The organism is Photobacterium sp. GB-56 (assembly GCF_003026105.1).
Taxonomy (GTDB): domain Bacteria; phylum Pseudomonadota; class Gammaproteobacteria; order Enterobacterales; family Vibrionaceae; genus Photobacterium.
Genome location: NZ_PYNW01000006.1, coordinates 1 through 230,686, shown reverse-complemented (window position 1 = coordinate 230,686; position 230,686 = coordinate 1). Strand labels below are relative to the sequence as shown.

The 230,686-nt window shown below is 42.0% G+C and carries 213 protein-coding genes, 27 tRNA genes, 2 other RNA genes and 1 pseudogene (1 of these 243 cut by a window edge); 145 read left to right on the top strand and 98 right to left on the bottom strand.

Annotated elements, in window-relative coordinates; genetic code table 11:
* The 12 genes from galU to C9J42_RS11155 form a co-directional block, all read right to left on the bottom strand.
* A protein-coding gene (galU, locus tag C9J42_RS11210; protein ID WP_107287258.1) for a UTP--glucose-1-phosphate uridylyltransferase GalU crosses the window boundary here: on the bottom strand, positions 1-112 show its start. The gene continues 761 nt to the left of window position 1, outside the view; only the first 112 of its 873 coding nucleotides appear in the window; its start codon is at positions 110-112; its stop codon lies beyond the left edge, outside the window.
* Between the two features lie 136 nt (positions 113-248).
* On the bottom strand, positions 249-1,097 hold the full coding sequence (locus C9J42_RS11205; RefSeq protein ID WP_107206488.1) for a glycoside hydrolase family 16 protein: 849 nt from the start codon (positions 1,095-1,097) through the stop codon (positions 249-251).
* Between the two features lie 8 nt (positions 1,098-1,105).
* Positions 1,106-2,032 (bottom strand): glycosyltransferase family 2 protein, encoded by a 927-nt coding sequence (locus tag C9J42_RS11200; protein WP_107287259.1) that lies wholly within the window; start codon positions 2,030-2,032, stop codon positions 1,106-1,108.
* A gap of 25 nt (positions 2,033-2,057) precedes the next feature.
* The gene (locus tag C9J42_RS11195) at positions 2,058-2,969 is read right to left on the bottom strand and encodes a glycosyltransferase (RefSeq protein WP_107206490.1); all 912 of its coding nucleotides are present in this window, start codon (positions 2,967-2,969) and stop codon (positions 2,058-2,060) included.
* Positions 2,970-2,998: 29 nt separating this feature from the next.
* Positions 2,999-3,931 (bottom strand): glycosyltransferase family 2 protein, encoded by a 933-nt coding sequence (locus tag C9J42_RS11190; protein ID WP_107260262.1) that lies wholly within the window; start codon positions 3,929-3,931, stop codon positions 2,999-3,001.
* On the bottom strand, positions 3,924-4,907 hold the full coding sequence (locus C9J42_RS11185) for a glycosyltransferase family 2 protein (RefSeq protein ID WP_107206492.1): 984 nt from the start codon (positions 4,905-4,907) through the stop codon (positions 3,924-3,926). The genes C9J42_RS11190 and C9J42_RS11185 overlap by 8 nt, the downstream gene beginning before the upstream one ends.
* 38 nt (positions 4,908-4,945) lie before the next feature.
* Complete coding sequence (locus C9J42_RS11180) at positions 4,946-6,376, bottom strand: oligosaccharide flippase family protein (protein WP_107302008.1); 1,431 nt, start codon at positions 6,374-6,376, stop codon at positions 4,946-4,948.
* Positions 6,377-6,465: 89 nt separating this feature from the next.
* The gene (locus tag C9J42_RS11175) at positions 6,466-7,422 is read right to left on the bottom strand and encodes an NAD(P)-dependent oxidoreductase (RefSeq protein WP_107206494.1); all 957 of its coding nucleotides are present in this window, start codon (positions 7,420-7,422) and stop codon (positions 6,466-6,468) included.
* Positions 7,419-8,657 carry an O-antigen ligase gene (locus tag C9J42_RS11170; protein WP_107206495.1) on the bottom strand — a complete coding sequence of 413 codons (1,239 nt, stop codon included), beginning with the start codon at positions 8,655-8,657 and terminating at the stop codon, positions 7,419-7,421. Before C9J42_RS11170 ends, C9J42_RS11175 begins: the two co-directional genes overlap by 4 nt.
* Positions 8,658-8,722: 65 nt before the next feature.
* A complete protein-coding gene (locus C9J42_RS11165) occupies positions 8,723-10,849 on the bottom strand; it encodes a polysaccharide biosynthesis tyrosine autokinase (protein ID WP_107206496.1) in 2,127 nt (708 codons plus the stop codon).
* Between the two features lie 21 nt (positions 10,850-10,870).
* The gene (locus tag C9J42_RS11160; protein WP_107246278.1) at positions 10,871-11,410 is read right to left on the bottom strand and encodes a polysaccharide biosynthesis/export family protein; all 540 of its coding nucleotides are present in this window, start codon (positions 11,408-11,410) and stop codon (positions 10,871-10,873) included.
* Positions 11,407-12,600 carry an outer membrane beta-barrel protein gene (locus tag C9J42_RS11155; RefSeq protein WP_107246280.1) on the bottom strand — a complete coding sequence of 398 codons (1,194 nt, stop codon included), beginning with the start codon at positions 12,598-12,600 and terminating at the stop codon, positions 11,407-11,409. The genes C9J42_RS11160 and C9J42_RS11155 overlap by 4 nt, the downstream gene beginning before the upstream one ends.
* Positions 12,601-13,240: 640 nt before the next feature.
* Between C9J42_RS11155 and C9J42_RS11150 the strand changes: the two genes are divergently transcribed.
* Entirely contained in the window at positions 13,241-13,795 is a 555-nt protein-coding gene (locus tag C9J42_RS11150; protein WP_005371054.1) for a single-stranded DNA-binding protein, read from the top strand.
* A gap of 75 nt (positions 13,796-13,870) precedes the next feature.
* On the opposite strand, the gene C9J42_RS11145 is transcribed toward C9J42_RS11150, so the two are convergent.
* The gene (locus C9J42_RS11145; protein ID WP_107206499.1) at positions 13,871-14,743 is read right to left on the bottom strand and encodes a LysR family transcriptional regulator; all 873 of its coding nucleotides are present in this window, start codon (positions 14,741-14,743) and stop codon (positions 13,871-13,873) included.
* 239 nt (positions 14,744-14,982) lie between these two features.
* Here C9J42_RS11145 and csrD point away from each other — a divergent pair, with 239 nt between their 5' ends.
* The 28 genes from csrD (at position 14,983) to tldD (ending at position 50,596) form a co-directional block, all read left to right on the top strand.
* On the top strand, positions 14,983-16,902 hold the full coding sequence (gene csrD / locus C9J42_RS11140; RefSeq protein ID WP_107302007.1) for an RNase E specificity factor CsrD: 1,920 nt from the start codon (positions 14,983-14,985) through the stop codon (positions 16,900-16,902).
* A gap of 169 nt (positions 16,903-17,071) precedes the next feature.
* Positions 17,072-18,550: an MSHA biogenesis protein MshI gene (locus C9J42_RS11135; RefSeq protein WP_107302006.1), complete on the top strand. Its 1,479-nt coding sequence runs from the start codon at positions 17,072-17,074 to the stop codon at positions 18,548-18,550.
* Positions 18,547-19,182, top strand: a complete 636-nt coding sequence (gene pilO / locus C9J42_RS11130; RefSeq protein ID WP_107302005.1) for a type 4a pilus biogenesis protein PilO — start codon at positions 18,547-18,549, stop codon at positions 19,180-19,182. The genes C9J42_RS11135 and pilO overlap by 4 nt, the downstream gene beginning before the upstream one ends.
* Positions 19,175-19,501, top strand: a complete 327-nt coding sequence (locus C9J42_RS11125; RefSeq protein WP_107302004.1) for an MSHA biogenesis protein MshK — start codon at positions 19,175-19,177, stop codon at positions 19,499-19,501. The genes pilO and C9J42_RS11125 overlap by 8 nt, the downstream gene beginning before the upstream one ends.
* A gap of 11 nt (positions 19,502-19,512) precedes the next feature.
* Complete coding sequence (mshL, locus tag C9J42_RS11120) at positions 19,513-21,156, top strand: pilus (MSHA type) biogenesis protein MshL (RefSeq protein WP_107302003.1); 1,644 nt, start codon at positions 19,513-19,515, stop codon at positions 21,154-21,156.
* A gap of 3 nt (positions 21,157-21,159) precedes the next feature.
* The gene (locus C9J42_RS11115) at positions 21,160-22,008 is read left to right on the top strand and encodes an ExeA family protein (RefSeq protein WP_107302002.1); all 849 of its coding nucleotides are present in this window, start codon (positions 21,160-21,162) and stop codon (positions 22,006-22,008) included.
* The gene (locus tag C9J42_RS11110; protein WP_107246297.1) at positions 22,005-23,174 is read left to right on the top strand and encodes a lipopolysaccharide assembly protein LapB; all 1,170 of its coding nucleotides are present in this window, start codon (positions 22,005-22,007) and stop codon (positions 23,172-23,174) included. The genes C9J42_RS11115 and C9J42_RS11110 overlap by 4 nt, the downstream gene beginning before the upstream one ends.
* Positions 23,175-23,177: 3 nt before the next feature.
* Complete coding sequence (locus C9J42_RS11105) at positions 23,178-24,890, top strand: GspE/PulE family protein (RefSeq protein WP_107206507.1); 1,713 nt, start codon at positions 23,178-23,180, stop codon at positions 24,888-24,890.
* A 14-nt stretch (positions 24,891-24,904) separates the two neighbouring features.
* Positions 24,905-26,131: a type II secretion system F family protein gene (locus C9J42_RS11100; protein WP_107246298.1), complete on the top strand. Its 1,227-nt coding sequence runs from the start codon at positions 24,905-24,907 to the stop codon at positions 26,129-26,131.
* Positions 26,112-26,588, top strand: coding sequence for a hypothetical protein (locus tag C9J42_RS11095; RefSeq protein ID WP_107206509.1), 477 nt, complete (start codon positions 26,112-26,114; stop codon positions 26,586-26,588). The genes C9J42_RS11100 and C9J42_RS11095 overlap by 20 nt, the downstream gene beginning before the upstream one ends.
* Before the next feature lie 30 nt (positions 26,589-26,618).
* Positions 26,619-27,209 (top strand): type II secretion system protein, encoded by a 591-nt coding sequence (locus tag C9J42_RS11090; protein ID WP_107246300.1) that lies wholly within the window; start codon positions 26,619-26,621, stop codon positions 27,207-27,209.
* Positions 27,210-27,224: 15 nt separating this feature from the next.
* Positions 27,225-27,698: a prepilin-type N-terminal cleavage/methylation domain-containing protein gene (locus tag C9J42_RS11085; protein WP_107246301.1), complete on the top strand. Its 474-nt coding sequence runs from the start codon at positions 27,225-27,227 to the stop codon at positions 27,696-27,698.
* A gap of 35 nt (positions 27,699-27,733) precedes the next feature.
* Entirely contained in the window at positions 27,734-28,273 is a 540-nt protein-coding gene (locus C9J42_RS11080; protein WP_107246303.1) for a type II secretion system protein, read from the top strand.
* A 50-nt stretch (positions 28,274-28,323) separates the two neighbouring features.
* Complete coding sequence (locus C9J42_RS11075) at positions 28,324-28,800, top strand: type II secretion system protein (protein ID WP_107302001.1); 477 nt, start codon at positions 28,324-28,326, stop codon at positions 28,798-28,800.
* A gap of 104 nt (positions 28,801-28,904) precedes the next feature.
* Entirely contained in the window at positions 28,905-29,387 is a 483-nt protein-coding gene (locus C9J42_RS11070) for a prepilin-type N-terminal cleavage/methylation domain-containing protein (RefSeq protein ID WP_107206513.1), read from the top strand.
* Positions 29,384-29,992, top strand: a complete 609-nt coding sequence (locus C9J42_RS11065; protein ID WP_107302000.1) for a prepilin-type N-terminal cleavage/methylation domain-containing protein — start codon at positions 29,384-29,386, stop codon at positions 29,990-29,992. Before C9J42_RS11070 ends, C9J42_RS11065 begins: the two co-directional genes overlap by 4 nt.
* On the top strand, positions 29,992-30,717 hold the full coding sequence (locus C9J42_RS11060) for a PilW family protein (protein ID WP_107206515.1): 726 nt from the start codon (positions 29,992-29,994) through the stop codon (positions 30,715-30,717). The genes C9J42_RS11065 and C9J42_RS11060 overlap by 1 nt, the downstream gene beginning before the upstream one ends.
* Positions 30,707-31,159, top strand: coding sequence for an MshP protein (locus tag C9J42_RS11055; RefSeq protein ID WP_107246309.1), 453 nt, complete (start codon positions 30,707-30,709; stop codon positions 31,157-31,159). Before C9J42_RS11060 ends, C9J42_RS11055 begins: the two co-directional genes overlap by 11 nt.
* On the top strand, positions 31,152-35,318 hold the full coding sequence (locus tag C9J42_RS11050) for a DUF6701 domain-containing protein (RefSeq protein ID WP_107301999.1): 4,167 nt from the start codon (positions 31,152-31,154) through the stop codon (positions 35,316-35,318). Before C9J42_RS11055 ends, C9J42_RS11050 begins: the two co-directional genes overlap by 8 nt.
* Positions 35,319-35,489: 171 nt before the next feature.
* Complete coding sequence (locus tag C9J42_RS21525) at positions 35,490-39,497, top strand: DUF6701 domain-containing protein (protein WP_158260207.1); 4,008 nt, start codon at positions 35,490-35,492, stop codon at positions 39,495-39,497.
* A 126-nt stretch (positions 39,498-39,623) separates the two neighbouring features.
* Positions 39,624-40,667, top strand: a complete 1,044-nt coding sequence (locus tag C9J42_RS11040; protein WP_005371106.1) for a rod shape-determining protein — start codon at positions 39,624-39,626, stop codon at positions 40,665-40,667.
* A gap of 43 nt (positions 40,668-40,710) precedes the next feature.
* Positions 40,711-41,688: a rod shape-determining protein MreC gene (gene mreC / locus C9J42_RS11035; protein ID WP_107287264.1), complete on the top strand. Its 978-nt coding sequence runs from the start codon at positions 40,711-40,713 to the stop codon at positions 41,686-41,688.
* A complete protein-coding gene (gene mreD / locus C9J42_RS11030) occupies positions 41,678-42,166 on the top strand; it encodes a rod shape-determining protein MreD (protein WP_107206520.1) in 489 nt (162 codons plus the stop codon). The genes mreC and mreD overlap by 11 nt, the downstream gene beginning before the upstream one ends.
* Positions 42,167-42,255: 89 nt before the next feature.
* Complete coding sequence (locus C9J42_RS11025) at positions 42,256-42,828, top strand: nucleoside triphosphate pyrophosphatase (RefSeq protein WP_107287265.1); 573 nt, start codon at positions 42,256-42,258, stop codon at positions 42,826-42,828.
* 12 nt (positions 42,829-42,840) lie between these two features.
* Positions 42,841-44,310: a ribonuclease G gene (gene rng, locus C9J42_RS11020; protein ID WP_005371112.1), complete on the top strand. Its 1,470-nt coding sequence runs from the start codon at positions 42,841-42,843 to the stop codon at positions 44,308-44,310.
* Between the two features lie 31 nt (positions 44,311-44,341).
* Positions 44,342-48,205, top strand: a complete 3,864-nt coding sequence (locus tag C9J42_RS11015) for a YhdP family protein (RefSeq protein ID WP_233220740.1) — start codon at positions 44,342-44,344, stop codon at positions 48,203-48,205.
* A gap of 107 nt (positions 48,206-48,312) precedes the next feature.
* Positions 48,313-49,131, top strand: a complete 819-nt coding sequence (locus C9J42_RS11010) for a carbon-nitrogen hydrolase family protein (protein ID WP_107206523.1) — start codon at positions 48,313-48,315, stop codon at positions 49,129-49,131.
* Positions 49,132-49,150: 19 nt separating this feature from the next.
* Entirely contained in the window at positions 49,151-50,596 is a 1,446-nt protein-coding gene (gene tldD, locus C9J42_RS11005) for a metalloprotease TldD (protein ID WP_107287267.1), read from the top strand.
* A 99-nt stretch (positions 50,597-50,695) separates the two neighbouring features.
* Here tldD and yjgA read toward each other — a convergent pair whose 3' ends face one another.
* Positions 50,696-51,223, bottom strand: coding sequence for a ribosome biogenesis factor YjgA (gene yjgA / locus C9J42_RS11000; RefSeq protein WP_107246317.1), 528 nt, complete (start codon positions 51,221-51,223; stop codon positions 50,696-50,698).
* A gap of 113 nt (positions 51,224-51,336) precedes the next feature.
* On the opposite strand from yjgA, the gene pmbA reads away from it, so the two are divergent.
* Positions 51,337-52,680, top strand: coding sequence for a metalloprotease PmbA (gene pmbA / locus C9J42_RS10995; protein ID WP_105061026.1), 1,344 nt, complete (start codon positions 51,337-51,339; stop codon positions 52,678-52,680).
* 87 nt (positions 52,681-52,767) lie between these two features.
* Here the strand turns inward: pmbA and mgtE are convergent, their stop codons facing one another.
* The 11 genes from mgtE to C9J42_RS10940 form a co-directional block, all read right to left on the bottom strand.
* Positions 52,768-54,129 carry a magnesium transporter gene (gene mgtE / locus C9J42_RS10990; RefSeq protein ID WP_107287268.1) on the bottom strand — a complete coding sequence of 454 codons (1,362 nt, stop codon included), beginning with the start codon at positions 54,127-54,129 and terminating at the stop codon, positions 52,768-52,770.
* A 289-nt stretch (positions 54,130-54,418) separates the two neighbouring features.
* The gene (locus tag C9J42_RS10985) at positions 54,419-54,691 is read right to left on the bottom strand and encodes an HPr family phosphocarrier protein (RefSeq protein WP_107206527.1); all 273 of its coding nucleotides are present in this window, start codon (positions 54,689-54,691) and stop codon (positions 54,419-54,421) included.
* Entirely contained in the window at positions 54,688-55,539 is an 852-nt protein-coding gene (gene rapZ / locus C9J42_RS10980; RefSeq protein WP_107206528.1) for an RNase adapter RapZ, read from the bottom strand. Before rapZ ends, C9J42_RS10985 begins: the two co-directional genes overlap by 4 nt.
* Before the next feature lie 39 nt (positions 55,540-55,578).
* The gene (ptsN, locus tag C9J42_RS10975) at positions 55,579-56,028 is read right to left on the bottom strand and encodes a PTS IIA-like nitrogen regulatory protein PtsN (protein WP_107206529.1); all 450 of its coding nucleotides are present in this window, start codon (positions 56,026-56,028) and stop codon (positions 55,579-55,581) included.
* A gap of 2 nt (positions 56,029-56,030) precedes the next feature.
* Positions 56,031-56,318 (bottom strand): ribosome hibernation promoting factor, encoded by a 288-nt coding sequence (hpf, locus tag C9J42_RS10970; protein WP_005371137.1) that lies wholly within the window; start codon positions 56,316-56,318, stop codon positions 56,031-56,033.
* A 35-nt stretch (positions 56,319-56,353) separates the two neighbouring features.
* The gene (locus C9J42_RS10965) at positions 56,354-57,823 is read right to left on the bottom strand and encodes an RNA polymerase factor sigma-54 (protein ID WP_107206530.1); all 1,470 of its coding nucleotides are present in this window, start codon (positions 57,821-57,823) and stop codon (positions 56,354-56,356) included.
* Between the two features lie 73 nt (positions 57,824-57,896).
* The gene (gene lptB / locus C9J42_RS10960; protein ID WP_005371141.1) at positions 57,897-58,622 is read right to left on the bottom strand and encodes an LPS export ABC transporter ATP-binding protein; all 726 of its coding nucleotides are present in this window, start codon (positions 58,620-58,622) and stop codon (positions 57,897-57,899) included.
* Positions 58,623-58,631: 9 nt separating this feature from the next.
* The gene (lptA, locus tag C9J42_RS10955; RefSeq protein WP_107206531.1) at positions 58,632-59,138 is read right to left on the bottom strand and encodes a lipopolysaccharide transport periplasmic protein LptA; all 507 of its coding nucleotides are present in this window, start codon (positions 59,136-59,138) and stop codon (positions 58,632-58,634) included.
* Positions 59,119-59,682 carry an LPS export ABC transporter periplasmic protein LptC gene (gene lptC, locus C9J42_RS10950; protein ID WP_107206532.1) on the bottom strand — a complete coding sequence of 188 codons (564 nt, stop codon included), beginning with the start codon at positions 59,680-59,682 and terminating at the stop codon, positions 59,119-59,121. Before lptC ends, lptA begins: the two co-directional genes overlap by 20 nt.
* Positions 59,683-59,744: 62 nt before the next feature.
* Complete coding sequence (locus tag C9J42_RS10945; RefSeq protein ID WP_107206533.1) at positions 59,745-60,716, bottom strand: KpsF/GutQ family sugar-phosphate isomerase; 972 nt, start codon at positions 60,714-60,716, stop codon at positions 59,745-59,747.
* A gap of 14 nt (positions 60,717-60,730) precedes the next feature.
* Entirely contained in the window at positions 60,731-61,690 is a 960-nt protein-coding gene (locus C9J42_RS10940; protein ID WP_107206534.1) for a calcium/sodium antiporter, read from the bottom strand.
* 519 nt (positions 61,691-62,209) lie between these two features.
* On the opposite strand from C9J42_RS10940, the gene mlaF reads away from it, so the two are divergent.
* The 7 genes from mlaF to murA are packed head-to-tail and all read left to right on the top strand — an operon-like array spanning position 62,210 to position 66,881.
* Positions 62,210-63,010: a phospholipid ABC transporter ATP-binding protein MlaF gene (gene mlaF / locus C9J42_RS10935; RefSeq protein ID WP_107206535.1), complete on the top strand. Its 801-nt coding sequence runs from the start codon at positions 62,210-62,212 to the stop codon at positions 63,008-63,010.
* A gap of 57 nt (positions 63,011-63,067) precedes the next feature.
* Positions 63,068-63,850, top strand: coding sequence for a lipid asymmetry maintenance ABC transporter permease subunit MlaE (mlaE, locus tag C9J42_RS10930; protein ID WP_107206646.1), 783 nt, complete (start codon positions 63,068-63,070; stop codon positions 63,848-63,850).
* A 57-nt stretch (positions 63,851-63,907) separates the two neighbouring features.
* Positions 63,908-64,387, top strand: coding sequence for an outer membrane lipid asymmetry maintenance protein MlaD (mlaD, locus tag C9J42_RS10925; RefSeq protein WP_005371156.1), 480 nt, complete (start codon positions 63,908-63,910; stop codon positions 64,385-64,387).
* Positions 64,388-64,395: 8 nt separating this feature from the next.
* On the top strand, positions 64,396-65,031 hold the full coding sequence (gene mlaC / locus C9J42_RS10920; RefSeq protein WP_107206536.1) for a phospholipid-binding protein MlaC: 636 nt from the start codon (positions 64,396-64,398) through the stop codon (positions 65,029-65,031).
* Positions 65,028-65,345 (top strand): lipid asymmetry maintenance protein MlaB, encoded by a 318-nt coding sequence (locus C9J42_RS10915; protein ID WP_199187038.1) that lies wholly within the window; start codon positions 65,028-65,030, stop codon positions 65,343-65,345. The genes mlaC and C9J42_RS10915 overlap by 4 nt, the downstream gene beginning before the upstream one ends.
* Positions 65,346-65,364: 19 nt before the next feature.
* Positions 65,365-65,619, top strand: coding sequence for a BolA family iron metabolism protein IbaG (ibaG, locus tag C9J42_RS10910; RefSeq protein ID WP_005371165.1), 255 nt, complete (start codon positions 65,365-65,367; stop codon positions 65,617-65,619).
* 11 nt (positions 65,620-65,630) lie between these two features.
* Positions 65,631-66,881 (top strand): UDP-N-acetylglucosamine 1-carboxyvinyltransferase, encoded by a 1,251-nt coding sequence (gene murA / locus C9J42_RS10905; protein WP_105061019.1) that lies wholly within the window; start codon positions 65,631-65,633, stop codon positions 66,879-66,881.
* Positions 66,882-66,963: 82 nt separating this feature from the next.
* On the opposite strand, the gene degS is transcribed toward murA, so the two are convergent.
* From degS to zapG, 3 genes are all read right to left on the bottom strand, one after another.
* Positions 66,964-68,046, bottom strand: a complete 1,083-nt coding sequence (degS, locus tag C9J42_RS10900) for an outer membrane-stress sensor serine endopeptidase DegS (protein WP_107206537.1) — start codon at positions 68,044-68,046, stop codon at positions 66,964-66,966.
* Between the two features lie 129 nt (positions 68,047-68,175).
* On the bottom strand, positions 68,176-69,546 hold the full coding sequence (locus C9J42_RS10895; protein WP_107206538.1) for a Do family serine endopeptidase: 1,371 nt from the start codon (positions 69,544-69,546) through the stop codon (positions 68,176-68,178).
* 112 nt (positions 69,547-69,658) lie between these two features.
* Positions 69,659-70,117, bottom strand: a complete 459-nt coding sequence (gene zapG, locus C9J42_RS10890) for a Z-ring associated protein ZapG (protein ID WP_107206539.1) — start codon at positions 70,115-70,117, stop codon at positions 69,659-69,661.
* Between the two features lie 181 nt (positions 70,118-70,298).
* Here zapG and zapE point away from each other — a divergent pair, with 181 nt between their 5' ends.
* The 8 genes from zapE (at position 70,299) to sspB (ending at position 76,711) form a co-directional block, all read left to right on the top strand.
* Positions 70,299-71,402: a cell division protein ZapE gene (gene zapE, locus C9J42_RS10885; protein WP_107246318.1), complete on the top strand. Its 1,104-nt coding sequence runs from the start codon at positions 70,299-70,301 to the stop codon at positions 71,400-71,402.
* Between the two features lie 281 nt (positions 71,403-71,683).
* Positions 71,684-72,112, top strand: coding sequence for a 50S ribosomal protein L13 (gene rplM, locus C9J42_RS10880; protein WP_005371187.1), 429 nt, complete (start codon positions 71,684-71,686; stop codon positions 72,110-72,112).
* 15 nt (positions 72,113-72,127) lie between these two features.
* Positions 72,128-72,520, top strand: coding sequence for a 30S ribosomal protein S9 (gene rpsI, locus C9J42_RS10875; protein ID WP_005371189.1), 393 nt, complete (start codon positions 72,128-72,130; stop codon positions 72,518-72,520).
* A 372-nt stretch (positions 72,521-72,892) separates the two neighbouring features.
* Complete coding sequence (petA, locus tag C9J42_RS10870; protein WP_107206541.1) at positions 72,893-73,483, top strand: ubiquinol-cytochrome c reductase iron-sulfur subunit; 591 nt, start codon at positions 72,893-72,895, stop codon at positions 73,481-73,483.
* A complete protein-coding gene (locus C9J42_RS10865; RefSeq protein ID WP_105061013.1) occupies positions 73,483-74,748 on the top strand; it encodes a cytochrome bc complex cytochrome b subunit in 1,266 nt (421 codons plus the stop codon). Before petA ends, C9J42_RS10865 begins: the two co-directional genes overlap by 1 nt.
* On the top strand, positions 74,745-75,482 hold the full coding sequence (locus C9J42_RS10860) for a cytochrome c1 (protein ID WP_107206542.1): 738 nt from the start codon (positions 74,745-74,747) through the stop codon (positions 75,480-75,482). Before C9J42_RS10865 ends, C9J42_RS10860 begins: the two co-directional genes overlap by 4 nt.
* An 85-nt stretch (positions 75,483-75,567) precedes the next feature.
* Positions 75,568-76,206, top strand: coding sequence for a stringent starvation protein SspA (sspA, locus tag C9J42_RS10855; protein WP_005371197.1), 639 nt, complete (start codon positions 75,568-75,570; stop codon positions 76,204-76,206).
* A gap of 1 nt (position 76,207) precedes the next feature.
* Entirely contained in the window at positions 76,208-76,711 is a 504-nt protein-coding gene (gene sspB / locus C9J42_RS10850) for a ClpXP protease specificity-enhancing factor (RefSeq protein ID WP_107206543.1), read from the top strand.
* Positions 76,712-76,776: 65 nt separating this feature from the next.
* Here the strand turns inward: sspB and C9J42_RS10845 are convergent, their stop codons facing one another.
* Genes C9J42_RS10845 through C9J42_RS10830 form a run of 4 tightly spaced genes read right to left on the bottom strand, consistent with a single transcriptional unit; the run spans position 76,777 to position 79,992 of the window.
* A complete protein-coding gene (locus C9J42_RS10845; protein ID WP_107301997.1) occupies positions 76,777-77,319 on the bottom strand; it encodes a BON domain-containing protein in 543 nt (180 codons plus the stop codon).
* Positions 77,320-77,322: 3 nt separating this feature from the next.
* Positions 77,323-77,913: a DnaA initiator-associating protein DiaA gene (diaA, locus tag C9J42_RS10840; protein ID WP_105061009.1), complete on the bottom strand. Its 591-nt coding sequence runs from the start codon at positions 77,911-77,913 to the stop codon at positions 77,323-77,325.
* 2 nt (positions 77,914-77,915) lie between these two features.
* Positions 77,916-78,275, bottom strand: coding sequence for a YraN family protein (locus tag C9J42_RS10835; protein ID WP_255418317.1), 360 nt, complete (start codon positions 78,273-78,275; stop codon positions 77,916-77,918).
* The gene (locus C9J42_RS10830) at positions 78,268-79,992 is read right to left on the bottom strand and encodes a penicillin-binding protein activator (RefSeq protein ID WP_233218481.1); all 1,725 of its coding nucleotides are present in this window, start codon (positions 79,990-79,992) and stop codon (positions 78,268-78,270) included. Before C9J42_RS10830 ends, C9J42_RS10835 begins: the two co-directional genes overlap by 8 nt.
* 103 nt (positions 79,993-80,095) lie before the next feature.
* On the opposite strand from C9J42_RS10830, the gene rsmI reads away from it, so the two are divergent.
* The 17 genes from rsmI (at position 80,096) to lpxC (ending at position 99,125) form a co-directional block, all read left to right on the top strand.
* Positions 80,096-80,956, top strand: coding sequence for a 16S rRNA (cytidine(1402)-2'-O)-methyltransferase (gene rsmI / locus C9J42_RS10825; RefSeq protein WP_005371210.1), 861 nt, complete (start codon positions 80,096-80,098; stop codon positions 80,954-80,956).
* 147 nt (positions 80,957-81,103) lie between these two features.
* Positions 81,104-81,492, top strand: an RNA gene (gene rnpB / locus C9J42_RS10820) — RNase P RNA component class A.
* A 266-nt stretch (positions 81,493-81,758) separates the two neighbouring features.
* Entirely contained in the window at positions 81,759-82,217 is a 459-nt protein-coding gene (gene mraZ, locus C9J42_RS10815; protein WP_107206546.1) for a division/cell wall cluster transcriptional repressor MraZ, read from the top strand.
* A 14-nt stretch (positions 82,218-82,231) separates the two neighbouring features.
* Complete coding sequence (gene rsmH / locus C9J42_RS10810) at positions 82,232-83,179, top strand: 16S rRNA (cytosine(1402)-N(4))-methyltransferase RsmH (protein ID WP_045083943.1); 948 nt, start codon at positions 82,232-82,234, stop codon at positions 83,177-83,179.
* The gene (ftsL, locus tag C9J42_RS10805) at positions 83,176-83,496 is read left to right on the top strand and encodes a cell division protein FtsL (RefSeq protein WP_045083944.1); all 321 of its coding nucleotides are present in this window, start codon (positions 83,176-83,178) and stop codon (positions 83,494-83,496) included. Before rsmH ends, ftsL begins: the two co-directional genes overlap by 4 nt.
* Positions 83,497-83,498: 2 nt before the next feature.
* Positions 83,499-85,256: a penicillin-binding transpeptidase domain-containing protein gene (locus tag C9J42_RS10800; protein WP_107206547.1), complete on the top strand. Its 1,758-nt coding sequence runs from the start codon at positions 83,499-83,501 to the stop codon at positions 85,254-85,256.
* Positions 85,257-85,259: 3 nt separating this feature from the next.
* Entirely contained in the window at positions 85,260-86,777 is a 1,518-nt protein-coding gene (gene murE, locus C9J42_RS10795; RefSeq protein WP_107301996.1) for a UDP-N-acetylmuramoyl-L-alanyl-D-glutamate--2,6-diaminopimelate ligase, read from the top strand.
* Positions 86,774-88,156, top strand: coding sequence for a UDP-N-acetylmuramoyl-tripeptide--D-alanyl-D-alanine ligase (murF, locus tag C9J42_RS10790; protein ID WP_107292435.1), 1,383 nt, complete (start codon positions 86,774-86,776; stop codon positions 88,154-88,156). The genes murE and murF overlap by 4 nt, the downstream gene beginning before the upstream one ends.
* Positions 88,156-89,238, top strand: coding sequence for a phospho-N-acetylmuramoyl-pentapeptide-transferase (mraY, locus tag C9J42_RS10785; RefSeq protein ID WP_107206550.1), 1,083 nt, complete (start codon positions 88,156-88,158; stop codon positions 89,236-89,238). The genes murF and mraY overlap by 1 nt, the downstream gene beginning before the upstream one ends.
* A 2-nt stretch (positions 89,239-89,240) precedes the next feature.
* Complete coding sequence (murD, locus tag C9J42_RS10780) at positions 89,241-90,581, top strand: UDP-N-acetylmuramoyl-L-alanine--D-glutamate ligase (RefSeq protein ID WP_107301995.1); 1,341 nt, start codon at positions 89,241-89,243, stop codon at positions 90,579-90,581.
* Positions 90,581-91,891: a cell division protein FtsW gene (ftsW, locus tag C9J42_RS10775; RefSeq protein WP_107206552.1), complete on the top strand. Its 1,311-nt coding sequence runs from the start codon at positions 90,581-90,583 to the stop codon at positions 91,889-91,891. The genes murD and ftsW overlap by 1 nt, the downstream gene beginning before the upstream one ends.
* Positions 91,878-92,942: an undecaprenyldiphospho-muramoylpentapeptide beta-N-acetylglucosaminyltransferase gene (gene murG / locus C9J42_RS10770; protein ID WP_107301994.1), complete on the top strand. Its 1,065-nt coding sequence runs from the start codon at positions 91,878-91,880 to the stop codon at positions 92,940-92,942. The genes ftsW and murG overlap by 14 nt, the downstream gene beginning before the upstream one ends.
* 15 nt (positions 92,943-92,957) lie before the next feature.
* On the top strand, positions 92,958-94,421 hold the full coding sequence (gene murC, locus C9J42_RS10765; protein WP_107246330.1) for a UDP-N-acetylmuramate--L-alanine ligase: 1,464 nt from the start codon (positions 92,958-92,960) through the stop codon (positions 94,419-94,421).
* A 273-nt stretch (positions 94,422-94,694) separates the two neighbouring features.
* Entirely contained in the window at positions 94,695-95,480 is a 786-nt protein-coding gene (locus C9J42_RS10760; protein WP_107206555.1) for a cell division protein FtsQ/DivIB, read from the top strand.
* Between the two features lie 12 nt (positions 95,481-95,492).
* Positions 95,493-96,749: a cell division protein FtsA gene (ftsA, locus tag C9J42_RS10755; RefSeq protein ID WP_005371239.1), complete on the top strand. Its 1,257-nt coding sequence runs from the start codon at positions 95,493-95,495 to the stop codon at positions 96,747-96,749.
* Positions 96,750-96,781: 32 nt separating this feature from the next.
* Positions 96,782-97,924, top strand: coding sequence for a cell division protein FtsZ (gene ftsZ / locus C9J42_RS10750; protein ID WP_005371240.1), 1,143 nt, complete (start codon positions 96,782-96,784; stop codon positions 97,922-97,924).
* A 283-nt stretch (positions 97,925-98,207) separates the two neighbouring features.
* Positions 98,208-99,125, top strand: a complete 918-nt coding sequence (lpxC, locus tag C9J42_RS10745; protein WP_005371241.1) for a UDP-3-O-acyl-N-acetylglucosamine deacetylase — start codon at positions 98,208-98,210, stop codon at positions 99,123-99,125.
* Positions 99,126-99,195: 70 nt separating this feature from the next.
* On the opposite strand, the gene C9J42_RS10740 is transcribed toward lpxC, so the two are convergent.
* Positions 99,196-99,654 carry a DUF721 domain-containing protein gene (locus C9J42_RS10740; protein ID WP_199188055.1) on the bottom strand — a complete coding sequence of 153 codons (459 nt, stop codon included), beginning with the start codon at positions 99,652-99,654 and terminating at the stop codon, positions 99,196-99,198.
* A gap of 429 nt (positions 99,655-100,083) precedes the next feature.
* Between C9J42_RS10740 and secA the strand changes: the two genes are divergently transcribed.
* Positions 100,084-102,816, top strand: coding sequence for a preprotein translocase subunit SecA (gene secA, locus C9J42_RS10735; protein WP_107206557.1), 2,733 nt, complete (start codon positions 100,084-100,086; stop codon positions 102,814-102,816).
* Between the two features lie 106 nt (positions 102,817-102,922).
* On the opposite strand, the gene mutT is transcribed toward secA, so the two are convergent.
* From mutT to nadC, 9 genes are all read right to left on the bottom strand, one after another.
* Positions 102,923-103,327 (bottom strand): 8-oxo-dGTP diphosphatase MutT, encoded by a 405-nt coding sequence (gene mutT / locus C9J42_RS10730; protein ID WP_107246333.1) that lies wholly within the window; start codon positions 103,325-103,327, stop codon positions 102,923-102,925.
* 4 nt (positions 103,328-103,331) lie between these two features.
* On the bottom strand, positions 103,332-103,547 hold the full coding sequence (yacG, locus tag C9J42_RS10725) for a DNA gyrase inhibitor YacG (protein WP_107206559.1): 216 nt from the start codon (positions 103,545-103,547) through the stop codon (positions 103,332-103,334).
* Positions 103,548-103,554: 7 nt separating this feature from the next.
* The gene (zapD, locus tag C9J42_RS10720) at positions 103,555-104,301 is read right to left on the bottom strand and encodes a cell division protein ZapD (protein ID WP_369917495.1); all 747 of its coding nucleotides are present in this window, start codon (positions 104,299-104,301) and stop codon (positions 103,555-103,557) included.
* 64 nt (positions 104,302-104,365) lie between these two features.
* Positions 104,366-104,971, bottom strand: coding sequence for a dephospho-CoA kinase (coaE, locus tag C9J42_RS10715; protein ID WP_107292438.1), 606 nt, complete (start codon positions 104,969-104,971; stop codon positions 104,366-104,368).
* A 3-nt stretch (positions 104,972-104,974) separates the two neighbouring features.
* A complete protein-coding gene (locus C9J42_RS10710; protein ID WP_107206561.1) occupies positions 104,975-105,844 on the bottom strand; it encodes an A24 family peptidase in 870 nt (289 codons plus the stop codon).
* Positions 105,845-105,961: 117 nt separating this feature from the next.
* Positions 105,962-107,185, bottom strand: a complete 1,224-nt coding sequence (locus tag C9J42_RS10705; protein ID WP_107301993.1) for a type II secretion system F family protein — start codon at positions 107,183-107,185, stop codon at positions 105,962-105,964.
* 43 nt (positions 107,186-107,228) lie between these two features.
* Entirely contained in the window at positions 107,229-108,914 is a 1,686-nt protein-coding gene (gene pilB, locus C9J42_RS10700) for a type IV-A pilus assembly ATPase PilB (protein WP_107301992.1), read from the bottom strand.
* A gap of 1 nt (position 108,915) precedes the next feature.
* The gene (locus tag C9J42_RS10695) at positions 108,916-109,368 is read right to left on the bottom strand and encodes a prepilin-type N-terminal cleavage/methylation domain-containing protein (RefSeq protein ID WP_107301991.1); all 453 of its coding nucleotides are present in this window, start codon (positions 109,366-109,368) and stop codon (positions 108,916-108,918) included.
* A 319-nt stretch (positions 109,369-109,687) separates the two neighbouring features.
* Positions 109,688-110,575, bottom strand: a complete 888-nt coding sequence (gene nadC / locus C9J42_RS10690) for a carboxylating nicotinate-nucleotide diphosphorylase (RefSeq protein ID WP_107301990.1) — start codon at positions 110,573-110,575, stop codon at positions 109,688-109,690.
* Positions 110,576-110,825: 250 nt separating this feature from the next.
* On the opposite strand from nadC, the gene ampD reads away from it, so the two are divergent.
* The 5 genes from ampD (at position 110,826) to lpdA (ending at position 118,756) form a co-directional block, all read left to right on the top strand.
* Positions 110,826-111,371 carry a 1,6-anhydro-N-acetylmuramyl-L-alanine amidase AmpD gene (gene ampD, locus C9J42_RS10685; RefSeq protein WP_107206566.1) on the top strand — a complete coding sequence of 182 codons (546 nt, stop codon included), beginning with the start codon at positions 110,826-110,828 and terminating at the stop codon, positions 111,369-111,371.
* A 330-nt stretch (positions 111,372-111,701) separates the two neighbouring features.
* Complete coding sequence (gene pdhR, locus C9J42_RS10680; protein ID WP_107246344.1) at positions 111,702-112,478, top strand: pyruvate dehydrogenase complex transcriptional repressor PdhR; 777 nt, start codon at positions 111,702-111,704, stop codon at positions 112,476-112,478.
* A gap of 72 nt (positions 112,479-112,550) precedes the next feature.
* Positions 112,551-115,217, top strand: a complete 2,667-nt coding sequence (aceE, locus tag C9J42_RS10675; RefSeq protein WP_107206568.1) for a pyruvate dehydrogenase (acetyl-transferring), homodimeric type — start codon at positions 112,551-112,553, stop codon at positions 115,215-115,217.
* Between the two features lie 14 nt (positions 115,218-115,231).
* Positions 115,232-117,130, top strand: coding sequence for a pyruvate dehydrogenase complex dihydrolipoyllysine-residue acetyltransferase (gene aceF, locus C9J42_RS10670; RefSeq protein WP_107301989.1), 1,899 nt, complete (start codon positions 115,232-115,234; stop codon positions 117,128-117,130).
* 195 nt (positions 117,131-117,325) lie between these two features.
* Complete coding sequence (gene lpdA, locus C9J42_RS10665; protein WP_107206570.1) at positions 117,326-118,756, top strand: dihydrolipoyl dehydrogenase; 1,431 nt, start codon at positions 117,326-117,328, stop codon at positions 118,754-118,756.
* 85 nt (positions 118,757-118,841) lie between these two features.
* Here lpdA and C9J42_RS10660 read toward each other — a convergent pair.
* Positions 118,842-119,474, bottom strand: a pseudogene (locus C9J42_RS10660) (methyl-accepting chemotaxis protein); the annotation flags it as partial.
* 467 nt (positions 119,475-119,941) lie between these two features.
* On the opposite strand from C9J42_RS10660, the gene acnB reads away from it, so the two are divergent.
* Positions 119,942-122,539 (top strand): bifunctional aconitate hydratase 2/2-methylisocitrate dehydratase, encoded by a 2,598-nt coding sequence (acnB, locus tag C9J42_RS10655; RefSeq protein WP_107246347.1) that lies wholly within the window; start codon positions 119,942-119,944, stop codon positions 122,537-122,539.
* A gap of 83 nt (positions 122,540-122,622) precedes the next feature.
* On the opposite strand, the gene C9J42_RS10650 is transcribed toward acnB, so the two are convergent.
* Positions 122,623-123,756, bottom strand: coding sequence for a glycerate kinase (locus C9J42_RS10650; RefSeq protein ID WP_107260199.1), 1,134 nt, complete (start codon positions 123,754-123,756; stop codon positions 122,623-122,625).
* A gap of 193 nt (positions 123,757-123,949) precedes the next feature.
* Here C9J42_RS10650 and C9J42_RS10645 point away from each other — a divergent pair, with 193 nt between their 5' ends.
* The 6 genes from C9J42_RS10645 to C9J42_RS10620 all read left to right on the top strand — a co-directional run bounded on the left by C9J42_RS10645 (position 123,950) and on the right by C9J42_RS10620 (position 130,168).
* Positions 123,950-124,318, top strand: coding sequence for a YacL family protein (locus C9J42_RS10645; protein WP_005371287.1), 369 nt, complete (start codon positions 123,950-123,952; stop codon positions 124,316-124,318).
* Positions 124,319-124,529: 211 nt separating this feature from the next.
* A complete protein-coding gene (locus C9J42_RS10640; RefSeq protein WP_008987933.1) occupies positions 124,530-124,868 on the top strand; it encodes a P-II family nitrogen regulator in 339 nt (112 codons plus the stop codon).
* Between the two features lie 50 nt (positions 124,869-124,918).
* Positions 124,919-126,148, top strand: coding sequence for an ammonium transporter (locus tag C9J42_RS10635; protein WP_107206573.1), 1,230 nt, complete (start codon positions 124,919-124,921; stop codon positions 126,146-126,148).
* A 175-nt stretch (positions 126,149-126,323) separates the two neighbouring features.
* Positions 126,324-127,337, top strand: a complete 1,014-nt coding sequence (locus tag C9J42_RS10630; RefSeq protein ID WP_107206574.1) for a Fe(3+) ABC transporter substrate-binding protein — start codon at positions 126,324-126,326, stop codon at positions 127,335-127,337.
* A gap of 165 nt (positions 127,338-127,502) precedes the next feature.
* Positions 127,503-129,131, top strand: a complete 1,629-nt coding sequence (locus C9J42_RS10625; protein WP_107206575.1) for an iron ABC transporter permease — start codon at positions 127,503-127,505, stop codon at positions 129,129-129,131.
* On the top strand, positions 129,131-130,168 hold the full coding sequence (locus C9J42_RS10620) for an ABC transporter ATP-binding protein (RefSeq protein ID WP_107206576.1): 1,038 nt from the start codon (positions 129,131-129,133) through the stop codon (positions 130,166-130,168). Before C9J42_RS10625 ends, C9J42_RS10620 begins: the two co-directional genes overlap by 1 nt.
* Positions 130,169-130,250: 82 nt before the next feature.
* On the opposite strand, the gene C9J42_RS10615 is transcribed toward C9J42_RS10620, so the two are convergent.
* On the bottom strand, positions 130,251-130,859 hold the full coding sequence (locus tag C9J42_RS10615; protein WP_107206577.1) for a TetR/AcrR family transcriptional regulator: 609 nt from the start codon (positions 130,857-130,859) through the stop codon (positions 130,251-130,253).
* 224 nt (positions 130,860-131,083) lie between these two features.
* Here C9J42_RS10615 and hpt point away from each other — a divergent pair, with 224 nt between their 5' ends.
* Positions 131,084-131,611, top strand: a complete 528-nt coding sequence (gene hpt, locus C9J42_RS10610; RefSeq protein ID WP_107206578.1) for a hypoxanthine phosphoribosyltransferase — start codon at positions 131,084-131,086, stop codon at positions 131,609-131,611.
* A 50-nt stretch (positions 131,612-131,661) separates the two neighbouring features.
* Here the strand turns inward: hpt and can are convergent, their stop codons facing one another.
* On the bottom strand, positions 131,662-132,351 hold the full coding sequence (gene can / locus C9J42_RS10605; RefSeq protein WP_105060977.1) for a carbonate dehydratase: 690 nt from the start codon (positions 132,349-132,351) through the stop codon (positions 131,662-131,664).
* Positions 132,352-132,468: 117 nt separating this feature from the next.
* Between can and C9J42_RS10600 the strand changes: the two genes are divergently transcribed.
* Positions 132,469-133,401 carry an ABC transporter ATP-binding protein gene (locus tag C9J42_RS10600; protein ID WP_107260193.1) on the top strand — a complete coding sequence of 311 codons (933 nt, stop codon included), beginning with the start codon at positions 132,469-132,471 and terminating at the stop codon, positions 133,399-133,401.
* Positions 133,398-134,168 (top strand): ABC transporter permease, encoded by a 771-nt coding sequence (locus C9J42_RS10595; RefSeq protein WP_107206580.1) that lies wholly within the window; start codon positions 133,398-133,400, stop codon positions 134,166-134,168. Before C9J42_RS10600 ends, C9J42_RS10595 begins: the two co-directional genes overlap by 4 nt.
* 69 nt (positions 134,169-134,237) lie before the next feature.
* On the opposite strand, the gene panC is transcribed toward C9J42_RS10595, so the two are convergent.
* From panC to sfsA, 7 genes are all read right to left on the bottom strand, one after another.
* Positions 134,238-135,125, bottom strand: a complete 888-nt coding sequence (panC, locus tag C9J42_RS10590; protein ID WP_107206581.1) for a pantoate--beta-alanine ligase — start codon at positions 135,123-135,125, stop codon at positions 134,238-134,240.
* 10 nt (positions 135,126-135,135) lie between these two features.
* Entirely contained in the window at positions 135,136-135,930 is a 795-nt protein-coding gene (gene panB, locus C9J42_RS10585) for a 3-methyl-2-oxobutanoate hydroxymethyltransferase (RefSeq protein WP_107206582.1), read from the bottom strand.
* A 25-nt stretch (positions 135,931-135,955) separates the two neighbouring features.
* Positions 135,956-136,441, bottom strand: a complete 486-nt coding sequence (folK, locus tag C9J42_RS10580) for a 2-amino-4-hydroxy-6-hydroxymethyldihydropteridine diphosphokinase (RefSeq protein WP_107206583.1) — start codon at positions 136,439-136,441, stop codon at positions 135,956-135,958.
* Positions 136,438-137,871 (bottom strand): polynucleotide adenylyltransferase PcnB, encoded by a 1,434-nt coding sequence (gene pcnB, locus C9J42_RS10575; RefSeq protein ID WP_255418453.1) that lies wholly within the window; start codon positions 137,869-137,871, stop codon positions 136,438-136,440. The genes folK and pcnB overlap by 4 nt, the downstream gene beginning before the upstream one ends.
* Positions 137,872-137,925: 54 nt before the next feature.
* Positions 137,926-138,810: a tRNA glutamyl-Q(34) synthetase GluQRS gene (gene gluQRS, locus C9J42_RS10570; RefSeq protein WP_107287284.1), complete on the bottom strand. Its 885-nt coding sequence runs from the start codon at positions 138,808-138,810 to the stop codon at positions 137,926-137,928.
* Positions 138,811-139,121: 311 nt separating this feature from the next.
* Positions 139,122-139,571 carry an RNA polymerase-binding protein DksA gene (gene dksA, locus C9J42_RS10565; protein ID WP_006647288.1) on the bottom strand — a complete coding sequence of 150 codons (450 nt, stop codon included), beginning with the start codon at positions 139,569-139,571 and terminating at the stop codon, positions 139,122-139,124.
* Positions 139,572-139,700: 129 nt separating this feature from the next.
* Positions 139,701-140,414: a DNA/RNA nuclease SfsA gene (gene sfsA, locus C9J42_RS10560; protein WP_107206586.1), complete on the bottom strand. Its 714-nt coding sequence runs from the start codon at positions 140,412-140,414 to the stop codon at positions 139,701-139,703.
* A gap of 113 nt (positions 140,415-140,527) precedes the next feature.
* On the opposite strand from sfsA, the gene hrpB reads away from it, so the two are divergent.
* Together hrpB and mrcB are read left to right on the top strand one after the other, a co-directional pair.
* A complete protein-coding gene (gene hrpB / locus C9J42_RS10555; protein ID WP_107301988.1) occupies positions 140,528-143,026 on the top strand; it encodes an ATP-dependent helicase HrpB in 2,499 nt (832 codons plus the stop codon).
* Positions 143,027-143,141: 115 nt separating this feature from the next.
* Positions 143,142-145,619: a penicillin-binding protein 1B gene (gene mrcB, locus C9J42_RS10550; protein WP_107206588.1), complete on the top strand. Its 2,478-nt coding sequence runs from the start codon at positions 143,142-143,144 to the stop codon at positions 145,617-145,619.
* Between the two features lie 136 nt (positions 145,620-145,755).
* Here the strand turns inward: mrcB and C9J42_RS10545 are convergent.
* The 18 genes from C9J42_RS10545 to mutY all read right to left on the bottom strand — a co-directional run bounded on the left by C9J42_RS10545 (position 145,756) and on the right by mutY (position 149,592).
* A tRNA-Thr gene (locus C9J42_RS10545) sits at positions 145,756-145,831 on the bottom strand.
* Positions 145,832-145,878: 47 nt separating this feature from the next.
* Positions 145,879-145,954, bottom strand: a tRNA-Phe gene (locus tag C9J42_RS10540).
* A gap of 57 nt (positions 145,955-146,011) precedes the next feature.
* Positions 146,012-146,087: transfer RNA gene (locus C9J42_RS10535), tRNA-Thr, on the bottom strand.
* An 11-nt stretch (positions 146,088-146,098) separates the two neighbouring features.
* Positions 146,099-146,174: transfer RNA gene (locus C9J42_RS10530), tRNA-Asn, on the bottom strand.
* Between the two features lie 43 nt (positions 146,175-146,217).
* Positions 146,218-146,293: transfer RNA gene (locus C9J42_RS10525), tRNA-Phe, on the bottom strand.
* Between the two features lie 55 nt (positions 146,294-146,348).
* Positions 146,349-146,424: transfer RNA gene (locus C9J42_RS10520), tRNA-Thr, on the bottom strand.
* A 50-nt stretch (positions 146,425-146,474) separates the two neighbouring features.
* A tRNA-Asn gene (locus tag C9J42_RS10515) sits at positions 146,475-146,550 on the bottom strand.
* A 42-nt stretch (positions 146,551-146,592) separates the two neighbouring features.
* Positions 146,593-146,668 (bottom strand) — tRNA-Phe (locus C9J42_RS10510).
* 377 nt (positions 146,669-147,045) lie between these two features.
* Positions 147,046-147,121: transfer RNA gene (locus C9J42_RS10505), tRNA-Asn, on the bottom strand.
* Between the two features lie 43 nt (positions 147,122-147,164).
* Positions 147,165-147,240 (bottom strand) — tRNA-Phe (locus tag C9J42_RS10500).
* 55 nt (positions 147,241-147,295) lie between these two features.
* A tRNA-Thr gene (locus tag C9J42_RS10495) sits at positions 147,296-147,371 on the bottom strand.
* Between the two features lie 11 nt (positions 147,372-147,382).
* Positions 147,383-147,458: transfer RNA gene (locus C9J42_RS10490), tRNA-Asn, on the bottom strand.
* Positions 147,459-147,501: 43 nt separating this feature from the next.
* Positions 147,502-147,577 (bottom strand) — tRNA-Phe (locus tag C9J42_RS10485).
* 55 nt (positions 147,578-147,632) lie between these two features.
* Positions 147,633-147,708, bottom strand: a tRNA-Thr gene (locus tag C9J42_RS10480).
* 50 nt (positions 147,709-147,758) lie between these two features.
* A tRNA-Asn gene (locus C9J42_RS10475) sits at positions 147,759-147,834 on the bottom strand.
* 43 nt (positions 147,835-147,877) lie between these two features.
* Positions 147,878-147,953 (bottom strand) — tRNA-Phe (locus C9J42_RS10470).
* A 172-nt stretch (positions 147,954-148,125) separates the two neighbouring features.
* On the bottom strand, positions 148,126-148,398 hold the full coding sequence (locus tag C9J42_RS10465; protein WP_006647282.1) for an oxidative damage protection protein: 273 nt from the start codon (positions 148,396-148,398) through the stop codon (positions 148,126-148,128).
* Positions 148,399-148,527: 129 nt separating this feature from the next.
* Entirely contained in the window at positions 148,528-149,592 is a 1,065-nt protein-coding gene (mutY, locus tag C9J42_RS10460) for an A/G-specific adenine glycosylase (protein ID WP_107290682.1), read from the bottom strand.
* A 287-nt stretch (positions 149,593-149,879) separates the two neighbouring features.
* Between mutY and trmB the strand changes: the two genes are divergently transcribed.
* The 3 genes from trmB (at position 149,880) to C9J42_RS10445 (ending at position 152,119) form a co-directional block, all read left to right on the top strand.
* Positions 149,880-150,617 carry a tRNA (guanosine(46)-N7)-methyltransferase TrmB gene (trmB, locus tag C9J42_RS10455; protein ID WP_045153679.1) on the top strand — a complete coding sequence of 246 codons (738 nt, stop codon included), beginning with the start codon at positions 149,880-149,882 and terminating at the stop codon, positions 150,615-150,617.
* 116 nt (positions 150,618-150,733) lie between these two features.
* Positions 150,734-151,654 (top strand): glutaminase B, encoded by a 921-nt coding sequence (glsB, locus tag C9J42_RS10450; RefSeq protein WP_107206590.1) that lies wholly within the window; start codon positions 150,734-150,736, stop codon positions 151,652-151,654.
* A 48-nt stretch (positions 151,655-151,702) separates the two neighbouring features.
* A complete protein-coding gene (locus tag C9J42_RS10445) occupies positions 151,703-152,119 on the top strand; it encodes a hypothetical protein (RefSeq protein WP_107206591.1) in 417 nt (138 codons plus the stop codon).
* A gap of 64 nt (positions 152,120-152,183) precedes the next feature.
* On the opposite strand, the gene hemW is transcribed toward C9J42_RS10445, so the two are convergent.
* The 7 genes from hemW to C9J42_RS10410 form a co-directional block, all read right to left on the bottom strand.
* A complete protein-coding gene (hemW, locus tag C9J42_RS10440; protein ID WP_107301987.1) occupies positions 152,184-153,347 on the bottom strand; it encodes a radical SAM family heme chaperone HemW in 1,164 nt (387 codons plus the stop codon).
* Complete coding sequence (locus tag C9J42_RS10435) at positions 153,348-153,941, bottom strand: XTP/dITP diphosphatase (RefSeq protein WP_045084464.1); 594 nt, start codon at positions 153,939-153,941, stop codon at positions 153,348-153,350. It lies immediately after the preceding gene.
* 118 nt (positions 153,942-154,059) lie between these two features.
* Complete coding sequence (locus tag C9J42_RS10430) at positions 154,060-154,485, bottom strand: DUF4426 domain-containing protein (protein ID WP_107260181.1); 426 nt, start codon at positions 154,483-154,485, stop codon at positions 154,060-154,062.
* 144 nt (positions 154,486-154,629) lie between these two features.
* Positions 154,630-154,923, bottom strand: coding sequence for a DUF167 family protein YggU (gene yggU / locus C9J42_RS10425; RefSeq protein ID WP_005371336.1), 294 nt, complete (start codon positions 154,921-154,923; stop codon positions 154,630-154,632).
* The gene (locus tag C9J42_RS10420; RefSeq protein WP_005371338.1) at positions 154,920-155,474 is read right to left on the bottom strand and encodes a YggT family protein; all 555 of its coding nucleotides are present in this window, start codon (positions 155,472-155,474) and stop codon (positions 154,920-154,922) included. Before C9J42_RS10420 ends, yggU begins: the two co-directional genes overlap by 4 nt.
* Before the next feature lie 9 nt (positions 155,475-155,483).
* Positions 155,484-156,302: a pyrroline-5-carboxylate reductase gene (proC, locus tag C9J42_RS10415; RefSeq protein WP_107246365.1), complete on the bottom strand. Its 819-nt coding sequence runs from the start codon at positions 156,300-156,302 to the stop codon at positions 155,484-155,486.
* An 85-nt stretch (positions 156,303-156,387) separates the two neighbouring features.
* Entirely contained in the window at positions 156,388-157,098 is a 711-nt protein-coding gene (locus C9J42_RS10410) for a YggS family pyridoxal phosphate-dependent enzyme (protein ID WP_107206594.1), read from the bottom strand.
* Positions 157,099-157,120: 22 nt separating this feature from the next.
* Between C9J42_RS10410 and C9J42_RS10405 the strand changes: the two genes are divergently transcribed.
* Positions 157,121-158,158: a type IV pilus twitching motility protein PilT gene (locus C9J42_RS10405; protein ID WP_005371345.1), complete on the top strand. Its 1,038-nt coding sequence runs from the start codon at positions 157,121-157,123 to the stop codon at positions 158,156-158,158.
* A gap of 33 nt (positions 158,159-158,191) precedes the next feature.
* Positions 158,192-159,307, top strand: a complete 1,116-nt coding sequence (locus C9J42_RS10400; protein WP_107260179.1) for a PilT/PilU family type 4a pilus ATPase — start codon at positions 158,192-158,194, stop codon at positions 159,305-159,307.
* 357 nt (positions 159,308-159,664) lie between these two features.
* Here C9J42_RS10400 and ruvX read toward each other — a convergent pair whose 3' ends face one another.
* From ruvX to C9J42_RS10360, 8 genes are all read right to left on the bottom strand, one after another.
* Positions 159,665-160,096: a Holliday junction resolvase RuvX gene (gene ruvX, locus C9J42_RS10395; protein ID WP_107206596.1), complete on the bottom strand. Its 432-nt coding sequence runs from the start codon at positions 160,094-160,096 to the stop codon at positions 159,665-159,667.
* Positions 160,093-160,656, bottom strand: a complete 564-nt coding sequence (locus C9J42_RS10390; RefSeq protein WP_107206597.1) for a YqgE/AlgH family protein — start codon at positions 160,654-160,656, stop codon at positions 160,093-160,095. The genes ruvX and C9J42_RS10390 overlap by 4 nt, the downstream gene beginning before the upstream one ends.
* A 123-nt stretch (positions 160,657-160,779) precedes the next feature.
* Positions 160,780-161,730: a glutathione synthase gene (gene gshB / locus C9J42_RS10385; RefSeq protein ID WP_107206598.1), complete on the bottom strand. Its 951-nt coding sequence runs from the start codon at positions 161,728-161,730 to the stop codon at positions 160,780-160,782.
* Positions 161,731-161,751: 21 nt separating this feature from the next.
* The gene (gene rsmE / locus C9J42_RS10380) at positions 161,752-162,483 is read right to left on the bottom strand and encodes a 16S rRNA (uracil(1498)-N(3))-methyltransferase (RefSeq protein ID WP_045084455.1); all 732 of its coding nucleotides are present in this window, start codon (positions 162,481-162,483) and stop codon (positions 161,752-161,754) included.
* A gap of 187 nt (positions 162,484-162,670) precedes the next feature.
* The gene (locus C9J42_RS10375; protein WP_107206599.1) at positions 162,671-163,444 is read right to left on the bottom strand and encodes an endonuclease; all 774 of its coding nucleotides are present in this window, start codon (positions 163,442-163,444) and stop codon (positions 162,671-162,673) included.
* A 118-nt stretch (positions 163,445-163,562) separates the two neighbouring features.
* Positions 163,563-164,048 (bottom strand): SprT family zinc-dependent metalloprotease, encoded by a 486-nt coding sequence (locus C9J42_RS10370; RefSeq protein ID WP_107301986.1) that lies wholly within the window; start codon positions 164,046-164,048, stop codon positions 163,563-163,565.
* Between the two features lie 154 nt (positions 164,049-164,202).
* Positions 164,203-165,357, bottom strand: a complete 1,155-nt coding sequence (gene metK, locus C9J42_RS10365; protein ID WP_107206601.1) for a methionine adenosyltransferase — start codon at positions 165,355-165,357, stop codon at positions 164,203-164,205.
* A gap of 443 nt (positions 165,358-165,800) precedes the next feature.
* Positions 165,801-166,760 (bottom strand): DUF2333 family protein, encoded by a 960-nt coding sequence (locus C9J42_RS10360; protein WP_107206602.1) that lies wholly within the window; start codon positions 166,758-166,760, stop codon positions 165,801-165,803.
* A gap of 365 nt (positions 166,761-167,125) precedes the next feature.
* On the opposite strand from C9J42_RS10360, the gene epd reads away from it, so the two are divergent.
* The 5 genes from epd (at position 167,126) to C9J42_RS10335 (ending at position 172,797) form a co-directional block, all read left to right on the top strand.
* Entirely contained in the window at positions 167,126-168,172 is a 1,047-nt protein-coding gene (gene epd / locus C9J42_RS10355) for an erythrose-4-phosphate dehydrogenase (protein ID WP_107206603.1), read from the top strand.
* A gap of 98 nt (positions 168,173-168,270) precedes the next feature.
* Positions 168,271-169,434: a phosphoglycerate kinase gene (locus C9J42_RS10350; protein ID WP_107206604.1), complete on the top strand. Its 1,164-nt coding sequence runs from the start codon at positions 168,271-168,273 to the stop codon at positions 169,432-169,434.
* Positions 169,435-169,595: 161 nt separating this feature from the next.
* Positions 169,596-170,672, top strand: coding sequence for a class II fructose-bisphosphate aldolase (fbaA, locus tag C9J42_RS10345; RefSeq protein WP_105060950.1), 1,077 nt, complete (start codon positions 169,596-169,598; stop codon positions 170,670-170,672).
* A gap of 309 nt (positions 170,673-170,981) precedes the next feature.
* Positions 170,982-171,866, top strand: a complete 885-nt coding sequence (gene mscS / locus C9J42_RS10340) for a small-conductance mechanosensitive channel MscS (protein WP_107206605.1) — start codon at positions 170,982-170,984, stop codon at positions 171,864-171,866.
* A 217-nt stretch (positions 171,867-172,083) separates the two neighbouring features.
* Positions 172,084-172,797: an oxidative stress defense protein gene (locus tag C9J42_RS10335; RefSeq protein ID WP_107206606.1), complete on the top strand. Its 714-nt coding sequence runs from the start codon at positions 172,084-172,086 to the stop codon at positions 172,795-172,797.
* A gap of 75 nt (positions 172,798-172,872) precedes the next feature.
* Here C9J42_RS10335 and serA read toward each other — a convergent pair whose 3' ends face one another.
* The 5 genes from serA to zapA form a co-directional block, all read right to left on the bottom strand.
* Positions 172,873-174,102, bottom strand: coding sequence for a phosphoglycerate dehydrogenase (gene serA / locus C9J42_RS10330; RefSeq protein WP_107206607.1), 1,230 nt, complete (start codon positions 174,100-174,102; stop codon positions 172,873-172,875).
* A gap of 288 nt (positions 174,103-174,390) precedes the next feature.
* On the bottom strand, positions 174,391-175,050 hold the full coding sequence (gene rpiA / locus C9J42_RS10325; RefSeq protein WP_005371376.1) for a ribose-5-phosphate isomerase RpiA: 660 nt from the start codon (positions 175,048-175,050) through the stop codon (positions 174,391-174,393).
* A 217-nt stretch (positions 175,051-175,267) separates the two neighbouring features.
* A complete protein-coding gene (locus C9J42_RS10320) occupies positions 175,268-175,864 on the bottom strand; it encodes a 5-formyltetrahydrofolate cyclo-ligase (protein ID WP_107246369.1) in 597 nt (198 codons plus the stop codon).
* A 72-nt stretch (positions 175,865-175,936) separates the two neighbouring features.
* Positions 175,937-176,118: non-coding RNA, 6S RNA (ssrS, locus tag C9J42_RS10315), on the bottom strand.
* A 7-nt stretch (positions 176,119-176,125) separates the two neighbouring features.
* On the bottom strand, positions 176,126-176,428 hold the full coding sequence (gene zapA / locus C9J42_RS10310; protein WP_107206609.1) for a cell division protein ZapA: 303 nt from the start codon (positions 176,426-176,428) through the stop codon (positions 176,126-176,128).
* 390 nt (positions 176,429-176,818) lie between these two features.
* On the opposite strand from zapA, the gene C9J42_RS10305 reads away from it, so the two are divergent.
* The 4 genes from C9J42_RS10305 (at position 176,819) to gcvH (ending at position 180,411) form a co-directional block, all read left to right on the top strand.
* Entirely contained in the window at positions 176,819-177,397 is a 579-nt protein-coding gene (locus C9J42_RS10305; protein WP_107206610.1) for a YecA family protein, read from the top strand.
* Positions 177,398-177,422: 25 nt separating this feature from the next.
* A complete protein-coding gene (ubiH, locus tag C9J42_RS10300) occupies positions 177,423-178,610 on the top strand; it encodes a 2-octaprenyl-6-methoxyphenyl hydroxylase (RefSeq protein ID WP_107287288.1) in 1,188 nt (395 codons plus the stop codon).
* A 2-nt stretch (positions 178,611-178,612) separates the two neighbouring features.
* Entirely contained in the window at positions 178,613-179,827 is a 1,215-nt protein-coding gene (locus C9J42_RS10295) for an FAD-dependent 2-octaprenylphenol hydroxylase (RefSeq protein ID WP_199187041.1), read from the top strand.
* A 185-nt stretch (positions 179,828-180,012) separates the two neighbouring features.
* A complete protein-coding gene (gcvH, locus tag C9J42_RS10290; RefSeq protein ID WP_107301985.1) occupies positions 180,013-180,411 on the top strand; it encodes a glycine cleavage system protein GcvH in 399 nt (132 codons plus the stop codon).
* A 48-nt stretch (positions 180,412-180,459) separates the two neighbouring features.
* On the opposite strand, the gene C9J42_RS10285 is transcribed toward gcvH, so the two are convergent.
* Complete coding sequence (locus C9J42_RS10285) at positions 180,460-180,669, bottom strand: DUF1107 domain-containing protein (protein ID WP_199187043.1); 210 nt, start codon at positions 180,667-180,669, stop codon at positions 180,460-180,462.
* A 443-nt stretch (positions 180,670-181,112) separates the two neighbouring features.
* Here C9J42_RS10285 and C9J42_RS10280 point away from each other — a divergent pair, with 443 nt between their 5' ends.
* The 3 genes from C9J42_RS10280 to nqrM all read left to right on the top strand — a co-directional run bounded on the left by C9J42_RS10280 (position 181,113) and on the right by nqrM (position 182,146).
* Positions 181,113-181,403, top strand: a complete 291-nt coding sequence (locus tag C9J42_RS10280) for a DUF134 domain-containing protein (protein ID WP_105060942.1) — start codon at positions 181,113-181,115, stop codon at positions 181,401-181,403.
* Between the two features lie 75 nt (positions 181,404-181,478).
* Positions 181,479-181,949, top strand: a complete 471-nt coding sequence (locus C9J42_RS10275; RefSeq protein WP_107301984.1) for a NifB/NifX family molybdenum-iron cluster-binding protein — start codon at positions 181,479-181,481, stop codon at positions 181,947-181,949.
* Entirely contained in the window at positions 181,946-182,146 is a 201-nt protein-coding gene (gene nqrM / locus C9J42_RS10270) for a (Na+)-NQR maturation NqrM (RefSeq protein WP_005371409.1), read from the top strand. The genes C9J42_RS10275 and nqrM overlap by 4 nt, the downstream gene beginning before the upstream one ends.
* Positions 182,147-182,190: 44 nt before the next feature.
* Here the strand turns inward: nqrM and C9J42_RS10265 are convergent, their stop codons facing one another.
* On the bottom strand, positions 182,191-183,147 hold the full coding sequence (locus C9J42_RS10265; protein WP_107287290.1) for a LysR family transcriptional regulator: 957 nt from the start codon (positions 183,145-183,147) through the stop codon (positions 182,191-182,193).
* A gap of 230 nt (positions 183,148-183,377) precedes the next feature.
* Here C9J42_RS10265 and C9J42_RS10260 point away from each other — a divergent pair, with 230 nt between their 5' ends.
* Entirely contained in the window at positions 183,378-184,508 is a 1,131-nt protein-coding gene (locus C9J42_RS10260; protein ID WP_107301983.1) for a patatin-like phospholipase family protein, read from the top strand.
* Positions 184,509-184,560: 52 nt separating this feature from the next.
* Here the strand turns inward: C9J42_RS10260 and C9J42_RS10255 are convergent, their stop codons facing one another.
* Both C9J42_RS10255 and ygfZ read right to left on the bottom strand, forming a co-directional pair.
* Positions 184,561-185,040, bottom strand: a complete 480-nt coding sequence (locus tag C9J42_RS10255) for an aminoacyl-tRNA deacylase (RefSeq protein ID WP_173425483.1) — start codon at positions 185,038-185,040, stop codon at positions 184,561-184,563.
* On the bottom strand, positions 185,030-186,013 hold the full coding sequence (gene ygfZ / locus C9J42_RS10250; RefSeq protein ID WP_107287291.1) for a tRNA-modifying protein YgfZ: 984 nt from the start codon (positions 186,011-186,013) through the stop codon (positions 185,030-185,032). Before ygfZ ends, C9J42_RS10255 begins: the two co-directional genes overlap by 11 nt.
* A 256-nt stretch (positions 186,014-186,269) precedes the next feature.
* Between ygfZ and C9J42_RS10245 the strand changes: the two genes are divergently transcribed.
* From C9J42_RS10245 to C9J42_RS10235, 3 genes are all read left to right on the top strand, one after another.
* Positions 186,270-186,530: a succinate dehydrogenase assembly factor 2 gene (locus C9J42_RS10245; RefSeq protein WP_005371425.1), complete on the top strand. Its 261-nt coding sequence runs from the start codon at positions 186,270-186,272 to the stop codon at positions 186,528-186,530.
* On the top strand, positions 186,499-186,915 hold the full coding sequence (locus C9J42_RS10240) for a protein YgfX (protein ID WP_369917494.1): 417 nt from the start codon (positions 186,499-186,501) through the stop codon (positions 186,913-186,915). Before C9J42_RS10245 ends, C9J42_RS10240 begins: the two co-directional genes overlap by 32 nt.
* Positions 186,916-187,066: 151 nt before the next feature.
* Positions 187,067-188,896, top strand: coding sequence for a methyl-accepting chemotaxis protein (locus C9J42_RS10235; RefSeq protein WP_107246382.1), 1,830 nt, complete (start codon positions 187,067-187,069; stop codon positions 188,894-188,896).
* Positions 188,897-188,959: 63 nt separating this feature from the next.
* Here C9J42_RS10235 and nadB read toward each other — a convergent pair whose 3' ends face one another.
* Entirely contained in the window at positions 188,960-190,576 is a 1,617-nt protein-coding gene (gene nadB / locus C9J42_RS10230) for an L-aspartate oxidase (protein WP_107206620.1), read from the bottom strand.
* A 568-nt stretch (positions 190,577-191,144) separates the two neighbouring features.
* On the opposite strand from nadB, the gene rpoE reads away from it, so the two are divergent.
* From rpoE to acpS, 11 genes are all read left to right on the top strand, one after another.
* Positions 191,145-191,723, top strand: a complete 579-nt coding sequence (gene rpoE / locus C9J42_RS10225) for an RNA polymerase sigma factor RpoE (protein WP_107206621.1) — start codon at positions 191,145-191,147, stop codon at positions 191,721-191,723.
* Between the two features lie 23 nt (positions 191,724-191,746).
* The gene (locus C9J42_RS10220; RefSeq protein WP_199187045.1) at positions 191,747-192,403 is read left to right on the top strand and encodes an RseA family anti-sigma factor; all 657 of its coding nucleotides are present in this window, start codon (positions 191,747-191,749) and stop codon (positions 192,401-192,403) included.
* Entirely contained in the window at positions 192,403-193,395 is a 993-nt protein-coding gene (gene rseB, locus C9J42_RS10215; RefSeq protein ID WP_107206623.1) for a sigma-E factor regulatory protein RseB, read from the top strand. The genes C9J42_RS10220 and rseB overlap by 1 nt, the downstream gene beginning before the upstream one ends.
* Positions 193,396-193,397: 2 nt before the next feature.
* Positions 193,398-193,895, top strand: coding sequence for a SoxR reducing system RseC family protein (locus tag C9J42_RS10210; protein WP_107246383.1), 498 nt, complete (start codon positions 193,398-193,400; stop codon positions 193,893-193,895).
* 76 nt (positions 193,896-193,971) lie between these two features.
* A complete protein-coding gene (gene lepA / locus C9J42_RS10205) occupies positions 193,972-195,768 on the top strand; it encodes a translation elongation factor 4 (RefSeq protein ID WP_107206625.1) in 1,797 nt (598 codons plus the stop codon).
* Positions 195,769-195,909: 141 nt separating this feature from the next.
* Complete coding sequence (gene lepB / locus C9J42_RS10200; RefSeq protein ID WP_045150084.1) at positions 195,910-196,809, top strand: signal peptidase I; 900 nt, start codon at positions 195,910-195,912, stop codon at positions 196,807-196,809.
* A 10-nt stretch (positions 196,810-196,819) separates the two neighbouring features.
* Positions 196,820-197,494, top strand: coding sequence for a ribonuclease III (gene rnc / locus C9J42_RS10195; RefSeq protein ID WP_107206626.1), 675 nt, complete (start codon positions 196,820-196,822; stop codon positions 197,492-197,494).
* Positions 197,491-198,396: a GTPase Era gene (gene era / locus C9J42_RS10190; RefSeq protein ID WP_005371444.1), complete on the top strand. Its 906-nt coding sequence runs from the start codon at positions 197,491-197,493 to the stop codon at positions 198,394-198,396. Before rnc ends, era begins: the two co-directional genes overlap by 4 nt.
* A gap of 8 nt (positions 198,397-198,404) precedes the next feature.
* Entirely contained in the window at positions 198,405-199,115 is a 711-nt protein-coding gene (gene recO, locus C9J42_RS10185; protein WP_005371446.1) for a DNA repair protein RecO, read from the top strand.
* Positions 199,112-199,843 (top strand): pyridoxine 5'-phosphate synthase, encoded by a 732-nt coding sequence (gene pdxJ / locus C9J42_RS10180; protein WP_107301982.1) that lies wholly within the window; start codon positions 199,112-199,114, stop codon positions 199,841-199,843. The genes recO and pdxJ overlap by 4 nt, the downstream gene beginning before the upstream one ends.
* On the top strand, positions 199,843-200,223 hold the full coding sequence (gene acpS / locus C9J42_RS10175) for a holo-ACP synthase (protein ID WP_105060928.1): 381 nt from the start codon (positions 199,843-199,845) through the stop codon (positions 200,221-200,223). Before pdxJ ends, acpS begins: the two co-directional genes overlap by 1 nt.
* 98 nt (positions 200,224-200,321) lie before the next feature.
* On the opposite strand, the gene barA is transcribed toward acpS, so the two are convergent.
* Entirely contained in the window at positions 200,322-203,111 is a 2,790-nt protein-coding gene (gene barA / locus C9J42_RS10170; RefSeq protein ID WP_107246385.1) for a two-component sensor histidine kinase BarA, read from the bottom strand.
* 120 nt (positions 203,112-203,231) lie between these two features.
* Between barA and rlmD the strand changes: the two genes are divergently transcribed.
* The 16 genes from rlmD (at position 203,232) to rpoS (ending at position 218,542) form a co-directional block, all read left to right on the top strand.
* Complete coding sequence (rlmD, locus tag C9J42_RS10165) at positions 203,232-204,554, top strand: 23S rRNA (uracil(1939)-C(5))-methyltransferase RlmD (protein WP_107287292.1); 1,323 nt, start codon at positions 203,232-203,234, stop codon at positions 204,552-204,554.
* Positions 204,555-204,622: 68 nt separating this feature from the next.
* Complete coding sequence (relA, locus tag C9J42_RS10160) at positions 204,623-206,857, top strand: GTP diphosphokinase (protein WP_107301981.1); 2,235 nt, start codon at positions 204,623-204,625, stop codon at positions 206,855-206,857.
* A 284-nt stretch (positions 206,858-207,141) separates the two neighbouring features.
* Positions 207,142-207,450 (top strand): hypothetical protein, encoded by a 309-nt coding sequence (locus tag C9J42_RS10155; RefSeq protein WP_146144059.1) that lies wholly within the window; start codon positions 207,142-207,144, stop codon positions 207,448-207,450.
* A gap of 145 nt (positions 207,451-207,595) precedes the next feature.
* On the top strand, positions 207,596-207,784 hold the full coding sequence (locus C9J42_RS10150) for a hypothetical protein (RefSeq protein WP_107206631.1): 189 nt from the start codon (positions 207,596-207,598) through the stop codon (positions 207,782-207,784).
* A 14-nt stretch (positions 207,785-207,798) separates the two neighbouring features.
* A complete protein-coding gene (locus C9J42_RS21430; RefSeq protein WP_146144299.1) occupies positions 207,799-208,113 on the top strand; it encodes a hypothetical protein in 315 nt (104 codons plus the stop codon).
* Between the two features lie 102 nt (positions 208,114-208,215).
* A complete protein-coding gene (gene mazG / locus C9J42_RS10140; protein WP_107206632.1) occupies positions 208,216-209,028 on the top strand; it encodes a nucleoside triphosphate pyrophosphohydrolase in 813 nt (270 codons plus the stop codon).
* A gap of 217 nt (positions 209,029-209,245) precedes the next feature.
* Positions 209,246-210,886 (top strand): CTP synthase, encoded by a 1,641-nt coding sequence (locus C9J42_RS10135; RefSeq protein WP_107206633.1) that lies wholly within the window; start codon positions 209,246-209,248, stop codon positions 210,884-210,886.
* 80 nt (positions 210,887-210,966) lie between these two features.
* Positions 210,967-212,271, top strand: coding sequence for a phosphopyruvate hydratase (eno, locus tag C9J42_RS10130; protein ID WP_005371469.1), 1,305 nt, complete (start codon positions 210,967-210,969; stop codon positions 212,269-212,271).
* Between the two features lie 339 nt (positions 212,272-212,610).
* Positions 212,611-212,889 (top strand): cell division protein FtsB, encoded by a 279-nt coding sequence (gene ftsB, locus C9J42_RS10125; RefSeq protein ID WP_005371471.1) that lies wholly within the window; start codon positions 212,611-212,613, stop codon positions 212,887-212,889.
* 35 nt (positions 212,890-212,924) lie between these two features.
* Complete coding sequence (gene ispD, locus C9J42_RS10120) at positions 212,925-213,629, top strand: 2-C-methyl-D-erythritol 4-phosphate cytidylyltransferase (RefSeq protein WP_107206634.1); 705 nt, start codon at positions 212,925-212,927, stop codon at positions 213,627-213,629.
* A 5-nt stretch (positions 213,630-213,634) separates the two neighbouring features.
* Positions 213,635-214,111: a 2-C-methyl-D-erythritol 2,4-cyclodiphosphate synthase gene (ispF, locus tag C9J42_RS10115; RefSeq protein WP_107287294.1), complete on the top strand. Its 477-nt coding sequence runs from the start codon at positions 213,635-213,637 to the stop codon at positions 214,109-214,111.
* Positions 214,112-214,145: 34 nt separating this feature from the next.
* A complete protein-coding gene (truD, locus tag C9J42_RS10110; RefSeq protein WP_107260270.1) occupies positions 214,146-215,201 on the top strand; it encodes a tRNA pseudouridine(13) synthase TruD in 1,056 nt (351 codons plus the stop codon).
* Positions 215,179-215,928: a 5'/3'-nucleotidase SurE gene (surE, locus tag C9J42_RS10105; protein WP_107206636.1), complete on the top strand. Its 750-nt coding sequence runs from the start codon at positions 215,179-215,181 to the stop codon at positions 215,926-215,928. Before truD ends, surE begins: the two co-directional genes overlap by 23 nt.
* Positions 215,929-215,930: 2 nt before the next feature.
* A complete protein-coding gene (locus tag C9J42_RS10100) occupies positions 215,931-216,560 on the top strand; it encodes a protein-L-isoaspartate(D-aspartate) O-methyltransferase (protein ID WP_005371478.1) in 630 nt (209 codons plus the stop codon).
* Positions 216,561-216,581: 21 nt separating this feature from the next.
* A complete protein-coding gene (locus tag C9J42_RS10095; RefSeq protein ID WP_107206637.1) occupies positions 216,582-217,445 on the top strand; it encodes a peptidoglycan DD-metalloendopeptidase family protein in 864 nt (287 codons plus the stop codon).
* Between the two features lie 83 nt (positions 217,446-217,528).
* Positions 217,529-218,542: an RNA polymerase sigma factor RpoS gene (gene rpoS / locus C9J42_RS10090; RefSeq protein ID WP_107206638.1), complete on the top strand. Its 1,014-nt coding sequence runs from the start codon at positions 217,529-217,531 to the stop codon at positions 218,540-218,542.
* A 117-nt stretch (positions 218,543-218,659) separates the two neighbouring features.
* Here the strand turns inward: rpoS and mutS are convergent, their stop codons facing one another.
* Positions 218,660-221,239, bottom strand: coding sequence for a DNA mismatch repair protein MutS (mutS, locus tag C9J42_RS10085; RefSeq protein ID WP_107301980.1), 2,580 nt, complete (start codon positions 221,237-221,239; stop codon positions 218,660-218,662).
* Positions 221,240-221,477: 238 nt separating this feature from the next.
* Here mutS and pncC point away from each other — a divergent pair, with 238 nt between their 5' ends.
* From pncC to C9J42_RS10000, 17 genes are all read left to right on the top strand, one after another.
* Complete coding sequence (gene pncC, locus C9J42_RS10080; RefSeq protein WP_107206640.1) at positions 221,478-221,969, top strand: nicotinamide-nucleotide amidase; 492 nt, start codon at positions 221,478-221,480, stop codon at positions 221,967-221,969.
* 125 nt (positions 221,970-222,094) lie between these two features.
* The gene (gene recA, locus C9J42_RS10075; protein ID WP_107246402.1) at positions 222,095-223,144 is read left to right on the top strand and encodes a recombinase RecA; all 1,050 of its coding nucleotides are present in this window, start codon (positions 222,095-222,097) and stop codon (positions 223,142-223,144) included.
* Between the two features lie 185 nt (positions 223,145-223,329).
* Entirely contained in the window at positions 223,330-224,559 is a 1,230-nt protein-coding gene (gene kch, locus C9J42_RS10070) for a voltage-gated potassium channel protein (RefSeq protein ID WP_107206642.1), read from the top strand.
* Positions 224,560-224,848: 289 nt separating this feature from the next.
* Complete coding sequence (gene alaS / locus C9J42_RS10065) at positions 224,849-227,473, top strand: alanine--tRNA ligase (RefSeq protein ID WP_107301978.1); 2,625 nt, start codon at positions 224,849-224,851, stop codon at positions 227,471-227,473.
* A 16-nt stretch (positions 227,474-227,489) separates the two neighbouring features.
* Entirely contained in the window at positions 227,490-228,674 is a 1,185-nt protein-coding gene (locus tag C9J42_RS10060; RefSeq protein ID WP_107206644.1) for an aspartate kinase, read from the top strand.
* Positions 228,675-228,760: 86 nt separating this feature from the next.
* The gene (gene csrA, locus C9J42_RS10055) at positions 228,761-228,958 is read left to right on the top strand and encodes a carbon storage regulator CsrA (RefSeq protein ID WP_005371488.1); all 198 of its coding nucleotides are present in this window, start codon (positions 228,761-228,763) and stop codon (positions 228,956-228,958) included.
* 248 nt (positions 228,959-229,206) lie between these two features.
* Positions 229,207-229,298 (top strand) — tRNA-Ser (locus C9J42_RS10050).
* 53 nt (positions 229,299-229,351) lie between these two features.
* Positions 229,352-229,428 (top strand) — tRNA-Arg (locus C9J42_RS10045).
* Between the two features lie 48 nt (positions 229,429-229,476).
* Positions 229,477-229,568, top strand: a tRNA-Ser gene (locus tag C9J42_RS10040).
* Positions 229,569-229,630: 62 nt separating this feature from the next.
* Positions 229,631-229,707: transfer RNA gene (locus C9J42_RS10035), tRNA-Arg, on the top strand.
* 48 nt (positions 229,708-229,755) lie between these two features.
* Positions 229,756-229,847: transfer RNA gene (locus tag C9J42_RS10030), tRNA-Ser, on the top strand.
* Positions 229,848-229,948: 101 nt separating this feature from the next.
* A tRNA-Arg gene (locus tag C9J42_RS10025) sits at positions 229,949-230,025 on the top strand.
* A 50-nt stretch (positions 230,026-230,075) separates the two neighbouring features.
* Positions 230,076-230,152, top strand: a tRNA-Arg gene (locus tag C9J42_RS10020).
* A gap of 50 nt (positions 230,153-230,202) precedes the next feature.
* Positions 230,203-230,279, top strand: a tRNA-Arg gene (locus C9J42_RS10015).
* A 50-nt stretch (positions 230,280-230,329) separates the two neighbouring features.
* Positions 230,330-230,406 (top strand) — tRNA-Arg (locus tag C9J42_RS10010).
* A 51-nt stretch (positions 230,407-230,457) separates the two neighbouring features.
* Positions 230,458-230,534: transfer RNA gene (locus C9J42_RS10005), tRNA-Arg, on the top strand.
* A gap of 51 nt (positions 230,535-230,585) precedes the next feature.
* Positions 230,586-230,662 (top strand) — tRNA-Arg (locus C9J42_RS10000).
* Positions 230,663-230,686 lie beyond the last annotated feature (24 nt).

The window sequence follows — 230,686 nt, the reverse complement described above, 5'->3', positions numbered from 1 at the left end:
ATTCAATCAAGGGTTTGTTAACTACGGGCATCATTTCTTTTGGCATTGATTTGGTTGCGGGTAAAAAGCGCGTACCGTAGCCTGCGGCAGGAAAGAGACATTTTTTTATCATCGTACATCCTAGTATGTATATAAAGTTATCACGTTTTATACTGCTATATTATTAAAGACTTAATGCATATATCAGCAAATAGAGCACCTTTCTTTTTAAATGCGAAAGACTTCATTATTTGCGACTTTAAAGTTTGTTACTTCAGATCGTAGACACGAACATAATCGATTAAAAATTCCTGTGGAAAAATAGAGTTATCTATTCCTTTCTGTCCCCCCCAGCCACCACCGATAGCGAGGTTTAAAATCAGGTACATTGGCTTATCAAATGGCCAGGCTTCACCGTTACGCTGCTGGGTATGATAGAGCTTACCATCGTAGTAGAAGCGAACTTCATTACTATCCCATTCTGTTGCGTAAGTGTGGAAACCATCTTCTAATTTGTCATCTTGGATCACGCCTGGTATGGAGTTACCTAAAGTCTGGTTACGATCCGATTTATGGGTCGTAGAGTATGCAAAGTGTGGGTTGTAGCCAACATACTCCATGATGTCGATTTCACCACATGCAGGCCAGCCAACGGTTTTAATGTTGTCGCCGAGTAGCCAAATAGCAGGCCATGTGCCACGCCCTTGCGGTAGTTTTGCGCGGACTTCAACGCGTTTATGTACCCAAGAATGTTTTCCCGCGGTGGTTAAACTGGCAGAGGTGTAATAGGCGTCTTTACGTTGTTGATACCACTGAGTGCCGTTGGGATTGTAATCTGCATTTGGTACGGTTTCTTTCAGCGCTTCAATCACCAAGTTTCCATTTTCAATACGCGAGTTTTTACTGCTGGTGGTGTAGTACTGATCTTCTTGATTACGAATAAACTTTGTTTCGTATGTCCAATCTTTAGGGTTCGGACGTGTACCTGAATTGAACTCATCCGCCCATATTAAACGTTTGTGTTGTTTATCAACAACGTGAGATGAAGTGTCGTGTTGCGCGGCAAAGCTATAGCCAGAAAATAAAAGTAATGTGCTAGCAAGAAGTGTTTTTTTCATGACAAAACCTATTTGTTAAGTGCTCTATTGAGACGCTTTTTTACGGGTAGCGATAATAATAATGCTGAGTGTGGATATTTAATCATGTCGATAAATGCCGAAAGATCTTTGTGCTTTAACTTGGCAACGATCTCTAAATATTTACGCGCTGTGTTCATATTTTTAGTGCGATATTGCTGAGCGTTTACCGCACTGGCATCAAAGTTAAAGCTATTAACTAATTGGGTGTCATATTTCAGCAAGGTATCGATATGTTCGATATTAATGACACGTGAGATAGACCCTTCGCGAATGGTATAAATATAGCCGCAGTAATCGACAACTTGCGCTTTTGCACCAAAAGCGAGGCAATTAGCCAAGAAATAATAGTCTTCGCCAATCTTCACTTCTGGCCAATATCGCACTTGATGTTGTTTGATAAACGCATTGCGAAACAGTGGCTTCACATAACCTGTTGAATGTACATCACTGAACATTAAATTGGTTGCAATGAGGTGGGCAAGGCTGAAGTCGCCAACAGGTAATTCAGCACGGTTATAAATCGGTGCTGTTTGTACACCATCTGCGGTTTGTTCACAGAAGTTATCAATAATTATGTCGGTATCATCCGCTGCCATTTTTAGCATGACAGAAAGGCGCTCTGGTTGCATCGCGTCATCAGAATCGACCACTGCAATCCATTCACCTTGTGCCGCTTGAAAACCAATATTTCGCGCTGCACCCGGCCCACCATTTTGTTCACTAGTGAGCACTTTTACCCGAGGGTCGGGATGTTTGCTGACAACTTCCACGGTATTGTCGGTTGATGCGTCATCGACCACTAACACTTCAAGCTCAACGTCGGTTTGCTGCAAAACAGAATCAATGGCTTGAGTAATAAATTGAGCAGAGTTCCATGCCGCCATGACAACGGAAACTTGAATTGGATTTGCCATCTATAGAATCTCGTAATAAGTCAGATCAAGTGTAGCTTTTAACGTTGGCAAATAAGCCGTAAAAGAACCCACAGCCATGGGTAAGATCGCCTAAGGAATTGAGGATGCTACGGCTTGGCAGTAATGCATCCGGCAGTAACATCAGTGCGCCTTTTGCTAAGTAAGCGGAGCCTTTGAATAGGCAGCGAGCATAGCTTTTTGCAGGAGAGTTAATGCAAGATTCAATTTGAAACTCGGTGGCACCAATACGGAAACGACGCTTGAGCGCCCATTTCACATTAAGACGCTCTGGGCTAATAAACTCACTAATGATCGCATTTTGTACCCATAATATCTTGCCGTCATGACGACCAACTTGTTGGAACAATGCCTTATCTTCACCACCGAAAATCAGCTGGTTATTAAACGCTAATTGGTTTTGCGCAAAGAAGTGTAAATCAAGCAAAACGTTATTGGTTGCCGCCCAAGAAAGCGCAGCACCATCTGCCAGTTTACGTTCATGGTAAACCTTGGCTGCGGTATATAATGTTGCTGTGTCATCAGGATAAATTGGAAATTGTGGCCCTGTAGTCACTTGAACCTGATTATTTTGTAAGGCGACAAATAACGTTTGGATCCAGTTTGGATCGGCAATTGCGTCATCATCAACAAAAGCCAAATAATCAAAGCCTTGCTGTTGACCGAAGCGTAACCCGTTATTACGTGCGAAAGGGATACCTGCTGTAGTTTCCAATTGATGATGGATAGTAAAAGGGGTGTGCTGATACCGAGCAATCGCCTCAACTACCGCTTGATTGTGAGTTTTATTGTTTTCAACAACCAAAATATCAATGCTAAATGTATCATTGATATTTTGCTGCTGTAGGCTCTCAATACACTGGCAGAATGTCGCCATACGTGAGCCCGTAGTTAAGGTTGTGAGCAGTACTCTTTTCATAATTTAGCCACGAATAAAAACGAACAAGATCAGTGAGTGTCACCGTATTGAGTGAGGTGCTGTTTGCCTAATAAACCACTTACCACGCCGAGGTGTAGGGCAACGCGCAACTTCCAAAAATACTTTTGGCTGGTTTCTTGATTTATAAAGCGCAACGCATAGACATAACTAAATCCTGCTTTAGCGCCAGCGAGGAATGTCTGTTTTAAGCGATTGAAGGTACTCGCGTTATCGAGTAGTAACATCTTGCCGTGGGTTTGCCCACAACGAAAACGACGTTGATACAGCCAGTCATACTCGGTGCGTGCTAGTGGTACATGCTCAGAGGCTTCTGCCTGCTGAGAAAAGGCAATGGTGCCACCTTTCATCGTTAACTGACGAAAGAAAATCGAATCTTCACCGCCAGAGCAACCGTATTCCAAATCAAAGCGCAGTGGGTGCTGTCGAATAAAATCAAGGTTGATTAAGGTATTACCGGAGTTGGCGGTTTCAATCTTGCCACTTGGTGCGATGATTGGCTCTTTTACTGATTGTAAATCGAGCGCTTTCACCCATTCAGGTGCTTGCTCTGGGTAAATGCTACGTACTGGGCCTATCACCACATCTGCTTGTTCGCGTTGTGCGGTATCAAGATGGGCGCTTAGCCAGTTCTCTACCACAAATTCATCGTCATCAAGGAAGATCAAATATTGACTATGATTGAGTGCCCACTCTAAACAAGCATTACGTGCAATTGAGATATTAGAGGCTGGCGCATGAAGATAATGAATCGCTAATGGCGACTGCTCGGCGTAGCTTTCGATTAAGGCTTTTGAATTAGCGTCCACCGAGTTATCAGCGATCACGATCTGTATTTGTTTACCGTCGGGGATCGCGACCTTCGCCAAGCTATCGAGCGTGTCGGTAACTTCTTGGCGATGATATGTACATAAACCGATCGTAATTACATTAGGATCAATCATGAACAGGCTTCCTTCTGAAGGCTGGGAAGAGCAAGGCTGCACAAAAACCGAGTGACCAACCAAAGTGCATGATCATGGCTGGGATCCCTGAAAGCTTAGCACTGAGTGGGAACTGATCTGACTTACCCGTCGCGCCGACGAGTAAACAGGCGGCGATCCACAATAGAGCGGGTAGAGCAAAAATAAAATGCCACTCACTAAGCAATAACGCCATTAATAATACAGGTACCACTGATAATGGGATCAACTGGCGCAGTTTCGGGATCGTGTGGTGCTTTATACAGTTGGCGGCACGACCTTTGCCATAGTTGTAGTATTGCTTAAATAGCGATTCTGGCGTTTTACGAGGGAAGTAAGTCATGTCCGTTTGACCCGTTAGCCAAATTTTGTAACCCGCATCGGTTAAACGCTTATCTAATTCTGCATCTTCGTTGGCGATGAAGGTTTCATCATAGCCTCCTACCGCGCGGTATGCCGATACTTTCATTAGTGCATGATGACCATGCTCAACCCACTTACCATCATTTTGTGCATTGCGGTGTGGTGAGCCACCGTTACCTAATTTGGAGTTTTGCGCGATAGCCGCTGATACTTGAAAAGGCGTGTGACCTTCGGTGTACATACTGACGACAACAGAATCCGCTTGGTGTTTTTCTGCTTCACTGAGTAAAGACGCAATGAAATCATCTGGGTACTGACCATGAGCATCAATACGAATGAAGTATTCATAATCGTCACCAAATTGATCCACCGCTAAGTTCATAGCAGCACTTTGGATCTTATCTGGGTTGTGAAGCAATACAATGTGATCATCTTTTTCAGACCAACGCTCCACGATTTCTTGCGTGCCGTCATGGCTGCCACCATCAACCACAACCAGTTTACTGTTGTCTGTTAATGATGGAGAAAAATGCGTTAAAAGATCACCAATATGATCAGCTTCGTTTAAACAAGGAATGATAATTAAACAGCTCAAAATATAACCTTTAAGTCTTAGTTAAAAAGCAGAAATCACTAGCGGAAGGTGATTTTTTTATTGGATAAATCAATCGATAAAAAGTGTCGTGAGAATAGGAGCAACAACACGATATAACAGCTTAAAAAGAGAATGGCGCTAAAGCACAAATTGAAAAACTCGTGAGTAAACGGCATTAAATGCAGATTCATCGCAGCGAATGCAGTAATACCTAATGCGGTGTAAATAGGCCATAAACTTTTTAAATAGCGGTAAAACGAGGTGTTAATTTCACTGGTCACCAAGTAGGTCGAGGTGAAGAAATACAGTGCATTAACACCTAAGAAGCTCCACAGTACTGCATGAATATCAATGGTTGAGGCAAAGTACAATGTCGGCAGATAAATAGCCGCAATGATCATTTGTACTCTAAACCACAAGCGAGATCGGTTCGTCACGATGATCGCAGTTTTGTTGATCATGCTGTAAGAGATAAACAAAAATGCAATACAGAAAAACTGAAAATAACCTGCCGAGGTGATCCACTTTTCTGAGAACAAGAAATTGAAGATCGTCTCAGAATAGATAAAGCCATATACGAACAGTGGAGAGGTGATCGCTCCTGTAATGAATAAAGCTTGGCGGATCGCCCGTTGTAAACTTTGTTGATCGTTTTGGCTGTTGGATAAATACGGCAATGACATGTCATAAGACGTGCCAGTTAAGATATCGTTGATGATATTCGATAAGCGTTTGGCAATATTGAAAAAGCCTAAATCGTATTTACCTATGTTGCTACCAATCACAAAAGATTCAAAGTGGGTAGAAATGCTCTCAACGGTTGTGATTAGGGTGTTATATAAACCAAATTCCCACGTTTCTTTAATTAAGCTCCAGCGGAATGACCAGCCCAACATTTTACGAGTCGGAATGTAGACAGCAACCAAGTTGAAAATCGAAATAATGGTTTGTGATAACACCAGTGCCCAGATATTAAAATCAAAGTAAAGCAAACTGAGGATAGTCAAAGCTGAAACCATCGCACCTAAAATAGTGCGGTAGCCCAAGGCTTTGTATTTTTGCTCACGAACTAATATAAACGTGAGGGTATGACCTGCCGCATCAAAGGGCATTTTTATCGCCATTAAATAGAAAGCGAGATTAAATACCTGAGACTGAAAGCTAAAAAGGTTTAAGGAAATAACAAAACAAGCGATCAGTGCAAAAGCGAATCCCGATAAACTAAGAAACGCTAAAATGGTACTAAATTCGCGCTTGCCAAACTCGTGGTATTTAACAATCGCGCTTTGCCAGCCTGAGGGCAGAAAACTTGAAATAATATAGATGATGGATAGTGCAAGGGCGACTAAACCAAAGTCTTCTGGAGCCAGTATTCTTGCCGTATAAGTAAATACAGCGAAGTTAATGATCGGCGGAAATAGCTTACTGGAAAACAGCCACAACATACCGGATATGGATGACTTAGACATAGGGATGTTCTTTGATGTTGGTATCTAAGAGAGAGGCTCTCTGGAAAGTAATACGACAAGTGAGAACACTTGCCGCATTGGCGCGGTAATTAGTCGAACTTACCGTCAGTGTCTTTAGACCAACGTGTTAACGCTGTTTGTAGGTTGCCTGGTAGTTCTATGTGGTTTTCAACTAACCAGCCAGGGTAAACATTGGTTGAGCGGATCAACTTCATCACGCGGTCAGGGTGAATACCTATGTTTAGAAAGTTCACCAATTGCAGTAATTTAGCCGCACCAAGTACCACAAATTTTGGCACCATATAGACTTTAACGTCTGGGAAGTGCTCTGCTTTAAATGCCTCTATGATTTGTTCTAGGGTATAACGATCAGGGTAAGCACCGTTAAATAATTCAAAGTTATTGTCTGTTGCACGTGCCACTTCAATGGCAAAGATCAAATCTTCCACATAGATACAGGCTTTAATGGTGTCTTTTCGACCTGGGTAGACAAAGAAGCCTTTACGCATCATTGCTGCAAGGCGAGTAAAGTTGCCGCCTTCACCTGGGCCAAAGACGACAGCAGGACGAACAATAGTCAGTTGATGCTCACTATTGCGTTCAAGCCATGCTTTATGGATTTGTTCAGCTAACATTTTCGAGTAGCCATAGGCTGAGTTTGGCGTTAATGGGCTATTTTCATCTTTTTGCTCTTCACCTGGACCGTATGGCGAAATTGAACTGGTAAAGACGATTTCTTTAATATTATTACGCTCAGCAAACTGACAAACGTTATTAGCCCCTGCAATATTGGTTTCGTAGTACTCGTGAGTGGGGTGCCCTGGTGTGGTGTGAATCGCAGCAAAGTTGTAAATACAGTCAATAGGCTCATCAATCACTAAATCATTGAGGTTTCTAACGTCATGGTTTATGTAAGTAACTTCATCGTGACGCACTTTAGGCTCGCGAATATCAATCGAATAAACCTTCACCCCTTCAGCAATAAATTTCTTGATGTAATGGGAAGCAATGAAACCGGAACCACCAAAAATAGCCACTGTTTTCATGAAATATTACCTTTATTATTTAATCTTTTTGCTTTGTGAGCGCTACTTTCTAGCTCAATCCAGCAAAAACAAAACATGACATGTGCGAGGGTGAATTGGGCAAACCAGTCAACTTCAAGCACACTTCTTGATATGAAAAACACAAAGTACGCAACGGGAATGAAATCACTTTTTTGAAAGTGTCCGCAGGCAATTAAACGAATGTTATAAAGCAGTCGTGCCAGTATCAAAAGGTAGATGGTGAGGCCGACATAACCGAAATGTACTGTCCAATGGATAAACATGTTATGGAAGTTAAATCCCACCCCTGGTGGTACTAAACCAATTTTCCACACCGCATCGCCGATCGGATTTCCAATCTGGAATATAGCATCATAGCCAGCACCTAAAATGGGCGCTTGGGCAATGGCCTTATCCCCTTCAGCCCAAATTAGTGTTCGGCTGGTTAAGGTTGGATCTTTCCCGATTTCAATCATGAAGTGGTTAAATTCAGGAGTGCCAAAGATGATATAGACAAAAATGATGACACACATAGCGAGCAAATAAAGCAGATTAACGGTCGCTTTTTGTGCGCGTTGGGTGATCGCAAAATTGGAGAAATGATATAAACAAAAGCACGCAAAAATAGAGCCAAAAGACGTTACTGTCGCCCCCAGAGATTTGGCTTTTAACAGGACAGCAATAGAAAAGACGATCGACAACAGCCCGATAATCTTTTCGACTTTATTCTTAGCTAGGGTGTAAAACAAACCAAATCCCACGAAAAAACCAATCGAAGCGGTTTGTGCTAAAAAGTTCTTACTACCAAGATAACCAATTAAAACGGTTTCTCCTGTCATACCGTTCGTCTCTACCCGGTGAGAGACTAAGCTCAGCGCCATAATAATAATAACGCTGCCTGATAAGCCGACAAAGAACTGTTCTTTTTTGATGTTATAGGCAACGGCAATACCTATCACCGTTGTTAAAATAAATTGTATTGATGAGCGAAATGTCGCTTCTGGATATTGTGACCATAATACGGAAAGCAAAGCGAGTATCGGGTAGACCATCACCATCCAATTATATTGGATTCCTAATAATGTTCGGTGAAGGTGGAATATAATAACGGTGCCACCGACAAGAATAAATAATAGGGCGGCCACCGATCCTAGAAAGGTATTCCAAACCAGTGCAGAAGTGATAAGGAAAGAGGCAGTAATACCTATTGCAGTATCTTTTTTAATTTCAAGCATCGTTATTATTTAAAGCGAGCGAATAACAGAGAGTTAACCGCCCGCTAAACCTTTTTAAATAGCGGTTACATCACTTTATTGATCATAACGGCATCGATATTGATCCCATATGCACTGAACTTATGTATCGCTTGCTCTATGTCATTACGTTTGGTTTTATTCGCAGCGACAGTTAAGAGATTTACATCTGATATTTTTGCCACAATTAAGGCATCGCTACTAATAAGGCTTGCTGGTGTATCGATAATGATCTTATCAACATGCTGTTTTAATTCATCAAGTATGGCATTAAAACGCGATGATGAAAGCAGCTCTTGGGGATCGGAAACGGGCTCACCAGCGTTAATGACAAGCAAATTATCGAGGTGAGATTTCGCCATAATATCATTGATAGAAAGCGTATTATTGAGCAGCTCACTTAATCCTTTCGGTGTTGATAGTGCCGTTCCACGGTTATGAAGATCGACATGGATCAATGCCACTTTCTCTGTTTGTGCTAATGATTGTGCCAGATTAACAGCAAGTGTAGTCTTTCCTTCATTGGCTAATGCGGATGTGATCATCACGGTACGTTGATCTGGGGTTAATGCTAAATTCAATGCGGTTCTTATGTTACGGATCCCTTCAAAGAAAGCGGGTTTTTCTTTGATATTTAGCGTTTGTTCATCAATAGGACCTTTCTTTTTCGCTAGACGTTTCACAAACGGGAGATTACCTAATGAAAAGAGTGCGAAGTAACGTTCAAACTCTTCTGATGATTCAACCGTGGTATCGAAAAACTGGATAGCAAAAAGAATACAGAGTGCTAAGCCAAAGCCAACAATACCTGCAATCAAAACATTCTTTTTAATATTAGGGCCTGACGGATAAGCTTTTAGTGCGTAGTCCGTAAAGTGGGCAATAGAATCTTTGTAGTTATCTGTTGCAAGTGTTTCTTTTTGGCGATCAAGAAAAGCTTGAAGTAGCCGCTTATTGGTATCCACTTCTTGTTTAAGTGACTGATAATGTAACTTTTTAACAGCAAGTGATTGGAACTCTTCTTTTTTCTTGTTTATTTCAGCGGTGAGATCTTGTTCTTGACGTTGGTTGCTTTCAAGTTCTTTATGAATACCTTCAACTAAACGTGTCAGCATGCGATCTTTGCGCGCACGAATAGCTCTTAGTTGAGATTCTGCTTCAAGCATTTTCTCATGTTTAGGACCGTAGCGTTTTGATAGCTCTGCAACCAGATTTTCAGCATCTGTTTCCGCGTTAGTGATGTCTCGAATTTGTGGGTGATTAGAGATTTCACTGATTGAATCTATTTGGTTGTAACTAAGATGACGATTACCTCTTAGTGTGGTGTAAAGGGACTCTGTTTGTAAGCGTTTATCAGTTACTGCCGCTAACCGATTGGTTAAGTTAATCAATTCACTATTAGCAAGTTCATCAACCGCAATCGTATTAACCAATTTCTCTTTGGCTAAGTAGTCAGTGAGTTTTTTCTCTGAAGTATTAAGTTGCGCTTTTAATTCGGTTAAGCGTGAGGTTAACCAGTCAGAGGCTTTTTTATTTGTCTCTTCATTAATATCGACATAATAATTGATGTAAGCCTGACCTACAGCATTAGCAATATTGGCTGCTAAAGTTGGATCTTTAGAGGTGTACGTCACCATTACTAATTGGGTTTTAGCAACAGGCGTGATCAATAAGTTTTTAGCAAAAATCTGCAATGCTTTTAATTGTTCTGGTGTGGTGTGAGTCAAACTATCATTGACACTTACACTGCCATCAGAAGGCTGTTTTAAATCAATCAGCCATTGCTTAATTCTGGCTTTTATTGAACCGTGTTGTGATGCATCCGTCCCCATAAACGCAGCATTATTCGTGAGATCTAAATTCGAGATCACTTTTGCGGCAATCACATTGGAACGCAATAATGCATATTGTGTGGCATAAAATTCTTTTTGCGTAGGATCGTAATTGGGCAAAGTTTGCAATGAAATCGGTTTTAGTGGTGTTGCATCAATCATTAATGTTGATGTTGCTGAATAAGAGTTCGTTGCTAATGGAGACTTCAAAAAAACGACAGTACAGAAAACCACGGTCAGTAACACAATCCACTGCCAATTATTTTTGATGCGATTAAAATATTTAGAGAAATTAATCGTTTCGTCTTTTACAACCAACTCTTCTGGTGATTTAAATAACATATTAATTTAACTCTATAAAAATTAGAAAAAGCTTTGTCCAACGACAATGATATCGCCAGGTTGAATTTCCATATTGACACTGGCATCGTCAGTTTTTAATTTGTTGTCAGCATCTTTAATGGTGATGTCATCCGTGTCAGCGCGATCGGTAAAACCGCCAGCAAGTGCAACGGCTTTTTCTACACTCAGATTCGGTTGATACTCATAACCACCTGGTCTTCTTACTTCACCTCCCACATAAATTTGTTTGAAGTTCAGCAGATTTACCATCACTTGAGGATTAAGAAGGTAGTCACCTTTTAATCCTTGTGTGATTTCATTTTTAACTTGCGATAAGGTACGACCTTTTAATGTGATAGCGCCAAGGTAAGGGTAATTAATTTGGCCACTGTCAGGAATCAGGATTTCATCAAACGATAAATTGTCTTCGCCATAGACTTTTATTTGGATCTTATCACCGGGGGACAGTTGGTAATGTGTTGTATCAATTTGTGCCGCATAAACATGGGGAACAAAGGCAAATAAAAACAAGCATAAGTACGCTTTTAATTTATTTTTCATAGCGAATCCAATTTAAAATTAGCAGAAAAGTAGACAATATTTTGGTCGTAATCATTGATAGGGACGGTCGAGCGATTACTTTCTTTTGTCCATCCAGTAACAAAGGTTAAATAATTTCTAAAGACATACCCGATAGAGGTTTCATAGCCTGTGGTTTTATCGGTTCGAAGACCACTGGTATATTCGTCGGTTAAATAGTTTGCCTTAACTTCGCTGTACAGTCGGTTAAGCCAAAAGTGTTTCCATGAAAAATCGTAATACGTTTCTTTGCGATAATCGTTTTTGGCATCAGGGTCGAGAATTTCTCGTTTTGTCTCTAATCGAAATGTTGAACGTTTTACTGGTGACCAAGCGAAATCACCTCGCCATGTTAAGCCACTAAACGTTGGACGATCGGCTTGAGCAAAGCTTTTATTTTGCCAGCCAAGCATCAGTGAACCATTGGTATCTTTATTGATGCCTAATTTCGATCCCAAAAAGAAATAGCTCGTATTGTTATCAAGAGTGCTGCCTTCAAATCGATTATAGAGATAAGTACGATCTTGATTTTCTATTCGGATAAAAAACGCACTCACATCGGAAGGGCGGTAAGTAAATTGACCTTCCAGTAATAGATCATTGAAGTCATCAAAACGAGTCGAAGATAAATCACCAGGAGCCGGTAAGTATCGGTAGTTCTTAAAACGCTTAGTGTTAAAACCAGCACCAAACTCTAATCGCCCTCGTGCCCATTGTGCCCCATATATGTAATCAAGCATGCCGTGCTGCGCATCGTATTTAACCGGTTCAGTTACATAGGGAAGAAGATCATCGCGAATGTCGGAACGGCCGTCATGTGATTGTATATATTGATATTTGAACTTTATTTTATTACGCATTGTAAAATGCTGCTCAATATCTAATTCTAAGTTTTGATCAATAAAATTATCTTGTTCACTGTTTAAGAACGTTGCTTTCTTAGCATAGTAGGTAAGATCATAAGTATTGGTACTTTTCTCACCATTAATAATAAATCCGGGCGTTAGCTCTATAACAGGAGACGAAATAGGATTTTTGGCTACTTGGGTAATATTATCGTTAATTAAATATTTACTGAAGATAAAAGGACTTACTTTTACATGTAAAGGGTTAGCCCATACAGAAAAAGTCATACAGCTTGATAATAATAGAAGTACTATTTTTAAACGCATGTCTTTTTTGTGTTCTCTAAATTAGATACTAAAAATGAATAAGCCTACGACTCTGAGGCGTGTGTTATATGATAGGTTTCGATTATTTTTTTTACGCTACCGCCCTTAGGTTAAAGCTCCCAAAGTGCTTGTGGTGTTAACGCTAGAGTGACATTTTGTTGTCTTTTCTTTGAAATTAGCTTTAAAACGTCAGAAAAAGGTATCGCATTAACTATTTCTGACACTTTACTTAGTGTTTGTTACATCTAAGTTATGGCGTTAAAAGTAAGTCAATGGTAGCTGCAAAATCATAGGGTTACAATTTTATAATTTTCAATAGTGGTAGTTTGTCCTGATATCACAATGAGTGATGATTTAGCTATCCTTGATTTGTACTACTAGTGTTTTATCTCGATATAGGATAACGCGATAACTTGTGAAAGTGTCAGAAAATTGACATATTTGCATGGCACAACATTTTGCGCCAGTTGAGGTAAAGATATTTAGCTGATATCCGCTGAAATTGTGATTGCCGTTTTTATTGCGTTGTACTTGGACTATGTAAAAATTCTACTAGCGTGATAAACTGCGCGATTGAGTATAAACTTTCAATAAGCGGCTATTAGAAACCAATAGTACGCTATCAGATTTGGAGTGAACTATGGCCAGTCGTGGCGTAAATAAGGTTATCTTAGTCGGTAACTTAGGAAATGATCCTGAAGTTCGTTACATGCCAAATGGCGGTGCAGTAGCAAATATTACTATTGCGACATCAGAATCATGGCGTGATAAAAATACTGGCGAGCAGCGTGAAAAAACCGAATGGCACCGCGTTGCTTTATACGGTAAGTTAGCAGAAGTTGCTGGTGAATACTTACGTAAAGGTTCACAAGTGTACATTGAAGGCCAATTACAGACGCGTAAATGGCAGAACCAGCAAGGTCAAGATCAGTACACAACAGAAGTGGTTGTTCAAGGCTTTAACGGTACTATGCAAATGCTTGGTGGTCGTCAAAACCAAGGCGGCCAAGCGCAAATGGGGGGCCAACAGCAAAACAATAATTGGGGTCAGCCTCAGCAGCCGGCTTCAGCACCTGCTCCTCAGCAGAACTATGCGCCGCAGCAGCAATCAGCACCACAGCAGCAGGCTCCTCAACAGCCTCAGCAGCAGTACAATGAGCCACCAATGGATTTTGACGACGATATCCCGTTCTAAATCCTGTATAAAATAATCATTGAATATTAAGAAGCAGCGTTTAACGCTGCTTTTTTATATCTTAATAATGATAAGTCAGGCGCTTTTTTTAATAAAATCAATAAAACATTTCGTTTTAGTGTGTTGATAGTTCAACTTTAGGTAGTAGGCAAATGTCGTCTGTTGGGGCAGTTGTAAATGCGTTAAAACAGGGATTAGTAAACCATGGGCTAACTCTCGTTGTACGTTTTGTGGTGAGATTAATATTAGCCCCATATGTTCGACGGCACTTGCGATTAAAATTTCTGGATTTGAGGTAGTGAAATTACCTTGTAAGCGAAGCGTTAACCCATTATCGAAGGCATATTCATGGGCGTGATTATGCTGATTTAGTAGTAAGCAATTATGTTGTGCCAGTTGCTCTGGTGACTCAATAGGATCATATTGCTCTAAATAAGACGGAGAGGCGTAAAATCTCGCATTATCTGAAAATAGGGGGGTGGCGATATAACTGGCAGAATTAAAATTATCGATTTCACTACAAATAATAATGTCGAGATTTAAATCAGGTAATTGTCCTGGCGTGATGGTGTGAAGCGTAATATTGATATTGGGGTATCGCTGACAAAACGCGGCAATAATATTGATCAAAAAATGACTTCCCGTACTTAATGGGGCGCCAACATGTAATGTGCCACTCATCTTTTCATTAGTTGCCGTCGTTTCGGTGATCAGCTGTTGCCAATGCTCTAATAACGTCTGACTTCGCTGAAAAAAAACATCTCCGGCATCAGTAAGTGATAAATGACGGGTTGTACGTTTTAATAAAGGGACCCCAAGCTGTTGTTCAAGCCAAGACAAACGTTTTGATAAGGCTGAGTTTGATATATCAAGATACTTCGCGGCTTGAGAAAGCGATCCTTGATGAATGACAGCGACAAAGCTTTTAGTGCAGGTGATCCAGTCCATGGTGATAACCTTTCCTTGTTTCTTTCACGCATAATATGAGATTGATTGTTTCATTATGCGATACATTGTGTTTTGCTCAATGTAACGTATCGCGTTAAATGAAAATAGCGCGTGACGGAATGATATTGTGGATATATTAACCTTAAAATGAAAAACACTTCATAATGGTGCTCTACTATATAAGTTGTAGCTGATAATAGTAAATTGATTTGAATAATAGTGTGTAGAGTTAGGATGTTATGAGAAAAGCCTCAGGGATGAAGTTAACTAATCGGTTAGTTGCTTTTGTTACAATGATTGTTATTTGCGCCATCTTCGTTATTTTCATCGGAGGTGCATTGAGTTTTCGTAAGCTTGGTCAGGATTACTTAACCCATTATTTAAACGGTGTTGTTCAAGTTATTGATCAAGAGCTTGCTGATCCTCAAGGTGGCGCATCATTATCTCGTTGGCTACCTAAGCTTTTAAAATCCAGTAATGTCATGGGGTTAACGGTAACGAGTCCACATGGCGTGGTGTACGCCTATAAAAGTATGGAGTCGATTACTGATCCTAATATTCTCTATGACAGTGAATATCAACTTCAACTAAACCCTCAGTACAAAGTGACAATTGAATCTATTCCACCTTATGCTGAGTCTACGTATTCACTCGGCGCGATGTCATTTATTAGTCTCGCTATCGGCATTGTTATTTTTGGTTTAGTACAAGGGGTACGTTGGTTAAAGCTTCAATTACGTGGCTCTGAATTATTAGAAACGCGAGGAAGAATGATTTTAGCCGGAAAGGTTGATGATTATGCGGTGGGTGATGATCATGAATGGCCTGGCACGGCAAGTTTAGCCATGGATCAATTAATAAAAGAACTGAAAGATGCCCGCCAAGGGCGTAGCCGCTTTGATACCTTTATTCGTACCCATACTTTCCTTGATCAACTCACCGGTGCTGCGAATCGTATCCTATTTGATAGTCGCTTAAAGTCCATGCTGCAAGAGCCTGATAATCAAGGCTCGGTTATCTTGTTACGCTTGGCTGATTGGGATGACGTGGTCTCTGAAGAAGGGAAGTTAATTGCTGATGAATTTATCCAAGATGTCAGTATTATTCTGTCTAATTTTATTCAGCGCTTCCCTGACACCATGTTATCGCGTTACTACGATGCTGAATTTGCAATTTTGATCCCACAACAATCAGCGAAAGAAATTAAACTCTTTATTAATCAACTATTGAATGCGCTCGAACGTTTGTCTCCGCCATTATCAATGGAGCGAGACAACTGGTGCCATATTGGCGTGACGGACTTCGAAGGTGGGGAGCGGCGAGGTCGTATTATGGATGAAGCTGATATCGCATTGCGTAGCTCGCAATTACAAGGCTCAAACAGTTGGAATCGTTTTACCAAGGAAAGCCATTATGAAGATGATAGAGGCAGTGTGCGTTGGCGAACGTTGTTTGATCGGATTTTAACCCATGGTGGTCCTTTGTTGTATCAGCAGCCTATCTTTAATGCCGAGAATAACATTGTGATCAGTCGAGAAATACTTGCACGTATTCAAGATGAGCATAAAAAATTGATCAAAGCGTCATTCTTCATGCCTATTGTAAATCAAGTTGGATTCAATCAACGTTTTGATCGCGCTGTCATTAATCAGATATTAACGTTATTAAAAAGAGAATTAACACCAGAAGTTTACTCAATAAATATTAGTGCTTATTCATTATTAGATAAATCTTTTACGAAATGGTTATTCAATGAATTATTACAATTGCCACGACCATTACTGAGTCATGTGATATTTGAAATATCTGAAAGTCAATTAGTCAAAAACCTTGATGCCTTACGTCCGGTATTAAAAAAATTAGCAGGGCTTGGATGTAAACTAGCTGTTGATCAAGCTGGACGTACGATTGTAAGTACACACTACGTTAAAGAGGTAAAAGTTAATTACCTTAAATTGCACCGAGGACTTGTGAGAGATATTAATAAACGACAAGAGAACCAGCTTTTTGTAAGAAGTATGCTAGGTGCTTGTGATGACTCAAATGTTCAAATTATTGCTGTTGGTGTTGAAACCGATAAAGAATGGGAAATATTAAAACAATTGGGTGTTTCTGCAGGTCAAGGTCGTCTATTTGCCAAAGAAGATGTGATTTTATAAAAAATAACTATTTGTTTTATTTTAATAAATTCAATGTTTTTTAAACAGTATAAATTAAGTGATGTTTATCAATAATTTTATCGTATATCATTGGGGCGGTAATTAACTGCTGCTAACCTTATCAATAAAAAAGCATCATACAGGATGTATAGCCTTTTTCTGGTCGATTATGAAATACGTATTCTCTAAGCTTTTTCAGCGAGCGAGTTTTCAACCCTCTGCTGCTTTGGTTTTCTATACCGACACGGTTGTCCTTGTCCAAGCGAAAACTGAACATTTTATTGTTGATCGTATGGGGGTCTCTAATGTTTCTGATTGGAGCGATGCTGCACGCAACTTAATTATACAATACCAACTCTCAGGTACCGATTTAAAATTAGTACTAGGGCATGGTTTATATCAAAGTTTAGTGATTGATAAACCAGAAGTGAGTATTGATGAACTGTCAACCGCACTGCCTTTTTTAGTCAAAGATTTAGTCAATGAGTCGCCGTCTGAATTAGTCGCTGATGGTTTTCCTGCCACAGCTAAAGATCGTTTACAGGTTTTTGTCGCATCAAAACAACTGATCACTCAGGTTGTCTTAGCGTGTCATGATTGTGGTTGCCGTGTCTCGGATATCACAACAGAAGACATTGCATGGAGTCGCTTTTCTGATCCTAATCGTAGTCAACTTATTCTCCATGCTGATGTTGATGGTAATCTGCAGTTAACTGCATTTAATGAACAAATGCTGTGTTTTCAACGTCAATTACGTGGTTTTACTTTACCGTTATTTGATCGCCAAGCGCTGGATGGTGGTAGTTTTCAGCTGGATAATTTAGCGCTTGAATTACAACGTTCATTAGATTTCATTAGTGCGCAGTTACGTAATAATCCAATTAGTCAGCTGATCATCAGTTGTGATAACGAAGATAATCAAGCTTTAGCAGAAGAATTAAATAAACGTCTAAATATCAATGTAGAGGCGATTCAAGAGGTTGATCCTTTACTTGATACTAATGCTGAGCGTTTAGGCTGGGCGGCATTACAGCGGCCTAAAAACGCGATAATCAATCTATATTCTGACAATTTACTGCCAACTAAGCAGTGGATGACACTCACCAATATCGTTGCCAGTTGGGTGGCACTTATTGCCATTTTCGCGATGTGGGCGGGTTGGAATGCATGGCAGAACACGATTGAGCAAAAAAAATTAGCGCAACAAACATCCTTATTAAGTGCTGAACAACAAAAACTTGATCATGCCAGAGTACAAGTTGCCGCATTGCTGTCAGATCCTTTAAAAGAGAATCACGCCCATGAGCTTGAAAAAGAAATCGCGGCAAAGCGTGCCACCCTTAAAGTCATTGAAGAGCATGATGATAGTTTAAAGGTTGGCTATGCGGGATTGTTACAGCAGTTAGCTGATGCGGCGAGTAGCGATATCTCGGTTCAACAGATTTATGTCTCAGGCACTTCGATGGATTTAAGTGGATTAGCACGTAACCCTGATGCTGTTCCTCGCTGGGTAGGAGCATTTAAAACTTATCCATCATTAGCTGAACGTCGTTTCCAAATGATGTCATTGGGTCGTAATGATAAAAATGTCGTGACCTTTCAGTTACAAGCTGAGCGTCAAAGCATCATTAAGGGGGGCGAACAATGATCAAGTGGGATGAGCTAAGTCAGCGTTTTGCTGCTTTGTCAGTGCGTGAGCAATGGTTAATTGCTATCACAGGTTGGTTTGGCATCTTGTTTATTGGCTATATGCTAATTATTGAGCCACAAATGGTGACCTTACAGACGGTTAAAACAGCATTGGTGGATACCAAGAATGATGTGATCACCGCACAAAATCAATTGATTGTTGCAAATAGAAAATTACAGCAAGATCCGGATAAAGCGATTAACCAAAAATTGGCACAATATCAGCAAGAAGATAAAGCCTTACAACAAGCGCTAGAAGCAAAAATTGGTAGTTTGATCACGCCGGTTCAAATGACTGGCTTGCTAGAGCAAGTTCTGCGTCATAGCTCGGCATTAAAATTAGAGTCAATGACGTCATTACCGTCATCCCAACTAGTGAGTGGTGATCAACAGGGGTACTTTGTTCACCCCATTCGCTTAACGTTTAAAGGGCGTTACTTTGATGTGGTGAATTACTTAAATAAATTAGAAGCATTACCGGTTAAATATTACTGGCGAAGCCTGAGCTATCAGGTTGATAAGTATCCATGGGCAAAGGTGGAACTGGAAGTGTATACCTTAGGTGAGAGTAAGGACTTTATTGGTGGATAAGAAAATGACATGGATGGCAGCTTTACTTTTAAGTTTATGCGCCTTCGGTGCTTATGCTGCTCAAGATCCTACTGCACCATTAGGTTGGGTGGCGAGTAAAGCCAAAACGAGCCAAGCACAGGCACGATTGCCACAGTTACAAAGTATTATTTGTGATGGTCAGCAGTGCTCGGTGATTTTAAGTGGTCAAGTGGTCAGCCTTGGCGAACGCGTCAATGGTTACACTCTGACAAATGTTTCTGAAAGTAGTGTTACTTTAAGTCGTAGTGGCAAAAAGTGGCATTTGGCGTTATTTGCTGAAAATATACGAACGAATTAAGGTTAAATATTATGCGTCGAATTCTTCTAGGGATCACCATTGCATCCTTAGCGGGCTGTTCAACTAATATGGGGCATCAAAACCCTGTTGAAGTGAAGAAGGCCTTAAATGAAGCTGCGAATGAAGCGAGTAGCCGTCCGTTAATGGAGCTACCGTCTGCGGTCAATGCTGATCTTATGCCATCACTTGATAGCAATATTAACCCTGCTAATTCTTCGTTAGAAAAGCGTTTTCGTGTTAATGCTAAAAATGTTGAAGCCAATGCATTTTTTACCAGTTTAGTAAAAGGCACACCATTTAATATCGTCATTCATCCTGGTGTTACTGGCCGTATTACGATGAAATTAAATGATGTCACTCTCGATGAAGTGCTAAATGTCGTGTCTGATATTTACGGTTATAGTACGACGCGTAAAGGGAATATTATTCAGGTTTTCCCTGCAACGCTACGGACTGAAGTGATCCCCGTTGATTATTTACAATTACAGCGTAAAGGTAAGTCATTAACCTCTATTACCTCCGGTTCTATTAGTGATGGCAATAATAATTCATCATCAGGTGATGATAATAGTAGTAGCTCATCATCAAGTGGTGGTAATACCACAACGGGCGGCACAACGATTGAAACGACCTCGGACAGTGATTTTTGGACACAGTTAGAGAAAGTCGTGAGTGGCATGATTGGCTCTGGTGATGGTCGAAATGTCATGGTATCACCGCAAGCGGGTCTTATTTCGGTACGCGCCTTCCCTAATGAATTACGTGAAGTTAAAGAGTTCTTGGGCATGTCTCAACGTCGTCTAAAGCGTCAAGTCGTGCTTGAGGCGAAAATCATGGAGGTGACACTTGATGATAGTTACCAACAAGGTATTGATTGGAATAACTTAACGCGCAGCATTGGTGGTACAAATATTGTTGTGAATGGTGTTGAAAATGCAGCAGATATTGTTGCTGGTGCACTACCCGGTGGTAATGCCATCTCAGAACTTTTAGGTGGTCAAACTAACGTTACTATTTCAGATGGTAACTTTAGTGCGGTGATGAGCTTCTTATCAACTCAAGGGGATTTGAATGTACTTTCTAGCCCGCGAGTGACAGCTGCAAATAACCAAAAAGCGGTGATCAAAGTCGGTGGTGATGAATACTTTGTGACAGACGTTTCAAGCAGCAACGTCTCAGGTGATAACAATAATGTTTCGCCAGATGTCTCATTAACCCCGTTTTTCTCTGGTATTTCGTTAGACGTAACGCCACAGATTGACGACCAAGGTGGCGTTTTATTACATGTTCACCCAGCGGTTGTTGATGTGCAGAATGAACAGAAAACGATTGAAGTCGGTACTGAAAAACCTATGGTATTACCGTTGGCAAAAAGTACTATTCGCGAATCTGATTCAATCATCCACGCCCGAACAGGTGATGTTGTGGTGATTGGTGGTTTAATGAAATCAAGCATTAATGATCAAGTCTCGAAGGTTCCTCTGCTTGGTGATATTCCTGGGATTGGTAATTTATTCCGTCATATCAATAAAGTGAAAAAGAAAACTGAATTGGTGATCTTACTTAAACCGACAGTTGTGACTGACAATACTTGGAAACAAGAAATTGAACGCTCTCGATCACTGATTAATGAATGGTTCCCTGAAGAAGGGTAATTCATGTATCTCGAACACTTTGGTTTTAGTCAGCAGCCTTTTTCTTTAACACCGAATACCTCTCTTTTCCATGCGCTGCCATCACATATTGAAGCGATTCAAACCGTGTTGGCAGCACTACAAATGGGCGAAGGGATCACACAGGTATCAGGAGAGGTAGGAACGGGTAAAACCTTAGTGTGTCGTATGTTGATGACCCAATTGCCAACTCATTTTGATCTTGCTTACCTACCGACGCCAGCCTGTAGTGGAATAGAATTAAAGCGTTCATTGGCAAAAGAATTAAGCCTACTACCCAATAGTGACCATGCTTTACTGACAGAGCAAATTCAGGATGAATTAATCACTCGCCGGTTGAATGGTCAATCGGTGGTAGTGTTACTCGATGAAGCACAAGCGTTGTCAGATGATGCGTTAGAAGCGATTCGTTTATTCGGTAATTTAGAAACTGAACAAGAAAAGCTACTACATATCGTTTTACTCGGACAGCCAGAGCTTGATCAACGATTAGCTCAGCATCAATTGCGTCAATTACGTCAACGGATCACATTTCGTGCTGTTTTACGGCCATTAACCTTGGCTGAAACCGTTGCATATATACAACACCGACTGTATCAAGCTGGCTATACTGACATGGTGTTTAGCATGTCGATATGCCGCGCAATTTGGTATGCCAGTGGTGGCATACCACGATTGATCAATCAACTATGCCATAAGTCCTTACTTGCCACTTTTTGTGAGCAAAAATATATCGTTAGTAAAAAAGAAGTTCTCATGGCTATTCGGGATACCCTTGGTGCAAAACAACCTAAGTGGTCATTTCCTATATTGTGGGGATGGAGTCATTCATGAGTGAATTAAATCGCCGACTTAATGAGTTGAGCCAAGTAAAACTCGCTTCTGCATCACAGCAGGGCTCTCCATTACGTGCAGCAGAAATAGCACCTATACCAACATCAGCATGGCCGAAATGGGTAACTGTTGGTTGCTGCACCATGGCATTTGTCGGTATGGCGTGGTGGTTAAATCAACCTGATAGTGTTGTTACACCAGCCATGGCACAAACAGAAATAGCCGCAGAGCCTATTGTTGATCAACCTGAAACGACGAAAGAGATTGCATCAGTTAAACCGTTATCAACCATTGCAGTGAAAACACCTGTAGCATCAGATGAAATTAAAACGGCAGTTGTTACAGAACAACCACATTCAAAGCGTATTGATAAATCAGTCACAGCTGAGCTTACGAATATGCCTGTCGCTCAAGAATCTCTTGAAAGTGAAGATGAACAAAAAGAGTTACAAAGCTCTTATGATCAAGGCTATGAAAGCGGTTATGAAAAAGCATTGGCTGCGGTTGAGCGAGAGCATAAAGTCCAGTCAAAGCCACCTGCGCCAAAACCTGTTAAAAGTGAATTATCGATTCAAACTGTTTCTTTAACGCCAAAAGAATTGGCGCAAGTTGAATACTTAAATGCAGAAAAAGCCTTAGAGCAGCAAAACAGTAAACAAGCGGTTGTTAATTTAGAGTCGGCTTTAAATTATCGACCGGATTGGATCATGGCAAGGCAACGTTTGGCGGCATTGTATTATGGGCGAGGCAATGTAAGAGAAGCGATTGCGACGCTTGAAAAAGGGCTAGCAAAGCAACCGAATCAACCACAGTTACGTTTAACACTCGCAAAATTATTGGTCAATGAAAACCAAAATCAAGCGGCATTAGCTGTGTTAAATGATAAAAGTGGCAGCATGGATTCACAGTATTTAGCTATGCGTGGCGCGTTAGCACAAAGATTAAATAACAATGTGGTAGCACTTCAAAGTTATCAACAATTAGTGCGTTTAGCGTCATTTGATGGTCGCTGGTGGATGGGATTAGCGATTGCTCAAGACCGGAGTGGTAATGCAGAGAAAGCCCGTGAGTCTTACCAAAAAGCATTACAGCTAGGTAATATCTCAGCGTCATCACAACAATTTATTCAGCAGCGTTTAGTTGCATTAAAATCGCATAGGAGCTAGCCGATGCAAATTCGATTACGTAAACGCTTAGGCGATCTTCTAGTTGATGAAAATATCATTACTCAGCAACAACTAGAACAAGCACTGACAAAACAGCAATCAACGGGACGTAAGCTCGGTGACACCCTAATTAATTTAGGATTTCTTACTGAACAGCAAATGCTGCAGTTTTTGGCGCGTCAGCTTGATGTGCCGCTTGTTGATTTAACACGAGTGCAAGTGGATAGCGAACATGTTGGTTTACTTTCAGAAGTAAATGCGCGTCGCTTGCGTGCGTTAGTTTTAGGTCGGCATGGTGATACGGTTCGTGTTGCGATGAGCGATCCTGCTGACTTAGCAGCGCAAGAGGCGGTGTTTGATCAGCTCAGCCAGTACCGGGTTGAACTTGTGATTGCGCCAGAGCGTCAATTGTTGGCTGCCTTTGATCGTTACTATCGCCGTACTCAAGAAATTGCGTCATTTGCTGAGCAATTAAAAGCAGAACACCAAGATCACCACACTTTCACATTTGGCATGGAAGAGGCCGACAATGAAGAAGTGACTGTTGTAAAACTGATCAACTCATTGTTTGAAGATGCAGTGCAAGTGGGCGCTTCGGATATTCACATTGAGCCTGATGCTGATGTGTTGCGTATCCGCCAACGTATTGATGGTGTGCTGCATGAAAACCTGATTGATGAGAGCAGTATTTCTTCTGCGCTAGTATTGCGTTTAAAGCTCATGAGTGGCCTCGATATTTCTGAAAAGCGTCTGCCTCAAGATGGACGCTTTAACATGATGGTACGAAACCGCTCGGTTGATGTGCGTATTTCTACCATGCCAATTCAACATGGCGAATCGGTCGTAATGCGTTTACTTGATCAGTCCGCCGGTATTTTAAGCCTTGATGAAATCGGTATGCCGGATGATATCGTGCAGCGTTTTCGTCGCCAGCTAAAACGTCCTCATGGCATGATTTTGGTCACAGGGCCAACAGGTTCAGGTAAAACTACGACGCTATATGGCGCATTAAGCGAATTAAATAAGCCGGGTAAGAAACTCATTACTGCAGAAGATCCGGTGGAATACCGTTTGCCGCGTGTTAACCAAGTTCAGGTAAACAGCAAGATTGGGCTTAATTTCTCCTCTATTCTACGCACTTTTTTACGTCAGGATCCCGATGTCATCTTAATTGGTGAGATGCGCGATCAGGAAACCGTCGAAATTGGCTTGCGTTCGGCATTAACGGGTCACCTAGTTTTATCGACACTTCATACTAACGATGCGGTAGACAGTGCACTGCGTATGATCGATATGGAAGCGCCAGGTTACTTGGTGGCGAGTGCCGTTCGTGCAGTATTAGCGCAGCGATTGGTACGCCGTATTTGTAGTGATTGTGGTGAAGATGCGGCTTTAGAGCCGGGACAAAAAGCGTGGCTAGAAACCCGTTTCCCATTCTACAACAATCATGTTTTCCGTCGTGGACGAGGGTGTCATAGCTGTAACTTTACCGGTTACAAAGGCCGTATTGGTGTCTTTGAGTTACTTGAGATGCGCCAAGATATGATGGATGCGTTACGTCAAAATAATGCGGTGCTATTTACCCAGCTGGCGAGAAAGAGTGAAGGCTATAAACCGCTGGTGGAATCAGCAATGGAGCTTGCTTTAGCAGGCAAGACCAGCATTGATGAGGTACTGCTTCTTGGTGAAGGTGAAGTACTGGATGTTCTTAACTAGTAGTAGAGACGAAGATGGCAGTATTTAGCTACCGAGGGCGCGGTGAGAAAGGCCAATTAAAACAGGGAACGATTGAAGCATCAAATGCTAATGCCGCAGCCGATCTCTTGCTGCGTCAAGGTGTGATCCCCCTTGAGATCCGAGAAACGCACGGTAAAGCAAAAGGTCAAGCGTTTGATTTAAGTGCTTTGTTTCAAGCGCAATTACCGCTAGAAGTTCTCGTGATCTTTTGTCGACAGCTATACAGTTTAACCAAAGCAGGTGTCCCTTTATTACGGGCTTTTAAAGGTTTATCGCAAAGTGCGAGTCATCCTTTATTAAAAACAACCCTAGAAGCGTTAACCCTTGATTTGACGAATGGTCGCGCGTTGTCAGTGGCGATGCAGCAACATCCTCGGGTTTTTTCTCGGTTATTTATCTCGATGATCCATGTCGGCGAAAATACGGGTCGTCTTGATCAGGTATTGTTACAGCTTGCGAATTACTACGAACAAGAAATGAATACCCGTCGCCAAATTAAGTCGGCGATGCGTTATCCCACATTTGTATTAACGGCTATCGTGATAGCAATGGGGATATTAAATACCAAAGTTATTCCACAATTTGCGTCGATGTTCTCGCGCTTTGGCGTTGAACTGCCATGGCCAACTCGAGTGTTGATTGGAACATCGAACTTTTTTGTTCATTACTGGCCGATGATGATTGGCGTATCCGTCGCTATTTGGTTAGGTATACGATTTTGGCGTAATACGCCAAAAGGTGCCGAAAAGTGGGATAACTGGCGCTTACGTATGCCTATTACGGGAAGCATTGTTAATCGTGCTCAAATGGCGCGTTTTGCTCGTACGTTTTCTTTAATGATCCGTGCTGGTGTGCCTTTAAATCAAGCGATTCAAATGGCAGCGGAATCGTTAGGTAACCGATTTTTAGAAAACCGCTTGATTGAAATGAAGCAAGGGATCGAGGGCGGTAGCAGTATTTCACGAACCGCTACTAAATCAGGGGTGTTTACGCCACTCGTTTTACAAATGATTGCCGTGGGCGAAGAAACAGGTCAAGTCGATGAGTTGCTATTAGAAGTCGCGGATTTTTATGATCGTGAAGTGGAATATGATTTAAAAACATTAACAGCTCGAATAGAGCCCATCATGTTGGTTGTTGTGGCAGGTATGGTGTTGTTATTAGCTTTAGGTATCTTTTTGCCTATGTGGGGAATGCTCGATGTCGCTAAGGGATCGTGAGTTACAGCACAAAAAAAGGTTACAAAATGTTTCATGGCTAATAATTACATTTATATTAATAAGTGTTTTGTTATACGAATGGCAGCAAGTGCAAAAAAATGCCAAGTTGCTTCAGTTTGATTTAACCCGAAATAATTTGTATCAAGGTGCTGTAAACCTGCGTCAGAACTGGGAGTTAAATAATAGGCCTCATTATGACAAGGTTGGTGATATTGCGTTTGAATATACCCAATTAGGATGGCCTATTGTATTGAAACAGGGGGAGTTGGACTGCCCTAAAATATGGTCTTTATTGTCAAATGGAATAGGAAGGCCTGAATATAATTCATTTGGTTATAGAAGTACTGATGATTCAAACAGTTATAATACATGTTTATATGATATAGGCATTAAGAAAAAATTGGCAATATTTTATATTAATGACAAAATACATATTGCCAGTAATTTGTCGCAATAGTGTCGAGTTTCTTACAGTAAGGATAGGGAAATGAAAAAAAACGCCGGCTTTTCGCTTATCGAATTAGTCGTTGTGATTATTGTGCTCGGGATCTTAGCGGCAACCGCTTTACCTCGGTTTATGAATATCACCGATCAAGCTAAGCAATCTGCAATAGAAGGAATGACAGGCGGTTTTGCAACGGCTGTGATTTCAGCAAGAGCACAATGGGAAGCGTATGGTCGCCCTGTTGATAGCGGAAATAAGAATACTGTTGATTACGACGGTACTGAATTTAAATTAACCCAAGAAGATACCACGTTAAATATACGTCCTGGTTATCCGTTTGCGTTAAACACTAGTGCAACAACTGATGTGGTCGATATGACGGCGACGGACTGTTTAGATTTGTTGCAAGAATTGATGCAAAACCCACCGTTAGCAACGACATCACGCGATGATCTAGCGAGTGGCAAAGATTTATTTTTCGTCACAGTTGAAGGCACAGGTGCCGCTAAACAGTGTCGTTATTACCAGCTAGCATCAGCTAGCAAAAATAGCTCTGGCGAAGTGAATCCATTCGCTGGGCATTCTTTTACTTACCAGCCGGCAGTGGGCCGTGTTGAAGTAGATTTGAAATAAATGAAAGGAATCAATATGAAAAGTCAAAAGGGTTTTACGCTTATTGAGCTGGTAGTGGTGATAGTTATTCTTGGTATTTTAGCCGTAACAGCGGCACCTAAGTTTATGAATTTACAGACCGATGCGCGTAATGCTTCGCTAGAAGGTTTAAAAGGTGCTATTCAAGGCGCAGCGGGTATTGCTTACGGTAAAGCGGCTGTGAAAGGCCAAGAGTCTGGCGATGGTGCGATTAGTGTTGCTGGTAGCACATTAGATTTAACCGAAGGTTATCCTGATGCAACATCTGCGGCATTAAGCTTAATTGTTAATGGTTTGCATAGTGGTAATACTGAGTGGAAAGCATTTCAGCCTAAAAATGCAGTAAGCGATACCATTTCATATACGTTTGCTAATCAAAAAGCTGATAACACTCAAGCAAAATGTTATGTGACTTATGCACAAGCTACATCAACATCAGCTGCAACAGTAACTGTCACAAAGTGTGATTAATTTTTATAGTTAGTTAAGGTTTCATTGGAGTTAATATGAAGCGCCAAAATGGTTTTACCCTTATTGAATTAGTTGTAGTGATTGTTATTCTAGGTATTTTAGCGGTTACTGCTGCACCTAAGTTTATGAATTTACAAGGTGATGCGCGTCATGCATCGCTACAAGGTTTGAAAGGTGCGATTCAAGGCGCATCTGGCATTGTTTATGGTAAAGCTGCAATTGAAGGTATCGAATCAACATCTGGTACTGTTAGTGCTGGAGCAGATAATGTCGCAACACTTTTTGGTTATCCGGAAGCAAGTGATAACGGTATTGTAAAGGCGATCGTTGGTACCGGTTCTGATGGTGACTGGGCATCGAAAGTTATTGGTACTGGCACAACAAAGGATGCAAAAGTTGTGTTTGCCCCAAAACAATATTCAACTCAATTAAGTGAAATTTCGGCTGTTGCTGCAGATGGAAGTTCAACAACTCCAGCTAATAAAGTTCCTAAAAATTGTTACTTAGTCTACGTACCAGCACAAAGTGCAACTGTACCTGCAAAAGTACAACTAGCTGATAATGCTTGTAAGTAATTTTAAACTTCGCTTCGTTTCGATGCTATTTAGTAAATAAGAGATAAAAAATGAAAAAGCAACAAGGTTTTACTCTAATTGAGTTAGTAGTAGTGATTGTTATTTTAGGTATTCTAGCGGTAACGGCGGCGCCTAAATTTATGAACCTTCAAAATGATGCGCGTAATGCATCGCTTCAAGGCCTAAAAGGAGCAATCCAAGGTGCGGCAGGTATTATGTACGGTAAAGCTGCGATTAATGGTGTAGAAAGTTCCAATACAGCTACAAACGTTGATGGTATTGAAACCATTTTTGGTTACCCAACAGCAAGTTCAGCAGGTATTGCTCTTGCAGTTAAAGGTTTAGAATCAGACTCAACTGAATGGGCTCCTGTTAAGGGATCTACTGGCGGTGAAGATGCTGGTGATTCAATTAGTTACACACTGAAAAACCAAGCAGATAAAGCGGCGGTAGATAAGTGCTCTGTAACTTACACTGCTGCAACTTCTGCTGCTGCTGCAACCGTTGTTGTGCATGATTGTGAGTAATTAACATATAGCTAGAACTAAAGGCGCAGTCACTCGGCTGCGCCTTTTTTGTTTTAATCTGATAAATTATATAACAATAAAATAGGTCATGTTTAGGTGGTAATGTGAAGCAGCAACAAGGTTTTACTCTCGTTGAACTCATTATGGTGATCGTAATTATAGGGATCATCAGTGCCACTGCTGCTGCTCGCTTTTCAGGTCGGAGCGAGTTTGATGCCCAACTGACCCGTGATCAGGCGATTTCTGTTATTCGCCAAATTCAAATATCTTCGATGCAAGGGCAACGCGCTCCCTTGAATGTTTCTTCGCCATGTTTAGGCGTCTGCGATGCCGCTAATTCAGAAACGGATGGTAGCTTGCGTCAATCACAAACCAATACCGAGTTTTCATTGGTTGATGGTGGAAATACACGTGCTAAGTTGTACTTTAATTTGCTTGGGCAGCCTGTCAATGCAACATCTATGTTAGTGTGTGCTAACGGTTGTACCATTACGATTACGGCAAAAAATAACCAAACCGCCAGCATTTGTATTAATAGCCAAGGTTATGTATATAAAAAGAAAGATAACGAGGTGTGCAGTAAGTGAATACTCACATAAAACAACGCGGTTTTACTCTTATTGAAGGGATCATCACTATTGTATTACTCGCGATTGCGATGATCACCTTGGTGAGCTTTCTTTTTCCTCAAGTTGAGCGCTCTGCGATTCCTCAATATCAAGCGCGTTCAGCGGCAATGGCTGATGCGATTTTTAATGAAATATTAGCACGTCAGTTCGATCAAAATTCTAATCCTAATGGCGACAGTGTTTACCGCTGTGAGGATGATGCTAAAGGAAATCCTAATCCATGTACCTTGCCAGCACGTTTAGGGCCGGATGATTTTTTAGAAGCAACGAATCCAGCAATGGCTAATGATGTCGATGATTTTATTGGCTGTTGGGGAGATACAACGCAGTGCCCTAACCCTTATACATATAACGGTAATAATTATGTTAAACCCAGTTTAACTTCTCGCCGTGGCGAATTAACTGATTTAGTACCCAGTTTATCAACCGCAAACTATACCCATATTCATGCCACCATTAATGTCGAGTATGTGGCCTCACAACTTTTAAAAAAAATCACAGTGAGTGTGGATGCTGGACGCTATGGTAAATATGACTATATCGCCTATAGGGGAAATTATTGATGGCTAAGCCGCGCGGTTTCACGCTATTTGAAATGGTGATAGCAATTGTCGTGCTATCTATCATTATGATTGGTATTGGTAGCTATATTGCGATTGGTGTAAAGGGGTATACCAATACCGTTGATCGCGAGCGTCTGCAGTCTCAAGCCCGTTTTTTAGTTGCACGTATGACCAAAGAAATCCGTCATGCCGCGCCGAACAGTTTAAGTAATACATCTCATTGTCTGAGCTTTTATCCGATTATTGCTCCAGCGGTGTATTACGATAATTTACCGAATAACAGCAATACGATTGCGATCACTCCGTTACGTTTTTCTTCTAACTGGAGTAGTAGCGGTAATTTTGTTGCAGTGGGCTTTGCCTCATCTGAGCAATATAAAAATAACACCATAACTGTGAGTAGTATTACTGCGCCAGCTTCAAAAGATGAGACGTATCAATTGACATTAACTTCGCCAATCAAGGAGGCATCTTCTCCCGGTAATCGATTATATTTATACAAAGATAAGATCAGTTACTGTCAAGTGGGGACGACTATTGTGCGCAAGGTCAACGATGGTGATGGCATATTAATGGCTGAGAACATCGATAAATTTATACCGAATGTACAAACGGCGGGATTAAACAGTAATGCGATAGCGTTATTTACTATTCAGTATTTAGACTCACGCACTCAAGAAAAGTCAGATTATAACCATAGTGTACAGGTGATGAATGTCTTATAGCAGTTATAACAAGCAACGTGGTAGTGGCTTAATGATAGTGCTGTTCGTCATTATCGTTATGGGGCTCATGGCAATGGTGATGACGAAAATTGGTACCTCTAGTCAAACCATGACTACCAAAGAGGTGCTTGGAACACGAGCATGGTTTACAGCCCATTCTGCCAATGAAGTTGTATTAACTCGACTTTTCCCACTTGGAAACCCATTTCAGAGTGATTCCGATAAATGCATAACTTATCCATCATCTGAAATTGAAAAAATTATGCCGCCATTCCAAAAAGGGTGCCAAGTAATAAAGGTGGTATGTACAACGAAAAAGATTAGGTTATCAAGCGGTAAAACAGTCAATGAGTACCACCTAGAAAGTACAGCGACCTGCGGTAGTCATAACGTGGCGATGACACGTACCCAAGAAGTGTGGGCGAAAGATTTAAATGATTAAAAATTTTGTTTTTTTTATCTCCTTAATGATGTTGAGCGGTACGGCGTTGGCGAGTGAAGATGGGCCAGTATTCGACTTTGGGCAAAGTGATATTTCACGCCCCAATGGCTGTATTAACCAAGAATGTGAAATTGTCTTAAATAAAGAATTTACAACCAAACCGTTAATTTTCCTCATGCCGACCATTACAGATAATGGTCTTGATGCACCATCATCTTTAAAGATTACCCGAATTTACAAAAAAGGTAAGACGTATGCATTTGGGGTAAGACAGGTTTATCCGAAAGTATCGAACGCAATTCGTTTAGAAGATGAAGATAGTCTTTTAGGCTCTTGGGAGTCATGGGAAGCGAAATGGCATCATTTTAAAAATAAAACCTATACCTTATATCGTATTCCTATGCGTAAAATCACCTATTTTGCGATGGAAAAAGGCACCATTGCATTAGGCAATAATGGTCGTATTACTGCGGCAGAACTGACTGTACATAAACAGCTTGATGCTAAAGATCCTAAATTTCAAACCGGTAAAGGTGATATCGATTACGGCAAATTAAATCCATTAATAAAGAAAGGCAAAGTAACGCCGGTTACGATTCCTAGTGGATTTAAAAGTAAAACACCTGGAGGAATCGCAGAAATTCAGCCAAGAAATAAACCGTCTGTTATTTCGGCTACAGGTACAGAATCAGAGTGGATAACGCCGTTTATTATTCGTGGCACGATAAATCAAGGTACGAGCAATAATGGCCATTTTTATTTAGGCGTGGATAGCTCTGAAACTCAATATGTGCTTAATCATAATGTGACGATTGGTTATTTATTAGTTGAAGGTAGTGGTTTATACAAAGGGTTACAGTTTGCTTTAGGTCCAGCAGAAACGCCCAATACCCTAAAAGGGAATTATCATGGGATTGAAAAGATCACTAAGCCTGTTACGGAGCAATGTGCAGGCTTTACTGATTTAAAAGGCAGCGATTTTGATTTTTCGGATCAGTCAAAAAATCCCATCTTAGTGATTGCCTCTAAAAACTCCCGTTTAGGACCTAACGGAGGGTGGATCCGGTTATGTAAAAATCAACAAAAGCCGGGTAAAGATGTTCTTGAAGTAAGCTTTGTTACTGATGAAGACTTAAATGAGCATACTAACCCAGAACGTCAACATGCCAATGAGATGGTTGGTTTTATGGCTTTCCAGCGTCGTGCATCAGAAGAAGTCTGTAATGTATTCCCAGGTCCTGCTCAGACATGGCAAACCTCTACTGGCGCATTTAACGCTAGCCATAATGTCTTAATTAAAGGTTCAGCCGTAAAAGAAGGCAAACGCTATATAGGTTTTAAGACAATTAATTCAAGTGGTGGTGAGAATAATTACTGTAATGGCGAAGAATGTCATACGGCTCAGCCTTACCCGAGCTTATTTGCTAAAAAACAAGTGTTAGATACATGGCCTGCTGTTGATGATGGCGATTTACAATCGCAACGAGACGTTGGCAATAAAACGGTATTTTGGTTTAACACCATTAATTTAAGTAATAAAAATATTATCTTTCCTACGGGCTCTGTTGTTCATGTGAAAAAGATGAGTTTGATCAGCTCAACCATGAAGCCACTATCTGGGATTGCTGACGATTTACTTATTGTTGTTCATGATTTAAAACCGGTGAATGATATTCTCCATGATTATATTGAGCTAAACAAAGGCAGTCAGATCACTGGCTTAATTTACTCTGAGCGTAATCTTATGATGAGTGATGGCTTGAGTAACCAGATCACGCGAATTACCGGTGCAGTAACGGCGCCTAACATCACGATGACTGGCGATGTGAATAATATAGAAACAGAGATTATTGGTAGTAGTGCCTGTTTTGATCCTGAGCCTGAACCTAAATTTGAACTTACAATCACACCGACAAAAGTCACGAAGACCTTATGTCATGCCCAGCAAGTTGATTTTAATGTGACATCGGAGGATGGTACTAAAGAATTTGATGGTGATATTACGGTTAATATTACCTCATCAACAGGCGGTATCTGGGCGGATAATTCAGCGCTCGCATCTTCTCATCAGTTTACTGCGGGTACACATACATTTACGTTGCCAGTAAAAAATCAACATGCAGTTATTTGGGTATTACCCACGGGGTCGGAGACGCTGAAAATAACGGCAAGTATTGAGTTTATGGCTGGTGATGAACCTAAAGGTCAATATACCTTTATCCCTGGTGGTTTCGCGATTGATCTAAATGATGGTCACAATATCGTGGCGGGAAAAGACGTTACCGCCACAATTAAAGCCATGACATGCCAAGCGGGTAAGAACATCAAGCTAGTTGAAAATTATACTGGAACACGGTTATTAGATTTTTCAACTGAATACCAAGCGCCGAAAAAAGCAGCCGATCCCAATAACCCTATTACTGTCGAGATTGTACAAGGAAAGCATATTGAATCAGCGACAGGCGCATCTAAGCAAGCAAAAGTAGAGTTCGAGCAAGGGAAATCTGAACCGCTTACTTTGCGTTATCGTGATGCGGGTGTTATTGCTTGGCATGTCTCTGATCCAAATTGTACTAGTGATAGCTGCACGTTAACGACAACCAAAACGAAGGAAGCAAAAGCGTTACGTGAGCTGCTGCCTAATGGGTTAACCGGTTCTGTTGCAATTAATGCAAAGCCGTGGATGTTCGCGATTTGTCCGTTAAAGCCTAATGAAGCTAATACATTAGATACAGCAGATGGCACGTCTAAAAGTGGTGAGGGGTATATTGCCGCGGGGTTACCTTTTAATGTGCTGCTTAAGCCTTTAGTGTGGCAGGAAGGTAGCTCCCAAGGAACTGTTATTGATTCATCTGATAATAAATACTGTAGCTATTCTGTAACGGAGAATTTCCTTGCTCCAGATGCGCCAACTATGGGAAATGGGTTGTTGATGCAGGCTCACCTAGCCTCACCTTCTAGTGGCGTTATGGGGACATTTACGCAAGGTCAAATGACAGTAAAACCGACCTTGAAAGGGGTATTACTTACTGGTAATAGATGGTCTGAAGTCGGCAGTATTTGGCTACAGGTTGGGATGAACGATTATATAGAGAATGGCAATAATATTAATCAGAGTAAACGTCAAATAGGGCGTTTCTATCCTAAGTATTTTGCTTTTTCTAAGAATGAAGTAACACCTGCGATAGGCTCATTCACTTATATGGATCAGCCATTTGATGCTGGATTCACGATTAATGCTTTTAACGCGAATAATCAACCCGTTCAAAATTATGCCTTATTTGATCCGTCTCTTCAGAGTAAGTTTAGATTACAGTCGGGGAATAATAACGGGGGGTACGTACCATTAGATCTACGTTTAAAACAAATGCGCAGTGATAAATCGTTAATGTCTCCTAAAATCGGTGATTGGCAGCAAAATAGCCAAGGTAACTCTGAGGTTGTTTTTAAGCCGTCTAAACTGATATTCCAACGTAAAGAAAAAGATATTAACACCAGTATTGAAGATGGACCGTTTGACCAATGGCAGTTGCGAGTGAAACAAGGTGAAGCGTTTCCTGATCACGTAACATGGGCGGGGGAAGAGGTTAATGCACAGGGTGCACTAGTGGGAGTTAACGATCTCCGTTATGGACGCATGGTATTAGAAAATATCGGTGGTGATATTCGTAAATCGCTAGCAGTGCCGTTACGTATTGAATATTGGGATGGTACAGAATTTATTAAAAATACGAATGATTCAGTATCGCAGTTTAATGGAGCAAATTACTGTCGCGAAGTGATCAGTATGTATCCTGAAGATGGCAAGAGCAGTGCTTATACATCCGGTAGTGGTAAAGTAATGATGGGCAAAGCCTTATCTGGAGACTTTATGGCGAACCCAAGCCAAATCTCTGGATATGGTACCAGTTCAAATAGTACTACTTTTAAACAACAGGTAAGATTTTGGCAGCGTTTGAGTGCGGTGAAACCAGGGGTAAAAGATAAAAATCCCATTAACTGTTTTGGAGCCTACTCTCATCAACCTTGGCTACGATACAATTGGCGGAATTTAGGTGATGAAGACCCATCGGCTATTGTGACTTTTGGCGTATATCGAGGTAATGACCGAATATTATACCGAGATGAGCCAGGGATCCCTGCTGCTGATTACCAGTAAGTCTTATTTATTCATCAGAAAGCCGAGAGTGTGATCTCTCGGCTTTTTTGTGTGTAATTATTTACTCTGAATGTAGATGTTTGCGTTATTAATAATTAAGATATTAAGTTGAAATTAGTCAAATACCCTTAAGGCACGGACTCGCTTTTTATTTTGGGTAAAAGGATGTTTATGCGTTTATGTCTTAAGTTAATCAACGTTTTATTTTTCAGTTTATTCTTTGCATGGCAAGCGCATAGTGCTCAGTATGAATTTGGTACATTTGATACCAGCACCTGTTCATCATTTATTTTACCTGAATCAGCAAACTCCTATGAGGATCAATCGGGTTGTGTTGTTAGATTAAAAAATGCATATGCGACTAAACCGCTTGTATTTTTAATGCCAACAATACCCAGCGATAATCCAGATAATGACGCCCCTCAGACCCTTGCTTTGTTAAATGTTACAAAAAAATCTTTTTCCGTAGCACAAATAGTTGCGCCACTGTCTAACTCCTATTCGTTATCACGTAATCAAATGCCAGTGATTTCTTATTTGGTTATTGAAGAGGGGGTTACAACATTTGAGGATGGACACAGAGTATTCGCAGGCAGTGTGAATACGAAAAGATATTCCGCAGATGGTAAAAGGTCTTCACCAGCTTATGAAAGAGTGGATCTCTCCTCGTACTCTTCATTGTTGAGTGAATCGCCGATTGTTCTCTCAGAAGTCCAAACGAAAAACAATGAACGCTGGTTAACGACCGCAACTAAAAATATTTCATCAATGGGATTTGACCTAGGTCTTGAAATTACGCGTGTAAATAAACGTGATATTGACGTTGAGGAACATGAGAAAATTGGTTATTTAGTCAGTGTTCCTAATATTGGTGAAACCAATGGTTATGACTATGAATTTTCATCAGGTGATATCGTTTCAAATTCGGGTAAACTGAAGCCATTACAGTACACATGTAATACTCCTATTAATCTTCGTCAAACTTATACCACTGTTCCAAATTTTATCGCCGGGAAGTTGCAGCGCCAAGGTGGACAAGGTGGCTGGGTTCGTCAGTGTAAGAAGTCCTTAACACAGGTGAGTTTTGTTGTTGATGAAGATATCCCACCATGGACGTATATAGGTCAACGCGCACATATAAAAGAAAAGGTGGGCTTTTTTGCTTTCGCTAAAAAGCCGCTGGCCAATAATATTTGTAAATATTTTCTAAGCCCAGCTCAAACATGGCAAGGTAATAGTGATCCGAGTTTACAAATTGGGAAAGATAGTCGACTAATAAATACGGTTGAAATCAAAAATAAAAGGTATGTCGGTTTTCGCCAAGAAAGTATAAATAATTACCTTGATAAAGGTTGTGATGATTCTCCATGTAATGAGAATCAAGATTTAATTGTAAAGAAAGAAAATAAGCCTCAACTTCCTAGCTTTAAAGAAAATAAAAGTAATAATGTATTTGACGCTGGAAAACAAATTGAACCAGAGATCCCATACAGTGAATATAAAAATTTGTCTGTTAGAGGCGGATCTATAACGTTAAACAAAGAGATAAAAATTGAAACATTATCTTTAGATTCAAATAGTCAGCTAACATTAAAAACGGGCACCTACTGGATTGATAGTTTTATCGTAAATGGTTCTCGAATTGTTATTCCAGAAAATAATAAAGTAGTTATCTATACCAGAGGTTACTCTTTTAACCATACATCAGGAACTAATGGCGCTTTAATTAATGTAGATGGAAGTCCTGATAATTTGGTGATCTACGCCTATAATGAGCCACCAACTTCGACTTTGTTATTTAAAGATTTTAACGCCGTGTCTAACAGCTCTATTGTAAAGGCGCTTATATATTCAGAGAAAAAAACTTACTTAAGTAACAATGCGATAGTATATGGTTCGGTAACGATTAATCAGATAGAACTAATTAATAAATCAAAAATTATTGGTGAAAGTGAGTGTTTTGACCCTAAACCTGATAATTATATTTTAGATATTGAGCCATCAACTGCATTTTCATTAACCTGCGATTATTTGCCTGTTACGTTGAGTGTTAAAAATGAAGACGGAACGCTAGCTGACACCTATTCTGGTTCAGTATCAGTAACCACCAATATTTCAACAGCTGGAAAAGCATCGTGGTTTCCAATCAATAGTGAAACGCCTTATAAAGATGTTTCAGAAGTCGCTGACGTTAATATTAAAAATGGTGTTGGTCAGTTGCGGCTTAAAAGTCATGATTATATCGGCAATATAGCGGTTAAAGGACAATTAAATAATTCCCCATCAACCAACACCGTTAATGGTCGTTATACGTTTGTACCGTTTAAATTTGATATTTCGCCAAGTCCAATAAAAGTCATTGCGGGTAAACCTAGGGAAAATATTAAAGTAAAAGCCCTTGCTTGCAAAAATGATCAAGTAACGATTACAACAGGTTATCAAGGTGATAAACCGTTAGTTATGACGAGTACTTTCTTACAGCCAGCAAGCCAGGGTAATGGCGACTTACAAATAAAGGCTATGAATAGTGACTGGCAAACGTCTCAAGAAACATTTTCTTTTGATAAGGGGTTAGCGACCTTTGCGCTGAAATATCCCGATGCAGGTATTGTAGGGTTAAACCTTGCAGATCCTAATTGCTCGTTATCAACTGGCTGCGATATTTTTTCTACAGATGATGAATTACCAACAGAGTTTGGGAGTTGGAAACAATTAGAAGGCTCTGTTGAAGTGCATGCCCGCCCATGGACACTTGCCGTGTGCCCCAAAAATCAAGATGGTGAATATATAAAAGCAGACGGTACATCATCATCAGGTGAAGGCTTTGTGGCATCGGGTGAGAAATTTGATGTGGATGTAAAACCTATTGTCTGGCGCAATGCGGGATCTGAAACTGCAGATATTAATAGTCGGTATTCAAGTAGCATTGATTTGTGTGAAAGCACAATAACACCTAACTTTTCTAAAGCAGATGCTCCAGCTGCAAATGTTGAATTATCTATTCCATCAGATCATTCAATAACACCTGTGAATGGTGAGCCAGGTGAATTGCAAGGCATTAAAGTAAAAGAACATACTGAAGCTTTAACCTATACCGGTTTATCTTGGAGTGAAGTAGGGAGTGTTCGTTTACAAGCGAATACGGCTGCACAATATTTGGGTATGAATATTAATCAAGGCTATCGCAATATTGGCCGTTTTTACCCTAAATATTTAGAGCTTCAACCTAATCGCATTATATATCCAAACGGACATGATCAATTTGCTTATTTAAGCCAACCATTTAATGTTCAAGTCATGATAAAAGCGAAAAATGCGTTGGGTAATCAAGTGAATAACTACAGCAACTTTGATTTGGCGTATCAAGCTGATGTTGCACTGACTGCGTATGAGGATCCATCATTAACGAGCTTAAATCATCGTTTTTCATATCATCATATAACAGGCTTGACAGAGAAGAGCTTTAAGGGAAACTGGAATCGTGACGTTCAACAAACATGGCTATTAGCACGTAAGGCCATTGCAGCCATCAACCCAACAACAGAAGAAGATGGCCCTTGGTCTTTAAATAATAGCCGCTTTGGTGGGTATATAACAGAAAATCAAGATCCCATATCTATTCGAAGTAGTACATCGGTTAAAAACGATGTTATCGATACATATACCATCGCACAGTTCGAAGAAACGCCTAATTTACGTTATGGGCGAATGGTTCTAGATGATGCGATCAGCCCATTTGATCAACCTGTTAGTCTGCCATTAAAAATCGAATATTGGGATGGTAGTGAATTTCAAACCCATACTGATGATAGTGGCTCAACATACAACAGTAACTATTATTGTAAGCTGGCATTACATCCGGTTGATGGATCTAATACATCGATATTAACAACCAATATAACGGGAAAGGTCAGCGTTGGTGAAAGCGATGAAATTGAAGCTCATCCACAACTATCACCGCCTGCTAATTATAAAAAACAACAAACCCGTTTTTGGTTACGTATTGCAACCAACACACCAAGTAATATTGGTTGTAGCCAAACCAACAAAAAGCACCAACCGTGGCTAACCTATAATTGGCGAGAATTAGGTGATGAAGATCCATCCGCGATTGTGACATTTGGTGTATATCGTGGGAGTGATCGCATCGTTTATCGAGGTGAAAAAGGGTTAAATTAGGCCTTAGCGCAAATAAATTGCAAATCTGTGGTAGGTTTGACAATCCTTACCTTGTTTCAGTGTCTAGCGCTTGGTACATTTAGTGCAATTTAACGAATTTTGAGCTTTCAGGATTAGCCGAAGACTATGTTTAAAAAACTTCGTGGCATGTTTTCTAATGACCTGTCTATTGACTTGGGTACTGCCAACACCCTTATTTATGTCAAAGGACAGGGCATCGTTCTAGATGAACCCTCTGTGGTTGCAATCCGTCAAGACCGTGCAGGCGCAACAAAAAGTGTTGCAGCGGTAGGTCATGACGCAAAATTAATGCTTGGTCGTACACCAGGTAATATTGCTGCTATCCGCCCAATGAAAGACGGTGTAATTGCTGATTTCTATGTGACTGAAAAAATGTTGCAGCATTTTATTAAGCAAGTACATGACAACAGTATTCTTCGCCCAAGCCCTCGTGTGTTAGTTGCGGTTCCTTGTGGCTCAACGCAAGTTGAACGTCGTGCAATCCGTGAATCAGCACAAGGTGCTGGTGCTCGTGAAGTTTACTTAATCGATGAGCCAATGGCGGCTGCTATCGGTGCTGGTATGCCAGTGTCTGAAGCAACGGGTTCTATGGTGATCGATATCGGTGGTGGTACAACAGAAGTTGCAGTGATCTCACTTAACGGTGTGGTTTACTCATCATCGGTTCGTATCGGTGGTGACCGTTTTGATGAAGCCGTTATCAACTACGTACGTCGTAACTACGGTAGTCTTATTGGTGAAGCAACCGCTGAGCGCATTAAGCATGAAATCGGTTCAGCGTACCCAGGTGATGAAGTGCGTGAAATTGAAGTGCGTGGTCGTAACCTTGCAGAAGGTGTACCGCGTAGCTTTACGTTAAATTCAAATGAAATCCTAGAAGCTTTACAAGAACCACTAACGGGTATTGTCTCTGCAGTTATGGTTGCCCTAGAACAGTGTCCGCCAGAGCTTGCATCTGATATTTCAGAGCGTGGTATGGTACTGACGGGTGGTGGTGCACTACTTCGCGATTTAGACCGCCTACTGACAGAAGAAACAGGTATCCCTGTGGTTGTTGCTGAAGATCCACTAACATGTGTGGCTCGTGGTGGTGGTAAAGCGTTAGAAATGATTGATATGCACGGTGGCGATCTCTTCAGCGAAGAGTAATAATGCCTGCGTTAGTTTTCTATAAAACAGGTTATAGCGTTAGATGAAACCTATCTTTGGCAGAGGTCCTTCTCTGCAATTACGCCTGTTTCTTGCCATATTACTATCGGCTAGCCTTATGCTAGCCGATAGTCGTCTTGATGCTTTTGCCAATGTTCGTTATTTTCTGAACTCAGCAATCGCTCCGCTTCAGTATGCGGCTAATTTACCGCGTGAATTACTTGATGGCCTGAATGGTCAAATGAGTTCTCATCAGCAATTATTAGCTGAGAATAAAGCGTTGAAGCGTGATTTGTTGGTGATGAAAAGTAATGTTTTATTGCTTGATCAATTACAGCAAGAAAATCAGCGTTTAAGAAATTTATTAGGCTCACCGTTTGTGCGTGGTGAGCGTAAAATGATCGCCGAGGTGATGGCGGTCGACTCTGATCCTTATAGTCATCAAGTGATGATTGATAAAGGGCGTGTTGATGGAGTGTATGAAGGCCAGCCTGTTATTAATGATAAAGGTATTGTTGGCCAGATCTCCTATGTTGGCGCGCATAATAGTCGTGTGTTATTACTGATTGATCCGACGAATGCTATTCCAGTACAAGTTGTGCGTAACGACATTCGTGTTATTGCAACAGGAACTGGAAAGAGTAATGAGCTTCAACTTGAGCATGTCCCAAGCAGCACGGATATTCGTGTAGGTGATTTATTGGTGAGCTCTGGGCTCGGTGGTCGCTATCCTGAAGGATATCCGGTTGCACGTGTAACTGAGTTCTCTTTTGACAATAAACGCCCATTTGCACAAATTATCGCTAAACCAACCGTGCAATTTGACCGATTACGTTACTTATTATTAGTCTGGCCAACCGATAGAATGAAAGCGGCAGAAACGTCAGCCACAAAATCGATTGCGCCTTCAAGTGCGGTTTCAACCATTTCTCCTGCAGTTGCTGTACCAGCAAATGGTGTAAAACCAACAGCACCTATTGAGAACAAAAAGCCGAGCAGTGAGGTGAATAATGCCAACTAGCCAAGCACATGGCCGAATTTGGATTTGGTTGTCATTCGTTTTTGCGCTGGTGCTGCAAGCAGCTCCTTGGCCCGGAATGTTGGAACCGTTTCGACCTTCATGGGTTTTACTGGTTACTTGTTATTGGGTATTAGCCTTACCACATCGTGTTAACGTGGGAACTGCTTTAATTATCGGCTTATTGTGGGATTTGATTTTAGGATCTACGTTAGGTGTCCGCGGCTTAATGATGTCGGTGATTGCTTACATTGTTGCTTTAAATTTTAGAGTACTTCGTAACCTGTCATTAGGACAACAAGCGATTGTCTTCGCGCTGTTATCATTAGCCGGTAAGCTTATTGAATACTGGGCTGAATACTTAGTCTCAAATGTAACTTTTGAGCCACAACAATTATGGGCTGTCGTATTAAACTTTATATTATGGCCATGGTTGTTCTTATTATTACGGCGTATACGTCGTAAATTTTCGATTCGTTAATCGCAATAGCATAAAGGGGAAGCCAATTGGTCTTCCCCTTATTTATAATTAAATGTTTTTAAAGTATAAATGTAAGTTTGAGGTGTATCATGGCTGCTATTCAATTATATCTTGCTTCAGGTTCGCCTCGTCGAATGGAGTTATTAAATCAGTTAGGCTATCAGTTTGAACGTGTTGTGGTAGATGTCGAAGAATGCCACCAAGTAGGCGAAAGCCCTGAAAATTATGTTCAGCGTTTATCGCGCGATAAAGCCTTAGCTGGAGTAAAAGCAGCGCTGGCTGATTTACCTGTTTTAGGATCGGACACAATTGTTGTGGCTGATCAGCAAATATTAGAAAAACCTGTCGATTTTAATGATGCAGCGCGTATGCTGAAAATGCTGTCTGGTCGTCAACATCAAGTGATGACCGCAGTGACAGTCGCAACGAAAGAAAGGATTGAAACTAAGCTAGTGATCACGCAAGTGTGGTTTAAGCCTTTGTCAGATAACGAAATCAAAAAATATTGGCAAAGTGGAGAGCCACAAGATAAAGCGGGCAGTTATGGCATCCAAGGCTTAGGTGGCAAATTCGTTGAACGTATCGATGGCAGTTTTTATGCAGTGATGGGGTTACCGCTAGTGGAAACCGACATCCTGTTACAAGATTTTTTAAAGTTATAAGTAGAGGCAACCATGAGCACTGAGCTGCTGATCAATGTGACGCCGAGTGAAACCCGTGTCGCAATGATTGAACATGGCGTATTGCAAGAGATCCACATTGAACGTGAATCGAAACGCGGTATCGTCGGAAATATTTACAAAGGGCGAGTAAGTCGCGTACTTCCTGGTATGCAGGCGGCATTTGTCGATATTGGGTTAGATAAAGCTGCATTTTTACATGCTTCAGATATTGTTCCCCACACGGAATGTGTGGCTGAAAATGAGAAAAAACAATTTCAGGTGCGCGACATTTCAGAGCTTGTTCGTCAAGGGCAAGACATTGTCGTACAGGTGGTGAAAGATCCTCTGGGAACTAAAGGTGCGCGGTTAACGACTGATATTACCTTACCGTCTCGTTACCTTGTTTTCATGCCGGGAGCAAGCCATGTTGGTGTATCTCAGCGGATTGAAAGTGAGAAAGAGCGTGATCGTTTGAAAAAAGCGGTTTTACAGCATTGTGATGATTTAGGCGGCTTTATTATTCGAACGGCTGCAGAAGGGGCGAATACTGATGAAGTCGCTCAAGATGCCGCTTTTTTAAAGCACTTGTGGCGTAAAGTATTAGAGCGTCGTGCTAAGTATAAGCCACGTTCGATGTTGTATGGTGAGCTAGGACTTGCGCAACGTATCTTACGTGATTTTGTTGGTACTGAAATTGATAATATCAAAGTCGACTCACGCCAAGCATTTGATAAATTAAAAGAGTTTACAGATGAGTTCGTACCTGAAGTAACAGATAATATTGAATATTATTCAGGTCAGCAGCCTATCTTTGATCTCTATGATACCGAGTCTGAAATTCAGCGCTCCTTAGATCGTAAAGTTGAAATGAAGTCTGGCGGGTATTTGATCATCGATCAAACAGAAGCGATGACCACGGTTGATATTAATACCGGTGCGTTTGTTGGGCGAAGAAATCTCGACGAGACTATTTTTAATACCAATATTGAAGCAACGAAAGCTATCGCACGTCAATTACGGTTACGTAATTTAGGCGGCATTATCATTATTGATTTTATCGATATGATTTCAGAGGAACACCAACAACGCGTTTTACAAGCGCTTGAGCAAGCACTTTCTTATGATCGAGTGAAAACCAATATTAATGGCTTTACGCAATTAGGCTTGGTTGAAATGACGCGTAAACGTACGCGTGAAAGTATTGAACATGTGTTGTGTGGCACGTGTCCATCTTGTGATGGTCGTGGTACGGTGAAAACAGTTGAAAGTGTTTGCTATGAGGTATTGCGAGAAATAACCCGAGTCAATCGTGCTTACGATGCTGATCGATTTATCGTGTATGTTTCATCCGCGGTGGGTGAGGCCCTTATGGGGGATGAATCGCATGCATTAGCTGAGCTTGAGGTCTTTATTGGTAAACAAGTAAAAATAAAGCCTGAGCCGCTGTATAACCAAGAGCAGTTCGATGTGGTAATGATGTAATGATACCAATGGGGAAGAGTCAGTGAACCGTATGGTGGCAAAAACCTTACGTGGTGTATTGTGGTTAGTGGTTATTGTTGCAGTAACATTGGCTATTTTGATCAGTACTCTCCGCTTTTCTCTTCCTCACCTTGACCATTATCGTCAGCCAATAGCGCAGTGGCTTTCTCAGCAAACACATACCCAAATATCGGTAGAAAATATTGATGGGCGCTGGCTACAATCGGGGCCCGAAATAAAATTTAACCAATTATCGGTGGCTGAAAATAATCATTCAGCACCATTAGTGAAGGTTGGGCAAGCCGAGATCTATTTAGATTTCTGGCAGTCAGTGCTAACATTTAGACCCGTCTTTAAACATGTCCAAATTGAGCAATTCGATTTAGATATTACACAACTTCCACGTCGTGCTTCGAAACCCTCTTCTGATATTTCTTTTGTTAAACGGTTAGAGCAATTTTTTTTCACGCGTATTGATAATGTGACATTAAAAAACGCGACGGTTACCGTTCCTTCTCCTTCAGGTAAAGCATTACATCTAGCGGTTACACAACTTAACTGGCGCAATGAGGGAGGGCATCATTTTGCTCAAGGTTCCGTTGGATTGATTAATAGTCCATTAGGCCAAGTTGAAGTAAAAGCAGACATTACCGAACAAGGTGGTTTGTCTAGTGTGAATGGAACGCTATATCTCAAAGGAAAAAACATTTCGGTCACACCATGGTTAAATAAAAAATTTACCGGTGTCGCTGATATTTCAGACAGTAAATTGAGTATGCAAGCGTGGTTATCGTTAGATCAAGGCACGATAAGTTCAGCGATGATCCAACTTGCCAAAAGTCATATTGATTGGACGACCCAACATAAATCACACCAAATTGTTATTAACGGTGGCGTTGTTGCGCTAAAGCCCACCTTCGATAAACAGCAACGCGTATGGCGGATTGATACCGAGCAATTTGATATAGCTACCGATAAGATATCGTGGCCTAAATTTGATATCGCAGCGCAATTTTCACTTAATAAGCAATGGCAGCCTGTAAATTGGAAAGCCGCACTGACCAATATCAAATTAGATCGATTACTACCATTGCGATCTTTTTTACCCAAGTCGAATAGTATTACGGAAGCGATCACTGCGTTACAACCGACAGGGCTGGTGACAAAAATTCGGGTTGCTGGCGAGCAAGATAAGCCGATCCATTTTTCATTAAATCTTGATGATTTAGCATTTAAACAGTGGCAGTTACTACCTGGTATTAATAAGCTAAATGCGCGTATTGCTGGTGATACAACACAAGGTGCAGTGAAAATTCGAGTCGATGATGATGCTCTGCCTTATGGTAAGGTTTTTCCGAAACCATTAAACATCAATGACGCGACGATTGATGCATATTGGAAACATGATAATCACGGCACCAGTTTATGGAGTGATAAACTGAGTGTGGCCACCCCAGATCTCAATGCAAAAGGGCAATTTAGACTCGATTTTTATCAAAAATCGCCTGCATGGTTGGCTTTTTATGGTGAAGCGTCGGTTAAAGATGCTGGGCAAACATGGCGTTATTTACCTCGACCAGCGCTTGGTAATAAATTAACCCATTATCTAGCTACCGCGATAAAAGGCGGTACGGTGAAAGACGCTGAACTGCTCTGGTTTGGTCCTTTAAACACATTTCCTTATCCTAATCATGATGGTGTCTTTGAAGTTAAAGTCCCACTGAAAAAAGCAAAATTTCAGTTTGATCCTGATTGGCCATTATTAACAGATCTCAATCTTAATTTAGGCTTTAAAAATGATCGTATGACGATTGATGCCAGTCATGTAAAAACGTTATCAGCCGTTGGCTCTAATGTGGTTGGTGGGGCAAAATTAGCCCCTGATGGGCATTTGAAACTAGCATTTGATCTTGCCGCTAGTGGCAAAGATGTTACAGAGTACATGTTGAAAACGCCATTAGCCGATTCTGTAGGGAGCGCATTACAAACAGTGAGAGTGAATGGGCCTGTTACAGCTAAATTAACCCTTGATATACCTTTTGACGGCAGTGATGTGGATGCGAAAGGTCAGGTGTTTTTTAAAAATAATCGTATCGATTTACGAACACCAGCTCTGACTGTTGATAATACTTACGGTAGTTTAACCTTTGATAATGCCAAAATTAGGGCTGAAGACTTAAGCGGTAAATTATTTGATCAACCGATTAGGCTTGGATTTACGGGTAATAATGTTGCAAACAATCATTATCGAGTAAATGTTGATGTGGCTGGTGATTGGCAAGTCGCTCGATTGCAGCCTTATATTCCTAAACAGTTATTGCATTATCTTTCAGGAACCAGTGATTGGAAAACAAATGTCCAGGTAGATTTAGAAGGTGATTATTTTACTTACAAAGTAAAAAGTCTATTACCTCTTACCCACATTAAGAGTGATTTACCCTATCCGTTATCTTATCAACCTAAGCTCAATCAATCGCAGTTTATGACGGTGAATGTTGATGGCAATGCACAAAGCTTTAATGGGCAACTTCAGATGCCTGATGCGGCTTATCAAGCACGTGTGAACCTTATTGATGGAAAACCACAATTAGCAGCCAGTGATTTGATGATTGGTAAAAAAGAGATTCAGTCATCATTAGGTATTGGACATGTGGTGAATATCGATACTAAGGCATTCAATGTTGATTCGTGGATCGCTTTTGCGAATAAGTGGCAACAATCAAACACCAATAAAAGCCATGGTAATGAGGGGATTGTATGGCCGATTCCAAGCAAGATAGAGGCAAAAGTTAAGCAGTTAACCTTGGGCGGGTTAGTGTGGAATGATGTTAATTTGCATGTCAAACATGGTCATCAGTGGTCCGCGAAATTAGAGAGCCGACAAGCTGAAGGCTATATTACTTGGGATCAGAAAAATACAGTGAATGCGATCTTTAAATCCCTTCATCTTAACTTTCCACAATTAGATAAAAAGTCAGTTACTCAGCAGCAAGCTGATATTACTAAAAAAGCGCCTTCTCTATTATCTCCGATAGTCACAGCGCTAGATCGTAAGGTAATGGCTGCGATCCCTGCTATTAAACTTACGATATCGGATGCATGGCTACAGGGTTATCGATTAGGGCAAGTCAATGCTGTACTTGAGAAGTCCTCAAATCAATTAACGTTGAAAACGTTCAATATTAATGCTGGTAATATCAAATTAGATGCTAATGGACGTTGGTATTTTAAAGATAACCGTAATCATTCGGCGTTAAGTTTCATGGTGAAAGGTGACAATAGCTCCGATTTATTAGGTCGCTTTGGTATTGAAGGTGGCGTGCAAGATGCATCGTTTGATACGAGTATTTCAGCCGCATGGCAAGGATCACCTTGGGCGATGGATCGCCGAACATTAAATGGCAAGGTGAAAACAGATATTGGCAAAGGGCTAGTCAGTGGCGCATTTGGCGCAGGACGATTGCTTGGCCTGTTTAGTTTAGATTCTATTATTCGAAAAATGCAGCTCGATTTCTCGGGGGTATTTGATAATGGCTTAGCGTTTAACTATATCAAAGGAACAGGAATAATTAAGCAAGGCACCTTTGATAGTAACGATATCAAGATGCAAGCATTAGCCGGTGATATGTACATTAAAGGTAAGGTTGATCTGGTGAATGAAAAGGTCGATGCAAATGTGAAGTTTATTCCTGACTTTACCTCGGGCTTACCTGTTTTAACCGCTTTTGCTGTTGCGCCACAAACAGCGTTATATGTGTTAGCTATTTCAACGGTGTTATCACCCGTGTTAGATGTGATCACTCAGGTTAATTATCAAGTAACGGGTTCGATTGAAGCTCCGAACGTTGTAGAGCGCTCACGCTTATCTGGTGAGTATACTGTGCCTGATGAGTAAGCTAAATGAATGGGTTGCGTTAATTTTTATCAGTGGTACAACAAAGAGATAGTAATAAATACGTTATATGTTGAGTATAACAAGTGTATAGGCCCAGGGAGAAGGTCATGGCGAAGATTGGTTTAGTACAAATGAATTCGGGAGCCGATCCTGAACATAATCTCACTAAATTAAAAAAGAAAGTGAAAGGGCTTCAGCTACAAGGGGCTAAATTGGTTGTTACTCCTGAAAATACCTTAGTTTTTGGTAGTAAAGCAGATTACCAGAAATGGGCTGAACCTCTCAATGACGGCCCATTTCAAAAAGAATTATCAGCATTAACTGAAAAGTTAGGCATTTGGCTTTTACTGGGCTCAATGCCTATCTTACAACCCGATGGTTCAATCACATCAACCAGCTTGTTATATAACGATAAAGGCCAACTCCAAGAACATTATAATAAGCTGCATATGTTCGATGTCGATGTTGCCGATAAACACCGTAGCTATCGAGAGTCTGATACTTTTAAAGCGGGTGATGAGCTTAAAGTCGTAAAAACACCGTATGGCAATATCGGGATGTCGATTTGCTATGATGTAAGATTTCCATTGCAATATAGTGCATTACGCGCACAAGGCGCTGATATTATTGTTGTGCCCGCAGCGTTTACTAAGTTAACAGGTAAAGCGCATTGGGAAGTATTATTACGAGCTCGTGCTATTGAAACTCAGTGTTGGGTGATTGCCGCTGCACAATGGGGCGAGCATAATGAAGGGCGAGAAACATGGGGCCACTCAATGATTATTGATCCTTGGGGGCAAATTGTTGCCTGTCAGCAGCAAGGCACCGGTGTTCTGACTGCCAATATTGATTTACAATTATCTGAGAAGATCCGCGCCAACATGCCTGTTGCTGAACATACTAAATTTTATGTTCAACCGCGCTAAATAATTTAAGAGCAAATTAATGACCCTTAACACCGTAGAAAATACCATGCTAGACCAATCAGGTCTTGGCCGTGATGAACTGCATAATATCCTTGGGCTAATTGCAGCAAGAGATGTGGATTATGCCGATATTTATTTCCAATCTTGCTGGCATGAGTCGTTAGTACTGGAAGACAGTATTATTAAAGATGGTTCGTTTAATATCGATCGTGGTGTAGGTGTACGTGCGGTTGCTGGCGAGAAAACAGGTTTTGCATATTCTGATCAAATAAACCTATTGGCACTAACGCAAAGTGCCAAAGCGGCACGTGGTATTGTGCGCCAAGGGGGAAGTGGCAAAGTACAAACTTTCAGCCCACTAACACCATCAGGTATTTATGCCCCTATTAATCCATTAGGCAGTCTTGATAAATTCCAAAAAATTGCATTACTGGAAGAAATTGATCTTTATATTCGTACTAAAGAGCCATTAGTCACGGAAGTGTCGGTTAGCATCAATGGTGTCTATGAAGAGGTGTTAGTTGCCGCGCTTGATGGCACTTATGCGGCAGATATTCGCCCGCTTGTTCGTTTATCTATCAGTGTTCTGGTTGAAAAAGGCGATAAACGTGAGCGTGGTAGTGCCGGTGGCGGTGGTCGTTACGGTTATGAAATGTTCTTAACTGAAACCGATGGTAAAAGCCAAGCATTGTATTTTGCTGATGAAGCTATCCGCCAAGCATTGATTAACCTAGAAGCAGACGCTGCCCCTGCAGGTACCATGCCGGTGGTTTTAGGAGCGGGTTGGCCTGGCGTGTTATTACACGAAGCTGTCGGCCATGGCCTTGAAGGCGACTTTAACCGTAAAGGTTCATCGATGTTCTCTGGTCAGTTAGGTGAGCAAGTCACATCACCGTTATGTACCATTGTCGATGACGGTACACTGGTTGATCGTCGAGGCTCTATTAACATTGATGATGAAGGAACACCTTCACAATACAATGTGCTGGTGGAAGGCGGTAAGCTAAAAGGCTACATGCAAGATAAGCTTAACGCACGTCTAATGGGCGTAGCGCCTACTGGTAATGGTCGTCGTGAGTCATATGCGCATTTACCTATGCCTCGCATGACAAACACTTACATGCTGCCTGGTGAACATACACCAGAAGAAATTATTTCCAGCGTGAAGAAAGGCATCTACGCCCCTAACTTCGGTGGTGGTCAGGTCGATATCACATCGGGGAAATTTGTATTCTCTGCATCAGAAGCTTACTTAATTGAAAACGGTAAGATCACTCGTCCAATTAAAGGCGCAACTTTAATTGGTAGCGGTATTGAAGCGATGCAGCAAGTTTCTATGGTTGGTAATGACTTAGATATCGACCGTGGTGTGGGTGTGTGTGGTAAAGCGGGACAAAGTGTACCTGTGGGTGTTGGTCAGCCAACCCTGAAAATTGATTCAATGACAGTAGGCGGCACTGAGTAAATCTTCTCGCACGTCTATTTGATAAAGAAAAAGCCAGCATGAATAATTCCTGCTGGCTTTTTTTATTTTTACTTTATCACAACGAAAAGAGGTGAGTGATCACTTATCTTCTAGGTATAAAGATTTAAGGTATTGGAAAATTTCACGGTAAGCCTTACCTGGCTTCTCTTGTGATTTTTCTTTTGTTGCTTGGCGAACAAGCTGGCGTAAATGTTGGCGATCAGCATCTGGGTGATCGACCAAGATAGCATTGATCATGCTATCGCCATTTTCGATTAACTTATCCCGTTTTAGCTCAAGCTTTTTCAGCGCAACAGTATGCTGAGAGTGCTTATTACGTAATTTATCGAGTGCCGCTTGGATTGGTTCAATGTCGATAAAGCGCATTTGCTTACCGATATATTGAAGTTGACGACGACGTGCTTCTTTATTAAAGCGCTGAGCGTCTTTAATTGCATCCATCATTTCGTCATCAAGAGGCATCTTAGCGAGTGCATTAGGTGTTAATTCAACTAACTCTTCACCAATTTTTTGTAGCGCATCCATGTCGCGTTTCATCTCGGATTTACTTACCCAGATGATTTCTTCTTCTTCATCCCAAGGGGCTTTCTTGTTTTTACGGCTCATAATGGGCTCACTAACACTATCAATAGCTCTATTTTATCAGTTTAATAACGATTTTGGGCGTAAATTACATTATTCTATAACCAATAAGCAAAACTCTAACCTTAAGTGATTGTATGGACGTAAGAGAACAGGTAGCCCAGCAGCGTGTTGAACTGGAAGCTGCGGTTGCGAAAGCACTGGAAGTCGCCGGTAAACAAGCGGATGCCGCCGAAGTAGCCATTAACAAAACAACAGGGATCAGTGTCTCTACACGTATGTGTGATGTTGAGAATGTTGAATTTAATAGTGATGGCGCATTAGGGATCACTGTTTATCGCGGAAATCGCAAAGGCAGCGCATCAACTTCTGATTTAAGTGAATCAGCAATTGCTCAGACAGTAGCAGCCGCACTGGATATTGCTAATTACACTTCAGAAGATCCTTTTGCAGGGCCAGGTCCGAAAGAGTTAATGGCACGTGATATTCCTGATTTGGATTTATTCCACCCAGATGAGCCAGAGCCCGATCGCGCAGCCGCGATTGCTATTGCTGCAGAAGAAGCCGCATTAGCTTATGATCCTCGAATTAAACAAAGTGATGGCGCAAGCTATGATAGCCATTACGGTGTCCGTGTTTATGGAAACAGCCACGGCATGTTGGCAAGTTATGCCTCAAGTCGTCACAGCATCAGTTGTTGTGTGATAGCGGAAGGTAAAAATGGTGAGATGGAGCGAGATTACAGCTACACCACTTCACGTTTAGCCTCTGAGATGTGGACACCAGAGCGTGTGGGTCGCCATGCAGCTGAGCGTACAGTGGGGCGTGTTGATGCGCAGAAACTGACAACCCGTGAAGCACCTGTGATGTTTGCAGCGGATATTGCCACAGGCTTGTTTGGTCACTTAGTGATGGGGATCAGTGGTGCTAATCTGTACCGTAAATCTTCTTTCTTGGTTGATAAGTTAGGTGAGCAAATTTTCCCTGAGTGGTTAGGTATTAGCGAGCGTCCACATATTTTACGTGGTATGGCGAGTACCCCGTTTGATAGCGAAGGTTTAGCCACTTATGACCGTGAAATCATTACCGATGGTGTGCTACAAACTTACTTATTGACCAGCTACGCTGCCCGTAAAATGAATATGCAACCAACAGGTCATGCGGGTGGTATTCATAACTGGATGGTGAAATCGACCGGTGAGTCTTTTGAGCAAATGCTGAAGAAGATGGATCGTGGTTTATTGGTCACAGAGCTAATGGGCCAAGGTGTGAACATCGTAACAGGAGATTACTCGCGTGGCGCTGCGGGTTTCTGGGTTGAGAACGGCCAAATTCAATATCCAGTGTCTGAAATTACGATTGCTGGCAATTTAAAAGATATGATGCAGAATATCGTTGCTATTGGTAATGATACTGAAACTCGCAGTCAGATCTTAACTGGCTCGATGTTATTAGATTCAATGAAGATTGCTGGTGAGTAATTTTTGCTAAATTGATTAAAACGAAAAGCCCGAATCATGTTGATTCGGGCTTTTTTTATTTATTCATATTACAGGAAAGGGCTGTTTTTAGGGGGTAATGAAGATAGTCGCAAGACCAAGGAATACCATTAAACCGACAATATCAGTACACGTCGTTAATGCCATACCGCCAGCTAATGCTGGATCGATCTTGAGCTTTTTCAATCCAATCGGGATCAAAACACCAGCGACACCAGCGACAAATAAGTTCGCAAGCATTGCACCGGCCATAATAGCACCTAGCATTAAACTGCCTTTCCAAACAACGACAACCGCACCGATAATTAACGCCCATATAAAGCCATTAATTAAACCAACACGGGCCTCTTTACTTAGTAGCCAGCGGGTGTTGGTATCACCGATGTGACCGACAGCTAAACCACGAATAACCAGAGCAACGGTTTGGTTACCGGCAACGCCACCCATTGAGGGAACGATAGTCATCAATACAGCAACAGTAGCCATCTGTTGTAAAGTGTTTTCAAACATGTTGGAAACAGAGGCTGCAGCGAGTGCTGTTAATACGTTAACACCTAACCAAATACTACGACTTTTGGCTGATTTTAAAACTGGCGCAAAGGTATCTTCGTCATCGTCCATACCCGCCATACTCATCATTGAGTGTTCGGCTTCTTCACGAATGAGATCGACCACGTCATCGATAGTAATACGACCAAGTAATAGATTATTTTGATCGACAACAGGTGCTGAAACCCAGTTACGACGTTCAAACAAATTGGCGATTTCACTGTCAGGCATATCGACAGGAATGGCTTCATCTGCATCTTCCATCACATCTTTGATTTCAATATCAGGCTGTGTCGTAATTAGTGCAGCAAGAGATAAATGGCCTATTAAGGTTTCGTTGCTATCAACGACATATAAAGCATCTGTCGCTTCAGGTAACTCGCCTCGCATACGCAAATAACGTAAGACAACATCAGCGGTAACATCACCACGAATGGTGATGAAGTCGGTACTCATCATACCGCCAGCAGTATCTTCAGGGTACGCGAGCGCTTTCTCGATACGATGACGGTCAGTGCTATCCATTTGCGCCAGTACTTCTTGATAACGTTCATCAGGAAGACTACGCAGTACATAAGCGACATCATCGCTTTCCATCCCCTCGGTCACAGCAGCCAGTTTCTCTGGCTCCATTTGCGAGACGATACCATCTTTTACATCTTCAGATAGTTCATCAAGGATTTCACCTTGCTCTTCAGGATCGGTCAGTTGCCATAGTACTTGACGTTCTTTCGGAGGAGAGGCTTCCAACAGATGTGCAATATCTTCCGGCTCCATTTCTTGAAGGAGTCGGCGAACATGGACAAACATGCCATTTTCTAATGCAGTATTAACTTCTTGGAGTCGTTGATGGGTTTGATCTTGTTCTAATACATCCGCCATAGGTATTAGGCCCACTTATATTTTGATGGCGCAATAAGTTGAATTTTAACGTAATCACCTAGCTTTTGTCTCACATGTTTTACGTATAATGAGTAGATTTATCCTTCTCATATATATCACATACACAATTACTCGGTTATTTAACGGAAAGTTATCACCAGTTGCCTACAGAGTTATTAATAATAGCGATAATTAAAGCAGAATTTCAGATTTAGTTGTCAATGACACATGAGAAAATTATTTAAAGTGTAATTGAAAAGTGAGTGGCATTGAGTCTTAAACGTAATGTTTAATTTTCTTCATCAAATCCGGCTTCAATTAAAGCGGAAATAGCGTTAAGTGCTGAGACTTCGTCTAAACCTTCAGCACTTACCATGATTTTTTGTCCTTGCGCAGAATCAAGCATTAAAAGCCCCATGACACTGTCAGCAGTGGCTGATACATCAGCATTACTCACGGTGATCACTGCGGTAAAGCTTTGTGCTAGTTCAACCAGTTTAATTGCCGCGCGTGCGTGTAAGCCGAGTCGGTTTTTAATAAATAATTCGCGTTGGACAGTCATTGTTTTTCTTCTAATGTGCGGTGACGAACTTGGACTTGTTGACCGTGGTGTTCAAAGTAGTCAGCAAGAGATTGTGCAATATAGACAGAACGATGTTGGCCGCCAGTACAACCAATGGCTACCGTGACATAGCTGCGGTTGTTTTTTTCAAGCATTGGGAGCCAAGTTTCGATGAAATTACGAATTTGGTAATTAAGTTGATTCACTTCACTTTGGCTGGAAAGAAAATCTTTTACCTCTTGATCTAGCCCTGTTTGGGGTTTGAGTTCAGGTACCCAATGAGGGTTGGGTAAAAAGCGAACATCAAATACATAATCGGCATCTGAAGGTAAACCATGCTTAAAGCCAAATGATTCAAAAACAAGAATCAGCTCTTTTGCTTCTCGACCTAATACGCGAGCACGAACGGTTTCACTTAAATCATGAATGGATTTATTTGTGGTATCGATAACTAAATCAGCGTGCTCTTTTAAATCACCTAATATGGCACTTTCAGAGGTAATCGCTTGCTCTAGAGTCATATTTTGCCGAGATAAAGGATGTAAGCGACGAGTTTCGCTATAACGTTTAACTAACTCTTTATCATCAGCATCGAGAAAAACAACGTTAACATCAACATCGTTCTCAAGTGATTTGAGAATACGCTGTATTTCACCTGGCTGCTGAGGCATGTTACGTACATCAATACTGACTGCTATATCTTGCTCTGTATGGGCAATGTCTTTGACAAATTGCGGTAGTAGAGTAACAGGTAGATTATCGACACAGTAATAGCCGAGATCTTCAAGCACACGTAAGGCGACAGATTTTCCTGAACCAGAACGGCCACTTACAACCATTAACATCATGGTTTATTTACCTCGGTAATTGGGATATGGAGTAAAAGCTCACGATTCATCGGTAAGAATATGATACAGCTCTTGATCGCTAGTTGCATGACGCAGTTGTTTACATACTTGCTTGTTACCTAGCTTTTCAGCCATGCTTGCAAGCGTTTTTAAATGCTCTTTACATTGTTCTTCTGGTACAAACAGCGCAAACAGAAGATCAACGGGCTGATTATCAATTGCGTCAAAATCAATCGGTTCTTGGCATTGAATCAGTACGGCAATGGCTTGATCGCTATTACTGATACGTCCGTGAGGGATCGCAATACCATTACCAATACCTGTAGTCCCCATCTTTTCACGATTGAGCATACATTCGAATAGTGGCTGTGGGTTTTGATCGAGATGAGCGGCAGCTATCTCACTAATGAGTTCTAGCGCGCGTTTTTTGCTGGAGCAAGGGACTGCACTTTTAGTGCAGTCCAGGCTCAATACATGACTAAGTTGCATAGTTAGTGGCTGTTGAGCTTATCTTTGTGTTTGTTTAATTGACGGACGAGTTTATCAGTCAATTCATCAATCGCAGCATACATATTTTCAGAATCCGCTTTTGCGTGGATTTCCCCTGCGTTAATATGTAGCGTAGCTTCAGCGATCTGTTGAAGCTTTTCAACATTAAGTATTACTTGGACATTGTTTATTTTATCGAAGAAGCGCTCAAGTTTTTCAAACTTGGTCGTGACATACTCACGAAGAGAATCGGTTACATCAACATGGTGCCCTGTAATATTGATTTGCATAGACATCTTCCTTTTGTTGGATCTGACCTGTTAATCTAGATCAGACGTTTTCGCTGGTTCGACGGCGGAATACCTAAGGATTCACGGTACTTAGCGATAGTCCGCCTTGCTACCATAATGCCTTGCTCGGCTAGTAGTGTCGCAATTTTGCTGTCACTTAATGGCTTCGCTTGGTTTTCTGCTGCAACAAGTTTCTTCACCAGTGCGCGGATGGCAGTAGACGAACATTCGCCACCATTATCCGTACTGACATGACTTGAGAAGAAGTATTTCAATTCAAAAATACCTCGAGGTGTATGCATATATTTTTGCGTTGTGACTCGAGATATGGTGGATTCATGCATTTCTACGGCAAGGGCGATGTCATTTAATACCATGGGTTTCATCGCTTCTTCGCCATATTCAAAGAAGTCTTGCTGATGTTCGACAATGCAGCGAGCAACTTTGAGTAATGTTTCATTTCGACTTTCTAAACTTTTGATCAGCCATTTAGCATCTTGCAGGTGAGTACGAATAAATTGGCTATCTGCACTATTACGGGTATTTTTGCTTAATGCTGCGTATTGTTCATTGACTTTAATACGTGGCACGCTGTCAGGGTTGATAGTGACTACCCATTTGCCGTGATCTTTAAACACAGAGACATCTGGTACCACATATTCGGTGTCTGAATGAATAACACGATTGCCTGGACGCGGATCGAGCGAATGGATCAACGCCATTACGGCTTTTAAATCGGCTTCTTTTAGTTTGGTTTCACGCATCAGTTGTCGATAATCACGATTGCCTAAAAGAGCAATATGATCAGACAGTAGCATTTTGGCTTCAGTGAGCCACTGGGTCTCTTTTGGGTAGGTAGCCAGTTGCAATAACAAGCATTCTTGCAAATTACGAGAAGCGACACCGAGAGGGTCAAATTGTTGTACGCGTTTTAATACCGCTTCAACTTCATCTAGCTCAAGTTCATCATCATCAAAACTCTCTAGAATATCTTCTGCAGAGCAGGATAAATATCCTTTTTCATCAACAGCATCAATGATAGCTGTTGCAATGGCAAGATCAGTTTCACTAAATGGGGTTAGCTGAACTTGCCACATTAGGTAGTCTTGCAACGATTCCGTGGTTTCCCCTTGATAGGCAGGAATATCATCGTCAAGTGCAATGCCCGTACTGCCTGTTCCTGCGCTATAAACATCATCCCAAGTCGTATCGACGGGGAGTTCTTCTGGCATTTCATTGGTATCGATAACATCGGCGGTGTCAAAGCTTTCAATATCATCAATATTGTCAGAGGCATCGTCTGTTGAAGATTCTGTCGCAGCTTTATCATCGTTTGTCGAAAGATCTTCATTTTCTTCCAGCTCTAGCAATGGATTTCCATCTAGGGCTTCTTGAATTTCCTGTTGGAGATCCAAAGTAGATAACTGCAGCAGGCGAATAGCTTGCTGTAGCTGCGGCGTCATGGCCAGTTGTTGGCCTAGCTTAAGCTGGAGCGAAGTTTTCATTAACGTAGATATACCTTGTCGTTATTATTTTTATGCTGTGGCTTTTTCTTCAATAGCAGACCTATGTAATGTGTTATAAGCGGAATTGGTCACCTAAGTACACGCGCTTAACATGCTCATCGTTGAGAACATGTTCAGGTGTACCGTTAGCGATTAACTGTCCTTGACTTACGATATACGCATGCTCACAGACATCAAGTGTTTCCCTTACATTATGGTCTGTTATTAAGACGCCAAGCCCACGATCACGTAAATGTTCAATGATCTTTTTGATGTCGATCACAGAGATGGGGTCAACACCAGCAAATGGCTCATCAAGTAAAATAAATTTAGGGTTTGCGGCTAATGCTCGTGCAATTTCAACACGGCGTCGCTCACCACCTGATAATGATTGGCCAAGACTGTTACGGATATGCTGGATGTTAAACTCATCCAATAAATCTTCTGCTTTGTCTTGGCGCTCTTCTTTCGTTAATTCTTTGCGCGTCTGGAGTACCGCCATCAAGTTATCATAAACGCTTAAGCGGCGGAAAATCGATGCTTCTTGAGGTAAATAACCGATACCCATACGTGAACGGTTATGCATGGGCTGTAGGCTGATATCGTCACCATCAATGGTGATCACACCTTCATCTCGTGCAACTAAACCTACAATCATATAAAACGATGTCGTTTTACCTGCCCCGTTAGGTCCTAATAGACCGACGATTTTTCCAGATTCAACCTCAAGGCTAACATCAGAAACAACTTTACGTCCGTTATAGCTTTTTGCGAGGTGTTCTGCTTTTAGAATAGCCATAGATACTGTTTATTTCTTGTTATTGTTCAATTGATTTGGTTGGATGACGGTAGTTACGCGCTCTTTGTCGCCACTTTTTGCAACCAAACGTTGTTCATCGATCTTATAAGTGATGACATTACCTTTGATTTCACTGCCATCTTGTATCAAGACTGCGTGATCCGTCATTTTCAAAAATTCTGTTTTTGTGTCATAGCGCATTTTTAATGCTTCGCCATCAATAGGCTTACCATCATCCATAATTTGATGGAAGGTGGCAGGGTTACCATAAGCAACAATAGTTTGCTCTTTGGCGTTGCTATTTGGGCGTGTTACAACAACTTTATCAGCATGAATATCAATTGTGCCCTGACGTAATCTTACATTGCCAGTAAAGGTTGCAATGTTATTTTTTACATCAAGTTCTTGGCTATTCGAGCTGATATTAATCGGTTGTTTAGTATCACTTTTTAATGCCCAAGACGATGTGCTAACACACAATAAGCATAGTAGGGCACTAGTTTTCAGTCGGTTCATATCTACTTTTCACATTTTTTAAGAGTTTAGCGACTTTACGTTTCATATTACCCGTCATACCTTCACCTTGGTTTTGGAAGGCGGGGCCTATAATCATGACATGGTCTTGAGTATTAAAATCTTGAGTTTCAATATTCAATTGCAAGTTATCTGTTTTGATCACTTGGATATCTGAATCGGGTAATAAGTTAAACATACGAACATTGCCATGAAGATTCAGTACCTTATTTTTATCTAAGATAGCGGTATTGGAGCTGATCCGCCATTCTGCATTCTTACCTTCCTTAAATACCCACAATACAGGTTTTACAAAATCGGTCTCACCACTTTTTTCAAAGTATTCAAGATGATCTGAATCGATTTGATAACTACGAATACCTGTGGGGTCAAAGGTTGTATTACTGATATCGTTACCAATGAACATTGGCTTTTCATCATCAGGTTTTACTTGATGATCTTGTTGCCACTGTTGTTCAAGTTGGTTGTAGCCTAACCATGCACAAAATATTACCAGAAGTACATAGAGTAGCCTTTTTAAAGTCATAGACTTAAGCCTTTATCATGTTTCATTGTTCTAATTCGTTACGCGTTATACTGAGTATGCTACTACATCACGCCTGCTTTTAATAAATCATGCATGTTTAATGCACCAACCAGTTGAGCGTTTTCAGTCACAAGCAACCCATTGATTTTACGATCTTCCATTATTTTTAACCCTTCAGCTGCGAGCAGTTGAGGAGAAATGGTTTGCGGGTTACAAGACATCACATCACCGATACTCGTATTGTGGATATCAATATGGTTATCGAGTAAACGGCGTAAATCACCATCGGTAAATATCCCGCTAAGTTGTTGCTTATTATTAACGATAGCCGTCATGCCTAAGCCTTTTTTTGAGATTTCTAGCAAGGCATCTTTAATGCTGGCTGTTTCTTCAATAATAGGCAGCATTTTACCGGTATGCATGACATCCGCGATACGCATTAATAATTTTCGTCCAAGTGCTCCTCCTGGATGAGACAAAGCAAAATCATCTGCCGTAAATCCACGTGCTTCCATAACTGAAATTGCTAATGCATCACCCATCACAAGTGTTGCTGTCGTACTTGAGGTTGGTGCTAGATTTAATGGGCAAGCTTCTTTATCTACAGTGATCTGTAAGTTGATAACTGCCATTTTTGCCATACTGGATGTTGGCTTGCCTGTCATGCTGATCATGGGAATTCCCAATCGTTTAATAACAGGCAGTAACGCTAAAATTTCAGCTGCTTCGCCAGAGTTAGAAATTGCGATCACAACATCTTCTTGTTTGATCATGCCTAAATCACCATGGCTTGCTTCACCAGGATGTACGAAAAAGGCAGGTGTACCGGTACTCGCCAGTGTTGCTGCTAGTTTTCTACCAATATGACCCGATTTACCCATTCCCATCACAATGACTTTGCCTTGGCAATCGAGTACCAGCTGACAGGCTTTATTAAAGCTATCATTAATATATCGGCTGATGTTTTGTAATGCTTGAATTTCAATATCCAGCACTTTTTTGCCATGACTAGAAAAGTCAAAGGAGCGAGACATCTGATTATTCTCCATTATGCGGAAATATTTAAGAATAGGTAAGCTTGGTAAGCAATAAAGCACAGTACCAAAAGACCGCCTTCAACACGATTGATTCGACGGCGTTTACCTAATGCCATTAATAATAACAATACAGACAGTCCGAGCATGACATAAAAATCACGCCCCATCGCAAGAGGACTTAATACTGATGGGTTCAGCAGCCCAGGTATACCCATTACTGCTAAAATATTAAAGACATTGGAGCCGATGATATTACCTACCGCCATATCATCTTCACCCTTGTAAATACTCGCGATAGAAGCGGCAAGCTCAGGCAAACTGGTACCAACAGCAATGATCGTTAAACCAATCACTAAGTCACTCATGCCGTAGTGTTTAGCAATAACTACGGCTGACTCTACTACCATATCAGATGAGTAAAGCAGTAAACCTAAACCAATAAAGACCCAGATAATAGCGGATGAGTTTTTAACGCCGGTTGGGATCTCAGCTTCTTGCTCTTCAGCAAGAGGATCGTTTTTGCTCGACTTGCTGATTTTTAACATCGCAAGTAAAAACAGGACAAAAAGCACGGCAAGAAAAGCGCCTTCCATTCGGCCTAAATAATTATCCCACAGTAAGAGGCCAGCAATAACGGTCACGCCTAACATTAGCGGTAATTCACGGCGAATAATGGTTGAACTGATTGATAGTGGCTTCAACATTGCCGTTATACCTAAAATCAGAGCAATATTGGCGATATTAGAGCCAAGCACATTACCTACTGCTGTATCGGTTTTACCTGCAAGTGCTGCGGTCGCTGAAACCATCATTTCGGGTGCCGAAGAGCCCATTGCCAGTATTGTCATACCGATAACAAGTGGCGCAACACCAAAATTTTTAGCCAGTGCTGCAGCGCCATATACTAATCGATCGGCACTCCATACTAATAACACTAACCCTACACAGAGCAATACAATGGCTTCGAGCATTCTAATCCCTTTTAAAAATGGCACGTTAAAAACGAGTACAGTAAATCTAGCGTTGAATCGCTTTTGATATTAGGCCGTAATTTTGACGGTTAGCAAAGCAAAAGGGAAGTATAACAAATGACTAATTCTCTCTATTGTGAACATTTATGAGGGAAAATAACAATCACGATGAATTTATCATGATGGATTGTAAAGCCTTGCTATTTTTAGGGATGATACAAGTATTTGAATAGCGTTCAATTGTTAAGTTAAAATAATACAAGAAAAGGTTAATAAGAATCGTTATCCAAGTAATTGGCGTTTAAAATAACAGCAATACGCCTTAACACTGTAACAATAGATGAGATATGAACCGACTAACTTGAGTTGATGTTTTATTCTCCTTATTATCCTTAGCTATAATGGCTTTCACGCGATAAATATGATTTTTCCTGTGGCTAAGTCATAATTTACTGATTTTTAATAATAATTAGTGTTTTTCATGAGAAATTACCAGTAATTAGAGGCGAATACGAAGCAATGGCTAAAAGCGATATACTGATTTCGATTAAAAACCTAACATTTTCTCGTGGAGAACGATTCATTTTTGATGATATTTCCCTTGATGTGCCACGAGGAAAAGTAACCGCAATTATGGGACCTTCGGGCATAGGTAAAACAACATTACTCCGTTTAATTGGTGGTCAAATTGTGCCAGATAACGGCGAAGTATGGTTTGATGAGTGGAATATCCCAACCTTAAAACGCAGTGATTTATATCAAGCTCGTAAACGAATGAGTATGTTGTTTCAATCGGGCGCGCTTTTTACTGATATGAACGTTTTCGACAATATTGCATTTCCGTTGCGGGAACATACCGATTTACCTGACGATTTATTGCGTAGTTTAGTGTTACTGAAATTAGAAGCAGTAGGGTTACGTGGTGCGGCGCAATTGATGCCGAATGAGTTATCTGGCGGTATGGCACGTCGAGCGGCCTTAGCTCGTGCCATTGCTCTTGATCCTGAATTAATGATGTATGACGAACCTTTTGTCGGACAAGATCCCATTACGATGGGTGTGTTAGTGCAATTAATCAGTAGTCTCAATAAAGCATTAGGTATGACATCTGTGGTTGTTTCTCATGATGTACCCGAAGTGATGAGTATCGCTGATCATGTTTACTTACTATCAGGTGGTAAAATTATTGGCAGTGGTAGCCCTCAAGAATTACGAGAAAATCCAGATCCTCGCGTACGTCAGTTCTTAGACGGTGATGCTGATGGCCCCGTTCCTTTTAAGTTTCCAGCGCAGCCATTAGAGCAAGATTTATTTGGTTAAGCGTTATTCACGATGCGTGTCATGCGCATCTGTTATTCGATGGATTACGAGCAAAAAATGATTGTTGATGCGATAGCTGATTTAGGGCGAAGTGGTATTGAAAAATGCCAAACAATGGGCCGAGCAACGTTAATGTTGTTTGGCGCATTGGTGAGTAAGCCTCAGCCAAGAAAAATGTTTCCGTTATTAATAAAGCAACTGTATTCAGTTGGTGTTTTATCAATAGCGATTATTCTTGTTTCAGGTTTGTTTATCGGCATGGTGCTGAGTTTACAAGGTTACCTTGTACTGGCTGACTTTGGTGCCGAAACGAGCTTAGGACAAATGGTTGCATTGTCTTTACTACGCGAATTAGGTCCGGTAGTGACAGCACTGTTGTTTGCTGGGCGAGCAGGATCTGCACTTACCGCTGAAATAGGTTTAATGAAAGCCACTGAACAGCTTTCAAGTATGGAAATGATGGCGGTTGATCCGCTGCGTCGAGTGATTGCACCACGTTTTTGGGCTGGTGTTATCTCAATGCCATTATTAGCACTGATGTTTAGTGTTGTAGGTTTATGGGGGGCGCAAATTGTTGGCGTTGATTGGAAAGGGATTGATTACGGTAGTTTCTGGTCGGTCATGCAATCGTCAGTGAACTTTAGTTATGACATAGGGAACAGCATTATTAAGGCTGTTGCTTTTGCTATAACGGTAACCTGGATTGCGGTATTTAATGGTTATGATGCCGTTCCTACTTCTGAAGGGATCAGCCGAGCAACGACACGAACAGTGGTGAATTCATCACTGGCGGTATTGGGCTTAGATTTTATTTTGACTGCACTGATGTTTGGTAGCTAATTCGTAAAGAAACCAACATGGTCTTAGTGTGACAAAACAAATTAAATGGATAAAAGCATGCAACAAAATAAACGTTTAGAACTGTGGGTTGGCATTTTTATGTTAGCCGGAATTGCAGCATTATTAGTATTAGCTTTCAAAGTTGCTAACCTACAAAGCTTTGGTAGTAATGAAAGTTACACATTAAAAGCCCATTTCGATAATATCGGTGGTTTAAAAGTCCGCTCTCCCGTGAAGGTAGGTGGTGTAACCGTTGGTGAAGTGACAGCTATTAACCTTGATAAAGAAACCTATATTCCGATGGTTACGTTATCGATTAACAAAAAATTTGGTTATTTCCCTGAAACGAGCTCGGCTTCAATTTTAACATCTGGCCTTTTAGGTGAGCAGTATTTAGGTATTTCCCCTGGGTTCGTTGATGACGATGTCGAGATGCTACATAACGGCGATCTTATTGAAGACACGAAATCTGCGTTAGTATTAGAAGATATGATAGGCCAAGTGCTATATAGCATTGGCGGTGACAAAAAAGACTAGGAGCACCAATGAAATTTTTACGATGCCTAATGCTGGCTTTTCTTGCCCTACCGATGTTGGTGCAGGCTGCAACAATCGATCAGACCAATCCATACACGATGATGGATAAAGTTTCTGTTCAGTTATTTAAAACCTTAAAAGCAGAGCAGCCGAAGATCCAAGCCAATCCAGAAGAGTTACGTATTATTGTTAAAAAAGAGCTATTGCCTTATATCAATACACGTTATGCCGCTTATAAAGTGTTGGGTTCAAATTTAAAGAAAACTACCGCAGAGCAGCGTGATGCATTCACGGAAGCGTTCACTGAATATTTAGTCGCATCTTATGCTCAGGTGTTAACGCAGTATACTGATCAGAAAATTCAGATTGAGCCTGCCAAAGCGGTTCCCGCAGATCGTAGTATCGTGTCAGTACGCGTTGATATTGTCGATAATCAACGCCCACCTATTCGTCTTGATTTTAAGCTACGTTTAAATAAAAAGACAAAAGAATGGCAAGGATTTGACATGGTTGCTGAAGGAGTCAGTATGATTTCGACTAAGCAAAGTGAGTGGAGTGGTGAGCTTCGCACGAAGGGAATCGATGCGGTAACGCAAAACCTACGCGATCTTGCTGCTAAGCCAATTCAGATCGAGAAAAAATGATCATGTCTGAGGATAGGATCAAATGGCAAGCTCTCGGTAATGACCAATATTGCTTGTCAGGTTGTTTAGAACGTGACACAGTGCCAGCTTTTTGGCGACGTAGAAACGAGTGGGTACCTGATTCAAACAAGGTCTTGCTCGATCTAGGTGGTTTGAGTCGAGTCGACTCAGCTGGCATGGTGATGTTATTGCATCTTCACCAGCAATTAAGCAGCGCAGGATGTGACTTCACCCTGCTTAATGTGCCCGAGCAGCTAAAAACATTGTTACGCTTGAGCCATGTTGAACCCATTTTAGCCGCTAGCATGCAGTGAGCTTTAGAGAGGATAGCTTGTGGAAATCTCCGAGATTAAACAAATTTTAGAAAACGCCTTAGATCTTGATGAAGTGATTGTTAAAGGTGAAGGTAGTCACTACGAAGTTATTGCAGTGAGTACGATTTTTGACGGCATGAGCCGAGTGAAAAAACAACAAACTATTTATGGTCCGTTAATGGATCGAATTGCAGCAAACGACATTCACGCATTAAGTATCAAAACGTATACACCTGAAGAATGGATGCGTGATAAAAAGCTAATGTCGTTATAACGAGGTAAACAATGCAGAAGTTTCGTATTCAGGGCGGTGGTCCACTAAGCGGTGAAGTGTCAATTTCTGGCGCTAAGAATGCAGCATTGCCGATTTTATTCGCCGCTTTGCTTGCTGAAGAGCCTGTAGAAATTGCAAATGTTCCAAAATTACGTGATATCGATACGACAATGGAACTACTTTCTCGTTTAGGCGTAAAAGTATCACGTAATGGCTCAGTTCATATCGATGCAAGTGATGTGAATGAGTTTTGTGCTCCTTACGATTTAGTGAAAACGATGCGTGCTTCTATCTGGGCACTTGGCCCATTGGTTGCTCGTTTTGGTCAAGGTCAGGTTTCACTACCTGGCGGTTGTGCGATAGGCGCGCGCCCTGTTGATCTTCATATTGTAGGTTTAGAGCAATTAGGCGCAACAATCACGCTTGATGAAGGCTACGTGAAAGCGAGTGTTGATGGTCGCCTGAAGGGCGCACATATCGTGATGGATAAAGTCAGTGTTGGTGCAACAGTAACGATTATGTCAGCAGCAACATTGGCTGAAGGCACAACGGTTATTGAAAATGCAGCACGTGAGCCTGAAATTGAAGATACAGCTGCATTTTTAAATGCACTTGGCGCAAAAATTTCAGGTGCAGGTACTGCAACCATTACCATTGAAGGCGTTGAGCGTCTTGGTGGTGGTTACCACGAAGTGGTTGCTGACCGTATTGAAACGGGAACTTTCCTTGTTGCTGCTGCTGTTTCTGGTGGCAAGATTATGTGTCGTAATACCAAGCCTGAATTAATGGAAGCGGTATTAGCAAAGCTTGAAGAAGCAGGCGCTTTGGTTGAAACGGGTGAAGACTGGATCAGCCTTGACATGACAGGACGTGAGCTTAAAGCGGTCAATATCCGTACCGCGCCACATCCAGGTTTCCCAACAGACATGCAAGCGCAATTCTCACTACTGAACCTCATTGCCAAAGGCACAGGTATTATTACTGAAACGATTTTTGAAAACCGTTTCATGCATATTCCTGAGTTAATTCGTATGGGCGCTCACGCTGAGATTGAAGGTAACACTGTTATTTGTGGTGATACTGCAGGTTTAAGTGGTGCTCAAGTGATGGCAACAGATTTACGTGCATCAGCAAGCCTTGTGATTGCAGGTAGCATTGCGAAAGGTGAGACGATTGTTGATCGTATTTACCATATCGACCGTGGTTACGAGTTTATCGAGCAGAAGTTTAGTGCATTAGGTATGAACATCGAACGTATCTAAGATGTCTTATTTTTAAATAAGAAATGTCTAAACAAAAAAACGCCTCACATGTGAGGCGTTTTTTTATATTTGTTATGTGTAATTATCGCATCGGTTTATTCTCAGAGGCCGGGCGATTAGCCACCGTTACAGGAATGATCATGGGTTTACCATCACGTAGAATTTTTACATTCACATGCGTACCTGGGCGGATATCAGTAACAATATCTCTAACACTTTGTACATTCGTGACTTGTTTACCTGCAATCTCGACCACGATATCATTTTTTTGAAAGCCAGCTTTTGACGCCGGGCCGTTAGGATCCATACCTTCTACGATAATGCCATTTACCTGATTGGCATCATACAGTCTTGCCATAACAGGGTTAATCTCACGCCCTTGAATACCAATCCAACCACGGATAACACGCCCATCAGCGATCAGCTTATTCATAATTTTGATGGTTAGTTGGTAAGGGATAGCAAATGAAATACCGTAGGTTTCAATATTCGTTGCTTGTTGGAAAGAAGCGGTATTAATACCAACGAGCTCTCCACGGGTATTGACTAATGCCCCACCTGAGTTACCACGGTTAATCGCGGCATCTGTTTGGAGAAAATCTTGTGGGCCATAAAAGCTCATGCCTGAACGCCCTGTTGCTGAAATAATACCAAAGGTTGTTGTTTGACCTAGATTATAGGGATTACCTATGGCAAGAACGACATCACCGACTGTCGCTTTGTAGTCTGGATTAACTGGGATCACGGGTAAATTATCAGCATTAATTTTCAAAACCGCGAGATCGGTTAATTGATCTAAGCCGATCAGTTGTGCGTTTAAAATGCGGCCATCTTGCAGTGCGACAATGACTTGATCCGCATTGGCGACAACGTGATAGTTCGTCACGATATAGCCTTTATCACTCATGATCACCCCCGAACCTAATCCTTGGGTGATTAACTCTGGCTCTGGTCGTGATTCATTATTTTCATAGCGACGGTTATAAATATTCACCACCGCAGGCGAAGCGCGTTTAACGGCGTAGTTAAATGATAAAGGGGCGGGCGCATCGTCTAATTGGGGTAAAGACACCGGTGATGATGGGCGCAAACTTGGTACAGCAACAAGTACAACACATGCTGTGATAAGGCCGAGCAAAATAGAACGACCAAGAAAAGCCAACATCAAGAGTCCTTAAAGTAATAAAGAGAGTGAGTGGCAAGAAGAATACCATTCATACTTAGAGAGACCAATAATAAAGTCAGAGCGCGGTTTCACCCTGACTTTATTTGAAGGTTAATGATAAACGTATTATTACCTAATGATCAGGTACAGGACGTTGTTTCCACGCTTGACTTCCATCGCAAGCACATCAGGTTTTGCTTCAAGTGCTTTACGAAGTTCACCGAGGTTATTTATCTTATTACGGTTAAGGCCAATAATAATGTCACCTTTTTTTAGCCCATAACGTGCAGCGATAGATCGCTCATCAAGCTTTGATACCTTAACCCCTTTGACTTTATCGCCAGCAACCGTATTGGTAAATTCAGCACCGGCTAGGCTAGGGTGGAGATTATCAGCCTTCACTTTGTTTTCACTCGCCGCTTTTAAGGTCACATTAACGGTTTGCTTTTTACCGTCGCGAATAATACCTAAAGTGAGTGCCTTGCCTGCGCCCATTGTCGCTATTTTCGCTCGTAACTCACCAAAGGTACGGATTGGGTTGCCGTTCACTTCGGTAATGATATCCCCCGCTTTCAGCCCTGCTTTTTCAGCAGAAGAGTCAGGCATGACTTGGTTAACAAATGCACCGTGGTTCGTTGAATACCCGAAGGTTTTAGCAAGCTCTGCGGTTAATTCTCCACCTTGAATCCCCAAAATCCCGCGTTTTACTTGACCAAATTCTAAGAGTTGATCAGTTAAGCTTTTCACCATATTGGAGGGAATAGCAAAGCCAATACCGACATTACCACCGTTAGGGCCTAAAATTGCGGTGTTAATACCAATTAACTCACCATTGAGATTAACTAATGCACCGCCTGAGTTACCACTGTTGATAGCAGCATCGGTTTGAATAAAGTTTTCAAAGTTTTCGACATTTAAGCCACTACGGCCCAGTGCCGAGACAATTCCTGATGTTACCGTTTGACCTAAACCAAATGGGTTACCAATTGCGATAGCAAAATCACCGACACGTAACTTATCGGAGTTCGCCAGTTTTACTTCCGTTAAGTTTTCAGGTTTGTCTATCTGTAGTAATGCAATATCGGACATGCCATCACTACCAATAAGTTTGGCATCGATTTCGCGTCCATCAGAAAGTTGGACACTGATTTCATCTGCGCCATCAATAACATGATGGTTAGTGACGATATAGCCTTTCTTTGCATCAACAATAACCCCAGAGCCTAAACCTCTAAATGGACGCTCTTGGACTTGCTCTGAAGGAAAGTCTGGACCAAAAAAATAACGGAAAGATTCAGGTAAACGCTGCTTAGAAACATGCTTACCTTCAACAGCAATACTCACAACCGCGGGGGTGACTTGCTCCAACATTGGTGCAAGGCTTGGTATAGGTTGGTTATTAACAGAGGTAGGTAATGCTGCAGTTGCAGTTACTGGGGTAAGAGCAGAACTGATACCTAATGCTAACGCAGTAAGAACAAGAAAAGGCTTTTTAATCATTATTGAGCTCCAATTTACAAGTAAAATTAAGACCTATAAAAAGAAGTCAAAGTTCACTTTCACTCACTCTTATTACGAATAAACAACAAGTGAAAGTGAATAAATGTGACAGTTAACTCGCTTTTGGCTCGGCATGTAGTTGAGCTTTTTCTTCTTCTGTTACTGCGGTGTTTTCACCGTTAAATAATCCCGTCGCGCCATTGGCATAATCGCGCGGTGCTTGCTCAACACTCTCATCTTCTTTTGGCCCGTCTTTCACCGTTTCTAAACTCGTGATGCGTTTTGCAAAAGGATTATCTTGTGCTGGAAGGTTTGGCATTAACTCGGTAGAAGTCTTCGCCATATGCTCATAAAGTTTGCTGTAATCTTTAGCAACATTGTCGAGTAAATCAGCACTGCGAGCAAAATGATCAACGAGTTCTTGGCGGAACTGTTCGAGCTCGTACTTTGACTTATCAAGCTCTTTTTTGAGTGTTTTTTGCTGTTTTACACTTTTGTTTGTTAGACGAACGGCAAGAGCACCAACTAAGATCCCTGCTAAAAATATAATAATGGCCCAAGTCATGGTCATGAATAAACTCCTTGTGACTTATACGAATATTCGTGTATCAATGTTTATCAACGATGGCTGTCACGTTACTATACCGTGAGGTTAAGCGACATGATACTCAATAAATATGATGTAAGAGTCATGAAGTGGCTCTGCCTCTCATAATTAGAGATAACTCACGGATGTAACAGGTAAGGTTAGAATGACGCCACTAGAAAAATATCAACAAGATTTACAGAAAACGGATTTTTTTGCAGATCCAGCACAAGCCAATGCCGTTTCCCATCTTGATAATTTATATCATCGTATAATAGCGCCTAAACCTGAGCCTAAACTGTCTTTCATCCAACGTTATTTTAAATCTAATTCAACTCAAGCAGATATTGTGCCAGTGAAAGGATTATATTTTTGGGGCGGGGTAGGACGAGGGAAAACTTATCTTGTTGATACTTTTTATGACTGTTTACCATTGGAACGTAAAACGCGGATGCACTTTCATCGCTTTATGCATCGCGTGCATCAAGAATTAAAAACATTAGATGGTGTTGAAAATCCACTGGAACACGTTGCTGATAAATTTAAACAAGAAACAGATATTATTTGTTTTGATGAGTTTTTTGTTTCTGATATTACCGATGCAATGATTTTAGGTACCTTGCTTGAAGCGTTATTTAAGCGAGGAATTAGTTTAGTCGCAACATCGAATATTCCACCATCAGAGTTATATCGAAATGGTTTGCAACGTGCGAGATTTTTACCAGCTATCGCATTGATAGAACAGCATTGTGAGATAGTGAATGTTGATGCTGGGATTGATTATCGCTTGCGAACGTTAGAACAAGCTGAGATTTATCATTACCCATTAGATGAATGTGCAACAGAGAATTTAAAACGTTATTTCGAACAGTTAACCTCAGAGCCTCGTAATCAGCAAACAATGATCACAATTAATGCGCGGCAATTGATGGTACAGCGAGAGGCGGATGGTGTCGTGCAGTTCAGTTTTAATCAATTATGCCAAACGTCACGTAGTCAAAATGATTACATGGAAATAGCACAAATCTATCATACGGTTATTTTATCTGAAGTACCGCAAATTACAGAGCAGGAAGACGATGCTGCACGGCGCTTTATTGCCATGGTTGATGAGTTTTATGAGCGTAATGTCACTTTGATTATTTCTGCGGCAGTACCTCTTGAGCAACTTTATCAACAAGGACGATTAACCTTTGAATTTAAGCGATGTTGCTCACGTTTAATCGAAATGCAAAGCCATGAATACTTAGCAAAGCCGCATCTAGCATAGAAATCGCGTTGTTAACGGTTATCGTATTTAACGATAATCAGGATTTATCGACTGCTTTTGCCTTAAATTGTCGTTAATAAGAAAAAAAGACATTTTTTTTAGGAAAAGAGGTGATTTTTTCCTCACCCTTCCCTATAATCTTGCGACCCACCGTACCTGTGAAGGCGAAAGCCTGGAGTGCCAACCACTCGAAGGGGTGATGACTGGGCTCTTATACAGAGGGACCATCATTTGATGGTTCTAGTAAGTGAAACTATTTAAATTATTGGGTATTAATTAGCATGAAAACTTTCGTTGCTAAACCAGAAACTGTAAAACGTGACTGGTATGTTGTTGACGCTGAAGGTAAAACTCTAGGTCGTCTTGCAACTGAAATCGCTTCTCGTCTACGTGGTAAGCACAAGCCGGAGTACACTCCACACGTTGACACTGGTGACTACATTGTAGTTATCAATGCTGAGAAAGTAGCAGTAACTGGTAACAAGCGTACAGATAAAATGTACCACCACCACACTGGCTACATCGGCGGCCTTAAGTCAATCAGCTTTGATAAGCTAATCGACAAGAAACCAGAAATGGTTATTGAAACTGCTGTTAAAGGCATGCTTCCTAAAGGTCCTCTAGGCCGTGCTATGTACCGTAAGCTAAAAGTTTACGCAGGTACTGAGCACAACCATGCTGCACAACAGCCTAAAGTACTAGACATCTAATTGGGAATTATGACAATGGCAGAGAATCAATACTACGGCACTGGTCGCCGTAAAAGCTCAGCAGCTCGCGTTTTCATCAAACCGGGTACTGGCAACATCGTTATCAACAAGCGTAGCATCGAAGAGTACTTCGGTCGCCCAACAGCGCGTATGGTTGTTCGTCAACCTCTAGAGCTTGTTGAAATGACAGAGAACCTAGACCTATACATCACTGTTAAAGGTGGTGGTATCACTGGTCAATCTGGTGCAATCCGTCACGGTATCACTCGCGCTCTTATGGAGTACGATGAAACTCTACGTCCTGCTCTACGTGCAGCTGGCTACGTTACTCGCGACGCTCGTTGCGTTGAGCGTAAGAAAGTTGGTCTACGTAAAGCACGTCGTCGTCCACAGTTCTCTAAGCGTTAATTTTCGCTTCCAGATTTTATCTGGTTACTGTGTACAGAAAGCTCAACCCTCGGGTTGGGCTTTTTTTTATTTATTAATAGCTAAACAATCAGCTTCCTGCCTTATTTTCTCCATTTTTACCGCTCTCAACACGGCCAAAAATTAAGTTTAAGTAACGATGTTATCGTTGGAAGGTAAAAAGAACGCTTTGCTCAGATTTAGTGCAAAAGAGTCGCTTTAACTTGTCAAAATATCGTCTGTTACATATCCTTTTTATGTTGGAAACAGTTTGAATGTGTAATTTTACTGTTACCTTTTCGTTGGAAGTTAGCCGTGGCTCCAAGGACGCATAAGGACATAATAATCCAAGGCGGGAGTAAGGGAGAATATTGGATGAGCAATGTGCCAGTAAGCAAAGGACGACGTCGCTTTCTGACCGTAACAACCTCGGTTGTTGGTGGGTTAGGAGCTGCAGCTGTTGCCGTTCCTTTTATCAAATCATGGAATCCGAGTGCGAAAGCAAAAGCCGCCGGTGCTCCTGTCGAAGTTGATATCAGTAAGTTAGAAGATGGACAAATGGTTCGCGTTGAATGGCGAGGAAAACCTGTGTGGGTTGTTCGTCGCAGCAAGGCTGTTTTACAAGAGTTAAGTACCCATGATGGCGAATTGCGGGATCCTTCATCAGAAGAACCTCAGCAGCCATCTTATGCACAAAATGAATTCCGTTCAGTGAAGCCTGAAATCTTTTTAGCCTTGGGTATTTGTACTCATCTTGGCTGTTCTCCAACTTATTTACCCGATAGCTTTAATGAACAAGTAAGTGGCATATCGTCAGGGTTCTTCTGTCCATGTCACGGCTCTACCTTTGATATGGCCGGTCGTGTGTTTGCAGGCGTGCCTGCACCATTGAATCTGGTGATACCTCCATATCAATTCTTAGATGACAACACGATTATCGTTGGTGTTGATGGGGAGGCCGTATAATGAATGCGCTACTAGGCTGGATTGAAAAACGTTTGCCCGTCACGAATGCTTATAGAAAGCATTTATCTGAATATCCGATGCCGAAAAATTTCAACTTTTGGTACATCTTTGGTTCTCTTGCCATGTTGGTGCTTGTTAATCAGATCGTAACAGGGATCTGGTTAACCATGAACTATGTACCATCAGGTGAAGGGGCATTTGCTTCCATTGAATATATCATGCGAGATGTAGAGTATGGTTGGCTGCTACGTTATATGCACTCGACAGGTGCTTCCGCATTTTTTGTCGTGATTTATCTGCATATGTTCCGCGGCTTGATCTACGGATCTTACCAAAAGCCTCGTGAGCTACTGTGGTTATTCGGTATGTTGATTTTTCTCATTCTTATGGCTGAAGCGTTCATGGGATATTTGTTGCCATGGGGACAAATGTCATTCTGGGGCGCACAGGTCATTATTTCGCTATTTGGTGCAATACCTGTAATCGGTGACGATCTAACTCTTTGGATCCGAGGGGATTATGTTGTCTCAGGGGCAACGCTAAACCGTTTCTTTGCATTACATGTTATTGCGCTGCCAATCGTATTGTTGTTGCTCATTGTGTTACACGTATTAGCACTTCATGAAGTGGGTTCAAATAACCCTGATGGTATTGAGACAAAACTGCCGAAGGGCTCTAAAGGTGAAGGGTATAAAACACAATTTCGTTTTCATGAATACTACAGCAACAAGTATGACATCATTGATTCAATCCCATTTCATCCTTATGGAACAGTTAAAGATCTGATTGGTGTTGCTGTTTTCGCCTTTTTCTTTAGCTATGTGATCTTTTTTAACCCAGAAATGGGAGGGTACTTCCTTGAGCCGCCAAACTTTGAAGCTGCAAATCCACTAAAAACACCTGAGCACATTGCGCCAGTTTGGTATTTCACGCCGTTCTATGCGATTTTGCGTGCGGTACCCGATAAGTTATTAGGTGTGGCGGCAATGGGAGCATCGATTGTCTTTTTATTCCTGTTACCGTGGTTCGATCGCTGTAAAGTTCGCTCTTTCCGTTATCGTAGCAAAGTGCACTTTATTAATATTTGTCAGTTCACAGTTAGCTTTATTGCACTAGGTGTTTTAGGTACGTTACCGGCAACTCCTACCTATACATTGCTTGCACAGATATTTAGCTTTGCTTACTTTATGTTCTTCATTTTATTGTTCTTTTACAGTAAAAATGAGGCAACGAAACCGCTGCCAGAGAGGGTGACATTCAAATGAGAAAATTGATTGTAACGCTGCTGGCAATGCTTCCTACTTTTGCTTTTGCGGCAGGTAGCAATGTACCTTTAGATGCGGCGAATAATGACTTAACAGACAAAGCATCACTTCAACGTGGCGCAAAGACATTTATGAATTATTGTTCTGGATGTCATTCAACCCAATACCAACGCTACGAGCGAGTGGCAGAAGATCTTGGTATTCCACCAACGTTAATGAAAGAGAATTTGATTTTTGATCAAAATGCTAAAATTGGTGATTTGATGACAAATGCGATTTCAACAGAGTATGCGGCAGCCTCATTTGGCGCCCCTGCTCCTGACTTAACTTTGGTTGCGCGTGTTCGAGGTACTGATTGGATCTATACTTACTTACGATCCTTCTATGCCGATCCTAGTCGTCCATTTGGTGTTAATAATTTAGTGTTCCCAAGTGTCGGTATGCCGCATGCTCTCGAAGAGTTACAAGGTGCACCACATAAAGCATTTGAGACCAAAATGATTGACGGTGAGAAAGTGCAAGAGTTTATCGGGATCGAATCTGATGGTACCGGAGAGCTGAGCGCCGAAGAATATGACGATATGGTGCGTGATTTAGTTAACTTCCTTGATTACTCTGCTGAGCCAATGAAGCTGGAACGACAGCAAATGGGCTTGTGGGTGATGGGCTTTATTGCGGTATTCTTTGTTTTAACTGTATTGTTGAAGAAAGAATATTGGCGTGATGTCCACTGATAAGGTAATCTAGTGGGTTAAGAATCTCGCAATGGGGGCTTAAGCCTCCATTGCTTTTTGTGTATTAAATATACTGGAGGGGTTGATGGCTGTTGCTGCCAATAAACGCTCTGTGATGACTCTGTATTCTGATGCTTCAGACATCTACAGCCATCAGGTGCGTATCGTACTAGCCGAGAAAGGTGTTAGTGTTGAAATCGAGCTGGTTGATCCATTGAATCTACCTGAAGATCTGTTAGAGCTGAATCCATACCAGTCAGTTCCTACATTGGTTGATCGTGAATTAGCACTATACCAAGCGAACATCATTATGGAGTACTTGGATGAGCGTTTTCCTCACCCACCTCTAATGCCGGTTTACCCTGTTGCTCGTGGTAACAGCCGTCTAATGATGTACCGTGTTGAGCGTAACTGGTACTCACTTGCAGAGAAGATTAATACTGGCACTGCCGATGAAGCTGACAAAGCACGTAAGCAATTACGTGAAGAGTTACTTGCATTAGCACCAGTATTTGCAGAATTCCCATTCTTCATGAGTGATGAGTTCAGCTTGGTTGACTGTTACCTTGCTCCACTACTATGGCGTCTACCTGAAATGGGTATTGAACTAAGTGGTGCTGGCGCAAAAGAAGTGAAAACTTACATGACACGTGTATTTGAACGTGACTCTTTCCTAGCTTCATTGACTGAAGCTGAACGTGAAATGCGTTTAGCTGGCCAGTAATATGGATATGGAAAAAATGACACCGCGTCGTCCTTATTTGTTGCGGGCATTTTATGATTGGTTAGTGGACAACGATCTCACACCACACTTGGTTGTTGATGCAACATTACCAGGTGTACAAGTACCAATGGAGTTTGTTAGTGATGGTCAAATCATCCTAAACGTTGCTCCTCGTGCTGTGGGGAATTTAGAACTGGGTAATGAAGCGGTTAGCTTTAATGCGCGTTTTAGTGGTCGTCCACATTCTGTTATTGTACCTATGTACGCTGTGCTTGCTGTTTATGCGCGTGAAAACGGAGCAGGAACAATGTTTGAGCCAGAGCCTAGCTATGAATCAGATATGCCAGTCTTTGATGATGTTGATGATATCGAAGATATGATTGATGAAGCATCAGAGCCTAGCTCTCCATTTGCCGTGGTTAGTGAAACTGAAACTGCCGGTGATGATCCTGACGATGAGCCGCCACGTCCTCGCGGTCGTCCAAGCTTACGTGTTGTGAAATAGATAGTTTCTCTTTAATAAAAAAACGCAGCCAATAGGCTGCGTTTTTTTATATCGATAAAGGGTGATTAGCGATTTTGACTCGGTTCGAATAATGTCACAACTTTTTTAACGCCATTGATATTCCGTGCAATATTGATCGCAATTTCTTTTTGGCGTGGCGTCACATAGCCTAAAAGGTAGACTCGCCCCCCTTCGCTGATCACTTGGATCACCGCTCCTGTTAACTGCTTGCTCGCGATGAGTTGAGATTTTACCTTGGTGGTTAGCCAGGCATCATAACTAATGTCACCTACGCTAAGTAAAGGTCTCACTTCAAGTTGGTTATACAGATCTTTTACATTAGCAATATGCTTAACTTGCTGAGCAAATTGTGCTTTTGCAGCGGCAGAAGTGGCTTGACCAATCAGTAGTACTTTACCGTTAAGCGAGATACTGTTGGCACTGATTGAGCGGGTAAATTGGCGGCTATTTGCCAGACCCGAAATATCCATTTCTACTTTTTGATCTTGCCAATGTTGTTCTATATCTCGTGGATCTTGCGTGGAAAAACTCGAACATCCTTGCAAGACAAGGCTAAAAATTAGCAATAGGCGGCATACCCAGTTCATTGATTATCCTTCGTGGTGCGGGAAGAGTACTTGGTCAATAAGATCGCACAAGCAATGTACTGTTAGTAAGTGGACTTCTTGAATACGTGCGGTACGTTGAGATGGGATACGAATTTCAACATCTTGTATACCAAGTAACCCTGCCATTTCGCCGCCATCTTTACCTGTTAAGGCGATGATAGTCATATCACGTGTAAGTGCAGCTTCCATTGCTTTGATAATGTTCTTGCTATTACCGCTGGTTGATAATACAAACAGAATATCACCGGCTTGACCGAGTGCGCGCACTTGTTTTGAAAACACTTCGTCGTGGTGATAATCATTAGCAATTGCTGTCAAAATTGTTGTGTCAGCCGTTAATGCTAAAGCGGGAAGGCTTGGGCGCTCAGTTTCAAAGCGATTAATAAGACATGAAGCAAAGTGTTGTGAATTAGCTGCTGAGCCACCATTACCGCAACATAAAATCTTATTGCCGTTTAATAGGCTCTGAACCATGACTTGGGCAGCTTTTGAGATGGAATCTGGAAGTGCTTCTGCTGCTGCAATTTGAGTTTGAATACTTTCGGTAAAACTTTCGCGAATGCTATCTAGCATGATTAACCTTCAACTAAGATGTTGGTATGCCACTCAATATGGTGTTCTTGACCTTCAATTGTCACGACATCAAACCGACATTCGGTTTGATCGATTGAAAAGCCATTTTTCTGTAACCAAAAAAGGGCGGTGCGTTTTATTTTTTGTTGTTTATGCCAATTCACCGCTTCTGAAGCCGAACCGAAATGGCGATGTGTCCGGTATTTTACTTCAATAAAGACAAAACATTTACCATGTCGCATGATTAAATCAATTTCACCACCGCGACAGCTAAAATTTCGTTCGATAAGCTTAAGACGGTGGCGAGACAGAAACTGTTCCGCCATCCGTTCATAAGTTTGACCTTGTTGTCGTTTATTCAGGTTGAATACCGTCTGCAGTGAATTTACCCCAGTCAATGTGACGATGGATCACACATTGGCTATCGGCACTTAATTTGCCTGTAACACCTTGTGTTGTGTAATCACTCATCGCACGTAATTGTGGTAATTCGTTACTTAAAAGGTAAGCATCCATACCAAAAGCATGAAGGCGAACACTGGTATTACCTTCATTTGGCCACAATTGGTTGAAACGCTCCATATAACTTGCCGGTGGATTGATTAGAAGTGGAATATCACCGATTTCTACGCCTTGTATTTCTGGAGAGTATCCTTTGCGATCTGGATTACTTCGAGAGCTAACATAAATTTGTGGTGGGTTACCACTTGGTGGTAATGATGCTTCAATAAATGGCTTTATAGTCATCAATTCATTTTTGCTAGCAACGATATATATCGCATCTGTCTTACTACCTGGTGCACGCCCAAATACCTGACGGATTTGCTGTGGTATCTCATCGCTTGCACCAAATGTAGCCACTTGTGCTGGTTGACTATTTAAGCTTGTCCACTCTTGATTAAAAGCAGAACTTACTCGCTGACCATAACTGTTTGATGGTACAAGTACGACAGGATCACGATGACCTTCATTGAAAATATGCTCTGCAGCTTGCTCGGCACTTTGCTCTGGCGAAAGAGCAAAATAACACGCATTAGGGTGGTTGCTGGTAATTTCAGGTGGCATATTTAACGCCAACGTATTGATATGAGTGGTGTTATCTTGTTGAAACTCTGAAATCTTATTCTTACGCAGTGGACCGACAACAAATTGAGTGCCATTTTGCTGTAATTTTGCCACGATAGAAGCCATTGGTTCTGCTTCTGTATCATAGATATTAAGATTGGTATCAGCGCTTCTGTTAGCATCATCCATCATTGCATCTATAAAGCCATCACGTACATTTTTACCTTGTGCGGCAAAGCGACCAGATAATGGTAAAAGCAAAGCGACACGATCTAGCTTAATGGCTTTAAGGTTCATTACCGCTTCAAGTTCTTTGGGTAAGTATTGATTAGCTGGATGGTACGGATGTTGGCTTAACCATTGCTCAACTGCGCTTTTTAATTTGCCTGGTTGACGGCTAGCGCTATTTTTTAACATGGCAAGCTCAACCCAACCTTTTAATACGCCTTCATCACTACCAATTTTGGCGTTACTCAGCTGTGCGTTGGAGTAGCCAGATAAATCATTCCACAGGTTATTCCAGTTGGCTGCTTTTTGATCCCGATTTAAGTAAAAATCAAGTTTACTGCGTTCACGCGCGGCTTGAAATTTATGGTTAAGTTGATCTAATAATTCAGCACGGAAAGTGTAATAACGTTGATACTGACTTTTCGTTAACTGCCAAGACGGTTGGAAATTTAGACTATTAAGTGCTTCTTGATATTGCCCTTGATGATAGCGGATCGCTGCACGAGCAAGTTGCCATTCAGCAATTTGCAAAGGGCTCATAGATTGTTGTGATAGTTTGGTAACTTGTTGGTCAGCTTGCTGCCATTTACCTTCTTCTATCATTGCTTTAAGGGCTAATATTTCCCAGTTAATACGCTCAGCACCCTTACTGGCTTGAGCTTTACTGAGGTAGGCGGCTGAGCTTTGAGCGGCTGCCGCAGTGATATCCGTTAATGGAGCCTGCTGATTGTACAGGTTTGGCGTGCTACAGCCTGCTAAAATAACAGCAAGGGCTACAGGCGCCATTAGTCGTGATACACTTTTACGCTTATGGGTAAAATTGGGCATTGAATTCATTCAACTGTGACAAATTACTCTTGATATTAATTGCAGATGAGATCTAAGACAAATGAGTGAAACCAATTCAAGCATGGTTGATGTTGCTACGTTATACATCGTACCTACACCCATCGGTAATTTGGCTGATATAACACAACGAGCATTAGACGTGTTAGCAAATGTAGATTTGATTGCTGCTGAAGATACTCGCCATACATCACGCTTGTTATCCCATTTCTCTATCTCAACCCGCACCTTTGCGCTTCATGATCATAACGAGCAGCAAAAAGCTGACTTCTTGATTGAAAAGCTTCAGTCAGGTACCAGTATTGCGTTGGTATCAGATGCTGGTACGCCGCTGATCAGTGATCCAGGGTATCATCTTGTTAATCGCTGTCGTCAAGCGGGGGTAAAAGTTGTGCCATTACCAGGCCCATGTGCAGTGATCACTGCCTTGAGTGGTGCAGGCTTACCGTCTGACCGATTTAGCTTTGAGGGCTTTTTGCCACCCAAAAGTAAAGGTCGCCGTGACTGTTTTCAAGCGTTAGCAAACGATGAGCGTACGTTAATTTTTTACGAATCGCCACATCGTATTAATGATTCCCTGAGTGATATGTTAGCCGTGCTTGGTGCTGAACGCCAAGTAGTATTAGCGCGTGAGTTAACAAAAACTTATGAAACAATCCATGGTGCGCCATTAGGAGAGTTAATTGAGTGGCTTGCTGAAGACAGTAATCGTGTTCGTGGTGAGATGGTGGTTTTAGTCGCCGGTCATCGCGCGCAAAAAGAAGAACTATCAGCAGAATCATTACGTACACTGGGCTTGTTAGTCAAAGAATTACCATTGAAAAAAGCGGCTGCACTAACAGCGGAAATTCACGGTGCGAAAAAGAATGCGCTGTATAAGTGGGGGTTAGAAAACCTAGGCTAAAAATAAAATTAACGGCTGCTAATTTTTTGTGGGCTGTATGACTAGATTTGGTGGGAATTAGCTTTTTTTGCTGTTTTTTTAGTCAGGCTGTAATTTTGTTTCGTTTTTCGCTAGCAACTGTGATCGTTGTCTTATACAATCCGTGCCGGAGTTGGTCAGGTAATCGCTGCTTCATTGATGTCCTTTGGGAGACTGATGAAGGGGAGGAAAGTCCGGGCTCCACAGGGCAGGGTGCCAGATAACGTCTGGGGGGCGCAAGCCCACGACAAGTGCAGCAGAGAGCAAACCGCCGATGGCCTATTGCTTGCAATAGTGCACAGGTAAGGGTGAAAGGGTGCGGTAAGAGCGCACCGCGCAGCTAGTAATAGTTTGTGGCAGGGTAAACTCCACCCGGAGCAAGACCAAATAGGTCCCTAATGGCGCGGCCCGCGTTGGGGACGGGTAGGTTGCTTGAGTCTGTGAGCGATTGCAGACCTAGACGAATGATTGCCGCCGCGCAAGCGGAACAAAACCCGGCTTATCGACCGACTCCCTACATTTAGAGAAGGTGGTGTTTGGATAACAAACACCACCTTTTTTTCGTCTTATTCCCGCATAAACATAACTTTCGCTTGATGACTACAGAGTGTGTTAGAACTCTGTTTGAATTACTGTCAGACGCTTGACATCGTTTTTGTCTCATACGTACACTTTATGGTGGGAATTTGTGGGGAAAAGTGGTGCAGTCGCATTCTCTTTGTTTTTAATTCTGCTAAAGTCGGTTACTACGGCTGATTTTTAGTATCATTGAATGGGCATGTGAATGTTAAGAGGCGCAACGGTTATATCGCTCGATAACAAAGGACGCATTGCGATTCCTAAGCGTTATCGTGCTGAGGTAACAAATCATTGTGACGGCTTATTCGTATGCACTATTGATCACCAGTTTTCTTGCTTGTTGCTCTATCCCATGAATGAATGGGTACACATTGAAGCGAAGTTAGCGACATTATCAAGCCTTCATCCTGCGGAGCGTCGAATTCAACGTTTGTTACTCGGCCACGCTAGTGAATGTGATATGGATGGGCAGGGGCGAATTCTACTTCCTGCTACCTTACGACAATACGCGCACTTACAAGATAAGATCATGCTTGTAGGCCAATTCAATAAATTTGAAATTTGGTCTGAATCTTTGTGGCAACAGCAAATTGAACACGATATCAACCTTCAGGCTGAGGATGCGATAGCACAGTCATCGCGCCTTAGTGAGCTTTCACTTTAGCTGAACTTATATTTATGTCTGAACAATTTGAGCACGTTTCCGTTTTACTGAATGAATCTGTAGACGGATTAGCAATTAAACCCGACGGTATTTATATCGATGGTACCTTTGGCCGTGGGGGACACAGTCGCCTTATTCTTTCTCATTTAGGTGAGAATGGTCGTCTATACAGCATTGACCGAGATCCTCAAGCGATTGCTGAAGCTCAGAAGATTGATGATCCTCGCTTCGAAATTATCCATGGCCCATTCTCTGGCATGGAAAAATACATGGAAGAGCGTGATTTAATTGGTCGTGTTGATGGTGTGTTACTGGATTTAGGTGTGTCATCACCGCAATTAGATGATGCAGAGCGCGGCTTTAGCTTTATGCGAGATGGCCCGCTTGATATGCGTATGGATCCGACATCGGGTCAATCAGCTGCTGAATGGTTGGCTGAAGCGGAAGCGGATGATATTGCATGGGTACTAAAAGAGTTTGGTGAAGAGCGCTTTGCCAAGCGTATTGCTCGCGGTATTGTTGAGCACCGTGAAAACCCAGAAAAAGAGCCACTAACACGTACCCGTGAATTAGCGAGCTTAATTGCGGCGGTATCGCCGTTTAAAGATAAGCACAAACACCCAGCAACACGTAGTTTTCAAGCGATTCGTATTTACATTAACAGTGAGTTAGATGAAATTGAAACAGCGCTAAACGGTGCGGTGAATATTTTAGCTCCTGAAGGTCGTTTATCAGTGATCAGTTTCCACTCATTGGAAGATCGTATGGTAAAACGCTTTATTCGTAAACAGAGCAAAGGACCTGAAGTTCCAGCAGGTTTACCGCTTACTGAAGAACAAATTAAAGCTTTAGGTAGCGCTGCACTTAAAACGGTAGGCAAAGCCATCAAACCTTCTCAAGATGAATTAGGGTATAACACACGAGCGCGTAGCTCTGTACTAAGGTTGGCTGAGCGTCTATGAAGCAACCAACAGAATCATCATTGAATCTGGCTCGCCTGATTGGACGTGATCTCGTCACTGTCGGGCTTGTTCCTCTCATTCTTTCTTTTATTATTCTCGCATCAGCATTGTCAGTGGTGTATATCACCCATGACACACGCCAGCAAATTGTGAAACAAGAACAATTGTTAACTGAACGTGAAGGATATGATGTGGAATGGCGAAATCAGATCCTCGAAGAAAATTCGCTTGCAGAGCACAGTCGTATTGAACGATTAGCTGAGACTGAACTCAAAATGCAACGACCATCCGCTGATAGTGAAATTGTTATCCAATAAACATGAAATTATTCAATCGTTCGACGTCGAAAAATAGCGTAACCAAGAAAGCGAAACCATTTATTAAATGGCGCTTTACTGTTGTTTGTATTTTTATCCTGTTAGGATTTTTCGGCTTAATTGCTCGTGCCGCTTATATTCAGGTACTGGAACCGGGTCGCCTTATTCAAGAAGGTGATGCGCGTTCTTTACGTACTAAGTTGATGCCTTCTGCGCGCGGTATTATCTCTGATCGTAACGGTGAACAGCTGGCTGTTAGTGTGCCTGTTCAAGCTGTATTCGCAAACCCTGCAGAAATATTTAAGCATGGTGGCTTAAGTGATGTAGAGCGATGGCATGCATTAGCTGATGTACTGGATCTCGATCGCACTTGGCTATTACATGAATTAGAAACAAAGAAAAATCGCCGCTTTATTTATCTTGCTCGTCAAGTTAGTCCTGCAATGGCAAATTACGTCCATAAATTAAAACTTCCCGGTATTGGCTTAAAAGATGAATCTCGTCGTTTTTACCCTTCAGGTGAAGTTAGTGCACACTTATTAGGTTTTACCGGTATTGATGGCCATGGTCTTGATGGTGTGGAGAAAACCTACGATGGTTGGTTAACGGGTGAGCCGGGTCGACGTACCGTACGTAAAGACCGTTACGGCCGCGTGGTTGAAAATATATCTCAACAAAAGCGTCAACCGGGTAAGCCATTACAGCTCAGTATTGATCAGAGAATTCAGGCTGTCGCGTATCGAGCGGCAAAAGAAGGCGTGATGGATATTCCTGCAACGTCAGTTAGCATCGCTATATCTGATGTGCGTACGGGGGAAATTTTGGCGATGGTTAATGCGCCGTCGTTTAACCCAAATAATCGCAATGATCGTCAACCCTATAAGATGCGTAACCGCGTCATTACCGATACTTTTGAACCGGGCTCTACGGTTAAGCCATTTGTCGTGTATACCGCGATGAAACACGGTATTGCGAATGAACATACCTTAATTGCGATCCCTCAAAGTAAGCATTTCCGTGTTGGTAGTAAGGTTATAACCGATGTTTCACGTGTTGAACCGTTAGCGACGGTACAGCGCATTCTACAAAAATCGAGTAACATCGGGGTGACCAAGTTGTCACTCGCAATGCCTGTTGACTACATCCTTGATACGTATCGTAAAGTCGGTTTTGATGAGCCATCTGGTATTAACTTGATTGGTGAAACAACAGGCCACTTCCCTAACCGTTACCGTTGGTCTGATATTGAACGTGCGACGTTAGCGTACGGTTATGGTTTATCGTTAACACCGATTCAGTTGCTGCATGCTTACACAACGTTGGGCGCGTATGGCATTAAGCGACCACTATCAATACTAAAGACTGAAAGAGTCGTACCGGGTGAGCAAGTGCTCGATCCAGCGATTGTTAAAAAAGTCTTGTTAATGATTGAGTCAGTCACCGATAAAAAAGGTGGTGGCGGTGGTTGGCGTGCAGCTGTTCCTGGTTACCGTGTAGGTGTGAAGACGGGTACCGCGAAAAAAGCGATTGCTGGTGGTTATGGTGATGATTATTTCTCCTATACTGTCGGTGTTGCACCGATCAGTAAACCACGTTTAGCGATCGTCGTTATGGTTAATGAGCCGAAAGGTAAAGTTTTCTATGGCGGTGCTGTTGCTGCGCCAATTCTATCTAAAGTATTAGGCAGTGCTTTACAGATTTTAAATGTGCCGCCAGATGCCGATACGTTACATAAAGTTGATCTGGATAAGGGAGTCTAAATAATGGCATCGTCGAAGAGTGTGATGAAATTAGGGGTGCTGTTATCACCATGGCTTGCAATTGATAAGTTGCCTCTTGAACTTACAGAAAGCCAGATTGACGCGATAACATTAGACAGTAGAGAAGTCACCGCAGGAAGTTTATTTACAGCGGTGAATGGACATACTGTTGACGGTCGTCGATTTATTGATACGGCGATACAGGCGGGTGCAAGCGCGATTATTGCAGAGGCTGATGGGATCGCTAATGAAGGCGATATAGCGCTTAAAGATGGCGTGTATATTGTTTACCTTCAGGATCTTAATCATAAGCTTTCCGCAATTGCTGGACGTTTCTTTGATCATCCCGATCAAAAGCTGGCACTGTATGCCGTCACGGGAACAAATGGTAAAACCACCATCAGTCAATTATTAGCCCAATGGGCGAACCTTGTTGGCTACAAAGCGGGTGTGATGGGGACGACCGGAAATGGTTTGTTGGTTGATTTAAAACCTGCTGCTAATACCACAGGTAGCGCGATTGAAATTCAACAAACCTTAGCTCAACTGGTAGAGCAAGGGGCCGACTTTGCTGCGATGGAGGTTTCATCGCATGGATTGGTTCAAGGTCGTATCCGTGATCTTCATTTCAAAGCGAGCATCTTTACCAATTTAAGTCGTGATCACTTAGATTATCATGGCAACATGCAAAATTATGCTGACGCTAAAAAGTCATTGTTCACTGAACACCAAAGTGGCATTGCGATCATCAATGCAGATGATGCTGTCGGGGCGTCATGGCTTAAAGATATACCGAATGCGGTGGCGGTAGCGATTGATCCACAAGCGGTTGTCAACCATGCAGGGCTAAAGCTGTGGGCAACAGGAGTGCAGTTCAGTACCCAAGGTGTGACCATTGAGTTTGACTCGAGTTGGGGACAAGGTAAGTTTACTGCGCCTTTGGTTGGTTCATTTAATGCCACCAACTTGTTGTTAGCATTAGCCACATTACTCGCGACAAACCACTCAATGGCGGATTTACTTGAAAAAGCCCCCCAATTACAAGCAGTAATTGGACGCATGGAAGTTTTTCAAGACACTGACAAAGCTATGATGGTGGTCGATTATGCTCATACGCCGGATGCGTTAGAGAAAGCATTGCAAGCACTACGTGTGCATTGTGACGGTAAGTTATGGTGTATTTTTGGTTGTGGTGGTGATCGTGATAGCGGTAAACGCCCTATGATGGCTGAAGTTGCCGAGCGCCTTGCAGATCAAATTATTCTGACTGACGATAACCCTCGCAGTGAAGATCCTAAAGATATTGTTGACGATATGCTTGCTGGTCTTATTTCTCCAGAATCCGCGACTATTATTCATGATCGTGAAACGGCTTGTCGTCATGCACTTACTCACGCTTCTTGCCAAGATATTATCTTAGTGGCAGGTAAAGGGCATGAGGATTATCAAATTCTCGCTGATCGCACTATTCATTATTCTGACCGCGAAACGGTAGCTGCATTATTAAAGGAGTTGGCATGATTGACGTTCAACTAAGTCAGCTTGCATCGGCATTAAATGCCGAGTTAATTGGCGCTGATGTTGCAATTGCTGCAGTATCGACAGATACACGTAATATCCCATCAGAAACGTTATTTATCGCGTTAAAAGGTGAGCGTTTTGATGCTCATGATTTTTGTCAAACAGCGAAGGATAATGGTGCAAAAGCGCTGTTGGTAAGTAAACCCTTACCGGTTGAATTACCACAGTTAGTGGTTAGTGATACACGCATTGCTTTAGGAATGATGGGTGCATGGCTTAAAGCACAAATGACTGAAAAGTATGGCTTAAAGACATTAGCATTAACTGGAAGTTGCGGTAAAACAACGGTAAAAGAAATGTCTGCTGCGATTTTGGCTAATAAAGGTCAAGTCTTAGCAACCGCTGGTAATTTTAATAATGACATTGGTGCGCCACTGACGTTATTGCGTTTAACGCCTGAATATCAATATGCAGTTATTGAGCTTGGTGCTAATCATCAAAATGAAATCTCGTATACCACAAATTTAGTTAAGCCTAATGTAGCGTTGATTAATAATATTGCAGCTGCGCATTTAGAAGGCTTCGGCTCGTTACAAGGTGTAGCAAAAGCCAAAGGTGAAATCTTCGAAGGGTTGGTAGAAAACGGTACTGCGATTATTAATCTCGAATCGAATGATTTAGCGTTATGGCAGCCACTATTAGCAGATCATCAAGTATTAACATTCTCGACAGACTCGCATCAAGCGGATTATTTTGCCGAGAAGATAAAGATTACCACTCAAGGGTTAGCCTGTTTTACAATGTGCACCCCAATCGGCAAGATCGACATTAATTTAGCACTTGCGGGCATGCATAATGTGTCAAATGCATTAGCTGCTGCGGCGTTAACTGTCTCCTTAGGGGCGACATTAGCTGATGTTAAAGCTGGGCTAGAAACCATGGCGAATGTAAAAGGTCGTCTTGATATTACAGAGCCTCATGCAGGGTTACGTCTGATTGATGATACCTATAACGCCAGTGTTGCTGCGGTAAAAGCTGCGATTGATGTGTTAGCAAGCTTTGAAGGTAAGCGCTACTTCATTTTTGGCGATATGGCTGAACTGGGTGAAGAAAGTGATAATCTTCACCGAGAAGTGGGCGAATATGCTCTAGAAAAACAGCTTGATTGTGTGATGACGTTTGGTCACTCAAGCGCTGTGGTTAGTGAGCTCAATCAAGGACAACACTTCAGTGATAAAGATTCGCTAATCATGTCACTGAAACAACGATTACAACAATATTCTCGTCAACCTGATATTGAGACTGTCACTGTGCTAGTAAAAGGTGCAAGAAGTTCAAAGATGGAAGACGTAATTGCAGCCTTGCAGGAAGATAAATAATGATTTACTGGTTAGCTGAACAATTTCAGTCAACACTCCCTTTTTTCCGATTGTTCGAATACCTAACATTCCGAGCGATCATGAGTATTCTAACAGCATTGCTGTTTTCGTTATGGATGGGGCCTCGGATGATTGCCCGTTTGCAAATGTTGCAAATTGGTCAAGTCGTACGTAATGAAGGTCCTGAATCACACTTTAGCAAGCGTGGTACTCCAACGATGGGCGGTATCATGATCCTAGCAGCAATAACATTTACTGTATTGCTTTGGTGTGACTTAACTAACCCTTATGTCTGGGCTGTATTGGTTGTCATGTTGGGTTATGGTGCAGTCGGTTTTGTTGATGATTATCGTAAAGTTGTTCGTAAAAACACGGACGGTTTGATTGCGCGCTGGAAGTACTTCTGGCAATCAGCGATTGCACTTGTTGTCGCATTTGCACTATATGCATACGGTAAAGACACGGCAGCGACTCAGCTTGTGGTTCCTTTCTTTAAAGATGTTATGCCACAACTAGGTTTGTTCTACATCGTCATGACTTACTTCGTGATTGTCGGTACCAGTAACGCAGTTAACTTAACTGATGGTCTTGACGGCTTGGCGATCATGCCGACCGTCATGGTATCGGCAGGCCTTGCTTTTATTGCATGGGCTACAGGTAACTTTAACTACGCCGAATACCTTCATATTCCGTACATCAAAGATGCTGGCGAGCTAGTGATTGTATGTACTGCTATCGTTGGTGCCGGTCTTGGTTTCTTATGGTTTAACACCTACCCAGCACAAGTCTTTATGGGCGATGTGGGCTCATTAGCATTAGGTGGCGCACTGGGTACGATTGCTGTGCTTGTTCGCCAAGAGCTACTACTTGTGATCATGGGTGGTGTGTTTGTAATGGAAACCGTATCGGTAATTCTACAAGTAGGATCATACAAACTACGTGGCCAACGTATCTTCCGTATGGCGCCTATCCATCACCATTACGAGTTAAAAGGCTGGCCAGAGCCACGTGTTATTGTGCGCTTTTGGATTATTACACTGATGTTGGTATTGATTGCGTTAGCAACGCTTAAGGTTCGTTAAAAATGAAAGGCTTGGCTGGTGTGAATACGATCGTTGTTATCGGTCTAGGTATGACAGGGTTATCTGTTGTCAATCATTTAATGCGTCTACCACAGTCACTGACCATTAAAGTCATTGATACTCGTGACAATCCGCCCGGCCAAGATCAATTGCCAGATTCTGTTGAGCTATGTAGCGGTCAATGGAATAGTGAATGGTTATTGTCTGCGGATTTGATCGTTACAAGCCCTGGTATTGCACTAGCAACGCCAGAGCTTGTCGTTGCAGCAGAAGCGGGTGTTGAAATTGTTGGTGACATTGAGCTGTTTGCGCGTGAAGTTGATAAACCTGTTGTGGCAATTACTGGCTCAAATGGTAAGAGTACCGTAACGAGCTTAGTCGGTGAAATGGCGAAAGAAGCCGGTATTGATGTCGGTGTTGGCGGTAATATTGGCTTTGCAGCCCTTGATATGCTGGCGCAACAACATTCACTTTATGTATTAGAGCTTTCGAGCTTCCAGTTAGAAACGACGACTTCTCTTGAGTTAACAGCCGCTGTTTACTTAAATCTTTCAGAAGATCACATGGATCGCTACCCTGGCGGTTTAGCACAATATAGCCAAGCAAAGATGCGTATTTTTGATCACGCAAAGCTGGCTGTTTTCAATCGTGATGATTTAGCAACCAAACCGACTCAATTTAGTGGTGCAATGACAAGCTTTGGTTTTGATGATCAAGACTATGGCATTGTCTTAGTGAATGGCAAAGAGTGGCTAGCGGTGAACGGTGAAGCTGTAATGGCTGTGGCTGATATTGCTTTAGTTGGCCGCCACAATGTTGCCAACTGTTTAGCAGCACTTGCACTTGCTGATGCAGCAGGGATCCCGCGTGATGCAGCATGTCGTGCAATGCAACGTTATACCGGCCTTGCGCATCGTTGCCAACTTGCGGTTAATCGTCATGGTGTTCGATGGGTTAATGATTCAAAAGCCACGAACCTTGCAAGCACGTTAGCTGCGCTGAATGGTTTGCAACTTGAGGGCAAATTGCATCTATTGATGGGCGGCGATAGTAAAGGAGCCGAGTTCAGTGAACTAAAACCGGTTTTAGCTGACTTAAACGTACAGTTGTATAGCTTTGGTCGTGATCGACACTTATTTAACGATGTTGTTGATAACGCCATCAGTGTTGAAACCATGAGTGAAGCTATGGTCTGTATTAGCCGCACCGTTCAATCTGGAGATATGGTTTTATTATCGCCTGCTTGTGCTAGTTGGGATCAATTTGCCAACTTCATGGCACGTGGTGATGCTTTTGTTGAACAAGCGATTCAGTTACAAGATTCGGTTTCAGGAAATATTTGATGTTAAAAATGATCCGTAATGGATTTGCCGCTGTGGGGGGCTGGTTTATTAAGCCTAGTAAGCCCTGTTTGTATGACCGCCAATTGGTTTGGATCGCTATTGCATTGATGATCACAGGCCTGGTGATGGTGACATCGGCTTCTATTCCTGTCGCGACACGCCTTACAGGTATTCCATTTTATTTTGCCTATCGTCATGCGTTTTTTCTTTGTGGTGCAATTTTTATTGCTGCCATTGTATTGCAAATACCATTAGCTAAATGGAAGCAATATAGTTTCCCGATGTTGTTGGTATCCATAATTTTACTTGCAGTTGTGTTAATCATTGGTCGTTCAGTTAATGGTGCTGCACGTTGGATCCCATTAGGCATATTTAACCTTCAGCCTGCCGAGGTTGCCAAGCTCTCTTTATTCATATTTCTTGCAGGTTACCTCGTCAGACAATATAACCAAGTGCGCGGTAGCTTCATTGGCTTCTTAAAACCGCTTGCCGTCTTGGGGATTCTTTGTGTGCTATTGCTGATGCAGCCCGATTTAGGTTCATCGGTAGTAATGTTCGTTACCACTATCGGTATGCTATTTATCGCTGGAGCAAAACTTTGGCAATTTTTGATGATGTTAGGTACCGCTCTTGTGGGTATTGCCTTTCTGATCGTTTTAGAACCCTATCGTATGCGCCGCGTAACGTCATTTCTTAACCCATGGCAAGATCCTTACGGTAGTGGTTATCAGCTCACTCAGTCATTAATGGCATTTGGTCGTGGTGAATGGTTTGGACAAGGCTTAGGTAATTCAATTCAAAAGTTGGCTTATCTTCCTGAAGCGCACACAGACTTTGTATTTGCGGTATTAGCTGAAGAGTTAGGCTTAGCTGGCGTTATTGTTGTACTGTGTTTACTGTTTGCGCTGGTTTACAAGGCCTTAATGATTGGTCGTAAATGTCTTGAAAGTGGTTTGCTGTTTGGTGGATTTCTGGCATTTGGCTTTGGCTTTTGGTTTGCATTCCAAACCCTTGTTAACGTTGGTGCTGCTGCAGGTATTGTTCCAACTAAAGGTCTAACGCTACCACTTATCAGTTACGGTGGTTCCAGTTTATTTATTATGGCAGCTGCGGTTGCCATTCTGATTCGTATTGATTTTGAGCAGCGCGTCGCGGAGAAATTTGAGTCAGCAGAGCCGGCTGAAATTGATGATGAAGCGCTTGATAATATGGACGGAGCGGTGCAGCAAGTTGCTATCGATCCTGAGGCTTTACTTAGTGAGCCTACTCAATTAAATAATGATAAAAAAGACGCTCATGGCAAAGAATAAACGTTTATTAGTAATGGCGGGTGGTACTGGCGGTCATGTTTTTCCTGGTCTTGCTGTTGCACAAAAATTGCAACAACAGGGGTGGGAGATCCGCTGGTTAGGTACCGCAGATCGTATGGAAGCAGATTTAGTGCCTAAGCATGGCATTGAAATCGATTTCATCAAAGTGAAAGGGTTACGTGGTCAAGGTGTACTGCGTTTACTGACTGCACCATTTAAGATTGTGGGGGCTATTTTACAAGCCCGTCAATATATTAAAGCATGGCAGCCTGATGTTGTACTTGGCATGGGAGGTTATGTTAGCGGTCCTGGCGGTGTTGCGGCTTGGTTATCAGGTGTTCCTGTTGTATTGCATGAGCAAAATGCCGTAGCAGGTTTAACGAATCAGTGGCTGTCAAAAATTGCCGCTAAAGTACTACAAGCATTTCCAGGAGCATTTCCAAATAAAGACGTTGTGGGCAATCCTGTTCGCCATGATGTGACAGTTCTACCTGCTCCTGCAGAACGATTTGCAGAGCGTACAGGGCCGATTCGTATTTTGGTGATGGGCGGCAGTCAGGGTGCACGTATTTTGAACCAAACCATGCCTGAAGTGGCAAAGGTGTTAGGCGATAGCGTTACCATTTGGCACCAAGCAGGTAAAGGTAGCCAGCAATCAACAGAACAAGCTTATAACGAACAAACCACCACACCTCACAAAGTTACTGAGTTTATTGATGATGTTGCTGCCGCTTATAGTTGGGCTGATTTAGTGGTTTGTCGCTCTGGGGCGCTAACAGTTTCTGAATTGTCTGCTGCCGGTGTTGGTGCCATCTTTATTCCATTTATGCACAAAGATCGTCAACAAGCACTCAATGCCGATCATTTGGTGCAATGTGGCGCTGCAAAAATGATTGAGCAAATGGATTTGACGGCGTCAAGTTTAGCGAATGAAATTCAACAATTAGATCGTCATACGCTTGAAACAATGGCGTGTGCTGCACGAGAAGCTGCTATTATCGATGCCGATGAACGAGTAGCTAACGTGATTAAATCACTAGTAAAAAATTAATACGGGAACAAAGTGATGAATAAACTGGATAACCAGCAATTAGCAAAAATTCGTACAATGGTGCCAGAGATGCGCCGTGTTGAGCGAATTCACTTTGTTGGCATTGGTGGTGCAGGTATGAGCGGTATTGCTGAAGTACTTGTAAACGAAGGCTACCGTATTAGTGGTTCTGACATTGCGCCGAATGCTGTAACAAACCGTTTGACAGCGAAAGGTGCAGAGATCTTTTTTGGTCATTCAGCTGAAAATATTCAAGGTGCTAGCGTTGTTGTTGCTTCTACGGCAATTAGCAAAGAAAACCCTGAGCTGATGGCGGCGACTGAATTGCGAATTCCTGTTGTACGCCGTGCTGAAATGTTAGCAGAACTAATGCGCTATCGTCATGGTATCGCTATTGCTGGTACGCACGGTAAGACAACAACGACAGCATTAACGACACAGATTTATTCTGAAGCTGGCTTAGATCCAACGTTTGTCAATGGTGGCTTAGTAAAAAGTGCAGGTACTAATGCACGTTTAGGTTGCAGTCGTTATTTAATCGCAGAAGCAGATGAAAGTGATGCCTCTTTCTTGCATCTTCAACCTATGGTGTGTGTGGTCACTAACATTGAAGCTGATCATATGGATACTTATGGCGGCGATTTTGAAGTATTAAAGCAAACCTTCATTGATTTCCTACATAACCTACCATTTTACGGGTTGGCGGTAATGTGTATTGATGATCCTGTGGTACGTGAATTACTGCCGCGTGTGGGTCGTCCAATGCTAACTTATGGTTTTGCAGAAGACGCAGGTGTTCGCATTACAAATTATACGCAAACAGGACAGCAAGGTCATTTCACTGTATTACGCAAAGATAAACCAGCGCTTAATATCACCTTGAATATGCCCGGTAAGCATAATGCTTTAAATGCAACGGCAGCGATTGCTGTTGCTACAGAAGAAGGCGTTGATGATGATGCTATCATGCGCGCGTTAATTGAGTTTGAGGGGACGGGTCGACGTTTTGATCATTTAGGGGAGTTTGAAACGGGCAATGGTAACGTAATGCTGGTGGATGATTATGGTCATCACCCAAGCGAAGTGGATGTAACGATTCAAGCTGCACGTGCTGGGTGGGCGGATAAACGCTTAGTGATGATTTTCCAGCCTCACCGTTATAGTCGAACTCGTGATCTCTATGATGATTTTGCAAACGTCCTCGATCAAGTGGATGTATTAGTGATGCTTGATGTTTATTCTGCTGGTGAAGCACCTATTGCTGGAGCTGATGGTCGAGCGTTATGTCGTACTATTCGCTCTCGTGGCAAAATTGATCCTATTTTCGTACCTGAAGCCGAAGAGTTGCCAGCCATTCTTGCAAATATTATTCAAAATGATGATTTAGTTTTGACACAAGGTGCAGGTGATGTCGGCAAAATAGCGCGTCAGCTAGCAGAAATGAAGTTGAATATCGAGACGATGAAAAAAGACGTATAAATTAGTATATGGCAACATGTATACGTCGAAAATGATAATAGCTGGCTATAGATTGTGTAGACAATAGCCAGTTATTTTGTTTTTTTCGATATTTTGGTAGATATATACAAAATTATTCTCAGGTTGTGTACATAAAACGCCTCATGAGTGTTGGAGTGGGTCGAGTTGCTCGGTATAATCGTTTAACTTTGCTTATAACATCTGAGATAGCTGACAGCTAATTTATACCTATATGGTAAGGTGAAGCTGAATGAGTAAAGCGAAGAGTAAACAATGACTGAAGAAGTCGTAGACCAAGAGTATATACACCCATCGCCAAAAAAGTGGTCGCGCTGGGGTGGATTGGCGTTTTTCCTCTTTGTCATTGGTTTTACGGTTTGGTTATTCAGTGCAACAAAAAGCTGGATGACAGATACTAACCGACTGCCCTTGTCACAATTAGTGATTCAAGGACAATTGCATTATCTAACCAAAGACAATGTACGCCAGACGATATTAACAATTGATCATCTTGGTACTTTCATGACCCAAGATGTTAATACTATTCAGGCTCATGTAGAGGCACTGCCGTGGGTTGCTCATGCTGCAGTACGAAAACAATGGCCTGATACGATCAAAGTTTTCATTGTAGAAAACCAACCAGTAGCGCAATGGGATCATAAATATTTGGTTAATAAAGAGGGCCAAGTATTTAAAGCGCCTGCTGAGCAAGTTGCAGATTTAAACCTTACTAACCTCTCTGGCCCTGAGGCTAGCAGTGAAGAAGTATTAGCTGCATTGCGAGAAATGCGTCCCTTACTGAAGAACGCTGGCTTAAGTATCGCGTCGTTATCATTAAATGAACGTCGAGCTTGGCGAATCTTATTAGCCAATGGCATTACGCTTGACTTGGGCCGAGAGGCTCGAATGGAGCGTCTTAAGCGTTTTATCGAAATTTATCCAGAATTAGTAAAACTGAATAAACCGATAAAATATGTGGATTTGCGTTATGATACTGGCGCAGCTGTGGGTTGGAAAACAATACCGGAACATGATGCTCATGTATCGGATACCAAATAAGAGCGTGTGTTAATGACTAAGGCTGCAGATCAAAAACTTATCGTTGGTCTTGATATCGGCACATCCGAAGTTACGGCTTTGGTTGGGGAAGTGCTGCCCGATAACACGGTGAATGTTATCGGAATGGGAAGCAGTCCGTCACGCGGAATGGACAAAGGCGGGGTCAATGACCTTGAATCTGTTGTTAAATCAGTACAACGAGCCGTTGATAAAGCTGAATTAATGGCTGAATGCCAAATCAGTTCCGTGTACTTGTCGTTATCAGGTAAACATATTAGTTGCCAAACAGAAAAAGGCATGGTGCCAATTTCTGAAAAAGAAGTGACACAAGACGACGTCGATAATGTTATTCATACGGCGAAGTCAGTAAAATTAAGCGATGAACAACGAACTTTACATGTAATTCCTCAGGAGTTTGCTATTGATTATCAAGAGGGGATTAAAAACCCTGTTGGTTTATCAGGAGTTCGTATGGAAGCCAGTGTTCATTTGATCACGTGTCACAATGACATGGCGAAAAACATCGTTAAAGCAGTAGAGCGTTGTGACTTGAAAGTTGATCATCTGATTTTTTCAGGATTAGCATCAAGCTATGCTGTACTGACACCGGATGAGCGAGAGCTCGGCGTATGTGTTGTCGATATCGGCGGCGGTACGATGGATCTTGCTATTTGGTCTGGTGGTGCATTACGACATGCGGCAGTAATTCCGTATGCGGGTAATGTAGTAACCAGTGATATTGCTTATGCATTTGGTACACCGCCGGGTGACGCTGAAGATATTAAAGTGAAATACGGCTGTGCGCTGAGTGAATTGGTGAGTAAAGATGCTAAGGTTGATGTCCCAAGTGTTGGAGGTCGACCATCTCGTAGCTTACAAAGCCAAACACTAGCAGAAGTGATAGAGCCTCGTTACAGCGAATTGCTGGGGCTGGTTAATCAAAAGCTGTTAACAGTACAAGAACAGTTGCGTGAAGCGGGTGTTAAACACCACTTAGCTGCGGGCATCGTCCTAACCGGGGGCGCTGCACAAATGGAAGGTTTGACAGAATGTGCAGAACGGGTGTTCCGTCACCAAGTGCGTATTGGTCAACCTTTAGAGTTAAGTGGTCTAACTGACTATGTTCAGGCCCCAACTTATGCAACTGCAGTAGGCTTACTGCATTACGGAAAGGACAGTCAATCATTTGATGAAAATGAATTAGAACCGAAACGTTCAGTTACTGGTTTATTTTCACGAATTAGTGGTTGGTTAAAAAAAGAATTTTAAACCTGATGCGAACAGGATAACGGAGAGAACACATGTTTGAACCGATGATGGAAATGTCTGATGAAGCGGTAATTAAGGTCATTGGCGTTGGCGGCGGCGGCGGTAATGCTGTCGATCACATGGTACGTGAATCTATCGAAGGCGTGCAGTTCATTAGTGTTAACACTGATGCACAAGCACTACGTAAAACAAGCGTAAGTACAGTTATTCAAATCGGTGGTGATATCACTAAAGGTTTGGGTGCGGGTGCTAACCCACAAGTAGGTCGTGATTCTGCACTAGAAGACCGTGAAGCAATCAAAAAAGAGCTAGAAGGCTCTGATATGATCTTCATTGCTGCTGGTATGGGTGGTGGTACTGGTACTGGTGCTGCCCCAATCATTGCTGAAGTGGCAAAAGAGCTAGGTATTCTTACTGTTGCGGTGGTGACTAAACCATTTAGCTTCGAAGGTAAGAAGCGTATGGCTTTTGCTGAGCAAGGTATCGATGAGCTTTCTAAGCATGTTGATTCATTGATTACGATTCCAAACGAAAAGCTACTAAAAGTACTTGGTCGTGGAATCACATTGCTTGACGCTTTTGCTAAAGCAAACGACGTTCTTAAGAACGCTGTTCAAGGTATTGCTGAGCTAATCACACGCCCTGGTATGATCAACGTCGACTTTGCTGACGTACGTACAGTAATGTCTGAAATGGGTCATGCGATGATGGGTAGCGGTGTTGCTTCTGGCGACGACCGTGCTGAAGAAGCGGCTGAAATGGCAATTTCTAGTCCATTACTAGAAGATATCGATCTAGCTGGTGCACGTGGTGTTCTTGTTAACATCACTGCAGGTATGGATATGCGTCTAGACGAATTCGAAACTGTGGGTAACACAGTGAAAGCATTCGCTTCTGATAACGCAACTGTTGTTATCGGTACATCTTTAGATCCAGATATGACTGATGAACTACGTGTAACAGTTGTTGCTACAGGTATTGGTAAAGAAGTGAAAGCGGATATTACGCTAGTGACTTCATCTAAGCCTGTACAAGCGACAGTAGCACAAGAAAAAACAGTTGTTGCTGAAGAAAAGACAGTTACTAATAATGATGGTCAAGCGACGGCGGCTAAGCCACAAGCTGATCATGATTACTTAGATATTCCTGCATTTTTGCGTAAACAAGCTGACTAATATCTATAGTTAATAGGTGATGCTGATTGAGTATATAAAAACTCAATGAGACTAAATATATCGGTATTGAAATATTTGGTTTTATCGCAACATAATCAGTAACTTATTAGTGCCTTTAACGATTAGTTTAAAGGCACTCACTTAGCCTATGTCAAATTATTTTGGATATTTAGTAGCTTATGGTATTATTTATGCCCATTTCGCGTAATTGTGCCTGATAATGGGTGTTATTTAGCCTTGTTGCTTGTGACAAAAGTTTGTTTAACAGTTGAGATATGAGCAGATGATCAGACAACGTACACTTAAAAGCATTGTGCAAACGACTGGTGTGGGTCTCCACTCTGGACGTAAAGTGACGCTTATTCTGCGTCCTGCAGCCGCTAATACAGGCGTGATTTATCGTCGTACAGATTTAAATCCTCCTGTGGATTTTCCTGCAAATGCAGATTCTGTGCGTGATACCATGTTATGTACAGCTCTTGTAAATGAAGAGGGCGTGCGTATTTCAACGGTTGAGCACTTGAATGCAGCACTAGCAGGTATGGGTATCGATAACGTGATTATCGAAGTTAACGCACCTGAAATTCCTATTATGGATGGTAGCGCGAGCCCATTTATCTACCTGCTTCAATCTGCAGGCATTGAAACGTTGAATGCGCCTAAGCGTTTTTTACGTATCAAAAAACCTGTTCGCATTGAAGATGGCGACAAATGGGCGGAGCTCGTTCCTTATAACGGTTTCCGTCTGGATTTTGCTATCGAGTTTAACCACCCTGCGATTGAATCAGATCAGCAGCGTCTAGTGTTAGATTTTTCAAGTAAGTCTTTTGTTAAAAATATCAGTCGCGCTCGAACCTTTGGTTTCATGCGTGATATCGAATACTTACAATCACAAAACTTATGTTTAGGTGGTAGTTTCGATAACGCTATTGTACTGGATGATTATCGTATTCTTAATGATGATGGTTTGCGTTTTGACAATGAGTTAGTGACTCATAAAGTATTGGATGCCATTGGTGATCTCTACATGTGTGGTCATAACATTATTGGTGAAATGCGTGCTTATAAATCAGGACATGCATTAAACAACCAGTTATTACGTGCAGTACTTGCTGATCAAGAAGCCTATGAATGGTCCACTTTTGAAGATGAGCAGCAGGTACCGGTTACTTTTGCTCAACCAGGAATGGTTCTTGCTTAATACCAAATGCGAAAAGAATTAAAAAACGCCGAGCAGTTGCTCGGCGTTTTTGTATCTGGTTTTATTTACACTAACGTTTTTGTTTTTGTGCTAATAAAGCAAGGCGTTCTAAGCGTTTTTTTACTTTTTCTGGCGCGGTTGCGGCCGTTGCTAAGAGGTGCTGAGCAGCAACTTCTGTGATGGGCTTTTGTATAATATCGGGTATTTTTTCTTGTTGCTGCTTCTGTACTGCAGCAAGAGAAGGGTTCACTTTTATTTCAATATCTTGCAACTTAGGCAATAGCGTTTCTCGTAACTTCATCATCAAAGTGTGGCGTTCGTAATTAAGACGCATCGACCAAGCTGCAGATTCGGTTTCTACAATTAAAATACCTTGACGATAATTACTCACACGGCAATGTTCAGCACAATTGATATGCTGCTTTACCGCGGTATTTAACTGGCTTAATGCGATAGCTCGTTGTTGAATATTATTAAGCCCAGTTTGCTCTAAAAGATCCCCGGTAGTTTGGGGACGGTGATCTCTCATCGTCTGTGATCCTAAGTAATGATGTTGCTCAAAGTTGAAAAATTGCGGATATGATCCTAATTTTGCGAATATAAAAAGTGTTAAGCCTGCTTTTCTCATAGGCGATGACACTAATATGACTTATTATATCACTCATATAGGTTAATATATCTTGAAAGATGTACCTGCAAGTGTTGTTACTGCCAGCGTTGTATTTAAGCGTTAAATTGCCATCTCGTTTTATTTGGTGATGGTTATTGATGAAGCCCCCTTGAAAAGTGGTTTTCATGACGCAATATTAGTATGACACAGTTTCAGGATTATCCTCTTAGTCACCATTGTGGCGATTCTAGTGGGACAGGGATTGCTTACGGTCCCCCAGAGAATGAAACCAGATTAAGCGATTCAGCAATAGATACGCTGATATAACAAAGAGAAAACGGCATCGCCATGTTATCAAAACTACTGACTAAAGTTATCGGTAGCCGTAACGACCGCACTCTGCGTCGTATGCGCAAAATTGTTGATCAAATCAATAAGCTAGAGCCTCAATTTGAAAGCCTACAAGATCATGAGCTGAAAGCAAAAACAGCTGAATTTCGTGAGCGTTTAGAGCAAGGTGAAACGCTAGATCAACTACTACCAGAAGCCTTCGCGACCGTTCGTGAAGCATCCAAGCGTATTTACGGTATGCGCCACTTCGATGTCCAGCTGCTTGGCGGTATGGTATTGAATGATTGTAAAATTGCAGAAATGCGTACCGGTGAAGGTAAAACTCTGACAGCAACTCTTCCTTCATACTTAAATGCTTTAACAGGTAAAGGCGTTCATATCGTAACCGTGAACGATTACCTAGCAGCACGTGATGCCGAAACTAACCGTGAGTTATTTGAATTCCTCGGCATGACTGTAGGTGTAAATGTTCCTAATATGTCACCACCGGCAAAAAAAGAAGCGTATGCCGCAGATGTCCTTTATGGAACAAATAACGAATTTGGCTTTGACTACTTGCGCGATAATATGGCATTCCGCCCAGAAGATCGTGTTCAACGCGAACGTTTCTTCGCAGTAGTCGATGAAGTTGACTCCATCTTAATCGATGAAGCACGTACTCCGCTTATCATTTCAGGTCCTGCTGAAGACAGCTCTGAAATGTACATTAAGATCAATGAATTAATTCCTTTACTAGTTCGTCAAGATAAAGAAGATAGTGAAGAGTACCGTGGTGAAGGTCACTACACAGTCGATGAAAAATCGAAGCAAGCTTATTTAACTGAAAATGGTCAGGAGTTTGTTGAAGAGCTATTGATTAAAAATGGCTTAATGGCAGAGCACGATACCTTGTACTCTCCAGCAAACATTAGCTTGTTGCACCACGTAAATGCGGGTTTACGTGCACACGTACTCTTTGAAAAAGACGTTGATTACATCGTTCAAGATGACGAAGTGATCATCGTTGATGAACACACTGGTCGTACAATGCCGGGTCGTCGCTGGTCAGAAGGTCTTCACCAAGCCGTTGAAGCGAAAGAAGGCGTGAAGATCCAAAACGAGAACCAAACGTTAGCATCGATTACTTTCCAGAACTACTTCCGTTTATACGATAAGCTTTCTGGTATGACAGGTACGGCTGATACTGAAGCGTTTGAATTCCAGTCTATCTACGGTCTAGATACGGTTGTACTTCCTACTAACCGTCCAATGGCGCGTATCGATAACGGTGACTTGGTTTACATGACAGAAACTGAAAAGTTTGCTGCAATTAGCCAAGATATCAAAGAGCGTGTACAAAACGGTCAGCCTTGTTTGGTGGGTACAGTATCGATTGAAAAATCAGAGTTACTGTCTAATGCGCTTAAGAAAGAAGGCATTAAACATAACGTACTAAACGCAAAATTCCACGAAAAAGAAGCGGATATTATCGCAGAAGCGGGTGCGCCGGGTGCGGTAACTATTGCAACTAACATGGCCGGTCGTGGTACTGATATCATGCTGGGTGGTTCGTGGAAGACTGATGTTGAAAAACTCGATAATCCAACTGATGATCAAATCGCGAAGATCAAAACCAAATGGCAAGAAAAACATGATGCAGTCTTAGCGTCAGGTGGCTTGCACATCATTGGTACTGAGCGTCACGAATCTCGTCGTATCGATAACCAGCTACGTGGTCGTGCGGGTCGTCAGGGCGATGCTGGTTCTTCTCGTTTCTACCTATCTATGGAAGATGGCTTAATGCGTATCTTCGCTTCAGATCGTGTTTCAGGCATGATGAAGAAGTTAGGTATGGAGCAAGGCGAAGCGATTGAGCACCCTTGGGTATCAAAGGCTATCGAGAACGCGCAACGTAAAGTTGAAGGTCGTAACTTCGATATTCGTAAGCAGTTGCTTGAATTTGATGATGTTGCTAACGATCAGCGTAAAGTGGTTTACGAATTACGTGATGAATTAATGCATGCTGAAGATATCAGCGAAATGATTGAGCACAACCGTGAAGACGTGCTAAATGCATTAATGGATAGCTATATTCCACCACAATCGCTTGAAGAAATGTGGGATATCAAAGGGCTAGAAACTCGCCTGAAAGATGATTACGATCTTGAGCTACCAATTCAACACTGGCTTGATACCGAAGATAAACTTTACGAAGAAGCACTTCGTGAGCGCATTGTAGAAAAAGCGCTTGAAGTTTACCGTGAGAAAGAATCAGTTGTTGGTGCTGAAGTGCTACGTAACTTCGAGAAAACAGTGATGCTACAGAACCTTGATACGCTATGGAAAGAACACTTAGCGGCAATGGATCACTTGCGTCAAGGTATTCACTTACGTGGTTATGCACAGAAGAACCCTAAGCAGGAATACAAGCGTGAATCGTTTGAACTGTTTGAAGAAATGCTAGATAACTTGAAGAGTGATGTTGTTTCTATCTTAAGTAAGGTACGTGTACAGCAGCAGGAAGAAGTTGATCGCATGGAAGAAGAGCGTCGTCAAATGGCAGAAATGCTAGCACGTCGTCAACAGTTCCAGCATCAAAGTGCAGAAAGCCAAATCACTGATGAGTCATCAGAAGAGCCTGAAGCTCAACAAGGTACTTACGAGCGTGAAGAGCGTAAAGTAGGTCGTAATGAGCCTTGTCCTTGTGGTTCTGGTAAGAAGTACAAGCAATGTCACGGTAAGATCAATTAAGATTGTTCTTATTGTAGATACTAAAAAAGTCGCTCTAGGGCGACTTTTTTATTGGCTGAAAATCAAGGCTAATGATGTAGATTCTAGTGGATCTTCAGATAATTTATTAAGCGAAAGACTGCTGTATTTTATCGAGTACAGCTTGATTAGCATCAGGGAAAGGGTAATCAGCAAGTGCATTGATAGCGACCCACTCCCCCGGTTGACCTTCTTTACCAAAGGCTTCGCCATCAAATTGATGGATCAGAAAGAAATCAAACTTTAATGATTTATCTGAATAATCATGAGCAAGGCTAATAAAAGGTTCAACGTCAGTGGCATGAATACCGACTTCTTCTTGCAGTTCACGGATAACCGCTTGCTTTGCTGTTTCACCTGTTTCTACTTTTCCGCCAGCAAACTCCCATAAGCCACCTTGATGCGCTTTATCGGCACGGCGGGTAATGAAAATATGCTTTTTCTCTGTATCTAAAATAATGCCTGCCGCAATCCAAACTTGCTTTTTATCCATACTGTTAGTAACCCATATCGTCAGACCAGCCATCTGAATCTGATAGATCAGGTGCGCCTGGAATAGATTTTTCTTCTTCCGCCCATTCGCCAAGATCGATCAATTGACAGCGTTTGCAGCAAAAAGGACGAAATGGACTCTGCTCACCCCAAACCACTTCAGTTTTACAGGTAGGACACTTTACGACAGTAATATTGGTATTGGTTGTTGATTGAGACACAAAAACCTCAGCAAATGGCTAATTTAAATTCAATATCGCTTGCGACAGGATCTCCTTCCACAAAGGGAGAGAAACGAATAGCAAAGCGACTACGATGTCCCGATATCATAGGATAAACGCCATCTTTAGCGCAAATTTCTAGCCGTAATAAACAGGCATCTTCAGCGTCATACTGGAAGAAGCCATTACGGGCATGATTGGTTTTATATTGTGCGCTTTCTCGGGTTAACTTCAACCAGAGATTGAGTGCTTCGTTAAGTTCTGAAAGCTCATGTAACCAGCTTTTCATTGCCTGTTGTTTGTGTTCATCGCTAAGGTGCAGCCAGTGATGTAATGACGGCAGATCAAAACAACAACTACCACCTGGAATCGAGAAACGTTGTTTTATACTGGAAAGAAAACGATCTTCTCGTAGATTCTGTCCTAGGCGAGGAGATGAAATTAACGCTTTATGGGCTTGCTCCATCGAATCGATCATTTGTTGCAGCGCATACTCGTCAACACCATCAATGTTTAACCAATTCATCAGTTGCTGACGTTGTTTCTCTATATCTTTGGCAAGATCGGTTTTAACTTGTACTTGGTCTAAGATCTCAAGCAAATCAAAAAGGGCATGGAAGAAGATTTTATATTGCCAAGGATCATTTTGGTTGCTGCTGTGATGCATTTGTTGCAAGAGATAATCAAGGCGTAAATAAATACGGACTTTTTCTGTCAAAGGGTGTTCATAGCGCGTCATTTGCGTAGCTTGCATAAAGGGAATACCAAACAGGAGCCAAGATCGTAATAAGAATTATCATAGTTAAGACGTCATTTTACTACAGCTCATGATCCATTTTGAGATATTGCCTGTGAAGTTGCGCGATTTGTAATGTTAATGCTGGACTATCACCAAAATTAGTAATGACATCATCTGCGGCATCCAACCGTTGTTGGCGCGTTGCTTGGCTCGCTAAGATATTTTTGATTTGCTCAATTGAGACATTATCACGTTGTTGTGTTCGTTCGATTTGGGTTTGCTCATCGACATCAACAACCAATAAACGATTGGTGAGGGTTTGTAGATTATTCTCAACCATCAATGGCACGACTAATAAACAATAGGGAGATTTGCTTAATTTAATATCATGGAGCATTTTTTCACGGATCAAAGGGTGAAGTAGCTCATTTAACCATTGCTTTAATTCAGGTTGACTAAAAATAGCCTCACGCAGTTTTGCCCGATTTAACGTACCATCTTTAAGTAAAATATCAGCACCAAGTTTTTCGATAATAGTGTTCAAACCGACGGTATTCGGCTCGACGACTTCACGTGCAACAATATCGGCATCAATAATATCAATGCCGTAGTTATCAGCAAATAAGTTAGCAACCGTGGTTTTACCGCTACCAATTCCGCCTGTTAGGCCAATGACAATACTCATTATCTACATTCCTAAGTACGAAGTAACATACCAATTCACAATAGGCTCGCCCCATAACAATGCAATCCAACCCGCAACCGCAAGGTAAGGGCCGAATGAGAACGGGGTTTGGTTATCGGCATCTTGCATTTTCAGTAATACAATACCGCACAGCGCGCCGACTAAAGATGAGAGTAACACTACAAACGGTAGTAATTGCCAGCCAAGCCATGCACCTAATGCGGCGAGCAATTTAAAGTCGCCATAGCCCATGCCATCTTTTTTAGTCAGTAACTTAAAGACCCAGAATACGCTCCACAGCGATAAGTAACCCGCAATTGCACCAATCACCGAATCAGTTAGTGATACAGGGCTAATACCCATTACAGAGAGCAAAATACCCGCCCACATTAGCGGTAAGGTAATTTGATCGGGCAGGAGCATTTTATCGATATCGATAAAGGTAAGCGCAATTAACGCGAAGGTGAAAAAGATCACCGCGATTGCCCACCATGTTGGTGGCAACATCAGTGATACGGTTAAGCTCAATGCTGCGGTCAGTAATTCAATTGCAGGATAGCGTTTACTAATAGGCGCTTTGCATTCTTTGCATTTTCCGCCTAAAGCAAGCCAACTGATCACTGGAATATTCTCAAGTGCGCTAATGGCATGATTACAGTGTGGGCAGCGTGAACGTGGCACACTTAAATTAAAGACCGAATCGTCTGGCTTGTTATCCATTTCAGGAAAACATTCTTGGCATTCTTTACGCCATTGACGCTCCATCATGATCGGCAAGCGGTAAATCACCACATTTAAAAAGCTACCCACTAACAGACCAAAAATAACGGCAAAAAGGGGATATAACCAAGGGTAATAGGAAAGTACTGCCATGTGAGGATCTCTTAAAAATTAGGCGGTTATTGTAAGGCAAACGGCTAGGTGTTCCTAGCCGATGATTATGGGAAATGAATACAGTGATTAACTTATAAGGTGGTTACTAAAATAGTATTAACCGATCACACTCATCAAGGTAAAGATTGGCATATACATAGCAACCAGTAAGCCACCAATTAAGCCACCCAAAATAATGATAATGAAAGGTTCTAAAATTTGCCCGAGGTTATCAACGGTATTATCAACATCGGCCTCATAGATTTGCGCCATTTTATTAAGCATGTCATCGAGTGAACCTGATTCTTCACCTATCATCACCATTTGCAACATGAGTTCAGGAAAGACCCCTGATTGACGTAGGGCTAAATATAGCGGCATACCGCCAGCGGTACTTTCGTAAACTTCTTCAATCGCCTTTTCGATATATAAGTTGCCACAGGTTCTTCCAGCTGATTGAATGCCGGATAACAATGGAATACCTGCCATGAAAGTAGTAGCTAAAGTGCGGGAAAAACGGGCAACGGTCGCTTTTAGTAATACATCACCAAAGATTGGTAACTTTAAGGCAAACCGATTAGCTTTATAGCGAAAATCATCAGATTTTTTATAAAAATAGCGGTAAAGAAAAACGGCTATTCCAACACCAGCCCCAAGATAGACGCCATAAGCGATGAGAAAATCTGAAGCATGGACAACAAATTGTGTAAATAAAGGTAGCTCAGCATTAAAGCTTGAAAATATTTGAGCAAACTGCGGAATAACAAAGACTAGCATCATTACGGTAACAAGCACTGCTGTAAGAGTGACCATTGCAGGATAAATCATCGCCTTAATAACTTTTTTACGCATTGCTTCATTTTTTTCACGGTATACCGCAATACGCGCAAAGACTTGTCCTAGGTGACCTGTTTGCTCACCGGTAGCGACTAAATCACAGAAGAACTTATCAAATAAAGGAGAGCTTGATCGCATCGCACTAGAAAGCGAAGCACCAGATTCGACTTGGGTGGTAATTTGGAGCAAGGTAGCGCGCATTTCGGCTTTGTTATAACTGCTTGCCATTAGTTGTAGAGCTTGCACTACAGGCACGCCAGATTCGATCATGGTGGCAAGCTGACGAGTTACCGCAGTGACATCTTCCCCTTTCATTTGATCACGTATTTTGGTCAGAAAAGAGGGCGAGGTTTTCTTTATTTTTTTGACCACAATTTTTTGTTCAAGCAGTTGGTGACGCACTTCTTGTTCTTGAAAGCCTAAAGTGGTGCCTGAGACTTTACGTCCTGCTTGGTTGGTTCCCCGCCAGTTGTAATAACGAATTTTAGTGGCTGCTGTACTCATAAGCGGAATTCTCTATTAAACAATTAATACAAAGTAGGGAAGGTTATAATTGTAATACCCGTTGTAATTCGGCAAGACTGGTAATGCCATCGGTTAATTTTTCAATGCCGGATTCTTTAAGACGTTTCATCCCTTGCTGGGCGGCAATATCTTCTAATTGTAGGGCGGTAGCATTGGTCATTAAGGCTTCGGCGATCTCGCGGCTAAACACCATCACTTCATAAATACCAACGCGGCCTGCGTAGCCTTTATTGCAATCATCGCACCCTGCGTTATTAGCTTTATACACACTGGAATTTTGCGGCAGGTTTAATCGCTGACAGGTAATTGGATCAAGCGGATGTGGCTGTTTACAGCTTTTACATAAGCGACGGGCAAGGCGCTGGGCGATGATTAAGCTCAGTGATGAAGCGAGGTTAAAATCTTCCACTCCCATATTGGTTAAACGGGTAATGGTTTCAGCGGCAGAGTTGGTATGTAGCGTAGATAATACCAAGTGCCCGGTCTGGGCGGCTTTTACTGCAATGGAGGCGGTTTCTAAATCACGAATTTCCCCTACCATTACAATGTCGGGATCTTGACGCAAAAATGAACGCAGGGCATCGGCAAAACTTAAACCGACTTGTTGATTAATTTGTACCTGGTTAATACCGGGTAAGTTAATTTCTACTGGATCTTCGGCAGTCGAAATATTGCGCTCTTCGGTATTTAAAATATTGAGCCCAGTATACAGCGAGACGGTTTTACCGCTACCTGTTGGACCGGTAATTAATATCATCCCTTGTGGGCGCTCAAGGGCAGTTAAATAATCGGATTTTTGTTTATCGTTATAGCCTAAAATATCAATATTAAGATTAGCGGCTGAGCTATCTAATATCCGTAGTACGACTTTCTCTCCCCATAGGGTGGGCAGGGTTGATACACGTAAATCAATCGCCAAATTATCAGAGAGTTTTAGCTTTATTCGTCCATCTTGTGGCTGACGACGCTCGGCAATATTGAGCTTCGACATTACCTTTAAGCGGGTCGATAAACGGCGCGATAAGCTTGATGGTGGGGTTAAGTGCTGATGCAAAATACCATCACAGCGAAAGCGAATCCGATAGTTATGCTCGTAAGGTTCAAAATGAATATCAGATGCTTTTCGGCGTACAGCGTCTAATAATACTTGGTTGATATAACGGGTAACAGGGGCGCTGTCTTGGCTTAAATCGGTAGCATCATCGAGTTCAGCATCGCTAATATCAACTAATTCACCTAAATCGGCATCGCTGACTTGTTTACTGTGGCTAGTTTCACCAATATCGCTACCGTAAACACGGCGAATGGCCGATTCTAACTGTTTGTTTTCTAATACCAGAAAATCAACGGTTTTACCTACCGCAAAACGAAATTCGTCTTGCGCATCCACATTAGTGGGGTCACTGATACCTAAAAATAAGCTACTTGCATCTTGGGTTAACGGCAGGGCACGGTGACGCAGTACTAATTCACGTTGGTAAACACTTTGACAGCAACCATCATAGTCATAGTGGTGAACATCGACTTTTTGTAGCCCAAATAAATTAGCGAGGTTATCGGCTAAATCGACATCACTTAGTATGCCTAAACGGGTTAAGGCGGTCGGGACGTTAATCCCTTCCGCCGTCACAAACTCGACCACTTGTTGTTCTTGCTCTGGGCTAATTAAATTAGCTTGAGCCAAAATGGAGGCGAGATTGGTTTGCATGTTATGGACAGTATGCAGTTTGTGTAGCAGTACCATCAGTCGTACAGTATGTTGTCCAAGTAACTCCGTTTGATGAATACGCACCTTTCATTACGTAGGTTTCACCTGACTTAATTGGAGATTTAGTTGCATCTGCAGTTGCTACAAGGTTAACAGCGCCTGATGCAGTAGTATCAGCGACAGTTGTAACAGTGATACCATTCAATGTTAGGGTTGAAATACCATCACTGACCCCATTAATACATTTCGCTTTGAAGTCAGCTCCATCTGCTGCTTTTTCATGAGCACAAACTTCAATAGCTAATTTTGTTGAAGCTGCAACTTTTGGAAATTCTGATAAAGTTGCTTTTTTTGTATAGTCTTGATAGGCAGGCACTGCAAACGCTGACAAAATACCAATGATCGCCACTACGATCATCAATTCAATAAGAGTAAAACCCTGTTGTTTTTTCATTTCTCTGTCCTTAAGTAACAAAATAATAAATGAGTTAACTTCATAAATTCGCGAATGGAATTATGTTCAGAATAGAGGCTTTATTGTTAGAGTGAATAACGAAAAAGGGATAGCTCGGCACGGGTGGTAAAAATAAATTGTGTGTTACAGAAGTTGCAAAGCTCAAAGCGAGTAACCGCTCGTAATTAGATTTGATTTTTATAAAATTCAGTAAGATGTGAAGTAGAAAGAGAAAAATTAGTGGTTATTTTTCTCTTTCTTTATAAATTAAGGTACCAGTTCAATATTTGTGTCACAAAAAATTGATAGTAAAGTAGCGCTATTTAAAACGCATCGATAAGTCCATCGCTTTAACGTGCTTAGTCAGTGCACCTACCGAAATATAATCCACCCCCGTTTCAGCACATTCGCGGATATTGCTAAGGGTAATATCCCCTGAGTTTTCTAATGCCACACGTCCAGCGTTAAACGCGACGGCTTCACGCATCATGGCTAAGGTAAAGTTATCCAGCATCACAATATCAGCGCCGGCTTCAATGGCTTGTTTTAGCTCTGCCAGACTTTCTGTTTCTACTTCGACAGGTTTATTTGGATTAAGCTGTTTCGCTGTAGTGATGGCTTGCTCAATACCACCACAAGCAATGATGTGGTTCTCTTTTATAAGGTAGGCATCAAACACGCCAATACGGTGATTAAAGCCACCACCGCAAGTCACGGCATATTTTAATGCGCTACGCAGACAAGGAACAGTTTTACGGGTATCGAGTAGGCGAGTGTTGGTGCCTTTTAACTGTTTGACATATTCAGCTGTTAATGTCGCGCAACCGGATAGGGTTTGGATAAAGTTCATCGCGTTACGCTCGCCGGTAAGCAGCGCTCGTGACGGGCCTGATAGGGTACACAAGGTTTGATTAGGCTCAACCACATCACCATCTTCTACGTGCCAATCAATGGTGACTTCGCCACCGAGTTGCTTAAATACTTCATCAGCCCACATTTTTCCGCAAAATACGCCATGTTCGCGAGTAATAATAGTGGCAACGCCTTGGCTATCGGCAGGAATTAGATTGGCTGTAATATCGAGATTGGCATTAATCTCACCACCTAAATCTTCGCGAAGTGTATCGGCAACAGTACGGCTGATCTCGATTGGGAGAAGTTGTTTAAGGTAAGCGAGGCGGGCACTGCTATCGTGTTTGTGTTCCATATCTGTCTTCTTGTATCCATTGCGCGTTTAGCAGCAAAAGTGCTGCGAATGATGGCGCAAATCATACCGTGAGAAAGGAGTGGGATAAAGTGAATACGGGTTAATCGAATGTTAATCACCAAATATTTGGTTGTTTCTATCTATTACTGCGATAGGCAAAAGCGATGAGAGGAAATTGGCTTTTCAATATAAGCTAATGATACTTTACCTGCTAATTTGGTTTTAGTAACACGTAAATAGAAGATGGATTATGACGTTATTGATTAACGATGATCATTGGTTACAGACAGCAAGGCGTGTGCCATCCCCTTTTTGTGATAATAGACCTCATGACGAGATGTCATTGCTGGTGGTACATAATATAAGCTTACCACCGGGTAAATTTGGTGGTCCTTATATTGAGCAGCTGTTTACTGGGCAATTAAACCCTGCAGATGATCCGTATTTTGAAATTATTCATCAGTTTCGTGTTTCTGCTCACTGTTTGATACGCCGAGATGGTGAAATAGTGCAGTTTGTGCCTTTTAATCAGCGTGCTTGGCATGCGGGGGTATCAAAGTTTGATGATCGGGATAAGTGTAATGACTTTTCAATTGGCATCGAATTAGAAGGCACAGATCACCTGCCGTATACTTCTGAACAATATCAAATGCTGACAAAATTGACTCAATCTTTGATGAGCCGTTATCCCGCTATCACCCGAGAGCGTGTAACAGGGCATGAATTTATTGCCCCTGGACGAAAAACAGATCCTGGTTTATCGTTTGATTGGCGACGGTTTAAAAAACAGCTTTAAAAGGGCAGTTATTAGACTAAAGTTTTATTTACGAATGGAAATTGGTCAAATTGGTCTGACCAATTTTCATAATCACTCTGCTTTTTATTCCTTCCTATCACCTTTTTCGTTGCTTGGCTGTTTCTAGCTCTGAATATGTAATGTTTTATTAATAAGTCAAAAGTTTAATTTTTTGTTAAAACCAACTTCGTTCTATGATTTCAATCAAGTTGCGTGTGGACATCTTTATTTATTTCTGTAAACTTTCACCCGGTAAAATAATTGGTAATACCAATTATCCGATGATTCGGTCTTTATGAAACGGGATTAATATAAGAAGCGTCGATAAAAATGACTTATAAACGCATTAAACAACCAAAGCTTTCTGATGCTATTGAGCAGGAATTGGAGCGCTTGATTTTAGAGGGAATTTTGTCCCCAGGTCAGCAATTACCTCCAGAGCGAGAGTTGGCAAAACAATTCGATGTTTCTCGTCCTTCCGTTCGTGAGGCGATCCAACGTTTAGAAGCAAAGCATTTGCTTACTCGTCGCCAAGGCGGCGGAACATTCGTAAAAGAAAAGTTATGGCAAAGTTTTTCTGAACCCTTATTGGATCTATTAGCGACTCATCCGGAAACACAATTAGATTTATTGGAAGCTCGCCATGCACTAGAAGGCTTAGCCTCTTATTTTGCGGCATTGCGCGGTAACGAAGAAGATTTTGTTCGCATTCGCGATTGTCATCAGCGTATTCAAGACGCGCAGCAACAAGGGGATTTACCCTTAGAAGCTAGCGCGGTAATGCAATATCTTATTGCGGTAACAGAATCGGCTCACAATGTGGTGTTACTGCATATTATTCGTAGTTTAGCGCCGCTACTTGAGCAAAACGTATTACAAAATTTCGAACTCCTAAACCGCCGACCTGAGGTGGTGGAGAAAGTAAGAAAGCACCGAGCTAATATTGTGCAGGCGATTGTTTCTGGTGAGCCTGAAAAGGCCCGTGAAGCATCGCACGCACATTTGGCTTACATCGAGGAAACCTTGTTGGATTTATCGCGTGAAGATAGCAGGCGTGAACGCTCTCTTCGTCGGATTCAACAGCGCAAGGACGGGTTAGAGTCTTAACTTCATACCTAAAAACGAAGTTAGACCTAGTCGCGACATTGTTAGTAGATTATCAACGAAAGGATAGATCGCATGTCTGAAGTCATGAAAAGTGACGTGGATGTACTGGAAACTCAAGATTGGTTAGAAGCACTTGAATCAGTAGTCCGTGAAGAAGGTGTAGAACGCGCACAGTTCTTACTTGAGCAAGTATTAGAAAAAGCTCGTTTAGATGGTGTAGATATGCCGACTGGCGTAAACACAAACTACATCAACACAATTCCAGCAGCACAAGAACCCGCGTATCCAGGTGATGTAACATTAGAGCGTCGTATCCGTTCTATCATCCGTTGGAACGCAATCATGATCGTTCTACGTGCATCTAAGAAAGATTTAGACTTAGGCGGCCACATGGCTTCTTACCAGTCTGCTTCTGCTTTTTACGAAGTATGTTTCAACCACTTCTTCCGTGCGCCTAACGATGTTGATGGCGGTGATTTGGTTTACTACCAAGGCCACATTTCTCCAGGAATTTACTCTCGTGCGTTTGTTGAAGGTCGTCTAACTGAAGAGCAGCTAGATAACTTCCGTCAAGAAGTTGATGGTAAAGGTATTCCTTCATACCCACACCCTAAACTAATGCCTGAATTCTGGCAGTTCCCAACGGTTTCTATGGGCCTAGGTCCAATTTCTGCGATCTATCAAGCGCGTTTCCTTAAGTACCTAGAAGGTCGTGGCCTTAAAGATACTTCAGCTCAGCGCGTATACGCATTCTTGGGCGATGGTGAGATGGATGAGCCAGAATCACGTGGTGCTATTTCTTTCGCTGCGCGTGAGAAACTAGACAACCTATGTTTCCTAATCAACTGTAACCTTCAGCGTCTAGACGGCCCAGTAATGGGTAACGGTAAGATCATTCAAGAGCTTGAAGGTCTATTTAAAGGTGCTGGTTGGAACGTTGTTAAAGTGATCTGGGGTAACAACTGGGATGCACTACTAGCAAAAGATACGACGGGTAAGCTTCTACAGCTTATGAACGAAACTATCGATGGTGACTACCAAACATTCAAATCTAAAGATGGCGCTTACGTACGTGAGCATTTCTTTGGTAAGTACCCAGAAACTGCAGCACTTGTTTCTGACATGACTGATGAGCAAATCTTCGAGCTGAAGCGTGGTGGTCACGATTCTTCGAAACTATTTGCAGCATTTAACAATGCAAAAGAAACAAGCGGTAAGCCAACGGTGATCCTAGCTAAGACTGTTAAAGGTTACGGTATGGGTGAAGCGGCTGAAGGTAAGAACATCGCTCACGGTGTTAAGAAGATGGACATGACTCACGTTCAATACTTACGTGATCGTCTAGGTCTACAAGATCTTATCTCTGAAGAAGATCTTAAGGCTCTGCCTTACCTAAAACTGGAAGAAGGCTCTGCTGAGTACAACTACTTACACGCTCGTCGTGATGCGCTACACGGTTACACACCTAAGCGTAGTCCTAAGTTTACTCAAGAATTTAAAGTGCCTGAGCTTGATGCATTTGCGCCACTACTAAGTGAGCAGAAGCGTGAAATTTCAACCACTATGGCTTATGTTCGTGCGCTAAATATTCTTCTTAAAGATAAAGCAATCGGTAAGAACATCGTGCCAATTATCTGTGATGAAGCGCGTACGTTCGGTATGGAAGGTCTGTTCCGTCAGGTTGGTATCTACAACCCAGATGGCCAAACTTACACACCAGAAGATAAAGGCATTGTTTCTTTCTACAAAGAAGCAACATCTGGTCAGGTACTTCAAGAAGGTATCAACGAACTAGGTTCAATGGCATCTTGGGTTGCTGCTGCAACATCTTACAGCACCAACGATCTTCCAATGATCCCATTCTACATCTACTACTCAATGTTCGGTTTCCAACGTATTGGTGACATGGCATGGCTAGCAGGTGACCAACAAGCACGTGGCTTCCTACTAGGCGCTACTGCTGGTCGTACAACACTGAACGGTGAAGGTCTACAGCACGAAGATGGCCACAGTCATATTCTTGCAAACACAGTACCTAACTGTATCTCTTACGATCCAACGTTTGCTTACGAGCTAGCGGTTATCATGCAAGACGGTATTCGTCGCATGTACGGTGAAAATCAAGAGAACATTTACTACTACCTAACAGTAATGAACGAAAACTACGCAATGCCAGCAATGCCAGAAGGCGCTGAAGCAGGCATTCGTAAGGGTATTTACAAGCTTGAGTCTCACGCTGGTGATAAGTCTAAAGTTCAGTTAATGAGCTCTGGTACTATCATGAACGAAGTACGTAAAGCGGCACAGATCCTAAGTGAAGAGTACGGTGTAGCGTCTGATGTTTACTCTGTAACATCATTCAACGAACTAACTCGTGATGGTCAAGATTGTGAGCGTTACAACATGCTTCACCCAACTGCAGAGAAGAAGGTTCCTTACCTAACAACTGCAATGGGTTCTGAGCCTGCAATCGCTGCAACGGACTACATGAAGAACTACGCAGAACAAGTACGTGCATTCATGCCATCTGAGTCTTACAAGGTTCTTGGTACTGATGGTTTCGGTCGTTCTGATAGCCGTGCAAACCTACGTCGTCACTTCGAAGTGAATGCTGGCTATGTTGTTGTTGCTGCACTTTCTGAACTCGCTAAACGTGGCGATATTGATAACGCTGTAGTTGTAGATGCAATTGCTAAGTTCGATATCGACGCTGACAAGATCAACCCGCTATACGCATAAGAGGCAAATTAAAAATGGCAATCGAAATTAATGTACCAGACATCGGTGCGGATGAGGTTGAAGTAACTGAGATTCTTGTTAGCGTTGGCGACAAGGTTGAAGAAGAGCAATCACTGATCACTGTTGAAGGCGATAAAGCTTCAATGGAAGTTCCTGCTTCTCAAGCGGGTATCGTTAAAGAAATCAAAGTTGCTGAAGGCGACACGGTTTCTACTGGTTCTCTAATCATGATTTTCGAAGCCGAGGGTGCAGCTGAAGCTGCACCTGCTCCTGTGGCTGAAGCAGCGCCTGCTGCTCCAGCTCCAGCAGCAGCGGCTGAACTGAAAGAAGTTCATGTTCCAGATATCGGTGGTGATGAAGTTGAATGTACTGAAATCATGGTATCTGTTGGCGATACAGTAGAAGAAGAGCAATCTCTAATTACTGTTGAAGGTGACAAGGCTTCTATGGAAGTACCTGCACCATTCGCTGGTACTGTTAAAGAAATCAAAATTGTAGAAGGCGATAAGGTTTCTACTGGTTCTTTAATCATGGTATTTGAAGTGGCCGGCACTCCGGTGGCTGGCTCTGCACCTGTTGCTCAAGCAGCAGCGCCTGCTCCAGCAGCACCTGCAGCATCTGCAGCGAAAGAAGTTAACGTTCCTGATATCGGTGGTGACGAAGTAGAAGTTACTGAAATCATGGTATCTGTTGGCGATACAGTGGAAGAAGAGCAATCGCTAATCACTGTTGAAGGTGACAAGGCTTCTATGGAAGTGCCTGCACCATTCGCTGGTACAGTTAAAGAAATCAAGATCGCAGAAGGCGATAAGGTTTCTACTGGCTCACTAATCATGGTATTTGAAGTGGCCGGCACTCCGGTTGCTGATGCAGCACCTGTAGCTCAAGCGGCAGCGCCTGCTCCTGCAGCAGCACCTGCGGCGGCTCCAGCAAAAGCTGAAGCGCCTGCTGCAACAGGTGATTTCGTTGAAAACAACGAATACGCACACGCATCACCAGTTGTTCGTCGTCTAGCTCGTGAGTTCGGTGTTAACCTTGCGAAAGTTAAAGGTACTGGCCGTAAGAACCGCGTTCTTAAAGAAGACGTACAAAACTTCGTTAAAGATGCACTTAAGCGTCTTGAGTCTGGTGCAGCAGCTTCTGCGTCAGGTAAAGGCGATGGCGCAGCGCTTGGTCTACTACCTTGGCCGAAAGTTGATTTCAGCAAGTTTGGTGAGACTGAAGTTAAGCCACTATCTCGCATTAAGAAGATCTCTGGCGCTAACCTACACCGTAACTGGGTAATGATCCCTCACGTTACACAGTGGGATAACGCAGATATCACTGCGCTTGAAGCATTCCGTAAAGAGCAAAACGCGATTGAAGCGAAGAAAGACTCTGGCATGAAGATCACACCACTTGTGTTCATCATGAAAGCGGCTGCTAAAGCACTTGAAGCATTCCCTTCATTCAACTCTTCTCTATCTGACGATGGCGAGAGCTTGATCCTGAAGAAATACGTGAACATCGGTATCGCAGTCGATACGCCAAACGGCCTAGTTGTTCCTGTATTTAAAGATGTGAACAAGAAAGGTATCTACGAGCTATCTGAAGAGCTAATGGCTATTTCTAAGAAAGCACGTGCTGGTAAGCTAACTGCATCTGATATGCAAGGCGGCTGTTTCACTATCTCAAGCCTTGGTGGCTTAGGTGGTACTGCATTCACACCAATCGTGAACGCACCAGAAGTAGGTATCCTAGGTGTATCTAAGTCTGAAATGAAACCAGTATGGAACGGTAAAGAGTTCGAACCGCGTCTACAACTTCCATTATCACTATCATACGATCACCGTGTGATTGATGGTGCTGAAGGTGCGCGCTTCATCACTTACCTAAATGGCTGTCTATCAGACATCCGTCGTTTAGTACTTTAAGGTTTCACATCCACAACGCCATGCCTACAATGCGTAGGCATGGAATTGTTGTGTAGCTCACAGGCTGCAGTAATTTATTTTTCACTCTGTTAACAGGTCTGTAGACTTGTTGTCCATCTGAAAGATAAACGTATACAAATACGTAAAAGTTACCTGATAGCTTGTTAGGGATATAAGACTTACAACGAGGTCATAATGAGTAAAGAAATTAAAGCCCAGGTAGTGGTGTTGGGTTCAGGCCCTGCTGGTTACTCTGCTGCATTCCGTTGCGCTGACTTAGGTCTAGATACGGTTCTAATTGAAAAATTCAACACACTAGGTGGTGTATGTCTTAACGTGGGTTGTATCCCATCAAAAGCATTACTTCACGTAGCGAAAGTTATCGAAGAAGCAAAAGCAATGGCTGAGCACGGCGTTGTTTTTGGTGAACCACAAACAGACATCGATAAGATCCGTCTGTGGAAAGATAAGGTAATTACTCAGCTAACTGGCGGTCTTGGCGGTATGGCTAAGATGCGTAAAGTTAATGTTGTGAACGGTTACGGTAAATTTACTGGCCCTAACAGCATTGTTGTTGAAGGCGCAGATGGCCCAACAACAGTTAACTTTGATAACGCGATTATCGCGGCGGGCTCTCGCCCAATCGAACTACCATTCATTCCGCATGAAGACCCACGTATTTGGGATTCAACAGATGCGCTAGAGCTTAAAGAAGTACCTGAGAAGTTACTTGTTATGGGCGGCGGTATCATCGGTCTTGAAATGGGTACGGTTTACCACGCGCTAGGTTCTCAAATCGACGTTGTTGAGATGTTCGATCAAGTGATCCCAGCTGCGGATAAAGATATCGTTAAAGTATTTACTAAGCGTATCGCGAAGAAATTCAACCTGATGCTTGAAACGAAAGTAACAGCTGTTGAAGCAAAAGAAGACGGTATTTATGTAACGATGGAAGGCAAAAAAGCACCTGCTGAGCCTGTTCGTTACGATGCTGTTCTTGTTGCTATCGGTCGTGTGCCAAACGGTAAACTGATTGACGCTGAAAAAGCGGGTATCAATGTTGATGAGCGTGGCTTTATTAACGTTGATAAGCAAATGCGTACGAATGTTGCTCACATTCACGCTATTGGTGATGTTGTTGGTCAACCAATGTTGGCTCACAAAGGTGTGCATGAAGGTCACGTAGCGGCTGAAGTTATTTCTGGTAAGAAGCACTACTTCGATCCTAAAGTTATTCCTTCAATTGCTTACACTGAGCCAGAAGTTGCGTGGGTTGGTAAGACTGAGAAAGAAGCGAAAGCGGAAGGCATCAACTACGAAGTTGCTACATTCCCATGGGCGGCATCAGGCCGTGCTATCGCATCTGATTGTGCTGACGGTATGACGAAGATGATCTTCGACAAAGACACGCACCGTGTGATCGGTGGTGCTATCGTAGGTACTAACGGTGGTGAACTACTTGGTGAAATCGGTCTAGCGATCGAGATGGGTTGTGATGCTGAAGATATCGCATTAACTATCCACGCTCACCCAACACTACACGAATCAGTAGGTCTTGCTGCTGAAGTATTTGAAGGCTCTATCACTGACCTTCCAAATGCAAAAGCGGTAAAGCGTAAGAAGTAATTACTACTTGTTATGATAATAAAAAAGCGCCTAAGGGCGCTTTTTTATTATCTGCTGTGTAGCAATGCTAACCTTCTATTTCAGGTTACAACTTAAAGGTACCGACCATATCATCAAGACGTTGTGATAGTTGACGTAATGCTTGGCTTGAATCAGCTAATTGCGCGGCTGTTTCTGCGGTTAGCTGAGTGGTTTCATTTATCTCTTCAATATTACAATTAATGTCTTGTACCACGGTTGACTGCTCTTCTGTCGCGGTAGCCACTTGGGTATTCATATCGGCAATTAAACTAATACGCTCAGAAATCGACACTAAAGCAACAGATGCTTGATCGGAAGCTGATCCCCCATTTTCAGATAGCTGACGGCTTTGTTCCATCGCAACCACTGCATTGGATGCTTCTTGCTGGAGGCGGTTGATCATCGCTTGGATCTCGTCGGTAGAATCGGCAGTACGACTAGCAAGATTACGCACTTCATCGGCCACGACCGCAACCCCTCGTCCTTGTTCGCCAGCACGTGCTGCTTCAATCGCGGCATTAAGGGAAAGTAGGTTAGTTTGCTCTGAGATCCCACGGATCACATCTAAAATACTACCAATCGACTGGGTATTACTTGCCAGTGAGTCAATGACATCGCTGACTTGGCTAATATCCGATGACAGTTGATTTATGGTATTACGTGCTTCACCAACAACGGTTTGACCATCATGGGTTTGATACTTAAATGTTTGTAATTCATAAAACGGCTTATATTTATGAGCAAGTGAACAGACCATGCACAACGTGACAACGCAATACTGATCAATGAAATGAAAATACGCCGTTATGTATCTGCAAATTTGTTACAAAACTTTAGTGATTTACGTCACTAAATATGACCTGTAGCTAAAAAAGAGAAAATAAAACCAATATGAAACAAGCGACTTTTATTTTATGCGTTATAAATATTGAGGATCGCTTTACACATTATGAACAAAGAATTTTCCTAAAATGTGAATGTTGTAAAAAAGCAGTAGTTTTTAAGTTTACGTTAAAAATGGTATAATACTGCACAGTTTTGGTCTCTCCTAAAGGGTTTTGGCTCTGACAATGTTCAGCAAAACATGATTATAAGAATCTAGAGATCACTCACTTCCAAGGATGTTTGGCCTATGGTGCCAGACCGTAATATGAGGAATATGTCGTGCTTGAAGCCTACCGTAAACACGTCGAAGAGCGTGCTGCTGAAGGGGTTGTTGCTAAACCATTGGATGCTGAACAGGTTGCCGCTCTTGTTGAGTTACTAAAAAATCCGCCAGCAGGCGAAGAAAGTGTTCTGCTGGATCTACTAGAAAATCGTATTCCCCCGGGCGTTGATGAAGCGGCATACGTAAAAGCGGGTTTCCTTGCTGCGATCACTAAAGGTGACGCGCAATCACCTATCGTAAGTAAAGAAAAAGCCGCAGAGTTACTCGGCACAATGCAAGGTGGTTACAATATCGAACCACTTATTTCTTTGCTTGATGATGACACGCTAGCTCCGATTTCAGTTAAAGCGTTATCTCATACATTATTGATGTTTGATGCGTTCTACGATGTAGAAGAAAAAGCAAAAGCAGGCAATGTATTTGCTCAGCAAGTTCTCCAATCATGGGCTGATGCTGAGTGGTTCCTATCTAAACCAGCATTGGCTGAAAAAATCACCCTGACTGTATTTAAAGTCACAGGTGAGACCAACACCGATGACTTATCACCAGCACCTGATGCATGGTCTCGTCCAGATATCCCACTTCACGCGCTTGCGATGCTGAAAAATGAACGTGAAGGTATCGTGCCTGATCAACAAGGCTCTGTGGGTCCGATCAAGCAAATCGAAGCGTTAAAAGAAAAAGGTCATCAGCTTGTTTATGTTGGTGATGTTGTAGGTACAGGCTCTTCTCGTAAGTCTGCGACTAACTCTGTGCTTTGGTTCATGGGCGATGATATCCCTTATGTACCGAACAAGCGTGCGGGTGGTTATGTTTTAGGTGGCAAGATCGCTCCTATCTTCTTTAATACGATGGAAGATGCAGGCGCACTACCGATTGAAGTTGATGTAACTCAACTCGCGATGGGTGATGTGATTGATGTGTACCCATTTAAAGGTGAAGTTCGTCGTCACGAAAGTGATGAGCTAGTGTCTACTTTTGGGCTAAAAACGGATGTGCTGATTGATGAAGTACGTGCGGGTGGTCGTATTCCATTGATCATTGGTCGTGGCCTAACCGATCGTGCGCGCCAATCATTGGGTTTACCATCATCGGATATTTTCCGTCGTCCTGTTGCGGTTGAAGATAGCGGTAAGGGTTATACTTTAGCGCAGAAGATGGTAGGTAAAGCATGTGGTGTTGAAGGCGTTCGCCCAGGCACTTACTGTGAGCCTAAGATGACAACGGTAGGTTCGCAAGATACCACAGGTCCTATGACTCGTGATGAATTAAAAGACTTAGCATGTCTTGGTTTCTCTGCTGAACTTACGATGCAGTCGTTCTGTCATACCTCGGCTTATCCGAAACCGATTGATGTTAATACTCACCACACATTACCTGATTTTATTATGAATCGTGGTGGTGTATCACTTCGTCCGGGTGATGGTGTTATTCACTCATGGCTAAACCGTATGCTACTGCCTGATACCGTTGGTACAGGTGGTGACTCACATACCCGTTTCCCATTAGGTATTTCATTCCCAGCTGGTTCTGGCCTTGTCGCTTTTGCTGCGGCAACAGGTGTTATGCCGTTAGATATGCCTGAATCTATTCTGGTTCGCTTTAAAGGTGAGATGCAAGAAGGTATCACGCTACGTGATCTGGTTCATGCGATCCCATACTACGCGATTCAGCAGGGTCTACTGACCGTTGAGAAAGCAGGTAAGATCAACGAATTCTCTGGTCGAGTACTGGAGATCGAAGGTGTTGAGCACCTAACGGTTGAGCAAGCATTTGAGCTATCAGACGCATCGGCAGAGCGTAGTGCGGCAGGTTGTACGGTTAAGCTTTCTGAAGAATCGATTGCAGAATACTTAAATTCAAACATCGTGATGCTGAAGTGGATGATTTCTGAAGGTTACGGCGATCGTCGTACCATTGAGCGTCGTATTACTGCGATGGAAGAGTGGTTAGCCAATCCTGAGCTAATGACCGCAGATAGCGATGCTGAATACGCACACGTGATTGAAATTGACTTGGCAGATATCAATCAGCCAATTCTATGTGCGCCAAATGATCCTGATGATGCGCGTTTATTGTCTGACGTTCAAGGTACACAAATTGATGAAGTGTTTATCGGTTCATGTATGACGAACATTGGCCACTTCCGTGCAGCAGGTAAACTGCTAGAGAAATTTGGTGGTCAGCTAGATACACGTTTGTGGGTCGCACCACCAACGAAGATGGATAAAGATCAGCTAACGGAAGAAGGCTACTACGGTATCTTTGGTCGTGCTGGGGTTCGTATTGAAACGCCGGGATGTTCACTGTGTATGGGTAACCAAGCACGTGTTGCAGATAAGGCGACAGTGATGTCGACATCAACCCGTAACTTCCCGAACCGTTTAGGTACAGGTGCCAATGTTTACCTATCTTCAGCTGAGCTTGCTGCAGTTGGTGCTATTTTAGGTCGTATTCCAACGAAGGAAGAATACCTAGAATACGCGAAACAAATTGATGCAACAGCGGCGGATACTTACCGTTACTTAAACTTCCACCGTATGGAAGATTACACTAAAAAAGCGGATGAAGTGATCATTCAACAACCAGCTTAGTCATTGTGCTTAGTTGTTGATTAAATAATAAAAAACGCCTCGAATATTCGAGGCGTTTTTTGTTGGTATGGAAAAAGTTTTTATTAGCGACCTAAGGTGTAAATCGCTGCGACATTACGTGCTGTGAGCTCAACGTTAATTGCAGCTTCTGCAAGTGCTTCAGCTAAACTTACCGAGCGTGGTACGACACTGAATACCGCATCAATACCGTGCTCATAAACAACATCACAGTCATAAGATAAACATCCTGCAATACCAATGACAGGTTTGTTAAAACGCTTGGCCGTACGTGCCACACCAATCGGGGTTTTACCGTGAATCGTTTGGCTATCAATGCGGCCTTCACCAGTGATCACTAAATCAGCGTCTTTTAATACATCTGCTAAATTGACCGCATCCATAACGATTTCTATCCCTGGGCGTAACTGTGCGTTAAATAGTCCAAGTAAAGCAGCTCCCATACCGCCAGCAGCCCCTGCACCTGCCATGTCTTTTACATCAGTACCTAAATCGCGTTTAATGATTTCTGCATAATGGGCGAGGTTGGTATCGAGTTGCACTACCATCTCAGGTGTTGCACCTTTCTGTGGGCCAAATACCTGAGATGCCCCTTTTTCACCACACAGTGGATTATCGACATCACAGGCAACTTCTAATTTGACCTGAGCAAGACGAGGGTCGATATTACTAATATCAATATGGTGTAAGCGAGCTAACGCACCGCCGCCGAAGCAAATTGGGTTGTTGTTTTCATCCTGTAGACGTACCCCCAACGCTTGTGCCATCCCGATACCACCATCGTTAGTTGCGCTACCACCGATACCGACGATGATGTGTTCAACTCCTTTATCTAATGCTGCGAGAATTAATTCACCAGTCCCAAAGCTGTTGGTTAACATGGGGTTTCGCTGCTCAGGGCTAACAAGATGTAAACCGGAAGCTGCAGCCATTTCAATAATCGCGGTTTTTCCATCCCCCATTAAGCCGAAGAAGCCATTCACTTGTTCGCCTAACGGTCCTGTTACTGTGCACTCAATAATGCGACCGTTGCTAGCATCCACCAATGATTGAACTGTGCCTTCACCACCATCAGCCATGGGAAGCTTTATGTATTCAGCGTTTGGTAATACTTGGCGGAAACCGTTTTCAATCGCGGTAGCCACTTCCATTGCCGTTAAGCTTTCTTTGTAAGAATCAGGAGCAATAATAATTTTCATAATAATGAGCTCTAAACGAAGAGAAGGAATACGAGCATTTTTGTTATGGTTACGTCATTGTGTAGCACGATTTGCGTCTACTTGTGGTATTGAGTTGCATTTCTTGAGTAGATCCTGACAATGGGCGGCAGCATATAGGCTGTATTTTATCAGCTTATTAAAGCAAGAAGATCATCTATGAGGAACGAAAGGTATGGACTACGAATTTAAAAAAAATACCTTGGACGGTACTTATCACGCTATTTTCTCTATGGGTCATGAAGTATTGGGTCGTTGGATCATTGAAGAAATAGGTAAGGATACCGAGAAGCTCGATCTCATCATGGATCAACTTAGTGCAATGAAAAACAGTAGCCAAGAATGGCGTTTAGTGGGGGAAGAATTAACCCTATTATTGCAAGATAATGAAGCCTTGGTTCAAGCTAACTGTTTGTTTTCAGAAGAAGAGGAAGACTTTGAAGAGGATTTTCATTTCTATGATGAAGAAAGTCTTTCTGTTTGTGGTTTTGAAGATCTTGAGCAAGTGTTAGAAGGTTGGCGTACTTTTATTGCGCGTTTTTAATTTTCTTATCGAGCTTTAAAAATAGAATTGATTTGAGGCGTTTTTATGCTTCATGTTAGTGAGGAGGCTGCACTGTGATGGTGCAGCCTTTTTTCGTTAATTTTCTTTAAATATCTTAAGTTATTGAATTTTAATGTAAATAAAAGTTGGCACAATGCTTGTTTGTTAAATAACTGTAAACATCAAGGATTGGGTATTTGAGGAGCAAGCAATGAAGATAATTAACGCCATTATTAAGCCATTTAAATTAGACGACGTACGTGAGGCATTAGCCGATGTCGGTGTAGAAGGTATGACCGTCTCGGAAGTCAAAGGATTTGGCCGACAGAAAGGGCATACAGAGCTTTACCGTGGTGCTGAATATCAGGTTGATTTTTTACCTAAGGTGAAAATTGAAATTGCAACGCAAGCTCAGAATTTAGATGCCATTGTTGAAGCTATCAGCAATGCCGCACAAACCGGGAAAATCGGTGACGGCAAAATTTTTGTTTACGATCTTGAGCACGCGGTACGTATTCGTACCGGTGAAGTGGACACAGAAGCACTGTAGTTCACAACAATAAAAGAATTGATGAATTGGGTTATTAGGGGAAGACGACCATGGAATTATCAACAACAGTAATAGAATTACGTTATGCGTTAGACACATTTTTCTTTTTGCTCTCTGGCGCATTAGTGATGTGGATGGCGGCAGGTTTTGCGATGTTAGAAGCAGGCCTTGTACGTTCGAAAAACACCACTGAAATTTTAACTAAAAATATTTGTTTATACGCTATCGCTTGTACCATGTATCTATTGGTTGGTTACAACATTATGTACGTCGATAATAGTGCGGGTGGTTGGTTACCCTCGTTTGGAGCATTAATTGGTACGCAAGCTGAAGGCGCTGATCACTCTTTAGAATCTGACTTCTTTTTCCAAGTTGTCTTCGTTGCGACTGCGATGTCTGTTGTTTCTGGTGCGGTAGCTGAACGTATGAAGCTATGGTCATTCTTAATCTTTTCTGTAGTGCTAACAGCGGTTATCTATCCTGTAGAAGGTTACTGGACATGGGGTGGTGGTTTCCTATCAGAAGCAGGCTTTAGCGACTTTGCAGGTTCAGGTATTGTACATATGGCAGGAGCTGCAGCAGCACTAGCGGGTGTATTGTTACTGGGAGCACGTAAAGGTAAGTATGGTAAAAATGGCGAGATTTACCCAATTCCGGGTTCAAACATGCCACTTGCGACATTAGGTACATTTATTCTGTGGTTCGGTTGGTTTGGTTTCAACGGCGGTTCACAGTTAATGGTATCTGACTTTGAAAACGCAACGGCTGTTGGTCAAATTTTCCTAAATACGAATGCCGCAGCTGCCGCTGGTGCCATTGCAGCACTAGCAGTATGTAAAACAACATGGGGTAAAGCTGATTTAACTATGGTGTTAAACGGCGCGTTAGCCGGTCTTGTAGCTATCACGGCCGATCCATTATCGCCATCACCTGTTGCTGCGTTAATTATTGGCGTGGTTGCTGGTGCATTAGTTGTGTTTAGTATCATTGCGCTTGATAAAGTGAAGATTGATGATCCAGTAGGCGCGATTTCAGTACACGGTGTATGTGGTTTATTTGGTCTAATGGTCGTGCCATTTAGTAATGCTGATGCAAGCTTTATGACTCAGTTATTTGGTGCTGCGGTTATCTTCGGTTGGGTGTTTGCAGCAAGTTTAGCGGTATGGGGTGTACTAAAAGTCACGGTTGGTATTCGCGTAACAGAAGAGGAAGAACTGGAAGGTATGGATTCACATGATTGTGGTGTTGACGCCTACCCAGAATTTGTTAGCGTGAAATAAAATATAAGTAATTGATTAATTTATAGATAAAAACTCGCCACCTAGAAATGGGTGGCGAGTTTTATTTTTGATTGTAATAAATTGTAACTACTGGATTGCGAAGGTAAGTGTTTTACGTATAATGAATCTTATTGAGAAACGTTATCATTACATTTTGCATTTAAGGGAATAATCAATGAAAAAGCTTTTAGCTTCAGCAATCCTTATGGGTTTAGCCGCTCCTCAAGTTGCCACTGCGGCTGAAGAGGTTAATGTTTATTCATACCGCCAACCTTTCTTAGTTGAGCCTATGTTTAACGAATTCACAAAAGAAACTGGTATTAAAGTTAATGTGAAATTTGCTAAAAAAGGTCTTGCTGAAAAGCTTGAGCAAGAAGGTGAATACAGCCCTGCTGATGTTGTCCTAACAACCGATATTAGCCGTTTGGTAGAGCTATCTGATAAGAAATTAGTTCAGCCAGTGGATAGCAAGCTGATTGATGGTAATGTTCCTGCACAGTTTCGTGATAACGAAGATGAGTGGTTTGCTCTAACATTGCGTACGCGAAACGTATATTCATCAAAAGATCGTGTAGGTAAGCTACCAGCGTCTTTTGATTATGCTGATTTAGCAAAGCCTGAGTGGAAAGGTAAAATTTGTACACGTTCAGGTAAGCACCCATATAATGTTTCACTCGTTTCATCGATGATTGCACATTACGGCGAAGCAGAAACGAAAACATGGTTAGAAGGTGTGAAAGCAAACCTTGCTCGTAAACCTCAAGGTAACGACCGCGGACAAGTTAAAGCGGTTAAAGAAGGCCTATGTGATTTAGCGATTGGTAACAGCTACTACTTAGGTAAGATGGTTAACGATGAAAACCAAAAACCATGGGCTGAAGCGGTTTATATTAATTTCCCAGGTCAAGAAGGTAATGGTACGCACGTTAACGTAAGTGGAATGGCAATGGCGAAATACGCGCCAAACCAAGCTAACGCACTTAAGTTAATGGAATTCTTAACGTCTGATAAAGCACAAGAAATGTACGCTGAAGTGAACTATGAATACCCAGTTAAAGAGGGTGTGAAGCGCTCAGAGCTTGTGGCATCTTGGGGTGATTTTAAAGCTGATGATGTATCACTAGACAAGATTGCACAGTACCACAATGCAGCAACAAAACTGCTGGATGAAGTGAAGTTTGATCTGTAATTAGTTACAAAATAAATGGGGTGCTAAGCCCCATTTTTGCATCATGCTTGGTAAATTTCACAATAAGTTGTGGTAGTTTCCTCTTCCCATCACTAGGGAATGTCGATACTTAATCTTGCCGTTTTTCTTATGGTTGAGATATTGGAAAATACTAAGTAGTAGTCAATGAAAGAAAAGTTTTTGTTCTGGAAAGCCGGTAGTTGGACCTTTGCTCTGCTACTGGTTTTTCCCATTCTGGCAATATTTTTTACCGCAATGGGTAATTCAGATGAGGTGTTTGGTCACCTAATGAATACGGTGATGCCTACCTATGCCTTTAATACTGTTGCTTTAGTTTTTGGCACGGTACTGTTATCTCTGTGCTTCGGTCTTCCTACTGCTTGGTTAATGGCAATGTGCCGCTTACCAACTGAAAAAACACTTCAATGGGCACTTGTTTTACCTTTAGCTATGCCCGGCTATATTGTTGGTTACCTCTATACTAATTGGTTTGACTACGCGGGCCCAATTCAGATTTTTTTACGTAGTATGTTCGGCTGGCAGCATGTTAGTGACTACTGGTTTCCTGACCTTCGCTCATTAGGCGGGGCATGTTTTGTTTTAGCGTTAGTACTGTATCCTTATATTTATCTTCTTGTTCGTGCTGCTTTTATGGAGCAGAGCGTCAGCTTATTGCAATCAGCACGTTTGCTTCGTTGCACACCCTGGGAAAGTTTCCGCCGTATTTCACTGCCGTTAGCACGTCCGGCAATTGCTGTTGGGGTGTCGCTTGTGGCGATGGAAGCATTAGGAGATTTTGGTACGGTTAGTTACTTTGCCGTTAATACGCTAACGACAGCGGTTTATGATACGTGGCTAGGTTATTCTAATCTTTATGCTGCCGCGAAAATCTCAGCCATCATGTTGCTTGTTATATTCTTTTTGATCAGTTGTGAGCGTTTCAGTCGTCGTAAGCAAAAGATGTTTCAACATCAATGCGATAACGATGGGGATGTTAAGTACAACTTAAGAGGATGGAAAAAGTGGCTAGCACTCGTATGGTGTTGGGGGCTTGTTGGCTGTGCTTTTATTTTTCCTCTGTTACAACTGGGTTATTACGCTGTTGAGTATTTTAGCCAAAGTTGGACGCCTGAATTTAAACAGTACAGCTTAAATAGCTTATTTGTCTCGATTACTGCTGCTGTTATAGCGGTAATGTTAGGGCTTTTGGTTAACTTTTATCGACGCCTTGATGGTAACGGTCTTAGCCAAATACCAATCCGTTTATCGTCATTAGGCTACGCAGTACCGGGTACTGTGTTGGCGATAGGGGTGATGATCCCACTAACCAGTGCTGATCATCTGGTTAATGATATTGCGATTAGCTTAGGGCTAGGTCGTCCGGGGTTAATTTTCTCAGGCTCGATATTCGCGATTATTTTTGCCTTTGTGGTCCGTTTTGCTGCCGTTGCGATTGGTAGCATTGAAACAAGTTTAACCAAAGTATCGCCATCATTAGATATGGCGTCGAAAACCATGGGTTATGCCTCAACGGCGATGTTGAGAAAAGTCCATTTGCCGTTAATACGTCGGGGTTGTTTAATTGCGGGGTTACTGGTGTTTATTGAGTCGATGAAAGAGCTCAATGCAGCTTTGTTGCTGCGGCCATTTAATTTTGAAACCTTAGCGACTTACGTATTTAATTTTGCGTCAGATGAACAGCTAGAGCTAGCTGCATTACCGGCTATTTTGCTGGTGGTTGTGGGTTTAATTCCCTTGGTATTGGTTAACCGATCTTTGGAGCAAAAGAACTAATGAAACATGCATTATCTGTCAGCGGCTTAACCTGTAGTTACCATGGTCAGGCTGTGTTGCAAGACTTATCGTTAGCGGTTAACTCAGGTGAGATCGTTTGTCTGCTAGGCGCAAGTGGCTGTGGTAAGACAACGCTGTTAAAAGCGATTGCAGGATTGCTGCCTTTAGAACAAGGCTTAATGTCGATTAATGGGCGGACAATTGTTGATAAGCAGCAATGGGTACCACCAGAAAAACGTAATATTGGGATGATTTTCCAAGACTATGCCTTGTTCCCGCATTTAACCGTGGCGCAAAATATTGCCTTTGGTCTACGCCATTGGGATAAAGCCCGTACAGACGCCAAGATCCAAGAAATGTTAACCTTGGTGCATTTAACAGGGTTAGAGGATCGTTATCCACACCAATTATCAGGAGGACAACAGCAACGTGTCGCGATTGCTCGGGCACTGGCGTGTGAGCCTGATTTGATTTTGTTAGATGAGCCATTTTCTAACATAGATACACAAGTACGACATAGTTTGATTCGTGATATTCGAAAAATCTTTAAAGCGCAGGGAGTGACAGCGATCTTTGTTACCCATAGCCGTGAAGAAGCTTTCGCTTTTGCTGATAAAATGGCAGTAATGAATCATGGTGTGATTGAACAATTTGGTAGTGCTACAGAGTTGTATTATCAGCCAAGTAGTCGATTTGTTGCTGATTTCCTCGGTACCGGGTCTTACCTTCCAGCGACGGTAAAAAATCAAACGCGTTTGCTGACACCATTAGGTGAGTTAGCGTTAGCGTCTAATGAAACGTTACTTGATGAGACGTCTGTTGATTGGCTATTAAGGCCACAAAACTTGCGTGTCATGCTACAAAACGATGGTGATGGTGAAATTATCGAACAACAATTCATGGGAGATAGCTGTCGTTACACGGTTGATTTTTCAGGTTATAAATTGATTGTTAATTCAAATTTATTGATGAATGTTGGCGATCGTGTTGCAGTTGAAGTTGAGCCTCATTTACCAGTGGTGTTTGCGGTTGCGTAGCTGTTTGCAAAGAGATAGTTGAGCTCAATTTTGCTAATAATAAAGCCTGCATGATGCAGGCTTTATTATTTATGCACTTGAATTAGCGATTTAAAGCTAATGCTTCAAGGTAGATTTCAGCTTGTTCTTGGAGTGCAGTTTGATCTGGCAGTAAATTAGCTTGGATATAAATTACGTAACAAATACCGTGTAATAATTTCGCTAAATCATCGGCTTTTTGTGCGGTAGTAATTTCACCATTATCGATAGCTTGGGCAAACGCATCACGTACTTTATGAAGGTTATTACGGTTGGTTTCAACAAATTGTGGCCATACTTCATCACGTACCGAAGTACTCCATTCAAACCATACTTTAATCCAATCTTGTTGCTCTAAAACTGTATCGATAAGATTGTGACTTATACAGGTTAAACGTGCATGCAGTGTCTTGTTTTTATCACCCAAACATTCTTCTAGTAATGCACTAAACTCGTTTTCAACTTCAATGAGTACTTGTTCAACCAGTGACTCACGGGTTGGAAAGTAATTAAACACAGTTGCAACAGAAACGTTTGCCATTTCAGCGATATCAGCATGCCCTGCACGACCGATACCTCTTCTGGCAAAAACTTCTAATGAGTAATCAAGAAGTTGTTGTCTTCTCTTTTCAGGTGAAAGACGAGTACGGGTTTTTTTTGTAATCGTATCCATAATTAATAATCCCTAGCCTAAGAATAAAAACTGTTTATGCATCTGCTTTAATAAAGCTAGGTTACATAATAAACAACTGTTCGGCAAATATAACTAATCTAAAGTGTTTCGGATTATTGACACTATTGATTAAATAACCATTATTTCTGAGGAGTGGTACAATGCGATTCCTTTGAAATAAGTAGCCTGTGATGGCTAGTGCAGTCGCACAAGTGGAGAAGAAAATGAAACATACAATTGAAGTAATGATTTCTGAGCAGGAAGTTCAAGAACGTGTTAAAGAGCTAGGCAAGCAAATTACTGAGTGTTACAAAGATTCAAAAGATCTAGTGATGGTAGGTTTATTGCGTGGTTCTTTTGTGTTCATGGCAGATCTTGCACGTGCGATTGACTTGCCTCATGAAGTCGATTTTATGACTGCATCAAGCTACGGTAATACGATGGAAAGTAGTCGTGATGTGCGGATTTTGAAAGATCTTGATGATGACATCAAAGGCAAAGATGTACTGCTGGTAGAAGATATTATCGATACCGGTAATACATTACATAAAGTGTACGAGATCTTATCGCTGCGTGAACCTAACTCGATTCGTATCTGTACCTTACTTGATAAGCCAGAGCGTCGTGAAGTGGACGTGAAAGTTGATTGGCACGGTTTTGTTATTCCTGATGAATTCGTTGTGGGTGTCGGTATCGACTACGCACAAAAATACCGTCATTTACCTTTCATTGGTAAAGTGGTTCCGGAATAAAAAAAAAGCGACCTGATGGTCGCTTTTTTTATCATGATCGATTCTAAAGCTTAGTTAGTTTTTTCAGTAATATGATCATTGATAGACTGTTCTAACGGTGGCAGCAGTGAAGACATTGCCGATTGGTAGCCGACTTCAAGCGTTTCACGACTGGTTGAGGTAACACCAAGATCTTTAAGTACGCCATTGCTTGTACTATAGATCCAACCATGAATCTTCACTTCTTGTCCGCGTTCCCATGCTTGCTGCAAAATGGTTGAGTTACCCAAGTTATAGACTTGCGAGGCTACGTTAATTTCAGATAATTTATCATCCCACTCTTGGCGAGGAAGGGCACCTAAATCAGTACGGTGCTTTAAGTAAAGGTCGCGAATATGCAGTAGCCAGTTATTGATTAAACCTAGCTGTGGGTTTTCAATGGCAGCGGTAACGCCACCACAGCCATAGTGACCACAGATAATAATATGTTTTACCTTCAGTACATCAACAGCATACTGAACCACGGATAAACAGTTAAGATCGGTGTGGATCACTTGGTTGGCTACATTTCGGTGGACGAATAATTCACCAGAGACAAGTCCCGTTAAACGTTCTGCGGGAACACGACTGTCTGAACAACCGATCCAAAGGTATTGTGGATGTTGTCCTTTTGCCAGTTCGGTAAAGTAGTCAGGATCTTCATTTTTAATGTTCTCTGACCAAGATAGGTTGTTTGCGAAGAGCTGCTTAATATCTGCCATGATGATACCTTATATTGATATGTTCCTTACTATACACAAGCTTCGCTAATAGCAAATCGGATTAGTGATAGATAATTAATAATTCCTTTTAATTTTGTAACAGAAAGATTGCAATTTATGAACGCTTTAGAAATAAAAAATGTAAGAAAAACTTACAAAGGCGGTGTGGAAGCTTTAAAGAATATGAGCTTAACCGTTGATGAAGGGGATTTTTTTGCGTTATTAGGGCCTAATGGTGCGGGAAAATCGACCACTATTGGCATCATTAGCTCACTGGTGAATAAGACCTCGGGCTCGGTAAAAATCTTTGGTTATGATTTAGACTCTGAAAAAGTCGATGCGAAAAACCAGCTAGGGTTAGTGCCACAAGAATTTAATTTCAATCCTTTTGAAACGGTTGAGCAAATCGTGATTAACCAAGCAGGTTATTACGGTGTAGAGCGATCGCTTGCTAAAGAGCGTGCTAAGAAATATTTATCACAGCTTGATTTATGGGGTAAGCGCAGTGAGCGTGCGCGTAATTTATCCGGTGGGATGAAGCGTCGATTAATGATCGCTCGTGCATTAATGCATGAACCTAAGTTGCTGATTTTAGATGAGCCAACCGCGGGTGTCGATATTGAATTACGCCGATCTATGTGGACGTTTTTACGTAAAATAAACCAAGAAGGGGTGACGATTATTCTTACCACTCACTACTTGGAAGAAGCCGAAATGCTGTGTCGTAATATCGGTATTATTAATCATGGTGAATTGATTGAGCATACCTCAATGAAACACTTATTGGGAAAGCTTGAATTAGAAACGTTTATTTTAGATATCAACCCGCAACAGACGCCACCAAACCTGATTGGCTTCAATAGCCTATTGGTTGATAGTGCGACGTTGGAAATTGAACTGAAAAAAGGCGAAAGTTTAAATCCTGTATTTAGTCAATTAACAGAGCAAGGGATTGAGGTTAAATCGATGCGCAATAAGAGTAACCGTTTAGAGGAATTGTTTGTCACTTTGGTACACCAAGCACAGAATAATAAAGGGGTTGAGGCGTGAAGAAACAATATTGGATCGCTTTTAAAAGCTTAATTGCCAAAGAAATCCATCGATTTACACGTATTTGGGTGCAAACGTTAGTCCCACCTGCCATTACCATGACCTTGTATTTCATTATTTTTGGTAACTTAATTGGTAGCCGAATAGGTGATATGGAAGGGTTTAGTTATATGGCCTATATCGTTCCAGGTTTGATCATGATGTCAGTGATCACTAATTCTTATTCTAATGTAGCGTCTTCTTTTTTTAGTGCTAAATTTCAGCACAACATTGAAGAGTTATTGGTTGCGCCAGTTCCTAACTACATCATTATTGCCGGTTATGTCGGTGGTGGTGTACTACGTGGTTTAGCCGTAGGGACATTAGTTACGATTGTATCATTGTTGTTTGTAAAGCTTCACATTGCACATATTGGTGTGATTGTAGCCACCGTGGTAATGACATCTATCGTGTTCTCATTAGGCGGTTTAATTAATGCGGTATTTGCCCGCACGTTTGATGATATCAGTATTATTCCAACGTTCGTGCTAACGCCGTTGACCTATCTTGGTGGGGTGTTTTACTCGATCAATCTACTGCCTGAATTTTGGCAAGGTGTATCGAAGATCAACCCAATCGTTTATATGGTGAATGCCTTCCGTTACGGCTTTCTTGGCGTCTCTGATGTGGGAATTGGTACATCGTTTGCTGTATTGAGTGTTTTTGTTATTGCGTTGTATAGCGTGGCATACTATCTAATATCACGCGGTATTGGATTACGTTCATAACGTGATATTTGAGATAAAAAAATACCGCTTAATGAGCGGTATTTTTTTATTAATCGTTATTACTAACGTTTATTCAGCGACATCTTCATCTGATGTTTGAGTCGGTCCCAAGTCAACAACTTGGTTATCAATCAGGCGGACTTTACCTAATTGAGATGACATCAAGATCACTGCTTGCTGAGTTCCTTCGGTTACAGGCAGTAAGGTGACTGCATCACGAATGAAACATTTATCAGGCTGTAAACCTGCCGCACGTAATTGATCATTGGCATCGATTACAAGCTCGTCATAATCAGTGCGACCACCACGCATTTGGCTACTGACCCAACGCATAGTACGGGCAAGTACTGGCGCTCGTTGACGTTCATCAACGGTTAGTTTGCCATTGCGCGAGCTCATGGCTAAACCGTCCATTTCACGTACTGTAGGTACACCAACAATTTTGATATCAAGCTCAAGGTCGATAACCATTTGACGAATAAGCGCCAATTGTTGGAAGTCTTTTTCACCAAAGCAGGCTACATCTGGCTGAACAATATTAAAAAGTTTATTAACTATGGTTGCTACACCACGAAAATGACCAGGACGTAATTCGCCTTCTAAGATGCTAGATAGGACTGGCACTTCAACAAATGTTTGATTGTCTAAGCCGGCAGGGTACATCACCTCTGGCGTTGGTGTGAATACCACATCAACCATATTTTGTTGACTTAGTTTTGCAATATCTTGCTCTAACGTACGTGGGTACGTTTGTAGATCTTCTGCCTTATCAAACTGCATTGGATTAACAAAGATACTAGCAACAACAACATCGGCATGTTTACGTGCTTTACGCATTAGCGTTAAGTGGCCTTCATGCAAATTACCCATTGTTGGAACAAAAGCGATACGGCGACCCTCACGGCGCCAGGTACGAATTTGCTCTCTTAGTGGGGCAATCTCGGCGAATGTTTGCATCTTTTATTCCTTATTCAAAGGTATGTTGAGAGCCTGGAAATTCACCTGTCTCAACATCTTTAATATATTTAGTGACAGCCGCACGCATGTCGCCAGTTTCTGCGAGGAAGTTTTTCGAGAACTTCGGCATATAATTGGCAGAAATACCGAACATATCGTGCATAACTAGAATTTGACCATCGGTACTGTTACCTGCACCAATACCAATCACAGGGATCTCTACTGCTTTGGTAATGCGCTCAGCAAGGCTAGCTGGTACACATTCAAGAACAATGATCTGTGCGCCTGCATTTTTTAATAGGATAGCGTCTTTAACCATTTCATCGGCTTTGTCGAGATCACGGCCTTGTACTTTGTATCCACCAAAAATATTGACTGATTGTGGTGTTAAACCGAGGTGAGCACAAACAGGGACGGCACGTTCAGCTAGCATAGAAATGGTATCTGCTAACCATGCACCGCCTTCTAGTTTGACCATATTAGCGCCAGCACGCATTAGCTTTGCTGCATTTTCACAAGCTTGTTCTGGCGTTGCATAACTCATAAATGGCATATCAGCCATCAGTAATGCATTGGGGCTACCCGCACGAACACTACGCGTGTGGTAAGCGATTTCTTCTACAGTAACAGGAAGCGTATCTTCACGGCCTTGTAAAACCATGCCAAGAGAATCACCAACCAGTAATACTGGCATTTCCTGCTGCTCAAATAATTGAGCAAAACTTGCATCGTATGCAGTGACTGATGCGAACTTACGACCTTCTTGCTTCCATTTCATGAGATCGTTGATAGTAATTTTCTTCATAGCTTTTCCTCGCCCTGATAGATTTTTATTTTTGCCAGATAGCTAAGCCATTTAGGTCTACCTGATCCAATAGAGTGGATAAAGGGGTGTTGTCAGGTAGGGTTAACTTAGGGCTTATCTCAGCTAACGGGTAGAGTACAAATTCTCGTACTTTCATACCGTAATGTGGAACGGTTAAACGTTCACAGTGGTGCATGAGATCACCGTATAACAGAATGTCGAGATCCAAGGTTCTTGGCCCCCAACGTTCATTTTTACGTACTCGACCATGTTCAAGTTCAATGGCTTGGGTTTGATCAAGTAATGCGAGCGGCGCTAAATCGGTATCGATTGCTACCACGGCATTGATATAATCGGGTTGGTTCTGCGGTCCCATCGGTGTACTGCTATATAGGGATGAGACAGCAATGACCGTCATATCGGGATGTGCGTGTAACGCATCAATGGCGCTATTAGCTTGGGCGATAGGATCGCCCAAGTTACTGCCTATTGCGATATAAGCTCGGATCATGATGATTTCGGCTGTGGCTTTTTACGGCGTTGCTGCGGACGGCGACGACGTGGGCGACGACTGCCACTTTCATTCAGGTTTAGCACCATTTTACCGCGTTGGTTGCGATCCACGTTTTGGAATTCACTCCACCATTGCGCTAACTCTTTAACATCATGACCTTCAAATAGGGCACGCATTTCTAAGAAGTCGTAAGCGGCACGGAATTTAGGATGTTCCATGGTTTTAAACGCACGCTTGCCACTGCGACGAGCAAAACGTAATTGCTGTTGCCAAATATCGCGAACTGTCGTGGTATGGCGGCGTGGGATCGCAATCGTACGAACTTGATCATCAAGAATATCGTTACTAGCCACCATAAAGGCGTCGTAGAACGATAAACCACTGGCAAAAGACACTTCTTCTGCTCGGATCATCATTGGATACCAGAGCATTGCCGCATAGATAAAGGCAGGGTTTACGCGTTTATCTTCTGCAATACGCTTATCGGTAGATGCCAAGATGTGCTCAATCATCTTCTCTGTTTGGCTGCTGTTATCTTCAGTAAAGTGCTCGGCCAAAATAGGGAAAAGTTGTTGGAACAGGTTGTATTCGCGTAGCATACGGTAGGTTTCTAAACCTTGCCCTGATTGCAGCAGTTTGAGGCTTTCTTCGAACAAACGTGCCGATGGAATATCTAGCATGAGTGGCGCAAGATCTTTGATCGGTGCTGCCGTTGCAGGATCTATTTCCATGTCTAGTTTCACCGCGAAACGTACTGCGCGTAGCATACGTACAGGATCTTCACGGTAACGGGTTTCAGGATCACCCATTAAGCGAACAATACGATTGTTAAGATCGTGAACACCGTTGGCGTAATCGGTCACCGTAAAATCTTTCACACTGTAATAAAGTGCGTTGATGGTGAAATCACGACGCTCTGCATCTTCTTCGATCGTGCCGTAGACGTTGTCACGAAGTAACATACCTTCTTGGCTACGCGACGAGATTTGCGGTTTTTGTTTGCTATCTTTTGGTGTCGTCGTTTGTACTGGCGCGTCGGAATGGTGTCCGCGGAATGTTGCCACTTCAATAATGTCACGACCAAATAGGATATGGGCAAGACGAAAACGACGACCAATTAAGCGACAGTTACGAAATAGCTTTTTAATGTCTTCTGGTGTTGCATTGGTTGCAATATCGAAGTCTTTAGGTTGTTTGTCTAGTAGTAAATCACGTACGCCGCCACCTACTAAGTAAGCGTCGTAACCGGCTTTGTTTAGACGATATAGTACTTTCAGCGCATTTTCGCTGATATCTTTACGTGAAATGCTGTGCTCTTGGCGTTGGTAAACTTGCAAAGTTTGTTCCTCTGGAACGCGAGTACTACTGTCGCGATTCAATACTTTACGGCAAAAGCTGGCTACTCGATTAAAGATAATACACCCCATTATGTGCATCTGGTTCAACAAACAGCCGTATATAATATATCACGGCAGACTATTTTAGAATGCTAGTGTGATAGCGGTGGTTTTTGGTAGCTTATCGAGCTGCCAATGTTCAACGCCCCACAATAAAATTTCTTCTACAGTTAGTTCAGCAAGTTCTGCTGGCGGCGCAAGGCCTAAAAATTGTAGCGCTGCAACTAAAGCCGGGCGAGGATTGTTTTTATCAATCGCTGGCGCATGGTTTTGTTTTGACAATTTATTGCCATTTTCCGTTACAGCGAGCGGTAAGTGTAAATAGCTTACAGGGGAATGACCAAGTTGTTGGTATAAGCCGATTTGACGTCCCGTAGGTTCAATTAAATCAGCACCACGAACAACTTCAGTGATCCCTTGTTCGATATCATCAAGCACAACCGCAAGATTATAAGCAAATAACCCGTCTCGACGTCGAATGATAAAATCCTCTCCCGCAACAGTCGTTGGTAGGGCGATTTGACCATGTAATTGATCATCGAAAAGAGTGATAGGTTTGTCCACTTTTAAACGAACAGCACTGTCTTTAGGCTGTTGATTGAGGTTACGACAGGTACCTGGGTAAAAACCGCCAGCTTCTTTGATTGCTTTACGACTACATTGACAATAATAAGCATCGCCTTGGGCTAACCATTGGTCGATTTGACTTTGGTATGCATCATGACGTTGGCTTTGATACATAATTCCACCGTCCCACGTAAAGCCATAAGCTTCAAGAGTACGAAGGATATCATCTGCAGCACCTGGCATTTCTCGTGGTGGGTCGAGATCTTCCATTCTGACAATCCAGCGCCCTTGGTGTGACTTGGCTTGCAAGTAGCTACCGAGTGCGGCTATCAATGATCCGAAATGAAGTGGCCCTGATGGTGATGGCGCAAAGCGTCCTATATATTGTGTCGTCTGTGTCATAAATTATGAACAATAAAGCAGCCTAGACCTGATTAGGTGACTAGGCTCGGCGTTAAAATATGTTGACCAGAGCTAGGGGATACTGCTGCAAGGCAACCCTCCAAACTGAATAAGATTCTTTACGCAGAACCTTATTCAGTTTGGTGCGAGCTAATCTTAAGCTCAATTGAGCGTGATTAGAGCGCAAGCAATGATCAACATGGATAAGTCGCGCTAATAATAGCGCGACACAAATTAAATCGCACGCTAGTGTAAACGAAAGAGGGAGCTTTCGCTCCCTCTAAAATTAGGCATTAACGCAGGCGACGTAATTAGCCAGCCATTTGCTTTTCTTTGATTTCTGCAAGTGTCTTACAGTCAATGCAAAGTTCTGCTGTTGGGCGAGCTTCTAAACGACGAATACCGATCTCGATACCGCAAGAGTCACAGAAGCCGAAATCATCTTCTTCAATGCGCTTTAGGGTTTTTTCGATTTTTTTAATCAGTTTACGTTCACGGTCACGGTTACGTAATTCAAGGCTGAATTCTTCTTCCTGAGCTGCACGATCGACAGGATCTGGGAAGTTAGCGGCCTCGTCTTGCATATGGTTTACTGTACGATCAACTTCTTCACGAAGCTGATTACGCCATGCTGAAAGAATCTTATGGAAGTGATCGCGTTGAGCTTCACCCATATACTCTTCACCAGCTTTTTCCTGGTAAGGTTCAACCCCAGCAATAGCCAGGATGCCTAGTGATTTTTTAACGTTGCTCTCTGGCATATAGCATCTCCTAATGTACCTAATAACCGTCACTGGTTAATTTTGGGCGGTATCTATAGCAGAAAGGGTTGGCTGTGGCAATTAATGTCTTTCTTCAATTCTATACCAATGTGAAGAAACCATCATTTTTCAGTTTGAATGACGAAATTCTATACAATTAGTCAGCTTGATTTGCTCTTTATTGAGCTCTGCTTTGTAGCAAAGAACCTCAACACCAGCCTTCACTGCTTGCGTTAATAGCTGAGCGTATATTGGATCAATATGATCAGCTACTGATACGTTATCAATTCCCGAATGTAATACTGCAAATAAAAGCACCGCTCTGTTGCCTTGATCGACCATCTCCATTAACTCTCTAAGGTGTTTTTGGCCTCGAGTGGTTACGGCATCAGGAAAATAACCTTGTCTATCTTTCCCTAATAAGGTGACGCTTTTTACTTCAATATAGCAGGGTGGTCGACTTTCTGACTCAAGTAATAAATCAATGCGACTATTTTCAGTGCCATATTTAACTTCAGCTCGCAGTGATGTGTAACCTGTTAGTTCATCAATTACGTCATTTTTAATGGCTTCTTCCACTAATCGATTGGCTTGAGCTGTGTTTACACAAATCCAATCATTACTCAGTGTTTGAGTGAGCTCCCAACTATTGGGGTATTTACGTTTTGGATTATCAGAGGTGGAATACCAAACGGTACTGCCAGGTTCGGCACAACCGGTCATGGCACCTGTATTAGCGCAATGGATAGTGCGAATGTCATTATTATCAAGTTCAATATCGGCTAAAAAACGCTTATAACGTTTGATCAGTTTGGCCGCTTGTAAAGGTTGCGCAAATTTCATAGTTCTCTCAGTGGCTGATTATTGTTTTTCGTTGTAGGTTACCTTTTCGCTACAATGGCAATTAAAGGCATGGCATTAGCCGATAAATTCGATCATGACATAAGGTACTCAGCTTGTCACAACTCCCAATAGTAGACGTATTACCCAATTTATTATCAGTACTGACATCTTCATCTCAACTGATTTTAAAAGCGCCACCGGGGGCAGGTAAGTCGACATTTCTACCGCTTTCATTATTACAACAAAATATGTTTACCGGACGTATCGTAATGTTAGAGCCAAGACGATTAGCTGCAAGAAATATTGCGGGATATTTAGCTCGTCAGTTAGGTGAGAAAGTTGGGGAAACGGTCGGCTTACGTGTACGAGGTGAAACCAAAGTCAGTGCAAAGACCAAGCTTGAGATTGTCACCGAGGGTGTGATGACACGGATGCTGCAACAGGATCCTGAGCTGACTGGCATTGATTTACTGATCTTCGATGAATTTCATGAGCGTTCTATTCACGCCGATACCGCATTAGCGTTAGCACTCGAAGTACAGCAAGCGCTTCGCGATGATTTAAAGATTCTGGTGATGTCAGCAACCTTATCTCAGCAAGCATTGATAGCGCTATTGCCTGAGGCAAGTTATATCGAATCACAAGGACGCTGCTTCCCTGTTGAATATCGCTACGCTGGGCAAACTGAACCTAGAGATCTTATTGAAAAAATGGCACAAGAAATATGCCAATTACTCAACACTGGATCAGGATCTATGCTGGTATTTTTACCGGGTGTCGGCGAAATTAAACGGTTAGAGCAAGCGTTACAGGATCGTGTCGACAATAAAACTATGATTTGTCCGCTCTATGGTCAATTGAGTATTGAACAGCAGCAACAAGCGATCAGTACGCCAATCAATGGGCAACGTAAAGTGGTGTTGGCGACGAATATTGCTGAAACCAGTTTAACCATTGAAGGTATTCGATTAGTGGTTGATAGCGGGTTAGAGCGTATCGCACAGTGGGATCCAAAATCAGGTATTAGCCGCTTACAGCAAGTACGTATTGCACAATCATCTGCAGAGCAACGAGCAGGACGAGCTGGACGTTTATCGGCGGGTATTTGTCTGCGAATGTACAGTGAAGAGCAACTAAAGCGTCAACCAGCAACCCCGCAGCCTGAAATTTTACGTAGCGATTTAACCTCATTGGCAATGGAATTAGTGCAGTGGGGTTGTCACGATCCCGCTGAATTACAATGGCTTGATATTCCTCCCGCAATCGCATTGCAACAATCTCGTGAATTATTGGTACAACTCGGCGCCATAGATACGCGAGGTCAACAAACTGAGCGAGGAAAACTGATCCAAGGTTTAGGTGCCGACCCTCGTCATGCCGCGATTCTAGCCTTTGCCCTTGAACGCTACCGAGCGCAACAGGATGAGACAATATTGTCGACAGCAGCCATGCTTGTGGCGTTATTAGAAGATCCGCCGCGAGGGATGGACAATCCGGATCTCGGTTTTCAATTACATTTATTGGAAAGTCAAAAGCTTGCTAAAGCAGGGCATTACTGCCAGCGGGCGAAACAAACCCGACAAAAACTTTATCAACACCTTGATGACAAACCTAAGAGCACGTCATTAATAGTGAATAACCTATGGTTAGGTGCATTGTTAGCAGCAGGTTTTCCTGATCGTATTGCGATGACACGTAACTATGATGGACGTTATCAGTTGGCAAACGGCCAAGGTGTGATACTCGATGTTGATCAAAATTTAGCATCTGAACATACCTTGGTGGTGGCGGATGTAGTGAAAACACGGCAAGGTGACAGTCGAGTATTTTCTGCTGTGTCTGCTGATTTAGCCCAATTACAACTGATGCACCCTCAGTTATTTACCAAGAAAGACTGGCTGGATTGGGATGATAAAAAAGGGCGCTTAAGTGCTGAGCATCGGATCTATTGTGGCAAACTCATCGTTAGTCGAGATATTGCTGCCGATCCTGATCCCGCGCTTACCAGTGAAGCGTTGGTTAATGCAATAAAACGCAAAGGGTTATCGGTATTAACGTGGACAGATAAAGCCTCTTCATTGCTGACACGTGCACGTTGTGCTGCTCGCTGGTTACCTGAACTTGAGCTTCCTGCATTAGATGAAACAGATTTACTTGAAGCGGCTGATCGTTGGTTACTGCCTTATATGAATGGGATCAAAACCATGAAAGGTGTCGCTAAGTTAGATGTAGTTAGCGCATTAGAAGCGTATTTAGGTTGGGATAAAAAGCAACAAGTCGATTTGCTACTGCCTACGCATTATCAAGTACCAACAGGGACGACGATAAAGATCCGATATCATGAGCAACAGCAACCCGTGCTTGCGGTGAAGTTACAAGAAATGTTTGGTGAAAAAGTGTCGCCTTGTATTGCTAATGGCAAAGTGGCATTGGTATTGGAATTATTGTCTCCCGCACAAAGGCCACTGCAAATTACCCAAGACTTAGCTGCTTTTTGGCAGGGCTCTTATAAGGAAGTACAAAAGGAAATGAAAGGTCGATACCCTAAACACCCATGGCCGGACGATCCTGCTAATCATGTACCTACACGTAAAACCAAAAAGTATATCTAGCAATAGACCTGTATATATAATCAGGTATAGTGTTCATTATTAGCCATAATCACGTTTTTAGGAGCAATGGTTGTTGCTCCTATTTTAAGATAGGAATGACCTTAGTTGATGCATTATGATTAAGTTGCCTCTTCATTTTCAGTCAAGAAAGCATGTTGCACCGCCCAAAGACAGTGGTGGAAAAAAGCCGACGACACCACGAAAGAAAACCCCAGTAAAACCTACAGCAAAAAAGCCCACTAAACGTACTCCTGCTGCGAGTGCGACTAAAAAGGCGCCGGCTAAAAGAACAGCCAAGAAAAAAACAAAAAAATCGGTTAAAACAGATCGTCCCTGGTTACGTAAACTGGGGTGGCTGAGCTTTAAAATCGGCTTAGTGGTTGTTGCCGCAATGCTGGTGATAGGGATTTACCTTGATACGATTGTACGTAATAAAATGGATGGTCAAATATGGGATTTACCGTCTGTTGTTTATGGTCGAGTATTAACACTTCGCCCAGATCAACATATCAGTATTATGGATGTGCGCCGTGAATTGGATTTATTGAAATACCACAAAGTGCACACGCCAACCCGTATTGGGGAATACTCTGCTTCATCAACTCGCATTGAATTGATCCGACGTCCGTTTGATTTTCCTGAAGGAGCTGAGAAAAAACAGCATGTGTTACTGACGTTTTCGGGCACTACGTTAACAAGTATTAAAGATCTCATCACCAAGCGTTCGTTAGGCTATTTCAACATTGAACCTAAAATGTTAGGCATGTTGGGCCTTTCAGGCAATGAGCAGCGTATTTTTATGAAGCGCGATGAGTTTCCACCACTCTTAATTGATGCATTGCTCGCAACAGAAGATAGAGATTTCTATCAGCATGATGGTGTATCACCATTGGCGATCATTCGTGCCATGTTCGTGAACTTACGTGCAGGTCGAACGGTACAAGGAGGCAGTACCTTAACTCAGCAGCTCGCGAAGAACTTATTTCTAAGTCGTGAACGTAGCCTATGGCGTAAAGTTCGTGAGGCCTATATTGCAGTTATTATTGATTATCGCTATAGCAAAGATCGGATATTAGAAGCTTACCTTAACGAGATCTATCTTGGTCAAAATGGCGGTAAAGAAGTTCATGGTTTCCCATTAGCAGCAAGATTGTATTTTGGTCGTCCATTAGAAGAGCTCACATCAGCACAGTTAGCCATGCTGGTGGGCATGGTGAAAGGGCCTTCTCAGTTTAACCCTTGGCGACATCCAGAGCGTACGCTAGAGCGTCGTGATTTAGTCCTTAGCTTATTGCTGAAAAATAACACCCTTACTGGAGCTGAATATGAAGCTGCGGCTTCAAGCCCATTAGGGGTACAAAAGACACCGAAGATCGCGAGTCGACAGCCTGCTTATTTCCAGCAGCTACAACGTGAATTAGAGCGTGATGTCGGTGATATTTACAAGTCAGGTAAAGGGCTACGTATCTTTAGTACCTTAGACCCATTATCACAGCAATCAGCAGAGCAAAGTGTTGCCGCAATGGTGCCAAAGCTGAATAAAAAAGCAGGGCTTAAAGTCGAAACAGCAATGGTGGTTGTTGATCGCCTAAGCGGAGAAGTACGTGCTATTGTCGGTGGTAGTCGCCCAGGTTATGCAGGCTTTAACCGTGCGTTAGATGCCAGTCGTCAAATAGGTTCATTAGCCAAGCCTGCGGTGTATTTAACGGCATTGAGTGAGCCTAATAAGTTCAATCTAGCAACCAGCTTGGATGATAAGTCGATTGTATTACGTGGTAGCAAAGGTACTACATGGCGTCCACGAAATTACGATCGTAAGTTTAGAGGGCAAGTACCACTTTATTATGCGTTAGCGAACTCATTGAATGTGCCTACCGTTAATCTGGGTTTAAAAGTTGGGCTGGGAAGTGTGATTAATACTATGAGCAAACTTGGTGTCGATCGCGATGAAATTCCTAAACTGCCATCAATTCTGCTAGGTTCATTTACCTTATCACCTTATGAGGTGGCACAAATGTTCCAGACCATCACAAGTGGTGGTCGCAGAGCAGATTTAACGGCATTGCGCGCGGTTGTTGATCAGAAAGGTAGGATTCTTTATCAAAACTACCCTAAAGCCTCTCAAGTGGTGCCAGAGCAGGCAGCATGGCTAACAACCTATGATATGAAGCGAGTCGTGAGTCAAGGTACCGCACGTTACTTACAGAGTAAATTTAGTGCCGCGAAATTGGCAGGTAAAACGGGGACCACGGATAAAAACCGTGATAGCTGGTTTGCAGGTGCTGATGGGCATGAAGTGGCGGTAGTATGGGTTGGACGTGATGACAATACGCCAGTGCGTTTAACGGGCTCTAGCGGTGCATTAAGAATTTATGCTGATTACTTAACCCGTCGTAAGCCAGCGCCATTAACGCTTCCATGGCCTAAGCAGATCACCACCATGAAGTATGATAAGCAAGCCAATGGCACATTAATACCAAACTGTAACGGAAGTGTCTCCTTGCCGGTTTGGGATAAAAATGGGCAATTAAAAGCGCAGTGTTCAAGCAATAAACCTGCCGCTTGGATCACTAATATGTTCACTGGTGGTTAACCGCGTGTATTCATCATTATAGGTAAAGCCTCGCTCATGTAGCGGGGCTTTTTTTGTCTCAAAGGGGGATGTGATTAGAAAGAGGAGATTTTCTCAAGACGAAAAAAAACCTCATCAAAGATGAGGCTTCAAAAGATGGTGCCGACTACCGGAGTCGAACTGGTGACCTACTGATTACAAGTCAGTTGCTCTACCTACTGAGCTAAGTCGGCACGTTTTGTTCTTTTTGTCATAACGTCAATAACGTTACTTTTTAATATGGTGCCTCGAGGCGGAATCGAACCACCGACACGAGGATTTTCAATCCTCTGCTCTACCGACTGAGCTATCGAGGCAGAAGTAGTGATGGTTAAGTCTCTACTTTTGCATTCTTACGTGAGTAAGAAAATAAATGGTGCCGACTACCGGAGTCGAACTGGTGACCTACTGATTACAAGTCAGTTGCTCTACCTACTGAGCTAAGTCGGCACACTTTATTTTGGCTCCTCTTGCTGGACTTGAACCAGCGACATACGGATTAACAGTCCGCCGTTCTACCAACTGAACTAAAGAGGAATTGTCTCTTTTATCTGACTTGACGTATCAAGCGAGATGAATATGGTGCCTCGAGGCGGAATCGAACCACCGACACGAGGATTTTCAATCCTCTGCTCTACCGACTGAGCTATCGAGGCAAACACAGCAATTACATTGCTATTTTTGCATTTCTTACGTGAGTAAGAGAATAAATGGTGCCGACTACCGGAGTCGAACTGGTGACCTACTGATTACAAGTCAGTTGCTCTACCTACTGAGCTAAGTCGGCACACTATATTCTTTTAATTTCCCCGCTCTGTTGAGCCAAGAAATAAATAGTGGCTCCTCCTGCTGGACTTGAACCAGCGACATACGGATTAACAGTCCGCCGTTCTACCGACTGAACTAAGGAGGAACAGATTGTGGTTGCTTTGCACCATACTTCGAAAGGGAAGCATGGTGCCTCGAGGCGGAATCGAACCACCGACACGAGGATTTTCAATCCTCTGCTCTACCGACTGAGCTATCGAGGCAACGGAGCGCATTAAAAAGGTTTTCGGTCTTTGCGTCAATGCTTTTTTTCTAAATAATTATCAACCTTGTCTTTTTTGTTCCGTTTGTTTGAAAAGTAAGCTTTTATTGGGGGCTGATACCTGTTTGAACATTAGTTTGTGAAGCAAGCAACAGAAATAATTAAAGATTATTTTGTGAAATATCGAAAGAAAAGGAGTCATTATTAAGTCTTTAACTGAAAAGATCGCATTGCTGGTAAGGCGATTAAAAAAGATCGTGGAGTAGTGATTTTGAGAGGAATTATTTTATCTAAAAATAGTATTGGAGAAGGGAGGATGAGAAAAGTTAACAAATTTAAGACGAAAAAAAACCTTGTCTTGCGACAAGGTTTCTTAACTGGCTCCTCCTGCTGGACTTGAACCAGCGACATACGGATTAACAGTCCGCCGTTCTACCAACTGAACTAAGGAGGAATTATCTTTTTTATCTTACCTGACGTATCAAGTGAGATGAATATGGTGCCTCGAGGCGGAATCGAACCACCGACACGAGGATTTTCAATCCTCTGCTCTACCGACTGAGCTATCGAGGCAAACACAGCAATTAAATTGCTATTTTTGCATTTCTTACGTGAGTAAGAGAATAAATGGTGCCGACTACCGGAGTCGAACTGGTGACCTACTGATTACAAGTCAGTTGCTCTACCTACTGAGCTAAGTCGGCACACTTTATTTTGGCTCCTCTTGCTGGACTTGAACCAGCGACATACGGATTAACAGTCCGCCGTTCTACCAACTGAACTAAAGAGGAATTGTCTCTTTTATCTGACTTGACGTATCAAGCGAGATGAATATGGTGCCTCGAGGCGGAATCGAACCACCGACACGAGGATTTTCAATCCTCTGCTCTACCGACTGAGCTATCGAGGCAAACACAGCAATTAAATTGCTATTTTTGCATTTCTTACGTGAGTAAGAGAATAAATGGTGCCGACTACCGGAGTCGAACTGGTGACCTACTGATTACAAGTCAGTTGCTCTACCTACTGAGCTAAGTCGGCACACTATATTCTTTTAATTTCCCCGCTCTGTTGAGCCAAGAAATAAATAGTGGCTCCTCCTGCTGGACTTGAACCAGCGACATACGGATTAACAGTCCGCCGTTCTACCGACTGAACTAAGGAGGAACAGATTGTGGTTGCTTTGCACCATACTTCGAAAGGGAAGTAATGGTGCCTCGAGGCGGAATCGAACCACCGACACGAGGATTTTCAATCCTCTGCTCTACCGACTGAGCTATCGAGGCAACGGAGCGCTATTAAAAGGGTTTTCAGCCTTTTCGTCAACACTTTTTTTCATAAAAAAAGATAAACAGTGTCGTTTGTTGTCTTTTTGTTCGTTGTGGTGTGATTTTGATATTCATTATTGAGATTTCATCAAGTTAAGCAAATTAAGAGATGAAATCTCAATTATAAATTTTATTTTTCTGGCGGCGTGTAACCGTCGATAATCACATCTTGACCTTCGAACAAAAACTTCACCATTTCAGTTTCTAATAACTGGCGATGTTCAGGGTTCATCATGTTGAGCTTTTTTTCGTTGATCAGCATGGTTTGCTTACCTTGCCATTCTGCCCATGCTTGCTTCGAAATATTATCAAAAATACGTTGGCCTAGTTCACCTGGGTAAAGTTGAAAGTCTAAACCTTCAGCGTCTTGTTGTAGTCGAGTACAAAAAACAGTACGACTCATGAAATATTCCTTACTGTAACTCGCTGATATACAGGCTCAGCGAAAATGAGTGATTAGTTGATAGTTATACCAGAGTCAGTGACTGGCATCTAGCATCACTGAGCGGAAATAAAAGCGGTAAAAACCGCCTTATTTTTGATGGTTTAACGAGTATGCCAAACTGTCCAAAATTTTCTGTACTGGTGCTGCTAATCCGATTTTTGGTGGATTATTAAGATCATACCATTGACCTGAAGCTTCATTGATTTCTGTAGGTTGTGATTTAAGTTCGTATAAAATCGGCACGATATCAAGATGATAATGGCTAAACGTATGACGAAAAGCAGTTAATTGACTTTGCTGTTCGATAAGTGACAGTTGTTGACCTAATTGCTTGTCCAATAGCGACGTTAAATCAGCATTGTCATGTTGAGGGAAGCACCAAAGACCACCCCAAATGCCGACCTGTGGGCGTTGTTCTAACCAAACTTTATCGTCGCACTGTAAAATAGCGAACCATGTTTGTTTTTCTGGCAAGGTTTTTTTGGGTTTTTTACCCGGAAAATCGGTTTGTCGTAATTCTTTGAGTGCAATGCATTGTGTGCTTACGGGACATAATTCACATTTAGGTTTACTACGGGTACAAATCATTGCTCCCATATCCATCATGGCTTGGTTATAGCGCTCAACGCCCTTTTCGGGCGTATTTGTTTCTGCTATTTGCCATAACGTGTTTTCAACGGTTTTCTTACCAGGCCAGCCTTCAATCGCGTAACAACGGGCAAGCGTACGTTTCACATTGCCATCTAAAATAGGGTGATGTTGAGCGAGTGAGAGTGACAGAACAGCACCAGCCGTTGAACGACCAATGCCCGGTAATGCTTGGACTTGATCGATATCTGTTGGGAAAATGCCGTTATGTTCACTAACAATTAACTGCGCTGCTTTATGGAGGTTACGTGCGCGAGCGTAATAGCCGAGCCCTGTCCATAAGTGTAAGACTTCATCTTGCTCGGCAGCCGCTAAGTCTTGCACGGTAGGGAAGCGCTCCATAAAACGTTCAAAGTAGGGGATCACGGTTGCTACTTGGGTTTGTTGTAGCATGATCTCTGAAAGCCATACTTTATATGGGGTTTTGTTTTGTTGCCAAGGTAGAGTTTTGCGGCCGAATTTGTCATACCACGCTAAAATGGCATCGGAAAATGTCGTACTCAATGTTGTGCTCACTTTACAGTTTATAGCTACTTATCTTTTATACTGCGCAAAAGGATATGGCATTTGCCAATGAAGAATAGCTATCGAGTTATTTTTGCTACACAGTGAAAATTGGTGTCCGCTAGTGCAATCACTTATACTGCAAACAGAAGTGCAACGTTATTTATTGTCTATTATGGGCAAGATTGCACCATAAACTGGCCATTGTCGCAATTGATAGACTTGAATTGAGTCGATAACTTTGGATAATGCCGATCCGTTTCTTTTTTGTTTGGATAGTTATTAGCATGAGCGAAGTTTCAAAGAAGTCAGGTGAAGTGACCCTGACCGAATTTACCGAAGATGGCAAACTGGTTCGTAAGATCCGTAGCTTTGTCCGTCGTGAAGGCCGTTTAACTAAGGGCCAAGAACATGCGATGGAAAACAATTGGCCAACTATGGGTATTGATTTCGCCAAGCAAATGCTGGACTGGAAAGAAGTATATAACCGTGAAGCGCCAGTCGTGTTGGAAATTGGTTTTGGTATGGGGGCATCATTAGTTGAAATGGCTAAAAATGCCCCTGAGAAAAACTTTATTGGGATCGAAGTACATAGCCCAGGTGTGGGTGCGTGTCTAATGGGGGCGGAAGATGCGGGTTTAACTAACCTTCGTGTAATGTGTCACGATGGCGTTGAAGTGTTTGAATACATGATCCCTGATGGTAGTTTAGATACCGTACAGCTATTCTTCCCAGACCCATGGCATAAAGCACGTCACCATAAGCGTCGTATTGTTCAGCCTGAATTTGCTGAAATGCTGCGTAAAAAGCTTAAAATTGGCGGTATTTTCCACATGGCAACTGACTGGGAAAACTACGCTGAGCATATGGTTGAAGTGATGGATGCAGCGCCTGGTTACCGTAATACGGCAACAAACGGTGCTTATATTGATCGTCCAGAAGATCGCCCATTAACCAAATTCGAAGCTCGTGGTCACCGCTTAGGTCACGGCGTTTGGGATATGAAGTACGAGCGTACTGAATAATTTCTCTTTGGTATTATATGCTGAAGAAATAAGACATTATTGATTTAATGACGCTTGGTTAAATCAATGAAAAAGCCAACCTTGTGTTGGCTTTTTTTCCCCTTGGAGAAAGAGCTATGAAGCCAACAGCTACACTGCTAAATGAAATATTAGATGAAGTGAGACCATTGATAGGTCAAGGAAAAGTGGCTGACTATATTCCGGCTTTAGCTAACGTACCTGCGAGTAAATTAGGTATAGCAGTGTGCTATAACGACGGAGAAATTATTCAGGCGGGTGATAGCCAAGAAGGTTTTTCTATTCAATCTATCTCTAAGGTGTTGTCGTTAACACTTGCAATGACCTTATATGAATCGGAAGAGTTGTGGTCTCGAGTTGGAAAAGAGCCATCAGGTCAAGCGTTTAACTCCATGATCCAGCTTGAGCTAGAAAAAGGCATCCCACGTAATCCGTTTATTAACCCAGGTGCGATTGTGGTGTCGGATTTACTGCATAGTCGTTTATGTGCACCGCAATACCGGATGTTGGAATTGGTACGAGAGCTTTCTTGTAATCCGAATATTGTCTACGACAAAGTCGTCGCTAGCTCTGAAATGCAACATAGCGATCGTAATGCTTCCATTGCTTATTTAATGCGTTCATTCGGTAACTTTGATAATGAAGTGATGCCAGTGCTCACTAATTATTTTAGTTATTGTGCGCTCAAGATGAGTTGTGTCGATCTCGCCAGAACATTTAGCTATTTAGCAAATAAAGGGCTTCCTTTAGGCGCGAAAAAAAGAATTATCAGCCAAACTCAAAGTAAGCATATAAATGCATTGCTTGCGACTTGTGGTTTGTATGATGGCGCAGGTGAATTTGCCTATCGTGTTGGTATGCCAGGAAAGTCTGGCGTAGGTGGTGGTATTGTTGCGATTGTACCGGGTGAGATGACGATTGCAGTATGGTCGCCAGAACTTGATCAATCCGGTAATTCTGTTGCAGGGACTGCAGCGTTAGAGAAATTATCTGAGCGTATTGGACGTTCTATTTTTTAGTGAGCCCGTATACATAAACCGCGAGGCTCACATTAGGGGGAGAATCGTATGTTAATGAATAAGGGGTTTCACGAATTAAAAACATCGATATTAGGCGCAATAGTAGCGATGTTCAGTTTCTTTACGGTATCGGCTCATGCGGTTGAATGTGAGCCACTATGGCATAACTCACTGAGTTTAAATGAAGGACGGTTAACCTTAGTACAAGGTAAACAAGAATTTATTGTGGATGCTAAAGGGCGGATGTTTTTCGATGTACATAAGGTCGCACTGAATCCTAAACAAACACAATTATTATCGGACTATTACGAGCTTTTAGATAATGACTTGCCCTATTTGTTGTCGCATTCTCAGCGTATTGATAAGCAAGTGTGTGAATTTGTTTCGCTACGAATAGAACAAGAACAACGGTTGCAAGATGCGATTCCTGCATTAAAAAACTGGCGTAGCGTCACGTTAAATTAGTTAGTATCTAACCAGAGAAAAACGAGCACTGTGAATAACATAGTGCTCGTTTTTTTATTAGATATTATTCGTTATCATCGTCAACGAAGGCGGCTAGGAGATCATTTAAGAACAATTTACCGTGCTCGGTGATTTGCCAATGATCGCCCGTATCTTGGAGATAGTTTTGCGCTATCGCCCAATCAATTGTCGGTTCTATGGTTGTTAACGCTAAACCTGTTCTTGCGACAAAATCTTGCTTTGGACAGGATTCTAATAAACGAAAACGATTCATAAAGAACTCGAATGGACGTTCACCATCAGCAACCTTATTCTCTTGCGTTAAATACGGCTTATCCGCTTGTAAATATCCACGAGGGTGTTTGACTTTAACGGTACGGATGATTTGCCCATCAGCTAAACTGATTTTGCCATGTGCGCCACAACCAATACCAAGGTAATCACCAAAACGCCAGTAGTTAAGGTTATGCTGACATTGTTTTCCCGGCTTGCTATAGCCTGATATTTCATATTGCTGATAACCGGCTTCTGTTAAAAGCTGATGACCTTGCTCAAAAATATCCCACAAGTCGTCATCATCAGGCAATGTCGGTGGTTTTGAGTAATACAGGGTATTGGGTTCAATTGTCAGCTGGTACCAAGACAAGTGCGGTGGATCGAGTGCGATCGCTTGTTTTAAATCACTGATCGCATCACTCACGCTTTGATCCGGTAAGCCATGCATAAGATCGACATTAAAGCTGTTTAATCCCGCTTTCTTTGCAAGGCCAGCTGCACGAATTGCTTCATCTGCGCCATGAATACGGCCAAGACGTTCGAGTTTTTCATTTTGAAAACTTTGAATACCAATAGAAATACGGTTTACACCAGCTTGGCGATAAGCTTCAAAACGACCCGCCTCTACTGTGCCAGGGTTGGCTTCCATAGTAATTTCAATATCATCACTAAATGGAATGCGTTGCTCAATGGCTTTTAATAAACGACCGATCTCACTTGGAGAGATCAAGCTAGGCGTCCCTCCACCAATAAAAATTGAGTGGAGAGGTCGTGCTCCATTGATTAACTGATAAGCGCTAAGATCGGTTTCTAAGTCGTCAATTAAGGCATCAATATAATCAAGCTCAGGAAGATCTGTCTTTAAGGCGTGAGAGTTGAAATCACAATAAGGACATTTTTGTACACACCAAGGGATGTGGACATATAAACTCAGTGGTGGAGGTACAAGCATTTAATCGGCCTTTAATGCGCTAAACAATTGCTGTAGTGCTTTACCACGGTGTGATAGTTGCTTTTTACGAGCAGGTGGAAGTTGAGCTGAAGCACATTGATCTTCAGGTACCCAAAATACCGGATCGTAACCAAAACCATTTTCGCCATGACGTTCAGTTAAGATGCTGCCTTCCCAAGAGCCATGGCAAACCAGTGGAGTAGGATCGTTTTCATGACGCATCATCACTAGCACACAATGGAAACGTGCAGTACGTTGCTCGGCAGGGACATCTTTCATTTCTGCAAGTAGTTTATCAATGTTGTCAGCATCTGATGCGTCTTCACCGGCAAAACGTGCAGAATAAATACCAGGAGCGCCGTTGAGGTAATCAACTTCTAAGCCAGAGTCATCGGCAATGGCTGGAAGGCCCGTTTCCTTTGCGGCATGGCGCGCTTTAATGATCGCATTTTCAATAAATGTGGTGCCCGTTTCAGCAACGGATGAAACGTTATAATCACTTTGCGCGACTACATCAAAACCAAAATCAGCCAGTAAATCGGCCATTTCTTTCACTTTGCCTTGGTTGCCTGTTGCTAGTACAAGTTTACTCATTTTGATGCCTTTTGAACGTCAAGCTATGTAATATTGGCGGCTATAATAACGGTTGTTATCGTAATAAAAAAGGCGCGAGTGCGCCTAGTGATTGTAGAAGAGATTGATGCTCAAGTGGTTACTTGTCAACGAAGAAGGTCTGCTTAAAGATCAGTGTTTCTTTTTTACCGTTAGAGTAAATAGTGATCGTAAAATTAAACGTTTCATCATTAGTGTGTTTAAATTCAGCAAGGTAATAAATTGATTTACCTTCTTTTATTTCTCTAAAATTTAACTTCTTTTGCTGCCCTAATACATTACGAGCAATACCGGTTAATTGTGCTTTAACCGCTGTTTTTTCTTCTTTACTGGTATCAAGAATTGCAATATTGACCAAGGCACTGTAACGGCTACGCTGAATTTTATAGTGGCTGGCAATCTCTGGGGTTAAAAATGTTGAGGCAAAACTAGAATAATGTACTTCTAAGTCGCCAAATTTTTTGAATTGTCCGGCATGGCTAGGTAGCGTGAAAACGAGCAGTAGCAGGCTGAGTAATATTTTCATGAACGATCCTTATCTTTCAGTGAGTCACTGAAGTATTTCCTTTCTGTCTCGATGTGTTGCTTGACTTGATGATTGTAGTTAAGAGTAAGGGGATAAAAAAAGCGAATATCGGTGATTGATATTCGCTTTATTGAACCAATCAAATTACATGATGGTGGCGATCTCTGAGGGAATAACTTTCGGGGCTTCAATCCGAATTTGTTTGTGCCGACCTTGTAAGCCTTTTTCTACATGAATTAGCCCCTTAGCGACCTTAAATTGTTTTGCAAGGTACTTTACTAAATGGGCATTGGCTTTTCCGTCTACCGGTGGTGCGGTAATGGCAATTTTTACTTCGTTGCCATGCAAGCCAACGATCTGATCGCGGCTTGCTTTCGGTTGGATATAAAGTCGAATAATGAGATCGTCATCATCACGAAAGATGGTCTTTTCTGTCACAGCATGTACCACACGTTACCAACTAAAGAGCCCATCGCGTAGTTAGCAAATTGTAGTGCAATAAAGATCACTAGAACACTCAGATCTAAACCGCCCATTGCAGGAAGAACGCGGCGAACAGGTGCCATTAGTGGTTCTGTTAATTGGTGCATGACATATTCGATAGGGCTTCGACCTTGGCTAACCCAGCTTAAGATTGCACGGATCAATAGTACCCAGAACAATAAACTACCAGCTGCTTTTAATAATGCTAATAGCCCTAAGAACAGGAAGCTTGGTTCAAAGGAAAAACCACCACTGCTGATTGAAATAATGATGATAAATTTAGCGACACACAGTACATAAGCAAACAGTACCGTTGCCATATCTAGCGAACCAATTGATGGAATCACGCGGCGTAATGGCGCAACGATCGGTTGAGTCGCTTTAACAATAAATTGTGAGAAGGGATTATAAAAGTCTGCACGAGACCATTGTAACCAAACTCGTAATAATACGACCATGATGTAAAGATCAAAGCCGGTTTGAACTAGATAAACGAAAGGATTCATAGATAAACCTTAAAACAATTGTTCCATTTCTTTAGCTCGAGATACGGCTGCTTGCATCGCTTTAGCAACAATATCTGAGAATTGATGTTGATTAAATGTATTAATAGCTTCAGCTGTCGTGCCACCTTTTGAAGTGACTTGATCACGTAGTGTCGACAATGAAGTATCTGGATTCGCTTTTACTAATTCAGCGGCACCTAAAGCGGCTTGCTGAACCAGTAAGCGCGCAGTATCGGCATCAAACCCTTGGTTCATCGCTTCTTGCTGCATTGCTTCCATAAACAAAAAGAAGTAGGCGGGAGCACTGCCTGCTGCGGCAATAATACCATTGATACCTGATTCTTCTTGTACCCAACAAATTTCGCCTACGGCTTGTAATAGTTGAGTGGCAAATAATCGGTCGGTTTCTGTGAGTTGTGGGTTTGCATATAAGCCGCTCATCCCCTTACCAATTAAAGAGGGAGTATTTGGCATTACACGAACCAATTCAACTTGCTGGCCTAACATTTCACATAAGCGCTCGCAATTAATGCCAGCGGCAATAGAAATCACTAATTTTCCCGCAAAGTTAATGTCTTGCAGTGGTTTACACACTTCTTCCATAAGTTGTGGTTTAACCGCAAGAACAACAACATCAGCATCTTGAGCAGCGTTTAGGTTATCGCTAGTGGTATGAATACCAAAGTCACGCGCTAAAGGTTCACGGCGAGCATCGCTAGGGGCGGTGGCCGTAATCTTTTTTGCATCGTAACCGCTAGCAACTAATCCTGCGATAATTGAGCGAGCCATATTACCTGCCCCAATAAAAGCAATTGAGCGTTGTTCCATGTAAAATCCTTATAAATAGGTACAAACTTAATGTTTTTTACCTTAATTGAGCTGTTGTTATCATGAACAGTACGAATATTAGTAATTATTCTTTGTTACCGTAATCACGAGCACCAAAAATCGCGGTGCCAATACGAACAATTGTACTACCTGCTGCAATTGCCGCTTCCATATCACCACTCATTCCCATTGATAATGTATCAACATTGGGATAAGTCAATTTCAACTGTTCTAGTGTATCAGCCAACGCTTTAAAAGTGGCAAATTGGCTGTCGTAATCTGTGGCCGGTTGTGGAATCGACATTAAACCGCGCAGTTCAATATTTGGCATTGCAGCTATTTCTGCGGCCAGTGCAGGCACTTCAGCCAAGGTTATTCCCGATTTTGTTGCCTCAGCGCTGCTATTAACTTGCAGTAAAACTTGCAGCGGTGCCATTGACGTTGGACGTTGATCGCTTAAACGTTTTGCTGTTTTTATACGATCAATAGAGTGCACCCAATCAAAATGCTCTGCGACAAGGCGAGTTTTATTAGATTGGATCGGCCCAATAAAATGCCATACAAGCAAGTTTTTCTCCGGATGGCTCGCAAAGTGATTAACCTTATCAACACCTTCCTGTACGTAGTTTTCGCCAAAGGCATACTGGCCTGCAGTAATGGCTTCTTCGATCGCTTCCACTGGCTTGGTTTTACTTACTGCCAATAGTTGCACGGAATCTGCAGCCCTGCCGCATTTTTCAGTTGCTAAGGTGATCTGGTTGATGACCTCAGCAATATTTTGTTTGATACTAGTCATAATTGATTCTTGGGGAAAATTTATGGATATCACCGAATTACTGGATTTTAGTGTAAAGCATAACGCATCGGATCTACATCTTTCTGCAGGTGTTCCACCGATAATTCGTGTTGATGGCGATGTTAGAAAGCTCAGTATGCCAGCACTTGATCACAGTGAAGTACACCGTTTAGTGTTTGACATTATGAACGATGCCCAGCGCCGTGAGTATGAAGAAAACTTAGAAGTCGATTTTTCATTTGAAATTCCCGACATCGGTCGCTTCAGGGTTAATGCTTTTCATCAGTCTCGTGGTTGTTCGGCGGTGTTTCGAACCATTCCTATTCATATTCCAACATTGGAATCGTTAAACGTTCCTGATGTTTTTTATGATATTGCCCAGCTTTCACGTGGCTTGGTATTAGTAACAGGTGCGACTGGCTCGGGTAAATCGACCACCATTGCTGCGTTAGTTGATTATATCAATACCAACTATAACCGTCATATTCTGACGATTGAAGATCCGATTGAATTTGTTCACAGCAGTAAACGTTGTTTGATCAACCAGCGAGAAGTGCACCGTGACACATTGGGCTTCCAAAACGCACTGCGTTCAGCACTGCGTGAAGATCCCGATGTGATTTTAGTGGGTGAGCTTCGTGATCAGGAAACGATCAGTTTAGCGTTAACCGCTGCTGAAACGGGGCACTTAGTTTTAGGTACCTTGCATACCAGTTCTGCGGCAAAGACGGTCGATCGTATCATTGATGTTTTCCCTGGTAGTGATAAATCCATGGTTCGTTCTATGTTATCGGAATCGTTACGCGCAGTGATATCACAAAGCTTATTAAAGTGTGTGAGCGGTGGTCGTGTAGCCAGCCATGAAATTATGATGGCAACACCTGCGATTCGTAACTTGATCCGTGAAGATAAAGTCGCACAAATGTTTTCAATGATCCAAACCGGCTCATCGATGGGAATGCAAACCATGGAGCAAAGCGTGAAGATGCTGGTGGCAAAAGGCTTAGTTGAAGCTGAAGAAGGTCGCCGTATTGTTGATACCAGTCAGCGCGGTTTCTAATAACACCTCAGGTTTAACGAGGTAGGAAAAGAGATGAATTTAGATAGTATATTAGCGCAAATGGTTGAGCGTAAAGCGTCGGATTTATATATCACCGTCGGCTCAGCATGCTTACTGAAAGTTGATGGCAACTTACATCATCTTGGCGAATTACTTGATCGCGCAGCAGTGGATTCGTTGTTCCACGAAGCGATGGACGATGAGCAATATAAAGAATTTGTTGCGACCCGTGAGGCCAATTTTGCGATTGTCCGTAATGGTTGTCGTTTTCGATTAAGTGCATTTTGGCAACGTGAATTACCCGGTATTGTGGTCCGTCGAATCGAAACCAAGATACCGAATATTCATGAGCTTAACCTACCGCTGGATATGGAAAGATTAGCACTGGCTAAACGTGGTTTAGTACTGGTGGTTGGGGCGACAGGCTCGGGTAAGTCGACATCAATGGCGGCAATGACGGGGTTTAGAAATCAAAACCGCAGTGGACATATTTTAACGGTTGAAGATCCAATTGAGTTTATCCATGAACATAATAAATGCATCATAACTCAGCGTGAGGTTGGGCTTGATACTGCCAGTTATGAAGTGGCATTGAAAAACTCACTACGTCAAGCTCCAGATATGATCTTGATCGGCGAGATCCGAAGTCGTGAGACGATGGAATATGCGATGACGTTTGCCGAAACAGGGCACTTGTGTATGGCAACACTACACGCGAATAACGCCAACCAAGCACTTGAACGTATTCTTCATCTTGTACCAAAAGAGCGACGTGAGCAGTTTTTGTTTGATCTGTCGTTAAACCTGAAATGTATTTTAGCACAACAGTTGATCCCTGATGCCAATGGTGTCGGACGACATGGTGTTTATGAACTGCTGCTCAATACGCCACGTGTCGCTGATTTGATCCGTCGCGGTGAGTTACATGAAATTAAAGATGTGATGGCAAAATCAAATCAGGCTGGAATGGTGACGTTTGATCAATCGTTATATGCATTATTTCGAGATGGGAAAATCACCGAGCAAGATGCACTGCACCACGCTGATTCACCGAATGATCTTCGCTTAATGATTAAAGTGGGTGATCCTAATAATAAAACGTCAAACAGTACCAGTACGCTATCTGGGGTGAAATTAGATCTTCAGTAATATGCTTGTGATGATCATAACGCATTAGGATCATCATAAACTAGTTACTTATATTTAATGCTTTATTTGAGTTTTATTTTAACCTATTGAATTTTATTGAAAATCATTTAAATTATTTTAGTGATAATTGTCGGAACAGCTTTTGAGTTCAAGAGGTACAAAAGCTGTACAAGCTGTACAAACAAGAAACAGCAAGGCCTTGAAGGAGGATCTTAGTACAGGTTTTGATCGTGTTTAGCTTTATGATGATCAATAAGAAAAAAGCTGTACAAGGTTCGACAATTGTTAGATTTTAGATAATAAAAAAGACAAGTACCTCAACAGCACTTGTCTTTTTTGTTTTAGAAACTTGTAATATTAAGCGCTGTATTGACGTTCAAACCAGCTTTCTAAAATAACGACAGCAGATTGTGAGTCGATATTACCTTTACTTAATGAGCGATAACCACCACGCTCAAACAGTTCTGCTTTTGCTTCAACAGTACTTAAACGTTCATCGTGTAGTTCAACTTGGCAACCAAAACGACCATGTAAGCGATTAGCAAATTTTTTCGCCCGTGGTGTAATGCTTTCAAGCTCTTTACCTTCAAGGTCTAAAGGTAATCCTACAACGACTAAATCAGGTAGCCATTCTTTTAAAATCTTTTCAATATCATCCCAATTGGGGATGCCATCTTTGGCTTTTAAAGCGGCAAGGGGAGTAGCGGTTCCTGTCAGCTCTTGACCAATAGCAACACCAATACTTTTGGTGCCGTAATCAAAACCTAATACACTGCGAGATTGACTCATGCGTGACCTATATCTAAAGAAAGGTTTGCTGGTGTAAAGCCAAGTTTTTCAATTGCTTTATGCCAACGTTCGTCGATAGGAGTGGAAAAAATAATGGTGTCATCTGCTTCAATGGTGAGCCAATTGTTATCAACCAGTTCTTGCTCTAATTGCCCCGCATCCCATCCGGCATAACCTAGCGCGACCAGAAATTGGTTTGGCGCTTGTGCAGTACCTAGCTCAGATAAAATATCCAGTGAGGTGGTCACGGCTAATTCGTTATTCACAGGTAAACTTGAGCTATATTCACCTTTCGTGGTGTGAAGTACAAAACCACGATCTTCAGAAACGGGTCCACCATTAAGTACCAGTGATTCTAAGCTAATAGGATCGGCAACAGGTAGCTTTCTCTCAACTTCTATTTGCTCCAACATATCAGCAATAGAAATATCGATAGGTTGGTTAATAATGATCCCCATTGCGCCTTCATTATTATGCTCACAAAGATAAATAACACTTTGCTTAAATTGAGGATCTTGCATAGTGGGCATCGCCACTAAAAAGTGGTTGGTCAAATTCATCTACAACACCAGAGTTTGATACAAATCAGCGAGCGTTCACTCGTTACTGATAGGTAAAAAAGCAGCGACATTGCCGCTGCATTCTTAATTTGAGTATGGTTGATGATTGTCAGTAAAGCGATATTACTTCGCGTTTACTCGACGTTCGATAGCATCCATTAATTTACCTGTAATTGAGATATCAAAAGCCGCTTCAATCTCGCGGATACAGGTTGGGCTAGTCACATTAATTTCCGTTAGCTTGTCACCAATCACATCAAGTCCAACAAAAATGAGGCCTTTTTCTTTTAGAGCTGGCGCAACGGTTTCTGCGATCTTACGATCAGTTTCACTGATTGGACGCGCTTCACCACGTCCGCCAGCAGCTAAGTTACCGCGAGTTTCCCCTTTAGCAGGAATACGTGCTAGGCAGTAAGGCATAGGCTCGCCATCAACCACTAAGATACGCTTATCACCATTACTAATATCAGGAACAAAGGTTTGTGCCATGCAGTAGTTTTGGCCCATATTAGTTAGCGTTTCAATGATAACCGATACGTTAGGATCGCCTTTCATTACACGGAAAATTGACGAACCACCCATACCATCAAGTGGCTTTAAGATCACATCTCCGTGCTCTTGGTGGAAGGCTTTTAGTTTCTCGGCGCGACGAGTAACAATAGTGGTTGGTGTTAGCTCAGGGAACCATGCCGTAAACAGCTTTTCATTACAGTCACGTAGGCTTTGTGGCTTGTTTACAATCAGAGCGCCATTATCTTCGGCACGCTCAAGGATGTAAGTCGCGTAAATATATTCAGTATCGAAAGGAGGATCTTTTCGCATTAGTACAGCATCAAGATCTGATAATTCAATTTCTTGCTCGCTGTGAAAATCAAACCAGTGATCAGGATCTTGTTGTACTGTGACGACACGCGTACGGGCAATCGCTTTACCTTGCTCTAAAGATAGATCATTCATTTCCATGTAATGAATTTCCCAGCCGCGACGCTGAGCTTCTAACATCATAGCAAAGCTAGAATCTTTCTTGATATTGATAGACTCGATAGGGTCCATCACGATACCCAGTTTGATCATTGTGTTCTCCTAATCTCTAATTTAGCCTAAATCACCGAAGCGTACTTGCAGTGCGGTGATGGCTGTCATTGCGGTGGTTTCGGTACGAAGTACGCGAGGCCCCAGCAAAATTTCATCAAATTTATATTGTTCTGTCATGCTGATTTCATCAGCAGATAAACCGCCTTCAGGGCCAATCAATAAACGAACATTAGTGACTGGTGTTGGAAGCGTGTTTATCGAATAATTAGCGCGAGGGTGTAAGTTGAGCTTTAGACCATCATATTCTTCAGCACACCATTGTTCCAGTTTCATCACTGGGCGAATAGTAGGGACAACATTACGACCACATTGCTCACAAGCTGCAATGGCGATTTTTTGCCACTGTTCGAGTTTTTTTTCAAAACGTTCAGCATTTAATTTAACGCCACATCGTTCTGAAATTAGCGGTGTAATGGTATTCACCCCTAACTCGACAGATTTTTGAATGGTGAATTCCATTTTATCACCACGTGAAATCACCTGACCTAAATGGATATCTAGTGGGGATTCAATACTGTGTTCAACCCGAGATTGGATTTCTACTTCAACGCTTTTTTTACTTGCGTTGGTGATAACGGCGGGAAACTCTGCATTACTGCCGTCAAACATTAATAGCTCTTGGCCTACTTGCATACGCATAACGCGACCAACATGGTTAGCAGCATCGTCACTGAGCATTACCTTGCCGTGAGAAGGTAAAGATTCTGGATGATAAATACGTGGAATTCTCATAATGCGGTCATCTATGCAATAAAAAAAGAGTAATGACGAATCTTAACATGGATGAGCAATTCGCCAATTATTCAGGCTTAAATAAAACATGTTATTTCTATCGCAACATGTTTGTTATGGTTAGAGAGAGCCATAAAAATGTTATGTATGCTCTCTCATACATAACAAGTTACGGTGCTGAAACGTTTTAGGCGCATCGACTCGCGAGGATTGGATTAACATTGCCTTGGATCTTTTCAATCTTAGCTGCACGTTCACATTCCCACTTAGATACAGGGTACTGTTTATCCCAACTATTCATTAATTGGCGTTGTTGACGACTCATTTTATATTTTGGATATACGGCTTCAAAATACATATAGGTACGAGCAATCACCCCGCGAGCACGCTCGGGCGGTTGAGCATCATGATCCTTTTTATCAATGATCATGTCGCAACTACCAAATGAACGATAATTCTTGCTGTTGGTTTTAGGCAGCATTACATAATTATAGTTTTGCCTTGCAGCATTAACGGCGCCAATGGCAGGGTATAAATTATAAAGGTCGGATTGCATTAAGCGGTATTCGTTATTGGCTTTTTCTGCACATTTACGGCCTTTAAAGGCTTTTCCTTTACTATCAACACAAACGGCAGCACCTTCACGCCATTCACTAAAAGCACGACCAAAGTTCTCGGCTGGAACGACATGCTCCGCTTCCCAGCGTTTAACGCGTTTTTTATACACTTCAGTAGAAAAACCGGAGGGTAATGTCACGTATTTTTTATTGTTGAAATCAGCACCACAGTAAATGGTTTTCATGTCTTGAGGAGAAATATAAATTTCCGTTTGCATGATTTTTTTTGCTTTGCTGAAAGAGGGATTAGTCGTGTTGCCAAGTTCGCTTGGCTTATAAGAGGTCGCAAATGCGGTAACAGGTAATAGTAGGGCAATAGCAAAACAGCTTGAGATACGTGTCATGAATGTAGTTCATTAATTATTTATCGTATCACTAGCTTACTGATATTTTTCTCTTTGAGAAGCGTGTCGCAATTATTTGTAACTGTGCTTTTTGATTATTTTCATACAGAATCGTACGCTACTGAGGCGAATACACCAAAACTTCACGGCATCGGCGACAATGGTAGTTGGCTTGTCCACGTAAGATACGGTTGTGCCGGCGAATAGTTAACGGATATTCGCTACAGCTACATTTATAGAGATAAGTGTCACCTGAGACTGAGCTGACATCAAAGCGATGTGTTGTTCTTGGTGCTACTTGAAACACTTCTCGCATGATCAATTGCCACTCTCTACCATGCGGTTTTACCCGGCCAAACAGTTTAAACACAATTAAATGTGCCACTTCGTGTGGAACAACTTCGTCTAGAAAAGCGTCTGCGTTTTCATTGAGTAAAACTGGGTTAAAACGGACTTCCCAGCTTTGTAAGCGTGCACTTCCCGCAATTTTCCCTCGTTGGGTAAAAGTCACCGTCGGCATTTTTAAACGTTTATTAAGGCGTTGATTGGCGGTTTTGATGGCGTGTTCGACACGTTTGATAACTTGTTGTTGCAGTGAATTCATTGTTACTCGTTCTTGGTTATTGAGATCGGCACTATACACCGAAGATAACGCGCTGGCGAGAGTAGGGAAGCAAGGTGTTTTTATTGCACATAGATAAACGGCAAGTAATAAAAAAGGACGCCTAAGCGTCCTTTTTTGTGCACGATTAAGTGTATTACTTAATGTTTGCGAAATCGCGAAGTGCAGCCACTTTATCTGTTTTTTCCCAAGGGAACTCTTCACGACCAAAGTGACCGTAAGCTGCAGTCTTCTTATAGATTGGTTGTAGAAGATCTAGCATTTCTTGTAGGCCATATGGGCGTAGGTCGAAGTGCTGGCGTACAGCTTCAATGATGATCTCATGTGCTACTTTTTCAGTACCAAATGTTTCCACCATGATAGATGTAGGATCGGCTATACCAATAGCGTAAGAAAGTTGGATTTCACAACGATCTGCCATGCCAGCTGCGACGATATTTTTTGCTACATAACGTGCTGCATATGCTGCAGAGCGGTCAACTTTTGATGGATCTTTACCAGAGAAAGCACCACCACCGTGACGTGCAGCACCGCCGTAGGTATCGACGATGATCTTACGACCAGTCAAACCACAGTCACCCATTGGGCCACCGATAACGAAACGACCGGTTGGGTTGATAAAGAATTTTGTCTCTTTATTTAACCATTCCGCAGGCAGTACTGGTTTGATGATTTCTTCCATTACTGCTTCACGTAGATCAGACGTTGAAATTGAATCACTGTGCTGAGTTGATAGAACAACCGCATCAATACCAACAATTTTACCTTGATCGTAAGCGAACGTTACCTGAGATTTTGCATCAGGACGTAACCAAGGAAGCGTGCCGTTCTTACGTACTTCAGCTTGACGCTGAACTAAGCGGTGAGAGTAAGTGATTGGCGCAGGCATGAAGACTTCAGTTTCATTGGTTGCGTAACCAAACATGATACCTTGGTCACCAGCACCTTGTTCTTTTGGATCGGTTTTATCAACACCTTGGTTGATATCAGGAGACTGTTTACCGATGGTGTTCATTACTGCACAAGAGTTTGCATCAAAGCCCATATCTGAATGGACATAACCGATTTCACGTACGGTTTCACGTGTTAGCTCTTCAATATCAACCCAAGCAGATGTGGTGATCTCACCACCAACCATTACCATGCCGGTTTTTACGTAAGTTTCACAAGCTACACGCGCTTTAGGATCTTGTTCAATAATTGCATCCAATACAGCATCTGAAATTTGATCTGCAATTTTATCTGGATGACCTTCTGATACCGACTCAGAAGTGAATAAATGTTTTGCCATCGGTAGTCTCACTTTCTTTTGAATTTAGTCGCACGGTAGCGTTTATAACGCTGTTATATAGCTATATGTACGTTTGTATGTATAGAGCTACTTCCGTCTAGACGTCTATAATACATCGAGAACAGATAAAATCAACAATATGAAAACTAGGGTTTCTTATTGTATAAAAAAATTGAATAGCTCTATTGTGGTGGTTGATAGACATAGTTTTCATCTAACATGCTGATAAATAATTATATTTATCTTAAATGTTTACACTGTGGCCTTTTTTAACTCAAAAATGTAATCACAAATTGACTATATAAAGTTTCTTTTATTAAAAATAACGATAAACAGACTTTATATACCTGAGTACAAGCAATATTTTATAGGCTATAAAGTCCGCTTCGTATGCTGGTGGATTTAGTTATAGATTGCGGTATCTATAATATGACAAGAATTTATTATCTTTTTTCTAGCAGATTGATGAGATCAACGGTACCTGCTTGAGCGCGAGACACGTAATTTGCCATGATCAAAGAGTGGTTAGGCAATAAACCAAATCCCATACCATTTAAAATCATTGGACTCCAAATCGTTTCTTGGGTTGCTTCAAGCTCACGAATTATCTGATTAATCATGACCGTTGCTTTTTCTTCTTCTAGCAGTGGTTCAAAATCATGTTTCATTGCTTTCATTAGCAGCAATATGGCCCAAGTAGAGCCTCGTGATTCGTAAAAAACATTATCAATTTTGAACCAGCTTGTTTTCGGCGCATTGAGTGAAACTTCCTTACCTTCTGTTTTGCTATCCATTATTAACTGTGGCTCACCCACAGATGAGCCAAGGTCTTGTGAAATAGTGCCTAAGCGTTTTTGTACTACTTCAAGCCAAGCCACTAAATTATCATCCCGTGAATAAAATTGTGCTGGATGGCGAGATGCCGAAAGGCGGTCACGATATCGAGTAAGGGCGTCAATTGCATTTTGATATTCAGACTCGGCACTTGGAAAGTTCCAGCTATGGCTATTGATATTGAGCGCGGGTTGGGCTTCTTTTAAATCTGAATCGACATGGCTTTCATTTTGAGGACGGCTAAGATTATCTTTTAGTACCAGTGCCATATCTCGTACTTGCGTTAATACCCCCGTTTCCCATGCTGGCATGTTATCCATTAATAAGCTGGGTGGTAATTTATCGTTAGTAAGGAATCCACCTTGCTTATTAATCAGTAATTCTGAAATATGAATCAGCGTTGTGGTGGTCTCATACCCAGTCGTTAAAGTTTGTTGATTGAGCTTGGCTTGCTCTGCCGCATAACTGTCTGGATTAAATGTATCTGGTTCAAATGACCAATAAACAGACAAAAAGTAAAGTACGACGGTGAAAAATACTGCGCCAATAATGACTTTTACTTTCGACATAACCACCTCTTTGGAATTGCTTAATATGAACTTTTTTTCATTTATCTATTAGCTATATGTAAAAAAGTGAAGGTTTGTTAATGCCAATCCTAATCTTAAACGCCGTTTATTAATGCGTAGAAAAAGACGCTGAATGAACAAATAGTGACTTTTTAATACGTGATTTTTCGCTGTTTTAAGCCTATAAATCAGTGATATTTTAAGGTTAAAGTAGAGGATATACGCGAAAATATTGATGAGTGGTGAGACTATCTATTTGGTTCTATTAGAGATTAAGTCTGCTTGGTGAGAGATGTCACAATTATGGTGATTCTGTATCTAGCTTGGTATACACTAACGCAGCTTAGTATTTTTGTAGCACGGATATGACACTAAAAGTCGCAATAAATGGATTCGGTCGCATTGGTCGCAGTGTGCTTCGCGCATTGTATGAAAGCGACAAACATCATCAGATTAACGTCGTGGCTGTTAACGAATTAGCAGAGCTGGAAGCAATGGCTCATCTACTTCAATACGATTCTAGCCATGGGCGTTTCAAAAATCCTGTCAGTCATGATCAGGAGCATCTTCTTATTGCCCATGAAAATGGTCGCCAAGATCAAATTCGTATCCTCCACCAACCTGATCTAAAATTATTGCCTTGGCATGATCTTGATGTCGATATTGTTTTAGATTGTACCGGTAAGTTTGGTTCTCGAGATGACGGTTTAGCGCATATCGCATCAGGCGCTAAAAAAGTATTATTTTCCCATCCTGCTAGCAAAGATATTGATTGCACCGTTATCTATGGTGTTAATCATCAACAATTAACATCTCAGCACCGCATTGTTTCCAATGGTTCATGTACGACCAACTGTATTGTCCCCATTATTAAAATCTTAGATGATCAGTTTGGTATTGAATCAGGCACTATTACGACCATTCATTCCGCTATGAATGATCAACAAGTCATTGATGCTTATCATCCTGATTTACGCCGAACGCGCGCAGCAAGTCAGTCAATTATTCCTGTTGATACTAAGCTACACCTTGGAATTGGTCGTATATTTCCGAAGTTTTCCGACAAATTTGAAGCGATTTCTGTGAGAGTGCCCACAATAAATGTCACTGCTATGGATTTGAGTGTCACAGTTAAAACAAATGTGAAAGTTAATGACGTAAATCAATCATTAAAAAATACGTCTCGTTGTACATTAAGTGGTATTGTGGATTACACAGAAGCGCCTTTAGTGTCGATTGACTTTAATCACGATCCCCATAGTGCAATCGTTGATGGCAGCCAAACTAGAGTAAGCAACCAGCATTTAATTAAATTGTTGGTGTGGTGTGACAATGAATGGGGCTTTGCTAATCGTATGTTGGATACAGCGTTAGCAATGCATGCAACCGAAAATACGGATGCTGAAAAGTAAAATAGTAAGAATTACTGGGCTTGGCGTTGGAACATTAATGACGACAGGCTGTCAATTTTATGAACTTTTATTTTTAATAATGTTTGAGAGGACAAAACATGTCTGTAATCAAGATGACTGATCTGGATCTAGCTGGTAAGCGTGTATTTATTCGTGCTGACCTAAATGTGCCAGTAAAAGACGGTAAAGTAACTTCAGATGCACGTATCATTGCATCTCTACCTACAATTAAGCGTTGCCTAGAAGCAGGCGCTAAAGTAATGGTTACTTCTCACCTAGGTCGTCCAACGGAAGGCGAATACGCAGAAGAATTCTCTCTACAGCCTGTAGTTAACTACTTAAACGACGCACTAGATTGTGACGTTAAATTAGCAAAAGATTACCTAAATGGTCTTGAGCTAAATGCAGGCGAGCTTGTTGTTCTTGAGAACGTACGTTTCAACAAGGGCGAGAAGAAAAACGAAGACGAACTATCTAAGCAATACGCTGCACTTTGTGACGTATTCGTGATGGATGCATTTGGTACCGCTCACCGTGCACAAGCATCAACTTATGGTGTGGGTATGTTTGCACCAGTTGCATGTGCTGGCCCTTTACTAGCAGGCGAGCTAGAAGCATTAGGCAAAGCAATGGACAACCCAGCGCGTCCAATGGTTGCTATTGTTGGTGGTTCAAAAGTATCAACTAAGCTAACTGTACTTGAGTCACTATCTAAAATTGCTGACCAAATTGTTGTTGGTGGTGGTATTGCTAACACATTCATCGCGGCTGAAGGCAACGATGTAGGTAAGTCTCTATACGAAGCAGACCTAATCCCAACGGCTAAAGCGCTAATGGCAAGCACTGACATCCCAGTAGCAACGGATGTTGTATGTGCTAAAGAGTTCTCTGACACCGCTGAAGCAACAGTTAAATCAGCATCAGACATCGCAGCTGACGACATGGTTCTTGACCTAGGTCCTGATTCAGCACAAGCGCTTGCTGACATCATCATGAATGCGAAAACGATTCTTTGGAACGGCCCTGTAGGCGTATTCGAAATCGAGCAATTTGGTAAAGGTACTGAAGTTGTTGCGAATGCAATCGCAGAATCTGCAGGTTTCTCTGTAGCGGGTGGTGGTGACACACTAGCGGCTATCGATAAGTACGGCATCAAAGATAAAGTATCTTACATCTCAACAGGTGGCGGTGCGTTCCTTGAGTTCGTTGAAGGTAAGAAATTACCAGCAGTTGAAATGCTAGAGTCTCGCGCTAAAGCATAATTATTTTGGGCGTGGGAGCCGAATTTACGCTAAATATGAGTGTTGCTTCCACGTTTAAATGTTTGTGATAGCTATCAACTTTCAGTAGAATAGCAAGCAATCGCAAACGTTTGCACAAGAATTTTTCCACAGACAACAAAGTAAATAATAGGACTATTGTTATGTCTAAGATCTTTGATTTTGTAAAACCTGGTGTTATTTCTGGCGACGACGTTCAGAAAGTATTCGCAGTAGCTAAAGAAAACAACTTCGCACTTCCAGCTGTTAACTGTATCGGTACAGATTCTGTTAACGCTGTACTAGAAGCGGCAGCTAAAGTTAAGTCTCCAGTTATCGTTCAGTTCTCTAACGGCGGTGCTGCATTCTTTGGCGGTAAAGGTCTTAAACTAGAAGGTCAAGGTCCACAAATCCTTGGCGCTATCGCTGGTGCTAAATATGTTCACGCTGTTGCTGAGTCTTACGGTGTTCCTGTAATTCTTCACACTGACCACGCTGCTAAGAAACTGCTTCCTTGGATCGACGGTCTACTAGACGCGGGTGAAGAGTTCTTCGCTCAAACTGGTAAGCCTCTATTCTCTTCTCATATGATCGACCTTTCTGAAGAGTCGCTAGAAGAGAACATCGAAATCTCAGCTAAGTACCTTGCGCGTATGGCTAAGATGGACATGACACTAGAAATCGAACTAGGTTGTACTGGTGGTGAAGAAGACGGCGTTGATAACTCTCACATGGACGCATCTGAGCTTTACACTTCTCCAGAAGACGTTGCATACGCATACGAGAAACTAAGCGCTGTTAGCCCACGTTTCACTATCGCTGCTTCTTTCGGTAACGTACACGGTGTTTACCAAGCAGGTAACGTTGTATTAACTCCAACTATCCTACGTGATTCTCAAGCATACGTTTCAGAGAAGTTTGGTCTTCCAACTAACTCTCTAGATTTCGTATTCCACGGTGGTTCAGGTTCTTCTGAAGCTGAAATCCAAGAGTCTATCGGTTACGGTGTTATCAAAATGAACATCGATACAGATACACAGTGGGCTTGTTGGGATGGCATTCGTCGCTACGAAGCTGAAAACCACGATTACCTACAAGGTCAAATCGGTAACCCAACTGGTGAATCAGCGCCTAACAAGAAATACTACGATCCACGCGTATGGCTACGTGCAGGTCAAGTATCAATGGTTGAGCGTCTAGAAAAAGCTTTCGCTGATCTAAACGCAGTTGATGTTCTTTAATCGAACTTCAGCTATATAAAAAGTGAAAAGCCCGCTTTTGGCGGGCTTTTTTTTTGTATTTCATAATGGATTGTACTTAAATTGTTGTTTAGTGATATTTAAGTTAATTTATGTAAACATCATTTTTTTTAGTAGCTATTTACTAATAAAAACAGGAATAATTGGTATCAATATTCCGTAGTGTGTTTTTTCGCGATGAGATAGACAAACGGAAAGACAGTTCTAATGGCGTAACTCCTAGAATAATCACGCTATCTACGACTTACGCTATAGATTTATTTTAAGTAAACATAAGAGAGAGCACTTCAAATGACTGAGAGCGTTACAGACAAGGTTGTCGAAAAAATTTCTGATAACACATTAACTAATGGTGTGTTACACGCTGGAAACTGGCTGAGTAATAACCAGGATCTTTTGATCCAATACGCAGTAAATCTTGTATCAGCACTGCTAATCCTGTTTGTCGGTAATATGATCGTAAAAGCCGTTGCTGGCGCAGTTGCTAAAGTATTACGTAAAAAAGATATGGATAACGCGGTTGTTGAATTTATTCACGGCTTAGTTCGTTATCTACTATTTGTTATCGTATTAATTGCTGCACTAAGCCGTATTGGCGTTCAAACTGCTTCAGTGGTAGCAGTGATCGGTGCCGCGGGTCTTGCGGTTGGTCTTGCTCTTCAAGGCTCTCTATCGAACTTTGCTGCAGGTGTTCTGATTGTTGCTTTCCGTCCATTCAAATCTGGCGACTTCGTAGAAGTAGCCGGCGTGTCTGGTGCTGTAGAATCTATCCAGATTTTCTCTACTGAGCTACGTACGCCTGACAACAAAACAGTAGTCGTACCAAACTCATCTATCATTGGTAACCCAATTACAAACTATTCTCGTAATGCGACACGTCGTATTGATCTTGTCATTGGTGTTTCTTACAGCGCTGATCTTCAAAAAACCAAGGAAGTACTTAAGCGTGTTGTAACTGCTGATGAGCGTGTTCTTAAAGATCCAGAGCCAACAATTGGTGTTGTTGCACTTGCTGACTCTTCAGTGAACTTTGTGGTACGTCCATGGGTTAATACGCCTGATTACTGGGCGGTATACTTCGATCTTAACCAAGCAATTAAAGAAGAGCTTGATAAAGAAGGTATCGAAATCCCATTCCCACAAATGGATGTTCACCTAAATAAAGTTGATGCTTAATTTATTTAAAGCATAACGAATAGAAATGGAGCCTAATTGGCTCCATTTTTTTATCTACAGAAAATAGAAATAGTCATTAATTAATCATAAAGGAACGATGTTCAAAATAAATAATCTAATAAGGGATAGATTTCATTTTTTTGGGGTCAAAGTTGATAGATTATTTATCTTATGACTACGATAAATAAAAATAACTCTTTGTTAGCGAGGATTGATAATGAAAAAACACCTATTAGCTATATTATTAAGTACCAGTGCACTTATCTCTACAGGCGCTGTTGCCGCTGATCTATCATTTCCTCATTTAGAAACAACAGGGCGCGGTGAAGTCGTGGTGAAGCCTGATATGGCAGTATTCTCTGTGGATGTGGTTGCGACACAACCAACAGCTTCAGGTGCAAAGCAAGCTGCAGATCAGGCTGTGACTAAGTTTATTGAGCGTTTAACCAAAGCGGGTGTTGAACGTAAAAATATTAATAGTGCCAATATTTCTCTTTCTGCACAGTACCGTTATCCGAAAGATCAGGCACCAGAGTTCACAGGCTTTAAAGCAACCCGTAATGTGGTTGTAACGGTATACAAATTAGAGAATCTTAATACTTACCTTGATGGTGCATTAGGTGATGGTATTAATCAGATCAACAACATTACGTTGAAAGTAAAAGATCAGAAGAAATACCAAGAAGAAGCACGCCAAGCTGCGATTACCAATGCCAAAGAAGTGGCTGCATCTTTAGCGAAAGGCTTTGGTGATAAAGTTGAAGGTGTATGGCAGATTGATTACAACACGGCTTCTCGTCCAATGCCGTATCGAATGGCTAATTATGTCGGTAGTGCGATGCAAGACTCCGCAGCGGTTAACCAAAGCTACAGTGAGAATAACATTGTTATCTCTGATAGTGTGAACGTGATTTTCAAGTTAGCCAAATAATCGTAATTGCTGTTAGTTGATGGAATAAAAAAGGAGAGCTGATGCTCTCCTTTTTACTATTTATTCACGCTGTAATTAGTGAAGAATACGCGCACGAATAGTACCTTCGATTGTTTTCAGTTTTGCTAATGCTTCTTTTGAACGTTCAGTTTCAACATCAATGACGACATAACCAATTTCAGCGCCTGTTTGTAAGAACTGAGCAGCGATATTGATACCTTCTGAAGCAAAAATTGTTGTGATTTGGTTTAAAATACCTGGGCGGTTTTCGTGAATATGGAGTAGACGAGAACAACCACGGTGCTCAGGGAGTGATACCTCAGGGAAGCCAACAGCAGATAACGTTGAACCATTATCTGAGTATTTCACTAGTTTACCTGCCACTTCAATACCAATGTTTTCTTGTGCTTCTTGGGTTGAGCCTCCGATGTGAGGCGTCAAAATAACGTTATCAAATTGCAGTAGAGGGGATTCAAATGGGTCGTTATTGGTTTTCGGTTCAACAGGGAATACATCGATAGCTGCGCCTGCAATATGTTTGCTTTCTAACGCACTACAAAGCGCATCAATATCCACGACGGTACCACGTGCTGCGTTAATAAAGATAGAGCCAGGCTTCATGCGTGCAAATTCTTCAGCACCCATAATGTTTTGTGTCTCTGGTGTTTCTGGTACGTGCAGTGAAATCACATCGGATTTATTTAAAAGCTCACTTAACGATGCGACTTGTGTTGCATTACCTAAGGTTAATTTACTTTCAATATCGTAAAAACAAACGCGCATTCCGAGGTTTTCAGCCAAGATACCAAGTTGAGTACCAATATGACCGTAGCCGATAATACCTAGGGTTTTACCACGCGCTTCAAATGAGTTGTCTGCAGATTTTATCCATTCGCCACGATGCGCTTTAGCGTTCTTTTCTGGAATGCCACGTAAAAGAAGAAGAAGTTCACCTAAAACAAGCTCAGCAACACTACGGGTATTTGAAAATGGTGCGTTGAAAACGGGGATACCGCGACGCATAGCTTCATCTAAATCAACTTGGTTAGTACCAATACAGAAACAACCAACAGCGGTAAGTTTTTTCGCTGCAGCAAAAACTTCAGGTGTTAATTGTGTTCGAGAGCGAATACCAATGAAGTGGGCATCTTTTACCGCTTCTAGTAGCTCTTCACCAGCAAGTGATCCTTTGTGGTACTCAATGTTGGTGTAACCTGCTTGTTTTAGCACTTCTAGAGATGAAGGGTGTAGTCCTTCTAATAATAGAATTTTAATTTTATCTTTATTGAGTGAAACTTTGGCCATGGTTCTCATCCTTAAAAACGCAGCTAACTGAATGTAAAACAAAGAAATGTCAGGTGGTGAAATGTCTTCTTTGCAGCCACAGTAGCGAAATGGTTAAACGTTTGCTAATAGCTTATTAATAAAGTATCAAAAAATAGCCACTATGGGTAAGAATATTACAAAAAAGATAATAAAAAACGGCATAAGCTAGAATTAGAATCAATAAGCTATGCCGTTTTGAAAGGAAATAACATTTATAATGGGATCAATAGCGTTTGATCATTTCGAATAAAACGCGATCATTGTATGTTATTTCTCGAATTTTTTTACACCGTCAGGTGAGCCAACCAATAATACATCAGCGCCACGGTGAGCAAATAGACCAACAGTTACAACACCGGGTAGGGCGTTGATCTTATCTTCCATTGCTTTAGGATCGGTGATCTTCATGTTGTAGACATCAAGGATCATATTACCGTTATCGGTCACAACGCCTTCACGGTAAGCTGGATCGCCACCAAGTTTTACTAACTCACGGCCAATGAAAGAGCGCCCCATAGGGATCACTTCAACTGGAAGCGGGAATTGACCCAATACGTCAACTTGCTTGGTATCATCAACGATACAGATAAATTTTTTCGCAATTGCAGCCACGATTTTTTCACGAGTAAGCGCTGCACCGCCGCCTTTAATCATGTCGTAGTCTGCGTTAATTTCATCAGCACCATCGACATAAATATCAAGTGAAGCCACTTCATTTGCATCAAATACAGTAATGCCTAGTTGTTCAAGACGTTCAGTTGAAGCGACTGAACTTGAAACAGCACCTTTAATTTCTTCTTTGCGAGTTGCTAAGGCATCGATGAAGTGATTAACCGTAGAGCCAGTACCTACACCTACAATTGTTCCTTTCTGTACGTATTCAAGTGCTGCCCAACCTGCTGCTTTTTTCATTTCATCTTGTGTCATGCCATTCTCCTCGTTATGACTAATACGCCGAGTAAGCGTTGATGCTAATTATAACGAATTGGAAATCGTTCGTCAGTGCGATTATGAACAATCACAATGCAAAATAAGAAATAAAAACATAAGGTTATTTATAACAATTAGTTAGATTATCCATTTTCATTGAAACTAAAGTAAACGATTGCTTCAATAGGGGGATTTGATGCTCGCATTTGTATTGTTACCAACAATAGATCTTTGACGGGGTAATGATTTTAGGTAACGGCACATCCCATTGTTCACTTGGTAATTGTTCTACATGTTGGCAATCATGGGCTAACCCTAGCGGGTAAGGGCCTTGTTTATGCTGATGCCACTGACTAAGAGTGCGATCATAGTAGCCCCCTCCCATACCTAAGCGTTGCCCGGAGTTATCAAAAGCCACCAATGGGGTGCAAATAATATCTAATTCATTCACAGGTTTGACTGCTCGCACATCGAGAACGGGCTCTGAAATTTGATAGCGATTTTTACGCATAGGGGTGTTAGAGGTGTAGTGAAGAAATAACAAGTGTCCTTTGCTAAAAGGATGCAACACTGGTAGATAAACAGATTTTCCGTTTTGCCATAACCAGTCGATAATGGGGTGAGTGCTGATTTCACCGTCATTGGTCAAATAAAGCGCAATATGTTGACTCGCCAGAAATTGTTGGCATTGCTTAATTTGTTTAAGTAATTGTAGGCTAGCGTGCCTTTGTTGTTCTGGAAGAAGTTGTTGTCGCTGTATGCGGATCTGTTGTCTGATTTTTTGTCGTGGGGTTACAAGCTGTGGTGTCATTTGGCTCAATCCTTGAGTTGGGATTTTGCTAAATTGTATGAATATGTTAATGAAATGGGAAGTAAAACAGAGGAGTTCCCCAAGGTGCCGTTGCGAAATAATGCCCTTGAACCAGACGTTCAAGGTGGATCGGCAACATTAACCGTAGGCTTCTCAGTCGAGCTGAGCATGCTCAATAGCTAATAAAAGCAGATCCTGGGTATTTGCTTATCGGCTCGGGGACGTTCATTCACTGACGCACACCCCAGGGTTAATTCATTATCAACGCTTTGGATAATTTTGCAATGCTTTATCTAATTTTTCTTCTAGTGCACTGATCTTATTGGATAAAACGCCAGCGCTTCCGTTATGTTCTAGTCGCTCTGCATGTAACTCGTTGCAGATGTTAAGCCCTGTAAAGAGTAACAGTTGCTCTACATTGGATACTTTAGTGCGCTCTGACATATCTTTCAAGCGTTGGTCAAAATCAGAAGCGGCAGCACGAAGTGCATCCTCTTGACCAGTTGGGCAATTAACTTTGATGTTTCTGCCGAATACTTGAATTTCTACAGCCTGAGTACTCATAAATCTTCGGTTTGCTCCATGCCTAATGGGTATTCATTCCGCTTTTGCTTGTCGCCAAATCATAGGAAAAGCGGTTACAACATGCAAGCGGCTATACTTCACTTTGTGCTCAATAGCTTCTAACTAAACAGATATTAATCACACCAAATTGATGGGTGGTTAACTATTGAACGTTATGCTCGGCGTTATGATTTGCCGAACAGAGCTTAAGTGTTAGCATAACACAGGCGGTTACTGACCCATTGTTATTTCTGCTTTAGAAATTCAGTAAAAATGTAATTATTGGTGTTTGCTTGATTTGAATTATTTAAATCAAGTGGATATAGCAATGTGAAAGTAACAATAGAGCGCTTTGTTCGTTGTTTGATCTAAAAATAAAGGTAATAAACCATGAGTGAAATAACCCTACCTACATACCAAGCTGTTGAATCTGCCTTAAAAGAGCAAGGGCTTGCAGCGGCACCTGCTGAATTACATGGTTTATTAAGTGGCATGATTTGCGGTGGTTTAGCGATTGATGATGAAAGCTGGGTTGGACCTGTTAGTGATTATGCCAACGAAGGTGAGCCATTAACCGACGGCGCTAAAATAATGATCCGCTCTTTGTTTACGACAACAGCGAATGAGCTGTTTAGTGGTGGCTTTGAGTTTTCATTACTGATGCCAGATGATGATGAGCCATTAATGATGCGAGCAGATGCATTAACGGAATGGGTTACTAGCTTTATTTCTGGTTTAGGACTGATGGATCTCCAAAAGAACCAATTATCTGAAGCTGTCACTGAAGCTTTAGCTGATCTTCAAGAGATCGCTCAGTTAGGTATTGATGAAGATGACGATATAGAAGAACAAGCAGCCTTATTTGAACAAGTTGTTGAGCATGTTCGTATGTGTGTATTGAGTTGTCACTCTGAATTAGGTCAGCGTCCTGTTGCTGAAGATACAGAGGAAAAACCAACGTTACACTAAACGTTGTTTTGTGAAGGGATAAATAGTGAAGCACTATGATGTTGTAATTGCTGGTGGTGCAATGGCAGGAGCGAGTCTTGCTATCGCATTAGATGTATTGAGTCGTCACTCATTACGTGTTGCAGTGGTTGAAGCTGTGATGCCTGAGTTTGATACTCATCCGGGTTATGATGCAAGAAGTATCGCGTTATCGTATGGCACGACCCGTTTACTGGATAACATTGGTATGTGGTCAGCCTTGCGTGATGTTGCAACACCGATAAACGATATTCATGTTTCAGATCGTGGTCATGCAGGCATGGTCCGAATTTCATCACAAGAGCAGGCGGTTGATGCGCTAGGTTATGTGATTGAACTTGCAGATGCTGGTGAAGTTTTTCATCATAAACTGCAGCAGCTAGAAAATGTTGATCTATATTGTCCTGCCAGTGTTAAGCAAATTGAGCGCAGCGTAGATAACGCAACTATTGAGCTTGATAACGGTGAACGCATACAGGCGTCATTGCTGGTGGCTGCTGATGGGGCTATTTCTCATTGCTGTCAGTTGGTGAAGCTTGGTCGCTCAGACTATGATTTTGAACAAACTGCTATTATTGCCAATATTACAACCTCTGAGCCTCATTATTATCAAGCATTTGAACGCTTTACAGAACATGGTCCGGTTGCCTTACTGCCAATGTCTCAAGGGCGAAGCTCTTTAGTATGGTGTGTACCACCAGAGCAACAACAAGTGATCATGGATTTATCTGACGCAGAATTTCTTGCCAAGTTGCAACACGCGTTTGGGTGGCGTTTAGGTGCGTTAGTCCAAACGGGTAAACGCTCATGCTATCCATTGTTACTTCGTCAATCAAACTCGCTTGTATCGCATCGTTTTGCCGTGATTGGTAATGCGGCACAAACATTACATCCTATCGCAGGACAAGGATTTAACCTCGGTATTCGAGATGTAGTGACACTTGCAGAAGAGATCGTTTCAGGTCGTCAACAGGGTAACGATATAGGTTTACCTGAGGTGTTAGGGCGTTATCGTGAACGCCGTATGCCTGATCGTCAAAATACCATTATGATGACAACAGGATTGGTAAACTTATTTGCTAATGATAATCCATTGCTGACAGCTGGACGAAATATCGGTTTGGTTACAATGAATTTTTCAAACACATTAAAAGCACCGCTATTGCGTCGTGCTATGGGACAGGTAGAACGATAGCTATGATGCAAAGTGTTGATGTCGCGATTATTGGCGGCGGAATGGTGGGGTTAACGTTAGCGGCAGCATTGGCTGAAACTGAACTTCGAGTTGCCGTTATTGAAGGACATTTACCCGATCCTCAATTGCAGTCATTACCTGATTTACGTGTATCGGCATTAAGCCGTGCCAGTGAACGTATTTTCCGTCGCTTAGGCGTATGGGAAGGGATTGCAAGTCGTCGTATGAGCCCATATTCGGAAATGACGGTATGGGAGCAAGATAGCTTTGCTCAAATCCATTTTGATGCGCAGCGATTAGCGCAGCCTGATCTGGGGCATATTGTTGAAAATCGAGTTATTCAGCTTGCCTTATTAGATCGTGTAAAGCAGCTTAGTAATGTGACCTTATTAGCGCCAGAGCGCTGTGAAAACATCGCGTTTGGTGAATCAGAAGCCTGGCTAACATTAGCCTCTGGTAAACATCTGACGGCGAAATTGGTTGTTGGTGCTGATGGGGCAAACTCTTGGGTACGTCAGCAACTCGATATTCCATTAACCCATTGGGACTATGGTCATAGTGCCATTGTGGCCAATATTCGTAGCCAAGAGCCACACATGAAAGTGGCACGACAAATTTTTCGGCCACAAGGGCCGTTAGCCTTTTTACCGTTATCTGAACCTGATTTATGCTCTATTGTGTGGTCTGTACCGCCAGAAGAAGCTAAACAATTATGTGATATGTCGGATGAGTTGTTTAATCAGCATCTAACGACTGCATTTGATAATCGCTTAGGTTTATGTCGCGTAGAAGGTGAGCGTCAAGCATTTCCACTGCGTATGCGTTATGCGCGTGATTTCGTTCGTGAACGGGTCGCGTTAGTCGGTGATGCTGCACATACTATTCACCCCTTGGCTGGACAGGGAGTAAACCTTGGTTTGCTTGATGCAGCGGCTTTGGCACAAGAGCTAAAAGCATTATGGCTAGCAGATAAAGACATTGGTAAACAGGCGCATTTACGTCAATATGAACGTTGGCGTAAGGCTGAAGCAGCGAAGATGATCACTGCGATGCAAGGGTTTAAAGATCTGTTTTCAGGTTCAAATCCAGCGAAAAAACTATTCCGTGACATCGGCATGTTAGTAGCAGATAAAGCACCAGGTGTGAAAGACGAGTTTATGCGTAAAGCGTTAGGTTTGAGTGGTGAATTACCAGAGCTTGCTCGCTACGAAAAATAACATGCTTGTTATTGAATGTTGAAAAAGTCACCTGATGGTGACTTTTTTGTTTTTCGTGACTAACAAAATGGATTTTTTCACCTACAGTAAATATCAGAGATAAATAATGTGCGTTAATTTATATAGATCTGACATGGTGACAGTAGTGTTTTAACGATTCCCGCTACTTTTATAAGGATGTGAAAATGAGTTACGTTCCTCTTGAATTACAATATACCTATAGCCATGAATGGATTCGTTCTGAAGGTGATGGGATTTATACTATTGGTATTACCGACCATGCTCAATCATTGCTTGGGGATATGGTTTATATTGAATTACCTGACATTGAATCGTCCACAGATGTGGGGGAAGAGTGTGCGATGGCTGAATCGGTAAAAGCGTCCTCAGATATTTATGCCCCCTTGTCTGGTGTTGTGATTGCTATTAACGATGAATTAGATTCGGCGCCAGAGCTCGTCAATAGTGATCCTTATGGTGACGGTTGGTTATTTCAGATTAGGGTGAATGATGATAACGAACTGAATGATTTATTAATGGCGGAAGACTACGCCACCATTATTGTTGAAGATGAAGAGCTGTAAGATCAAAAAAGCCCATTTTGATATGGGCTTTATCGTTAGCAATAGTGTTTAAGCTTCATAGGTTTCACGTAAGCGTCTTACTTCTAAATTCACCTCATTCACGGTATCGTAATGACGTTTCTTTGCTTTGATAGGAACCAGTAGTAAACCATTTTCAAAATGGTACCCACCGCGTCCGTCAATGTAGAGGCGACCACTAAATAAGCGACTGATATGTTTGGCGATTAATTTTGGTAAGTAGCGTTTAAACATCCGCATAATACTGCTAACTCCAACCTTCCTGGCTATTGACGGCGCTAAGTATAGCAGTTTGTGCATGACACTTCTGTGACATAATTAGCATATGCTGTTTCCTATATGTAACTATCTAACTTATTAATTAGCAAATAAATAAAAATCCAGACAATTGTTCTGATTTTAAGGTTTTTGGTATTGTCGAATAAAATAAATAGATTCTATTTTTTAATGTAGTTCGCGTCATCTTCACGCCTGTTATCTTCTCTTCGCTACAATATCCGCGCATGGTACTTTCATCTTCATTATTTTTTAAAGCCGTTATATTGGGATTTTATTTTGTGAATTTATAAATCATCAATGTGTTTAGATAAGAAAAATTTTTATTGCTTGTTACGTATCTAGATCAAAGTAATGTTTTTGGCATACGCCAATAATTCACCATAGTTAGATGGATAAGGTGAACCATGGCTAGGCCTAAGATTGAACGTCGAATAGGATGTCGTCCTGCGTACAGTTGCTTTAAGCCCAATGGCGTACCGATGAAAGAACTCGTGTCATTACGTTTAGATAGCGATGAATTAGAAGCACTTCGGTTAGTTGATATGCAAGGTTTGCAACAGGTAGAAGCGGCAAAGCAACTCGGTGTCTCTCGTCAAACATTAGGCAATATAGTGGCATCGGGACGAAAAAAAGTGGCGCAAGCGTTAGTGCAAGGGTTGGCGTTAGAACTTGACGGTTATATGCCAACACCATGAACGCTTTTATTTTGATAAGTGATAAAAGCGATCATATTCGTTGTGAGCGCTCGGTTAAGTGAGTGAGGAAAAATTATGGCAATGGCGATTGCGTTAACACCCCGTGAGCAGGTTGCAGGGCATTTTGGAAAAGCGGCTGTTTTTGTTATTTACGATCAACAAGGACAGCAAGTGGCTAGAATTGAAAATACAGGTAGCCGCGAACTAGGCTGTAAGCATAAAAAAATAATCCAAAGTCAACTGGTTGAGTATGGCGTGTCTGAAATTGTCTTAGGTAATATTGGTCAGCGTTCACTGGCTCGATTATTACATGCAGGCTTTCATGTTAGTCGAGTTGCACCACGCACAACATTGGCTGATGTGTTATCAGGTAGCGCAGTAAAAGAAGCGTTAACATCGTCAGAGCAAGGTCGTGATTGTAAGCGTGAAAAAGGCGCATGTGGCTGCGGTTGCGGCACTAAAAAGAAAGCGCCTGTTGCTAAAGTAGGGATGTCATCATTATCGCCTGTTAGCGGTTTAACAAAAATTGGCGGTTTTAAGTTGTGACCACATTTCTGTTAACACTAGGTATTTTTCTGCTTGTTATTTTTGCTATGGCGATAGGTTGGTTTTTAAAACAACGTACCATCAAAGGCAGTTGTGGTGGTTTAGCCAACGTGGGTGTTGATAAAGAATGTAACTGCGATGAACCTTGTGACGAACACAAGTTATACCAAATTCAAGAACCTCAATCGGGTAAGTAGTCGTAGAAAGCAGAGTATGTATGACTCTGCTTTTTTGTTATCCGTTATTGTTTCTGGAGTTGTTTTACCTGTTCGATAACCGTACTGGCAACTCGTTGACGTAGCCACTCATTTCGAGGGTGAGTACCATTACGATGTAACCATAATAAACGAATATCGAAATCTGCAATATCGACAGGGGTGGGGCATTGGGTCAAATCATCATGAAACAGATCTAATTGTGCCATTAAGCGAGAAACCACACACAGTAAATCCCTTCTTTTGAGTAAATGGCGGATGGTCAAAAAGTTACGTGAACCTACCGCGACTTGACGTTGTAAGGCATGATTTTTTAGTTGCTCATCAACTTGGGTAATGAGTTGTCCATCTGGTGACACTAAGGCATGCGGATGCGCACTATATTGTTCTATGGTGATAGGGGCATTGAGTCCGGTTGCTTTGCTATCGAATAAACAAACATGATCTTCGGTATATAAATATTGGCTACTAATATCTTTACCCATATTTGTCATTGAACCAATCACCAAGTCTAATCGTTGATCATTAAAAACGGTTTGATAGTTATGCCGATCAACATTAAAGAAGCTGAGATGGCTATGTGGTGAGCAAGTATGAATGGCATCAAAAATGGCGGGTGCGAAAAGTAACTCTGCGTAGTCGGTTAAGCCTATTTTAAACGTTCCAGTGAACAGCTCTGGCTCAAATGTACTCGGTTGTAATAACTCTCTAGTGATTAAGTTTAGAATTTTTTCGACAGTGACCGAGAGCTCTAACGCTTTTTGTGTTGGGATCATATTGTGTCCTTGACGTTCAAATAAAGGATCGTCAAGGAGCTGCCTTAAACGCGACAAATTATGACTCATGGCAGATTGTCCAATCGCAAGTTTGTTTGCCGCCTTCGTAACACTTTGTGTTTCCATTAGAGCGGAAAAGGAGATCAGTAGGTTGAGATCAACCCCACGCCAGTTGATATCTTTTTTATGTGAAGGAGAAACAGACATAGTATGGAATACCTAGTTAGGAATAACATTAATAAGCGAAATTGGCACAATAAAAGAGCGAGTATCAAAGAGTGCTAATTGCAAGAGTAAAATATGAAACAAATTGCAATTGATAAAAAACAGCTTGTGAGTTCGCCTTGTTTTATATCGATTATCTGTTTTTTTATCAAGCTGGTGCCTTTTTAATCTGTAGAGTAATACTCGGACTTATCAGATAAATAGGGATGATGATGGCTAGAACACGTACTAAGAAAAAACCAAAGGTTTGCCTTGTTCTACAAGGTGGTGGTGCATTAGGTGCTTATCATATTGGCGCGTATCAAGCACTGGAAGAAGCGGGATACACACCAGACTGGTTTGCTGGCATTTCTATCGGCGCGTTGAACAGTGCCATCTTGGCTGGCAATGAACCTGAAGATCGTTTAAATAAATTGGCTGACTTTTGGGATCGTATATCAAGACCTGAGACTGATGTTGATTTATTACCAGCCATGGCACCGATGTTTAATACTTTTAGTGCATCTCAAGCATTAACAATGGGCCAACCTGGCTTTTTTGTACCGCGTATTATTAATCCATGGTTGTCATTGCCTGGTGAATCAGCAACCAGCTTTTATGATACTAGCCCGTTATTTTCCACTATCGATGACCTGTCTGATTTTTCTCTTATTAATCAACAGAAAGCCCGTTTAACTGTTGGCGCAACAAGTGTCACCAAGGGAGAGTTGGTATTTTTTGATAGTCATACACAGCCATTACAACCCGCTCATGCTATTGCGAGTGGATCTTTACCACCCGGTTTTCCAGCCACCAAAATTGGTGATGATCATTATTGGGATGGTGGGTGCGTTTCCAATTCACCGATCAATGGTATTTTAGATTTAGCTGAAAAAGATGAAGATTTACTCGTCTTTATGGTTGATTTATGGAATGCGAAAGGTGAATTACCACAAACCATGAGTGAAGTGTTATGGCGTGAAAAAGAGATCCAATACGCGAGTCGCTCTTGTGAGCATATTGAAGCGCTTGTAGCAAAACGTAATCTTGATCATATTTTAGAACATTCAAAAGATGTTGTTGATAGTGAACAAGTGCCTGGTGTGGTGTCACTAAAAATAGGCAGGCATATTGATATCGTGCATATTACGTTTGATCCACTGAAAGGCCATATTCCATTAAGTGATGCAGAGTTCTCACGTCGTTCTATTCGTTTACGCCGTGAAGCCGGCTATGAAGATATGACGAAAGCTATTAAAGAATCGCCATGGACGCAAAGAAGTAAAAAATTACCCACGCATTATCATCCCCGCCAAGACCACGGTGGATGGGTAGAAGATGATGAGATAAGTAAAGCCAGTTAACGTGTTAGAATTAAATGAAAGCCCCTTAGTTTGGGGCTTTATTTTTAATGGATTAGTCTCGGCTGATATCACCAAACATAGGATCACATAAGATCACTAAATCATCGGTAGCTAACTCAAGCCCAGCCATACGATCACCACTACTAATGTTCACTTTAGTATGTTGCTCTATTTGATGATCGAAAATAATAGGTAGTGGGCGTTTCAAGCCTAATGGCGCAACCGTGCCAATGACTAAACCTGTGATTTTTTCAACATCAGACGCATCAGCACAGGTCATACGACGACAACCAAATAGCTCACGGACTTTCTTAGGATCAACAGCATTCGGGCCTGGTACACAGGCTAAAACATGAAACCCTGCCATATCTTTGAGCAAAATGGATTTGACCAGTTGCTTTGGGTCAACCCCACGTTCTTGAGCCGCTTCCTCTATAGTTTTTGCTGGCTTGCTGTGATGAAGAAGGCGAAAATCAACGCCTTCTTCTTCAAGAAAACGGGTAACAGCAGTATCGATAGAATTATGCGTCATCATCTAAAGCGTAAGGTAATGGATGTTTTTCCCAGATAGCATCTGGTTGTAATGCAAATCGAAATTGTGCATCGTCATCGAGATCGTTTGGTAATACCACTAAAGCTAACGCTTGTTGATCATTAAATTGGTAGCCAGTGATAACCGTACCACCTTTACGCCAGTTTTCACCAACGCTACGTTCAAGTGCATCACCTGCCTGTGGGCATTGTGTGGATTCACCGCTCACGATGTACATTGCGCGTTTGTTAATACCACGGTATTTTGCACGAGCAACCGTTTCTTGGCCTGTGTAACACCCTTTTTTAAAGCTAATACCATTAACCGCCTGAAGGTTCATCGCTTGTGGAATAAATTCAAGTTCAGTTACTGCTTCAACACGGGGGAGGGCTGCTTTTATATCGTATAAGTTCCACAACGCAGCATCGGTTAGCGTTGCGTTAGCCGCAAAGTGTTGAGCAACCGTTTCAGCATGCTCAGGTGGTGTGATAACAAACCAACGTAAGTTATCTACTTTTACCGCGGTTGCTGTGTCGTTATGACGGACATCATCATTACCTGTAAAGTAGTTATCAATCGTGTTTTGAGCTTGTTCTCCACTAAGACCTAGGACTACGTCAGTTGATTGATTAATGTCGGTTTTAGAGAAAACCGCGTATTTTTTTAGCTCAGGGATCTGGGTTGCCATGACAGTTTGGCGTTGAAGATAACCATAGCCATTGTTGATATGGAAAATACGCATCACAGTACGCATTTTACCTTTTGCATCACAATGTGCTGCTAATGTTGATTTACCCGCTTCTAGTGATACAAGATCACAGGTTAACTGACCTTGTAAATAGGCTTTACTGTCGGCACCAATTAACGTGACCATCCCCCAGTCATCAAGCTTACTTAATGCTAAAGCTGGAAGAGGATCTTGCGATGATAAAGCAAGGGGGGAAAACGTTAGATTTGTTGACCAAGTACTCATATCTCTGTCCACAGAATGTTGTCATTATTACGACATGGTATACCAAGTAAATGAAATAATTAACCATCGTCTCGCTGTGGAAATCAGACAAGAGTCATTGAGAGGGGATTTATCGTTTTCATGTCTCATCTTTAATGATTGCTTGTTTAAGCGCATGGTCGGGAAGTGATGTCACTGCTACTATAAATAGCTGTTTCTCTTTGTTTTAAATCTACAGCATTAAATAGGTTTTTAGTTCTAGTTATCGAGGTTAAATATGTTAAGCGCGGAAGATAAAGCACGAGTTAAATGGGCATGCCGACGTGGAATGCTAGAGTTAGATGTGATTATTATGCCGTTCTTTGAAGAGCGTTTTGATGAACTATCAGAGCAACAGCAGCAAGATTTTATTAATCTATTAACGTGTGATGATCCTGATCTTTTTACATGGGTGATGAAACACGGCCGCAGTGAAAATGAAGCCCATGCAAATATGGTGGATATGATTGTTGCTCACAACAACAGTAAATTACGCTGATCTTTATTTATTCCCATCTAAATTACAGATAGCCACATTAACGGTAGCTTACCTGTGTGTGGCTATATTCCTCTTATTCTCAAGTTCCTTACTTATTCTTCCTATTACTTTGATTTTGTGTGAGAAGCTGTATGACGAATACCTTAATTCGGCGATATACAGTTATCGATTACAAGGGCGTTTGCGACTTTCTTCTGTAGGGGAAGTTTATTATCAACAGCAACGAGGTCGCGTGATTTATGCTCGCCCGTTAACCCGTTGGTTGATCATATTTAAAGTGGAGGGGCTATCTCATCGTTGGGTTATTGTCTGGCGTGATAGTTTGTCCGAACGTCATTATCGCCATTTAAAAATGTTTACTTATCTTTACTTCTCGTTCCGTTAATTTTGGAAAGCCTCAGTTTGTACTAGTTAGATTGTGAGCTGAATTCAGAGTTTTTATCTTTATTTAAAATTTTTATTACATTTTTATTTCAATTCGCGGTAAAAATATATATTGATAAAAATAATAATAACTATAAAAACAGGAATTAAAAATGAAAATAAAACATAAGTTAATGGGGCTCAGTGTTATCTCTGTTATCGCTTTAGTTTCTGTACTTGCTATGAGTAAACTAGCTAACGACAGAGTTGAAACTATCGGTCATGTGGTGCAAGGGATAGGTCAACTAGAAGTAACATTGCTTAACTTAAGGCGTAATGAAAAAGACTTTTTGATGCGTAAGAACTTGAAGTATCGCGCTAAGTTTCAAAATAATATCAGTTTATTCAAGCAACAACTCTCTCTCTTAAATCAAGAGTTATCCGATCTGTCTATCGCTGTTCCTGAACTTGATAAATTGCCTGTTGCGATGACAAATTACCAGCAAAAAATGATGGCGTTAATTTCAGCCTATGAGGTGCAGGGCTTAGATACTTCGCAGGGTAAATACCGCACCTTTTTATCTTCTTCTGAAAAAATCAATCAGTTAGTGGTTGAGAAAGACATCAATGCGCCAGCATTATATGAACTTATTCAAACGGCTAAGTTGTTTGTTCTTACTGGTGATCCTGAATACGCCACGTTATATCAACAACAGTTGGCGAAGAATAACGCCCAGTTTGTGGCTGATTATGGCAATGCATTTAGTGTTTTTACCGCCGCTGTTGAGGCTGTATTACAACAAAAAATGATTATTGGGCTCAGTTACAACCAAGGATTACGAGGAGATATTCGCACTCAATCCCATTTGGTTGAAAAGACATTTGCGACTGTTAGTGAGCGGTTGACGCAGCTGATTGATGAGCAAAAACAAAAGATTATCGCGATAACCAGTGTGGTTGTAATTATAATTATAGCGCTATTACTTGGCTTATCGTGGGTTATTAGTATGTCGATTCAACGCCGGTTAACCAGTTTAAGTTCGTTAATGGCTCAAATTGCAAAGAGCCATGATTTAAGTTTACAAGCAGATCAAAGCGGTAATGATGAATTTAGTCAAATGGCTCAAAATTTTAACTATCTATTAGCACATTTACGTCAGTTGATTGGAAATGTAAAAGCCGCTGTAGAGCAACTAAGCGATGCATCAGGATCATTACAGCAACGAAGTCGTGATACCGAAAAGGCAATGAAACAACAACAAGAAGAGACTAATTCTGTTGCCACTGCTATTACTGAAATGGGCATAACTATCCGTGAAATATCAAACAATACTGAAGTGGCAGCTGCGAATGCTGAGCGTAGCCAGCATATTGCACAAGAAGGTATTGATGAAGTGAGCGCGACGAAGGATCGTATTCGTTTATTGGCCGTGAATTTAGAAAATACCAATGGGGAAGTCGAAAGTTTATCGAGTTTATCTGAAGAAATTGGCTCAGTATTAGATGTAATAATGTCGATTGCAGAGCAAACGAATTTATTAGCATTAAACGCGGCAATTGAAGCGGCAAGGGCTGGGGAGCAAGGTCGAGGTTTTGCGGTTGTTGCTGATGAAGTTCGTTCTCTGGCATTACGTACACGCCAATCGACAGAAGAAATTACAACCATTATTAGTTCGTTACAGCGGCAAACAGATCAAGTAGTAACGCATATTGTGGATTGTCGCGAGCAGGGCGAAGCCAGTGTAGAGCAAGTTAATAGTGCTGAGCATAAGATTGCGAGCATCATGTCAGAAATGCAGCAAATTATGGATATGAGTACACAAATAGCGACTGCTGTGGAGCAGCAAAGTATCACTTCTGAAGATATTACGGTGAACATTACTTCTATTCGAGATATTACAGAAAACAATTTTCAGGTTGCTCATCAAAATGCCGTGGTAGCAAATGTAGTGGCAGAGCAAGCCGAAGAATTAGACAAAGCTATTACTGGCTATAAAGTGTAGTGGTTGTAACGAAAAAATCCCGACATTTGGTCGGGATTTTTATTGAAGCTGGCTACTGGTAACTTAGCGATTTTCAGGTACTAATACGGTGGGTTTGGCATTTTCGTCTAACTCTGGGTAATCCAGAGTATAGTGAAGACCGCGGCTTTCTTTTCGCTCAATAGCACAACGAATGATGAGCTCGGCAACTAATACAAGGTTACGTAGTTCAATTAAATTGTTTGAAACTCGGAAATGGCTGTAATACTCGCTAATTTCATTTTTCAGTAACTCTATTCGGTGCATGGCACGTTCAAGTCGTTTGGTTGAACGGACAATACCGACATAATCCCACATAAATAAACGTAATTCGTGCCAGTTATGTTGGATAACGACTTCTTCATCCGAGTTACTGACTTTACTTTCATCCCATATTGGTAGCGCTGGTGGTATGACAATGGTATCCATTTTTGCTTGAATATCTTTTGCTGCTGACCAAGCATAAACCACACACTCTAGCAGTGAATTTGATGCCATACGATTGGCACCATGCAAGCCTGTGTAACTCACTTCACCAATAGCATATAAGCCATCAATATCCGTTTTACCTTTTTTATCAACCATAACGCCACCACAGGTATAGTGAGCGGCGGGAACAATAGGAATAGGCTCTTTCGTGATATCAATGCCGTAGCTTTGTAGCTTTTCATCAATCATCGGGAAGTGTTTTTTAACAAAGTCTGCAGGTTTATGACTGATATCAAGGTACATGCAGTCAGCGCCTAAACGTTTCATTTCATAGTCGATGGCACGGGCAACAATATCACGAGGCGCGAGCTCTGCACGCTCATCAAATTCAGGCATAAAACGAGAGCCATCAGGACGACGTAAATACGCCCCTTCTCCGCGCAGTGCTTCTGTTAGCAAGAAAGTCTGGGCTTCAGGGTGGAATAAACAGGTTGGGTGAAACTGATTGAACTCAAGGTTTGCCACACGACAACCAGCACGCCACGCCATGGCGATACCATCACCGGAAGAAACGTCTGGGTTAGAGGTATATTGATAGACTTTTGAAGCACCGCCAGTGGCTAGAATAACGAATTTAGCCCCCAGTGTTTCTACCATTTCTTTATCACGATTCCACACATAAGCGCCTAATACGCGGTTTGATTCGGTATCTGGATTAAGTTTTTTTTCAGTGATTAAATCGAGCGCATTATGACGTTCTAAAATGGTAATATTGGGATGATTACGGGCTTGATCTTGAAGTGAGGTCTGCATTGCCATGCCTGTTGCATCAGCGGCATGGAGAATACGACGATGGCTGTGGCCGCCTTCACGGGTTAAGTGAAAACGAGGGTTATCATCACTATCAGATTCTTCACGATCAAACGGTACGCCGCCATCAATCAACCACTGAACACATTCTTTAGCATTCTCGGCAATAAAACGAACGACGTCTTTATCACATAAGTGGGCGCCAGCAATAAGGGTATCTTCAACATGTGAATCGATGCTGTCTGATTCATCAAATACTGCAGCTATTCCGCCCTGTGCGTAATAAGTTGCGCCTTCATTCAGCGGTCCTTTACATAACACGGTAACATTGGCAGAAGAAGAAAGGTGTAGTGCTAATGATAGGCCAGCGGCACCGCTGCCAATAACCAGTACATCGCAGTTATGTTGATGAATCTGATTCATACTTGATCTCATATCCTTTTGTTATCTGTCCGTATCCTAACAAACTCACGTCAAATTAGCATGAAAATTGTACGACAAATAAGTTTTATAGACGATTAAGTATTCAAATATATCGCATGACAATTTTTATACCTAGCGTCAATGCGCGAACGAATGGCGATAAAAGGTGAATAACAAAAAACTTATGTCACGTAATAATCCTAAAACTTGTTATTAATTTTGCTTTTTTCACGCTGAAAAGCCCGTTAATATCGTGAATTAAGGTAAGATAGTGATCACTTATATACACCGTGCATAAGTCACAGTGATAAAATAATTAGTAAAATAAGCCGAAATTATTTAATGGGCGTAGGAACTTTGCCATTATCCTCCGGTCATAAGTAGTGCTCATGCTCATAAATATTTCATAACTCAATGATTTGTTTAAGGTGACACTCGGCTTATTTCGCGTTACGACGCCGAACAAATCATGATATAGCATTTTTGATAGAGCACTAACGCAAGTATTTGTGGCTTTATTTAGCTAATGCAATATTGAGTAAAGACAGATATAGGAGTACACGCTCGAATGAGCGAGCAGCAAACTGATCAGGTATTAATTGAGCGAGTACAGCGGGGAGATAAGCAAGCTTTCAACCTTCTGGTTATTAAATACCAGAACAAAGTTTGTAACCTTGTATCACGTTATGTCAGTAATTCTGGTGATGTACCAGATGTGGCGCAAGAGGCGTTTATTAAGGCGTACCGAGCGTTGCCAACATTCCGTGGTGAGAGTGCCTTTTATACATGGCTCTACCGAATTGCAGTCAATACCGCAAAAAACTATTTAGTCGCTCAGGGGCGTCGTCCGCCTGCATCTGATGTTGATGCAGAAAATGCGGAATACTATGAAAGTGGTAGTGCGCTGAAAGAAATTTCGAACCCTGAGAACCAAATGTTGTCAGATGAATTGAAGCGGGTTGTTTTTAGCACGATTGAAGCGCTACCAGATGATCTCAAAACCGCAATCTCATTACGTGAACTGGATGGTCTAAGTTATGAGGAAATTGCAGAGGTAATGGGATGTCCAGTAGGTACAGTTCGCTCTCGTATATTCCGTGCACGTGAGGCGGTTGAAAAACGTATCCGTCCTCTCATGCAGCAATAATGTTGCACCCAACGGTGGAAAAAATGGCTGATAAAGAAAAGATCTCGGCATTACTTGATGGCGAAGAGCTAGATCAGAGCATTATAAATGCGCTGACTGTTGACAAAGAAGATGAGCTTATATGGCGTGACTACACCTTAATTGGTGATGTGTTACGCGGTGATGCTCCGCAATGCAAAGAATGGAATATTGCAGCGAATGTCGCATTAGCGTTAGACGATGAACCTGCCCATTCAGTTGGACATACTGAAACACCCGTTGCGGTTGTTGCAGAGCCAATTTCGCAAGCAATTGAAGATCAACCAACACCATTTAAAGCCAAGCACACGTTACCGTCATGGCTTACTCAATTTGGCCAAGTGGCCGTTGCTGCTTGTGTCTCTTTAGCTGTTATTGTTGGCGTCCAGCAGTATGATAATGAAGATAATTCATCAGGTTCAACTAACAATGATGTGCCTGTGTTACAAACCATTCCGTTTACAGGTAAAGCGGAACCGGTAAGTTTAAATACCAATATGGCAAGCAATACAGATCGTGCACCAACTGAAGCGCAGTTGATGGAGCAACGTCGTCGTATTAACTCCATGTTGCAAGATTATGAGTTACAGCTGCGTTTTAATGCGCAAGACGGCAGCCTTGATCACTCTTTACTTAAACAACATAATTCTGTGGCAGATTAATGAAAAAGATTCTGGTCGGTGCGATAGCATTGGTCAGCTTGCTTTTGCCTCTCCAAGCCTTTGCTGAAGCTGAAAAGCCTTCGGCAGAGGCTTTGTTGCTTCAAATGGAGCAGGCAAGCCAAAAGCTGAGTTACGAAATATCTTACATTCGAGTAAAAAAGAACAGTATTGATACCTTGCGTTATCGACATGCGTTAGAGGATGGTCAAGGCTATAGTCATTTACTCTACTTAAGTGGCCCTCCTCAAGAAGTGATTCAACGCGGTAATGAGGTGAGTTACTTTGAGCCCGGTCTTGATCCATTCACCGTAAAAAGTGCAAAAATAGTGGCGCCTATCATGCCGCTTATGAAGGCTAATATTCAAGAGTTAGCCCATTACTATGATTTCATTTCAATGGGCCGCGCACGAGAAGCGGGTGTTACCTGCGATGTTATCCGTATTGCACCCAAAGACGGCGAACGTTACTCATATTTAATATGGATTGATCAGCTAAGTCACTTAGTGATGCGTGCTGATTTATTAGATCGAAATGGTGATTTATTAGAGCAATTTCGCGCTGTTTCTTATGCGGTGAATCCGAAAGTGGCTGAAATGCTCAGCAAGTTAAAAACGGTAAAACTACCAGAAGTGGTAAAATTACCAGTACAAGAAAAAGCTAACCTTGATTGGAAAGTGTCATGGTTACCAGATGGCTTTAAATTAATTTCAGGCGATCGCCACCGCCTATTAATGACAGAGCGCCCGGTTGAAAGTCGGATGTACAGTGATGGTTTATTTAGCTTCTCTGTATATGTGTCTGATATTGATAGTTATGCGTTAAGTGGGCAACTTGTCCGTCAAGGTCGCCGAACATTGAGCAATATAGTTAAAGACAATAAAGAAATTACGGTTGTCGGCGATATTCCGCCACCAACAGCAAGACAGATTGCAGAAAGTGTCACTTTCGATAACACTAAAGGGACACCCAATAAGGCAGTAAAAGGTAATTAGTCATGATGCGCACTTTAGCGACAGTGACCGCTGTTGAAAAAGGAATGGTAACGGTAAGTTGCCAGCAACAAACAAGCTGTGGCCATTGTGCATCACGTGATAGTTGCGGAACAGGCATTGTAACGAAAGCAATGCCTGGTCGTGTCCATGATGTAAAAATAGCGACGCAATCGCCGCTCTCTATCGGGCAGGTAGTTGAAATCGGCTTATCTGAGCGAAGTATGTTAAGCTCTGCCTTATTGATCTATATGCTCCCATTGCTTTTTTTACTGTTAGGCAGTGCATTGGGGCAATGGGTATTTGTTGATTTAGCCCACAGTAACGAACTGGGTGTTATCAGTTCTGCTGTTATTGCGACAACGTTAGGATTACTGATTGCACGGCACTATGCCAAACGCTTAGAAGGTAATTCAGCGTATAAGCCAACCCTTATTCGAGTTCTCGGCGCACCGATTTCATCAGATAAGCTGATAAATGCCGCATCGAAAGATAGCGAGTAGCGTTTAAATTCGGTAGAATCCGACAACTTGATCGTAAGATCCCATTCATTTTAATCACGAGCTAGTCACGCCATTCATGAAGCACATTCGTAACTTTTCGATTATCGCACATATCGACCATGGTAAGTCGACCTTATCCGACCGTCTAATTCAAGTTTGTGGCGGCCTTTCTGATCGAGAAATGGCTTCACAAGTTTTAGATTCTATGGATCTTGAACGCGAACGCGGTATTACCATCAAAGCCCAGAGCGTGACGCTCGATTACACGGCTAAAGATGGTGAAACTTATCAATTAAACTTTATCGACACACCGGGACACGTAGACTTCTCATACGAAGTTTCTCGTTCACTTGCTGCTTGTGAAGGCGCATTGCTGGTGGTTGATGCGGGTCAGGGCGTTGAAGCTCAGACTCTTGCTAACTGTTACACTGCCATTGAGATGGATTTGGAAGTAGTGCCAATCTTAAATAAGATTGACTTACCTGCGGCTGAACCTGAGCGTGTAGCTGAAGAAATTGAAGACATTGTTGGTATCGATGCTATTGATGCTGTTCGCTGTTCAGCGAAAACAGGCTTGGGTGTTGACGATGTTCTTGAAAAGATTGTTGAAGCAATTCCTGCACCTGAAGGTGATCCAGATGCGCCATTACAAGCGCTAATCATTGACTCATGGTTTGATAACTACTTAGGTGTTGTTTCTTTAGTTCGTATTAAAAACGGTAAGCTAAAGAAAAATGACAAGATTAAAGTTATGACCACAGGTCAAATCTGGGGTGTTGACCGTTTAGGTATTTTCACACCAAAACAAATTGATACAACAGAGCTAAATACAGGTGAAGTTGGTTGGGTTGTTTGTGGTATTAAAGATATTCTTGGCGCACCTGTAGGTGATACTTTAACGCTGGCAAAAGGTGGTTGTGAAACCGCGCTGCCTGGCTTTAAGAAAGTGAAACCGCAGGTATACGCAGGTCTATTCCCTGTTTCTTCTGATGATTATGAAAACTTCCGTGATGCTTTAGGTAAATTAAGCCTGAATGATGCGTCATTGTTTTATGAGCCAGAAAGCTCGTCTGCGTTAGGTTTTGGTTTCCGTTGTGGTTTCTTGGGGATGCTTCATATGGAGATTATTCAAGAGCGTCTAGAGCGTGAATATGATCTAAACCTGATCACTACAGCACCGACTGTAGTGTATGAAGTGAAGAAAACAGACGGCACAATGTTGTACGTTGATAGCCCAGCTAAACTGCCAGCAGTGAATGATATCGAGATTATGGGTGAGCCAATTGCTCGCTGTAATATTTTGGTGCCAAGCGAATACTTAGGTAATGTTATTACCTTATGTATTGAAAAGCGTGGTGTACAGGTTGATATGGTTTACCACGGCAATCAAGTCGCACTAACGTATGATATTCCAATGTCAGAAGTGGTTCTGGATTTCTTTGATCGCTTGAAATCAACATCTCGTGGTTATGCGTCACTTGATTATAATTTCCAGTGTTACCAAGAATCAGACATGGTACGTGTTGATATTCTTCTTAATGGTGAGCGTGTTGATGCACTTGCTATCATTACTCACAAAGATAACTCACAATCTCGTGGTCGTGATGTTGTTGAGAAAATGAAAGAGTTTATCCCTCGTCAGATGTTTGATATTGCAATTCAAGCCGCGATTGGTACGCATATTATTGCTCGCTCTACCGTGAAGCAATTACGTAAAAACGTAATCGCTAAGTGTTATGGCGGTGATATTAGTCGTAAGAAGAAACTGTTGCAGAAACAGAAAGAAGGTAAGAAGCGTATGAAGCAGATCGGTAACGTAGAACTGCCTCAAGAAGCATTCTTAGCGATTCTTCATGTGGGTAAAGATAAATAATTATCTTTAGCTAGTAAGCTTCAAAACGATTAGAAAGTGCTTATTTATTAATTAAATGGCACTTTCTTTTACTCTGACGCTCTAAATGGGGCAGAGCAGATCAACATTCTTCTGTTGGTCGGGTTAAACATAAGGGATAACATGGCAAACACTTTTTCTTTGATTCTGGTACTAGCTACGCTAGTAACAGGGATCATTTGGGCACTTGATAAGTTTCTTTGGGCACCGAAGCGTCAATTAAAAATAGCTGCAGCAGCTGAACAATCCGGTGGTCAAGTTGATGCTAAAACGCTAGAAAGTGTTGCGCCACAGCCTGCATGGGTTGAATCAGCAAGTTCAATGTTCCCTGTCATTGCTTTGATCATGGTATTCCGCTCTTTTATTTATGAACCTTTTCAAATTCCATCAGAATCAATGCTACCAACTTTATACGTAGGTGATTTTATTCTGGTTGAAAAATTTGCTTATGGTCTACGAGACCCTGTTTTCCACGATAAAATCGTCAGTACAGGTGAGCCAAAGCGTGGTGATGTAGTGGTGTTTAAATTCCCACCTCAGCCAAAGATTGATTATATTAAGCGTGTTGTTGGCCTACCTGGCGATACTGTTCGCTACAGTGAAGATAAGCAACTGTGTATTCAACCTAAAGGTACTTCAGTATGTAAACCGGTTAAATTAACCGATATGACTGACAGTGACTTTAAGCAAGGAATGGCACGTTTAGTTGAGTTTAAAGAACAACTGGGTGATGTTGATCACCATATTCTGATCAACCCATTACGTCGTGATCGTCGTATGGCATATGAGCCTCGTCCTGGTATTGGTGAGTGGGTTGTACCAGAAGGAAACTATTTTGTTATGGGTGATAACCGTGACAATAGTGCTGACAGTCGTTACTGGGGCTTTGTGCCAGAAGCGAATCTTGTTGGCAAGGCGGTAGCTATTTGGATCAGCTTTGAGTTTGATCGACAAGCAGATAGTTTACTTCCATCTTGGATCCCTACCGGTGTACGTTTTAATCGTATCGGTAGCATTAAATAATCGAGAGAAAATGACAACTCCAGCGAATAGGCTTCAGCGCAAGCTGGGCTACCAATTTACTAATTGTGAGTTGATGACATTAGCACTGACACATCGCAGTGCTAATGGCACCCACAATGAGCGCCTAGAGTTTTTAGGTGACTCTATTTTAAGTTTTGTTATTGCTGATGACTTATATCACCGTTTTCCTTCAGTGGATGAAGGTGATATGAGCCGAATGCGTGCAACACTAGTCCGTGGAAAAACATTGGCAGAGCTAGGTCGGGAATTCGAGCTTGGCGACCATTTGTTACTGGGACCTGGCGAGTTAAAGAGTGGTGGCTTCCGTCGCGATTCGATTCTTGCTGACTGTGTTGAAGCAATCATTGGCGCGATTTATCTAGATAGCGATGTTGAGCAAGTACGAAGTATCGTATTGGCTTGGTATAAAACTCGTCTTGATACGATTGAGCCAGGTATCAATCAAAAAGATCCAAAAACACGTCTTCAAGAGTGTTTACAAGGTCGTCGTTTACCGCTACCTGCATATACTGTAACTAAGGTACAAGGTGAAGCTCATAATCAAGAGTTCACAGTACAGTGTGACGTAACAGGTTTGGATAAACCTGTAATTGGCAAAGGCGGCAGTCGGCGCAAGGCAGAGCAGGCAGCAGCAGAACTTGCACTAAATCAGTTGGAATCATGACAGATAAACAACATTGTGGCTTTATCGCCATTGTTGGTCGACCGAATGTCGGTAAATCAACCTTGCTAAACCGTTTAGTGGGGCAGAAGTTATCTATTACTTCTCGTAAACCACAAACCACGCGCCACCGTATTATGGGTGTAGACACACGTGACGGCTATCAAGCTGTGTATGTTGATACTCCAGGATTGCACATTGAAGAAAAACGTACAATTAACCGTTTAATGAACCGTGCTGCAAGCAGTTCATTAACCGATGTTGAATTAGTATTGTTTTTAGTTGATGGCACTATGTGGACGGCTGACGATGAGATGGTATTAAACAAGCTGGCAAAGAGCCAGTTACCAACGGTATTGTTAGTGAATAAAGTTGATAACGTAAAAGATAAGCATGAGCTATTCCCTCACTTGCAAGAGCTTGCAAGTAAGATGGAGTTTGTTGATGTGATTCCGGTATCAGCAAAGCATGGTACAAACATTGATGCGGTAGAGAAAATCGTACGTCAGCACTTACCTGAGTGTGAGTACTACTTCCCTGAAGAATACGTAACTGATCGTTCTCAACGCTTTATGGCCTCTGAAATTATCCGTGAAAAGCTGATGCGTTTTACGGGTGATGAATTGCCATACGCTGTGACGGTTGAAATCGAGCGATTCGATTACAACCCTGAAACCGATGGTTTCGATATCAATGGTTTGATTCTGGTTGAACGTAAAGGCCAGAAGAAAATGGTGATTGGTAAAGGTGGCGATAAAATCAAAGTGATAGGGCGCGAAGCGCGTTTAGACATGGAAGACTTGTTTGAACGTAAAGTTTACCTTGAACTTTGGGTTAAAGTGAAATCAGGTTGGGCAGATGACGAACGTGCACTGCGTAGCCTTGGTTACATCGACGACTTATAAGGGTAGTAATGGAAGGGCTACAGCGTTGTTTTGTCCTTCATTCTCGTCCCTATAGTGAGACGAGCCTGATCCTTGATGTATTTAGCGAGGATCATGGCCGTCTTACTCTTCTTTCTAAAGGCGCTCGCCGTAAACGTTCTAATCTAAAAGGCACACTCCAACCTTTTACTCCCTTATTTATGAAGTGGAGTGGTAAAGGTGCGATGCCTGTTCTTACTCATGCCGAACCTATCAGTATAGGTTTACCCTTACGCAGCTATATTTTATATTCAGCAATGTATGTGAATGAAATACTGGTACGTGTATTGGGCAACCATACCCCTTACCCACAGTTGTTTCTGGATTATTTGAATGTGCTTAGAGAGCTAGCACAAGCGGATAACCCAGAGCCTGCTTTGCGCCGCTTCGAGCTTTCTCTGCTACATCATCTAGGCTACGGGATTGATTTTCTGCATTGCGCTGGTAGTGGATTAAGTGTTGAAGATGATATGACCTATAACTATCGCGAGCAGCAGGGGTTTATTGCTTCAATGAAAATTGGTTTATTAACCTTTCGTGGTAATGAATTAAAAGCCATTGCTGCGAGGCGATTTGAAACCCCAGAGCAGTTGCGGGCAGCAAAACGATTTACAAGGATGGCATTAAAACCGTATCTTGGTTCTAAGCCATTAAAAAGCCGGGAATTGTTTATCCCGCGAGGAAGGAGAATCGGAACATGAACAATATATTACTTGGCGTGAACATCGATCATATTGCGACATTACGTAATGCACGTGGTACACGTTACCCAGATCCTGTTCATGCTGCAGAAGTAGCCGAGCGAGCAGGCGCTGATGGCATCACTATTCATTTGCGTGAAGATCGTCGTCACATTAATGATCGTGATGTGAGTATTTTACGTGAGACGATCCAAACTCGCATGAATTTAGAAATGGCCGTCACTGATGAAATGGTGGCAATTGCGTTAGATGTTAAGCCTGAATATGTTTGCTTAGTACCAGAAAAGCGTGAAGAGTTAACCACAGAAGGTGGTCTAGATGTCGCAGGTCAACTTGAAAAAGTAAAAGCGGCAACAGAAAAACTTACAGCTGCTGGGATCAAAGTGTCACTTTTCATTGATGCTGATCGCGCGCAAATTGATGCAGCTCATGCATGTGGCGCACCGTTTATTGAGCTTCATACTGGGCAATACGCAGAAGCGACAACCGAAGAGGCACAATCGGATGAGCTGAAGAAGATTGCTGCAGGTGCAAGCTACGCTCACAATTTAGGTATTAAAGTAAATGCAGGACATGGTTTAACTTATCACAATGTTAAGCCGATAGCGGCATTGCCAGAGCTGTATGAACTTAACATTGGTCATTCTATTATGGGACGAGCAATGTTTGATGGGTTAGAAAAGTCAGTGGCTGATATGCGTTTGCTAATGCAGGAAGCGCGTGGTTAATGGCGATTGTTGGTTTAGGGACTGATATTGCTGAAATTGAGCGAGTCGAAAAAGTCTTTGCTCGCTCAGGTGATGCGTTCGCCCAGAAAATACTGTCTAGCTCTGAGCTTGAACAGTTTCAGCAATTGAAGCTAAAAGGGCGCTTTTTAGCAAAACGTTTTGCGGTAAAAGAAGCAGCATCAAAAGCACTCGGTACCGGTATTGCGTGTGGCGTCTCTTTCCATGATTTTACGGTTAAAAATGATGAGCGTGGTAAGCCATTACTGAGCTTATCAGGTAAAGCAAATGAACTAGCGCAAGCAATGGGCGTGAATCATGTTCACCTTACCATTGCTGATGAGCGTCATTATGCTGTTGCAACGGTCATTTTAGAACGTTGAATCGTGATTCGTTTTTCACGTTAATAAATAAAAAGCGGTAGATAATATATCTACCGCTTTTTTGATCGTTAGCTTATCTGTTTTAAAACAAAAACGGGTTAGTTTCGATAGTCTTTAGACGCTTTGACAATGTTATCCATTTCATCAACCAGCTCTAATAGCTCTGGTTCAATATTGGACAGGGTTGCATTAGCCTTAAGTGCGGTTTCAATTTCCAAACATAAATTCTTCAGGCGTGGAACACCGCTGTAAGCGCAGCTACCGTGTAATTTATGAATCGGTGGCCAGAGTTCAACATCTTTCCCATCCAGTGCTTCATTTACCAGCATTTCTACCTCAGGCATGAAATCAAGCAGCATTTGCAGCATGTCATAGGCTAAATCTTCTTTTCCTGCCGCTTGTTTTAACGCTAAATCCCAATCAAAACTAACGTGGTTATTGTTTATTACTGGAGCGACATCATTAACTTGTCCTTCAAGCGTCACTGGCATTCTGTTTACAGATGGTGGCGTTGCTTGCGGTGTGGTTGGGGCAATCCATTTTGCTAAAATTTGCTGCAGAATCTGCTCTTCAATCGGTTTGGTGAGGTAATCATCCATACCTGCATTGATTAAGCGCTCGCGCTCACCTGCCATAGCATGAGCGGTAACAGCAATCACTGGGGTATTTTTATTAAGTGCTGTTTCATGGATTTTCTGACAGGCTGTCACGCCATCCATTTCCGGCATTTGAATATCCATAAAGATCAAATCAAAGGCTTTACTTTGAGCATATTCAACCGCTTTTTTACCACCGGTTGCGGTAATAACGGTTTCCACTCGTTCACCAAGTAGTGCAGAGATCAGTTTTAAGTTCGCTGGGTTATCATCAACCGCCATCACCGTTAGTGGTTGTAGTGTTTCGGTAGTGGTGGGTAATAAAGGTACTTCTAATTCACTTTGCTGCTCATCATCATTATCGCAGAGTGCTTCAAACAGTTTACGTTGCGCCAGCGGTTTACCTAGACAGGCCGACACACCTGTTTGGGTCAGTTTTTCTGATAACGCAAGTTCTGTTGTCGGTAAGCAAACCAAGACCTTTTCAGCGGTTTGCTCTGCTTTAAATACATCATTGAGTATGACTGGCAGTGGTGGCTGCTCACCCGGCGATAAACACAATAGAGCGAAGTCATGGTGATCAATATCATCAGGCATAGAAGCGCGGTAAGTAACATGTACGCCTGCTAACATTAGACGTTGCTGTATCACTGATGCTGCTTGCATGTTGGCCTCAACCAGAAGTAATGACTTACCTTCAAGTGAAGTGGTATCAATAGGCTGTGATACAGGTAGATCTGTTTTGTTCATTTTGATGGTGAACCAGAAGGTCGAGCCTTGGTGTAAGCGACTAGTTAAGCTCACTTCACCGCCCATTTGACTTACCAGTTTCTGGGTGATCACTAGACCTAATCCTGTACCGCCATAACGGCGAGAAATACTGGCGTCGGCTTGGCTAAATGCTTGGAATAATTGCGCTTGCTGACGCTCTGAAATACCAATACCAGTATCGCGGACCATAAATTGCAGGGCGATATTATTATCGACTTCGGATTTTAACTCGACAGAGACATCAATATTGCCATGCTCGGTAAACTTAACGGCATTACCAATTAAGTTAGTGACCACTTGCTGAATACGTAATGGGTCACCAATTAAGCCTGCTGGAATACGATCGTCAATCTTCAGTGTCAGCTCTAGGCCTTTTTCGTGGGCACTTGGTGCAAGTAAGCGCATGACTTCATCGAGTGAATCTGTAAAGTCGAAAGGAATGTTTTCCAGTAACAGTTTACCCGCTTCGAGCTTCGAGAAATCGAGAATGTCATTGATGATGGTCAGCAGGTTGTTGGCTGAATTCTCAATCGTTAATAGGTAATCTTTCTGGCTAGTATTCAGTTTGGTTTTGAGCATTTGTCGGGTAAAGCCAATGACCCCATTTAGCGGAGTGCGGAGCTCATGAGACATATTGGCTAAAAACTCTGATTTCACCCGTGCCGCTTCCTGCGCACGCTTTTTCGCAATATCTAATTCAACGTTTTGAATTTCTAGCTGTTCTAAGGTTTCACGTAGATCGGATGTTGCTTGATCGATACTTTGTTGCATTTCAATGTGGTATTCCGACAACGAAATTGCCATAGCATTAATACCGTTTTTCAGGGTATCTAATTCGCCCAACAATCGGCCTTCAATTCGAATATCAAGGTGGCCGCGACGGATCCTATCTACCACACTGATCATATGAGAAATGGGTTGTGTCACGTCTTGCATCAAGCGATACGCAAACAATGATGACAGGGTTAAGCCCAGTAATAACACCATTAAGGCGGTAAATACTTCTTGGTATTGTTGTAGACGTAGCGTGCTGAGATCCAGCTCGATAGCGATATAGCCGAGGGCTTTACCACGAACATCGCTACCAACATTCGTTCCAAATTGACCTTCGGTAAGAATGGGCGCGCGTAATATTAAGGTGTTATCGGTTAACTGGGTATCCAGTAGCCGAGGAATAGGTTTGCCCTTTGGGTACATGAAGGAATCAAAATTACGGTGAAAGTTAGATGTGGCAAAAATATGGTTATGGTTATCAAACACCGCGATGCTGCGGATGATGTCGGAATGTTTTCTATGGGTATAACCAATCAACCGACGAATTGCTTCTCGGTTTTTTTCTGTCATGCCGTATTCCGCTGAAATAGCTAACGGCTCGATGATACTTGCACCTGTAGAAATCAGCTGATGTTCTAGATCCTGATAACGGCTCATGGTGAAAAAAGCGCTTAATAATAAGCCAATAATAAGTGTAGGTGCTAATGTCAGAGTAAATACTCTGGCACGAAGTCCATATCTGGTCATGGTTCTCTTAATTACAAGCAGATAAATCTGTGGGAGAATTGGCTCCCATCAGTAGCACTAGATTAAATAAATCAGTGCTGTTCGACAAATACTCAATGCCTGAACAGTGAGCAAAATTTTATGGCACGCTTTTTTAAGCCTCAAAAACGTAAAACTGATACGAAGCATAAAGAAATAACTATCAGCCGTTTAGATCATATCGGCGCTGGCATCGGCCATTTGAACAACAAACCTGTTTTCATTGATGGTGCATTACCCGATGAAACCGTTGTTGTGCAATTGACGGAAGACAAAAAAAATTATGCCCGAGCTCGCGTGATCAAACGTTTAAAAGACAGTGCTGCGCGTATTAAACCTCATTGTCCAATCTATGACCAGTGTGGCGGTTGTAACTTGCAACATTTATCCCACCAAGGTCAAGTTATCGCCAAACAACAGGCGCTAAGTGAATTGATGGCGAAATTTGCGATCACAGAAAAAGATGATGCCTCACAAGTTGAGCCTATTGTTGGGCAAAGTGAACATTATCGTCGCTGTGCACGTTTTAGTGTCCGTATGCTACCTAATGGCAAAATGGTATTTGGCTTTCGTAAAAAACAGAGTAAAGACATCGTTGATGTGAATGCTTGTCCTGTTTTGGCGACCACACTTAATGATTTGTTACCGCCATTACGTGAACTGTTAAGCAACCTTAAAGGACGTAAACATGTTGGCCATATAGAATTGGTTAATGCAGATAATGGTCGCGTATTGTTAATTCGTCATTTGCAGCCATTCAATGACAACGATCTCGCAGCGATTAAAGCTTTCGCTACTGAACATGCATTGATGCTATTTTTAGCGCCGTCGTCAGATGAGCTTGACCATGTGTTAGGTGAGGAGCCGTACTACGATATTGACGATGTAAGACTGACGTTCTCACCAAAAGATTTTATTCAGGTTAATCGAGACGTAAACGTAAAAATGGTTGAGCAAGCGATAAATTGGCTTGATATTCAGCCGCAGGATAGGGTACTCGATTTATTCTGTGGGCTAGGCAATTTCAGCCTTCCGCTAGCAAGACGAGCGAAAGCGGTAGTCGGCGTGGAAGGTGTTGATGATATGGTCGCGCGAGCGACTGCTAATGCGGCAGCAAATGGTCTAGATAACGCAACTTTTTATCAAGCAAACTTGGATGAAGATGTAACGAAACTAGTGTGGGCGCAAGAGCAATTTGATAAGATTTTATTAGACCCGGCACGAGCTGGGGCGGCTGGTGTGATGCAACATATTGTAAATTTAGCGCCAAGCAAAGTGGTTTATGTATCATGTAATCCAGCAACATTGGCTCGTGATAGTCAAATGTTGTTGCAGCAAGGGTATAAGTTGGCACGTCTTGGTATGATGGATATGTTCCCTCATACAGGGCATTTAGAATCAATGGCGTTGTTTGTTAAAAGCTAATCACCATAAAAAAAATAGTAATGTGATGTAAGACAATCATCGGTATTCAGAGAAAACAGGATAGAAACATGGTCGCAGTTCGCGGTGCGCATTTAAAGGAAAATACCACATTTGAGCTTGTCTCGTGGGTCGAGAGTTTACGTCAAGATGCAAAAGTATCGAGTCGGATAGAAGGAACATATCAGCGCTGTATTGAACTTGCCGCTGAACAAGAAAACGGTCCGTTACTGTTGTGGCGTGGTCGTGAGTTAGTTGAAATCCTTGTCACCTTGAGTATGGATGCCGATACGTTAATTGCGGCCTTGTTATACCCATTAGTGGAAGGCGGTTGTTACAGCAATGAAGCGTTAAAAGAAGAATATAGCGGGACAATTTTACATTTAGTTCAAGGTGTTGAACAAATGTGTGCAATCAGCCAGTTAAAATCAACGGCGGAAGAAACTGCGCAAGCCGCGCAGGTGGATAATATTCGTCGCATGCTACTTTCTATGGTGGATGATTTCCGTTGCGTGGTTATTAAATTGGCTGAACGTATCTGTAATTTACGTGAAGTGAAAGATCAGCCAGATGAAGTACGCCGAGCTGCAGCGCAAGAATGTGCCAACATTTATGCACCATTAGCAAACCGTCTTGGTATTGGTCAGCTTAAATGGGAAATTGAAGATTACGCGTTCCGTTATCAGCATCCAGATACCTACAAGCAAATTGCTAAGCAGTTATCTGAGCGTCGTATTGATCGTGAAGATTACATTACTCATTTTGTTGATGATTTATCTGACGCGATGAAAGCATCAAATATTAAAGCAGAAGTACAAGGTCGTCCTAAGCATATTTACAGCATTTGGCGTAAAATGCAGAAGAAAAGCTTAGAATTTGATGAGCTTTTTGATGTTCGAGCGGTACGTATTGTTGCTGAAGAGCTACAAGACTGTTACGCCGCATTAGGTGTGGTGCACACCAAATACCGTCACTTACCGAAAGAGTTTGATGACTATGTTGCTAACCCAAAACCGAATGGTTACCAGTCTATCCATACTGTGGTGTTAGGCCCTGAAGGTAAAACCATTGAAATTCAGATCCGTACTAAGCAAATGCATGAAGAGTCTGAATTAGGGGTTGCGGCACACTGGAAGTACAAAGAAGGTACAGCATCAGGCGGTGCACAGTCGGCTTATGATGAGAAAATCAATTGGCTGCGTAAATTATTAGCATGGCAAGAAGAAATGTCAGATTCTGGCGAAATGCTCGATGAGCTTCGTAGTCAGGTATTTGATGATCGCGTTTATGCTTTCACTCCTAAAGGGGATGTGGTTGACTTGCCATCGAATGCAACACCGCTTGATTTTGCTTATCATATTCACTCTGAAGTGGGTCACCGTTGTATTGGTGCCAAAGTAGAAGGGCGTATTGTTCCTTTCACTTATCATCTTCAAATGGGTGATCAAGTTGAGATCATCACGCAAAAAGAGCCGAATCCGTCACGAGATTGGTTAAACCCTAACTTAGGGTTTGTGACATCTAGCCGTGCTCGTGCCAAAGTGCATGCGTGGTTCCGTAAGCAAGATCGTGATAAGAATATTATTGCGGGTAAAGAGATCTTAGAAGCTGAGCTGGTAAAAATTCATGCAACATTAAAAGATGCGCAATATTATGCGGCAAAACGTTTTAATGTGAAATCGCCTGAAGAGCTATATGCGGGGATTGGCAGTGGTGATTTACGTATTAATCAGGTGATCAACCATATTAATGCGCTAGTGAATAAACCAACAGCTGAAGAAGAAGATCAGCAGCTTTTAGAAAAGCTATCTGAGGCAAGTAATAAACAAGCCACAAGCCACAAAAAACCGCAACGTGATGCTGTTGTTGTTGAAGGTGTTGATAACCTGATGACTCACCTTGCGCGTTGTTGTCAGCCTATTCCTGGCGATGATATTCAAGGTTTTGTTACACAAGGTCGTGGTATTTCTGTTCACCGTATGGATTGTGAGCAGCTTGAAGAGCTTCGTCATCATGCGCCAGAGCGTATTATTGATACGGTTTGGGGCGGTGGTTTTGTCGGTAACTATACCATTACCGTGCGTGTGACGGCTTCTGAGCGTAATGGCTTATTGAAAGAATTAACCAATACTTTAATGAATGAAAAAGTGAAAGTAGCGGGAATGAAAAGCCGAGTTGATTATAAAAAGCAAATGTCTATCATGGACTTTGAACTTGAATTAACTGATTTAGAAGTGTTGGGACGTGTACTTAAACGCATCGAACAAGTTAAAGATGTTGCCGAGGCTAAACGTTTATACGGTTAATTAACTGATTAAAATATAAATTAAGGGGAGCAATATGCTTCCCTTTTTATTTATTACGACATAATGAATAGTAGTAATTATTAACGCGCACATCTTAAAATGGAATAATTTATTAATTTAATGATCTAAAATAAGACTTGATGTTGACTCATATATAATAGACCGATAGTATTCTATTAACTTTAAAATAAAGACTCAGTATGTATTTATCTCAATTACATAAAATATTATATGCATTATTTATAGCAATATTACTGTTAAGTAGTAGTGTGAATGCTGCGTATATGAGTCAAAATGTTCAAGTCTCTAATGTTGCTAATTTAGCAAGTAATATTAAGAGCGAACTGCAATACCAGCAAACGGCTACTCAACAATCTCATCACTGTAGTTTGCAATGTGAGAATAGTTGTAATGATTGTTCACAGTGCTCATGTTGTCGAGTACTGCCTCGTACTGGCAGTAATCCATTTCATCTACTCTCTTTTCCTCCGCTGCTTATCACTCGTGTCAGTAAGCTGTTACCGATTGAATATCTTCAAGAGTCGCTTGTTCTTGCCGTTATAAAATCAATTTATCGCCCTCCTATTGCCTAATAGTTTGCTTATTTCTGGATCTAAATTGGATTCAAAGTAAGTGTTAATTTCACAAATTAATTATCCCATCTTAATTATATAGATGAGTGATGATTGTTATTAATTAATGATGTTGCTTTATAAATAAAGCGGCAAGAGAACTATTATGAAAAATTTACTATTAAAATTATTAACTAAAAATAGTATTACGAGTGTTTTATTACTTATTTCAATGTTTCTTATTCCTGATAATAATTTTATCAATGTACCTAGTGATGACATCAAACAATTGCTGTTTTTTATTCTTTGCCTGCAGGGAATGAAAGTGGGTGCAGATAAAGTAACGTTTAAATAATTAACGGGGGTATTATGAAGTCGAATGTATTAAGCATGATTAGAGAAAAAAGTCTTACAATAGTACTGTTATTGTTAATGTCATTTCTGTTGCCAAACTATGCGTTAGCAGAGTCTTATAGCGTAGATTCTTCTAATCACACGTGCTCTCATCGCTCTGATTGCCAACACCATGATTCACATCACCAAGGGTGTAGACACCATCGCCATGATTCACATCAACATCGATGTGAGAATCATCATTATGATGGCGATAATGGACATGAAAGTTGTGATCATGCTAGAGATCATCATAAGCAACATGAACATTGCCAACATGATGATGATTGATCGTTGCTATGAATTTCTAAATTAGTTTTCTAGTATTAACTATCGAAGTTTTGGCACTTTTAAAGTTAGAAGCTTAAAGCGCCATTTTAAAGAGTTGGTGGTATGGATAATAAACAGGCGTCTCAAATGGAACAATTATTAGCAATTATGTCTCAGTTGCGAGACCCACATCGTGGTTGTCCGTGGGATTTGAAACAAAACTTTGATTCAATCGTTCCCTATACCCTTGAAGAAGCCTATGAAGTGGCTGATGCCATCGAGCAGAAAAACTGGAACGATGTAAAAGAAGAATTAGGTGATTTATTGTTCCAAGTTGTTTTTTATAGTCAGATGGCCAAAGAACAAGGGTTGTTTGAATTTGACGATGTAGTGGCAGGCATAAGTGAAAAGCTGGTCCGTCGCCATCCCCATGTTTTTAGTGATGCTGATTTTGATGATGAAGCAGCCGTTCAACAAAACTGGGAAGCCGAAAAAGCCAAAGAGCGCGCAGCTAAAGAGCAAGATGAGAGCTTGCTTGCCAATATTCCAAACGCATTACCGGCATTAATGCGTGCTGATAAAATTCAAAAACGCTGCGCGAATGTTGGTTTTGATTGGGATGAATTAGCACCAGTGGTTGATAAGGTAAAAGAAGAGCTTGATGAAGTGATGGACGAAGTGATTCAAGCGGTGCCAGAACAACAACGAATAGAAGAAGAGCTCGGTGATCTACTATTTTCAGTGGTGAATTTAAGTCGTCATTTAAAAGTAAAACCAGAGATGGCATTACAAAAAGCCAATAAAAAATTTGAAAAGCGTTTTCGCCAAGTGGAAGAAAGTGTGCTAGAACAAGGAAAGATCATTAGTCAGTGTTCATTAACTGAGCTAGATGAAGCATGGAATCGTGTTAAAGAGAAAGAAAGTAAAAACCAGTAATTAAAAATTCAGCATGATTTTTAAATGCATTATACCATTATGGTATTGTTCTGCTTGTTAAAGCTTGATATTTCAGTTCATAACGCTTACTTGATGTGAAGCAAAAAAAATCAAATGGCGGTGTGATAGTTTTCACGTTGTGGCGATAAATGGTGTCTGGTATACTAATTTCCCGTCCAGATACATTTATCCTCTACACCAATCTTCCAGGTTAAACATGACTACGAATTACATTTTTGTTACGGGCGGAGTAGTTTCCTCTCTAGGTAAAGGCATTGCTGCTGCATCACTTGCAGCGATTTTAGAAGCACGTGGTCTTAACGTGACTATGATGAAGCTTGACCCTTACATCAACGTTGATCCAGGCACAATGAGCCCAATTCAACACGGCGAAGTATTCGTTACGGAAGACGGTGCAGAGACTGACCTAGACTTAGGTCACTACGAGCGTTTCATTCGTACCAAGATGACTAAGCGTAATAACTTTACAGCTGGTCGCGTGTACGCAGACGTATTACGCAAAGAGCGTCGTGGTGATTACTTAGGTGCAACGATTCAGGTAATTCCTCATATCACGAATGAAATCAAATCTCGCGTGTTAGCGGGTGCTGAAGGTCATGATGTAGCAATCGTTGAAGTAGGCGGTACTGTGGGTGATATTGAATCACTCCCATTTATGGAAGCTATTCGTCAATTAGCCGTAGAGCAAGGTCGTGAAAACACCATGTTCATGCACTTGACACTTGTTCCTTACCTAGCAGCGGCTGGCGAAGTGAAAACTAAGCCAACTCAGCACTCAGTAAAAGAACTTCTTTCTATTGGTATTCAGCCAGACATCTTAGTGTGTCGTTCTGATCGTATGATCCCTGCCAATGAGCGTGCAAAAATTGCCCTGTTCTGTAACGTGCAGGAAAAAGCTGTTATCTCAATGAAAGATGTAGATTCAATCTACAAAATCCCACAATTAATTAAGTCTCAAGGTCTTGATGATTTAGTGTGTAAGCGCTTTGGTATTACAGCACCAGAAGCTGATCTTTCTGAGTGGGAACAAGTTATTTATGAAGAAGCGAACCCTACCTCTGAAGTCGTTATTGGTATGGTTGGTAAGTACATTGAACTGCCAGACGCATATAAGTCAGTTAACGAAGCACTTAAACACGCGGGCCTGAAAAATCGTCTATCAGTAAAAATCAAATACATCGATTCTCAAGATGTTGAGTCAAAAGGTACAGAAGTACTGGCTGGCCTTGATGCAATCTTGGTTCCAGGTGGTTTTGGTAGCCGTGGTGTTGAAGGTAAGATCCTTACTGCTCAATACGCACGTGAAAATAATATTCCATACCTAGGTATTTGTTTAGGTATGCAGGTAGCATTAATCGAGTTTGCTCGAAATGTAGCCAAAATGTCTGATGCGCATTCAACTGAATTTAATGCTGAAACTAAATATCCAGTCGTTGGTCTTATTACTGAGTGGATTGATAGTGAAGGTAAAGTTGAAGAGCGTACTGAGAAATCAGATCTAGGCGGTACAATGCGCCTTGGCTCTCAGCTATGTCATCTACAAGATGGTTCTAAAGCGCGTACGTTATACGGTCAGCCAACGATCCATGAGCGTCACCGTCACCGTTACGAAGTAAACAACACTTTACTACCTAAGCTTGAAAAAGCGGGTCTAAAAGTATCTGGTTTGTCTGCTGACAAGAAACTTGTTGAAATTATTGAAGTTCCGAATCACCCTTGGTTCGTAGCTGCACAGTTCCACCCTGAGTTCACATCGACACCTCGTGATGGGCACCCATTGTTTGAAGGTTTTGTAAAAGCGGCGGGTGCATACCACCGTGGTGAGCTTAACCAGTAAGGATTACTGATAGCTGTAGTTGTTATGGCTACAGCTATTTTTTTAGCTTTTAATTTGAAGATAAAGCAAGAGGAAACACAATGTCTAAGATCGTTAAAGTTCTAGCTCGTGAAATCATTGACTCACGTGGTAACCCAACAATTGAAGCTGAAGTTCACCTAGAAGGTGGTTTCGTAGGTATGGCTGCTGCGCCATCTGGTGCTTCAACTGGTTCTCGTGAAGCTCTAGAGCTTCGTGATGGTGATAAATCTCGTTTCCTAGGCAAAGGCGTTCTGAAAGCTGTTGCTGCTGCAAATGGTCCAATCGCTGAAGCACTAATCGGCCAAGATGCAAAAGACCAAGCTGCAATCGACCAAGTTATGATCGACCTTGACGGTACTGAAAACAAATCAAACTTCGGTGCTAACGCAATCCTAGCTGTATCACTAGCTAACGCAAAAGCAGCTGCGGCATCTAAAGGCATGCCTTTATTCGAGCACATTGCAGAGCTAAACGGTACTGCTGGTCAGTTCTCTATGCCTCTACCTATGATGAACATCATCAACGGTGGTGAGCACGCAGATAACACTGTTGATATTCAAGAGTTCATGATTCAGCCAGTAGGTGCTAAGACACTTCGTGAAGCTGTACGTATGGGTTCTGAAGTATTCCACAGCCTAGCTAAAGTTCTTAAGTCTAAGGGCATGAGCACAGCGGTAGGTGACGAAGGTGGTTTCGCACCAAACCTAGAGTCAAACGAAGCTGCTCTTAAAGCAATTAAAGAAGCTGTTGAAGCTGCAGGTTACGAGCTAGGTACTGATATTACTCTAGCAATGGACTGTGCTGCATCTGAGTTCTACAACAAAGAGCAAGGTATCTACGATCTTAAAGGTGAAGGTAAGCAATTCACTTCAGAAGAGTTCAACTACTTCCTTAAAGATCTAACTGAGAAGTTCCCAGCGATCGTTTCTATCGAAGATGGTCTAGACGAATCAGATTGGGCTGGCTTCAAGCACCAAACTGAACTACTAGGTGACAAAATTCAACTAGTAGGTGACGATCTATTCGTTACAAACACTAAGATTTTCGCGGAAGGTATTGAGAAAGGTATCACTAACTCAATCCTAATCAAGCTTAACCAAATCGGTTCTCTAACTGAAACTCTAGCTGCTATTAAGATGGCTAAAGACGCTGGTTACACTGCTGTTATCTCTCACCGTTCAGGCGAGACAGAAGACGCAACTATCGCTGATCTAGCGGTAGGTACTGCTGCAGGTCAAATCAAAACGGGTTCTATGAGCCGTTCTGACCGTGTTGCTAAGTACAACCAACTTATCCGTATCGAAGAAGCACTAGGTGAGCGTGCTCCTTTCAACGGTCTTAAAGAAGTTAAAGGCCAAGCTTAATTTTTTATTAAGCGATGATTGAGTTTACTCAATTTGGTAAATAAAACCGCCTTGCAAGAGGCGGTTTTTTTATCGCTAAAATAAAAAACGCATCACTAAGCGGCATCAATATTTATGCAGGAATCAATGCTTATTTTGTATTGTTGTCATGAATGCTGTTTTTATTTTCAACAAAAAGAAGGGCTAAGTAAGGGAGATGTAAAGTCTCATGGCATAATAGTAGTCACCATTGACTGATTATGGGATTATTGCTGACTCGCAAAATGTATTCCAATTATTTAGGTTTATTCAATAATCGGAATGCAGCTTGCTGTTTAAAATTATGTCGCAGGGAGAAGTATGCGCCTGTTTATTATTGTATTATTGGTTCTTATCGCTTGGCTACAATATGATTTCTGGTATGGCAAAAACGGTATGAAAGAATTTACCGCTGTCACAGAGAGCGTAAGCTTACAACAAGCCGCTAATGCCGAATTACATCAGCGTAATCAGCAAATGTATGCGGAGATCAAAGATCTTCATGGCGGCAAAGAAGCTGTGGAAGAGCGTGCACGTACCGATCTTGGTTTGGTAAAACCAGGGGAAACATTTATTCGTGTTGTTAGTGATAGTAACTAATTACATATTTTAGTTAAGTGATGAGATAACCTTTCATGATCGATAAATGCATTGCTATTGTACCTGCTGCAGGGATTGGTAGCCGAATGGCCGCTGATCGTCCTAAGCAATATTTAACGATTGCTGGTAAAACTATTCTAGAACATTCGGTTGAGCGGTTATTAAGCTTGCCTGAAGTCCAACATGTTGTGGTTGCGGTGAGTAGGAACGATCCTTACTTTTCAACGTTACCATTAGCGAGCGATCCTCGCATCACTGTGGTTGATGGTGGTAATGAGCGTGTGGATTCGGTATTTTCAGGCTTAGCTGCAATCAATGATGATAACGCTTGGGTGATGGTACATGATGCCGCTCGCCCTTGTGTACGTATCGAAGATCTTCGTCAATTAATGGCTGCGGCTGAAACGTCTGAATATGGTGCAATCCTTGCCACGCCAGTACGCGATACCATGAAACGCAGTACTGTTAATTCAAATACACGAGCAGTGATTGATCACACCGTTGACCGTGAGCAACTATGGCATGCATTAACACCTCAAATGTTTCGTGTCGGTCAGCTACGTGATGCGTTAACGACCGCTTTAGCAAAAAAGGCGGTGATCACTGATGAAGCCTCTGCGCTTGAATTTTGTGGTTTTTCCCCCGTGTTGGTGAAAGGGCGTGCGGATAATCTAAAAGTAACCCAACCTGAAGATTTAGCTTTAGCTGAGTTCTACCTACGACAATTATTAAAGGAATAACCATAATGCGAATTGGTCATGGTTTTGATGTTCATAAATTTGGTGGTGAAGGCCCGGTAATTATTGGTGGGGTAGCGATCCCTTATGAGCAAGGTCTGATCGCTCATTCTGATGGTGATGTTGCACTACACGCGGTATGTGATGCATTACTTGGCGCAATAGGCGCAGGGGATATTGGTCGTCATTTTCCCGATACAGATGCGGAATGGGCTGGTGCTGATAGCCGATTTTTATTACGTGATGTCTACAGTAAAGTTAAAGCACAAGGTTACAGACTTGGTAATGTAGACGTTACTATTATTGCACAAGCGCCAAAAATGGCGCCGTATATTGATGCGATGTGTCAAGCGATTGCAGACGATCTGGAAACAGATATCACCAATGTAAATGTTAAAGCAACGACCTCTGAACGTTTAGGTTTTACTGGACGTAAAGAAGGCATTGCTTGTGAAGCGGTTGTTTTAATTAAAAAGGTATCTTGAGCTTATGTCTCACTCCAACACTGCAGAAAATATAATGGATTGTTTTAATTGGCTACATGCAAAGCCAATCTGTCACGGACGTCTTAAAGCCAGTCCTCAGGACTTCATCGTTAATGAAGAACTTGGTTTTAAATTTAGCGGTACAGGCGAGCACCTGATGGTGAAAATTCGCAAAGTCGGTGAAAACACCAAATATGTAGTGAATGAGTTAGCTAAAGCATGTGGTGTTAAATCACGTGATGTTAGCTGGGCTGGGTTGAAAGATCGCCATGCAATCACTGAGCAATGGTTAAGCGTTCACTTACCGGGTAAAGCTGATCCTGATTTAAGCCAATTTGAAGCTGAACATCCAGGTGTCGAAATTCTTGAAGTGACACGCCATGATAAAAAATTACGCCCAGGTGATTTAGCGGGGAACTGGTTCCAATTACGCCTTACTGATCTAGATAACCTTAATGCATTAACTGAGCGTCTGGAAATGATCAAAGCACAAGGTGTTGCAAACTATTTTGGTGAGCAGCGTTTTGGTCATGGTGGTAATAACGTGGTTAAAGCACGTGCTTGGGGCAATGATGAATTCCGTGTACGTGATAAGAGTAAGCGAAGTTTTTACTTATCAGCAGCACGTTCTTGGATGTTTAACCAAGTATTATCAAAGCGAATTGAGCAAGGTTTAACCTCAACCATTATGGCAGGCGATTGCTTACAAATGGCAGGCGATGAGCGCACGTTTGTTGCTGATGTGGTAACTGATGGACTCCAACAGCAAGTCAATAGTGGCGAGGTAGCTATTACCGGTCCGTTGCTTGGTGATAATGCTCTGCCAACTCAAGCTGAAGCACAAGCATTTGAGTTAGCAATTGTTGAACAAGAACCTGCATTGGTTAAGCTTGTTCGAGATAACCGAATGCGTCATGATCGTCGCGCATTATTATTAATGCCTAATAATATGCAATGGCATTTTGAAGACAAAGATTTGATTGTTTCATTTGCTCTGCCTGCTGGTAGTTTTGCCACCTCGGTAGTGCGTGAGTTAATCATGCCACTTAACTCTGAGGTTGTGAATGATGAGAATATTGATCAGCAATGATGATGGCATTTTTGCCGAAGGCATCAATACACTTGCAAAAGAATTAAGCCAACTGGCCGATGTAATTGTGGTTGCACCCGATCGAAATCGATCGGGTGCTTCAAATTCATTGACCTTAGATTATCCACTGCGTATTCGACAAGAAGCTGAAAACCGTATTTCAGTACAAGGAACGCCAACTGATTGTGTGCATTTTGCACTGAATGAATGGTTGGATGAACGTCCCGATATTGTCGTTGCAGGGATCAATCATGGCGCTAATTTAGGTGATGACGTGCTGTATTCCGGTACTGTGGCAGCGGCAACAGAAGGGCACTTTCTAGGTGTTCCTGCTATTGCAGTATCACTTGTTGGTAATACACACTTTATAACGGCAGCAAAGGTTGTGAAACAAGTGATTGAACAGCTATCTAAGCAGCCATTACCCAGCAACAATATATTAAATATTAATGTTCCTGATGTGCCTTTTGAGCAACTTAAAGCTTGGCAAGTCACTCGTCTTGGGGCAAGACATCGTGCTGAAAATATGATCAAAGAGCATGACCCAAGAGGCCAACCACTATATTGGTTAGGCCCTCCTGGTCAATGCCAAGATGCTGGTATTGGTACTGACTTTTATGCGATAGAGCAAGGAGCGGTATCAATCACGCCTCTACAAGTCGATTTAACCGCGCATGATGCCATGGTTGGAATTGAGGGCTGGATGAAAAATGTGGAGATCCAGTAGTCATGCGGTATCAAAATCAAGTAGATAGCTTGATAACATTTTTAAACAATAAAGGGATAAGTAATCAACGTGTTCTCAATGCGATTGCAACAGTGCCTCGAGAGCGTTTTATTGATGAAGCTTTTTCCTATCAGGCATACGAAAACAATGCGTTACCCATAGGTAGCGGACAAACGATTTCTCAGCCTTATATTGTAGCAAGGATGACAGAGTTACTAGGGTTAACCTATCAATCCTCTGTATTAGAGATTGGTACTGGCTCTGGATATCAAACCGCCGTATTAGCACAGCTGGTTGAGCATGTTTATTCGGTTGAACGAATTAAAGCGTTGCAGTGGCAGGCCAAACGACGTTTCAAGCAGTTAGAGTTACATAATATATCAACCAAACATGGCGATGGCTGGCAAGGATGGGCAAGCAAAGGTCCCTTTGATGCGATTATCGTGACAGCTGCAGCAAGTGAGATCCCCCAGAGCTTACTTGCTCAACTTGTTGATGGTGGACGATTAATTTTACCTGTTGGTTGTCAACAGCAAGAATTGAAATTGATTGTTCGAAATGGCGAAGCATTTTGCGAAACCGTGATTGAACCCGTAAGATTTGTGCCTTTATTGGCTGGAGATTTGGCTTAAACCATGAATACAGAGTGTATGATGAAAAAAATAATTCAACCTTCCTTGTTAGCGGTGACGAGTATGATCCTGCTATCAGCTTGTAGTAGTCATACACCAGCACCGGTTGCCAATCTCAGCAAAGATTACTCACAATTAGAGCGTGGTAGTTTTAAAGGAAATTCATACACGGTAAAGAAAGGAGATACGTTATATTTTATTTCCTATGTTACGGGGCAAAATGTAAAAGATATTGTGAAAATCAATAATCTATCAGAGCCTTATATTATCTATCCAGGCCAGCGTTTAGTGCTCTCTAGTGGAAGTAATAGTTCATCATATAGTTCTTCAACGCCTCCTGTTGTGGTCAAGCCTCCTGTTGTAAATACCACTCCAACAACACCGAAAAAGCCAGTTGTTAAACAACCAGAGCAAAAAACAACCAATAAAACGGTTGCACAGCCAAAACCAAAAGAGTACTCTGAAAACTCAAAAGTTAACAAACCTGTAACAACTAAGCCAAGTACAAGTTCAGCAACATCTAAATGGGCTTGGCCTGTAAAAGGGAAAATTATTGCTGGTTTTTCTAATTCAGATAACGGCAATAGAGGTATTGATATTGCAGGTACGCGAGGAGAAGCTATTAAGGCGACTGCCGCAGGTCTTGTTGTATATGCTGGTGATGCGCTACCGGGTTACGGTAATTTAGTCATTATTAAGCATGGTGAAGACTACTTAAGTGCTTATGCACACAACGACAAAATTTTCGTAAAAGAACAACAACAAGTAAAAGCTGGGCAAAAGATAGCTTCCATGGGAAGCACTGGGGCTAGCAGTGTAAGGCTACACTTTGAAATTCGCTATAAGGGTAAATCCGTCGATCCGATGCGTTATTTACCGAAGTAAAAAGTGAAAGATCAATGATGCAGTAATAAGAGATGACATGATGAAGTTGTAATGTCTTGCTAACTCGCCATCTGGGAGGCGCTATGAGTAGAAGCAGCACAGCCACAAACCTTGATTCATTCACTTTAGACGAAGAACTGGATATTGATGTACCAGCACCTACGTCTGCTGATGATAGTTCTGAAACTACCGCAGCATCACCTGTAACCGATGATACAGATGATGCTGAACTTGCCAAATATGAGTCCACTCAAAAAGCACTGGATGCAACTCAACTCTATCTCGGTGAAATTGGCTATTCGCCCTTACTTACCGCAGAAGAAGAAGTATTGTATGCGCGACGCGCATTAAGAGGCGATGAAGTCGCCCGTAAACGTATGATTGAAAGTAATCTTCGTTTAGTGGTTAAAATATCACGCCGTTATAGTAACCGAGGACTTGCGTTACTTGACTTAGTCGAAGAAGGTAATTTAGGCCTGATCCGCGCGGTTGAGAAGTTTGATCCCGAGCGTGGATTCCGTTTTTCTACCTATGCTACATGGTGGATCCGTCAAACGATTGAACGGGCTATCATGAATCAAACCCGTACTATTCGGCTGCCAATCCATGTCGTTAAAGAGCTCAATGTCTATTTACGTACAGCACGTGAATTAGCACAAAAGCTGGATCATGAGCCAACGGCAGAAGATATCGCTCAACAACTGGAAAAACCGGTTGATGATGTGAACCGTATGCTGCGCTTAAATGAGCGTGTGAGCTCGGTCGATAATCCGATCGGTGGGGATTCTGAAAAAGCACTGCTTGATATTATTCCTGATGAGAAAGGTGGCAGTCCTGAATCATCAACCCAAGACGATGATATAAAAAACTCGATTGTTCACTGGTTACAAGAACTCAACCCTAAACAACGTGAAGTGTTAGCGCGTCGATTTGGCCTATTAGGTTATGAAGCCTCAACATTAGAAGATGTGGGACGAGAAATTGGTTTAACCCGTGAACGAGTACGTCAAATTCAAGTTGAAGGCTTACGACGTTTGCGTGATATGTTGACTCATCAAGGATTAAATATCGAATCACTATTTAATCAAGAAGTTTAGATTTAATATGGCTTTAACAATTATTTAAATCACTTTTTAAGAGCCAGTAATGAATTTAAAGTAATAAAAAAGGACGCTTCAGCGTCCTTTTTTGTATCTGATTTTAATGTTGTTTAATTAAAGCAGCGCCTTTAAACGATAGAGCTCATCAAGTGCTTGACGTGGTGTTAACTCATCAGGATTAACGTTTGCTAAAGCTTCTTCTACTTCACTCGGCTCTGGGATCAAACTTAATTGATGCTCTTCTTTAGGTGCGCCCGTTGTGATCTCGCTAGGTTGCAGAGCTTGTTGGTGACCTGATGCCTCCAATTGCTGTAGTTTGATCTTAGCGCGTTTAATCACCGTCTTAGGCACCCCAGCTAAGCTCGCTACCGCTAAACCATAAGACTTGCTTGCGGCACCTTCTTGTACAGCATGCATAAAGGCGATTTCATCACCATGCTCAACGGCATCAAGGTGAACGTTAGCTAGCCCTGTTAACAGTGATGGCAGCTCGGTTAATTCAAAGTAATGAGTCGCAAAGAGTGTCATGGCTGAGATTTTATCAGCGAGCCATTCCGCACTTGCCCATGCCAGCGATAAGCCGTCATAAGTACTGGTACCACGACCAATTTCATCCATTAAGACTAAACTTTGCTTGGTCGCATTGTGAAGGATATTTGCCGTCTCTGTCATTTCAACCATGAAAGTTGAGCGACCTGATGCTAAGTCATCAGAGGCACCAATACGGGTAAAGATGCGATCTAATGGACCAATTTTTACCGCCTCAGCTGGGACAAAAGAGCCAACATGCGCCATTAACGCAATTAATGCGGTTTGGCGCATATAGGTTGATTTTCCCCCCATATTAGGACCCGTGATGATTAACATACGACGGTCTTGATGTAGCGAAATAGGGTTGGCGATGAAGGGGTCACTTAGCACATGCTCAACGACAGGGTGACGACCTGCTGTGATTTCGATGCCTGTTTCTGTCATTAACTCAGGGCGACAGTAATTAAGGCTATCAGCACGTTCAGCAAGGTTGGTTAATACATCAAGCTCTGATAATGCACTTGCCGCATTTTGCAGTTGTTCAAGATGAGGCAATAGCTTATCAAACAGCTCTTCCCATAATTTCTTCTCAAGAGCGAGTGCTTTTGATTTAGAGTTTAATACTTTATCTTCATGCTCTTTAAGCTCAGGGATGATGTAACGTTCTGCGTTTTTCAGTGTTTGGCGACGAACATAATGACTTGGTACTAAGTGACTTTGACCACGGCTTACTTGAATAAAGAAACCGTGCACTTGGTTGAAGCCCACTTTTAGGCTGTCGATGTCGTGACGTTCGCGTTCACTGGCTTCTAATTCTTCTAAGAATTTAGTTGCGCCATCTGCTAAATCACGCCACTCATCAAGTTCTGCGTTATAACCCGGTGCAAGAACGCCACCATCACGAATGATAACCGGTGGATTTTCAATAATGGCATGCTCAAGTAATTCACATAGCTCGTCCATCGGCGCTGCGTGAGTGGCTAAGTCGTTAATGCGTGTTTGGGGTATTTCCGCTAATAATTCAGCAAGTTCTGGTAGATACTGCATTGCCGTTCGCATGCGTGCTAAATCGCGAGGACGTGCTGAACGTAATGCAAGACGCGCAAGAATACGTTCTAAGTCACCCATGTGACGCAAGACGCCTGATACATCGACAAACATGCCGCTATTTTTAAATGCTTCAATGGCATCTAGGCGACCATTTAATTGTTTTTGATCGCGAATAGGTTGGTGAAGCCAGCGTTTTAATAAACGGCTTCCCATCGGCGTTGCGGTTTGATCGAGGACGGCTGCTAGCGTGTTATCGTAGCCTCCGGCAAGGTTTTGCGTTAACTCTAAATTGCGACGTGTCGCAGCATCTAAGATAACCGCATGATCTTTAGTATCTAAAGTGATTGCACGAATATGTGGTAATGCCGTACGTTGGGTGTCTTTGACATATTGCATTAAACAGCCAGCCGCACATAGCCCTAACTCCGCATTCTCAACCCCAAAGCCGATTAAGTCACGGGTACCAAATTGCAGAGTGAGTTGCTGGCGCGCGGTATCTAATTCAAACTCCCAAATAGGGCGACGACGTTTGCCTTTAAACGGTTCTACTAAATGTAGGTAGGTAAAATCTTCAGGATAAAGTAGTTCAGCAGGGCTAGTACGTTGTAATTCAGCCTGCATTTCTTCTTCGCTGTTTGGCTCTGTGAGCATGAAGCGACCAGAGGTGATATCTAATGTTGCGTAGCCAAATTTATTATTTGCAGTATAGATAGCGGCAATTAAGTTATCACGTCGCTCGTTGAGTAACGCCTCATCACTGACCGTACCTGGCGTGACGATACGTACGACTTTACGTTCAACAGGGCCTTTACTGGTAGCCGGATCACCAATTTGCTCACAAATCGCAACAGATACACCTTGCTGAACCAATTTAGCTAAATAACCTTCAACCGCATGGTAAGGCACACCGGCCATCGGAATAGGCTCGCCATTGGTTGAGCCACGTTTGGTTAGCGAAATATCAAGCAGTTGAGAGGCACGTTTCGCATCATCAAAAAACATTTCATAGAAATCACCCATGCGATAGAACAATAATATATCAGGGTTCTCAGCTTTGATTCTTAAGAACTGCTGCATCATAGGTGTATGTTTTTCTAAGCCTTTTATCGTCACGATATTGCCTACTCTTGCTTGAACGTGGTCATGCCGACATAACAGCATGACCCATGAATATTTGATCGCTAAGGATACGTGAATCTGGCTATAGGGCAAAGTAGCGAAATACGTTTTTTTAGATATTTGCATTAGCCTTAGATAGGGGTAAAGTCGAGAAAAGAAATTGTAATTCGTATTATGAAACGAAAAATCGAGAGCATTTCACGTTGATAGCGCTAGCAAGGAGTAAATAAAAATGAATATAGAACAACTTGCGACAGATTTAGGTCAGGCATTAAAAAATAAAAATTGGGTTGCAACGACAGCGGAATCTTGTACTGGAGGTGGTGTTGCTTATGCGATCACTGAAATTGCGGGCAGCTCTGCTTGGTTTAATCGCTCGTTTGTTACCTATAGCAACGAAGCAAAGCAAGAAATGTTAAGTGTTTCTAGCGCGACGTTAGCAGAATTTGGTGCGGTAAGTGAAGCTGTGGTATTTGAAATGGCTTGTGGCGCATTAGCGGCTTCACGGGCAGATATCAGTGTGGCGATCAGTGGCATTGCTGGCCCTGATGGTGGTAGTGAAGAAAAACCTGTGGGTACTGTCTGGTTTTGTTGGGCTGATGTAACGGGTTGGCGACAAACAACATGTTGCCACTTTGAAGGCGATCGAAAAAATATACGATTACAAGCGATTGCTAAGGCATTGTCTGTCATGCTTGAACGAGCATCAAGTGTGGTGGAGTAGCACAAGGCTAATGCACATTTAACAAAAAAATTATGATCATCTATAGACACTGTATGAATAGACAGTATACTAGGCGGCATAGAAATACTTCACTCATTTCATTTTAGCATCCGTTGGAGAGTCGAATGGACGACAACAAACAAAAGGCTCTTGCCGCAGCGTTAGGCCAGATTGAGAAGCAGTTCGGTAAAGGTTCAATCATGAAGTTGGGCGATAACCGTACTATGGATATCGAAACCATTTCAACTGGTTCATTATCGTTAGATATTGCACTCGGTGCTGGTGGTTTACCGATGGGACGTATTGTAGAAATTTACGGTCCAGAATCATCTGGTAAAACAACCTTAACCCTTGAAACGATTGCAGCAGCTCAGCGTAAAGGAAAAACCTGTGCTTTCATCGATGCTGAACACGCACTTGATCCTATCTATGCGCAGAAGCTAGGTGTTGATATCGATCAGCTATTAGTTTCTCAGCCAGATACAGGTGAGCAAGCGCTTGAAATTTGTGATGCATTAGCTCGCTCTGGCGCGGTTGATTTAATCGTTGTTGACTCAGTGGCTGCTCTAACACCTAAAGCTGAAATCGAAGGTGAAATGGGCGACTCACACATGGGTCTACAAGCACGTATGCTTTCACAAGCGATGCGTAAGTTAACGGGCAACCTTAAGCAGTCAAACTGTATGTGTATCTTCATCAACCAAATCCGTATGAAGATTGGTGTGATGTTCGGTAACCCTGAAACGACTACTGGTGGTAATGCACTGAAGTTCTATGCTTCTGTTCGTCTTGATATCCGTCGTACTGGCGCAATCAAAGAAGGAGACGAAGTTGTTGGTAACGAAACACGTATTAAAGTAGTTAAAAACAAAATTGCAGCACCGTTTAAGCAAGCTGAAACTCAAATTCTTTATGGTCAAGGTTTCAACCGTAACGGCGAGCTCATTGATTTGGGTGTTAAGCATAAGTTAGTAGAAAAAGCGGGTGCTTGGTATAGTTACCAAGGTGATAAAATTGGTCAAGGTAAGGCAAACTCTTGTAAGTACTTGGTCGAAAACCCTGCAATTGCTGCAGAAATTGAGAAAAAATTACGTGACTTGCTACTAACACCTGTGACTGAGGGTGATCAAGTTGACGAGAAAAATAGTGATATTGAAGAAGACGAAGCATTCTAAATTACGTTAATTCGTATCAAGAAACCCAATCTTAGGATTGGGTTTTTTTATATCTGGTGTATTTTAGTTATAGAATGAAAATTAGATCCTCCTTAGTGTTGTATTTTGTTTTAATATAAATGAACGTTATTTTTTACTAAGCTATAACGGTAACTCATTGATATCGCTTAATAGGTATATAGAAAGTGAAAGACGGTTTTTCGTTATTACATTGGACAGGACGCATTTTTAAGCGTTTCGCGTTATGGCTCTATAGTATTAGGCATATTTTTGTCGCATTATTTGTATTGGTTAATAGCGGTTTAATTTTCCATACTATTTATGGTTTACCGATTGATTTGATCGCGATCTTTAATGTGAAAGATTATGAGCAAATTAACCATAGTTTTTTAACTAACGCGCCTTATTTCATGCTGGGTGTATTTATAGCTTTAAGCTCTATTGGACTCTTTTTTAGAGCTCGAATATCGTGGATGATCAGTTTCACTTTAATGATCATCGATACGCTTTATACCGCGCATATCCACCCTGATCAGACCTATAATATTCACTATGGCTTAATTTCTTTATTAATTTTATTTCTAGTTCGTCGCCATTTTTCAAGAAGCAGTGTTGCTGCGGGTAGTATTTTTGCGTTGATCAGCGTGATCACGTTAATGCTCACGTCAACCTATGGTGCGCTGTATTTTGGAGATGGTTTTGACCCTAAAATTACCTCATTATTGACCGCGTTTTATTACGCGATAGAAACTATGTCGACAGTGGGGTATGGTGATATTGTTCCCGTTTCGGAGCCTGCACGATTATTTACTATCTCAGTCATAGTGTCTGGTATCACGGTCTTTGCTACATCGGCGACATCAGTATTAGGTCCTGTTGTTCATAGTGGTTTTGAGCGACTTGTTAAAGGTAATACTAAAAAAATGAATAGAACTAATCATTTTATTATTTGTGGCTTATCTAGCCTTGCAATCAATACAATAAAGCAACTGTCTTCTCGTAAACAACCAATCACCGTGATCGTATCTCCTCGCACTCAACAAGCAGCGAAGGATTTACTTGAAGATTTAGATGTTGTAGTGGGGGATTACAGCGACGGTGAGATCTTAACTCAAGCCGGTGTTATGAATGCAAAAGCGGTGCTCGCATTAAGTGATGACGATGCTGATAATGCTTTTATTGTGCTGTCAGCGATTGAATTAGAAAGCAGTGCACGTACGGTTGCATTGGTAAATGACAGTAAAAATATTAATAAAGTGAAAAGTGTGAATCCTGATATTGTGATTTCACCGCAGCAATTTGCTAGTGATATTTTAGCGCGGGTGTTAAATGGTGAAAGTATTGATAGTGATTCGATCGTTTCTTCACTTCTTAACTCTGTTCAAGGCTTATCAGCAAAAGAGATCTCGAAATAGGTAGCCGAAAAGTGTTTATCTCATAAATTACGCGAACGTCTCATTCAATCCTGAGCTATCACCTACCAAATGCATTAAATAATCGGATTATTTAATGCATTTTCCCATATAACATTTTCAGTTATTGCTGCCGTTGTTTTACAATAGCCCCCAAAAAATTTATCTTAGTTCGATTACTCAGCTCGACCTTTTAACTAAAGTATGTTTTTCATACCCAAAAAGGCGAGGAGGAAGATCACATAAGTATGATTTTCTGTCTTTCAATAAAGCATTAATTCAGGATTTGCCAATGTACATGAGCACTGATGAGATCCGCCGTGCGTATCTTGCGTTTTTCGAGAGCAAAGGCCACCAAATAGTGGAAAGCTCCTCTCTTGTACCTGCGAACGACCCAACATTGTTGTTCACAAACGCGGGTATGAACCAATTTAAAGATGTTTTCTTAGGTTTAGAAAAGCGCAGCTACACGCGAGCGACAACGGCTCAGCGCTGTGTACGCGCAGGTGGTAAGCATAACGACCTTGAAAATGTAGGTTTTACAGCGCGTCATCATACATTCTTCGAAATGTTAGGTAACTTCAGCTTTGGCGATTACTTCAAGCATGATGCAATTGCATACGCTTGGGAATTTTTAACCTCTGTTCTTAAACTGCCAGCTGATCGTTTGGTTGTGACTGTGTATGAAACCGATGACGAAGCATTTGAAATCTGGAACAAAGAAATAGGTATTCCAGCTGATCGTATCGTGCGTATCGGTGATAAGAAAGGTGGCAAGCCTTTTGAGTCTGACAACTTCTGGCAGATGGGGGATACAGGTCCTTGTGGTCCATGTACAGAAATTTTCTACGATCACGGTGATCACATTTGGGGTGGACGTCCAGGTACACCAGAAGAAGATGGTGACCGTTTCATCGAGATCTGGAACAACGTATTTATGCAGTTCAACCGTCAAGCTGACGGTACAATGGAACCGCTACCTAAGCCTTCTGTTGATACCGGTATGGGTATTGAGCGTATTGCTGCAATTATGCAAGGCGTACACTCAAACTACGAAATCGACATTTTCCAAACGCTAATCAAAGAAGCGGCGAAAGTGATCGGCTTTGACGATCTGTCTAACCAATCACTACGCGTTGTGGCTGACCACATCCGTTCATGTGCTTACTTGATCTCTGATGGTGTTATGCCGTCAAACGAAGGTCGTGGTTACGTACTTCGTCGTATTATCCGTCGCGCAGTGCGTCACGGTAACAAGCTAGGCGCACAAGGTGCATTCTTCTACAAGCTTGTAGGTCCACTTGCTGAGATCATGGGTACCGCTGGTGAAGAGCTAAAAGCACAGCAAGAACTAGTAGAAAAAGTTCTTAAGATTGAAGAAGACAACTTTGGTCGTACTCTTGACCGAGGTTTGACAATTCTTAACGAAGCACTAGATAACTTAGACGGTAAAGTGCTTGATGGTGAAACAGTATTTAAACTATACGATACGTACGGTTTCCCTGCTGATTTAACCAACGATGTTGCTCGTGAGCGTGGCTTCACTATTGATGAAGACGGTTTTGAAGCGGCAATGGAAGAACAACGTCAACGTGCTCGTGATGCGGGTAACTTTGGTGTTGATTACAACACAGCAATCAAAGTTGATGCTGAAACAGAATTCTGTGGTTACAGCGCAACAGACGGTGAAGGTGAAATTGTTGCCCTATACCGTGATGGTGTTGCTGTTGATAGCGTAAATGCAGGTGAAGAGGCGCTAGTCGTACTCACGAATACACCATTCTATGCAGAGTCAGGTGGTCAGTGTGGTGATAGCGGTATTCTTACTGCTGAAGGTGTACTGTTCAACGTTGCTGATACGCAAAAGTTTGGTGCAGCAATTGGTCATAAAGGTCAAGTTGCTGAAGGTACACTAACTGTTGGTCAAAAACTAACAGCGTCTGTAGATTCAACGCGCCGTGCAGCAATCAGCCTAAACCACTCAGCAACACACCTAATGCACGCAGCACTGCGTAACATTTTGGGTGAGCATGTGGCTCAGAAAGGTTCATTAGTCAAAGCTGATGGTCTACGTTTCGATTTCTCTAATCTAGAAGCCGTTAAACCAGAACAACTACGCGCTGTAGAAACCATGGTTAACGACCAAATCCGTGCTAACCATGCGATTGAAACCAATATCATGGACATCGAAGCGGCGAAAGCGAAAGGTGCAATGGCACTATTTGGCGAAAAATACGATGATGAAGTACGCGTACTAAGCATGGGTGAGTTTTCAACTGAGCTTTGTGGTGGTATTCACGCAACTCGCACTGGTGACATTGGTCTATTTAAGATCCTATCTGAAAGCGGTATCGCGGCTGGTATTCGTCGTATCGAAGCGGTAACAGGCGCTGCGGCAATTGAAGCGATGCATAACGAAGATGTAATGCTAGCTAAGACTGCTCGTCTAGTGAAATCTGATTCAGCATCAGTTGTAAGCAAAGTGGAAGCATTAGTTTCGCACAGCAAGCAACTTGAAAAAGAGATCCAACAATTAAAAGATAAGTTAGCGGCACAAGAAGGCGCAACACTTATCAATCAAACACAAGAGATTAATGGCGTTAAAGTTTTAATCGCAAAACTTAATGGCGCAGATAATAAAGCACTTCGTGGCATGGTTGATGAACTTAAAAATCAGCTAGGCAGTGGTGTTGTTCTACTTGGTAATGTAAGCGACGACAAAGTAGGCTTAATTGCAGGTGTAACAAAAGATCTTATTGGCAAAGTTAAAGCGGGTGAACTAGTTAACCTAGTTGCTCAACAAGTTGGCGGCAAGGGCGGTGGTCGTCCTGATATGGCGCAAGCTGGTGGTACAGATGCTGCAGCATTACCTGCAGCACTAGAAACCGTTGCACCATGGCTAGCTGATAAACTGTAATTACTGGAGAGGTAATGTGGCACTATTAGTGCAGAAATTTGGTGGAACATCGGTTGGCTCAATAGAGCGAATTGAAGCGGTGGCTGAGCGTGTGATAAAAGCACGCCAGTCTGGCCATCAAGTTGTCGTTGTTCTTTCTGCGATGGCTGGAGAGACCAATCGTTTATTAGGTCTAGCCAAGCAAATAGACGAAATACCAACACCACGTGAGCTAGATGTATTGCTTGCAGCGGGAGAGCAGGTGTCAATTGCCTTGTTAGCCATGGCATTGAATAAACGTGGCTACAGTGCGGTATCGTTGATCGCTGATCAAGTTGTTATTCGAACAGATAATGCATTTAATAATGCCACTATTCGTGAAGTTGAAACGCAGCGAATAACCGCATTACTTGGCGACGATAACATTGTTATTGTCGCTGGCTTTCAAGGTCGTGATATTGATGGCAATATTACGACATTGGGGCGCGGTGGTTCTGATACCACCGCAGTAGCGATTGCAAGTGCGTTAGATGCAGACGAATGTCAGATCTTTACTGATGTTGATGGCGTTTATTCTACCGATCCAAGAATTGTTCCTACAGCAATACGACTCGATGTCATTCATTTTGACTACATGACGTCAATGGCTCGTTTGGGTGCGAAAGTACTACAGCTACAATCTGTTGAGTATGCTTGCCAGCATCGCGTTCCACTTCGTGTACTTTCTTCTTTTGATGATAGTGAAGGGACGCTAGTAAATTTTGATAGTATGGTTTCATCAACTATTATTGGTATCGCGTTACAAAATCAACATGCGTTGCTTGAAATAGCGCTTCCAGAAACTGAGATCAGCAAACATTTAGCATTATTTGGTGGAACTGCGTGGATTATTGCTCATGCAAGTGATGAGAATAAATCACAAATAGTTGTTGTAAATGATGATATTGCACGCTTGAAGCTAGTTTTTGATAGTAAAATGCGCCATATTGGTATGGTCTCCATTCTTTCCTTAGTAGGAGATAACACGGAACACTATTTGGATTCAGTTCAAAAGGTGTTAAAGGAGGCTAACATTAAAGTGCATACTTACCAGAGTGACAAACAATGTTTATCTTTGTTAATTAATGATGATGATCATGTCGCTGCTGTAGATTTAATCCATAAAAGGTTTGTGGTTGACGGCCAAAGTCTGGATAATCAATCATATCTCGCTGTTTCTTGAGCAGTGGCTATTTACGAAGTCGTAAATAATATTGGATAGTAAACGTTAAATTCTTATAAGATTGAGATGACTCAAGGAGCACATAAATGTTAATTTTGACACGTCGCGTAGGTGAAACCCTAATGATCGGTGATGAAGTGACCGTAACTGTTTTAGGCGTTAAAGGTAACCAAGTACGTATTGGTGTTAATGCACCTAAAGAAGTATCTGTTCACCGCGAAGAAATTTATATGCGAATTCAAGCGGAAAAAGAAACAGACTCTCAGGGTTCTGGTAACTATTAATTTGAAGAAGGTCTGGTATAAAACTAGGCCTTTTTTGTATTTGTAATAAATGAATGCGTTTAAATATTTATTTAATCGCGAGTAATTACAGGCCCCATTAAGTTAAAAGTAAGTGAATAATTCAACGCTTACGTTGTATAAATTACCTCATTGATTATTAAGTACGCATGCGGTTCGTGATTGTCATTTTTTATCAATAAAGTGATTGACTTATTTTTGGCTGACAGTAATATGAGCCCCCGAAAGACGGTGAGGTGGCCGAGAGGCTGAAGGCGCTCCCCTGCTAAGGGAGTATACGGTTTATCCCGTATCGAGGGTTCGAATCCCTCCTTCACCGCCATCTTTCAACTTGTTTTATCTTGATAAGATAAGTTAGCCATTAAGGCATTTAGTGCGCGCGTAGCTCAGCTGGATAGAGTACCTGGCTACGAACCAGGCGGTCGGAGGTTCGAATCCTCCCGCGCGCACCATTATTTAGAGTGATGAGTGGTAAACTTGTTATTCGCACCGATTTGTGTGGTGAGGTGGCCGAGAGGCTGAAGGCGCTCCCCTGCTAAGGGAGTATACGGTTTATCCCGTATCGAGGGTTCGAATCCCTCCTTCACCGCCATTATTATTGATGGCAACCTTGTTGATATCAATATGGTGTTTCTTTAGCGAGAAGCACCCAGTGCGCGCGTAGCTCAGCTGGATAGAGTACCTGGCTACGAACCAGGCGGTCGGAGGTTCGAATCCTCCCGCGCGCACCATTATTTAGGATGATGAGTGGTAAACTTGTTATTCACACCGATTTGTGTGGTGAGGTGGCCGAGAGGCTGAAGGCGCTCCCCTGCTAAGGGAGTATACGGTTTATCCCGTATCGAGGGTTCGAATCCCTCCTTCACCGCCATTTATTTTGCTTTCGTCAACGATTATCGCAAGGTAAGGTTTGTCGACTGCACTATTTCCTTTTATAGCTCAAAGGAATATCTTTCTCTAAGAAAGAACAGTGCGCGCGTAGCTCAGCTGGATAGAGTACCTGGCTACGAACCAGGCGGTCGGAGGTTCGAATCCTCCCGCGCGCACCATTATTTAAAAGTGATAAGCCTAACGCTTGTTGCTGTTACACCGATTTAGTGCGCGCGTAGCTCAGCTGGATAGAGTACCTGGCTACGAACCAGGCGGTCGGAGGTTCGAATCCTCCCGCGCGCACCATTTTTAAAAGTGATAAGCCTCAATGCTTGTTGCTATTACACCGATTTAGTGCGCGCGTAGCTCAGCTGGATAGAGTACCTGGCTACGAACCAGGCGGTCGGAGGTTCGAATCCTCCCGCGCGCACCATTTTTAAAAGTGATAAGCCTCAATGCTTGTTGCTATTACACCGATTTAGTGCGCGCGTAGCTCAGCTGGATAGAGTACCTGGCTACGAACCAGGCGGTCGGAGGTTCGAATCCTCCCGCGCGCACCATTATTTAAAAGTGATAAGCCTTAAAGCTTGTTGCTGTTACACCGATTTAGTGCGCGCGTAGCTCAGCTGGATAGAGTACCTGGCTACGAACCAGGCGGTCGGAGGTTCGAATCCTCCCGCGCGCACCATTACTTAAAAGTGATAAGCCTCAATGCTTGTTGCTGTTACACCGATTTAGTGCGCGCGTAGCTCAGCTGGATAGAGTACCTGGCTACGAACCAGGCGGTCGGAGGTTCGAATCCTCCCGCGCGCACCATTTTTAAAAGTGATAAGCCTTAAC

Excerpts from the sequence above, each read along its gene's own strand:
- C9J42_RS11205 (WP_107206488.1), bottom strand. The coding sequence starts at position 1,097 with ATGAAAAAAACACTTCTTGCTAGCACATTACTTTTATTTTCTGGCTAT.
- C9J42_RS11200 (WP_107287259.1), bottom strand. The coding sequence starts at position 2,032 with ATGGCAAATCCAATTCAAGTTTCCGTTGTCATGGCGGCATGGAACTCT.
- C9J42_RS11195 (WP_107206490.1), bottom strand. The coding sequence starts at position 2,969 with ATGAAAAGAGTACTGCTCACAACCTTAACTACGGGCTCACGTATGGCG.
- C9J42_RS11190 (WP_107260262.1), bottom strand. The coding sequence starts at position 3,931 with ATGATTGATCCTAATGTAATTACGATCGGTTTATGTACATATCATCGC.
- C9J42_RS11180 (WP_107302008.1), bottom strand. The coding sequence starts at position 6,376 with ATGTCTAAGTCATCCATATCCGGTATGTTGTGGCTGTTTTCCAGTAAG.
- C9J42_RS11175 (WP_107206494.1), bottom strand. The coding sequence starts at position 7,422 with ATGAAAACAGTGGCTATTTTTGGTGGTTCCGGTTTCATTGCTTCCCAT.
- C9J42_RS11170 (WP_107206495.1), bottom strand. The coding sequence starts at position 8,657 with ATGCTTGAAATTAAAAAAGATACTGCAATAGGTATTACTGCCTCTTTC.
- C9J42_RS11165 (WP_107206496.1), bottom strand. The coding sequence starts at position 10,849 with ATGTTATTTAAATCACCAGAAGAGTTGGTTGTAAAAGACGAAACGATT.
- C9J42_RS11160 (WP_107246278.1), bottom strand. The coding sequence starts at position 11,410 with ATGAAAAATAAATTAAAAGCGTACTTATGCTTGTTTTTATTTGCCTTT.
- C9J42_RS11155 (WP_107246280.1), bottom strand. The coding sequence starts at position 12,600 with ATGCGTTTAAAAATAGTACTTCTATTATTATCAAGCTGTATGACTTTT.
- C9J42_RS11150 (WP_005371054.1), top strand. The coding sequence starts at position 13,241 with ATGGCCAGTCGTGGCGTAAATAAGGTTATCTTAGTCGGTAACTTAGGA.
- C9J42_RS11145 (WP_107206499.1), bottom strand. The coding sequence starts at position 14,743 with ATGGACTGGATCACCTGCACTAAAAGCTTTGTCGCTGTCATTCATCAA.
- csrD (WP_107302007.1), top strand. The coding sequence starts at position 14,983 with ATGAGAAAAGCCTCAGGGATGAAGTTAACTAATCGGTTAGTTGCTTTT.
- C9J42_RS11135 (WP_107302006.1), top strand. The coding sequence starts at position 17,072 with ATGAAATACGTATTCTCTAAGCTTTTTCAGCGAGCGAGTTTTCAACCC.
- pilO (WP_107302005.1), top strand. The coding sequence starts at position 18,547 with ATGATCAAGTGGGATGAGCTAAGTCAGCGTTTTGCTGCTTTGTCAGTG.
- mshL (WP_107302003.1), top strand. The coding sequence starts at position 19,513 with ATGCGTCGAATTCTTCTAGGGATCACCATTGCATCCTTAGCGGGCTGT.
- C9J42_RS11115 (WP_107302002.1), top strand. The coding sequence starts at position 21,160 with ATGTATCTCGAACACTTTGGTTTTAGTCAGCAGCCTTTTTCTTTAACA.
- C9J42_RS11110 (WP_107246297.1), top strand. The coding sequence starts at position 22,005 with ATGAGTGAATTAAATCGCCGACTTAATGAGTTGAGCCAAGTAAAACTC.
- C9J42_RS11105 (WP_107206507.1), top strand. The coding sequence starts at position 23,178 with ATGCAAATTCGATTACGTAAACGCTTAGGCGATCTTCTAGTTGATGAA.
- C9J42_RS11100 (WP_107246298.1), top strand. The coding sequence starts at position 24,905 with ATGGCAGTATTTAGCTACCGAGGGCGCGGTGAGAAAGGCCAATTAAAA.
- C9J42_RS11095 (WP_107206509.1), top strand. The coding sequence starts at position 26,112 with ATGTCGCTAAGGGATCGTGAGTTACAGCACAAAAAAAGGTTACAAAAT.
- C9J42_RS11090 (WP_107246300.1), top strand. The coding sequence starts at position 26,619 with ATGAAAAAAAACGCCGGCTTTTCGCTTATCGAATTAGTCGTTGTGATT.
- C9J42_RS11085 (WP_107246301.1), top strand. The coding sequence starts at position 27,225 with ATGAAAAGTCAAAAGGGTTTTACGCTTATTGAGCTGGTAGTGGTGATA.
- C9J42_RS11080 (WP_107246303.1), top strand. The coding sequence starts at position 27,734 with ATGAAGCGCCAAAATGGTTTTACCCTTATTGAATTAGTTGTAGTGATT.
- C9J42_RS11075 (WP_107302001.1), top strand. The coding sequence starts at position 28,324 with ATGAAAAAGCAACAAGGTTTTACTCTAATTGAGTTAGTAGTAGTGATT.
- C9J42_RS11060 (WP_107206515.1), top strand. The coding sequence starts at position 29,992 with ATGGCTAAGCCGCGCGGTTTCACGCTATTTGAAATGGTGATAGCAATT.
- C9J42_RS11055 (WP_107246309.1), top strand. The coding sequence starts at position 30,707 with ATGTCTTATAGCAGTTATAACAAGCAACGTGGTAGTGGCTTAATGATA.
- C9J42_RS11050 (WP_107301999.1), top strand. The coding sequence starts at position 31,152 with ATGATTAAAAATTTTGTTTTTTTTATCTCCTTAATGATGTTGAGCGGT.
- C9J42_RS21525 (WP_158260207.1), top strand. The coding sequence starts at position 35,490 with ATGCGTTTATGTCTTAAGTTAATCAACGTTTTATTTTTCAGTTTATTC.
- C9J42_RS11040 (WP_005371106.1), top strand. The coding sequence starts at position 39,624 with ATGTTTAAAAAACTTCGTGGCATGTTTTCTAATGACCTGTCTATTGAC.
- mreC (WP_107287264.1), top strand. The coding sequence starts at position 40,711 with ATGAAACCTATCTTTGGCAGAGGTCCTTCTCTGCAATTACGCCTGTTT.
- mreD (WP_107206520.1), top strand. The coding sequence starts at position 41,678 with ATGCCAACTAGCCAAGCACATGGCCGAATTTGGATTTGGTTGTCATTC.
- C9J42_RS11025 (WP_107287265.1), top strand. The coding sequence starts at position 42,256 with ATGGCTGCTATTCAATTATATCTTGCTTCAGGTTCGCCTCGTCGAATG.
- rng (WP_005371112.1), top strand. The coding sequence starts at position 42,841 with ATGAGCACTGAGCTGCTGATCAATGTGACGCCGAGTGAAACCCGTGTC.
- C9J42_RS11015 (WP_233220740.1), top strand. The coding sequence starts at position 44,342 with ATGGTGGCAAAAACCTTACGTGGTGTATTGTGGTTAGTGGTTATTGTT.
- C9J42_RS11010 (WP_107206523.1), top strand. The coding sequence starts at position 48,313 with ATGGCGAAGATTGGTTTAGTACAAATGAATTCGGGAGCCGATCCTGAA.
- tldD (WP_107287267.1), top strand. The coding sequence starts at position 49,151 with ATGACCCTTAACACCGTAGAAAATACCATGCTAGACCAATCAGGTCTT.
- yjgA (WP_107246317.1), bottom strand. The coding sequence starts at position 51,223 with ATGAGCCGTAAAAACAAGAAAGCCCCTTGGGATGAAGAAGAAGAAATC.
- pmbA (WP_105061026.1), top strand. The coding sequence starts at position 51,337 with ATGGACGTAAGAGAACAGGTAGCCCAGCAGCGTGTTGAACTGGAAGCT.
- mgtE (WP_107287268.1), bottom strand. The coding sequence starts at position 54,129 with ATGGCGGATGTATTAGAACAAGATCAAACCCATCAACGACTCCAAGAA.
- C9J42_RS10985 (WP_107206527.1), bottom strand. The coding sequence starts at position 54,691 with ATGACTGTCCAACGCGAATTATTTATTAAAAACCGACTCGGCTTACAC.
- rapZ (WP_107206528.1), bottom strand. The coding sequence starts at position 55,539 with ATGATGTTAATGGTTGTAAGTGGCCGTTCTGGTTCAGGAAAATCTGTC.
- ptsN (WP_107206529.1), bottom strand. The coding sequence starts at position 56,028 with ATGCAACTTAGTCATGTATTGAGCCTGGACTGCACTAAAAGTGCAGTC.
- hpf (WP_005371137.1), bottom strand. The coding sequence starts at position 56,318 with ATGCAAATCAATATTACAGGGCACCATGTTGATGTAACCGATTCTCTT.
- C9J42_RS10965 (WP_107206530.1), bottom strand. The coding sequence starts at position 57,823 with ATGAAAACTTCGCTCCAGCTTAAGCTAGGCCAACAACTGGCCATGACG.
- lptB (WP_005371141.1), bottom strand. The coding sequence starts at position 58,622 with ATGGCTATTCTAAAAGCAGAACACCTCGCAAAAAGCTATAACGGACGT.
- lptA (WP_107206531.1), bottom strand. The coding sequence starts at position 59,138 with ATGAACCGACTGAAAACTAGTGCCCTACTATGCTTATTGTGTGTTAGC.
- lptC (WP_107206532.1), bottom strand. The coding sequence starts at position 59,682 with ATGACTTTAAAAAGGCTACTCTATGTACTTCTGGTAATATTTTGTGCA.
- C9J42_RS10945 (WP_107206533.1), bottom strand. The coding sequence starts at position 60,716 with ATGTCTCGCTCCTTTGACTTTTCTAGTCATGGCAAAAAAGTGCTGGAT.
- C9J42_RS10940 (WP_107206534.1), bottom strand. The coding sequence starts at position 61,690 with ATGCTCGAAGCCATTGTATTGCTCTGTGTAGGGTTAGTGTTATTAGTA.
- mlaF (WP_107206535.1), top strand. The coding sequence starts at position 62,210 with ATGGCTAAAAGCGATATACTGATTTCGATTAAAAACCTAACATTTTCT.
- mlaE (WP_107206646.1), top strand. The coding sequence starts at position 63,068 with ATGATTGTTGATGCGATAGCTGATTTAGGGCGAAGTGGTATTGAAAAA.
- mlaD (WP_005371156.1), top strand. The coding sequence starts at position 63,908 with ATGCAACAAAATAAACGTTTAGAACTGTGGGTTGGCATTTTTATGTTA.
- mlaC (WP_107206536.1), top strand. The coding sequence starts at position 64,396 with ATGAAATTTTTACGATGCCTAATGCTGGCTTTTCTTGCCCTACCGATG.
- C9J42_RS10915 (WP_199187038.1), top strand. The coding sequence starts at position 65,028 with ATGATCATGTCTGAGGATAGGATCAAATGGCAAGCTCTCGGTAATGAC.
- murA (WP_105061019.1), top strand. The coding sequence starts at position 65,631 with ATGCAGAAGTTTCGTATTCAGGGCGGTGGTCCACTAAGCGGTGAAGTG.
- degS (WP_107206537.1), bottom strand. The coding sequence starts at position 68,046 with ATGTTGGCTTTTCTTGGTCGTTCTATTTTGCTCGGCCTTATCACAGCA.
- C9J42_RS10895 (WP_107206538.1), bottom strand. The coding sequence starts at position 69,546 with ATGATTAAAAAGCCTTTTCTTGTTCTTACTGCGTTAGCATTAGGTATC.
- zapG (WP_107206539.1), bottom strand. The coding sequence starts at position 70,117 with ATGACCATGACTTGGGCCATTATTATATTTTTAGCAGGGATCTTAGTT.
- zapE (WP_107246318.1), top strand. The coding sequence starts at position 70,299 with ATGACGCCACTAGAAAAATATCAACAAGATTTACAGAAAACGGATTTT.
- rplM (WP_005371187.1), top strand. The coding sequence starts at position 71,684 with ATGAAAACTTTCGTTGCTAAACCAGAAACTGTAAAACGTGACTGGTAT.
- rpsI (WP_005371189.1), top strand. The coding sequence starts at position 72,128 with ATGGCAGAGAATCAATACTACGGCACTGGTCGCCGTAAAAGCTCAGCA.
- petA (WP_107206541.1), top strand. The coding sequence starts at position 72,893 with ATGAGCAATGTGCCAGTAAGCAAAGGACGACGTCGCTTTCTGACCGTA.
- C9J42_RS10865 (WP_105061013.1), top strand. The coding sequence starts at position 73,483 with ATGAATGCGCTACTAGGCTGGATTGAAAAACGTTTGCCCGTCACGAAT.
- C9J42_RS10860 (WP_107206542.1), top strand. The coding sequence starts at position 74,745 with ATGAGAAAATTGATTGTAACGCTGCTGGCAATGCTTCCTACTTTTGCT.
- sspA (WP_005371197.1), top strand. The coding sequence starts at position 75,568 with ATGGCTGTTGCTGCCAATAAACGCTCTGTGATGACTCTGTATTCTGAT.
- sspB (WP_107206543.1), top strand. The coding sequence starts at position 76,208 with ATGGATATGGAAAAAATGACACCGCGTCGTCCTTATTTGTTGCGGGCA.
- C9J42_RS10845 (WP_107301997.1), bottom strand. The coding sequence starts at position 77,319 with ATGAACTGGGTATGCCGCCTATTGCTAATTTTTAGCCTTGTCTTGCAA.
- diaA (WP_105061009.1), bottom strand. The coding sequence starts at position 77,913 with ATGCTAGATAGCATTCGCGAAAGTTTTACCGAAAGTATTCAAACTCAA.
- C9J42_RS10830 (WP_233218481.1), bottom strand. The coding sequence starts at position 79,992 with ATGGCGCCTGTAGCCCTTGCTGTTATTTTAGCAGGCTGTAGCACGCCA.
- rsmI (WP_005371210.1), top strand. The coding sequence starts at position 80,096 with ATGAGTGAAACCAATTCAAGCATGGTTGATGTTGCTACGTTATACATC.
- mraZ (WP_107206546.1), top strand. The coding sequence starts at position 81,759 with ATGTTAAGAGGCGCAACGGTTATATCGCTCGATAACAAAGGACGCATT.
- rsmH (WP_045083943.1), top strand. The coding sequence starts at position 82,232 with ATGTCTGAACAATTTGAGCACGTTTCCGTTTTACTGAATGAATCTGTA.
- ftsL (WP_045083944.1), top strand. The coding sequence starts at position 83,176 with ATGAAGCAACCAACAGAATCATCATTGAATCTGGCTCGCCTGATTGGA.
- C9J42_RS10800 (WP_107206547.1), top strand. The coding sequence starts at position 83,499 with ATGAAATTATTCAATCGTTCGACGTCGAAAAATAGCGTAACCAAGAAA.
- murE (WP_107301996.1), top strand. The coding sequence starts at position 85,260 with ATGGCATCGTCGAAGAGTGTGATGAAATTAGGGGTGCTGTTATCACCA.
- murF (WP_107292435.1), top strand. The coding sequence starts at position 86,774 with ATGATTGACGTTCAACTAAGTCAGCTTGCATCGGCATTAAATGCCGAG.
- mraY (WP_107206550.1), top strand. The coding sequence starts at position 88,156 with ATGATTTACTGGTTAGCTGAACAATTTCAGTCAACACTCCCTTTTTTC.
- murD (WP_107301995.1), top strand. The coding sequence starts at position 89,241 with ATGAAAGGCTTGGCTGGTGTGAATACGATCGTTGTTATCGGTCTAGGT.
- ftsW (WP_107206552.1), top strand. The coding sequence starts at position 90,581 with ATGTTAAAAATGATCCGTAATGGATTTGCCGCTGTGGGGGGCTGGTTT.
- murG (WP_107301994.1), top strand. The coding sequence starts at position 91,878 with ATGGCAAAGAATAAACGTTTATTAGTAATGGCGGGTGGTACTGGCGGT.
- murC (WP_107246330.1), top strand. The coding sequence starts at position 92,958 with ATGAATAAACTGGATAACCAGCAATTAGCAAAAATTCGTACAATGGTG.
- C9J42_RS10760 (WP_107206555.1), top strand. The coding sequence starts at position 94,695 with ATGACTGAAGAAGTCGTAGACCAAGAGTATATACACCCATCGCCAAAA.
- ftsA (WP_005371239.1), top strand. The coding sequence starts at position 95,493 with ATGACTAAGGCTGCAGATCAAAAACTTATCGTTGGTCTTGATATCGGC.
- ftsZ (WP_005371240.1), top strand. The coding sequence starts at position 96,782 with ATGTTTGAACCGATGATGGAAATGTCTGATGAAGCGGTAATTAAGGTC.
- lpxC (WP_005371241.1), top strand. The coding sequence starts at position 98,208 with ATGATCAGACAACGTACACTTAAAAGCATTGTGCAAACGACTGGTGTG.
- C9J42_RS10740 (WP_199188055.1), bottom strand. The coding sequence starts at position 99,654 with ATGAGAGATCACCGTCCCCAAACTACCGGGGATCTTTTAGAGCAAACT.
- secA (WP_107206557.1), top strand. The coding sequence starts at position 100,084 with ATGTTATCAAAACTACTGACTAAAGTTATCGGTAGCCGTAACGACCGC.
- mutT (WP_107246333.1), bottom strand. The coding sequence starts at position 103,327 with ATGGATAAAAAGCAAGTTTGGATTGCGGCAGGCATTATTTTAGATACA.
- zapD (WP_369917495.1), bottom strand. The coding sequence starts at position 104,301 with ATGCAAGCTACGCAAATGACGCGCTATGAACACCCTTTGACAGAAAAA.
- coaE (WP_107292438.1), bottom strand. The coding sequence starts at position 104,971 with ATGAGTATTGTCATTGGCCTAACAGGCGGAATTGGTAGCGGTAAAACC.
- C9J42_RS10710 (WP_107206561.1), bottom strand. The coding sequence starts at position 105,844 with ATGGCAGTACTTTCCTATTACCCTTGGTTATATCCCCTTTTTGCCGTT.
- C9J42_RS10705 (WP_107301993.1), bottom strand. The coding sequence starts at position 107,185 with ATGAGTACAGCAGCCACTAAAATTCGTTATTACAACTGGCGGGGAACC.
- pilB (WP_107301992.1), bottom strand. The coding sequence starts at position 108,914 with ATGCAAACCAATCTCGCCTCCATTTTGGCTCAAGCTAATTTAATTAGC.
- C9J42_RS10695 (WP_107301991.1), bottom strand. The coding sequence starts at position 109,368 with ATGAAAAAACAACAGGGTTTTACTCTTATTGAATTGATGATCGTAGTG.
- nadC (WP_107301990.1), bottom strand. The coding sequence starts at position 110,575 with ATGGAACACAAACACGATAGCAGTGCCCGCCTCGCTTACCTTAAACAA.
- ampD (WP_107206566.1), top strand. The coding sequence starts at position 110,826 with ATGACGTTATTGATTAACGATGATCATTGGTTACAGACAGCAAGGCGT.
- pdhR (WP_107246344.1), top strand. The coding sequence starts at position 111,702 with ATGACTTATAAACGCATTAAACAACCAAAGCTTTCTGATGCTATTGAG.
- aceE (WP_107206568.1), top strand. The coding sequence starts at position 112,551 with ATGTCTGAAGTCATGAAAAGTGACGTGGATGTACTGGAAACTCAAGAT.
- aceF (WP_107301989.1), top strand. The coding sequence starts at position 115,232 with ATGGCAATCGAAATTAATGTACCAGACATCGGTGCGGATGAGGTTGAA.
- lpdA (WP_107206570.1), top strand. The coding sequence starts at position 117,326 with ATGAGTAAAGAAATTAAAGCCCAGGTAGTGGTGTTGGGTTCAGGCCCT.
- C9J42_RS10650 (WP_107260199.1), bottom strand. The coding sequence starts at position 123,756 with ATGAAAATTATTATTGCTCCTGATTCTTACAAAGAAAGCTTAACGGCA.
- C9J42_RS10645 (WP_005371287.1), top strand. The coding sequence starts at position 123,950 with ATGGACTACGAATTTAAAAAAAATACCTTGGACGGTACTTATCACGCT.
- C9J42_RS10640 (WP_008987933.1), top strand. The coding sequence starts at position 124,530 with ATGAAGATAATTAACGCCATTATTAAGCCATTTAAATTAGACGACGTA.
- C9J42_RS10635 (WP_107206573.1), top strand. The coding sequence starts at position 124,919 with ATGGAATTATCAACAACAGTAATAGAATTACGTTATGCGTTAGACACA.
- C9J42_RS10630 (WP_107206574.1), top strand. The coding sequence starts at position 126,324 with ATGAAAAAGCTTTTAGCTTCAGCAATCCTTATGGGTTTAGCCGCTCCT.
- C9J42_RS10625 (WP_107206575.1), top strand. The coding sequence starts at position 127,503 with ATGAAAGAAAAGTTTTTGTTCTGGAAAGCCGGTAGTTGGACCTTTGCT.
- C9J42_RS10620 (WP_107206576.1), top strand. The coding sequence starts at position 129,131 with ATGAAACATGCATTATCTGTCAGCGGCTTAACCTGTAGTTACCATGGT.
- C9J42_RS10615 (WP_107206577.1), bottom strand. The coding sequence starts at position 130,859 with ATGGATACGATTACAAAAAAAACCCGTACTCGTCTTTCACCTGAAAAG.
- hpt (WP_107206578.1), top strand. The coding sequence starts at position 131,084 with ATGAAACATACAATTGAAGTAATGATTTCTGAGCAGGAAGTTCAAGAA.
- can (WP_105060977.1), bottom strand. The coding sequence starts at position 132,351 with ATGGCAGATATTAAGCAGCTCTTCGCAAACAACCTATCTTGGTCAGAG.
- C9J42_RS10600 (WP_107260193.1), top strand. The coding sequence starts at position 132,469 with ATGAACGCTTTAGAAATAAAAAATGTAAGAAAAACTTACAAAGGCGGT.
- panC (WP_107206581.1), bottom strand. The coding sequence starts at position 135,125 with ATGCAAACATTCGCCGAGATTGCCCCACTAAGAGAGCAAATTCGTACC.
- panB (WP_107206582.1), bottom strand. The coding sequence starts at position 135,930 with ATGAAGAAAATTACTATCAACGATCTCATGAAATGGAAGCAAGAAGGT.
- folK (WP_107206583.1), bottom strand. The coding sequence starts at position 136,441 with ATGATCCGAGCTTATATCGCAATAGGCAGTAACTTGGGCGATCCTATC.
- pcnB (WP_255418453.1), bottom strand. The coding sequence starts at position 137,871 with ATGGGGTGTATTATCTTTAATCGAGTAGCCAGCTTTTGCCGTAAAGTA.
- gluQRS (WP_107287284.1), bottom strand. The coding sequence starts at position 138,810 with ATGACACAGACGACACAATATATAGGACGCTTTGCGCCATCACCATCA.
- dksA (WP_006647288.1), bottom strand. The coding sequence starts at position 139,571 with ATGCCAGAGAGCAACGTTAAAAAATCACTAGGCATCCTGGCTATTGCT.
- sfsA (WP_107206586.1), bottom strand. The coding sequence starts at position 140,414 with ATGAAATTTGCGCAACCTTTACAAGCGGCCAAACTGATCAAACGTTAT.
- mrcB (WP_107206588.1), top strand. The coding sequence starts at position 143,142 with ATGATTAAGTTGCCTCTTCATTTTCAGTCAAGAAAGCATGTTGCACCG.
- C9J42_RS10465 (WP_006647282.1), bottom strand. The coding sequence starts at position 148,398 with ATGAGTCGTACTGTTTTTTGTACTCGACTACAACAAGACGCTGAAGGT.
- trmB (WP_045153679.1), top strand. The coding sequence starts at position 149,880 with ATGAGCGAAGTTTCAAAGAAGTCAGGTGAAGTGACCCTGACCGAATTT.
- glsB (WP_107206590.1), top strand. The coding sequence starts at position 150,734 with ATGAAGCCAACAGCTACACTGCTAAATGAAATATTAGATGAAGTGAGA.
- C9J42_RS10445 (WP_107206591.1), top strand. The coding sequence starts at position 151,703 with ATGTTAATGAATAAGGGGTTTCACGAATTAAAAACATCGATATTAGGC.
- hemW (WP_107301987.1), bottom strand. The coding sequence starts at position 153,347 with ATGCTTGTACCTCCACCACTGAGTTTATATGTCCACATCCCTTGGTGT.
- C9J42_RS10435 (WP_045084464.1), bottom strand. The coding sequence starts at position 153,941 with ATGAGTAAACTTGTACTAGCAACAGGCAACCAAGGCAAAGTGAAAGAA.
- C9J42_RS10430 (WP_107260181.1), bottom strand. The coding sequence starts at position 154,485 with ATGAAAATATTACTCAGCCTGCTACTGCTCGTTTTCACGCTACCTAGC.
- C9J42_RS10420 (WP_005371338.1), bottom strand. The coding sequence starts at position 155,474 with ATGAATCCTTTCGTTTATCTAGTTCAAACCGGCTTTGATCTTTACATC.
- proC (WP_107246365.1), bottom strand. The coding sequence starts at position 156,302 with ATGGAACAACGCTCAATTGCTTTTATTGGGGCAGGTAATATGGCTCGC.
- C9J42_RS10410 (WP_107206594.1), bottom strand. The coding sequence starts at position 157,098 with ATGACTAGTATCAAACAAAATATTGCTGAGGTCATCAACCAGATCACC.
- C9J42_RS10405 (WP_005371345.1), top strand. The coding sequence starts at position 157,121 with ATGGATATCACCGAATTACTGGATTTTAGTGTAAAGCATAACGCATCG.
- C9J42_RS10400 (WP_107260179.1), top strand. The coding sequence starts at position 158,192 with ATGAATTTAGATAGTATATTAGCGCAAATGGTTGAGCGTAAAGCGTCG.
- ruvX (WP_107206596.1), bottom strand. The coding sequence starts at position 160,096 with ATGAGTCAATCTCGCAGTGTATTAGGTTTTGATTACGGCACCAAAAGT.
- C9J42_RS10390 (WP_107206597.1), bottom strand. The coding sequence starts at position 160,656 with ATGAATTTGACCAACCACTTTTTAGTGGCGATGCCCACTATGCAAGAT.
- gshB (WP_107206598.1), bottom strand. The coding sequence starts at position 161,730 with ATGATCAAACTGGGTATCGTGATGGACCCTATCGAGTCTATCAATATC.
- rsmE (WP_045084455.1), bottom strand. The coding sequence starts at position 162,483 with ATGAGAATTCCACGTATTTATCATCCAGAATCTTTACCTTCTCACGGC.
- C9J42_RS10375 (WP_107206599.1), bottom strand. The coding sequence starts at position 163,444 with ATGACACGTATCTCAAGCTGTTTTGCTATTGCCCTACTATTACCTGTT.
- C9J42_RS10370 (WP_107301986.1), bottom strand. The coding sequence starts at position 164,048 with ATGAATTCACTGCAACAACAAGTTATCAAACGTGTCGAACACGCCATC.
- metK (WP_107206601.1), bottom strand. The coding sequence starts at position 165,357 with ATGGCAAAACATTTATTCACTTCTGAGTCGGTATCAGAAGGTCATCCA.
- C9J42_RS10360 (WP_107206602.1), bottom strand. The coding sequence starts at position 166,760 with ATGTCGAAAGTAAAAGTCATTATTGGCGCAGTATTTTTCACCGTCGTA.
- epd (WP_107206603.1), top strand. The coding sequence starts at position 167,126 with ATGACACTAAAAGTCGCAATAAATGGATTCGGTCGCATTGGTCGCAGT.
- C9J42_RS10350 (WP_107206604.1), top strand. The coding sequence starts at position 168,271 with ATGTCTGTAATCAAGATGACTGATCTGGATCTAGCTGGTAAGCGTGTA.
- fbaA (WP_105060950.1), top strand. The coding sequence starts at position 169,596 with ATGTCTAAGATCTTTGATTTTGTAAAACCTGGTGTTATTTCTGGCGAC.
- mscS (WP_107206605.1), top strand. The coding sequence starts at position 170,982 with ATGACTGAGAGCGTTACAGACAAGGTTGTCGAAAAAATTTCTGATAAC.
- C9J42_RS10335 (WP_107206606.1), top strand. The coding sequence starts at position 172,084 with ATGAAAAAACACCTATTAGCTATATTATTAAGTACCAGTGCACTTATC.
- serA (WP_107206607.1), bottom strand. The coding sequence starts at position 174,102 with ATGGCCAAAGTTTCACTCAATAAAGATAAAATTAAAATTCTATTATTA.
- rpiA (WP_005371376.1), bottom strand. The coding sequence starts at position 175,050 with ATGACACAAGATGAAATGAAAAAAGCAGCAGGTTGGGCAGCACTTGAA.
- C9J42_RS10320 (WP_107246369.1), bottom strand. The coding sequence starts at position 175,864 with ATGACACCACAGCTTGTAACCCCACGACAAAAAATCAGACAACAGATC.
- zapA (WP_107206609.1), bottom strand. The coding sequence starts at position 176,428 with ATGAGTACTCAGGCTGTAGAAATTCAAGTATTCGGCAGAAACATCAAA.
- C9J42_RS10305 (WP_107206610.1), top strand. The coding sequence starts at position 176,819 with ATGAGTGAAATAACCCTACCTACATACCAAGCTGTTGAATCTGCCTTA.
- C9J42_RS10295 (WP_199187041.1), top strand. The coding sequence starts at position 178,613 with ATGATGCAAAGTGTTGATGTCGCGATTATTGGCGGCGGAATGGTGGGG.
- gcvH (WP_107301985.1), top strand. The coding sequence starts at position 180,013 with ATGAGTTACGTTCCTCTTGAATTACAATATACCTATAGCCATGAATGG.
- C9J42_RS10285 (WP_199187043.1), bottom strand. The coding sequence starts at position 180,669 with ATGCGGATGTTTAAACGCTACTTACCAAAATTAATCGCCAAACATATC.
- C9J42_RS10280 (WP_105060942.1), top strand. The coding sequence starts at position 181,113 with ATGGCTAGGCCTAAGATTGAACGTCGAATAGGATGTCGTCCTGCGTAC.
- C9J42_RS10275 (WP_107301984.1), top strand. The coding sequence starts at position 181,479 with ATGGCAATGGCGATTGCGTTAACACCCCGTGAGCAGGTTGCAGGGCAT.
- C9J42_RS10265 (WP_107287290.1), bottom strand. The coding sequence starts at position 183,147 with ATGTCTGTTTCTCCTTCACATAAAAAAGATATCAACTGGCGTGGGGTT.
- C9J42_RS10260 (WP_107301983.1), top strand. The coding sequence starts at position 183,378 with ATGGCTAGAACACGTACTAAGAAAAAACCAAAGGTTTGCCTTGTTCTA.
- C9J42_RS10255 (WP_173425483.1), bottom strand. The coding sequence starts at position 185,040 with ATGACGCATAATTCTATCGATACTGCTGTTACCCGTTTTCTTGAAGAA.
- ygfZ (WP_107287291.1), bottom strand. The coding sequence starts at position 186,013 with ATGAGTACTTGGTCAACAAATCTAACGTTTTCCCCCCTTGCTTTATCA.
- C9J42_RS10245 (WP_005371425.1), top strand. The coding sequence starts at position 186,270 with ATGTTAAGCGCGGAAGATAAAGCACGAGTTAAATGGGCATGCCGACGT.
- C9J42_RS10235 (WP_107246382.1), top strand. The coding sequence starts at position 187,067 with ATGAAAATAAAACATAAGTTAATGGGGCTCAGTGTTATCTCTGTTATC.
- nadB (WP_107206620.1), bottom strand. The coding sequence starts at position 190,576 with ATGAATCAGATTCATCAACATAACTGCGATGTACTGGTTATTGGCAGC.
- rpoE (WP_107206621.1), top strand. The coding sequence starts at position 191,145 with ATGAGCGAGCAGCAAACTGATCAGGTATTAATTGAGCGAGTACAGCGG.
- C9J42_RS10220 (WP_199187045.1), top strand. The coding sequence starts at position 191,747 with ATGGCTGATAAAGAAAAGATCTCGGCATTACTTGATGGCGAAGAGCTA.
- rseB (WP_107206623.1), top strand. The coding sequence starts at position 192,403 with ATGAAAAAGATTCTGGTCGGTGCGATAGCATTGGTCAGCTTGCTTTTG.
- C9J42_RS10210 (WP_107246383.1), top strand. The coding sequence starts at position 193,398 with ATGATGCGCACTTTAGCGACAGTGACCGCTGTTGAAAAAGGAATGGTA.
- lepA (WP_107206625.1), top strand. The coding sequence starts at position 193,972 with ATGAAGCACATTCGTAACTTTTCGATTATCGCACATATCGACCATGGT.
- lepB (WP_045150084.1), top strand. The coding sequence starts at position 195,910 with ATGGCAAACACTTTTTCTTTGATTCTGGTACTAGCTACGCTAGTAACA.
- rnc (WP_107206626.1), top strand. The coding sequence starts at position 196,820 with ATGACAACTCCAGCGAATAGGCTTCAGCGCAAGCTGGGCTACCAATTT.
- era (WP_005371444.1), top strand. The coding sequence starts at position 197,491 with ATGACAGATAAACAACATTGTGGCTTTATCGCCATTGTTGGTCGACCG.
- recO (WP_005371446.1), top strand. The coding sequence starts at position 198,405 with ATGGAAGGGCTACAGCGTTGTTTTGTCCTTCATTCTCGTCCCTATAGT.
- pdxJ (WP_107301982.1), top strand. The coding sequence starts at position 199,112 with ATGAACAATATATTACTTGGCGTGAACATCGATCATATTGCGACATTA.
- acpS (WP_105060928.1), top strand. The coding sequence starts at position 199,843 with ATGGCGATTGTTGGTTTAGGGACTGATATTGCTGAAATTGAGCGAGTC.
- barA (WP_107246385.1), bottom strand. The coding sequence starts at position 203,111 with ATGACCAGATATGGACTTCGTGCCAGAGTATTTACTCTGACATTAGCA.
- rlmD (WP_107287292.1), top strand. The coding sequence starts at position 203,232 with ATGGCACGCTTTTTTAAGCCTCAAAAACGTAAAACTGATACGAAGCAT.
- relA (WP_107301981.1), top strand. The coding sequence starts at position 204,623 with ATGGTCGCAGTTCGCGGTGCGCATTTAAAGGAAAATACCACATTTGAG.
- C9J42_RS10155 (WP_146144059.1), top strand. The coding sequence starts at position 207,142 with ATGAGTCAAAATGTTCAAGTCTCTAATGTTGCTAATTTAGCAAGTAAT.
- C9J42_RS10150 (WP_107206631.1), top strand. The coding sequence starts at position 207,596 with ATGAAAAATTTACTATTAAAATTATTAACTAAAAATAGTATTACGAGT.
- C9J42_RS21430 (WP_146144299.1), top strand. The coding sequence starts at position 207,799 with ATGAAGTCGAATGTATTAAGCATGATTAGAGAAAAAAGTCTTACAATA.
- mazG (WP_107206632.1), top strand. The coding sequence starts at position 208,216 with ATGGATAATAAACAGGCGTCTCAAATGGAACAATTATTAGCAATTATG.
- C9J42_RS10135 (WP_107206633.1), top strand. The coding sequence starts at position 209,246 with ATGACTACGAATTACATTTTTGTTACGGGCGGAGTAGTTTCCTCTCTA.
- eno (WP_005371469.1), top strand. The coding sequence starts at position 210,967 with ATGTCTAAGATCGTTAAAGTTCTAGCTCGTGAAATCATTGACTCACGT.
- ftsB (WP_005371471.1), top strand. The coding sequence starts at position 212,611 with ATGCGCCTGTTTATTATTGTATTATTGGTTCTTATCGCTTGGCTACAA.
- ispD (WP_107206634.1), top strand. The coding sequence starts at position 212,925 with ATGATCGATAAATGCATTGCTATTGTACCTGCTGCAGGGATTGGTAGC.
- ispF (WP_107287294.1), top strand. The coding sequence starts at position 213,635 with ATGCGAATTGGTCATGGTTTTGATGTTCATAAATTTGGTGGTGAAGGC.
- truD (WP_107260270.1), top strand. The coding sequence starts at position 214,146 with ATGGATTGTTTTAATTGGCTACATGCAAAGCCAATCTGTCACGGACGT.
- surE (WP_107206636.1), top strand. The coding sequence starts at position 215,179 with ATGAGAATATTGATCAGCAATGATGATGGCATTTTTGCCGAAGGCATC.
- C9J42_RS10100 (WP_005371478.1), top strand. The coding sequence starts at position 215,931 with ATGCGGTATCAAAATCAAGTAGATAGCTTGATAACATTTTTAAACAAT.
- C9J42_RS10095 (WP_107206637.1), top strand. The coding sequence starts at position 216,582 with ATGAAAAAAATAATTCAACCTTCCTTGTTAGCGGTGACGAGTATGATC.
- rpoS (WP_107206638.1), top strand. The coding sequence starts at position 217,529 with ATGAGTAGAAGCAGCACAGCCACAAACCTTGATTCATTCACTTTAGAC.
- pncC (WP_107206640.1), top strand. The coding sequence starts at position 221,478 with ATGAATATAGAACAACTTGCGACAGATTTAGGTCAGGCATTAAAAAAT.
- recA (WP_107246402.1), top strand. The coding sequence starts at position 222,095 with ATGGACGACAACAAACAAAAGGCTCTTGCCGCAGCGTTAGGCCAGATT.
- alaS (WP_107301978.1), top strand. The coding sequence starts at position 224,849 with ATGTACATGAGCACTGATGAGATCCGCCGTGCGTATCTTGCGTTTTTC.
- csrA (WP_005371488.1), top strand. The coding sequence starts at position 228,761 with ATGTTAATTTTGACACGTCGCGTAGGTGAAACCCTAATGATCGGTGAT.